At 71.2% G+C, this 230,686-nt stretch carries 185 protein-coding genes, 3 tRNA genes and 3 pseudogenes (2 of these 191 only partly in view); 109 read left to right on the top strand and 82 right to left on the bottom strand.

The genetic code is table 11. The annotated features are described in order from the left end of the window. The 6 genes from QQM67_RS20140 to QQM67_RS20115 all read right to left on the bottom strand — a co-directional run. On the bottom strand, positions 1-1,092 hold the 5' portion of the coding sequence (locus tag QQM67_RS20140; protein WP_314175362.1) for an ArsB/NhaD family transporter. Its footprint begins 207 nt before the window's first position; only the first 1,092 of its 1,299 coding nucleotides appear in the window; its start codon is at positions 1,090-1,092; its stop codon lies off the left edge, out of view. Continuing rightward, on the bottom strand, positions 1,089-2,342 hold the full coding sequence (gene nhaA, locus QQM67_RS20135; protein WP_314175361.1) for a Na+/H+ antiporter NhaA: 1,254 nt from the start codon (positions 2,340-2,342) through the stop codon (positions 1,089-1,091). Before nhaA ends, QQM67_RS20140 begins: the two co-directional genes overlap by 4 nt. Positions 2,343-2,578: 236 nt before the next feature. Further along, positions 2,579-3,217, bottom strand: coding sequence for a LysM peptidoglycan-binding domain-containing protein (locus QQM67_RS20130; RefSeq protein WP_314175360.1), 639 nt, complete (start codon positions 3,215-3,217; stop codon positions 2,579-2,581). A 243-nt stretch (positions 3,218-3,460) separates the two neighbouring features. Continuing rightward, complete coding sequence (locus QQM67_RS20125; protein WP_314175359.1) at positions 3,461-5,836, bottom strand: ABC transporter permease; 2,376 nt, start codon at positions 5,834-5,836, stop codon at positions 3,461-3,463. 5 nt (positions 5,837-5,841) lie between these two features. Then, on the bottom strand, positions 5,842-6,591 hold the full coding sequence (locus QQM67_RS20120) for an ABC transporter ATP-binding protein (RefSeq protein ID WP_314175358.1): 750 nt from the start codon (positions 6,589-6,591) through the stop codon (positions 5,842-5,844). Positions 6,592-6,695: 104 nt separating this feature from the next. After that, positions 6,696-7,334 carry a TetR/AcrR family transcriptional regulator gene (locus QQM67_RS20115; protein WP_314175357.1) on the bottom strand — a complete coding sequence of 213 codons (639 nt, stop codon included), beginning with the start codon at positions 7,332-7,334 and terminating at the stop codon, positions 6,696-6,698. Positions 7,335-7,701: 367 nt separating this feature from the next. Here QQM67_RS20115 and QQM67_RS20110 point away from each other — a divergent pair, with 367 nt between their 5' ends. Next, positions 7,702-8,343, top strand: coding sequence for a GNAT family N-acetyltransferase (locus tag QQM67_RS20110; RefSeq protein WP_314175356.1), 642 nt, complete (start codon positions 7,702-7,704; stop codon positions 8,341-8,343). Between the two features lie 77 nt (positions 8,344-8,420). Here the strand turns inward: QQM67_RS20110 and QQM67_RS20105 are convergent, their stop codons facing one another. From QQM67_RS20105 to efeO, 8 genes are all read right to left on the bottom strand, one after another. After that, positions 8,421-9,095, bottom strand: a complete 675-nt coding sequence (locus QQM67_RS20105) for a snapalysin family zinc-dependent metalloprotease (RefSeq protein ID WP_314175355.1) — start codon at positions 9,093-9,095, stop codon at positions 8,421-8,423. A gap of 325 nt (positions 9,096-9,420) precedes the next feature. Further along, the gene (locus tag QQM67_RS20100; protein ID WP_314175354.1) at positions 9,421-11,766 is read right to left on the bottom strand and encodes a glycoside hydrolase family 65 protein; all 2,346 of its coding nucleotides are present in this window, start codon (positions 11,764-11,766) and stop codon (positions 9,421-9,423) included. Continuing rightward, on the bottom strand, positions 11,763-12,533 hold the full coding sequence (locus QQM67_RS20095) for an HAD family hydrolase (RefSeq protein ID WP_314175352.1): 771 nt from the start codon (positions 12,531-12,533) through the stop codon (positions 11,763-11,765). The genes QQM67_RS20100 and QQM67_RS20095 overlap by 4 nt, the downstream gene beginning before the upstream one ends. Before the next feature lie 197 nt (positions 12,534-12,730). Next, positions 12,731-16,072, bottom strand: coding sequence for a GH92 family glycosyl hydrolase (locus QQM67_RS20090; RefSeq protein ID WP_314175351.1), 3,342 nt, complete (start codon positions 16,070-16,072; stop codon positions 12,731-12,733). A 309-nt stretch (positions 16,073-16,381) separates the two neighbouring features. Next, a complete protein-coding gene (locus QQM67_RS20085) occupies positions 16,382-17,047 on the bottom strand; it encodes a response regulator transcription factor (RefSeq protein WP_314175350.1) in 666 nt (221 codons plus the stop codon). 359 nt (positions 17,048-17,406) lie between these two features. Beyond that, complete coding sequence (gene efeU, locus QQM67_RS20080; protein ID WP_314175349.1) at positions 17,407-18,285, bottom strand: iron uptake transporter permease EfeU; 879 nt, start codon at positions 18,283-18,285, stop codon at positions 17,407-17,409. A 35-nt stretch (positions 18,286-18,320) separates the two neighbouring features. Then, entirely contained in the window at positions 18,321-19,652 is a 1,332-nt protein-coding gene (gene efeB / locus QQM67_RS20075) for an iron uptake transporter deferrochelatase/peroxidase subunit (protein WP_399067291.1), read from the bottom strand. An 82-nt stretch (positions 19,653-19,734) separates the two neighbouring features. Continuing rightward, on the bottom strand, positions 19,735-20,874 hold the full coding sequence (gene efeO, locus QQM67_RS20070; protein ID WP_314175347.1) for an iron uptake system protein EfeO: 1,140 nt from the start codon (positions 20,872-20,874) through the stop codon (positions 19,735-19,737). 219 nt (positions 20,875-21,093) lie between these two features. Between efeO and QQM67_RS20065 the strand changes: the two genes are divergently transcribed. Together QQM67_RS20065 and QQM67_RS20060 are read left to right on the top strand one after the other, a co-directional pair. Beyond that, entirely contained in the window at positions 21,094-21,627 is a 534-nt protein-coding gene (locus tag QQM67_RS20065; protein ID WP_314175346.1) for a COG4315 family predicted lipoprotein, read from the top strand. After that, complete coding sequence (locus QQM67_RS20060; protein ID WP_314175345.1) at positions 21,614-22,063, top strand: hypothetical protein; 450 nt, start codon at positions 21,614-21,616, stop codon at positions 22,061-22,063. Before QQM67_RS20065 ends, QQM67_RS20060 begins: the two co-directional genes overlap by 14 nt. Here QQM67_RS20060 and QQM67_RS20055 read toward each other — a convergent pair. The 3 genes from QQM67_RS20055 to QQM67_RS20045 form a co-directional block, all read right to left on the bottom strand. Beyond that, positions 22,026-24,293 carry a xanthine dehydrogenase family protein molybdopterin-binding subunit gene (locus QQM67_RS20055; RefSeq protein ID WP_314175344.1) on the bottom strand — a complete coding sequence of 756 codons (2,268 nt, stop codon included), beginning with the start codon at positions 24,291-24,293 and terminating at the stop codon, positions 22,026-22,028. The genes QQM67_RS20060 and QQM67_RS20055 overlap by 38 nt on opposite strands. After that, complete coding sequence (locus tag QQM67_RS20050; protein WP_314175343.1) at positions 24,290-25,285, bottom strand: FAD binding domain-containing protein; 996 nt, start codon at positions 25,283-25,285, stop codon at positions 24,290-24,292. Before QQM67_RS20050 ends, QQM67_RS20055 begins: the two co-directional genes overlap by 4 nt. A 78-nt stretch (positions 25,286-25,363) precedes the next feature. Beyond that, complete coding sequence (locus tag QQM67_RS20045; protein WP_314175342.1) at positions 25,364-25,891, bottom strand: (2Fe-2S)-binding protein; 528 nt, start codon at positions 25,889-25,891, stop codon at positions 25,364-25,366. A gap of 316 nt (positions 25,892-26,207) precedes the next feature. Between QQM67_RS20045 and QQM67_RS20040 the strand changes: the two genes are divergently transcribed. Next, complete coding sequence (locus QQM67_RS20040) at positions 26,208-26,540, top strand: hypothetical protein (RefSeq protein ID WP_314175341.1); 333 nt, start codon at positions 26,208-26,210, stop codon at positions 26,538-26,540. Between the two features lie 18 nt (positions 26,541-26,558). Here QQM67_RS20040 and QQM67_RS20035 read toward each other — a convergent pair whose 3' ends face one another. Continuing rightward, entirely contained in the window at positions 26,559-27,323 is a 765-nt protein-coding gene (locus tag QQM67_RS20035) for an IclR family transcriptional regulator (protein ID WP_314175340.1), read from the bottom strand. 114 nt (positions 27,324-27,437) lie between these two features. Here QQM67_RS20035 and QQM67_RS20030 point away from each other — a divergent pair, with 114 nt between their 5' ends. The 8 genes from QQM67_RS20030 (at position 27,438) to QQM67_RS19995 (ending at position 38,129) form a co-directional block, all read left to right on the top strand. Then, complete coding sequence (locus tag QQM67_RS20030) at positions 27,438-28,832, top strand: MFS transporter (RefSeq protein ID WP_314175339.1); 1,395 nt, start codon at positions 27,438-27,440, stop codon at positions 28,830-28,832. Next, entirely contained in the window at positions 28,832-29,944 is a 1,113-nt protein-coding gene (locus QQM67_RS20025; RefSeq protein ID WP_314175338.1) for a zinc-dependent alcohol dehydrogenase, read from the top strand. Before QQM67_RS20030 ends, QQM67_RS20025 begins: the two co-directional genes overlap by 1 nt. Next, positions 29,941-31,128 (top strand): L-rhamnonate dehydratase, encoded by a 1,188-nt coding sequence (gene rhmD, locus QQM67_RS20020; RefSeq protein ID WP_314175337.1) that lies wholly within the window; start codon positions 29,941-29,943, stop codon positions 31,126-31,128. Before QQM67_RS20025 ends, rhmD begins: the two co-directional genes overlap by 4 nt. Positions 31,129-31,308: 180 nt before the next feature. Beyond that, positions 31,309-32,154 (top strand): SAM-dependent methyltransferase, encoded by an 846-nt coding sequence (locus QQM67_RS20015; RefSeq protein ID WP_314175336.1) that lies wholly within the window; start codon positions 31,309-31,311, stop codon positions 32,152-32,154. A 184-nt stretch (positions 32,155-32,338) separates the two neighbouring features. Next, the gene (locus tag QQM67_RS20010; protein ID WP_314175335.1) at positions 32,339-33,853 is read left to right on the top strand and encodes a glutamate decarboxylase; all 1,515 of its coding nucleotides are present in this window, start codon (positions 32,339-32,341) and stop codon (positions 33,851-33,853) included. Between the two features lie 162 nt (positions 33,854-34,015). Further along, a complete protein-coding gene (locus QQM67_RS20005; RefSeq protein ID WP_314175626.1) occupies positions 34,016-36,214 on the top strand; it encodes a catalase in 2,199 nt (732 codons plus the stop codon). Between the two features lie 126 nt (positions 36,215-36,340). Further along, a complete protein-coding gene (gene ku / locus QQM67_RS20000) occupies positions 36,341-37,321 on the top strand; it encodes a non-homologous end joining protein Ku (protein ID WP_314175334.1) in 981 nt (326 codons plus the stop codon). Between the two features lie 190 nt (positions 37,322-37,511). Beyond that, positions 37,512-38,129, top strand: a complete 618-nt coding sequence (locus QQM67_RS19995) for a class I SAM-dependent DNA methyltransferase (protein ID WP_314175333.1) — start codon at positions 37,512-37,514, stop codon at positions 38,127-38,129. 7 nt (positions 38,130-38,136) lie between these two features. On the opposite strand, the gene qcrB is transcribed toward QQM67_RS19995, so the two are convergent. The 12 genes from qcrB to QQM67_RS19935 form a co-directional block, all read right to left on the bottom strand. Next, entirely contained in the window at positions 38,137-39,723 is a 1,587-nt protein-coding gene (gene qcrB, locus QQM67_RS19990) for a cytochrome bc1 complex cytochrome b subunit (protein ID WP_314175332.1), read from the bottom strand. A gap of 47 nt (positions 39,724-39,770) precedes the next feature. Further along, positions 39,771-40,154, bottom strand: a complete 384-nt coding sequence (ctaF, locus tag QQM67_RS19985) for an aa3-type cytochrome oxidase subunit IV (protein ID WP_314175331.1) — start codon at positions 40,152-40,154, stop codon at positions 39,771-39,773. Then, positions 40,151-41,839: an aa3-type cytochrome oxidase subunit I gene (gene ctaD, locus QQM67_RS19980; RefSeq protein WP_314175625.1), complete on the bottom strand. Its 1,689-nt coding sequence runs from the start codon at positions 41,837-41,839 to the stop codon at positions 40,151-40,153. Before ctaD ends, ctaF begins: the two co-directional genes overlap by 4 nt. A gap of 216 nt (positions 41,840-42,055) precedes the next feature. Then, positions 42,056-44,617: a beta-galactosidase gene (locus QQM67_RS19975; RefSeq protein WP_314175330.1), complete on the bottom strand. Its 2,562-nt coding sequence runs from the start codon at positions 44,615-44,617 to the stop codon at positions 42,056-42,058. Between the two features lie 121 nt (positions 44,618-44,738). Further along, positions 44,739-45,716 (bottom strand): formylglycine-generating enzyme family protein, encoded by a 978-nt coding sequence (locus tag QQM67_RS19970; RefSeq protein ID WP_314175329.1) that lies wholly within the window; start codon positions 45,714-45,716, stop codon positions 44,739-44,741. Positions 45,717-45,735: 19 nt separating this feature from the next. Beyond that, positions 45,736-47,184: a sulfatase family protein gene (locus tag QQM67_RS19965; RefSeq protein ID WP_314175328.1), complete on the bottom strand. Its 1,449-nt coding sequence runs from the start codon at positions 47,182-47,184 to the stop codon at positions 45,736-45,738. A 167-nt stretch (positions 47,185-47,351) separates the two neighbouring features. Next, positions 47,352-48,752: a glucoamylase family protein gene (locus QQM67_RS19960; RefSeq protein WP_314175327.1), complete on the bottom strand. Its 1,401-nt coding sequence runs from the start codon at positions 48,750-48,752 to the stop codon at positions 47,352-47,354. 52 nt (positions 48,753-48,804) lie between these two features. Further along, positions 48,805-50,712, bottom strand: coding sequence for a GH39 family glycosyl hydrolase (locus tag QQM67_RS19955; RefSeq protein ID WP_314175326.1), 1,908 nt, complete (start codon positions 50,710-50,712; stop codon positions 48,805-48,807). 97 nt (positions 50,713-50,809) lie between these two features. Next, positions 50,810-51,694, bottom strand: coding sequence for an ABC transporter permease subunit (locus tag QQM67_RS19950; RefSeq protein WP_399067193.1), 885 nt, complete (start codon positions 51,692-51,694; stop codon positions 50,810-50,812). Next, positions 51,691-52,692, bottom strand: a complete 1,002-nt coding sequence (locus QQM67_RS19945; protein ID WP_399067191.1) for an ABC transporter permease subunit — start codon at positions 52,690-52,692, stop codon at positions 51,691-51,693. Before QQM67_RS19945 ends, QQM67_RS19950 begins: the two co-directional genes overlap by 4 nt. A gap of 4 nt (positions 52,693-52,696) precedes the next feature. Then, positions 52,697-53,947, bottom strand: coding sequence for a sugar ABC transporter substrate-binding protein (locus QQM67_RS19940; protein WP_314175324.1), 1,251 nt, complete (start codon positions 53,945-53,947; stop codon positions 52,697-52,699). A 135-nt stretch (positions 53,948-54,082) separates the two neighbouring features. Then, entirely contained in the window at positions 54,083-55,171 is a 1,089-nt protein-coding gene (locus QQM67_RS19935; protein ID WP_314175323.1) for a LacI family DNA-binding transcriptional regulator, read from the bottom strand. A 541-nt stretch (positions 55,172-55,712) separates the two neighbouring features. Here QQM67_RS19935 and QQM67_RS19930 point away from each other — a divergent pair. The 3 genes from QQM67_RS19930 (at position 55,713) to QQM67_RS19920 (ending at position 57,866) form a co-directional block, all read left to right on the top strand. Continuing rightward, a complete protein-coding gene (locus QQM67_RS19930; RefSeq protein ID WP_314175322.1) occupies positions 55,713-56,333 on the top strand; it encodes a DUF6230 family protein in 621 nt (206 codons plus the stop codon). Beyond that, positions 56,324-57,103 (top strand): DUF6114 domain-containing protein, encoded by a 780-nt coding sequence (locus QQM67_RS19925; RefSeq protein ID WP_314175321.1) that lies wholly within the window; start codon positions 56,324-56,326, stop codon positions 57,101-57,103. The genes QQM67_RS19930 and QQM67_RS19925 overlap by 10 nt, the downstream gene beginning before the upstream one ends. 118 nt (positions 57,104-57,221) lie before the next feature. Further along, positions 57,222-57,866, top strand: coding sequence for a hypothetical protein (locus tag QQM67_RS19920; RefSeq protein WP_314175320.1), 645 nt, complete (start codon positions 57,222-57,224; stop codon positions 57,864-57,866). A 183-nt stretch (positions 57,867-58,049) separates the two neighbouring features. On the opposite strand, the gene QQM67_RS19915 is transcribed toward QQM67_RS19920, so the two are convergent. From QQM67_RS19915 to QQM67_RS19905, 3 genes are all read right to left on the bottom strand, one after another. Next, positions 58,050-58,988, bottom strand: coding sequence for an SRPBCC family protein (locus tag QQM67_RS19915; protein WP_314175319.1), 939 nt, complete (start codon positions 58,986-58,988; stop codon positions 58,050-58,052). A 5-nt stretch (positions 58,989-58,993) separates the two neighbouring features. Further along, on the bottom strand, positions 58,994-59,611 hold the full coding sequence (locus QQM67_RS19910) for a hypothetical protein (RefSeq protein ID WP_314175318.1): 618 nt from the start codon (positions 59,609-59,611) through the stop codon (positions 58,994-58,996). Between the two features lie 488 nt (positions 59,612-60,099). Then, a complete protein-coding gene (locus QQM67_RS19905; RefSeq protein ID WP_314175623.1) occupies positions 60,100-60,612 on the bottom strand; it encodes an ATP-binding protein in 513 nt (170 codons plus the stop codon). 789 nt (positions 60,613-61,401) lie between these two features. Here QQM67_RS19905 and QQM67_RS19900 point away from each other — a divergent pair. From QQM67_RS19900 to QQM67_RS19885, 4 genes are all read left to right on the top strand, one after another. Next, positions 61,402-62,991 (top strand): hydantoinase/oxoprolinase family protein, encoded by a 1,590-nt coding sequence (locus QQM67_RS19900; RefSeq protein WP_314175317.1) that lies wholly within the window; start codon positions 61,402-61,404, stop codon positions 62,989-62,991. Continuing rightward, the gene (locus QQM67_RS19895) at positions 62,991-64,088 is read left to right on the top strand and encodes a DUF917 domain-containing protein (protein ID WP_314175316.1); all 1,098 of its coding nucleotides are present in this window, start codon (positions 62,991-62,993) and stop codon (positions 64,086-64,088) included. Before QQM67_RS19900 ends, QQM67_RS19895 begins: the two co-directional genes overlap by 1 nt. Positions 64,089-64,149: 61 nt before the next feature. Further along, positions 64,150-65,214 (top strand): DUF917 domain-containing protein, encoded by a 1,065-nt coding sequence (locus QQM67_RS19890; protein ID WP_314175315.1) that lies wholly within the window; start codon positions 64,150-64,152, stop codon positions 65,212-65,214. Next, positions 65,211-66,776 carry a helix-turn-helix domain-containing protein gene (locus tag QQM67_RS19885; protein WP_314175314.1) on the top strand — a complete coding sequence of 522 codons (1,566 nt, stop codon included), beginning with the start codon at positions 65,211-65,213 and terminating at the stop codon, positions 66,774-66,776. The genes QQM67_RS19890 and QQM67_RS19885 overlap by 4 nt, the downstream gene beginning before the upstream one ends. Positions 66,777-66,957: 181 nt before the next feature. Here the strand turns inward: QQM67_RS19885 and QQM67_RS19880 are convergent, their stop codons facing one another. From QQM67_RS19880 to QQM67_RS19865, 4 genes are read right to left on the bottom strand one after another with little or no spacing between them, the layout of a single operon-like run. Next, the gene (locus QQM67_RS19880) at positions 66,958-69,174 is read right to left on the bottom strand and encodes an ArnT family glycosyltransferase (protein ID WP_314175313.1); all 2,217 of its coding nucleotides are present in this window, start codon (positions 69,172-69,174) and stop codon (positions 66,958-66,960) included. After that, positions 69,171-70,694 (bottom strand): glycosyltransferase, encoded by a 1,524-nt coding sequence (locus tag QQM67_RS19875; RefSeq protein WP_314175312.1) that lies wholly within the window; start codon positions 70,692-70,694, stop codon positions 69,171-69,173. Before QQM67_RS19875 ends, QQM67_RS19880 begins: the two co-directional genes overlap by 4 nt. A gap of 26 nt (positions 70,695-70,720) precedes the next feature. Continuing rightward, positions 70,721-72,379 carry a sensor histidine kinase gene (locus QQM67_RS19870; protein ID WP_314175310.1) on the bottom strand — a complete coding sequence of 553 codons (1,659 nt, stop codon included), beginning with the start codon at positions 72,377-72,379 and terminating at the stop codon, positions 70,721-70,723. A gap of 38 nt (positions 72,380-72,417) precedes the next feature. Then, complete coding sequence (locus tag QQM67_RS19865; RefSeq protein WP_314175309.1) at positions 72,418-73,194, bottom strand: response regulator transcription factor; 777 nt, start codon at positions 73,192-73,194, stop codon at positions 72,418-72,420. A gap of 331 nt (positions 73,195-73,525) precedes the next feature. Between QQM67_RS19865 and QQM67_RS19860 the strand changes: the two genes are divergently transcribed. Both QQM67_RS19860 and QQM67_RS19855 read left to right on the top strand, forming a co-directional pair. Continuing rightward, positions 73,526-74,011 carry a cation:proton antiporter regulatory subunit gene (locus QQM67_RS19860; protein ID WP_314175308.1) on the top strand — a complete coding sequence of 162 codons (486 nt, stop codon included), beginning with the start codon at positions 73,526-73,528 and terminating at the stop codon, positions 74,009-74,011. Between the two features lie 3 nt (positions 74,012-74,014). Continuing rightward, positions 74,015-75,277, top strand: a complete 1,263-nt coding sequence (locus QQM67_RS19855) for a cation:proton antiporter (RefSeq protein WP_314175307.1) — start codon at positions 74,015-74,017, stop codon at positions 75,275-75,277. A gap of 389 nt (positions 75,278-75,666) precedes the next feature. On the opposite strand, the gene QQM67_RS19850 is transcribed toward QQM67_RS19855, so the two are convergent. From QQM67_RS19850 to QQM67_RS19840, 3 genes are all read right to left on the bottom strand, one after another. Continuing rightward, positions 75,667-76,917: an MFS transporter gene (locus QQM67_RS19850; RefSeq protein ID WP_314175306.1), complete on the bottom strand. Its 1,251-nt coding sequence runs from the start codon at positions 76,915-76,917 to the stop codon at positions 75,667-75,669. 253 nt (positions 76,918-77,170) lie between these two features. Then, a complete protein-coding gene (locus QQM67_RS19845) occupies positions 77,171-77,995 on the bottom strand; it encodes an aldo/keto reductase (protein ID WP_314175305.1) in 825 nt (274 codons plus the stop codon). A gap of 46 nt (positions 77,996-78,041) precedes the next feature. After that, on the bottom strand, positions 78,042-78,836 hold the full coding sequence (locus QQM67_RS19840) for an SDR family NAD(P)-dependent oxidoreductase (protein WP_314175304.1): 795 nt from the start codon (positions 78,834-78,836) through the stop codon (positions 78,042-78,044). Between the two features lie 340 nt (positions 78,837-79,176). Here QQM67_RS19840 and QQM67_RS19835 point away from each other — a divergent pair, with 340 nt between their 5' ends. Further along, a complete protein-coding gene (locus QQM67_RS19835) occupies positions 79,177-79,635 on the top strand; it encodes a MarR family winged helix-turn-helix transcriptional regulator (RefSeq protein WP_314175303.1) in 459 nt (152 codons plus the stop codon). 248 nt (positions 79,636-79,883) lie between these two features. Further along, on the top strand, positions 79,884-80,804 hold the full coding sequence (locus QQM67_RS19830; RefSeq protein WP_314175302.1) for an NADP-dependent oxidoreductase: 921 nt from the start codon (positions 79,884-79,886) through the stop codon (positions 80,802-80,804). A 37-nt stretch (positions 80,805-80,841) separates the two neighbouring features. Here the strand turns inward: QQM67_RS19830 and QQM67_RS19825 are convergent, their stop codons facing one another. Beyond that, positions 80,842-81,267, bottom strand: coding sequence for an arsenate reductase ArsC (locus QQM67_RS19825; protein ID WP_314175301.1), 426 nt, complete (start codon positions 81,265-81,267; stop codon positions 80,842-80,844). Between the two features lie 79 nt (positions 81,268-81,346). Between QQM67_RS19825 and QQM67_RS19820 the strand changes: the two genes are divergently transcribed. Together QQM67_RS19820 and arsB are read left to right on the top strand one after the other, a co-directional pair. Further along, positions 81,347-81,661: an ArsR/SmtB family transcription factor gene (locus QQM67_RS19820; protein ID WP_314175300.1), complete on the top strand. Its 315-nt coding sequence runs from the start codon at positions 81,347-81,349 to the stop codon at positions 81,659-81,661. Further along, on the top strand, positions 81,652-82,788 hold the full coding sequence (gene arsB, locus QQM67_RS19815) for an ACR3 family arsenite efflux transporter (RefSeq protein ID WP_314175299.1): 1,137 nt from the start codon (positions 81,652-81,654) through the stop codon (positions 82,786-82,788). Before QQM67_RS19820 ends, arsB begins: the two co-directional genes overlap by 10 nt. A 90-nt stretch (positions 82,789-82,878) precedes the next feature. Here arsB and QQM67_RS19810 read toward each other — a convergent pair whose 3' ends face one another. Beyond that, on the bottom strand, positions 82,879-83,922 hold the full coding sequence (locus QQM67_RS19810; RefSeq protein ID WP_314175298.1) for a right-handed parallel beta-helix repeat-containing protein: 1,044 nt from the start codon (positions 83,920-83,922) through the stop codon (positions 82,879-82,881). Between the two features lie 280 nt (positions 83,923-84,202). Further along, positions 84,203-84,559 carry an ArsR/SmtB family transcription factor gene (locus QQM67_RS19805; protein WP_314175297.1) on the bottom strand — a complete coding sequence of 119 codons (357 nt, stop codon included), beginning with the start codon at positions 84,557-84,559 and terminating at the stop codon, positions 84,203-84,205. Between the two features lie 197 nt (positions 84,560-84,756). On the opposite strand from QQM67_RS19805, the gene QQM67_RS19800 reads away from it, so the two are divergent. The 4 genes from QQM67_RS19800 to QQM67_RS19780 all read left to right on the top strand — a co-directional run bounded on the left by QQM67_RS19800 (position 84,757) and on the right by QQM67_RS19780 (position 88,561). Next, entirely contained in the window at positions 84,757-86,145 is a 1,389-nt protein-coding gene (locus QQM67_RS19800; protein ID WP_314175296.1) for an NAD(P)-binding domain-containing protein, read from the top strand. 139 nt (positions 86,146-86,284) lie between these two features. Beyond that, a complete protein-coding gene (locus QQM67_RS19790) occupies positions 86,285-87,541 on the top strand; it encodes an MFS transporter (protein WP_314175622.1) in 1,257 nt (418 codons plus the stop codon). Between the two features lie 105 nt (positions 87,542-87,646). Then, positions 87,647-88,090 (top strand): AraC family transcriptional regulator, encoded by a 444-nt coding sequence (locus QQM67_RS19785; RefSeq protein ID WP_314175295.1) that lies wholly within the window; start codon positions 87,647-87,649, stop codon positions 88,088-88,090. A 33-nt stretch (positions 88,091-88,123) separates the two neighbouring features. Beyond that, positions 88,124-88,561: a VOC family protein gene (locus QQM67_RS19780; protein ID WP_314175294.1), complete on the top strand. Its 438-nt coding sequence runs from the start codon at positions 88,124-88,126 to the stop codon at positions 88,559-88,561. 256 nt (positions 88,562-88,817) lie between these two features. Here the strand turns inward: QQM67_RS19780 and QQM67_RS19775 are convergent, their stop codons facing one another. Together QQM67_RS19775 and QQM67_RS19770 are read right to left on the bottom strand one after the other, a co-directional pair. Further along, positions 88,818-89,936: a M20 family metallopeptidase gene (locus QQM67_RS19775; protein ID WP_314175293.1), complete on the bottom strand. Its 1,119-nt coding sequence runs from the start codon at positions 89,934-89,936 to the stop codon at positions 88,818-88,820. Beyond that, positions 89,933-91,246 (bottom strand): MFS transporter, encoded by a 1,314-nt coding sequence (locus tag QQM67_RS19770; RefSeq protein WP_314175292.1) that lies wholly within the window; start codon positions 91,244-91,246, stop codon positions 89,933-89,935. Before QQM67_RS19770 ends, QQM67_RS19775 begins: the two co-directional genes overlap by 4 nt. A gap of 851 nt (positions 91,247-92,097) precedes the next feature. On the opposite strand from QQM67_RS19770, the gene QQM67_RS19765 reads away from it, so the two are divergent. From QQM67_RS19765 to QQM67_RS19755, 3 genes are all read left to right on the top strand, one after another. Beyond that, the gene (locus tag QQM67_RS19765; protein ID WP_314175291.1) at positions 92,098-94,368 is read left to right on the top strand and encodes a DUF1996 domain-containing protein; all 2,271 of its coding nucleotides are present in this window, start codon (positions 92,098-92,100) and stop codon (positions 94,366-94,368) included. Between the two features lie 154 nt (positions 94,369-94,522). Then, positions 94,523-94,933 (top strand): ArsR/SmtB family transcription factor, encoded by a 411-nt coding sequence (locus QQM67_RS19760; RefSeq protein WP_314175290.1) that lies wholly within the window; start codon positions 94,523-94,525, stop codon positions 94,931-94,933. Beyond that, complete coding sequence (locus QQM67_RS19755; RefSeq protein ID WP_314175289.1) at positions 94,930-95,439, top strand: SRPBCC family protein; 510 nt, start codon at positions 94,930-94,932, stop codon at positions 95,437-95,439. The genes QQM67_RS19760 and QQM67_RS19755 overlap by 4 nt, the downstream gene beginning before the upstream one ends. A 60-nt stretch (positions 95,440-95,499) precedes the next feature. On the opposite strand, the gene QQM67_RS19750 is transcribed toward QQM67_RS19755, so the two are convergent. From QQM67_RS19750 to QQM67_RS19710, 9 genes are read right to left on the bottom strand one after another with little or no spacing between them, the layout of a single operon-like run. After that, positions 95,500-96,882 carry a class I adenylate-forming enzyme family protein gene (locus tag QQM67_RS19750; protein WP_314175287.1) on the bottom strand — a complete coding sequence of 461 codons (1,383 nt, stop codon included), beginning with the start codon at positions 96,880-96,882 and terminating at the stop codon, positions 95,500-95,502. Positions 96,883-96,887: 5 nt separating this feature from the next. Then, positions 96,888-97,478 (bottom strand): coronafacic acid synthetase, encoded by a 591-nt coding sequence (locus tag QQM67_RS19745; protein WP_314175286.1) that lies wholly within the window; start codon positions 97,476-97,478, stop codon positions 96,888-96,890. Beyond that, positions 97,475-98,596 (bottom strand): beta-ketoacyl synthase N-terminal-like domain-containing protein, encoded by a 1,122-nt coding sequence (locus QQM67_RS19740; RefSeq protein WP_314175285.1) that lies wholly within the window; start codon positions 98,594-98,596, stop codon positions 97,475-97,477. The genes QQM67_RS19745 and QQM67_RS19740 overlap by 4 nt, the downstream gene beginning before the upstream one ends. A 59-nt stretch (positions 98,597-98,655) precedes the next feature. Beyond that, the gene (locus QQM67_RS19735; protein ID WP_314175284.1) at positions 98,656-99,159 is read right to left on the bottom strand and encodes a 3-hydroxyacyl-ACP dehydratase FabZ family protein; all 504 of its coding nucleotides are present in this window, start codon (positions 99,157-99,159) and stop codon (positions 98,656-98,658) included. After that, positions 99,146-99,598, bottom strand: a complete 453-nt coding sequence (locus QQM67_RS19730) for an acyl-CoA thioesterase (RefSeq protein ID WP_314175283.1) — start codon at positions 99,596-99,598, stop codon at positions 99,146-99,148. Before QQM67_RS19730 ends, QQM67_RS19735 begins: the two co-directional genes overlap by 14 nt. Beyond that, the gene (locus QQM67_RS19725) at positions 99,595-100,968 is read right to left on the bottom strand and encodes an aminotransferase class III-fold pyridoxal phosphate-dependent enzyme (protein ID WP_314175282.1); all 1,374 of its coding nucleotides are present in this window, start codon (positions 100,966-100,968) and stop codon (positions 99,595-99,597) included. The genes QQM67_RS19730 and QQM67_RS19725 overlap by 4 nt, the downstream gene beginning before the upstream one ends. 46 nt (positions 100,969-101,014) lie before the next feature. Continuing rightward, on the bottom strand, positions 101,015-101,281 hold the full coding sequence (locus tag QQM67_RS19720) for an acyl carrier protein (RefSeq protein ID WP_314175281.1): 267 nt from the start codon (positions 101,279-101,281) through the stop codon (positions 101,015-101,017). A gap of 18 nt (positions 101,282-101,299) precedes the next feature. Further along, complete coding sequence (locus QQM67_RS19715; RefSeq protein WP_314175280.1) at positions 101,300-102,550, bottom strand: ATP-binding protein; 1,251 nt, start codon at positions 102,548-102,550, stop codon at positions 101,300-101,302. Next, the gene (locus tag QQM67_RS19710; protein ID WP_314175279.1) at positions 102,547-102,831 is read right to left on the bottom strand and encodes a hypothetical protein; all 285 of its coding nucleotides are present in this window, start codon (positions 102,829-102,831) and stop codon (positions 102,547-102,549) included. Before QQM67_RS19710 ends, QQM67_RS19715 begins: the two co-directional genes overlap by 4 nt. Positions 102,832-103,250: 419 nt before the next feature. Here QQM67_RS19710 and QQM67_RS19705 point away from each other — a divergent pair, with 419 nt between their 5' ends. The 24 genes and pseudogenes from QQM67_RS19705 (at position 103,251) to QQM67_RS19590 (ending at position 135,504) form a co-directional block, all read left to right on the top strand. Next, positions 103,251-104,171 (top strand): transketolase, encoded by a 921-nt coding sequence (locus QQM67_RS19705; RefSeq protein ID WP_314175278.1) that lies wholly within the window; start codon positions 103,251-103,253, stop codon positions 104,169-104,171. Then, positions 104,168-105,220: a transketolase C-terminal domain-containing protein gene (locus QQM67_RS19700; RefSeq protein WP_314175277.1), complete on the top strand. Its 1,053-nt coding sequence runs from the start codon at positions 104,168-104,170 to the stop codon at positions 105,218-105,220. Before QQM67_RS19705 ends, QQM67_RS19700 begins: the two co-directional genes overlap by 4 nt. Then, positions 105,220-106,509, top strand: coding sequence for a hypothetical protein (locus QQM67_RS19695; RefSeq protein ID WP_314175276.1), 1,290 nt, complete (start codon positions 105,220-105,222; stop codon positions 106,507-106,509). Before QQM67_RS19700 ends, QQM67_RS19695 begins: the two co-directional genes overlap by 1 nt. After that, a complete protein-coding gene (locus QQM67_RS19690) occupies positions 106,509-107,687 on the top strand; it encodes a phosphotransferase family protein (RefSeq protein ID WP_314175275.1) in 1,179 nt (392 codons plus the stop codon). Before QQM67_RS19695 ends, QQM67_RS19690 begins: the two co-directional genes overlap by 1 nt. Further along, positions 107,680-109,155, top strand: coding sequence for an FAD-dependent oxidoreductase (locus tag QQM67_RS19685; RefSeq protein ID WP_314175274.1), 1,476 nt, complete (start codon positions 107,680-107,682; stop codon positions 109,153-109,155). The genes QQM67_RS19690 and QQM67_RS19685 overlap by 8 nt, the downstream gene beginning before the upstream one ends. Further along, positions 109,155-111,833, top strand: coding sequence for an amino acid adenylation domain-containing protein (locus tag QQM67_RS19680; protein WP_314175273.1), 2,679 nt, complete (start codon positions 109,155-109,157; stop codon positions 111,831-111,833). The genes QQM67_RS19685 and QQM67_RS19680 overlap by 1 nt, the downstream gene beginning before the upstream one ends. Further along, complete coding sequence (locus tag QQM67_RS19675; protein ID WP_314175272.1) at positions 111,826-115,293, top strand: type I polyketide synthase; 3,468 nt, start codon at positions 111,826-111,828, stop codon at positions 115,291-115,293. The genes QQM67_RS19680 and QQM67_RS19675 overlap by 8 nt, the downstream gene beginning before the upstream one ends. Further along, complete coding sequence (locus QQM67_RS19670; RefSeq protein ID WP_314175271.1) at positions 115,290-116,168, top strand: 3-hydroxyacyl-CoA dehydrogenase family protein; 879 nt, start codon at positions 115,290-115,292, stop codon at positions 116,166-116,168. Before QQM67_RS19675 ends, QQM67_RS19670 begins: the two co-directional genes overlap by 4 nt. Before the next feature lie 3 nt (positions 116,169-116,171). Further along, positions 116,172-116,438 carry an acyl carrier protein gene (locus tag QQM67_RS19665; RefSeq protein ID WP_314175270.1) on the top strand — a complete coding sequence of 89 codons (267 nt, stop codon included), beginning with the start codon at positions 116,172-116,174 and terminating at the stop codon, positions 116,436-116,438. Continuing rightward, positions 116,435-117,622 carry an acyl-CoA dehydrogenase family protein gene (locus QQM67_RS19660; RefSeq protein ID WP_314175269.1) on the top strand — a complete coding sequence of 396 codons (1,188 nt, stop codon included), beginning with the start codon at positions 116,435-116,437 and terminating at the stop codon, positions 117,620-117,622. Before QQM67_RS19665 ends, QQM67_RS19660 begins: the two co-directional genes overlap by 4 nt. Next, complete coding sequence (locus QQM67_RS19655; RefSeq protein ID WP_314175268.1) at positions 117,606-118,655, top strand: HAD-IIIC family phosphatase; 1,050 nt, start codon at positions 117,606-117,608, stop codon at positions 118,653-118,655. The genes QQM67_RS19660 and QQM67_RS19655 overlap by 17 nt, the downstream gene beginning before the upstream one ends. A 107-nt stretch (positions 118,656-118,762) precedes the next feature. Further along, complete coding sequence (locus QQM67_RS19650; RefSeq protein WP_314175267.1) at positions 118,763-119,392, top strand: class I SAM-dependent methyltransferase; 630 nt, start codon at positions 118,763-118,765, stop codon at positions 119,390-119,392. Then, positions 119,389-120,168 carry an SDR family NAD(P)-dependent oxidoreductase gene (locus tag QQM67_RS19645; protein WP_314175266.1) on the top strand — a complete coding sequence of 260 codons (780 nt, stop codon included), beginning with the start codon at positions 119,389-119,391 and terminating at the stop codon, positions 120,166-120,168. Before QQM67_RS19650 ends, QQM67_RS19645 begins: the two co-directional genes overlap by 4 nt. Positions 120,169-120,282: 114 nt before the next feature. Further along, a complete protein-coding gene (locus QQM67_RS19640) occupies positions 120,283-121,590 on the top strand; it encodes an MFS transporter (RefSeq protein WP_314175265.1) in 1,308 nt (435 codons plus the stop codon). A 990-nt stretch (positions 121,591-122,580) separates the two neighbouring features. After that, positions 122,581-124,137 carry a DNA primase family protein gene (locus QQM67_RS19635; RefSeq protein WP_314175264.1) on the top strand — a complete coding sequence of 519 codons (1,557 nt, stop codon included), beginning with the start codon at positions 122,581-122,583 and terminating at the stop codon, positions 124,135-124,137. Between the two features lie 317 nt (positions 124,138-124,454). Then, a complete protein-coding gene (locus tag QQM67_RS19630) occupies positions 124,455-125,528 on the top strand; it encodes a Gfo/Idh/MocA family protein (protein ID WP_314175262.1) in 1,074 nt (357 codons plus the stop codon). A gap of 44 nt (positions 125,529-125,572) precedes the next feature. After that, entirely contained in the window at positions 125,573-126,577 is a 1,005-nt protein-coding gene (locus tag QQM67_RS19625; protein ID WP_314175261.1) for an aminotransferase class IV, read from the top strand. A 78-nt stretch (positions 126,578-126,655) separates the two neighbouring features. Beyond that, positions 126,656-127,657: a DUF3500 domain-containing protein gene (locus QQM67_RS19620; protein ID WP_314175260.1), complete on the top strand. Its 1,002-nt coding sequence runs from the start codon at positions 126,656-126,658 to the stop codon at positions 127,655-127,657. A gap of 36 nt (positions 127,658-127,693) precedes the next feature. After that, on the top strand, positions 127,694-128,476 hold the full coding sequence (locus tag QQM67_RS19615; RefSeq protein ID WP_314175259.1) for an SDR family oxidoreductase: 783 nt from the start codon (positions 127,694-127,696) through the stop codon (positions 128,474-128,476). Positions 128,477-129,178: 702 nt separating this feature from the next. Beyond that, positions 129,179-130,288: a tryptophan--tRNA ligase gene (gene trpS / locus QQM67_RS19610; protein WP_314175258.1), complete on the top strand. Its 1,110-nt coding sequence runs from the start codon at positions 129,179-129,181 to the stop codon at positions 130,286-130,288. A gap of 596 nt (positions 130,289-130,884) precedes the next feature. Continuing rightward, the gene (locus QQM67_RS19605) at positions 130,885-132,093 is read left to right on the top strand and encodes a right-handed parallel beta-helix repeat-containing protein (protein WP_314175257.1); all 1,209 of its coding nucleotides are present in this window, start codon (positions 130,885-130,887) and stop codon (positions 132,091-132,093) included. An 82-nt stretch (positions 132,094-132,175) separates the two neighbouring features. Then, a pseudogene (locus QQM67_RS19600) lies at positions 132,176-132,875 on the top strand (helix-turn-helix domain-containing protein); the annotation flags it as partial. 261 nt (positions 132,876-133,136) lie between these two features. After that, positions 133,137-134,720, top strand: a complete 1,584-nt coding sequence (locus QQM67_RS19595) for a carboxylesterase/lipase family protein (protein WP_314175256.1) — start codon at positions 133,137-133,139, stop codon at positions 134,718-134,720. Between the two features lie 220 nt (positions 134,721-134,940). Next, positions 134,941-135,504, top strand: a complete 564-nt coding sequence (locus tag QQM67_RS19590) for a hypothetical protein (RefSeq protein ID WP_314175254.1) — start codon at positions 134,941-134,943, stop codon at positions 135,502-135,504. On the opposite strand, the gene QQM67_RS30700 is transcribed toward QQM67_RS19590, so the two are convergent. Continuing rightward, complete coding sequence (locus QQM67_RS30700; protein ID WP_399067310.1) at positions 135,501-135,629, bottom strand: hypothetical protein; 129 nt, start codon at positions 135,627-135,629, stop codon at positions 135,501-135,503. The genes QQM67_RS19590 and QQM67_RS30700 overlap by 4 nt on opposite strands. On the opposite strand from QQM67_RS30700, the pseudogene QQM67_RS19585 reads away from it, so the two are divergent. From QQM67_RS19585 to QQM67_RS30695, 3 genes and pseudogenes are all read left to right on the top strand, one after another. Then, a pseudogene (locus QQM67_RS19585) lies at positions 135,568-135,701 on the top strand (SDR family NAD(P)-dependent oxidoreductase); the annotation flags it as partial. The gene QQM67_RS30700 and the pseudogene QQM67_RS19585 sit on opposite strands and share 62 nt — an antisense overlap. Beyond that, entirely contained in the window at positions 135,675-135,992 is a 318-nt protein-coding gene (locus QQM67_RS19580; protein ID WP_399067288.1) for an SDR family oxidoreductase, read from the top strand. The pseudogene QQM67_RS19585 and the gene QQM67_RS19580, both read left to right, overlap by 27 nt. Before the next feature lie 209 nt (positions 135,993-136,201). Beyond that, a complete protein-coding gene (locus QQM67_RS30695) occupies positions 136,202-136,426 on the top strand; it encodes an ATPase, T2SS/T4P/T4SS family (RefSeq protein ID WP_399067170.1) in 225 nt (74 codons plus the stop codon). On the opposite strand, the gene QQM67_RS19570 is transcribed toward QQM67_RS30695, so the two are convergent. From QQM67_RS19570 to QQM67_RS19550, 5 genes are read right to left on the bottom strand one after another with little or no spacing between them, the layout of a single operon-like run. Further along, positions 136,383-136,772, bottom strand: coding sequence for a GH32 C-terminal domain-containing protein (locus QQM67_RS19570; RefSeq protein ID WP_399067286.1), 390 nt, complete (start codon positions 136,770-136,772; stop codon positions 136,383-136,385). The two genes, QQM67_RS30695 and QQM67_RS19570, sit on opposite strands and share 44 nt — an antisense overlap. Continuing rightward, the gene (locus QQM67_RS19565) at positions 136,754-137,278 is read right to left on the bottom strand and encodes a hypothetical protein (RefSeq protein ID WP_314175251.1); all 525 of its coding nucleotides are present in this window, start codon (positions 137,276-137,278) and stop codon (positions 136,754-136,756) included. The genes QQM67_RS19570 and QQM67_RS19565 overlap by 19 nt, the downstream gene beginning before the upstream one ends. A gap of 11 nt (positions 137,279-137,289) precedes the next feature. Further along, the gene (locus QQM67_RS19560) at positions 137,290-137,514 is read right to left on the bottom strand and encodes a hypothetical protein (RefSeq protein ID WP_314175250.1); all 225 of its coding nucleotides are present in this window, start codon (positions 137,512-137,514) and stop codon (positions 137,290-137,292) included. Positions 137,515-137,571: 57 nt separating this feature from the next. Next, positions 137,572-137,739: a hypothetical protein gene (locus QQM67_RS19555; RefSeq protein ID WP_314175249.1), complete on the bottom strand. Its 168-nt coding sequence runs from the start codon at positions 137,737-137,739 to the stop codon at positions 137,572-137,574. Further along, the gene (locus QQM67_RS19550) at positions 137,732-138,460 is read right to left on the bottom strand and encodes a TetR/AcrR family transcriptional regulator (protein ID WP_314175248.1); all 729 of its coding nucleotides are present in this window, start codon (positions 138,458-138,460) and stop codon (positions 137,732-137,734) included. Before QQM67_RS19550 ends, QQM67_RS19555 begins: the two co-directional genes overlap by 8 nt. Positions 138,461-138,543: 83 nt before the next feature. Here QQM67_RS19550 and QQM67_RS19545 point away from each other — a divergent pair, with 83 nt between their 5' ends. From QQM67_RS19545 to QQM67_RS19535, 3 genes are all read left to right on the top strand, one after another. Beyond that, a complete protein-coding gene (locus QQM67_RS19545; protein WP_314175247.1) occupies positions 138,544-139,404 on the top strand; it encodes an SDR family oxidoreductase in 861 nt (286 codons plus the stop codon). 145 nt (positions 139,405-139,549) lie between these two features. Further along, positions 139,550-140,743, top strand: coding sequence for a pentapeptide repeat-containing protein (locus tag QQM67_RS19540; protein ID WP_314175245.1), 1,194 nt, complete (start codon positions 139,550-139,552; stop codon positions 140,741-140,743). An 88-nt stretch (positions 140,744-140,831) separates the two neighbouring features. After that, positions 140,832-141,095 carry a recombinase family protein gene (locus QQM67_RS19535; RefSeq protein ID WP_314175244.1) on the top strand — a complete coding sequence of 88 codons (264 nt, stop codon included), beginning with the start codon at positions 140,832-140,834 and terminating at the stop codon, positions 141,093-141,095. A 765-nt stretch (positions 141,096-141,860) separates the two neighbouring features. On the opposite strand, the pseudogene QQM67_RS19530 reads toward QQM67_RS19535, so the two are convergent. Beyond that, positions 141,861-142,782, bottom strand: a pseudogene (locus QQM67_RS19530) (helix-turn-helix domain-containing protein). 292 nt (positions 142,783-143,074) lie between these two features. Here QQM67_RS19530 and QQM67_RS19525 point away from each other — a divergent pair. Beyond that, positions 143,075-143,626, top strand: a complete 552-nt coding sequence (locus QQM67_RS19525; protein WP_314175243.1) for a hypothetical protein — start codon at positions 143,075-143,077, stop codon at positions 143,624-143,626. Positions 143,627-143,887: 261 nt separating this feature from the next. Here the strand turns inward: QQM67_RS19525 and QQM67_RS19520 are convergent. Next, positions 143,888-143,960 (bottom strand) — tRNA-Arg (locus QQM67_RS19520). A 340-nt stretch (positions 143,961-144,300) separates the two neighbouring features. Between QQM67_RS19520 and QQM67_RS19515 the strand changes: the two genes are divergently transcribed. The 7 genes from QQM67_RS19515 to QQM67_RS19485 all read left to right on the top strand — a co-directional run bounded on the left by QQM67_RS19515 (position 144,301) and on the right by QQM67_RS19485 (position 153,916). After that, positions 144,301-146,052 carry a dynamin family protein gene (locus tag QQM67_RS19515; RefSeq protein ID WP_314175242.1) on the top strand — a complete coding sequence of 584 codons (1,752 nt, stop codon included), beginning with the start codon at positions 144,301-144,303 and terminating at the stop codon, positions 146,050-146,052. Positions 146,053-146,057: 5 nt separating this feature from the next. Continuing rightward, on the top strand, positions 146,058-148,529 hold the full coding sequence (locus QQM67_RS19510) for a GTPase (RefSeq protein ID WP_399067165.1): 2,472 nt from the start codon (positions 146,058-146,060) through the stop codon (positions 148,527-148,529). 149 nt (positions 148,530-148,678) lie between these two features. Next, complete coding sequence (locus QQM67_RS19505) at positions 148,679-149,197, top strand: single-stranded DNA-binding protein (RefSeq protein WP_314175241.1); 519 nt, start codon at positions 148,679-148,681, stop codon at positions 149,195-149,197. Between the two features lie 218 nt (positions 149,198-149,415). Then, positions 149,416-150,942, top strand: a complete 1,527-nt coding sequence (locus QQM67_RS19500) for a thioester domain-containing protein (protein ID WP_314175240.1) — start codon at positions 149,416-149,418, stop codon at positions 150,940-150,942. A gap of 182 nt (positions 150,943-151,124) precedes the next feature. Continuing rightward, the gene (ettA, locus tag QQM67_RS19495) at positions 151,125-152,789 is read left to right on the top strand and encodes an energy-dependent translational throttle protein EttA (RefSeq protein ID WP_314175239.1); all 1,665 of its coding nucleotides are present in this window, start codon (positions 151,125-151,127) and stop codon (positions 152,787-152,789) included. 58 nt (positions 152,790-152,847) lie between these two features. Next, positions 152,848-153,288, top strand: a complete 441-nt coding sequence (locus QQM67_RS19490) for an acyl-CoA thioesterase (RefSeq protein WP_314175238.1) — start codon at positions 152,848-152,850, stop codon at positions 153,286-153,288. Next, the gene (locus QQM67_RS19485; protein WP_314175237.1) at positions 153,257-153,916 is read left to right on the top strand and encodes a hypothetical protein; all 660 of its coding nucleotides are present in this window, start codon (positions 153,257-153,259) and stop codon (positions 153,914-153,916) included. Before QQM67_RS19490 ends, QQM67_RS19485 begins: the two co-directional genes overlap by 32 nt. A gap of 75 nt (positions 153,917-153,991) precedes the next feature. Here QQM67_RS19485 and QQM67_RS19480 read toward each other — a convergent pair whose 3' ends face one another. The 3 genes from QQM67_RS19480 to QQM67_RS19470 all read right to left on the bottom strand — a co-directional run bounded on the left by QQM67_RS19480 (position 153,992) and on the right by QQM67_RS19470 (position 156,352). Beyond that, positions 153,992-154,405: a globin gene (locus tag QQM67_RS19480; protein WP_314175236.1), complete on the bottom strand. Its 414-nt coding sequence runs from the start codon at positions 154,403-154,405 to the stop codon at positions 153,992-153,994. A gap of 142 nt (positions 154,406-154,547) precedes the next feature. Further along, positions 154,548-155,627, bottom strand: a complete 1,080-nt coding sequence (locus QQM67_RS19475) for an ABC transporter permease (protein ID WP_314175235.1) — start codon at positions 155,625-155,627, stop codon at positions 154,548-154,550. Beyond that, positions 155,624-156,352: an ABC transporter ATP-binding protein gene (locus tag QQM67_RS19470; protein WP_314175234.1), complete on the bottom strand. Its 729-nt coding sequence runs from the start codon at positions 156,350-156,352 to the stop codon at positions 155,624-155,626. The genes QQM67_RS19475 and QQM67_RS19470 overlap by 4 nt, the downstream gene beginning before the upstream one ends. 71 nt (positions 156,353-156,423) lie before the next feature. On the opposite strand from QQM67_RS19470, the gene QQM67_RS19465 reads away from it, so the two are divergent. The 6 genes from QQM67_RS19465 (at position 156,424) to QQM67_RS19440 (ending at position 165,299) form a co-directional block, all read left to right on the top strand. Beyond that, positions 156,424-157,386: a methyltransferase domain-containing protein gene (locus tag QQM67_RS19465; protein ID WP_314175233.1), complete on the top strand. Its 963-nt coding sequence runs from the start codon at positions 156,424-156,426 to the stop codon at positions 157,384-157,386. A gap of 206 nt (positions 157,387-157,592) precedes the next feature. Beyond that, entirely contained in the window at positions 157,593-158,327 is a 735-nt protein-coding gene (locus QQM67_RS19460; protein WP_314175232.1) for a sulfite exporter TauE/SafE family protein, read from the top strand. Positions 158,328-158,870: 543 nt separating this feature from the next. After that, entirely contained in the window at positions 158,871-160,202 is a 1,332-nt protein-coding gene (locus tag QQM67_RS19455) for a hypothetical protein (protein WP_314175231.1), read from the top strand. A 133-nt stretch (positions 160,203-160,335) separates the two neighbouring features. Continuing rightward, entirely contained in the window at positions 160,336-162,102 is a 1,767-nt protein-coding gene (locus QQM67_RS19450; RefSeq protein WP_314175230.1) for a PP2C family protein-serine/threonine phosphatase, read from the top strand. A gap of 181 nt (positions 162,103-162,283) precedes the next feature. Continuing rightward, the gene (locus QQM67_RS19445) at positions 162,284-163,645 is read left to right on the top strand and encodes a vWA domain-containing protein (protein ID WP_314175229.1); all 1,362 of its coding nucleotides are present in this window, start codon (positions 162,284-162,286) and stop codon (positions 163,643-163,645) included. A 61-nt stretch (positions 163,646-163,706) separates the two neighbouring features. Continuing rightward, on the top strand, positions 163,707-165,299 hold the full coding sequence (locus QQM67_RS19440) for an FHA domain-containing protein (protein ID WP_314175228.1): 1,593 nt from the start codon (positions 163,707-163,709) through the stop codon (positions 165,297-165,299). Between the two features lie 43 nt (positions 165,300-165,342). Here QQM67_RS19440 and QQM67_RS19435 read toward each other — a convergent pair whose 3' ends face one another. From QQM67_RS19435 to QQM67_RS19420, 4 genes are all read right to left on the bottom strand, one after another. Beyond that, positions 165,343-166,335 carry an N-acetylglucosamine kinase gene (locus tag QQM67_RS19435; RefSeq protein WP_314175227.1) on the bottom strand — a complete coding sequence of 331 codons (993 nt, stop codon included), beginning with the start codon at positions 166,333-166,335 and terminating at the stop codon, positions 165,343-165,345. Beyond that, complete coding sequence (locus tag QQM67_RS19430; RefSeq protein ID WP_314175226.1) at positions 166,326-167,654, bottom strand: 6-phospho-beta-glucosidase; 1,329 nt, start codon at positions 167,652-167,654, stop codon at positions 166,326-166,328. Before QQM67_RS19430 ends, QQM67_RS19435 begins: the two co-directional genes overlap by 10 nt. A 24-nt stretch (positions 167,655-167,678) precedes the next feature. Further along, positions 167,679-168,920: an ROK family transcriptional regulator gene (locus QQM67_RS19425; protein ID WP_314175225.1), complete on the bottom strand. Its 1,242-nt coding sequence runs from the start codon at positions 168,918-168,920 to the stop codon at positions 167,679-167,681. 184 nt (positions 168,921-169,104) lie between these two features. Then, complete coding sequence (locus QQM67_RS19420) at positions 169,105-170,220, bottom strand: mechanosensitive ion channel family protein (protein ID WP_314175224.1); 1,116 nt, start codon at positions 170,218-170,220, stop codon at positions 169,105-169,107. A 346-nt stretch (positions 170,221-170,566) separates the two neighbouring features. Between QQM67_RS19420 and QQM67_RS19415 the strand changes: the two genes are divergently transcribed. Then, the gene (locus tag QQM67_RS19415) at positions 170,567-171,106 is read left to right on the top strand and encodes an HNH endonuclease (RefSeq protein ID WP_055485022.1); all 540 of its coding nucleotides are present in this window, start codon (positions 170,567-170,569) and stop codon (positions 171,104-171,106) included. 132 nt (positions 171,107-171,238) lie between these two features. On the opposite strand, the gene QQM67_RS19410 is transcribed toward QQM67_RS19415, so the two are convergent. Further along, positions 171,239-174,532 (bottom strand): beta-N-acetylglucosaminidase domain-containing protein, encoded by a 3,294-nt coding sequence (locus QQM67_RS19410; RefSeq protein WP_314175223.1) that lies wholly within the window; start codon positions 174,530-174,532, stop codon positions 171,239-171,241. 792 nt (positions 174,533-175,324) lie between these two features. Between QQM67_RS19410 and QQM67_RS19405 the strand changes: the two genes are divergently transcribed. The 3 genes from QQM67_RS19405 (at position 175,325) to QQM67_RS19395 (ending at position 177,306) form a co-directional block, all read left to right on the top strand. Continuing rightward, a complete protein-coding gene (locus QQM67_RS19405) occupies positions 175,325-175,618 on the top strand; it encodes a hypothetical protein (RefSeq protein WP_314175222.1) in 294 nt (97 codons plus the stop codon). 160 nt (positions 175,619-175,778) lie between these two features. Further along, positions 175,779-175,961 (top strand): hypothetical protein, encoded by a 183-nt coding sequence (locus tag QQM67_RS19400; protein ID WP_314175619.1) that lies wholly within the window; start codon positions 175,779-175,781, stop codon positions 175,959-175,961. A 208-nt stretch (positions 175,962-176,169) separates the two neighbouring features. Next, positions 176,170-177,306: a hypothetical protein gene (locus QQM67_RS19395; protein WP_314175221.1), complete on the top strand. Its 1,137-nt coding sequence runs from the start codon at positions 176,170-176,172 to the stop codon at positions 177,304-177,306. Between the two features lie 64 nt (positions 177,307-177,370). Here QQM67_RS19395 and QQM67_RS19390 read toward each other — a convergent pair whose 3' ends face one another. The 3 genes from QQM67_RS19390 to QQM67_RS19380 form a co-directional block, all read right to left on the bottom strand. Then, positions 177,371-178,495 carry a serine hydrolase domain-containing protein gene (locus tag QQM67_RS19390; protein WP_314175220.1) on the bottom strand — a complete coding sequence of 375 codons (1,125 nt, stop codon included), beginning with the start codon at positions 178,493-178,495 and terminating at the stop codon, positions 177,371-177,373. A gap of 9 nt (positions 178,496-178,504) precedes the next feature. Continuing rightward, positions 178,505-179,689, bottom strand: a complete 1,185-nt coding sequence (locus QQM67_RS19385; protein ID WP_314175219.1) for a DMT family transporter — start codon at positions 179,687-179,689, stop codon at positions 178,505-178,507. 77 nt (positions 179,690-179,766) lie between these two features. Further along, positions 179,767-181,512, bottom strand: a complete 1,746-nt coding sequence (locus QQM67_RS19380) for a TIGR03767 family metallophosphoesterase (protein WP_314175218.1) — start codon at positions 181,510-181,512, stop codon at positions 179,767-179,769. 1,049 nt (positions 181,513-182,561) lie between these two features. On the opposite strand from QQM67_RS19380, the gene pepN (QQM67_RS19375) reads away from it, so the two are divergent. After that, positions 182,562-185,144 (top strand): aminopeptidase N, encoded by a 2,583-nt coding sequence (gene pepN / locus QQM67_RS19375; protein ID WP_314175217.1) that lies wholly within the window; start codon positions 182,562-182,564, stop codon positions 185,142-185,144. A gap of 429 nt (positions 185,145-185,573) precedes the next feature. Here pepN (QQM67_RS19375) and snpA read toward each other — a convergent pair whose 3' ends face one another. Then, positions 185,574-186,239, bottom strand: a complete 666-nt coding sequence (gene snpA, locus QQM67_RS19370; RefSeq protein WP_314175216.1) for a snapalysin — start codon at positions 186,237-186,239, stop codon at positions 185,574-185,576. A 209-nt stretch (positions 186,240-186,448) separates the two neighbouring features. Here snpA and QQM67_RS19365 point away from each other — a divergent pair, with 209 nt between their 5' ends. Then, entirely contained in the window at positions 186,449-187,453 is a 1,005-nt protein-coding gene (locus QQM67_RS19365) for a LysR family transcriptional regulator (RefSeq protein WP_314175618.1), read from the top strand. On the opposite strand, the gene pepN (QQM67_RS19360) is transcribed toward QQM67_RS19365, so the two are convergent. Continuing rightward, positions 187,437-190,139: an aminopeptidase N gene (gene pepN, locus QQM67_RS19360; RefSeq protein ID WP_314175215.1), complete on the bottom strand. Its 2,703-nt coding sequence runs from the start codon at positions 190,137-190,139 to the stop codon at positions 187,437-187,439. The genes QQM67_RS19365 and pepN (QQM67_RS19360) overlap by 17 nt on opposite strands. A gap of 248 nt (positions 190,140-190,387) precedes the next feature. Between pepN (QQM67_RS19360) and QQM67_RS19355 the strand changes: the two genes are divergently transcribed. Then, positions 190,388-191,020, top strand: a complete 633-nt coding sequence (locus tag QQM67_RS19355; protein WP_314175214.1) for a mycothiol-dependent nitroreductase Rv2466c family protein — start codon at positions 190,388-190,390, stop codon at positions 191,018-191,020. Between the two features lie 169 nt (positions 191,021-191,189). On the opposite strand, the gene QQM67_RS19350 is transcribed toward QQM67_RS19355, so the two are convergent. After that, a complete protein-coding gene (locus tag QQM67_RS19350; protein ID WP_314175213.1) occupies positions 191,190-191,831 on the bottom strand; it encodes a superoxide dismutase in 642 nt (213 codons plus the stop codon). Between the two features lie 198 nt (positions 191,832-192,029). Further along, entirely contained in the window at positions 192,030-193,535 is a 1,506-nt protein-coding gene (locus QQM67_RS19345) for an amino acid permease (protein WP_314175212.1), read from the bottom strand. Between the two features lie 250 nt (positions 193,536-193,785). Between QQM67_RS19345 and QQM67_RS19340 the strand changes: the two genes are divergently transcribed. The 3 genes from QQM67_RS19340 (at position 193,786) to QQM67_RS19330 (ending at position 196,705) form a co-directional block, all read left to right on the top strand. Continuing rightward, positions 193,786-194,271: a ribose-5-phosphate isomerase gene (locus QQM67_RS19340; RefSeq protein WP_314175211.1), complete on the top strand. Its 486-nt coding sequence runs from the start codon at positions 193,786-193,788 to the stop codon at positions 194,269-194,271. Between the two features lie 4 nt (positions 194,272-194,275). Further along, complete coding sequence (locus QQM67_RS19335; RefSeq protein WP_314175210.1) at positions 194,276-195,121, top strand: Fpg/Nei family DNA glycosylase; 846 nt, start codon at positions 194,276-194,278, stop codon at positions 195,119-195,121. A gap of 426 nt (positions 195,122-195,547) precedes the next feature. Further along, positions 195,548-196,705 carry a PP2C family protein-serine/threonine phosphatase gene (locus QQM67_RS19330; RefSeq protein ID WP_314175209.1) on the top strand — a complete coding sequence of 386 codons (1,158 nt, stop codon included), beginning with the start codon at positions 195,548-195,550 and terminating at the stop codon, positions 196,703-196,705. A 146-nt stretch (positions 196,706-196,851) separates the two neighbouring features. Here QQM67_RS19330 and QQM67_RS19325 read toward each other — a convergent pair whose 3' ends face one another. Continuing rightward, positions 196,852-198,165, bottom strand: coding sequence for an acyltransferase family protein (locus QQM67_RS19325; protein ID WP_314175208.1), 1,314 nt, complete (start codon positions 198,163-198,165; stop codon positions 196,852-196,854). A 625-nt stretch (positions 198,166-198,790) separates the two neighbouring features. On the opposite strand from QQM67_RS19325, the gene QQM67_RS19320 reads away from it, so the two are divergent. Beyond that, entirely contained in the window at positions 198,791-198,985 is a 195-nt protein-coding gene (locus QQM67_RS19320) for a hypothetical protein (protein ID WP_314175207.1), read from the top strand. A 219-nt stretch (positions 198,986-199,204) separates the two neighbouring features. On the opposite strand, the gene QQM67_RS19315 is transcribed toward QQM67_RS19320, so the two are convergent. Beyond that, a tRNA-Gly gene (locus QQM67_RS19315) sits at positions 199,205-199,275 on the bottom strand. A gap of 499 nt (positions 199,276-199,774) precedes the next feature. On the opposite strand from QQM67_RS19315, the gene QQM67_RS19310 reads away from it, so the two are divergent. Continuing rightward, positions 199,775-202,198 carry an ATP-binding SpoIIE family protein phosphatase gene (locus QQM67_RS19310; RefSeq protein WP_314175206.1) on the top strand — a complete coding sequence of 808 codons (2,424 nt, stop codon included), beginning with the start codon at positions 199,775-199,777 and terminating at the stop codon, positions 202,196-202,198. Between the two features lie 171 nt (positions 202,199-202,369). Then, entirely contained in the window at positions 202,370-204,139 is a 1,770-nt protein-coding gene (locus QQM67_RS19305; RefSeq protein ID WP_314175205.1) for a hypothetical protein, read from the top strand. A 178-nt stretch (positions 204,140-204,317) separates the two neighbouring features. Here the strand turns inward: QQM67_RS19305 and QQM67_RS19300 are convergent, their stop codons facing one another. Then, positions 204,318-205,499, bottom strand: coding sequence for a M20/M25/M40 family metallo-hydrolase (locus tag QQM67_RS19300; protein ID WP_314175204.1), 1,182 nt, complete (start codon positions 205,497-205,499; stop codon positions 204,318-204,320). 119 nt (positions 205,500-205,618) lie between these two features. On the opposite strand from QQM67_RS19300, the gene QQM67_RS19295 reads away from it, so the two are divergent. The 12 genes from QQM67_RS19295 (at position 205,619) to clpX (ending at position 219,075) form a co-directional block, all read left to right on the top strand. Next, a complete protein-coding gene (locus tag QQM67_RS19295; RefSeq protein WP_314175203.1) occupies positions 205,619-207,355 on the top strand; it encodes a PucR family transcriptional regulator in 1,737 nt (578 codons plus the stop codon). Between the two features lie 93 nt (positions 207,356-207,448). Beyond that, positions 207,449-208,786 (top strand): MFS transporter, encoded by a 1,338-nt coding sequence (locus QQM67_RS19290; RefSeq protein ID WP_314175202.1) that lies wholly within the window; start codon positions 207,449-207,451, stop codon positions 208,784-208,786. Continuing rightward, positions 208,783-210,144, top strand: a complete 1,362-nt coding sequence (locus tag QQM67_RS19285; protein WP_314175201.1) for an amidohydrolase — start codon at positions 208,783-208,785, stop codon at positions 210,142-210,144. Before QQM67_RS19290 ends, QQM67_RS19285 begins: the two co-directional genes overlap by 4 nt. Continuing rightward, positions 210,141-210,980, top strand: coding sequence for an SDR family NAD(P)-dependent oxidoreductase (locus QQM67_RS19280; protein ID WP_314175200.1), 840 nt, complete (start codon positions 210,141-210,143; stop codon positions 210,978-210,980). The genes QQM67_RS19285 and QQM67_RS19280 overlap by 4 nt, the downstream gene beginning before the upstream one ends. A gap of 76 nt (positions 210,981-211,056) precedes the next feature. Beyond that, on the top strand, positions 211,057-211,905 hold the full coding sequence (locus QQM67_RS19275; protein ID WP_314175199.1) for a polysaccharide deacetylase family protein: 849 nt from the start codon (positions 211,057-211,059) through the stop codon (positions 211,903-211,905). 420 nt (positions 211,906-212,325) lie between these two features. After that, complete coding sequence (locus tag QQM67_RS19270; protein ID WP_314175198.1) at positions 212,326-212,805, top strand: ATP-binding protein; 480 nt, start codon at positions 212,326-212,328, stop codon at positions 212,803-212,805. A 389-nt stretch (positions 212,806-213,194) separates the two neighbouring features. Beyond that, positions 213,195-214,190: a helix-turn-helix domain-containing protein gene (locus QQM67_RS19265; RefSeq protein ID WP_314175197.1), complete on the top strand. Its 996-nt coding sequence runs from the start codon at positions 213,195-213,197 to the stop codon at positions 214,188-214,190. A 174-nt stretch (positions 214,191-214,364) separates the two neighbouring features. Next, positions 214,365-214,441, top strand: a tRNA-Pro gene (locus QQM67_RS19260). A 109-nt stretch (positions 214,442-214,550) separates the two neighbouring features. Beyond that, positions 214,551-216,005 carry a trigger factor gene (gene tig / locus QQM67_RS19255; RefSeq protein WP_314175196.1) on the top strand — a complete coding sequence of 485 codons (1,455 nt, stop codon included), beginning with the start codon at positions 214,551-214,553 and terminating at the stop codon, positions 216,003-216,005. Positions 216,006-216,253: 248 nt separating this feature from the next. After that, positions 216,254-216,856, top strand: a complete 603-nt coding sequence (locus QQM67_RS19250; RefSeq protein ID WP_314175617.1) for an ATP-dependent Clp protease proteolytic subunit — start codon at positions 216,254-216,256, stop codon at positions 216,854-216,856. A 73-nt stretch (positions 216,857-216,929) separates the two neighbouring features. Next, complete coding sequence (locus QQM67_RS19245; RefSeq protein WP_314175195.1) at positions 216,930-217,637, top strand: ATP-dependent Clp protease proteolytic subunit; 708 nt, start codon at positions 216,930-216,932, stop codon at positions 217,635-217,637. Positions 217,638-217,788: 151 nt separating this feature from the next. Beyond that, a complete protein-coding gene (gene clpX / locus QQM67_RS19240; RefSeq protein ID WP_314175194.1) occupies positions 217,789-219,075 on the top strand; it encodes an ATP-dependent Clp protease ATP-binding subunit ClpX in 1,287 nt (428 codons plus the stop codon). 96 nt (positions 219,076-219,171) lie between these two features. Here clpX and QQM67_RS19235 read toward each other — a convergent pair whose 3' ends face one another. Then, on the bottom strand, positions 219,172-219,927 hold the full coding sequence (locus QQM67_RS19235; protein ID WP_314175193.1) for a hypothetical protein: 756 nt from the start codon (positions 219,925-219,927) through the stop codon (positions 219,172-219,174). Positions 219,928-220,000: 73 nt separating this feature from the next. After that, on the bottom strand, positions 220,001-220,966 hold the full coding sequence (locus QQM67_RS19230) for a hypothetical protein (RefSeq protein ID WP_314175192.1): 966 nt from the start codon (positions 220,964-220,966) through the stop codon (positions 220,001-220,003). A 155-nt stretch (positions 220,967-221,121) separates the two neighbouring features. On the opposite strand from QQM67_RS19230, the gene QQM67_RS19225 reads away from it, so the two are divergent. The 8 genes from QQM67_RS19225 to mrdA form a co-directional block, all read left to right on the top strand. After that, the gene (locus QQM67_RS19225) at positions 221,122-223,764 is read left to right on the top strand and encodes a valine--tRNA ligase (RefSeq protein WP_314175190.1); all 2,643 of its coding nucleotides are present in this window, start codon (positions 221,122-221,124) and stop codon (positions 223,762-223,764) included. A 722-nt stretch (positions 223,765-224,486) separates the two neighbouring features. Then, positions 224,487-226,049: a bifunctional tetrahydrofolate synthase/dihydrofolate synthase gene (gene folC, locus QQM67_RS19220; RefSeq protein WP_399067147.1), complete on the top strand. Its 1,563-nt coding sequence runs from the start codon at positions 224,487-224,489 to the stop codon at positions 226,047-226,049. Then, complete coding sequence (locus tag QQM67_RS19215) at positions 226,049-226,399, top strand: DUF4233 domain-containing protein (RefSeq protein WP_314175189.1); 351 nt, start codon at positions 226,049-226,051, stop codon at positions 226,397-226,399. Before folC ends, QQM67_RS19215 begins: the two co-directional genes overlap by 1 nt. Positions 226,400-226,522: 123 nt before the next feature. Continuing rightward, entirely contained in the window at positions 226,523-226,936 is a 414-nt protein-coding gene (ndk, locus tag QQM67_RS19210) for a nucleoside-diphosphate kinase (RefSeq protein WP_314175188.1), read from the top strand. Positions 226,937-227,239: 303 nt separating this feature from the next. Further along, positions 227,240-228,259 (top strand): rod shape-determining protein, encoded by a 1,020-nt coding sequence (locus QQM67_RS19205; protein WP_028431807.1) that lies wholly within the window; start codon positions 227,240-227,242, stop codon positions 228,257-228,259. Between the two features lie 143 nt (positions 228,260-228,402). Then, entirely contained in the window at positions 228,403-229,341 is a 939-nt protein-coding gene (gene mreC, locus QQM67_RS19200; protein ID WP_314175187.1) for a rod shape-determining protein MreC, read from the top strand. 3 nt (positions 229,342-229,344) lie between these two features. Continuing rightward, on the top strand, positions 229,345-230,100 hold the full coding sequence (gene mreD / locus QQM67_RS19195) for a rod shape-determining protein MreD (RefSeq protein WP_314175186.1): 756 nt from the start codon (positions 229,345-229,347) through the stop codon (positions 230,098-230,100). Further along, positions 230,097-230,686: the 5' end (the start) of a penicillin-binding protein 2 gene (mrdA, locus tag QQM67_RS19190; protein ID WP_314175185.1), read on the top strand. It continues 1,573 nt past the right edge of the window; 590 of the gene's 2,163 nt are visible here — the first part of the coding sequence; it begins with the start codon at positions 230,097-230,099; the stop codon falls past the right edge of the window. The genes mreD and mrdA overlap by 4 nt, the downstream gene beginning before the upstream one ends.

Genomic DNA, 230,686 nt, shown 5'->3' with positions numbered 1-230,686 from the left:
CATGACATGGTCGCTGCCGCCGCCCATGCTCTGCACGAGGTCGCTCGTGATGGGCGCCATCGTGGCGACGTACGGGATGTTGTCCACCACTCCCGACAGTACGGCCGAGCCGCCCAGCATCAGCATCGAGCCGCCGAGTTCCCGCCCGCCCACGGCGCCCGCCAGCGCCCGGGACGCCTCTGCGACCGCGCCCGTCCCGATGAGCCCGCCGATCATGACGAACAGCCCCGCGAAGAAGGCGAGCGTGGGCCACTCGACGTCGGCGAGGACTTCGCCCGTACGCACCGAGCTGACGGCGACGAGCAGCCCGGCACCGAGGAGCGCGACGACGCTCGGCTCGTAGTGCAGCACGGGATGCAGTACGAAGCCCGCGATGACCAGGACGAGAACGATCAGGCCCTGCACCAGCAGCCGCGGATCGCGGATCGCCTCCCGCTCCTCCAGCGCCATCACCTCGGCCGCGCGCTTCTCGTCGTGGACGAAGGCCGAACGGAACAGCACCCGGCACACGGCGACCAGCACGAGCGTCAGGAGCGCCGCCAGCGGCGTCAGATGGACGATGAAGTCGTTGAAGGTCAGTCCGGCGCGGCTCGCGATGATGATGTTGGGCGGGTCGCCGACGAGCGTGGCCGTCCCGCCGATGTTGGAGGCCAGGACCTCGGCGATCAGGAACGGGGCGGCGGGCAGCGCGAGACGCTCGCAGACGAGCAGCGTGACGGGCGCGATCAGCAGCACGGTCGTGACGTTGTCCAGCAGCGCGGAGGCCGTCGAGGTGATCAGGACGAGCATCGCCATGACCCGGAACGGCCTGCCCCGAGCCCGCTTCACCGACCAGATCGCCAGATACTCGAAGACGCCGGTCTTCCGCAGAACGCCGACGATCACCATCATCCCGAGCAGCAGGAAGACGACGTTCCAGTCGATGCCGGTCTTCTGCGAGTAGAACGCCGCCTTGTCGTCGGTCGCTCCGATCGCCAGCATCAGCGCCGCACCGCCCAGCGCCGCCGCGACCCGGTGGATCTTCTCGCTGATGATCAGCGCGTACGCCCCGGTGAAGACGGCGATCGCCGCCCAGCTCTGCCAGTCGCTCATCCGGCCACCTCGCTGTGCGGGGCATCCTGGCGCCCGCCGCCCGCGGCGGACCTGTAGCGCGCGTCGCGGAATCTCAGCACCGCGCAGGCCACCGCCGCCGAGAGCAGCGAGCCCGCCAGCACCGCCGCCTTCACATGCTCGACGGTCGCGGCGTCCGTGAACGCCAGCTCCGTGACGAGCAGCGACACCGTGAACCCGATGCCGGCGAGCATCGAGAGCCCCGCCATGTCGGGCCAGGCGAGCGACGGATCGAGCCGTGCGCGCGTGAAGCGCGCCGCGAGATACGTGCCGCCGAAGACGCCCGCGAACTTGCCCAGGAACAGGCCCAGAAGGACGCCCAGTGACTCCGGGTGCCGGAACATCTCGGCGAGCGCCGGACCCGAGACGGTCACGCCCGCCGTGAAGAGCGCGAAGACGGGAACGGCGACGCCCGCCGAGAGCGGACGCAGCAGATGCTCGACGCGCTCCGCCGGAGACGTCGTCTCCTCCGGCTTCCGGCCGGGTCCCGTACGGGGGCGGCTGCGCAGCAGCATTCCCATGGCGACTCCGGCGATGGTCGCGTGGATGCCGCTGCTGTACGTCAGGGCCCACACGGCGAGAGCCAGCGGCACGTACACGTACCAGCCGCGCACGCCCAGCCGGCGGTGCAGCACCCCGAAGAGCACCAGACCCGCCGCCGCGCCCGCGAGCGCGGCCCAGTTGAGCGTGGAGGTGAAGAAGACGGCGATGACGAGGATGGCGCCGAGGTCGTCGACGACGGCGAGCGTCAGCAGGAAGGCGCGGACACCGGACGGCAGATGGGACCCGATGACGGCCAGGACGCCGAGGGCGAAGGCGATGTCCGTCGCCATCGGCACGGCCCAGCCGCCGAGTCGCCCGCCCCCCACGTAATTGGCGGCGAGGTAGACGGCCGCCGGCACCACCGTCCCGGCGGCGGCCGCGACGACCGGAAGGGCGGCGGCAGCGGGCTTGCGCAGCTCACCCGAGACCAGCTCGCGCTTCAGCTCCGTACCGGCGACGAAGAAGAAGACGGTGAGCAGGCCCTCGGACGCCCAGTGCCGCACGGACAGGTCGAGGCCGAGGGCGGGGAGGCCGAAGTGAAAGGAGCCCACGGCCTCGTACGAATCGCTCAGGGCGTTGGCCCAGATCAGCGCCGCCAGCGTGGCCGCCAGCAGGATCATGCCGCCGGTGGTCTCGGTGCGCAGCACCTCGGTCAGGCGCCGGGAGGGAGAGGCGAACCGCGGGAACATCGGTGCGGGCTCCTGGGGGTCGACGGCGGGCGGTGACGCCCGTAGGCGACGCCGACCAGACTTCCCGGCACACCAGCACCGCGCCGATCACGGCGCGATGGTGCGTCCACCGTACCCGGCCGCCTCTCCACGCCGTCCGGGTGTCCGGCACCCGGACGGCCGCGGACTGACACCGCGGCCCGCGCCCCGGGGGGAGGGGCGCGGGCCGCGACTGCCTGGGGCGGCGGGGCCGCGGGTCAGCCGACCCGCAGCTTCTGACCCGGGTGGATCAGATCGACGTCGCCGCCGATGACGGACTTGTTGGCCTCGTACAGCTGCTTCAGGCCGACGCCGTGGGAGGAGGCGACGGAGGCGAGCGTGTCACCGGCCTTCACCGTGTAGTTGCCCTTGTCCGCCTGCTGCGGCCTGTGCTGCGGCCGGCTCTGCGGACCGCTCTGCTGGGAGCCGGTGGAGCCGCCGGAGCCGGTGGAGCCGCCCGTGTCGACGTCCGCTGACGGGCCGCCGGCGCTCAGTCCCGCCTGACCGGCGCACGCCCAGGCCCCGGCGCCCTGCCGGTCGAGCAACTTCTCCGCGGTGGCGATCTGTTGCGCCTTGGTGGCCTGGTCGGCGCGCGGCGCGTACTTCGTACCGCCTGCCGCCTTCCAGCTGCTGTCGGAGAACTGGAGGCCGCCGTAGTAGCCGTTGCCGGTGTTCGCCTGCCAGTTGCCGCTGGACTCGCACTCGGCGACCTTCTCCCAGGTGCCGACGGAGGCGGCCTGGGCCCCGGGAGCGGTGACCATCGGGAGGGCGACTGCGGCGCCCGCGACGCCGGTGAGCACGGCGAGGCGGGTGGTCTTCACTGGCCCGTGGTTGCGGCCGTTGCCGGAGAACAGCATGGTGAATGTTTCCTAACGATCGCGGAGTTCGCCACATGTGGTGGCGAACGTGTCGAGCGGTGGCGACCGTAAGCACACTGGCGCGGACGGGCAAAAAACGCCACGAGTGATCCATCAGGCCACGGAAGCCGCCAGGAACCATCATTACCGCAGGTCGTCCTCTCAGGTGTGAACCGGACAACCGCGCCTCGGCGGGCACTTGCGGAGAGAAGGGTCACATCGCGGCCCGCCCCGCCCCGGCTCTCAGCCCGCGCGCTCCCGTACGACACGCGCCACGTCCAGGCGCCGCACCGCCCGAACGGCGGGGACCTGGGAGAGCAATGACGCACCGAGAACGGCTGCCACCGCAGCCACGGCGAAGGGCCAGCCGATCTCCAGCCGCAGGGAGAACATGTCGCCCGTGAAGGAGTCGAGGGACTCGCGCGCGGCGGCGTATCCCGCGGCGAGGCCGATCGGCAGGGCGAGCGCCGTCGCGGTCAGATTCTCGGCGGCCAGCAGCCCCGCGATGCGCCGCAACGGCACTCCGGCGGCGCGCAAGGTGGCCAGCTCATGGGTGCGTTCCGCGATGTTCACCGTCATCGTGACGTGGATGACGGTGAGCGCCAGGGCCCCGCCGAGCAGCATCATCGCCCAGACGAACACCCAGAACAACGCCATGTACCGGTCGATCTGCCGCTTGATCGCCTGGGAGTCCGCGTAGGCGACGATGCCGTCCAGCGAGGTGACCTCCGCGCGCACCCGGTCGCGTTCGGGCGCGGAGAGGCCGGAGGCGAAGCGCAGCCCGAACCCGTCGGTCGCCGAGCCCGTGGCCGCTTCGACAGTGGCCCGGGTCCCGTAGAGCGCGGAGCCCATCGGCTCGTCGACGAGCCCGGCCAGGCGCACTCGTTCCGCGCCGCCCTCCGCGGTGCGCAGCGTGAACCGGTCACCGGGGGAGAGGCGGAGTCTGCCGGCGAGGGCCTTCCCCGCCAGGACCGAGCCGTCTGCGGGCAGCCGGCGCTCTCCACCGCCCGGGGCGCGGAAGCCGTGCATGGTGGTGTGCGGGCGGTAGCCCGTCAAGGACGTGCTGTACGACTCCCCGCCGGCGGACGCGGAGACCTGAGCCGTCGTCATCCGCTCCACGGCGCTCACCCCGTCGATGCCGCGCAGCGCCCGCTGCTGGTCGGGTGCGCGCGGATCGGCGGTGACGGTGGCGTCCTCGCGCTGCACCGTTCCGAACTGCACGTCCATGGCCGATTTCATGCTCGTGGCCATCCCCGCGGACGAGAGCACGAGTATCAGTGCGAGCACGCCGCCCAGCATGGTCGCCAGTGTGCGACGCCGGCTGCGCCCGAGTTCGCGCAGCGCGAGCCGCATCGCCAGCGGGAGCCACCGCGCCTTCGACAGCCTCCTTCCCCAGCGCCCGGGCGAAGGCAGGGTGCCGCCGTCGCCGCGCATGGACTCGGCCGGGGCGGTCCGCGTCGTCGCCCATGCCGGGGCCGCGCCGCCCACCAGCCCCACCAGGACGCCGAAGAGCACACCGGCCAGCATGACCGCGGGACGGCGTTCGACGAGCGTGTACGGGATGCCGAGTTCGGAGGTGTAGGCGTGCGTCATCGCCGTGGTCGCCACCGCTCCCAGGGCGACACCCAGCACGGCGCCGCCCGCGCCCGCGAGTACCCCGTGACCCAGGTAGTGCCGCGCCACGGTGCCGCGACCGGCCCCGGCGGCCAGGAAGGTCGCGATCACCTTCCGCTCGGACAGGACGAGCCGTGTGATCAGTACGTACGCCGCCACCGCCGCCGCCGACAGGAACAACGCCGGGAAGGCGACGGAGAGTTGGGAGAAGCCCTTCAGGTCCTCGTGCAGCGTGGCGTCGGACGGCTGCTCCGAACGCGGCTCCACCTCCGCAGCCCCCGCTGCCCGGAGACGGTTCGCGACGCGGGCGGTGACCTGGCCGTCGGCGTCGTCGTCCCGGGCGCCGTCACCGAGCCTCACAAGGACCTGCCGAGTGCCGCCGGCGCTGTGGGTGAGGGCCCGCGCGGTCGTCTCGGGTGCGAAGAGCACCGCGAAGTTGTGCGGATCGCCGAGGGCCTGCTGGCGGCTGAGGGCCGGCCACAGATATTCGGGCGAATCGGCGACGCCGCGTACGGTCACCGTCCGCCAGCGCGAACCGTCGTGGATCTTCGAGGTGTCGCCGGGGGAGAGGCCGAAGGTCTTCGCCGTGTGACGTTCGACGAGTACGCCGCCGGCGTCGCCTTTCTCCGGGTAGCGACCGGAGACGACGTCGACCTTGTTCACGTCCGGCTGCGTGCCGGCGGGCAACCCCACGACGCGGCCGAGGAGTTCGTCACGGCCGAAGCGCATCGGCAGCCGCCCCTGGGTGCGGGTGGCGACCTCGTCGACGCCGTGCGACGAGCGGGCCGCCGCCGCGACCTTCGCGGTGTCGCCGCCGGACGCCGTCAGATCGGCGAAGTGCATGCGGGAGTAGGTGTGTTCGTAGCTGGAGCCCAGGTTGCGATAGGCGTCGTAGCTCGCGACGAAGAGGAGCACGCCGACCATGACGGTGACCCCGATGGCCGCGAACTGCGGGAGGCGGCGGCGCAGATCACGCCGCGTCTTGGCGAGCAGGATCCGGTTCACGCGGCTCACCAGTCCACGTCGTCGGAGTCGGCCGGGTCGGCGTTCAGCTCGACCGACTCGACACGTCCGTCTCGCATGGTCACCACCCGGTGGGCCATCCGTGCGACGGCGGCGTTATGTGTGACCAACAGGACGCCGCGGCCCTCGCGGTTGGTCCGCTGGAGCCGCCGCAGCACCGACTTGCCGGTCGCCACGTCCAGGGCGCCGGTGGGTTCGTCGGCGAGCAGCAGATCGGGGTCGGTGGCGAGAGCGCGGGCGATCGCCACCCGCTGCTGCTGACCGCCGGAGAGCTGCGCGGGGAAGGAGTCAAGCCGGTCGCCGAGCCCGACGGACTCCAGCAGCTCTGCCGCACAGCGCCGCTCGCCGCGGCCCGTGAGCTCGACCATCACCTCGACGTTCTCGCGGGCCGTCAGCGTGGGCACCAGGTTGAAGAACTGGAAGACGAAGCCGACGTGATCCCGGCGGAAGTCGGCGAGTTCGCGCGGGCGCCGGCCGCTCAGATCCACGCCGGCGACCTCCGTCGAGCCGCTGTCCGCGGCCTCGATGCCGCCGAGCACGTTCAGCAGCGTCGTCTTGCCCGAGCCGCTGGGACCGAGCACGACGACCAACTCGCCCGCCTCCACGTCCAGATCCACGCCGTCGAGAGCGGTGACGGCCGCCTCCCCGGACCCGTACGTCTTCGACAGGCCGCGCAGCCTCGCGCCGCCCCGTCGTGTGGTTCCGGCAGAGGCCTGTGCTGTGCTCGTGTGCGCCATGGAAGTCCTCCCTGATTCCCGGGGCTTGAGCGGGTGGGCCTGCCGGACCGGCCGCTCCTCGAACGGGCCCGGCCCGCAAGGGAGTCGGCCCGCGTCTCCATGCCTCAACCCGCGACCGGCGCCACCCGGACCAGACGCACCAGCGGCGCCGCCACGGAGATCCGCGCCGTCGATGGGTCGATGAGCCGGTGCAGTACGAGCCCGTCGATCGCGGCGCCCAGCAGGAGCGCGGTGGCCTCCGCGTCGTCCTGCGAGGCGCTCGCGTCCCCCGAGCCCTCCTCGGCGTGCGAACCGGCCGCGCCCGCTGCGGTGTTGGCGGCCCGCAGCCACTCGGCGACACCCGTGCGCCACTCCGACAGCAGCTCGGCCAGTTGCGTGCGCAGCCGGTCCAGCCGCGTCGAGGCCAGCAGCATCTCGCTGAACAGCACCGTCGTCGGATCCGTCGCCGTGTAATCCGACACCGTCTCCAGCATCTGGTGCACGCCCAGCGAGGGGTCGTCCGCCTGCGACATCGCCTCGGCCGCCTTCGCCATCTCCCGGCGGGCCGCGGACAGTGCGGCCTCGATCAGCAGGTCGGTGACCGTGGAGAAGTGGTAGTGGACGAGCCCCGGCCGCAGCCCTGCCCGATCCGCCACGCGGCGTGTGGTCACCGCGCCCCAGCCGTCCTCGACGATCAGCTGCGCCGCGGCGTCGAGCAGCCGCTGCCGGGTCTCGTGACCGCGTTCCGCGGACGTCGGGGTCATGCGCGCTCCACTCGTGTTCGGGCCGCGGCCCGGACGGGTTTGCCGGCAGTCGGCCGCGGGGTGTGTGCCTGGACGACTTGCCTGGACGAATGCCTTGGACGAGCGACTTGGACGTTTGGCTTGGTCGTTTGGCTTGGTCGTACGCCCAATTCGCGGCCCACGGTACGCCCTGCCCGGCGCCTTGGCCAGCCCCCTTTCGCACCGGCGCCGGCACGGTGGGGGTGCATGATGAGAAGACGAGGCCGGCCGGGAGGTGCGCCCGGCGCCGCGGGCGGCAGCGAGTCGGCAAGGCAGCAAGAGCGGCAAGAGCTGTGAGAGCGGCAAGGGCTGTGAGAGCGGCGACGGGACCGGGGAGCGTGCGTTCGGCGTGACGGAGATCCGTACTTTCGCGGAGGGCGACCGCCGCGAGCTGCGCGAACTGTTCGGCAAGGCGGGCGAGGGCTCGCCCACCGCTTCCATGTGGGGCCACGAGGAGTCGGAAGCGGCGATCTACCTCCAGGCGTACATGGATCTGGAGCCGGAGTCCCTCTTCGTGGCGGTGGTCGACGGAGCCCTGGTCGGCTATCTGGCGGGGTGCCTGCGCCACTCGGAGTTCCCCCGCGAAAGCGAGCGCATCGCGAGGGCGATCAGGAAGTACCGGCTCGTGCTGCGGCCCCGGCCCGCGGCCTTCCTCGCCCGCAGCGTGCTCGACATGGGCCGGGCCGCGGTCCGCCGCGAGCCGACGGCCACGGACTTCACGGACGAACGGTGGCCCGCGCATCTGCACATCAACGTCATGTCGGCGGCGCGCGGCACGGGCGCCTCCGACGGGCTCATGAACGCGTGGTTCGAGCGGCTCAGGGAGAACGGCTCACCGGGATGCCATCTGCTGACCCTCGAAGAGAACACGCGCGCGGTGCGGTTCTTCGAGCGCATGGGCTTCGTCAAGCACGGCGGCACTCCGCTGGTTCCCGGACTCCGCCACGACGGCGGGCGGGTGCACCAGCGGACGATGGTCTGGAGCCCCTGACCGCCGCACGGCCTTGAGCGGTGGAGGCCGCCGTCGCAGCCGAAGTGGCCTTCGCCCGCGCGGAGTCGGCCGTCGTCTCAGCCGAAGTTGCCGCGCACCTCGCGTACTTCGGCGGCGCTCGGATACGAGTTGGTGCAGGACGCCCCCGCGGACTTGCCCGACATCACGCTGGAGCAGGCCCCGGCCTGGCTGTCCTTCAGCCCGAGCAGATGGCCGAACTCGTGGGCCACGAGGCGTATCGCGTCGTGGCCCTGGGCGAGCGCCCTGCGGCCGATGCTCACGGTGCCCTTGCCGAGGACGGCCCCCTGCGGGGCGGCGCCGGGCCAGCCCTTGGTGACGACGACGCGGATGTCCGGCTCGGCTCCCGGGCGCGCGGGCCGCAGTTCGATCTCGGGCACCCTCTCGTTCCACGAGGAGGCGGCGGCGCGTACGGCGGCGCCGAACCCGTCCGCGGCGCCCGCGTCGTAGGTCAGGAGCACGGCGTCCCGGCGGCCCGTGCCGGGCCGCACCCGGGGTATCGCTCCGTACACGTCGTTGTCCGGCCACTCCGCGGCGACCGGTCCGTCGTCGGGGCCCCGTTCGCCGGGACCGGCGCTCTCGCCCACGATCCCCGTGTCGCGCGAGCCGCGCGAGGGGATCTCGCCGGAGCCCCGCCCGGAGGAGTCCCTGGACGAGTCGTCGGTCGCGGAGACGGCCCGCTCGTCCACGGGCGACGCCCCACCGGAGTCGTCCGTGGCTCCGCAGGCGGTCACCGCGAACAGAGTCAGGGGCACACAGGCCGCAGCCGACCGTCTCCCGAAGCCGATGCGCATCGTCCGTCTCCCTGCTTGGTGATGAGTCCGTCGTGAAGCGGCGCCACTGCGGGCGTGCGAGGGCGCCCGTTTCGGCCTGCGAAGGGCCCGTACGGGCGTACGGCATCGTGCCCGATTCCGGACGGCGCCGCAGACGTTTCTCACCGACATGCGGGGACTGGTTGCTCACACCCGGGAGACCGGAGCCCGGCTCCCGGCCTTCGGCCCCTGGCTCGCGTGCCCGGCTCCCGCATCGCGGCGCCGGCCGGGATGCGCGGGCTCCGCCTCAGTGCCTGCTGGCGGGCCGCCGCCCCGGCGGCTGCTTCGGCTCCGGCCGCTGGGGAGCCCGCCGCACCTTGCGGGTACGGGGCTCCTGGCTTTGCAGGGTGAAGTGCTCGCCGTAGTGGCAGATCTCCATCGGCGAACCGTGCACGAGGGTGTACGTGGCCGTGGAGTCCCTCATCTCGACGCGCAGCCGCCTCCCCAGCATCTGGACGGTGAAGGCGAGCCGGCTGAGGCGCTCCGGCAGCTTGGGCGCGAACTCCAGCGTGCCGTGGCTGTGCCGCATCCCGCCGAAGCCGGCGACGAGCGCCGTCCACGTCCCGGCGAGGGAGGCGATGTGCAGGCCGTCCCGGGTGTTGTTCTCCAAGTCGGCCAGGTCCATCAGCGCGGCCTCGCCCAAGTAGTCGTAGGCCAGGCGCAGATGGCCGACCTCGGCCGCCATGACGGCCTGCCAGCTCGCGGAGAGCGAGGAGTCCCGCACCGTCAGCTGCTCGTAGTACTCGAAGTTGCGGGCCTTCTGCTCGTCGTCGAACTCCTCGCCGTGCCGGCACATTGCCAGCACCAGGTCCGCCTGCTTGACGACCTGCTTGCGGTACAGCTCGAAGTACGGGAAGTGCAGCATCAGCGGGTACTCGTCCGGGCCGGTGCCCGCGAAGTCCCAGATCTGGTGCCCGGTGAAGTCGGCCGACTGCTCGTGCACGCCGAGGTCTTCGTTGTACGGGAGGGCGACGGCGTCCGCGGCGTCGCGCCAGGCGGCCGTCTCCTCGTCGTCCACGCCGAAGGCGGCGGCCTGGTCCGGGTGCCGGTCGATGGCGTCGGCGGCGTCCCGGAGGTTCGCCCGCGCCATGAGGTTCGTGTAGATGTTGTCGTCCGCGACGGCGCTGTACTCGTCCGGGCCCGTGACCCCGTCGAAGTGGAAGGCGCCCTGGTGGTCGTGGTGGCCGAGGGAGTGCCACAGCCGGGCCGTCTCCACGAGGATCGGCACCCCGGTGTCCCGCTCGAACTCGTCGTCGCCCGTGGCGGCCACGTACCGCACCACCGCGTCGGCGATGTCGGCGTTCACATGGAACGCTGCGGTGCCCGCCGGCCAGTACGCGGAGCACTCCGAGCCGTCGATCGTCCGCCACGGGAACGCGGCGCCGCGCAGCCCCAGTTGCTGCGCGCGGGCGCGCGCGGCGGGCAGCGTGTCGTACCGCCAGCGCAGCGCCTCGGCCACCGACTGCGGCGAGGTGTAAGTCAGCAGCGCCAGCACGAAGGTCTCGGTGTCCCAGAAGGAGTGCCCGTCGTAGCCGGAGCCGGTGAGGCCCTTCGCGGGGATGGCGCGCTGCTCGGCGCGCGCACCGGCCTGGAGTACGTGGAAGAGGCCGAAGCGCACGGCCTGCTGGATCTCCGCGTCGCCGTCGACCTCGACGTCCGAGCGGGCCCAGAACTCGTCGAGATAGGAGCGCTGTTGCGCGGCGAGCCCGTCCCAGCCGGTGCTGCACGCGCCGGCGAGGGCCGCGTCGACCTGGTCCCGCACGGCGGGCAGGGAGCGCACGCTCGACCAGCCGTAGGCGACCGTCTTCTCGATGCGCAGCGGCACGCCCGGCTGAAGCACCGCCGTCACCGTGAGGCGGCTGACGTCCTCGCCGCTCTCGCTCGAAGTACGCGTGGAATCGGGGCCGTTCACCTCGTGGTCGGCCGCCGCGGCGACGCGCAGTCCGCTGCCGCGGGTGCTGTGCACGAGGCGCAGCCGGTGCCCGGAGGCGAGATTCTCCTCCGGCTCCAGCGGCGATTCGAGCGCGGCGGCGGCGCGCGGATCGCCCTTGAGATGGGGCAGTTGCTCGTTGGCGACGAGCTCGGACTGGATGACGACGCGCACCTCGTCGTCCAGCGGCTCCACCTCGAACGCGACGGCGGCGATGGCGCGTTGGGTGAAGGAGACCAGCCGCGTCGAGCGCACCCGCACGGTGCTGCCGGCGGGCGAGGTCCACTCGCAGGTGCGGCGCAGCAGCCCGCTGCGCAGATCCAGTACGCGCTCGTGGGAGCGCAGCCGCCCGTAGCGCACGTCGAACGGCTCGTCGTCCACGAGCAGCCTGATCACCTTGCCGTTGGTGACGTTGATGACCGTCTGGCCCGACTCGGGGTAGCCGTACCCGGCCTCGGCGTACGGCAGCGGGTGCAGCTCGTGGACGCCGTTGAGGTAGGAGCCGGGCAGGCCGTGCGGTTCGCCTTCGTCGAGGTTGCCGCGCCAGCCGACGTGGCCGTTGGAGAGCGCGAAGACGGACTCGCTCTGCGGCAGCACGTCCAGGTTGAGGCCGGTCTCCCGGAGCTTCCAGGGCTCGCAGGCGTACGCACGGTGGGTGATCATGCGTGCTCCTCGGAATCGGTGAGGTCGGCGAGATCCGTCACGACGACGTCCGCGCCGTGCCGCCGCAGCTCCCCGGCCTGCCCGACGCGGTCCACGCCCACGACGTACCCGAAGTGCCCGGCGCGCCCGGCGTCCATTCCGGCCAGGGCGTCCTCGAAGACGGCGGAGGCGGCGGCGTCCGTCCCGAGGTCCCGGGCGGCGGCGAGGAACGTGTCGGGAGCGGGCTTGCCCGGCAGCCCGCGCTCGGCGGCCACGAGCCCGTCGATCCGTACGTCGAAGAGCCCCTCGATGCCGACGGAGACGAGGATGTCGCGGCAGTTCTTGCTGGACGAGACGACGGCCGTGCGCAGCCCGGCCTCCCGCACCGCGTTCACATAGCGGATCGAGCCCGGGTACGCCTCGACGCCCTCCTTGTGGATCTTCTCCAGCAGCAGGTCGTTCTTGCGGTTGCCCAGACCCTGCACGCTCTCCCGGCCGGGGGGATCGTCCGGGGAGCCCTCGGGCAGCTCGATGCCCCGGGACGCGAGGAAGGAGCGTACGCCGTCGGCGCGCGGCAGCCCGTCGACGTACGTGTCGTAGTCGCCGTCGCTGAACGGGCGCAGGTCCTCGTCCGCGCCGCCACTGCCGTCCTCCCCGCCCCGGCCGCGCAGGAAGTCGTCGAACATCTCCTTCCAGGCGGCCGCGTGCACGACGGCCGTCTTGGTGATCACTCCGTCGAGGTCGAAGAGACAGGCACGGACGGACTGCGGCAGACCCAGAGACTTCACACGCGGCGGGTCCCCCGCTGCGGCCGGGGCATGCCTGGCCCGCTGGGGCGGGAATCACGAACGCGGTCTCCCTCTGGGCCTCCCGGCCCGCGGGCCCGGGGTTCTCGACCATGCTGCCGGACCCTCTTGGGGGCACCCCCGGGCCGCGAGGCCCAGGGGACCGCACGTTCGACGGAGACTGCCGGACACGGCCCCGGTCAGCCGAGCAGTTCGATCTCCGAGAGCGTCGCGCTCCTGCCCGCGGGCACGAGCCTGTACTGGCGGTACGCGCCGGGCCGGGCGACGTCGAAGACGCGGGTCTGCTTGTCCCAGGCGAAGGACTCGTCGCGGCGGCGGTCCACGGCCCTCCACTTCTCGCCGTCCTTCGAGCCCTCCAGCACCCAGCCCTCCGGGGCGTCGGCCCGGTCCGCGGAGGTCAGCGTGTAGGACTTCACGGGCTTGTTCCGGGAGCCGGGCCTCACCTCCAGCGCGGCCTTCGAGAAGACGCCCCGGGTGGCGGAGGTGTCGTCCAGCAGCGGCTGGTTCTTCGACGGCACTGTCACGTCGCCCGGCGGTGACGGCACCTTGCCGTCCTTGGTGATGGAGGACGGCGCGTTCTTCTCGCCGGTGCCCCACCTCGACGGCTTCGGCCCCATGTCGAACTCCAGGGTGCCGCCGCGGGCGAGCAGCTTGTGCGGCAGCGAAGTGGAGTGCCACGGCTTGCCGTTGACGCGCAGCCCCTGCACGTAGACGTTGCGCTCGCTGTTGCGCGGCGCCTTCACCACCAGCTCCCGTCCGCCTTCGAGATGGACGGTCGCCTTGGTGAACAGCGGTGAGCCGACGGCGTATTCGGGCGATCCCATCACCAGCGGATAGAAGCCGAGCGCGCTGAAGACGTACCACGCGGACATCTCGCCGTTGTCCTCGTCGCCCGGGTAGCCCTGGCCGATCTCGCTGCCGAGGTAGAGCCGGGAGAGCACGTCGCGGACCTTCCGCTGCGTCTTCCAGGGCTGCCCCGCGGCGTCGTAGGTGTACGCGATGTGGTGCGAGGGCTGGTTGCTGTGCCCGTACATGCCCATGCGCACGTCGCGGGCCTCGGTCATCTCGTGGATGACGTCTCCGTAGGAGCCCGCGTACTCCTTCGACGCGGTCTCCGGGGTGGAGAAGTACGTGTCGAGCTTCTTCGCCAGGCCCGCGCGGCCCCCGTAGAGGTTCGCGAGGCCCCTGGTGTCCTGGGGCGCGGTGAAGGCGAAGCTCCACGCGTTCGTCTCGGTGTAGTCGTGGCCCCACACCCGGGGGTCGAACTCCCCTGGCGGCAGGCGCCAGTTGCCGTCCCCGTCCTTGCCCTGGAAGAAGCCGACGCGTCGGTCGAAGTGCTTGACGTAGTTGCGGGCGCGGCCGAGGAAGTACTCCGACTCCGCCTTGTAGCGGGGCTTGTGGGTCTTGCGGTACAGGGCCTTGCCCATGCGCGCGATGCCGAAGTCGTTGAGGTAGCCCTCCAGCGCCCACGACATGCCCTCGCCCGTCGCGGTGCTGGTGTAGCCGAGGAACGGGGACGTGGCCATGCCCTTGCGCCCCACGCCGGACTGCGGCGGTGCGACCGTGGCGTTCTTGACCGCCGCCTCGTAGGCGGACTCGGCGTCGAACTTCACGCCCTTTCCGTACGCGTCGGCGAAGGCCACGTCCGAACTGGTGCCGGTCATCAGGTCCGCATAGCCCGGCGAGGACCATCGCGATATCCAGCCGCCGTCCTTGTACTGCTGCACGAAGCCGTCGGCCATCCTGCCCGCGCGCTTCGGCGTGAGAAGGGAGTAGGCGGGCCAGGTCGTCCGATAGGTGTCCCAGAAGCCGTTGTTGACGTACACGTCACCGTCGACGATCTTCGCGCCGGTGTGCGTCGGGGTGTCCTCGCCCGTGGGCTTCGAGAACGGACTGGCGTAGCGCGTACGCGAACCCACCCGCTCCGCACCGGAGTTGGGGTAGAGGTAGAGCCGGTACAGGCTGGAGTAGAGCGTGGTGAGCCGGTCGCGGCTCGCGCCCTCGACCTCGATGCGGCCGAGCAGGTCGTCCCACTTGCTCTGCGCGCGGTGGCGCACGTCGCCGAAGGAGTCGTCCGCGGGGATCTCGCGCTCCAGGTTGGCCTTCGCCTGGCCGACGCCGATGAGGGACGTGGCGATGCGCATCGTGACCGTACGGTCCGAGCCCGGCTTGAAGCGCATATAGCCGGTGACGTCCTTGCCTCCGCCGCCCTCCAGCGGGCCGCCCGCCGTCACGGGCGAGTCGAAGCGGGCGTAGACGAACATGCGGGTGGCGCCCACCGACAGCTTGCTCTTGACGTCCGAGTAGCCGGTGACGGTGCCCTTCTCCTTGTCGAGCGTGAGGCCGCCGTGGTTGTCGACGTTGTCGAAGATCAGGTTCGCGTCGTCGCCGGGGAAGGTGAAGCGCATCATCGCGGCGTGGTCGGCCGGGGCGATCTGCGTGCGCAGGCCGCTGTCGGAGGTGACGCCGTAATAGTGCGGCCTGGCCGTCTCGTTGCTGTGGTGGAAGGGCAGGGCGCGGGCCTTGCGGGACGCGTCGGGCTTGCCGCCGGCGGCCGACGGCATGACCTGGAAGGTCTGCCGGTCGCCCATCCACGGGCTGGGCTCGTGGCTGGCGCTGAAGGCCTGAAGGGTGGGCAGGTTGTCGTCGTTGTTCTTGCGCGCGTACTCGTAGAGCCAGTCCGAGGAGCCCGCGTCGGTCACCGGGGTCCAGAAGTTGAAGCCGCCGGGGAGCGCCGTGGAGGGAAAGGTGTTGCCGCGGGAGAAGTCACCGCTGGAGAGCGTGCCGCGCGTGGTCCTGACGTAGTCGGAGGGGTGCGCGAGGCGCTTCTCGGGCGCTTTGGGCGCGATCGAGACGTCGTCCACCCAGCCGCGGAAGGCGCTGGCGCCCTTGGGGGAGTCGTACGCCACGAGGATGCGGTCGACGGTCTTGCCCGCCGCCACCGAACCGATCCGCGACTCCCGGTTGTTCCACTGGTTCGCGTACATCGTCTTCGCGGCGGCCTGGCCCTGCGGTGTCAGCGCCGAACCGTGCTGGTCCCTGGCGCCCAGATCGCTCAGATAGGTGCCGTCGGTGAAGGCGAGGTCGAGGGAGGCGTGGGTGGCGGGATAGTCGAGGTCGGTCTTCGGCATCTCGGGGAAGATCTTGTACGAGAGCGAAGTGCGGGCGCCGACAGGGATGTTGACGTCGAAGACGCGGTTGTACGAGTAGCCGTGGCCGCTCGCGGTGTGCTCGCCCGCGAAGCGCAGCGAGTGCCCGCCGCTGAAGCCCGCGCCGTCCTTCGATGTGGGGGTGGACTCGGGGCCGGTGCCCGTATGGCTGCTCATGCCGGGAGTGCCGGGCGCGGAGTCGCGGTGGACGCCGTGGGTCTTCTTCTCGCCGTCGGGCGCGGTCTCGACGCTGTCCTTCCAGTCGGGCGCCGGGTCGTCCGCCTCGAAGGAGGAGCTGAAGGAGCCGCCCGGGCCGCCGGGCGCGTGCGGCTGCCGGGGAGGGCCGGCCGACGCCGTGCCCTGCGCCGTCATCACCAGCAGCGCCGATACGAGGAGGGCGGCGCAGGATCTGCCGGCGCCGCCGCGTCTGACGCGTCTTCGGGATGCCGTCCGTCCGCCGGGGCCGCCCCGTGAGATGTGTGGCTGACTGTGCCGCACGTGACCGCTCCCCGAAGTGTGTTGACATCGTTGTCCGTCGATGGCGCAGAGAACAAGTAATGTCCGTGCGCCCGGTGGTGTCAAGGGTGCGCCTGGTTACGGCTGGTCACGGCTGGTCAGGAGTTCACGGTTGGAATCCGGACGGCCCGGCCGGAGGGCTTCACGGCCGGGCCGTCCGGAAGTTCAGAGCCAGCCCCGCTTGGAGGCGATGCAGGCCGCGTCGAAGCGGTTGCGGCCGCCCAGCTTCTTGATCGCGCTGGAGGTCACATTCCGTACCGTGCCGGGGGAGAGGAAGAGTTCCGCGGCGATTTCCCGCACGGGAGCGCCGCCGGCGGTGAGCCGGAGCACTTCCTTTTCTCTCGTGCTGAGCGACCTTCCGCTGCACGGCCGCTGGCGGATCAGCGCCGTGTCGAGCGGGCCGCCGGCCGCATTGGCGGCTCCTGCCGCGCCGGCCGGATTGGCCGTTCTCGCCGCATTCGGTGCGCTGCGCGCATTGCTCGCGACGAGTCCCCGTATCGCATTCACCAGCTGCGGCAGGGCCGCATTGTCGGGCACGACGCTCAGTAATCCCGGGGCCGCCGACTCCTGGCGTCTGGCGGGCGCGCCGGGGCTAGAGCCGATGACCGCGATACGGCACCGGGGGATTGCGGTACGCAATTCGTCCGCCAGGCAGCGCCCGGCGCGTCCCGTCGTGTTCGTGCCCAGTACGGTCACCGCGGGAAGCATCCGGAGAACAGTGGGAACTATTTCCCTGCTGTTGTTCACGGTCGCCACGACTTCGAAATCGTGGATGAGATTGAGTGTCGCCGCGATGGCTTCCGAGTAAAGACGCCTCTCGTCGCCGATCACAATACGAGTATGCATTTTGACAAAGCCCCCGCTTCGGCTTCACAGGTCATCGCCCAGTGGTCGTAGAGTTCCATGCCCCAACTGGCGAGGTCAATGGCCGCATGGCCCGTCAACTGCCCGAGTGGGGCGTGGTTCTGTGCGTATGACCGATTTGGAGAAGAAGTTTTGAGCAGCCGTTGAGGTTTCAGTTGTCAATACCACTGAAACTCGCGGAAGTTCGCGGAAGTCCCACGGAAGCAGAATTGTGAAGATCGAAAGCGGGCGGCGGCGGTACGGGAAACTGCATTCCCCGTACCGCCGCCGTCAATCCGAATAGGGCGCCGGGCCCCCGCGGAGCCGGCCCCCGCGGAGCCGGGCCGTCAGCGTGCGGGCTCCCGGTCGCCGGTGCCGGCGCCCTGGGGCGTCCCTTCGGCCGTCTCGCTCCGCGTCCGCCCCTGCGACGGCCTCGGCTTGCGCAGGAAGAGGTAGAGCACCGGCACGACGTACAGCACCCACACGCACGCCTGCACGACGGTCGGGTCCGGCTGGAAGTTGACCGTGCCTTTGAGGAGGATGCCGTACCAACTGTCCACGGGCACCGCGGAACTGACGTCGAACGCCTTGTTCTCCAGGCCGCCGAGGAACCGGGCCTCCTGAAGATCGTGCACGCCGTAGGCGAGGACTCCCGCCGCGACGACGATGAGCAGTCCGCCCGTCCACGTGAAGAACCGGGCCAGGTTGATCCGCAGCGCGCCCCGGTAGAACAGCCAGCCCATCACGACCGCCGTGACGATGCCCAGCAGGGCGCCCGCCAGAGGCTTCGCCCCGTCGTCCGCGGCGTCCACGGACCGCCACACGAACAGGGACGTCTCGATGCCCTCGCGCCCCACCGCGAGCAGCGCGGTCGCCACCAGCGCACCGTTGCCCATCGCGAGAGCCGCGTCGAGCTTGCCCTCCAGCTCCGCCTTGAGATGCCGCGCGGTGCGCCGCATCCAGAAGACCATCCACGTCACCAGGCCCACCGCGGCGATCGACAGCGAGCCGCCGATCGCCTCCTGAGCGGTGAACGTCAGCTCCTGCGTGCCGAATTGGAGCCCCGCGCCGAAGGCCAGGCTCACCCCGACGGCGATGCCCACGCCCGTCCAGACGGGCGGCAGCTTCGCCCGGTTGTCCGTCTTGACGAGATAGGCGACGAGGATGCACACGACCAGGCTGGCCTCCAGCCCCTCGCGCAGACCGATCAAGTAGTTGCCGAACACGCGTGTTTCCTCCCGTGTGCGAGACGGATGCGGGGTCAGGAGAAGAGCTGCCGGGCCCACCAGTCGGCGGAGTCGCGGACACCGGGCGGCACCGCGAAAACCGCCGAACCGACGTGCTGGATGTACTCGTTGAGCTCGGTGTCGTCGCGGGCGAGGTGCCGCTGAAGCGGGATGAAGCCCTCCCGCACGTCACGCTGGTACGCGAGGAAGAACAGCCCCGCCTCCAGACGGCCCAGACCGTCCGTGCCGTCCGTGAAGTTGTAGCCCCGGCGCAGAATGCGAATGCCGTTGTTGGAGTCCGGGTGCGCCAGCCTCACGTGCGCCACGGGCGCCATCGCGGAGAGCCGCACCGGGTCGCGCTCGCGGCGGCGGCCCGCCGGTGCGCCCTCGCCCTTGCTGCGGCCGAAGATCATCTCCTGCTCGGCCAGCGGTGTACGGTCCCAGATCTCGATGTTCATGCGGATGCGGCGGGCCACGAGGTACGAGCCGCCCGCCATCCACTCCGGGCCGTCCTTCTTCCCCGCCCACACGTGCCGCCTCAGCGCCGCGGCGTCGTCGCCGGAGATGTTGCGCGTGCCGTCCTTGAACCCGAAGAGGTTGCGCGGCGTCTGCTCGCTGGGCGTCGTCGAGGAGGTCTTGCCGAAGCCGAGCTGCGACCAGCGCACGGACACCTTGCCGAAGCCGATGCGCGCCAGATTGCGCACGGCGTGCACCGCGACCTGGGGGTCGTCCGCGCACGCCTGCACGCACAGGTCGCCGCCGCTGCGCTTCTCGTCGAGGTCGTCGCCGGGGAAGTGCGGCAGATCGGGGAGGGCGTCGGGCCGCCTCTTCCGGATGCCGAAGCGGTCCTTGCCCTTGTCGTCCTCGAAGAGGGACGGGCCGACTCCGAAGGTGAGCGTGAGCCGCGACGGCGGCAGCCCCAGCGCCTCGCCGGTGTCGTCCGGCGGCGCCTCGGCCGGACCGCCGACCGCGCCCGTGCCGATCGTGTCTCCCGCGGTCATCCGGGCCGCCGCGCGCGTCCAGCGCTGCAACAGGTCGATCAGCGCGGCACGGTCGTCGGTGAGGACGTCGAACGCGGCGAAGTGCAGCCTGTCCTGCACGGCGGTGGCGATTCCGGCCTGGTGCTCGCCGTGGAAGGGCACCGCGCCGGACGAGCCGGCCGCGACGGTCCCGGCGTCGTTCCCGTAGCCGAGCGCGGCGGCCGTGCCGCCGGCCGTCGCCGCGCCGAGCGCGATGCCGGCGCCGCCCCAGCCGAGCAGCGCGCGGCGCCCGGGACGCGCGGTGCCGCGCCGGGTTTCGCCGCCCGCCTCGCCCGTCTCGCGGGCCTCCCCGGCGTGGTCCCCGGCGCCGTCCCCGGAGGTCTTCACCGCGTGGCCCTCGGAGGCCTCGGAGGCCTCGGAGTGTTCGGAACGTTGTTTCCCGGTGTCGTCAGCCGTCACTGCCGCCCCCTTACGACGCGACCGACGCGGCGAGCCGCGACAGCGGTTCGGCCAGTGAATTCACGCCGTCCGAGAGCTTCTTGCGCTCGCCCTTGCTGACCGTGTCGTACGCGACGAAGCCGTCACCTTCCCGGTGCTTGTCCAGGAGCTTGCCGATCGAGGCGAACTCCGCGTCCAGGTCCTTCGCCAGCTGCGCGTCCTTCTTGGACGTCACCGGCTTGAGCAGTTCGTACGCCTTCTGCGCGCCCTCGACGTTGGCCTGGAAGTCGACCAGGTCGGTGTGGCTGTAGCGCTCCTCCTCGCCGGTGACCTTGCCGGTGGCCACCTCGTCGAGGAGCTCCTTGGCGCCGTTGGCCATGCTGGTGGGGGTGATCTGGGCCTTGCCGACGCGGTCGCGCCAGTCCTTGAGGTCCTTCATCAGCCGGCGGCCCAGCTCCTTGTCCTCCGCGGAGATCTTCTTCTTCTCCCACAGGGACTTCTCCAGCTTGTGCCAGCCCGTCCACTTCTGGCCCTCCTCCAGGCCGTCCTCGCGGACGTCGACCTTGGGGTCGATGTCGCCGAAGGACTCCGCGACGGGCTCGGTGCGCTCCCAGCCGATGCGGGAGCCGGCGTACTTCTTCTTCGCTTCGGCGACGTCGCCGTCCTCGACGGCGTCAACGAACTTCTGCGCCTTGGGCAGCGTCTCGTCGGCCTGCTGCTGTACGTACTTGCGGTACGCGGCGACCGCGGCGTCCAGCTTCGGATCGCGCTTCGCGGCCGCTCCCTTGCCGCTCGCGGTGACCTTCTGGCGGATGCCGTCGCCCTTCATGCCGGGCTTGCAGGCGATCTCGTACTTGCCCGCCTCGACCTCGGCGGTGATCTCGGCCTTCGTGCCGGGGCCGATGTTCTCCCGCTCGGTGACGATGCGGTCCCCGGGCGCGTAGATGTAGACCTCGGTGACCTTGGTGCCCTTGTTCTCGACGTGGAGCCGTACGTGCCCGGCGGGGAACTCCTTGTCCGAGACCTTGCACGCGGAGTCCTCCGCGGTGACCTGGACGCCGCCGTCCCCGCCGGACTTCGACTTCTCCGCGCAGCCGGTCAGCGCCGCGGCGGCGAGAAGGGGAACGGCCGCTCCGGCTATGAGAGTTCGGCTTCGGGCGGAGGCGGACATGCGATCTCCCGGTGGCTGACGGAACGGACGGTGTGCGGACGCGGACAGTGCCATAAGGGCGTATTTAAGCAAGGCTTACCTAAGTCGTGAAGGTAGCACGGAGCCCTTTCCCCGCAGTACGGGGGTCCGCACCCGTACGCGGATCGGCCCCCGTGGAATGGCCGGACGCCGGCACCTCGGCTCTAGTGAGTAGGTGGACAGCCGCGCACGGGAGGCCCGATGAGAAACGGCGTCAGAAAGGCAGCGTCCGCGGCGGTCGCGGCGGTGCTGCTCGTCCTCGTCAGCGCCTGCGGAGGCGGGGACGGCGGCGGAGGGGGAGCCTCGAAGTCGCCGAGAGAGCACCCGGAGAGCTCCGCGAAGGCCAAGACGGTGGCGGCCCGTTCGAGCGATCTCGGGAAGGTGCTCACGGGCGGGCAGCACAAGACCCTCTATCTCTTCGAGAAGGACAAGACCGCCAAGTCGACGTGCTCCGGCGGCTGTGCGCAGGCGTGGCCGCCGATGATCGTCAAGGGCCGGCCGGTCGCGGGAGGCGGCGGCGTGGAGGAGAACCTGCTCGGCACCTCCAAGCGCAGCGACGGCAAGACCCAGGTCACCTACAGGGGACGCCCGTTGTACTTCTTCCAGGCCGACCAGAAGGCCGGGCAGACCAACGGCCAGGGCCTCGACCAGTTCGGGGCCAAGTGGTTCGCGCTCGCCCCCGACGGCAAGGCGGTCAGGAAGAAACCGCAGGACGGCGCCGGTGGCGGCCACTGACCACCGGCGTCCCGCGCGCCCCTCGCACAGGTTCTCGCGGCTGGCGGCCAGGCTGGTGGCCGCCGCCGGGCTCGCGGTGAACGCCTCTGTGCACGCGGGCCTCGCCCCGACGTACGACGGCGTCGCCGCGTCCGTCAGCCAGGGCGACCTCTTCCGCCTGGAGGCGGCACTCGGGGCGCTCGCCGCGCTTCTCGTCCTGGTGTGGCGCCGGCTCCCGGCGGACGTCTTCGCCTTCGTCGTCGCGGGCGGCGGCCTGGCGCTGCTGCTGATCTACCGGTACGCCGACGTCGGCCAACTCGGGCCGTTCCCCGACATGTACGAGCCGCTGTGGAACAACGACAAGAGGGTCGCGGTCATCTCGCAGGCCTTCACCGTCGTCGCCGCGGCTCTGCTGATCCTCACCGCTCCGCGCCGGCGGAGGCGCCGGGCCGGGTGACGTCCCCGATGACGTCCTCGATCGTGATGGGCATCTTGCGGATGCGCCGGCCGATCGCGTGGTGAACGGCGTTGGCGATGGCGGCGTTCGCACCGACCTGCCCGATCTCGCCGACGCCCTTCACCCCGAGCGGATTGACGATCCGGTCCTCGACCTCGACGAGTTCGACCGCGACGTCCGGGGCGTCGGCGTTCACCGGGATCAGGTAGTCGCCCAGGCTGCCCGCGACCCAGCGGCCCGTGCGCGGGTCCATGTGGTTGGTCTCCAGCAGCGCCTGCCCGAGCCCCCAGAGCATGCCGCCCATCAACTGGCTCCGCGCAGTACGGGCGTTGAGCACCCGGCCCGGCGCGAAGGCCCCCGCCATGCGCCTCACCCGTACCAGGCCCAGCTCCGGGTCGACGGCGACCTCCGCGAACTGCGCGCCGAACGTGAGCATCCCGTACGGGGTGTCCATGCCCGGCGGGGTCCAGGTGCCCGGGGCCTCGGCGTCCGGGCGGTGGTTGCGCCGCAGCAGCTCCGCGTACGACTCGGAGGCGGTGCCCGACGTCATCGTCCCGTCCCGCACGACGACGCCGGACGGGTCCGCGCCGTGCAGCGGCGAGCCGCCGTCCGCAACGGCCTCCCCGATGAGCTGGTCTCGGAGCGCCGTCGCCGCGGTGTGCACCGCGGCGCTGATCATCCCGGCGCCGGCCGAGCCGACGGCCGCCGCGATCCCGGGGAAGTCCGTGTCGCCCTTCTCGAACCGGCAGCGCTCCACGGGCACGCCGAGGGCGTCCGCGGCCACCTGCGCCATCGCGGTCGCGACCCCGGTGCCGAACTCGGGGGTGGCGGCCTGCACGAGGACGCTGCCGTCCGCGTAGATGCGCGCCCTGGCACGCTGCGGCGCACCGGGCGGCGTCGCCGGGTACCCGGCCGCGGCCATGCCCGTGCCGATCAGCCAGTTCCCCTCGCGGCGGGAGCGGGGCTCGGGGTCGCGGTCGTACCAGCCGAAGCGGGCCGCCCCGCGCTCGTAGCACTCCTTGAGGCCGTTGCTGGACCACGGGCTGCCGGAGACGGGGTCGGTCTCCGCGAAGTTGCGCAGCCGCAGCTCGATCGGGTCCAGGCCGGTCCTGTGGGCGAGTTCGTCCATCGCGCCCTCAAGCGCGAACATGCCGGACGAGTCGCCGGGCGCGCGCATGAACGTCGGCGTCATGGTGTTGGCGCGGAAGAGGCGGTAGACGCCCTCGTAGTTCTCGCACGCGTACATCTGCGAGGCCGTGGCCAGGGAGGGCTCGGCCCAGTCGTCGAAGTGCGAGGTGGGGGAGATCTTGTGGTGGCGCAGCGCGGTGATCCGGCCGTCGCGCGTGGCGCCGAGCGTGATGCGCTGCTCCTGCTCCTCGCGGTGCCCGCAGGACGTGAACATCTGCTCGCGTGTCAGGGCCAGTTTGACGGGGCGTCCGACCTCCCGCGCGGCCAGCGCCGCCAGCGTGGGGTGGTGCCAGATCATCGCCTTGCAGCCGAAGCTTCCGCCGACGTACTCGCCGGCGACGCGGACCTTCGAGACCGGGATGCCGAGGAGCGTGGCCACCGTGAGCTGGGTGGCGTTGACGCCCTGGGTGCCGTCGTGGAGGAGCAACTCGTCGCCGTCCCACATCGCCGTGGTGCCCGAAGTCTCCAGCGGATTGTGGTTGTTGGCGGCGCACCGGAACGTCGCGTCCACCACGGTCTCGGCCTTCTCCAGGCCGGAGTCGACGTCGCCGCGTGTGCTGCGTCCGGGCATGAACCCCCCGAAGATCGCCTCCGGCTCGTACGCGTGGCCGCGGCCCTGCTCGACGGTCGTCAGCGGTTCGGACTCCTCGTACTCGACGCGCACGAGCGCCGCCGCGTGCTGGGCGCGCTCGTGGGTGTCGGCGACGACGAGGGCGATGTGCTGCCCCGCGTAGTGCACGACGTCGTCCTGCATCGGGAAGAAGGTCTCGCCGGGCGCCGGTCCGCCGAAGAGGGACGGGACGAGCGGCGGCTGCTCGGCGATCCGCGGCAGGTTCTCGTGGGTGAGCACCGCGAGCACGCCGGGCTCCTCCCAGGCGGCCGACGCGTCGACGGCGGTGACGTGGCCGCCGGCGATGCGGGCGCCGACGAGGCACGCGTGGGCCATGGCGGGCGCCGGGATCTCGGTGGGGTAGCGGGCGGAGCCGGTGACCTTGGCGCGGCCGTCGACGCGTTCGAGCGGCTGTCCGATGGCCGTCGTCATGAGGTTCTCCCGTTCGCCGTCAGGGTTTCCAGGACGCGTACGATCACCCGCTGCGCGAGCTCGGTCTTGAACGCGTTGTGCGCGGTGGGCCGCGCGTCGGACAGCTCCACGCGGGCCGCCTCGGTGAAGCTCTCCGTCTCCGCGGCCGCACCGAGCAGGACGCCTTCGGCCCGGTGGGCCCGCCAGGGCTTGGTGGCCACGCCGCCCAGGGCCAGCCGTACGTCCGCGATGGTGCCGTCCACGAGGGAGAGCGCGCAGGCGGCGGAGACCAGCGCGAACTCGTAGCTCTCGCGGTCACGCACCTTCAGATAGAGGGAGCGCCGGGCGACCGGCGATGACGGCACCTCGATCGCGGTGATCAGCTCGCCGTGCTCCAACGGGTGCTCGCGGTGCGGAGTGTGGCCGGGCGTCAGGAAGAAGTCGTCGATGCCGTAGGCCTGTTCGCCCTTCGTGCCGTACGTGTGCACGCGTGCGTCGAGAGCGGCGAGGGCCACCGCGACGTCGGAGGGGTGGGTGGCGATGCAGTGCTCGCTCGTGCCGAGTACGGCGTGGCCGCGGCTGAAGCCCTCGATCGCGGAGCATCCGGTGCCGGGCTCGCGCCGGTTGCAGGGGGAGACGGCGTCGCGGTAATAGGGGCAGCGCACCCGCTGCATCAGATTGCCGCCCATGGAGGCCATGTTGCGCAGCTGCGGCGACGCACCGGCCTCCAGCGCCTGGGCGACGACGGGGAGCCTCTCCCGTACGAGCGGGGAGGCGGCCACCTCGCTCATCCGGGCCAGGGCGCCGATGCGCAGGCCGCCGTCGGGCGCCTCGTCGACGCCTGTCAGCGGCAGCTCGTTGATGTCGACGAGACGGCGCGGGGTGAGGACGTTCTGCCGGAGAAGGTCGATCTCCGTGGTGCCTCCGGCGAGGAAGTCGCTCGTCGGATCGGCGCTGACGGTCGTGACCGCGCCGTCGGCGTCGGCGGCGCGGGAGTAGGTGATGAGCCGCACGGGACGTACTCCGTTTCTCGGGCTGCGTGGTGCCGGGCTGTGCCGGAGCCGGGGGCGGAGGCGGGGTCAGAGGCGTTTTCAGGAGCCGTCGCGGACGGCGCGGACGGCGGCCCGGATGTGGGGATAGGCGGCGCAGCGGCAGAGGTTGCCGCTCATCCATTCCTTGATCTCGTCGTCGTCCGAGGTGTGGCCCTCGGCGGTGAGCGCGACCGCGGACATGATCTGGCCGGGGGTGCAGTAGCCGCACTGGAAGGCGTCCTCGGCGATGAACGCCCGCTGCATCGGGTGGAGTTGACCGTCCGGCCCGGCCAGCCCCTCGATGGTGGTGATCTCACGGCCCTCGCAGGACAGCGCGAGGGTGAGGCACGCCAGGACGCGGCGTCCGTCGATCCAGACCGTGCAGGCGCCGCAAGCGCCTTGGTCGCAGCCCTTCTTGGGGCCGGTCAGGTCGAGGCGCTCGCGCAGCGCGTCGAGCAGGCTGACCCGGGGCTCGATCTCCAGTGACCGCTCGGCCCCGTTGACCGAAAGGGTGACGGGCACCGGCCCGGGACCGCGTTCCCCGAGGCCCGGACCGCGCTCGGTGAGCGAGGGGCCGCGTACGGACATGTGCACCTCCGGTAGATCACTGAGCGATCGCAACGAAGGGTTCATACTAGGCCAATACCGTATGAATCAGCCCGAGTCGCGGCTCCGGACGGATGCACCAGGGGAAGCCGGTGGCAGTGACGAGCGAGGTCACCCCGGGCAGGGAAGCGGAGTTCGAGGAGTGGGCGCACGGCGTCGAGGCGGCGGCCGCGGCGCCCCCCGGCCAGCGGGAAGTCACCTGGCTCCGGCCCGAGGGCGGCAGCCGGCGCTACCGGGCGGTCGTGCGGTTCGCCGACACGGCGGGCGGTTCGCCGACACGGCGAGCCTCCAGCAGTGGATGGAGTCGCCCGAGAGGGCCGCATGGCAGGAACGTGTGAAGGGGCGCCCGCGACGTGCGGCCGCAGGCCGCCACGACCGGGCTGGAGGCCTGGTTCGACGTCCCGGGCGTCGCGGCGAGGCCGCCGGCCCGCTGGAACATGTCGCTGGTGACGATTCTGGGCGTCTACCGTTCGCCCTGCTCTACGACGCCCTCGTCGCCGGGTACTTCCGCGGCTGGCCGCTTCCGGCGGCCACGGCCGTCTTCCCCGTCTTCCTCGCGCCGCTGCTCACGTACGCCGTGATGCCCGGGCTCAGCCGGGTGCTGCGGCGCTGGCTGTATCCGCAGGCATGACCCCGCGGTGACGGGGGCTCAGCCGCCGGTCAGCCGCTGAAGTCTGGCGGCGGTCGCGCGCAGCAGCCTCAGATGTGCGCGGGCCCGGTCGTCGTCGCAGCGGAAGGCGGGCATCGACACCGACATCGCGGCGACCGTCTCGCCGTCGCGGGCGCGCACGGGCACGGCCACGCAGCGGCAGCCCTCGACGTACTCCTCGTGGTCCTCGGCGAATCCGGCCTCGCGGACCTTCTCCAGTACGTCCATCAACTCGTCGACGTCCGTCACGGTGCGGTCGGTCAGCCGGGGCAGTTCCTGCGCGGAGAGGCGGCGTCTGGCCTCCTCGGGGGAGAGGCCGGCCAGCAGCATCTTGCCGACGCCGGTCGCGTGCGCGTGCAGCCGGGAGCCGACGTGGGAGACGAGCTTCATGGGCCGGGGCGAGTGGGCGATGGCGATGTAGACGTTGTGGATGCCGTCGAGACGGGCGAGTTGGACGGTCTCCCCGCTCTCCGTCGCCAGCTCCTCCATCAGCGGGCGCGCATGCCGTTCGAGATCGCCGTGGCCGGAGTAGGCCTGGCTGAGCCGCCATGCGCTCAGGCCGAGGCCGTAGCGCCGCGTCTCCTCGTCGAACTCCAGGTAGTTGCGCGCGGCGAGCGTCGCGAGCAGGCCGTGCGCGCTGGAGCGGGGCAGGCCCAGCCCCGACGTGACGTCGGTGAAGCGGACCGGGCCGCGGTCGGCGACGAGGTCGAGGATGGCCAGCACTCTGTCCGCGGACTTCACGGCATTCGTCTGCTGCTCCGCCATGGCAGCCCTTCCTCGGTATTGACACCGCGGGGTGCCGTCGCGTCACATGACAGATGTTCTTGGACGAGAACGCTAGTTCATATGGGAGAACTTCACAAGCCCGAGGGGGCACACATGAGTGACACTCCCGTGCGGGGCACCGGGCCCGCGGCCGCCGCCGAGGAGGCGCGGCAGGACCACGACGGAGCCGTGGAGTCGGCGGTGTCCAAGGCCGTACGCCGCCTGGTGCCGTTCCTGCTGCTGATGTACGTGCTGGCCTTCCTGGACCGGGTCAACATCGGCTTCGCCCAGGAGTCCTTCCAGGCGGACACCCGACTCGGCGACGCCGCCTACGCGTTCGGCGCCGGGATCTTCTTCCTCGGCTACGTGCTGCTGGAGGTCCCCAGCAATCTGCTGCTGCGGCGCTTCGGCGCGCGTGTGTGGATGGCCCGCATCATGATCACGTGGGGCGTGATCTCGGCCGCGCTGATGACGGCGCACACGGCGGGCGTCTTCTACGTGCTGCGGTTCCTGCTCGGCGTCGCCGAAGCCGGCTTCTTCCCCGGCGTGATCTATTTCCTGACGCTGTGGGTGCCCGCCGGTCACCGGGCCCGCGTGATGTCGCTGTTCTACTTCGGCGCCCCGCTCGCGTTCATCTTCGGCAGCCCCCTGTCCGGACTGCTGCTGGAGATGGACGGCCTGAGCGGCCTGCACGGCTGGCAGTGGCTCTTCCTCGTGCAGGGTCTGGTCACCGTCGTCGTCGGCGTGATCGCGCTGCGCGTCCTGCCCGACTCCCCGGAGTCCGCCAGCTGGCTGACGCCGCATGAGAAGGGCGCCCTCGCCGCGGCGGCAGGCGCCGAAGACGCCCGCGGGGAGGAGAGCAGCGTGCTGCGGGCCCTGCGCAGCGGCCGGGTGCTCTACCTCTCGCTGATCTACTTCGTCATCCAGGTCTCCGTCTACGGCGTCACGTTCTTCCTCCCCACCCAGGTCGGTGCCCTGCTCGGCACGGACGTCGGCGTCGAGGTCAGCCTGGTGACGGCCGTGCCGTGGGTCTGCGCGATCGTCGGATGCGTCGTCGCCGGCCGCGTCAGCGACCGTACGGGCCGCCGCCTGTCCGTCGCGGTCTGCTGCCTGGTCGCCGGCGCCGCCGGGATCGCGGGCTCGGCCGCCGCCGGGTCGCCGGGCCTCGCGCTGGCCGCGCTGTGCGTCGCCGCCGCCGGATTCATCGCCGTACAACCGGTGTTCTGGACCCAGCCCACCGCGTTCCTCACCGGAGCCGCGGCCGCGGGCGGGATCGCGCTGATCAACTCCCTCGGCTCGGTGGGCGGGTTCGTCGCGCCCAACGTGAAGACCTGGGCGGACGGCGTCGCCGGCTCGCAGACCGCGGGGCTTCACGTGATCGCCGGCTTCACGCTCGCCGGCGCATGTCTGCTGGCCGGACTCGGCGCATGGCAGCGCCGGACCCGCCGCATGGAGACGGCGCACGGCGCCGCCGAAGCACGGGGCGCCGAGGTGGAGGGGGCCGTCTGATGCGGGCGCTCGTACTGAAGGGGGACTGGCAGCTGGAGGTCGAGGACCTTCCCGACCCGGAAGCCGCCGCGGGAGAGGTGGCGATCTCGGTCCTCGCCACCGGCATCTGCGGATCCGACGTCCACGGCTTCACCGGCGAGAACGGCCGCCGCTTCCCCGGCCAGGTCATGGGCCACGAGACGGTCGGACGCATCGCCGGACTAGGTGCCGGAGCGGCCGAGACCGTCGAACACGGCCTGCACGAGGGGCAGTTGGTGACGGTCAACCCCGTCATCGCGTGCGGCGGCTGCGAGGCCTGCCGGGCCGGCGCCGAGCAGCTGTGCCCGGCGCGCCGCGTCATCGGCGTGGACCCCGCGATCCGTTCGGCCTTCGCCGAGACGATGACCGCGCCCGCCGGGAACGCGGTCGCACTCCCCGAGAGCATGCCCGCCGAGTACGGGGCGCTCGTCGAGCCCCTCGCGGTCGGTTACCACGCCGCCGTACGAGGGCAGTGCGGCCCCGGCGACCGCGTCCTCGTCATCGGCGGCGGGCCCATCGGGCAGGCCGCGGCCCTCGGCGCCCTCCGTCTCGGCGCCCGGCGGGTCGTGGTCAGCGAGCCCCACCCCGGGCGGCGGGCCCTGCTGGGCAGGCTCGGCATCGCCGCCGTCGACCCCGGCGCCGGTGAACTCGGCGCGCTCGCACGGGAGATGCTCGGCGACCGGCCGACGGCGACCCTGGACGCCGTCGGCACCGAGGGCACCGTCGGCGACGCCCTGACCGTCACCGCCCTGGGAGGACGGGTGGTCCTGGTCGGCATGCACGCCCCGCGGCTGGGGTTGCCCGCGTACGCGGTGAGCACCCAGGAGCGCTCCCTCATCGGCAGCTTCTGCTACTCCGCCGCAGAGTTCGCACAGACCGCGCGCTGGGTCGCCGGGACGGACACCGACCTGTCCGTGCTCATCGAGGGCCGCGTCGGCCTGGACGGCGCGGCCGGAAGCTTCACCGCCCTCGCACAAGGCGGGGACCACGCCGGCAAGGTGCTGGTCTGCCCGCACGATCCGCAGGACTCCGCCCCCGGGAGCACCGGCTCCGCGGAGACGTCCCCGACGACGACCAGGGAGGCCCCCGAGTGAGCGCCCGCGCCCCGCGAATCCGTCATCTGCGCGCCTTCACCGTCGAGGCACAGGGCGGCGCCGACTACCACGACCAGCCGGCCGGCCACTGGATCGACGACCACATCGCCACGCCCATGTCCGTCTACCCCGAGTACCGCGACAGCCGCCGGAGCTTCGGCCTGGACGTGCTCGGCTCGCTCGTCGTCGAGGCGGAGGCCGAGGACGGCACGACCGGCTTCGCCGTCACCACCGGAGGGGAGCCCGCCGCCTGGATCGTCGAGAACCACCTCGCCCGCTTCGTCGAGGGCGCGCCCGCCTGCGAGTTGGAGCGGATCTGGGACCAGATGTACCGGTCCACCCTCTTCTACGGGCGCAAGGGCCTCGTGCTCAACGCCGTCAGCGGCGTCGACCTCGCCCTGTGGGACCTGCTGGGGAAGCTGCGGGAGGAACCCGTGTACGCGCTGCTCGGCGGCCCGGTCCGCGACGAGCAGGTCTTCTACGCGACGGGCGCACGCCCCGACCTCGCCGAGGCGATGGGCTTCATCGGCGGGAAGATGCCGCTCCGGCACGCCCCCGCCGAGGGCCCCGAAGGGCTGCGCGCCAACGTCGAGGCGATGCGGGCCATGCGCGAGCGGGTCGGTGACGACTTCTTCCTCGCCTACGACTGCTGGATGTCGCTCGACGTCCCGTACGCCACCCGGCTCGGCCACGAACTCGACGGCCTGGGCGTGCGCTGGATCGAGGAGGCGCTGCCCCCGGACGACTACTGGGGCTACGCCGAGCTGCGCCGCAACCTCCCCGCGGGGATGCTCACTTCGACCGGCGAGCACGAGGCGGGGCGGCTCGGGTTCCGGCTGCTGCTGGAGATGGGCTGCGCCGACATCGTCCAGCCCGACGTGGGCTGGTGCGGCGGTCTCACCGAGCTGCTGAAGATCTCCGCACTCGCCGACGCGCACGGCAAGCTGGTCGTGCCGCACGGGTCGAGCGTGTACTCGTACCACTTCGTGATCACCCGTCACAACAGCCCGTTCGCGGAGTTCCTGATGATGGCGCCGGGGGCGGACGAGGTGGTGCCGATGTTCAGCCCGCTGCTCGTGGACGAGCCCGTGCCGGCCGGCGGCCGGCTGCGGCTGCCGGAGACCCCCGGATTCGGCGTCGGCCTCAACCCCGAGTGCGCGCTGCGCCGTCCCTTCCCCCACTGACGACCCTCAGCCGGAGATCTCCCAACAGGCGTGCCGACAGCAGCTGTTGGGCAAGGCGTGACGCAGGGAAACCGCTGATCGGAGGCCGGACGGCGGTTCCGCGCGGGCGGTGTGCGGCGCTCCCGGGCGGGGGAGAAATGGGGGGTGCGGCGCACCGTGCGCCGTCTAAGGAGCCTCTGGATGGCGGACGAGGGCACGGCCGGGCCTGCGAGCCCGCTCGACCTGGAGATGGACAAACCCCACTCGTCCCGCGTCTACGACTACTACCTCGGCGGCAAGACCAACTACGCGGCCGACCGCGAGGCGGGCGACCAGGTGCTCGCGGTCTGGCCCGGCGCGCGGACCGCCGCCCGCACCAACAGGGCGTTCATGCACCGCGCGGCCGGGGTGCTCGCCGGCGAGCTGGGGCTCGGCCAGTTCCTCGACATCGGCACGGGCATACCGACCGAGCCGAACCTCCATCAGGTCGTCCAGGGCGAGAACCCGCGCGCCCGCGTCGTCTACGTCGACAACGACCCGCTCGTACTCGCGCACGCGCGCGCCCTCATGAACAGCTCACCGGAGGGCCGTACGGCCTATCTGCACGCCGACTTCACCGAGCCGGACTCCGTCCTGAAGGCTCCGGAGCTGGAGCGGACGCTGGATCTGACCCGTCCCGTGGCGCTGAGCGTGCTGGCGCTGCTGCACTTCGTGCCCGACGAGTACGGCGCGTACGACCTGCTCCGGCGCTACGTCGGGGCGCTGCCGTCCGGTTCCGCGCTCGTCCTCTCGCACGGTACGAGCGACTTCGCGCCCGAGACGATGGGGCGGGCCGGGGCGGTCTACACGCAGCGGGTGGTGCGGGCGCAGTCGCGCAGCAGGGAGGAGTTCGCCCGCTTCTTCGACGGTCTCGACCTCGTCGAGCCGGGCATCGCGGTGCCGCACCGGTGGCGGCCGTACCGGCGGACGGGCGCGTGCATCGGCAGCGAACAGGACGTCGCGGACGCCGAGGTGGCGCTCTGGGCCGGGCTGGCCGTCAAGCCGTGAACCGGGCGGCGGCCGGGGGCCTGTGCGCTTCCGGTCTTGCGGCCCGTCCTTGCATGCGTCCCCGCGTGGCACCCCGCCGGGCCGGGCCCCCGACCGGCTCAGCCCGGCGGGCCGGACCGGCCCGAAGCCCGTAGGTTCGCGGCAGAAGGGCCATCCGCGACCGCCGCCGGGAGGGCGCTGACAGATGTCGCTGCACAAGGGCCGGAGCGACCCCGGCACCCGCACCGGCCGCGGCGACGGCAGACGAGCCGGAGACGGCCACCGTGGCGCGGACGGCAGGCGGGCCGGAGACGGCCACTCCCGCCCCCGTCCCCGTACGGAGCACGGCGCGATCTCCGTCAACCCCTTCTACGGCGAGGCCGACCCCGTCAGCGGAATGACCACGGAGCCGCCCCGCCACCGGCTGCCCGACAGCCCCATGGCCGCGGAGGCGGCCCGCCAGCTCGTGCACGACGAGCTGATGCTGGACGGCAACTCCCGCCTCAACCTTGCGACTTTCGTCACCACGTGGATGGAGCCGCAGGCGGGCGAGCTGATGGCCCAGTGCCGGGACAAGAACATGGTCGACAAGGACGAATACCCGCGCACCGCCGAACTGGAGCGGCGCTGCGTGGCGATGCTCGCCGACCTGTGGAACGCCCCGGACCCCTCCGCGGCCGTCGGCTGCTCCACCACCGGCTCCAGCGAGGCGTGCATGCTCACGGGCCTGGCGCTCAAGCGCCGCTGGGCCCGCCGGGTCGGCGACCGCTACCCCTCGACCGCGAGGCCGAACCTGGTCATGGGCGCCAACGTGCAGGTGTGCTGGGAGAAGTTCTGCAACTTCTGGGAGGTGGAGGCCCGCCAAGTCCCCATGGAGGGCGAGCGGTTCCACATCGACCCGCAGGCCGCGGCGGCGCTGTGCGACGAGAACACCGTCGGCGTCGTGGCGGTGCTCGGCTCGACGTTCGACGGGTCGTACGAGCCGGTCGCCGAGGTGTGCGAGGCGCTCGACGGCCTCCAGGAGCGCACGGGAATCGACGTGCCGGTGCACGTCGACGGAGCGTCCGGCGCGATGATCGCGCCCTTCCTCGACGAGGACCTGCTGTGGGACTTCCGGCTGCCGCGCGTGGCCTCCATCAACACCTCGGGCCACAAGTACGGCCTGGTCTACCCCGGCGTCGGCTGGGCGCTGTGGCGTTCGCCGGATGCGCTGCCGGAGGAGCTGGTCTTCCGCGTGAACTACCTCGGCGGCGACATGCCCACCTTCGCGCTGAACTTCTCCCGGCCCGGAGCGCAGGTCGCCGCGCAGTACTACACGTTTCTGCGGCTGGGCCGCGGCGGCTTCCGCGCCGTACAGCAGGCGGCGCGCGACGTGGCGCGCTCGCTCGCCGCACGGATCGGGGAGACGGGCGACTTCCGCATGCTGACCCGCGGCGACGAGCTGCCCGTCTTCGCCTTCACCACCGGCCCGGACGTCACGAGCTTCGACGTCTTCGACGTCTCGCGGCGGCTGCGCGAGCGGGGCTGGCTGGTGCCCGCGTACACCTTCCCGCCGAACCGCGAGGACCTGGCCGTGCTCCGGATCGTGTGCCGCAACGGCTTCACGGCGGACCTCTCCGACCTGTTCATGGACGATCTGACGGGGCTGCTGCCCGAACTGCGCAGCCAGAGCGGCCCGTTGCAGCGCCCGGCCTCCGTCGCGACGGCCTTCCACCACTGAGGGCATGCGCGCGGCCGTACGCGCGGGCCGCTGTTTGAGCGCGGCCCCGGCGGATACACCGGCCCGATCCCCGGCAAAGCTCGCAGACTTCCTCATGGAGGACCCGTGGCAGACTCTCGGCGCGCGCAGGACGGCAGGGACCGCACCGCACGGAACTCGGAGATCCCGGGACGTCCGGCGCCCGAGGCCCCGCACCTTGAGGAGCCCACCGAACCCCGCGAGCCGCTGCCGCCCAAACCCGACCAGACCGGGCCCGGAACGTACTCGCCCACGGGCGAGGCCTCCGGGGCGGACTCCGCCGTACTGGCGCAGAGCGGGGCGCGGCTGACCACCGCCCAGGGGCTGAGGCTGCCCGACAGCGACCACTCCCTGAAGGCCGGCGAGCGCGGTCCCGTACTGCTCCAGGACCACCATCTGCGGGAGAAGATCACCCACTTCGACCACGAGAGGATTCCGGAGCGGGTGGTGCACGCGCGGGGCGCCGCCGCGCACGGCGTCTTCCGCGGTTACGGCACGGCCGCCACCGTCACCAGGGCGGCATTCCTCGGCGAGGGCGCGGAGACACCCGTCTTCGTGCGCTTCTCCACGGTGCTGGGCTCGCGCGGCTCGGCGGACACGGTGCGGGACACCCGCGGATTCGCCACGAAGTTCTACACCTCCGAGGGGACCTTCGACCTCGTCGGCAACAACATCCCGGTCTTCTTCATCCAGGACGCGATCAAGTTCCCTGACGTCATCCACGCCGCCAAGCCGCACCCCGACCGGGAGATCCCGCAGGCGCAGAGCGCGCACGACACCTTCTGGGACTTCGTCTCGCTGCACACGGAGGCCACGCACCACACCATCTGGAACATGTCCGACCGGGCACTGCCGCGCTCCTTCCGCATGATGGAGGGCTTCGGCGTGCACACCTTCCGCCTCGTGGACGCCGAGGGGAAGACGACGCTGGCGAAGTTCCACTGGAAGCCGAAGGCCGGTGTGCACTCCCTGCTGTGGGAGGAGGCCCAGATCGTGAACGGCGTCGACCCCGACTTCCACCGCAGGGACCTGGCCGATGCGATCGAGGCGGGCGCGTACCCGGAGTGGGAGCTGGGCATCCAGACCTTCCCGGACACCCCGGAGCAGGCCTTCGCGGGCATCGATCTGCTGGACCCGACGAAGATCGTTCCGGAGGAGACGGCTCCCGTACAGCCGATCGGTCTGCTGACGCTCAACGCGAATCCGTCCAACTACTTCGCGGAGACCGAGCAGGTCGCCTTCCACCCGGGCCATCTCGTGCCCGGCATCGACGTCACCGACGACCCGCTGCTCGCCGGGCGCCTCTTCTCCTATCTCGACACGCAGATCAGCAGGCTGGGCGGGCCGAACTTCGCGCAGATCCCCGTCAACCGCACGCACGCTCCGGTCAACGACATGCTGCGCGACGGCATGCACCAGACGGCCGTCCACGCCGGCGTCGCGCCGTTCCGGCCCAACTCGCTCGACGGTGGCTGCCCGTTCCTCGCGGGCGCGGGCGAGCGCGGCTACGTCGAGACGCCGGTGCGCGTGCCAGAGGGCGCGGCGAAGGTACGCGAGGCGCCCGCCTCGTTCGACGACCACACCAGCCAGCCGCGCCGCTTCTATCTGTCGCTCTCCCCGGTGGAGCGCGAGCACGTGATCGCCGCGTACACCTTCGAGCTGAGCAAGTGCTACGAGAACACCGTCAAGGAGCGCAATCTGCGTGTGCTCGCCGAGATCGACCCGGGCCTGTGCGCGCAGGTCGCCGCCGGGCTCGGGCTGCCCGCGCCCGCCGCCCCGGGGCCGCTCGCGGACGTCGCGCCCAGCCCGGCGCTCTCGCAGATCGGGGGGAGCTGGCCGGTCACCGGCCGCGTCGTCGGCATCGTCGCCGACGGCGAGAGCGACCTCGACGCCCTGCGCACGCTGCGCCGCTCCGCGCTGGACGCCGGGATGGTGCCGCTGGTGATCGCGCCGAAGGGCGGGCACATCGCGGACGGGATCACCGTTCAGCGCACGTTCGCCAACGCCCGGTCCGTCGAGTTCGACGCGATCCTGCTGGCCGGTGTGCCCGCGCGCGGCGAGGACGCGTACGGGGCCCGCGACGCGAAGGCCGCACTGGACGGCCCCGACGGCCTGGGCACCGATCCGCGGGTGCTGAATCTGCTCTCCGAGGCGTACCGGCACGCCAAGGCGCTGGGCGGTCTCAAGGGCAGCGGCGACGTCCTGGCCGCTGCGGGCTGCGACGAGCTGGCACCCGGAGTCGTGCTCGACAGCGACCCGCGGACGCTGTTCGAGCAGATCGTGGCCCTGTTGCAGACCCACAGGGTGTGGGAGCGGTTCCCCACGGGGCGCCACGCGGCCTGACCGACCGTGAGTGGACCGCTGCGAGCGGCGAGCGCCCCCCCCCGCGAGCGAACCGGGCGGCGTGAACCGCACCGACGGGGTTACCCGCCGCCCCAGGCATCCCGCGCAGGAGAGGAGGCCGAGGACATGGCCCGCCCGATATGGAGCGGAGTGATCACCTTCGGTCTTGTGACCGTGCCCGTGCAGCTCTACGCCGCCGTACAGGACCACGCGGTCCACTTCCACCAGCTGCAACGCGGCACGGGCGACCGAGTGCGCAACCGGCGGGTCAACGAGCGCACCGGCAAGCGCGTCGACTACGAGGACGTCGTCAAGGGCTACGACGCAGGAGGAGGGGAGTACGTCGTCGTCGAGCCGGAGGAACTGGCGGAGATCGCGCCGGGCAGGTCCCAGGCCATCGAGATCAGCGGCTTCGTCGACCTGGAAGAGGTGGAGCCGGCCTTCTTCAGCAGCACCTACTACCTGGCCCCCAGGAGCGACGAGTACGCCAGGGTCTACCGGCTGCTGACCACGGCCCTCGCGGAGTCCGGCAAGGCGGGCGTCGCGACCTTCGTGATGCACGCGAGGGAGTACCTCGTCGCGCTCCGCGCACAGGCCGACGTGCTCGAACTGCACACCCTGCACTGGGCCGACGAGGTCCGCGACCCGCGGCGGGAGCTTCCCCGGCTGCCCGGACGCGAGCGGGCGGAGAGCAAGGAGCTGCGCAGCGCGCGGCAGCTCATCGACACCATGTCGGTGGAGTGGCGTCCGGAGGAGTACGAGGACAGCTACGAGAGGAAGGTCTGGCAGCTCGTCGAGGCCAAGCGCGACGGCCGCGAGGTCGCCGCCGAGGAGGAGCCGCCCCCGCCCACCAACGTCGTGGACCTGGAGGACGCGCTGCGGCGCAGCGTCGACCAGGCCGGCTCGCGCAGGGAGTCCCGCGCCTCCCGCTCCCGCCCCAGGTCCCGGCCTGAGGCCGGCGACGGCAGCCGGCGGCTGTCCGAGCTGAGCAAGCGCGACCTGTACGAGCGCGCCACGGAGCAGGACGTCCAGGGCCGCTCCCGCATGAACCGGCAGCAGCTCATCCGGGCCCTCGGCGAGGGCCGTACCAGGCGGGCGGCGTCCTGACCGGGACACGCATCTGAACCGGGACTTCGCTCGATGCCGGTGCCCCGGCCGGTGCCCCGGCGCGCTGCGCGACCGCCCGTCCGGGCCGCCTGAGATGCACCTTTCATCACCTGATGCGAAGCTCTGGGGAGAACCCCGCCGTGCATCTGCCGGGGGGCTGATCCGGCCGAGCACGCGAGGTGGTCCCGCGATGAACACTCCCGCCGCCTACTTCGAGCAGCTCTACAGCGACTCGGCGGACCCGTGGAGCCTCACGGAGCGGTGGTACGTACAGCGCAAGTACGACCACACCCTCGCCGCCCTGCCGCAGCGCCGCTACCGCAGCGCCTTCGAGCCCGGCTGCTCGGTGGGCGTCCTCACGACCGCGCTCGCGGAGCGCTGCGACAGCGTGCTGGCCACGGACCGTGTGGCCGCGGCGGCCGAGCACACCTCGGCCCGCACCCGCCACCTTCCGCACGTACGGGTGCGGCAGCTGGCGATACCCGACGAGTGGCCGGAGGGACGCTTCGACCTGATCGTGCTCTCCGAGCTCCTCTACTACTTCGACGACCGGACGCTGCGCGATGTGCTGGCCCGCACCGTCGAGGCCCTCGACCCCGGCGGCACGCTCGTCACCGTGCACTGGAACCACCCCGCGCCCGAACACCACCGCACGGGCCGCACCCTCGCGCCCGTCCTCAGCGCCGTTCCCGGTCTGACGCTGCTGACCGACTGCCGCGACCCCGACTTCACGCTGCACGTGCTGGGGCGGCCCGACGGCGTCGGGCGCGGCCCGTACTCGACCGCGGCCCGCGAAGGGCTCGTGTGAGGGAGCGTCACTCCACGCGGTCGCCGAGGTACCAGCGGCTCAGCGCGGTGCGCAGCCGCTGCGCCCGGCCGCGGGCGTGCCCGTTGGCGTGGCCGTCGGCCTCGCGTCCCCGCGCCGGTTCGAGGGGGCGGGGCACCTCCCGCATGAGCAGCGTGTAGCGCTTGGCCGCGGACAGGGGGCGGTGCCCGGGCTCCATGCCGCCCTCGATGGTCTGCCGCACCTCTCCCGTCTCCTCGCCCTTGCGGATGCGTTCGAAGTCGTGCGCGCGCAGCGCCACGCACAGCCGCCGCGTGAGCATGAACGCGATCACCGGAGCCAGTACGAGGGCCGCGCGGAAGGTCCAGGTCAGACCGTTGAGGGAGACCCCGAAGAGCTTGGCGATCACGTCGTTTCCGCCGGCCAGCAGCAGTACGACGTAGAAGGTGATGCCGGCGACGCCCAGCGCCGTGCGCGCGGGACGCTCGCGGGGCCTGTCGCACACGTGGTGCTCCCGGTCGTCGCCCGTCAGCCACTTCTCCAGGAACGGATACAGGTAGATGCCCATGAAGAGCAGCGCGGGGAGGATCACGGTGGGGACCAGGATGTTCCACATGAAGGTATGGCCCCACACCGTCGTCTCGAACGGCGGCATCAGGCGCAGCGACCCTTCGAGGAACCCCACGTACCAGTCCGGCTGGGAGCCGGTGCTGACCTGGTCGGTGCGGTAAGGGCCGTAATTCCAGACGGGGTTGATCTGCGCCACGCCCGCCAGGACCGTGATCACTCCGAACACCATCAGCTGGAGGCCCGTCGACTTGGCCGCGAACTGGGGGAACATCGGCTGGCCCACGACGTTCTTCTCCGTCCTGCCCGGCCCGCCCCACTGCGTGTGCTTGAGATAGACGACCAGGATCAGATGCACCACGACGAGCCCGACGATGAGCGCCGGAATGAGGAGGATGTGCACGGTGAAGAGCCGCGGGATGATCTCCGTGCCCGGATACTCGCCGCCGAAGAGGAAGAGGCTCAGATACGTGCCGACGACGGGGATCGACAGCAGCAGGCTCTGCACGACCCGCAGCCCGGTGCCGGAGAGCAGGTCGTCGGGGAGCGAGTAGCCGCAGAAGCCCTCGGCGATCGCCAGCACGAACAGGGTGACGCCGACGACCCAGTTGATCTCGCGGGGCTTGCGGAAGGCCCCGGTGAAGAACACCCGCAGCATGTGCACGCCGATGGCCGTGACGAACACCAGCGCCGCCCAGTGGTGCACCTGACGGATCAGCAGCCCGCCGCGCACGTCGAAGCTGATGTGCAGCGTGGAGTCGTACGCCTCGGAGACCAGCCGCCCCCTCATCGGCACGTACGAGCCCGTGTAGCGCAGCTCGGTCCCGCTCGGGTGGAAGAAGAAGGTGAGGAAGACGCCCGTCAGGATGAGCAGGACGAGGCTGTAGAGCGCCAGTTCGCCGAGCAGGAACGACCAGTGGTCGGGGAACGCCTTGCGCACCAGCGATCCGCCCTCGCCGGCCGACAGCCGGTCGTCGAGGTACTTGAAGCCGCTCCTCGCGGCACGGCCCGCCCTGGCACCGGGTTGCACCCTCTTCCGCTGCGGGAGCATGCGCCGTCCTCTCTTCTCGTACGCGCGGGTCTTCTCGTACGCGCGGGTCAGCGGTCGTTGTGCTGGAAGACGAATCCGGCGACGCCGGGTGCGACGACCCCGATCCCGATGAGGAAGAGCCACATCCCGTAGATCACTCCGAGGCCGGCCACCGCCGTGCCCAGGGCGGTGAGGACGGGGTAGTAGCTGCGCGGCGAGAAGAACGCGAGCGGGCCGGCGCCCTCGCGTACGGCCGCGTCGGGGCGGTCCTGCGCGCGGGAGCCGTGCCGCAGGTACTGCACCCACAGGAAGAAGGCGACGAGGGAGGACATCAGGAAGGAGACCAGCAGCGCCGCGTTGCCCGCTGCGTCCTCCGAGAAGGGCACGTAACTGGCGGAGACGACGGCGAAGAACGTGGCCACGCCGGTGAAGAGAAGCGCCTCGACCTTCATCGCCGCGTCCCCTCCGTCCCCTCGGCTCCCTCCGCTTCCTCTGCTCCCCGCGGTCGCCGCGTTCCCTGCCTCGTCCGCACGCCCGGCGCCACCCCGGAGATCTCCGGGTGGTGCAGGTCGAACGCGGGCGACTCGGAGCGGATGCGCGGCAGCGCCTCGAAGTTGTGCCGCGGGGGCGGGCAGGACGTCGCCCACTCCAGGGAGCGCCCCCAGCCCCAGGGGTCGTCCTCGGTGACGCGAGTGCCGTATCTGGACGTGTGCCACACGTTGTAGAGGAACGGCAGCGTGGACAAGCCGAGGAGGAAGGCGCCGGCGGACGAGACCGTGTTGAGGGTGGTGAAGCCGTCGGCCGCCAGATAGTCCGCGTAACGGCGGGGCATCCCCTCCTCGCCGAGCCAGTGCTGGACGAGGAACGTGGTCTGGAAGCCGATGAAGAGCATCCAGAAGTGGACCTTCCCGAGGCGCTCGTCGAGCATCTTCCCGGTCATCTTCGGCCACCAGAAGTAGAAGCCGCCGAAGGTCGCGAAGACGATGGTGCCGAAGAGCACGTAGTGCAGGTGCGCGACGATGAAATAGCTGTCGGTGAGATGGAAGTCCAGCGGCGGCGACGCGATGAGGACCCCCGTCATGCCGCCCAGCAGGAACGTCACGAGGAAGCCGACGGCCCACAGCATCGGCGTCTCGAACGACAGCGACCCGTGGCGCATCGTCCCGATCCAGTTGAAGAACTTCACGCCCGTCGGCACCGCGATGAAGAACGACATCAGCGAGAAGAACGGCAGCAGCACCGCGTGCGTCGCGAACATGTGGTGGGCCCAGACGGTCGCGGAGAGGCCGGTGATGGTGCAGGTCGCGGCGATCAGGCCGATGTAGCCGAAGATCGGCTTGCGGCTGAAGACGGGGATGATCTCGGTGACGATGCCGAAGAACGGCAGCGCCACGATGTAGACCTCGGGATGCCCGAAGAACCAGAACAGGTGCTGCCAGAGGATCGCACCGCCGTTGGCGGCGTCGAAGATGTGCGCCCCGTACTTGCGGTCCGCCTCCAGCGCCAGCAGCGCCGCCGTCAGCACCGGGAAGGCGAGCAGCGCCAGGATCGAGGTGAACAGCACGTTCCAGGTGAACAGCGGCATCCGGAAGACGGTCATGCCGGGAGCGCGCAGGCAGACGATCGTCGTGATGAAGTTGACCGAGCCGAGGATCGTGCTGAGCCCCGCCACCGCCAGTCCCATCGTCCACAGGTCGCCGCCCGAACCGGGCGTGAACGTCGAGCTGTTGAGCGGCGCGTACGCGAACCAGCCGAAGGACGCCGAGCCCTCCGGGGTCAGGAAGCCGCTGAGGACGATCAGCCCGCCGAAGAGGAACACCCAGTAGGTGAAGGCGTTCAGACGGGGGAAGGCCACGTCCGGTGCGCCGATCTGCAACGGCATGAGGACGTTGGCGAATCCCGTGAACGTGGGCGTCGCGAACAGCAGCATCATGATCGTGCCGTGCGTCGTGAACAGCTCGTTGTACTGCTGCGCCGAGACCACTTCGAGCCCGGGGCGGGCCAGTTCGGCCCGCATCACCATCGCCATCAGACCGGCCACGAGGAAGAACCCGAACGACGTGGCCAGATACATGTTCCCGATCACCTTGTGATCGGTGGTGCTGAGATAGCCGAGGAGTCTCTTCCCGAGTGTCAGCCGGCGGCTCTCCGCGGACTCCTGTGCGTCCGGATGCCCGCTCCGTACGGCCTCGTCCTCAGCTGTCGTGTCCACCGGGTGGCCTCCCCGCCCGACTGCAACGACGCCGGGTCCCCGAAGCGGTGCGGTCCATGCTGGACCACCCTGAAGAAGGCGCGAGGGGAGGAGCGGCTGCCACGCCGGTGGGCGGGGCGGTGGTCACCCGGACGGCATGGCTCAGCTCAGGCTGACGGTGAACTCCGGGCGCTGGACGCGCAGAACCGTACGGCCGCCCTCGCGCGAGGACCGCGCACCCGGGCACCTGGCGTCCCCCTCGACGGCGACGACGGAGTCCCCGCCGCCCACCGCGCGGAACGCCACCCTGCTCTTCGCGACGCCGGTGATCTCGGCGGTGGCGTACGCGATGCGCCCCCCGCCCGCCTCCAGGCCGAGCGGCAGGATCGCGCCGCTGCGCCCGGGGACGCGCAGCTTCTCGCCGCCGAAGAGCGCCTTGCCCTTCTCGGAGACGGTGAACTCCTGGTCCAGGCCCGATGTCACGTTCAGGGCGTGCAGGAGACGGCCGCCGCCCTCCGCGGCCCGGGTGGTGAGCAGGAAGAGCCCCGGGTCGGTCGCGCTGTGGGTGAGAGCCGGCGTCGCACCGAGCGCCTTCAGCGCCCGCAGCCAGAAGTCCAGGTCGCAGCGGTAGTCGGTGGTGACGACGACCGCGCGGCCCTTGCCCACCGGGACGTCGAAGCCGCAGCCCTTCCCGGTCGATACCTCCCGCAGCACCGTCGAGCCCTTGCTCGGGGTGCACAACTGGGCCTTGGCGACGCGGATTTCGGCGCGCGGCGCCGCCCAGCCGTGCGAAGTGGCCGACAGCCAGAAGCGGTCGGCGTCGGTGAGGGTCTTGCCCGGCTTCAGGCCCAGCGCGTCGCCCAGCTCCGTGCTCTTGCCGCCCGCCATGTCCTCCTGGGGGATCCGGCCCGAGAGCAGCAGCCTGCCGCCCGCCTCGAGGTAGCGGACGAGCTCGCGCTGCACCTTCGTCGCGAGGTTCTTGCCGGTCGCCAGCGCCAGTACGGGCGTACGGTCCGGGTCGAGCCGCCCGGACTGCACGTCGACGGCACGGTAGCGGAAGCCGCCCAGCAGCATGGCGCGGGACAGCGCGCCGCGCGGCCCGAAGCCGCGGGTGTCCTCGATGTCCGCGAGGATCGCGTCGACGCTCTCGCGGCCCGGCGGGTGGTACTCCGTCAGATAGTGGTCCGGCACGAATCCCAGGGCCACTTCGTCGTACTCGGGCACCATGCCGGCCAGCGTCTGCGCGAGGCCGCCGACGGTGTGCAGGGTCTGCTTCAGCGGCTCGTAGCTGAGGTTGCGCCGCCCCTCCGGGTCCACGGGGGCGGAGAAGCCGTGGCGTTCGCCGGTGATGCCGATGCGGTCGTTGCCGTCGCCCACGGGCTTGTCCAGCTTCGGGTTGAAACCGCCCGCGAACAGGTAGTAGTTGATCATCTTGACGCCCTGCGCGAGGCAGAGCCGCGTCTTCAGGTCCCCGCTCTCGGCGTCCTCCTGGTTGTCCAGGTTGTCGCCGTAGTCGGCGTGCCCGGCGTCGAACTCCAGGGCGCTCAGCGGCTGGTCGGCGTCCTGCACCGACTCGGTGAAGGCGTTGACGAGATAGAGGTCCGTGACGTTCTTGACGGTGAGGCCGCCGAGGTAGAAGTCCGAGCCGGCGAAGATCCCGGGCTCTTGGGACCAGGTCTCCATCAACTGGCTGATGCCGATGGGGAATTTCTTCGCCCCGCCGTCGGACGTGCCGTGGATGTTGATGAGGAAGGGGACGCCCTTGAGCCCGTTGTTCTCGGCGGACTTGCGCAGCGTGCTCACGTAGCGGGCGAACCGGCCCCGTGTGAACGCACCGAGGTCGTGCATCAGGGCGGGAGCGTAGGCGTCCTCGGGGGCGCGAATGGCGGCGTCGCGCTCGTCCGCGGGCTTGTCCGCGAAGGGGTAGCGCCCGCCGAGATCCGCGCCGTACGTCTCGTCCAGCCAGGAGTTGAACGCCTTGAGGGTTCCGTCCGTGAGGGCCGGGTGGTTGCTGACCCAGGGCAGCATGCCGATCTCGTTGTCGAGCTGGCAGGCGATGACGCCGTGTCCGCCCTTGCGGTGCCTGCGCTTCGCGATCACCGGGATCACCGCGTCGTACCAGCGCCGCACCTCCTTGAGGTAGGCGGGCGCCAGGTAGTCGACGGTCTGCGCGGTGTCCTTCTGGCCGTCCCAGCCCTTCGGCACGATCTCCGGGTGCTCCTCGCGTACGCGGTGCGGAACCCCCTCGCCCTTGAGCTCGGCCATCGTGAACGGGCCGGGACGTGCGATCACATGGAAGCCCTCGGCGACGCACAGGTCGAGGAAGGCGCCGAGGTCGCGCTCCGGGCGGGTGCGGCCGGTGACGTCGATGGAGCCGTCCGCGGTCTCGTGCCACATCCACGGGATGTAGGTCGCGATGGTGTTGAGCCCGGCCTCCTTGGCCAGGTCCAGACGTGACTGCCAGTCGGAGCGCTTGAGGCGGAAGTAGTGGATCTCGCCCGCCAGTACGAGAACCGGGTCGCCGTCGATCAGCAGCCGTTTGCGGTCGTACGACACGGACGGGCCGGTGCCCGTCCGCTCGTACGGCTGCGCGCCGCCGGTCCAGGCGGACGCCGCCGACGCGGGCGTGGCGCCGGGACCGGTTCCTCCTGCGGCGGCGACGGCGATCGCCCCGGCGCCGCCGAGCACGGCGCGACGGCGCATGTCTGCCGGATGTGACGTCATGGCTGGCTCTCCGGTACGGGGCGAGGGGTCGGTGCGCCGAGACTGTATGCGCTTACAGGAAGCGCATACAAGAGGCCGGAGCCAAGCTGTTGCGGGGCTTGTCGGCGGGCGGTTCCCCGCGTCACCGGCCGGAGCCGGACGCGACCCGGAATCCTGTGTTCCCGGAGGAGGAGTCGGGCGTGTTCGCCATGCGCGCCGAGGTGCGGTAGCGCAGGCAGTACGACTCGTGGCACAGGTGCGAACCGCCGCGCAGCGCACGGGAGTCGGAGCCGGCGGCGAAGAGGTCCGCCGACCACTCCCACACGTTGCCCGTCATGTTGAACAGCCCGTGGCCGTTCGCCGGGAACGCGTCCACGGGGCAGGTCCCGGCGTAGCCGTCGGCGGCGGTGTTGCGGTCCGGGAACGAGCCGCGCCAGATGTTCATCCTGTACGTGCCTCCCGGGTCGCGCTCCCGGCCCCACGGGTACGGCTCTCCGCTCAGCCCGCCGCGCGCTCCGTACTCCCACTCGGCCTCCGTGGGCAGCCGGGTGCCGGCCCAAGTGCAGTACGCCAGCGCGTCGTTGTGCGACACGTGGACCACGGGATGGTCCTCACGCCCGTCCAGATCCGAGCCCGGGCCCTCCGGATGCCGCCAGTCCGCCCCGTGCACCTGCCGCCACCATGGCGCCGCGGCGGCGGCGCGCGTGGGCGGGAAGCCGGGAGGCAGGAACCCGCCGAAGACGAACGACCAGCCGAAGCGCTCCGCGTCGGTGCGGTGGCCCGTCGCGGCCACGAAGTCCGCGAACTCGGCTGCGGTGACGGCGGTCGCGGCGAGCCGCAGCGGGGCGAGCGTCACCTCGCGCACCGGGCCCTCGCCGTCCGCCGGGTACGGGGCGTCGTCGCACCCCATCAGGAAGGCGCCGCCGGGCAGTTCGCACCAGCCGCCGTGCGGGGTGTGGGGGCCCTCCGTTGCGGAGCCGGGGGCGGAGCCGGACGCCGATCCCGACTGGGCGGTGCCTGGCCCCGGTTCGGCGCCGGCCGTGCCGCCGGCCCCGGCGGCGGACCCGCGAGAGGGCGCACAGCATGCCCGCGGCGCCCGGCTGTTCCGTGTGCCGGTCAACGGACGGCCCTCCCTCCGCTCAGTGTTCGGGGAGCACACCCTCGGGGGTGTCTCCGCAGCTCTCCTGGAGCCGCGCCAGCTGCTCGGTCAACTCCCTTGCCACGTCCGCGTATTCGGGGTCGCCGTAGCGGCTGTGCAGCTCGTCCGGGTCGTCCGTCAGGTCGAACAGCTCCCACTCCGGCTCGCGCCGCTTCCCGCTCGCACCCGAGGCGCCGGAGCCGTGCCCCGGGTAGTGGATCAGCTTGTGTGTGCGGGTGCGGATGCCGTAGCAGGCCTGCACGTTGTGGTCGCGGTCGAGATGCATGTAGTAGCGGTAGTAGACGCCCGTGCGCCAGTCGCCGGGCTTCTCACCTCGCAGCAGCGGCAGCAGGCTGCGGCCCTGCATGCGCTCCGGCGGCTCGATGCCGGCGATGTCCAGCAGCGTCGGCGCGAAGTCCACGTTCGCCACGAGGTCTTCGTTGACGGACCCGGGCGCGACGACCCCCGGCCAGCGCATCACGAGCGGAATGCGCATCGACGGTTCGTACATGAACCGCTTGTCGAACCAGCCGTGTTCACCGAGGAAGAAGCCGTGGTCGGAGGTGTAGGCGACGGCGGTGTCCTCCGCGAGCCCGGAGACGGAGAGGAAGTGCAGTACGCGGCCCACGTTCTCGTCGAGCGCCGCGACCACCCGCAGGTACTCCTTGATGTAGCGCTGATAGCGCCACTCGCGCTCCTCGCGCTCCGAAAGCCCCTCCGGCACCGGCTCCTTGAGGTCCTCACGCACGAGGTCTTCCATGCGCAGCCGCGCCTCGCGGGCGGCGGTGGAGCGCTCGCTCAGATCGTCGTGGAGGGTCGGGGGAGCGGGGACGTCCTCGTCCTCGTAGAGATGCCGGTGGCGTTCGGCGGCCTCGAAGTGCCGGTGCGGTGCCTTGTGCTGGACGAGCAGCGCGAAGGGGCGCCCGCGGTCGCGCCCGTCCAGCCAGTTCAGGGCGAGGTCGGTGATGACGTCGGTGACGTAGCCGGTGTACGTGCGCTCGCCGTCGGCGGTGAGGAACGTCGGATCGTGGTAGACGCCGTGCTCGGGAAGGATCTCCCAGTGGTCGAAGCCGCGGGGGTCGCTCCGCCCGCCGTGGCCCAGGTGCCACTTGCCGATGAGGGCGGTCTGGTAGCCGGCCTCGCGCAGCATCTCGGGGAAGCCCGGCTGGGTCGCGTCGAAGGTGTGGTCCGGCCCTTCGAGCGAGGTCATGCCGTTGACGTGGCTGTAGGTGCCGGTCAGCAGGGTCGCGCGGGCGGGCGAGCAGATCGCGTTGGTGCAGAAGGTGTTGTCGAACCGCATTCCCTCCGCGGCGAGTCCGTCGACCGCGGGCGTCCGGTTGATCACGCTGCCGTACGCGCCGATGGCGGGCACGGCGTGGTCGTCCGTCATGAACAGCACGATGTTGGGGCGCACTTGCTGCTCGGGCGGCGGCTGCGCGTGCTGCGTCACGGAATCCTTCCCGGTGGTGCGTGGTGCGTGGTGCGTGGTGCGGTAGCGCGGTGTTGCGGCGGTGCTCTCGTGCGGCGGTGGGTGGCCGGGACAGCGCCGGGGATCAGCCTGCGGCGCTGCCCCGGCGGTACGGGGCGGCGGGCAGCCGCGTGAGCTGCCGCCGTGGATCAGACTATGCCGAAGTCCTCCTTGGCCAGCAGCGGCCGGACGTTCCTGGCGAACCCGCCCGAGCGGAAGGCGCCCTGGAGCAGCCCCGGGCTGAGCACCTGCGCGAGCCCCGCGGCGACCATGCCCTGGTCCAGGGCGAGCATGAAGTCGCTGACCGTGCCTTCCTTGACGTCGACGGAGTCGCGGAAGCCCAGCCCGTCGTGGTAAGCGCCGAAGTCGCGGTCGATCTTCACCAGGTTGGCGACGGACGCGGCCGGCTCGAACTGCATGGCCAGGAAGGACGCGTGCGGCGTGACGACGCCCTTGGAGAAGTAGCCGTCCACGGTCATGCCGATCTCGTCGACGCCGTACTCGCTGTAGCCGCCGGCCGGGATGTTGGCGGGGGAGAAGCCCCAGTATCCGTACTTCTCCTCCTCCAGCCCGTGCTCGATCTGGCTGCGGATGTAGCGCTTGTGCGTCACGCCCCACGCGTTCGGCGCCCACTCGCCCTCGGGCACGAAGAGCGGCACCATCAGCGCCTCGAACATCGAGCCGCCCCAGGTGGGGATCAGCTTCCGGCCGCGGTAGGTGTAGTGGCCGCGCCAGAGCCGTACGCCGTCGACCGTCACGTACTCGCCCTCGGGCACCTGCTCCTGCTCGTTCTCCGGCACCATCGTGCGGAACGTGCGCCAGTAGTGCTCGCCGGGCAGGCTGCCGTCCGCGATGCCGAGGTAACTGGCCATGCGGGGCTCGGTGTTGAGGGCGCCGTACCAGTGCCCGGTGAAGGTGTCGTCGTCCGTCCAGTAGCCGCCCTTGATCTGGCCGGGGTGCTGTGCCGGGTCGCTCTCGTCGTACGGGGTGAAGTAGAAGGACCAGTCGGCGTCCTTGAGCAGGCTCTTCACGCGCGGGGCCAGCGACGGGTCGGCCTGTGCCGCGATCCGCAGCCCCGTGATCAGCCAGGCGTTGTCGACGGAGGAGAGGAACGGCCGCACCTCGTCGCCCGTCTCCGGCCACTTCGTCAGCACCTTGCCCGTGCCGGCGTCGTACCAGTTGAGCCAGAAGCCCTTCGCGCGCTCCAGCTTCTCCACCGCCGAGACGGTGCCCGCGAGCCGCTTGCGCATGGTCGCCTGGCTGATCACGCCGAGCCCGGCCGCGGCCACCGTCGACCAGATCCCGCAGCCGATGTTGGTGGGCGAGGTCTGCACGCTGCGCTTCGGCTTGGCGCCGCTCACGTCGATCTTGTCGGCGGCGAGGCCGAGTTCGGAGTGCATGGCCTCGATCGAGGCGTAGGTGTCGCGGAACCAGCGGTGCAGCAGCGAGGTCGTGGCGCGGCTGCGTGCCGAGGCGGGGGTGGCCGTGACACCGAGGGCGAGCGCGGCCGACGCACCCGCTCCGGCCGTGAGGATGGTCCGTCGTTTCATGGTGGTGCGGCTCCTTCGTCGTTCGGTGGACGTGCGGTCGTCGGGGACCCGTTCAGGCCCTGGTGAGGCGAAGCGCGCGGATGCCGGGCATCGGCAGGTCGACGGTGAGGGAGAGCGATCCGGCGGCGTCGGCGGTCACGGTGCCGAGCGACTCCTCGAAGAGCTCGTCGGCGGCGCGGAGTTCGGACCACTGGCGCTCGTTCGGCCAGTCGTTGTGGCCGGCGTCCATGGCGTCCCACACGGCCTTGATGTTGGAGTGGGTCTCGTCCACGCGGCGCAGCACGACCGAGTAACTCGCGTCCGGCGTCAGCCCGTTCACCTCGACGCGGGCCTCGCGGTCCAGCGCGGCGGCGCCGCCGGTCTTCGTCTGGTCCAGCGTGCCGTTCCAGCAGAGGACGTCGATGCCGGCTCCGTCGTCCGTACGCGTCGCGAGGGACTCCACCAGCGCCTCGGCGCCGTCGCCGCCGACCGTCGACGGGACGCGGCCGCCCTCCAGCTGCGAGAGCATGCGCAGCGCCCAGAAGCGTGGCTTGCGCAGATTGCCCACGGTCAGCAGCCCGAAGCCGCCGTGGAAGAGCTTCGGCGGCCGGCCCAGCTCCTCGAAGTGGTCGGTGGCGACCCAGTACGCGAGGGCGTCCGCCGACTTCCCCTGGCTCGCCGGGGATACCCCCAGCACGCTCTTCATGCCGCGCAGCACGAACGGCGCGGAGAAGACGGAGTCGTTGACGCGGTGGAAGTGGGTGGGCGTCACGCCCCACTCCGTCCAGAGGATCTCCGGTTCGGGCAGGCCCGTGGCCTCCGCGAAGGAGCGCGTCTCGGGGCGGAAGTCCAGCGGCGCGTTGCCGTAGGTGTGCGTCGAGACGAAGTCGATGGGCACGTCGTGCTCGCGGCAGTACTCCAGCAGCGGGCCGACCCACTTGGCCGCGGCCGAGCCGGGGCCGCCGACCCTGATGCGTGCGTCGACGCCCTTCACGGCGCGTACGGCGGTCTCGTACAGCAGGTGGTACTGGGCCTGGTTGCCGTTCCAGAAGACCTCCAGATTGGCCTCGTTCCAGACCTCGAACTCCCAGGTGGCGACCTCCTCCGCGCCGTAGCGCTCCCGCAGGTGCACCGTGAGCGCGCGGCACAGCTCGCCCCACCGCTCCCAGCTGCGCGGTACGGAGGCGATGCCCTTGTACTCGAAGATGGTGTATTCGGGGTCGAGCGCCAACTCGGCGGGCATGAAGGAGAGTTCGACCACGGGCTTGAGACCCGTGGCGAGGAAGCGGTCGTAGACCGTGTCGAGGCCGTAGAAGTCGAAGGAGCCGTCGTCCAGTACGCGCACGCACTCGGGCAGGAACGTGCCGTGCGCCCGTACGGTGCGCACCCCGAGCTCGTCGCGGACGATGCCGAGCGCGTCGCCGTACTCCTTCGCAACGTCTGCGCCGCCGGGACCGGGTTCGCTCCACAGCAGCATCGACAGATGCTCCGCGCCGATCATCCGGTTCCACACGGGCGGCAGCGGCACCGGCTCGGCCCCCGCGTCGACCTCGACGGTGACGGCCGGCGGCCGGGTGCCCCGCGCCTTCGGGCAGCCGCGGACGGGCTCGGCGGGGAGCGCGCCGGGGCCCGCGTCCGTCCAGGAGGCGACCTTGTACCAGTAGCCCTGACCGGGCTCGACGAGGGTGTCCGCGTACGGCGGCGAGGGCACCGCCAGCACGTCGCCGCCCCGGTGGTCGAGCGGCTCGTACGGGCCGTCGACGGTGTCCGCCCGGTGCACGAGATACCCCAACGCGCCCTCCACCGGCTCCCAGTCGAGCAGCACATGGCCGGTGCCGTCCTCGGAGCACAGCCCCAAGGGCGCGGGCAGGCGGGCGGTGCCGGTCAGCTTGGGGGCACCACCCGGCTCAGCCAGGGGGAGGTCGCTCGGGAGGCCGATGCGCTGCTCCCAGTCGAGGCGAGCGGCGTTCTTCTCGGTCATGTCGGGGTCACCTCTCGATGGATGCGCATACACTCGGGGTCTTTCTCCCCCGCCGTCGGTCGTACGGGGGCGGTACGGAACGCGCGGTCGTACGGGCCTACTTGAGGCCCGCGGTGGCGATGCCCTGCGTGAAGTAGCGCTGGAGCAGGATGAAGACCAGCAGGACGGGCAGTACCACCAGGAAGGCGCCCGCCATCAGGACCCCGTTGGAGCCGTTGGTCTTCGTGGGGTCGATGGCGAAGGTGGCCAGCGCCACCGGAAGCGTGTACTTATCCGGGTCGTTGGTGGCCACGAGCGGCCAGAGGAAGTTGTTCCAGGACTGGAGGAACGTGAAGATGGCCAGCGTCGCCAGCGCGGGCTTGACCAGCGGCATCGCGATCCGCCAGAAGATGAACCACTCGCCGGCGCCGTCGATGCGGGCCGCCTCCAGCAGCTCGTCCGGAATGGCGGTCATGAACTGGCGCATCAGGAAGACCCCGAACGCGCCCGCCGCGAACGGCAGGATGAGCGCGGCGTAGGAGTCGATCAGGCCCATCTTGCTGACCATCACGAACATCGGCATCAGCATCAGGTTGCCCGGCACCATCAGCGCGCACATCACGAGCGCGAACACGGGCCGCTTCCCCATGAACTTCAGCTTCGCCAGCGCGTAGCCGAGCATCGAGCAGAAGACGAGATTGCAGACCGTGACGACGACGGCGACCAGCGTGGAGTTGAAGAAGTGGGCGCCCACGTCGAGCAGCTTGACCAGCTTCTCGAAGTGGATCAGCGTCCAGTCGTCCGGTATCCACACCGTCGGCGTCGCGCCGAGGTCGCGCTCCGACTTGAACGCGGACAGCGCCATCCACAGGAACGGCGCGATCATCACGACCATGCCGGCCCACAGCACGGCCAGCAGGAGCCTGCGGCGCGTGGCCTCGCGCCGGTGCGGACGCGGCGCCGGTTCGGTTGCGCGGGCTGCGCCGTCCAAGGTCGCCGTCATCTCGTCTTGTCCTTCAGCAGACGGAGCTGGAGCAGGGTGACCGCGAGGATGACCGTGAACAGCACGTACGCCATCGCGCTCGCGTAGCCCATGTGGAAGAAGCTGAAGCCCTCGCGGTACATGTCGAGCGAGACGGTCAGCGTGGAGTTGTCCGGCCCGCCCTCGGTCATCACGAACGGCTCCTCGAAGACGTTGAGGAAGCCGATCGTCGTCATGACGCTGACGTAGAGCATCGTCGGGCGCAGCAGCGGCACCGTGATGGTCCGGAACTCCTGCCAGACGCCGGCGCCGTCCAGCCGCGCCGCCTCCCGCACCTCGGCGGGGATGCCCTGGAGCCCGGCGAGGAAGAGGACCATCGCCGTGCCGAGGTTGCGCCAGACGGCCATCACGATCAGCGAGGGCATCGCGAGGACCTTCGAGCCGAGGAAGTCCGGTGAGGTCAGGCCCACTTCGGACGCGAGCCCGGAGATGAGCCCGTCCGCCGGGTCCAGGACGAAGCGCCACACGACCGCCACGGCGACGATGCTGGTGACCACGGGTGCGTAGAAGCCGACCCGGAAGACCGTACGCAGCCGGCCGACGCCCCGGTTGAGCAGCACGGCTGCGAACAGTCCCGCTCCGACGGTGAGCGGCACGCCCAGGACCACGAAGTAGCCCGTGTTGAACAAGGACGTCAGGAAGCGCTCGTCGTCGAAGAGCCGTGTGTAGTTCTCCACGCCGATGAACTCGGTGGAGAACGGGTCTGCGACGTTCCGCAGCCCGAAGTCGGTGAAGCTCATGACGAACGTCGCGACGATCGGCACCGCCATGAACGTCAGGAACAGCACCAGGAACGGAGTGGAGAACATCCACCCCGGGAGGTTCTGCATGCTGAGCCGGTCCCGGCGGCGCCCGGCGGGCCCCTGTCCGCGGCCCGTCCCAGCGCCGGCCCCGGCCCCGGACCGCACCGCCTGGGTGCGGCCCGGGACCCCCCGCCGGGATGGGGTCGTGGTCGCCATCGAGTCAGCCCACCAGGCCCTCGGTGGCCTTCTGCAGCCAGGCAGCCGTCTTCTTCGGGGACTCGCCCTTCTGGGAGACGCGCGCCACGCCCTCGTCGAGCTTGGCGGAGAACTCCTCCCACTTGGCGAGCGGCGGGACGGTCTTCGCGGTCTTGAGCTGCTTCTCGAAGGCGTCCAGCTGCTCCGGCGCGTTCTTCAGCGCGGGCTCGTCCCAGGCGTCCTCCTTCGCGGGCAGCGACTTGGCGATCTCGTACCAGTGCGCCTGCTGCTCGGTGCTGGTGAGGTACTCCGTGAACTCCTTCGCCGCGGCCTTGTGCGCGCTGTCCTTGAACGTGACGAGGCTCGCGCCGCCCACCCAGGAGGTGCTCGATGTGCCGGCGGGCAGCGGGGCGGTGGCGTACTTGCCCTTGAGCTGCGGCTGCTGGTCCTGGATGTTCTGCACGATCCAGGGCCCGGAGATGAACATCGGGGCGTCGCCCGAGCCGAAGTCCTTCACCACGTCGTAGTCGGGCGGCGAGCTCTTCCGGGAGAGGCCCTCGTCGAAGTAGCGGGCGTACTCGGTCAGCGCCTCGACGGACTCGGGGGAGTCCAGGGCGGGCTTGCCGGAGTCGTCGACCAGCTTGCCGCCGGCCGAGTAGAGGAAGGGGAGCCAGGTCTGCCAGGCGCCGATGTTGGCGGGCTGGTTGTACGTGCCCCACTTCGCGCCGGCCTTGTCCTTGTAGGCCTTGGCGAGGGCGCGCTGGTCCTTCCACGTGGCCGGGGGCTTGTCGACGCCGGCCTTCTTCGCCAGGTCCGTGCGGTAGTACAGCGCCCGGGTGTCGACGTACCAGGGAACGCCATAGGCCTCGCCGTCCTTCACGCCGCCGTCCCACGCGGCCGGGAAGTAGTCGTCCTTCTTGAAGGCCTTCGTGTCCACCGGCTCCAGCGCGTCGAGTTCGATGAACTCGCCGAGCATCGTGCTGCCCATCTGGGCCATGTCGGGAAGCTCCCCAGCGGCGACGGCCGACACCAGCTTCTGGTGGACGACGTCCCAGCCGACCGGGGTGACCTTGACCTTGATGTTGGGGTGCTTCTTGTTGAACTCCTTGCCCAGCTTGGCCAGGTGCTTGCCCTCCTCACCCATGCCCCAGACGGTGAGGGTCTGCTTGTCCTTCGCGGAGGACTGCTCGCTGTCGCCGCTGCCGCAGGCGGAGAGCAGCAGCGCGAGGGCGGTCGTTGCCGCGGTCGCGGCGGCGATGCGTGAAATGTGCTGCATGGAGGGGCTCCTCCTCAGTGCGGAGCGATGCGTCGAAGCGTTCATGTGGCCGGTGGCCTCAAGGAGGAGACGGCCAGGCTGTAAGCGCATACATACTCTGTGAGCGACTGCCCGGGCGTGCAAGAGCCGAGTTGATTACGACTGTGTAACGGAAGAGGTCGCGTCCTGCCGGCACCCGCAACTGGCCCGGCGGACCACCGAGACCGGCAGCACCTGGGAGACCGGTTCCCGCGTGCGGTCCTCCAGCCTCGCGACCAGCAGCTCCACGGCCTCCTCGCCGATACGCCGCATCGGCTGCCGTACGGTCGTCAGCGCCGGGGAGACCATGCGGCCGAGCGGGATCCCGTCGAAGCCCACCACCGCGAGATCCTCCGGTACGCGCACCCCGCGCCGCCGCAGCTCCGAGAGCGCACCGACCGCCATCTGGTCGTTGGCGAACGCCACTCCGTGGGGCAACTCGCCCCCGCGGTCGAGCAGTTGGGCGATCGCACGCCCGCCCTCGGCCTGCGTCAGCATGGACCGTGCGTCGGGGCGGTCGGGGACCGGCAGGCCCGCCTCAAGATGTGCCGCCTGGAATCCGCGGAAGCGGGCCTCGCCGTCGGGGGAGTCCTCCGTGCCGCCGGCGAAGGCGAGCCGGGTCAGGCCGTGATCGGCGATGAGGTGCCTGGTCAGGGCGAGTTCGCCGTCGAAGTTGGCCACCTCGACGTGGTCGAGATGATCGAGCGGTGCGTCCTCGCGCGGGCCCGCGACCATCACCACCGGCAGCCGCCGCGAGATCACTTCGAGCTCCTCGGTGGGGACCGTACGGGCGAGCACGGCGAAGCCGTCCACGCGCCCCGCGACGTCGGCGACGAGGCTCTTCGGGCCCTCCGCGAGGGAGGCGGCGATCAGCAGGGCGTAGCCGTGGCGCCGGGCCGCGCGCTCCATGCCGCGGATTATCTCGTCGGAGTAGAGCATCAGCTCGGCGTCGTCGCCGTAGTCGGAGTCCGGGTCCTCGGCGTCGGGATCGGCGTAGTCGGGGAAGCACAGGCCCAGCACGCGGGTGTTGCGGCTGGCCAGGCCCCGTGCGTTGCCGCTCGGCACATAGCCGAGCTCGCGGGCGGCCTCCAGGACCTTCTCCCTCGTACCGGCGCGCACCGAATCGGGGGCCCGATACACTCGCGAGACCGTCGCGATCGAGACGCCGGCCTGGCCGGCGACGTCGTACACGGTGGGAGCATTCACGCGACCACGCTCTCCTGCTTGATCAGGCCGCGGAGGCCGCTGGGTTGAAAGCGCATTCATGGTACGCCGCCCGCAGAAGCCCCGGCAAGAAGGCCCCCGGTCACCGCTCCGTTCGGTCCCAAGTGCCTCTCATCGGGCCTGATTTCGGCCACTTCCCGCCGGCCGACGCGCCTCTCTGACCACGCTCCGGCCGCATCCGGTTCCCGCGGGCGACGCGAAAGACAGCGCAATCTACCGGCTGCCAGGGGGCTACTAGAGGTAACGCCAGCTCGTGCGGTGCTGCTCAGGGGGTGTCCGGCTCCCGGGGCGGCGGTGGGGTCCAGAGCCGGGACGCGGTGCCGCAGCTCCAAGAGCGGGTGTTCGGCGGAAAGTTGTCTGCGCGAAACCTTGCCGTCCACGTCCGGTGTCCATAACCTGACTCGCCAGTAACTCTTCCGCACAGCAGGGTCTCCTTCTGTGCGCTCCCCCCTCGCACCACGCATGTGCTTCACATCCCCCACACAACGGTCACCACGCCATTTTTCTCACAAGGGGACACACCATGAAGGATGCGCACGGCAGAAAGCTGACGGGACGCACGAGCTGGCGGAGATTCGCCGTCCTGTGCGTGCCGGGCTGTGCGGCGACCGCCGCGCTGGCGATCGCACTGGCCAACGGCGCGCTCGCGGCGTCTTTCGCCGTATCGGGACAGCAGTTCAAGGTGTCGGCGTCCAGCCTGGACGGTGACGGCTTCGCGCAGTACGGCAGCGTGGACCGCAACGCCAGGGACAAGCTGATACCCGTGGCCGTCACCGCGATCAAGACGGCCGAGATGAACGACCTGTGCCAGTCCGTCGTCACGGACCTGCCCGTCATCGGCAGCATCTCGCTGAACCTCACCGCCGGTACGGGCAAGAAGCCGGTACAGGCGAGCGACCTGTTCGTCGACGCCACGCAGCTGTCCGGCAACGCATCCTTCAACAAGATCGAGATCGGGCGCGACGCCTCGACTCTCGACAAGGGCCCGAAGGGCGGGCGCGGACTCCAGGACCTGTTCGGGCAGCAGGCCGACGACGTCCACATCACCAAGCTCAAGCAGACCGCATGGGCCACCAACGCCGGCAAGTTCAGGCTCAACAACCTGAGCATGAAAGTGAACAAGGGCACCAAGGAATGCTTCTGATCTGGCGCCGGTGGCGCGGATGGCGCCGTGGCCGGCCGTTCTGGGGCGGTCTGTTCACCGTCCTCGCGGGTGTGGAGATCGGCGTGCTGCCGCTCGCTCCCATGAAGGTGATGCTGCACGAGGGGACCGCCGGCATCCCGGCCGTCGTCCTCGCGGCGATCATGGTCGTGCTGGGGTTCAGCGGCTGGTTCACGCCCCAGTACCGCGGGCTCGCGGGCATCATCACGGTCATGCTCGCGGCGTCGGCCCTCGTGCTGTCGAACCTGGGCGGGTTCATGATCGGCACGCTTCTGGGCGTCGTCGGGGGAGCCCTGATGTTCGCGTGGCGGCCGGTGCCGCCGCCCGACGATGCGGGAGTCGGTGACGGTACGGCGGCCGAGGGCGGCGAGCCCGCGGCCTTCCACGCGGAGGCGGTGCCGGTGGCCGCCGCGGTGCCCGCGTCCGCCGAAGCGGCCGGTGCTCCGGAGGGGGACTCGGCCTCCGCACGGTCCGGAGCCGCCGACGGGCCGCCGGCCGCCGGAGGGGCAGGCGTCTCCGGGGCGTCCGGGGAGCGCGGCGCGTCCGGTCCGGCCGACCCGTCCGGGCCGAACCCCGCCGAGCCGTCCCCCAACCCGCCCGGTACTTCCGGCACTTCGCGTGCCTCCGGTACCGGGGGCGCACCCAGCAGGTTCGAGTCCGCCGACTCCTCCCTCGCGGCCGCGTTCGGGGTCGACGACGACCCCTTCCCGCCCCGCCGCGGCGACACCTCGCGCCCGAAAGGGCAGGACTGAGCGCACGAGTGCCATCGCATCCCCTGCACCACCCCCATGTATGCAGTGAAGGAGCCGCATGATGAGCACGCGTCCGCCGTACGCCTCGTCTTCACGAGCCGCAGTCTTACGAGGAGCGGTGGCCGCGGCCACCGCTGCCGCCGCGCTTCTCCTGGCCGGGCCGGCGAGCGCCGCCGGCCCGGCCGGAGCGTCCGCCCAGCAGTCCGCCGCCGGGTCGACCACCGTCACCCCCGCCGGTCACGAGTACGCCGCGAAGCTCTCCGGCGACGCGACGTTCACCGCCGGGTCGGTGACGGTGACCTGCACTGTCTCCGAGGCGTCGGGCGGCATTCCGGCCGCACCGGACAACCACGACGACGCCGGGCCGGTGGAGTCCGCCGTGTCCGCGCCGACGTACGACTCGTGCACGACGAGCCTGCCGGGCGTCGAGGCGTCGGTGACGACCAGCGGCGACTGGACCGTCTCCATGCAGCACGGCGACCCGAGCACCGCCGGACTCACCATGCCCCCGGGCGGTTTCGTCCTGAAGACCAGCGGGCTCGCCGAGTGCACGGTGACCGCCGCGCCCGACGGCGCGGCCACCGCGACCGGCGACTGGGCCAACGGCTCGCCGTCGACGCTGACTTTCGAGGCCGCTGAGGTGCCCGTGAAGGTCGAGGGCGGCTTCGGCTGCCCGACGAGCGCCACCACCTCGGAGTTCGGAGCCGTCTACGAGATCACCGACACGACCGACGCGGGCGCGGACGTGGCCGTCGGCTCCTGAGCACCTTCCGGCGGTCGACCGGGCTCCGGCGGTTCAGCCGGTTCCCCAGCCGTGCGGCCACGCGGAAAGCCTCACCGCGTGGCCGCCGTCCGGGCTCTCTGGTCCTCGGCGTGCTGCCGGGCGCCGAGGACCAGAGGCGTCTCACGGGCCCGCCCCGGCCCGGCCTGGTGTTCTCCGTCTTCGTCAGGCCGCCTCGTCCTCCTCGTCCTCGTCGATCTCCTCGTCCTCTTCCCCGGCTTCGCCCCGGCTCTCCGGGTCCTCGTCCGAGCCCTCTTCCGCGCGCTCGTCCTCGTCCTCGTCGTCTGCGAGCACGTCCTCGTGGCTGCGTACGAGTTCGCCCTCGCGGATCTCGCCGCGCCAGCCCTCCGGCACCTCCTGGACGCCCAGCGTCACGTACCGCAGGAAGTGCTTGAGATCGAGGCGGAGCCGGCGGCCCTGGGCGCGCCAGAGGTTGGCCGTCTTCTCCAGGAAACCGCCGGGGGTGTACTCGACGACGACCACGATCCGGGTGAGGCTCGGGGCCAGTTCGTGGAACGAGATGGCGCCGTGCGTCTTGGTCTCGCCCTTGGTCTCCCAGACGATGCGCTCGTCGGGCACCTGCTCCAGCACCGTGGCCTGCCAACTCCGCTTGGACGGCCCGACCTTGAGCGTCCAGTCGGAAGTGACCTCGTCGTCCTCCGAGCGTGAGGCCTCGACGACGCCCTTCATGAAGCCCGTGAACTCCTCGAACTCCGTCCAGTGGTCGTACACGCGGCGCAGCGGCAGACCCACGTCGATCGCCTCGACGATGTTGGTGACCTTCTTCTCGCCGGCCTTGCCGCCCCCGCCGAAGAGCTCCTTCGTCTTCTCGGCGACCTTGTCCTTGGCGCCCTTCACGGCCTGCTCCCCGGCGGCCTTCGCGGGTGACTCGCCGCCGAGCACCTTCGCGACGGGCTTGGCCAGCCCGCCGCCGTCACCGGCGCCGGACAGGGCCTTCTCCGCGAGTTCGCCGGTCTTCTTCCCGGCCGAGCTGACCACCGTGTTGGCCTTCGCGAGCAGGTAGTTGGAGAGCTCCTCGCGCACCCTGTCGAGGCCCGAGCCCGAGGAGTCCTCCGTGTTCGCCTTCTTCTTGGTGTCCGGCATGCGCTCTACCTCCGGCGGCGGGACGACTCGGCAGGCGGCTTCTTCCGTGCGGCGGTCTTCTTGGCCGCCTTGGTCGGGGGAGCCTTCTTCGCCGTCTTCTTGGCGGCGGCCTGTGGGCCCTCGGCATCGCGGCGCGGCCTGCGGGGTCTGGCGCGCCGTTCGGCCGTACGGGGCCGGTCGCGCTCGTCCTCCTCCGCCGCGCCCCGGTCTCTCTGGCCTCCCTCGCCGGCCTCGGCAGCGCGCTCTTCGTCCGTGCGCTCCTCGTCCGTGCGCCCCTCGGCCTCGCCTTCGTCCTGCGCCGCTTCCAGGATCTGGTTCAACGATCTCGTCCGGTCCGCCAGCGCGTCCGCGAAGCTGCCGAGCCGCCGGTCCGCCGCCGCCCTCAGCGCCTCACGTCCCACCGTCAGCACCTCGCCGCGCATCTGCTCGGCGAGCTGGGACAGCTGGGGCGAGTCGCCGAGTTTCCCGGCGCCCGCCGCGAGCAGTTCCTGCGGCTTGACCTGGAGTCTCTTGCTCACCAGGAACGCGGCGACGGCCATCGCGAGCTTCGCCTTGCGACGCCTGCCGAGGAGATATCCGGCGGCGACGCTCGCGGCCAGCGCGGCTTTCGTGCTCTCACTCATGCACACCCATCCGTCCTGCCCTGCGCCGTACGTACGGTGCGTGCCCGGCTGTGGGCTGTGACCTGCGGCGGAGTCCTGACTCCATGTAGGCACAGCGGACCGCCCGGCGCCCGGCCGGCTGGGCTGTGCGGGTGGCGGGCGCGGCGCGGGCGCGGGTGAGGGGGAGGGGCGAGGGGAGAGGGGCGAGGGGAGACGCGGGCACGGGCCACGGGCACGCGGACGCGGACGGACGTGCCCCTCTGGGCCGTACCGCCCGGCACGGGCAGGCGGCAGACAGCAGCGCAACTCCTGCTTCTCCGGGGGGAGTTCGAGAGCCCCCCCGCCCCCGTTGCGGCACCGCTCGGAAAGCCGGCGAGGGTCCGCATCCCATCGGGCCCCGCCGTCTCCTCGAACGGTGCACGTCTGCCGCCCCCGACCGGCGCGGTCGGTTCGGGCGCCGTCAGGCCCGTGAAGGCCGTCAGGCTGTCAAAACGTTCAGGTCGGTGAGGTCAGTGCCTGCTCCTTTCGCCGCGCCTCGGCGTGACGAGCTCGCACCAGACGGTCCTGCCGCCGTACGCGGGCGCGTAGTGCCCCCACGAGCGGCTCAGGGTGTCGACCAACTGGAGCCCGCGGCCCACCTCGTCGTGCGGCGCCGCCGCGCGCACTCGGGGGTGCAGCCCCTTGGAGCCCGGATCCCAGACCTCGATGAACAGCCCGGCGTGGTGGCGCACGGTCAGCACGATCTGCTGAGCACCGGCGCCCGTGGGGGCTTCGGCGGCGGGACTCCCGTGCTTGACGGCATTCGAGACCAACTCGCACGCCAGAAGTGAGGCGGTCTCGGTCAGTGTGCTCAAGCCCCATTCGTGCAGAACGCCCACCACATGACGGCGGGCGACGGGGACCGCTTCGGGAATGGGCGACAGGAATTCCACCAGTTCGATGGGCTTGTCCTCGGGTCGTTGCAGTTCCTCGGGTCGTGGCAGTTCGTCAGGTCGTCGTGTCAGTTCCTCACGTCGTGGCACCAAGCTGGAGACGGAATGCGGCAGGCGCTCGGTGAAAGTAGTGGTCGTACGCCGATGGTCAGTCGGCCCGGGTGAATCTTCCCCTGCGACGTCGACGGGGCGGCGGCAAGCGGCCATGGGGGTGCTCCGTGACTTTCGTTGCAGCAGGATCCTTTCCTGCCAAAGCCCTACCGTAAGCACGCTCGGCGCCTTGAGGAAGTGGTCACACTGCACACACCCGTCCCGTGGGGCGGCACTGTGCATGACGTACTCCGCCGCAGGCCGGCACTGCCCGGCCCGCCTGGCGCGACGGTGGCGTGCACCCTGCACGGGCGGGCGGACAGGCCCTGGCACATTGCCCATTCCCTGGGCCGTATCTTGCCTCTATTGTTCGGGAGTTCACGTGCGGCCCGTCAAAGACGGCTCCATCCCATCGCAGTCCGGACATTTCGCGGGAACGGAGCGAGGTTCGATTTGAACACGGGGAGTCGGTTTCCGGTACAAGACCCGGCACGGCGATACGGCATCGCAATCGATTTGTTTCCCGGGCCGTTCACAGGACTGCTCGAAGCGTCCTTCTCAAAGCCGTTCACAGAGCGGTTGGCGCCGGACCTCTCCCGGCACTTCTCAGCCGAATCGGCCGATTCGGCTGAATCGCGACTGCACTCCGCTGATTCCCCTCCGCCGGCGCCGTCGGCCGGCGGCCGGAATGCGTATGCCGTCCCGTTGGAGATCGTGAACTTCGCCCGTACGGTGGCCTTCCTGCTCGCCGCCACCACGGCGCGTCAATGATCGAGGAGTTCTCACCACATGCGGATCGGTATCGACGTCGGCGGTACGAACACGGACGCCGTCCTGATGGACGGCGACTCCGTGCTGGCCGACGCGAAGGTCACCACGACCCCCGACGTGACCGATGGAATCGTGAAGGCGGTTCAAGCGCTGCGCGAACGGCGGGACTTCGACCCGGGCGCGGTCACCGGCGTGATGCTCGGGACGACGCACTTCATCAACGCGATCGTCGAGGCGCGCGATCTGGCACCCACCGCGGCCGTACGTCTCGGGCTGCCCGCCACGCAGTCGCTGCCCCCGCTGGTCGGCTGGCCCGGCAACCTGGTGAGCGCCATCGGCGGCCACACATATCTGTGCCACGGCGGCCACGAGTACGACGGACGCGTCATCTCCGACCTCGTCCCCGACGAACTGCACAAGATCGCCGACGATCTCGCCGCCAAGGAGGTCCGGTCGGTCGCCGTCACATCCGTCTTCTCCCTCGTCAACGCCGAGTTCGAGCTGCGGGCGGCGGAGATCCTCGCCGAGCGGCTGCCCGGGCTGCGGGTGAGCCTCTCCCACGAAGTGGGCCGTACGGGCCTGCTGGAGCGCGAGAACGCCACGGTCATCAACGCCGCGCTCGGCGAACTCGCGGAGCGGATCTGCGACGGCATGGTGGCGACGCTGCGCGGTATCGGACTGCACGCGCCGCTGTATCTCAGCCAGAACGACGGCACGCTCATGGGCGTCGACTACGCCCGCCAGTACCCCGTCATGACGTTCGCCTCCGGGCCGACCAACTCGATGCGCGGTGCCGCGTATCTCTCCGGCGTGGACGACTGCGCGGTCGTGGACGTCGGAGGCACGACGACGGACGTCGGCATGCTGCACCACGGCTTCCCGCGGGAGGCCAGCACCGAGGTGAGCGTGGGCGGCATCCGCACCAACTTCCGCATGCCCGACGTGCTGTCCTTCGGCATCGGCGGAGGAAGCCTCGTCCGGCAGGACGACGCGGACGTGAAGGTCGGGCCGGACAGCGTGGGTTACCGCCTTCAGGACGAGGCGCTCGTCTTCGGCGGGAAGACGCTGACCGCCACCGACCTCGTCGTGGCCGCGGGCCGCGCGGACATCGGCGACCCGGAGCAAGTAGCGTCCCTGGACCGGGACTTGGTGACCGCCGGGCTCGGCTACGTCACGGAGCGGATCACCGGGACGATCGACCGGATGCGCACCAGCAGGGCGCTCGTCCCCGTGGTCCTGGTGGGCGGCGGTAGCGTGCTGCTGCCCGAGGAGTTTCCGCTGGCGTCCTCGGTGCTGCGGCCGGAGCAGTTCGCCGTCGCCAACGCCGTCGGCGCCGCGATCGCCCAGATCAGCGGAGACGTGGACCGGATCTACGCCGTCCAGCCGGGGCAGCGGGACGCCGCGCTGGACACGGCCAAGCAGGAGGCCACCGACCGCGCCCTCATCGCCGGCGCCAGACCCGGCACGGTGGAGATCGTCGAAGTGGAGGAGATTCCCCTGGCGTACCTCCCGGGCAATGCGACGCGCATCCGCGTCAAGGCCGTGGGGGATCTGGCCCGGGACGCCTCCGCGCCCTCCCCCGTCGCGCACGGGCCGGGGATCGCCTGATGCCCTGGAACCTCGCCTCCGGCGATCTGGCGGACCTCGCCTGGGGAGCCGCACTGCTCGGCGCGGGCGGCGGCGGCGACCCGTATCTGGGGATGTCACTGGCCGCCGACGCCCTCGCGGCGGCCGGGGAGCCCGTCCGGTTCCTCGACCCCGACGAGCTCGACGAGGACGCTCTCGTCGTCACCGCGGCCATGCTGGGCGCGCCGACCGTCGTCGTGGAGAAGCTTCCCAACGGGGCCGAAGCGGGCCTCGCTGTACGCGCATTGGAGCGTCACCTCGGCCGCCCCGTCACCGCCACGATGCCCGCCGAGTGCGGCGGAATGAACTCGATGGTCCCGTTGGTGGCCGCGGCGAAGCTCGGGCTGCCCGTCGTCGACGCCGACGGCATGGGCCGGGCGTTCCCCGAGCTGTCGATGACGACGTTCGCCGCCTGCGGCCTGCCCGGGTCGCCGATGGCGATCGCGGACGAGCAGGGCAGCGTGGCCGTGGTGGACACAGGATCCGACAACCGGCGGCTGGAGTCGCTGGCCCGCGCCCTCGCCGTCAGCATGGGCGCCTCGGCGTGGATGGCGATCTACGCCATGAGCGGCGCCGACGTCCGCCGTACGGCGGTGCCGCGCACCGTGAGCACGGCGCTCCGGCTCGGACGGGCCGTACGGGAGGCACGCGAGAGCCACCGGGACCCGTTCGCGGCGCTCGGCGAGACGCTGTCGCGCACGGTGTACCGGCACGGGAGGGCCGTCTTCTCGGGCAAGGTCGTCGATGTGGAGCGCCGCACCGCCGAGGGGTTCGCGCGGGGCCGTGCCGCCGTCGCCGCGGACGACTCCGACGCCGCGTGCGAACTCGTCTTCCAGAACGAGAATCTCGTGGCGCGGATCGACGGCAGGACCGTCGCGATCGTGCCCGATCTCGTCACCGTGCTCCACGCGGAGACCGGGCAGCCGATCACCACCGAGGGGCTGGCCTTCGGGCAGCGTGTGCGGGTGTTCATGATCTCCGCCCCGGACCGGTTGTGCACCCCCGAGGCGCTCGCGGCGTTCGGACCGCGCGTCTTCGGCATCGAGGAGGACTACCGCCGCGCAGAACCGGCTTCCTGAGGCATATGTCATTTTCGGTCGTTGACCGATTCCGCTTGGTGAGCGCCAGCACAATGGTGGCATGTGGCAGTTCACACTCGAGGACGTGCCGGCGCTCTCCAAGGCCGCGATGCTTCTCGGCGCGGGCGGCGGGGGCGGCACCGGCACGGAACTCGTGGAGCCGATACTCCGGCGGGCGTTACGCGAGCACGGCCCCGTCGAAGTGATGGACCCCGGCGAACTGCCGCCCGAGAGCCTCGCGGTGCCGGTCGGCTTCGTCGGCTCCGGCACGGTCATGCACGAGAAGCCGTACGAGGGCAGCGAGATCGTCCGCGCGATACGCGGAGTCGAAGGGCACACCGGCGTGACGGTGCAGGCCGTGGTCGGCGTCGCCATGACCGGCATCATGGCCGTGGTCCCGGTCATCGCGGCCGCACAGCTCGGACTTCCGCTTGTGGACGCGGACGGCACCGGACGCGGCGTCACCAAGCTCAGCCAGACCACCCTGACGCTCGCCGGGATCGATCTCACCCCGGCGGCGTTCACCGCCGACAAGGGGTCCAACCTCCTGGTGGACGGGGTGAACAGCGCCGACGCCGAGTCGGTGATCCGGTTGTCGATGCCCGCGATGGGCGGCTGGGCCGGCATGGCCTGGCGGCCGCTGTCCATGGACGAGATCGCCAAGGGCATGCTGGTCGGCTCGTACTCCACGGCGATCGAGATGGGGCGCCTGCTCGAAGAGCGCGACCGGGACGGCCTGGCGGAGCGCTACGGAGCGCGGACTCTCTTCGAAGGCAAGGTAGTCGAAGTGCCCCGGCGTCATCTCGGCCAGTTCCCGACCGGCACCGTCGTCGTCGAGCACGCCGAACAGCCCGACCGTGCGCTGCGCATCGAGATGCAGAACGAGTACCTCGTCGCGCTGGAGGACGGCCGGATCGTGGCCTGCGTACCCGACTTGATCTGTGTGCTGGATCAGGAGACGGGTACGTGTCTGACGGCCGAGCGTGTGCGCTACGGACTGTGGGTCGAAGTGCTGGCCATCCCCTGCCATCCCCAGTGGCGCAGCGCGGCCGGGCTGGAGCTGCTCGGGCCCCGGGCCTTCGGCTACGACATGGACTACGTGCCCCTGGAGGGAACGGCCGGATGACGGTGTCGTCCTGGCAGCCCGTCACGGTCCGCATGCTGTGCGGGCTGGAGGGCCTGGTGGGCGCGCATCTCGCCGCCGGACAGGCCGGCCTCGACCAGGAGGTGCGCTCCATCGAGGTCGTATCGACCCTGGCCAGCGCGGAGTCGGTCACTCAGGGCGCGCTCGTCATCGCGGCCCCGGGGGAGACGGAGCTGGTCGTCCTCGACATGATGCTCAGCGCCGTACGGGCGGCGGGTGCGGTCGGGTTCGTGGTGACCAAGGGCCCGCACCTGGTCGGATCGGCCACGCGGCTGGCGGCCAAGCTGGGCATGCCGCTGCTCGTCGCCACGTTCAAGGACCCTCTTCAGCTGGCGCGGCAGCTCGACCGCGTCGTGCACGCGCCCGAGTTGGTACGGGCGGACGTGCTGAGCCAGCTCGGACGGCAGCTGCGCCGCCGCCACACAGAGCCGGGTCCGGTGCTGGAGACCCTGGCACGCATGCTGAGCGGACGGGCGAGCCTGGTCTCCCCGGTCGGCACCGTGCTCTCCGGGTCCGCCCTGGAGCTGCCTGAGGACGCCCTGGCCGACCCCGCACCGCACACCGTGCCGGGTGCCGCCGACGGCCGGGACGGCGACCTCGTGCTGGTTCCCGTCGTCCTCGACGCCCAGGCGGGGCCCGATGTGTGGCTCGCGGTGAAACTGCCGCCGGGCCCCCGGAGTTGGACGACCACCGCCGAGGAGGCCGCAGCGATCGCCGCGTCCGCGATCACCGGCTGGGCGGCGCGGCGGCGGCTCGAAGGGGAACGCGATCTGCGCGAACGCCGCGATCTGCTCTCCGAGTTGCTGAAGAAGCCGGGGCACGTCAAGCGCGAGGTCGCGGAGAACGGCCTGAAGCTCGGCTGGCAGGTGCACGGCTGGCACACCGGCGTACACCTCCGCTCGATGCGCCACACCCCGAACCGGCGGCGCACGACGGACGTACTGAACGCCGCGCTGTCCGAGCAGGGCCTGAACGGCCACCTCGTGGAGCGCGGAGAGGGCTGGGCGTTCTGGGTCACCGCCGAGCGCGAGCCGTCGCACGCCTCCTCCAAGGACGTGGTCAAGCCGCTGCGGGCCGCGCTGACTTCGCTGTCCGAGGAGGCTCCGGTGATCGCCGGCGTGGGGCGGCCCCGGGAGGGGCCGGAGGGTCTGGCCAGGACCCTCACCGAGGCGCGGCAGGCGTGCCTGCTGGCCTGCACGGGAGCCCGCGGGGTGCGGGTCGCGCACATCGACGAGCTGGACCTGCAACGGCTGCTCGCCGACTGGTACAGCCTGGAGTCGTTCCAGACGTACTCCCGGCAGATCCTCAAGCCGCTCTCCGACCGCGGCGAGACGGAGCTGATCCGTACGGTCGAGGCGTACCTCGAACACGAGTCGTCCGCGTCGTCGACTGCCGCCTATCTGGGCATTCACCGCAATACCGTCGCGGAGCGGATCGCACGCGTCGAGAGCCTGCTCGAAGTGAACCTCGCGCTGCCCGACCACCGGCTCGTGATGCAACTGGCCTGCCGCACGCTGCGGTTCGGCGACCGGCGGGCGTCGTGAGCGGCGTGCTCTCCGCCGCGGCGGCGCCGCCGGGCACCTGACCTGTGCCCCACGTCCCGGCGGTCGCCGTGCCGGTGCACGTGCGGACACGCGGACGCGACGCGCGCCCGGCCGCGCTTCCCCTCGGCGGTGCGACCGGGACGGCCTCGCGTCCGCTACCCCCTCTTCTCGCTACTTCTCCCTACTTCTCCTTTGTCAGGTCGTAGACGGTCGTCCCGTCGACCGTCTCCTTGGCGTAGTGCTTCGCGACCCAGTCGGCGATGCCGGACGAGCCTCCGCTCCGCCCGCCCTTTCCGGGGCCGCCCCCTCCGGCCGGGCCGTCGCCGCCGAGGAAGTAGTGGATCTCGCCGTCGCGCACGTACTCCTTGAACTGCCCCAACGTCGGAGCGGGGTCGGTGCCGTTGAAGCCGCCGATGGACATCACGGGCCGTTCCGCGGCGAGTTGGTAGCCGGCGCCGCTCATCGCGCCGACGGTCGCCGCGGTCCAGGTGTAGTCGCCGGCGTCCTGCGCCAGCTTCGCCTTGAGCGCCTTGCCGACCTTCTGGCCGTTGAGCAGCCCGCCCATGGGGCCGCCCGCGGTCATGCGCTCCGCGCCCTCGCCGCCGAAGCCCCCGCCGGGCGGTGCGTTGCCCGGCATGCCGCGCTGGGCCTGCCCGCCCCCGGGGAAGCCGGGCGGCAACTGCCCTTGGCGGCCGGACTGTTGGCCGCCCCTGCCGCCGTCCGTACCGCCGGGCTGCCCCGGGCGCTCCTGACCGCCGCCGAGGCGGACGAAGCCGGGGCCGCCGCCAGGTCCGGAGCGCGCCACGGCGGGGCCCGCCGTCACGATCGCGCCGCTGTGCGCCGTGTTCACGGTGCTCAGGGTGTACGCGAGGGGCCCGGCCACCGACGCCGCCAAGCCCAGCCCCGCCAGCGCCAGCCCTGCCCGAGCCGCCCCTGCCCGAGCCGCCCCTGTCCGGGTCGGTCCTGCCGGGCGCGCGGCGTCCGTCTCAACTCGCCGCGGCAGCACGGCCGTCGCCGCCAGCCCGAGCGCGGCCGGCACCCCCGCCGCGAGGACCGCCCACTTGAGCCATGGCAGCCAGCCGGGCGTCCGCGCCAGCAGCACGTACGACCACACCACCGTGACCGCGACCGCGCACGCGAGCACCACCGCCGCGGCGCGCTCCGTACGACGCCGCCACAGCAGCACCGCACCGATCGCCACGACCGCGGCGACATAGGGCGCGAGCGCGACGGTGTAGTACTCGTGGAAGATCCCCGACATCAGGCTGAAGACGGCGCAGGTGATCAGCAGCGAGCCGCCCCAGGCCGCGAGTGCCGCGCGCTGTACGTCCGTACGGGCCGCCTTGCGGGTCAGCACGAGCGCCGCGACGAGCAGGAGGAGCGCGGCGGGCAGAAGCCAGGAGATCTGGCCGCCCGTCATCTCGTTGAACATCCGCCCGATGCCGCTGTTCCCGAACGGCCCGCCGCCGGGCCCGCCACCCGGTCCGCCGCCGGGTCCGCCGCCCGGTCCGCCGCCCGCGCGACCGGCCCCGGGGCCGACGCTGCCGGGCTCGTTCCCCGTGATGCGGCCCAATCCGTTGTAGCCGAGGGTCAGTTCGAGGAAGCTGTCGTGCTGCGAGCCGCCGACGTACGGACGCGAACCGGCCGGCCACAGCTCCACGAGCGCGACCCACCAGCCGGCGCTCGTCACCATCGCGAGCCCCGCGAGCAGCAGCCGCCCGATACGGCGCCGCAAGGGCGCGGCCGCGCACACGAGATAGACCACGGCCAGCGGCGGCACGATCAGCCACGCCTGAAGTGTCTTGACCAGGAAGGCGAATCCGAAACAGACGCCGCACAGCAGCAGCCACCTGCCGCGCGTGTCCTCGAGTGCGCGCAGCAGGCAGTACACGGCGCACACGCTCAGCAGACACAGCAGCGCGTCCGGGTTGTTGAACCGGAACATCAGCGCCGCGACCGGCGTGAGCGCCGTCAGCGCGCCCGCGAGGAGTCCCGCCGCCGGCCCGAACCAGCGCCGTACGGATGCGTACAGGACGGCGACGGTGGCGACGCCCGCCAGCGCCTGCGGCACCAGGATCTGCCACGCGCCCAGCCCGAACAGCCGCACGGAGAGGGCCATCGGCCAGAGCGCGGCCGGCGGCTTGTCGACGGTGATGACGTTGCCGGAGTCGAGGGAGCCGAAGAGGAACGCCTTCCAGCTCTCGCTGCCGGCCTGAGCGGCCGCGGAGTAGAAGGAGTTGGCGTATCCGGAGGCGCCCAGCCCGTACAGGAAGAGAACAGCCGTCAGGGCGAGCAGCGTCCAGTAGGCGGGCCGCTCCCAGCCGGGGCGGGAGCGGTCGCGGGCCGCGGTCCGGCCGGTGAGGAGGCCGAAGGGCCGGGAACGGGCAAGGGCGGTCATGGGGTGGTCCGTTCGGTAGAGGTGTCGTCGTCACCGGCGTCGTCGAGGCGCTCGCCCTCGACGCCGCCGTGGTCCAACGGGGCGCCGGCGCCGCCCGGTCGGGCCTCCGCGGCCGGAGACGCCCCGCGGTCGCGCCGGTCGTCGGTTTGTGCGCCGTGGGCATGTGCGTCATGGCCTTCCCCCGCGAAGACCCATGTGCGGAAGAGCAGGAAGCGCAGCAGCGTCGCGGCCAGATTGGCGACGACCAGCACGGCCAGCTCCGCCGAGTGCGCGGCATGCGGGTCGGCCGCATCGAGCCCGGCGAGCGACCCGCTGGTGAGCGCCAGCCCGATCCCGAAGACCAGCAGCCCTTGCGCCTGGTGCCGTACGACGCCCGCGCGCCCGCGGACCCTGAAGGTATGACGCCTGTTGGCGGCCGTGTTGGCGAGAGCGGTCAGAAGCAGCGCGAGCCCGTTGGCGTACTGCGGGCCCAGTCCGAGACGCAGCAGCGAGTAGAGCGCGAGATACGCGAGGGTGCTGAGCGCGCCGACCACGCAGAAGCCGACCAGCTGGCGGGCGAGGCCGTTCGGCACTCCGCGCAGGGCGCGATCGCGCGGGTCGTCCCCGAAGGGGCGGCGCAGCCGTGCGAGGGGCAGCGCGCCCGAGGCCAGCGCCCGCCCCACCCGCCATACGCCGCGCAGGTCGGCCAGTGCTGTGCGCACGAGGTCGACCCGGCTGTCGGGGTCGTCGACCCAGTCGACCGGCACCTCGTGGATGCGCAGCCCGGCGCGTTCGGCGAGCACCAGCAGCTCCGTGTCGAAGAACCACCCGGTGTCCTCGACGAGCGGGAGCAGCCGGTCGGCCACATCGCCGCGGACCGCCTTGAAGCCGCACTGCGCGTCGGAGAAGCGCGTGGAGAGCGAGCCGCGGAGGATCAAGTTGTAGGCGCGGGAGATCAGTTCGCGCTTCGGGCCCCGTACCACCCGTGAACCGCCCGCCAGCCGGGTCCCGATGGCGAGGTCGGAGTGCCCCGATATCAGCGGTGCGACCAGCGGCAGCAGGGCGTTGAGGTCGGTGGACAAGTCGACGTCCAGATAGGCGCGCACGGGCGCGTCCGAACGGCTCCACACCGTGTGCAGCGCCCGGCCGCGGCCCTTCTTCTCCAGTCGTACGGCGACCACGTCGCTCAGCTCGACCGCCAGCCTCGTGGCGATCCGCTGGGTGCGGTCGGTGCTGGCGTTGTCGGCGATGGTGATGCGGAATTCGTACGGGAAGTGGCGGCTGAGGTATCCGTGCAGGCGCCGCACGGAAGTCTCCAGGGCGGCCTCCTCGTTGTGGACGGGCACGACGACGTCCAGCACGGTCGTGTCCGGGCTCTTCGCGGGGGCCGCTGTCGCATGCGCCGCTGTGGCGTTCGCTGTGGCTGTGGCCGTCGTCGCTGCCGTCGGCGGTGCCGTCCCCGGCGCGGGGGGCCGTGGCAGCGGGCTCCGGGCCGGCAGGGATTCCGCGGAGGGTTCCGTCGGCGGGGTGTCTGTTCGCATGTCCCGAACAGTTGCCAACTGCCCTGTCAGGAGCGTGTGCTGAGGCTGTGTGTGGCCTGTGAATCGTCTTGTGCCGCGTGTTGCTCCTGAGCCGTCTGTTCCTGCCGGTCCGGGTGCGCGGCGCGTTCCGCCCGGCCCGCGGACGGCAGCCGCACGGCGAAGACCGTACGTCCCGGCGCGCTGTCCACCGTGACGTGCCCGCCGTGTGCGGCGACGACGGCGCTCACGATGGCCAGGCCGAGGCCCGTGCTGCCGTGTGCGCGGGAGCGCGCGGCGTCGCCGCGGGTGAAGCGCTCGAAGATGTGCGGCAGTACGTCCGCGGGGATGCCGGGGCCGTCGTCCTCCACCTCGACGACGACCTCGCCGGTACCGGTGCCGGGGCGCACGCGTGCCGTGACGGTGGCGCCGGTGGGTGTGTGCGTACGCGCGTTGGCGAGCAGATTGACGAGCACCTGCTGCAACCGCGTGCCGTCGCCCCGGACTTCGACCGGTTCGGCAGGCAGCTCCAGCCGCCACACATGGCCTGGCCCGGCCGCCCGGGCGTCGCTGACCGCGTCCACGACGAGCGACGACAGGCTCACGTCCGTACGCTCCAGCGGTCTGCCCGCGTCGAGCCGGGCCAGCAGCAGCAGATCCTCCACCAGGCCCGTCATCCTGGCCGCCTCCGCCTCGATCCGGTCGAGGGCGTGCCGGGTGTCCTGCTCCGGCGCGAGGTCCGCGGCCGGGTGGGCACGGCGGGCGGACGGGCCGTCGCCGTTACCGGAACCGGAACCGGGACCGGTACCGGGAGCGCCGGCGACGCCGTGGTCCGTGCCCTCGGAGACCCGCCGGGTCAGCTCCGCGTAGCCGCGGATGGAGGCCAGCGGCGTGCGCAGTTCGTGGCTGGCGTCCGCGACGAACCGGCGCACCCGCGTCTCGCTCTCCTGCCGGGCCTCCAGCGCGGCACCGACGTGCTCCAGCATCCTGTTGAGGGCGGCGCCGACCTGCCCGACCTCGGTACGGGGATCGGTGTCGCGCTCCGAGACCCGGTGGGGCAGCTCCACATCGCCGCTGTGCAGGGGCAGTTGAGTGACGCGGGTCGCCGTCGCCGCGACCCGGCGCAGGGGCCGCAGCGCGATCCGTACCATCGCGGCGCTCGCGATGCCCGCGGCGACCAGCCCGCCCGCGGAGACGCAGATCTCGACCACGACGAGGGTCTTCACGGTCGACTGGACGCCGCTCATCGGCAGACCGACCAGCAGCCCCTGGTCCTCTCCCGGAAGTCCACCGGACTGGACACGGTAGTCACCGAGGCCCGGCAGCGACACCGTGTGCGGACGGCCGTCGCGCGGCACCCCGTCGAGCGACTTGAGCTGGTCGGCCGTCATGCCGGTCAGCCGGTCCGACAGGTCCGTGCCGGGGCCGCCGCCCGGGTCCGTACTGCGCGCGGCACCGGTCAGTCCGCCACCGTCGGTGCGCGCGCCCACGGTTCCGATGGGCTGGCCGGGGATCGCGACGAAGCGCATGTCGTCGGGGCTCGGTTCGGGCCCGCGCGGAGGCCCGTACGAACGCTGCACCGAGGCGCGCAACTCGTCGTCCAGGCGCGACTTCAGGGAGGAGTCGACCGCGATCGCGGTGACCGTGCCGATCACCGCGCACACGACGGCGATCAGCGCGACCGCCGAGACGACGAGCCGGGTGCGCAACGACCGTCGTCTGGGCGGGCGGGGGCCCTGCCGCCGCCTCACGGCCCGCTCTCCGCCAAACCGGCCGGCTCTCCGCCCGGCGCCTCGGGCGGTGCCTTGATGAGATATCCGGCCCCGCGGCGGGTGTGGATCAACGGCGGGCGCCCGGCGTCGATCTTGCGCCGCAGATACGAGATGTACAGCTCGACGACGTTGGCCCGGCCGCCGAAGTCGTAGCTCCACACCCGGTCCAGGATCTGCGTCTTGCTCAGCACCCGGCGCGGATTGCGCATGAGATAGCGCAGCAGCTCGAACTCCGTCGCCGTCAGCTCGATCTCGGCGCCGCCGCGCGTCACTTCGTGGCTGTCCTCGTCGAGCCGCAGATCGCCGACCACGAGCACCGACTCCGTACGTACGGTCAGCGCCCCCGAGCGGCGCAGCAGCCCGCGCAGCCGCGCGACCAGTTCTTCGAGGGAGAACGGCTTGGTGACGTAGTCGTCTCCGCCCGCCGTCAGCCCGGCGAGGCGGTCCTCCAGCGCGTCCTTGGCCGTGAGGAACAGCACCGGGACCTCGGGTAGTTCCCTGCGCAGCCCGCTGAGCACGGACAGCCCGTCCATGTCCGGCAGCATCACATCCAGCACGACGGCGTCCGGCCGCCAGCCCCGTGCGGTGCGCAGCGCCGAGGCGCCGTCGCCCTCGGCCCGGGTCTCCCACCCCTCGTAGCGCAGCGCCATCGACAGCAGGTCGGTGAGCGCGTCCTCGTCGTCGACGACGAGGACCCGGGACGGACGGTGCCGGGAGGGTGCGGCGGCGGCAGCGGCGGCAGCGTCGTTCATACGCACAGATTGGCCGCCCTTCCTGAGAGCAGCCTTTGGGTTTCCTGTGAGAACGCTGAGAACGCTGAGAACGCGGCGACCCGGGCCCCACAGGGCGGGCGCCGGGCGGGGAAGCGGTCGTGCCGATCGCGGGGGAGTGGCCCACGCCACAACCTCCCCGCGTCTGCTTTCCGCCCACATCCGGCCGAATCAGCCCGAGTTGACATTCGGTAAAGTGTCGGTAAAGGTCACCTCGCCCGGGGTGATCGAAGCAGCGCCACGGGCGCCGAGCCGGCCGGCCGGGTCGGCCTCCGTCCGATACCGCCGCGCACGACCAGGGGGACACCCTTCCATGGCCTCTCCGCGTCTGAGCCAGACACCGCTCCCAGGGATCGGGGTCCGCTACGACCTGACCACCCGCGAGCACGACCGGATCTCCGTCGTCGCGCACCGGGACGGCGGGCGGACCGTGAACGCGTACCGCGAGGACGATCCCGACGAGTGCGCGCTGTCGCTGAGGCTCACCGAGAGCGAGACGACCGCGCTTATCGACGCGCTGATGCCCGCCCACCACAGCCCGACCCTGCTGCACACCACCGACCTGGGCCTGGTCGCCGAGCGCATCGAGCTGTCGGCGACCTCGTACTGGAACGGGCGGGTGCTCGGCGAGACGTGCATGCGCACCGAGACCGGGGTGTCGATCGTGGCGGTGCTCCGCCGGGCGGACGCGATCCCCTCACCCGGCCCGGAGTTCCGTCTGGCGGGCGGGGACACGCTGATCGTCATCGGCACCCGCGAGGGCGTCGACGCGGCCGCCGAGATCCTCGGGCGGGGATAGGGCATGCACTCCTCCGCCGTCTTCCTGATCGAGTTCGGGGCGATCATCCTCGGCCTCGGGCTTCTCGGCCGGCTCGCCGGGCGCTTCCAGTTCTCCCCGATCCCGCTGTATCTGCTGGCCGGACTCGCCTTCGGCGAGGGCGGGTTGCTGCCGCTGGGGGCGAGCGAGGAGTTCGTCGCCATCGGCGCCGAGATCGGCGTCATCCTCCTGCTGCTGATGCTCGGCCTCGAATACACCGCCAGTGACCTGGTCTCCAACCTCAAGACCCAGTATCCGGCGGGCCTCGTCGACTGCGCGCTCAACGCCCTGCCGGGTGCCGCTCTCGCGCTGCTGCTGGGCTGGGGCCCGGTGGCCGCGGTGGTGCTGGCAGGGGTCACCTGGATCTCCTCCTCCGGTGTCATCGCCAAGGTGCTGGGGGACCTCGGGCGGCTGGGCAACCGGGAGACTCCGGTGATCTTGAGCGTCCTGGTCCTCGAAGACCTTGCGATGGCGGTCTACCTGCCGATCATCACCGCGCTGCTTGCGGGCGCCGGACTGGCCGCGGGCAGCATCACGCTGGCCATCGCCCTCGGGGTGGCGGGGCTGGTCCTCTTCATCGCGGTGCGCTACGGGCGGCTCATCTCCCGGTTCGTCTCCAGCGACGACGCGGAGAAGCTGCTGCTGGTCGTTCTCGGCCTCACGCTGCTGGTCGCCGGCATCGCCCAGCAGTTGCAGGTCTCCGCCGCGGTCGGGGCGTTCCTGGTGGGCATCGCGCTGTCCGGCGAGGTCGCCGAGGGCGCGCACAACCTGCTGAGCCCGCTGCGCGATCTGTTCGCCGCGGTCTTCTTCGTCTTCTTCGGGCTGCACACCGATCCGGTCAGCATCCCCGCGGTGCTGCTGCCCGCGCTCGGACTGGCGGTGGTCACCGCGGGCACGAAGATCGCCACCGGGTACTGGGCGGCGAAGCGCGCCGGGGTCTCGGTCAAGGGCCGCTGGCGCGCGGGCGGCACCCTGGTCGCGCGGGGCGAGTTCTCCATCGTCATCGCGGGGCTCGCGGTCAGCGCCGGAATCGAGCCGTCCCTGGGCCCGCTGGCCACCGCGTACGTGCTGATCCTGGTCGTCCTCGGGCCGCTCACCGCCCGCTACACCCAGCCGGTCGCGGCCCGCCTCACCCGTCGCCGCTCCGCGCGCACCGCCCCCGACGGGGCTTCCGCGGTTCCGGTACGGAGCAACTCCGCCCGGGAGTCGGCGGATTCAGCCGAGTCCGCGGAGTCGGTGGGCAAGTAGGACGATCTCCGGCGGTCGCGAGCGGGCGGAGTGCTCGGCGCCGCCGGAGGACGTGTCATTCCGTTCCCTCCTCCACCGCCGAGGAGAGGCCGAGGGCCGCGAAGAGGCACGACGGGTCTTCACGGAGCAACTCCTGTGCCGGGAAAGGTGCGTACGGGCCCGGCCGCCTCAACGGGCGGCGGCGGGCGGCCCGTTGCGCTCCCGGCAGGCGACAGAGCCGGTTCGCCTCAAGTACGCGGCGGTGTCCGCGTTCGCGGCGGGGGCCGTCAGGAGCGGCCACGCGACCGCTCCCGGTCTGTCGGATCTGTGGTCCGGCGGTTCTCTTCACCGGGGCTGCGGGGCGGCGGACGGGGCGTCGTCAGGCCGGAACGCCGTCTGCCGATCGAGCCTCAACCCCGGGTCCCTGCCTGCGCCGTGGGCTCGTCGGCCGCGGCGGCCTTCGCTCCGTACGAGCCGCCGCCGTCCCCTCCTCGGCTGCCCCGGTCGCCCCGGTCGACCCGGCCGCGCTCCAGCGCACCGGAGACGACCGCGAGGACGAGCGCCGAGGCGGCCAGCGCCGCGCCCACCCAGTTCGGCGCGGTATAGCCCAGGCCCGCCGCGATGACGACGCCGCCGAGCCAGGCGGACAGCGCGTTCCCGAGGTTGAAGGCGCCGATGTTGACCGCGGAGGCCAGAGTCGGCGCACCGTGCGCCTGGTCGAGCACGCGCTTCTGGAGCGGCGGTACGGTCGCGAAGCCCAGCGCCCCGATCAGGGTGATGGTCACCGCGGCCGCGGCCTTGTCGTGCGCGGTGAGCGTGAAGAGCGCCAGTACGAGGGCGAGCGCGCCCAGCGACACGTAGAGCATGGGCATCAGCGCCCGGTCGGCGAACCGCCCGCCGAGCAGGTTCCCGCCGACCATGCCGAGCCCGAAGAGGACGAGAAGCGGCGTGATGGACGAGTCGGCGAACCCGGCGACGTGCGTCATCATCGGCGTGATGTAGGTGATGGCGGCGAAGACCCCTCCGAAGCCGAGCACGGTCATCGCCATGGCGAGGAGCACCTGCGCGTTCTTGAACGCGGCCGCTTCGTGGCGCAGCCGTACGCCCTCGGGGCGGGGCATGTCCGGCACGAGCGCGGCGACTCCGGCCAGGCCCAGCACGCCGAGTCCGGCCACGACGAGGAAGGTGACCCGCCAGCCGGCGGCCTGGCCGAGGAAGGTGCCGAGGGGCACTCCGGCGACGTTGGCGACGGTGAGGCCGGTGAACATCATCGAGATCGCGGCCGCTCGCCGCTCCGGCGCGACCAGTTCGGCGGCGACCACCGAGCCGATCCCGAAGAAGGCGCCGTGTGCGAGGGACGCCACGACCCGGCCGGTGAGCATCAGCCCGAAGCCGGGGGCGAGCGCGGAGAGCGCGTTGCCGACGATGAACAGGCCCATCAGCAGCATGAGCATCCGCTTGCGCGGCACCTTGGTGCCGAGGACCGACATGAGCGGTGCACCGATGACGACCCCGAGGGCGTAGCCCGTCACCAGATGGCCCGCGGTGGGGATCGAGACATTCAGGTCGCCGGCCACCTGCGGGAGCAGGCCCATGATGACGAATTCGGTGGTTCCGATTCCGAAGGCCCCGACGGCGAGAGCGAGGAGCGCGAGAGGCAAGGCGAGCCCTTCCGGGAGGAGTTGAGGATGCGCGTTACTGGCGCACACAATAGTTGCGTACGCATGTAGTTGCAAGCGCGGGCTACGCGCGCATTAGCTGTGCCACGCTCGGCGCCCGAGACGCGACCGGACACCCGCATCCGGACGGCGGAGTCCGGACAGCGACGAGGCGCCGCCCTCGGGGGAACAGGGCGGCGCCTCTCGGATGCCGCGCCGCCGTCACGTCATGGGACGGCGGCCGCGCGGCAGTACGTCAGTTGAGCTTGTCGGGGTCGGGGCCGATGCGGGTGCCCTCGTCGAGCGAGCCGATGGCCGCGACGTCATCGTCGGAGAGCGCGAAGTCGAAGACGTCGAAGTTCTGCCGTACGCGCTCGGGCGTGACCGACTTGGGGATGACGACGTTCCCGATCTGGATGTGCCAGCGGAGGATCACCTGGGCCGGAGTCTTGCCGTGTGTCTCCGCGATGGCGGTGATGGCCGGGTTCTGGAGCAGCGCGCCCTGGGCCAGCGGGCTCCAGGCCTCCGTGGCGATGCCGTGCTCGGCGTGGAAGGCGCGCAACTCGCCCTGCTGGAGCTGGGGATGCAGCTCGATCTGGTTGACGGCGGGTACGACGTCCGAGTTCTCCAGCAGCCGGGTCAGGTGGGCGGGCTGGAAGTTGGAGACGCCGATGGCCCTCGCGCGGCCGTCGGCGTGGATCTTCTCCAGCGCCCGCCAGGAGTCGAGGTACCGGTCGCGCGCCGGCAGCGGCCAGTGGATGAGGTAGAGGTCGACGTGATCGAGGCCCAGCTTCTCCAGCGAGGCGTCGAAGGCGCGGAGCGCCTCGTCGTAGCCCTGATCGTCGTTCCACAGCTTGGTGGTGACGAACAGCTCGTCGCGGGGGACGCCGGAGGCGGCGATCGCGCGTCCGACGCCCTCCTCGTTGCCGTAGACGGCGGCGGTGTCGATGCTGCGGTAGCCGGCTTCGAGTGCCGTGCCGACCGCCGCGGCGGTCTCGTCGGCCGGGACCTGGAAGACGCCGAAGCCCAACTGCGGGATGTCGACACCGTTGTTGAGGGCGATCCGGGGGGTGGTGGTCATCGTGTGTATTCCTTTCCTGCCCGGGGTGCCGGGCCCGGGCTCGTGATCAAGGTATGAGGGTCGGAGCCACGCCGCCGTCGACGCGCAGAGCGGCCCCGGTGGTCGCCGAAGCCTGCTCGGACGCCGCGTAGAGGACGAGCGATGCGACCTCGTGCGGACGGATCAGCCTGCCCAGCAGCGACGTCGGACGCTCCTGCTTGATGAACGCCCGCTCGGCCTCCTCGAACGGAACGCCAGGTCCGACGCGGTCGGTGATGAACTCCTCGACACCGGGGGTGAGGGTCGGGCCCGGCAGTACGGAGTTCACGGTGACACCAGTGCCCGCCACCTCCTGGGCCATGCCGCGGGAGAGCGCGAGCTGCGCCGTCTTCGTCATGCCGTAATGGACCATCTCGGTCGGCGTCATGACGGCCGATTCGCTGCTGATGAAGAGGACCCGCCCCCAGCCGCGCCGGACCATCCGCGGAGTGTGGTGCCGCGCCAGCCGCACCCCGCTGAGGACGTTGACGTCGAAGAAGCGCTGCCACTCCTCGTCCGGGATCTCGAAGACCGGGGCGGCCGAGAAGATGCCGGTGTTGTTCACCAGGACGTCGCAGTCGGGCACGGCTTCGATGAGCCGGCGCGTGCCCTCCGCGGTCGACACGTCCGCAGCCACGGGGCGTACGGAATTCGCGGCCGTCTCCTCGGCGACGGCACGAGCCGCCGCCGCGGTGCGTGCCGCGTCGCGTCCGTTGACCACGACGTCGGCGCCGGCAGCCGCCAGCGCGACGGCGACGGCCTTGCCGATCCCGGCGGTGGAGCCGGTGACGACGGCGGTACGGCCGGACAGGTCGATCTGCATGGGGTCCTTCCTTCGTGGCGGCTTCCCTCCCGTCCCCCGGGGCAGGAGCGACCGCCAGTCGTTACAGGCGCGGGGACGCAGGCGTGCAGGGGTGCGGGCTCCCGGTGCGCGGAAGCCCGCATCCCGGAACCTACTTGCGGGCGCGGCTAGTTGCAAACGCGCTATATGGCTCCCCGCCGGTAACGACTGAGCGATGCCCGTCTCGGATGTGCACGCGGTCGCGGACCCCGCGGACCTCGCGGAGGTAATTGCAGACGAGCCATAACGGCGTTAGCGGGATATTGTGCCGCTGCTCTACCCTTGGCACCGGCAGGTTCCTGCTTCGAGGAGGAAGACGGAGATGACCGCGACGGACCCGGCGATGACCGCCCTCGCCCAGAGCTGGTGCGCACTGTCCCTGCTGCACGGCCGCATCGAGACGCACATCGAGCGTGCCTTGCAGTCCGGGCACCGCCTCAGCGTCCGCGAGTTCTCGCTCCTCGACGTACTGAGCCGTCAGCACTCCGGTCCCGGCGGCCATCTCCAGATGAAGCAGGTCGCGGACGCGGTCGTGCTCAGCCAGAGCGCCACAACCCGTCTGGTGACGCGCCTGGAGGACCGCGGCCTGCTGTCGCGCTATCTCTGCCCGACGGACAGGCGGGGCATCTACACCGACGTCACCGACGCCGGCCTCACTCTCCTCGCCGAGGCCAGGCCCACCAACGACACCGCGGTCCGCGAAGCGCTCGACGAGGCGGCCAAGGACGCCGAACTCGCGCCCCTGGTCAGGGCAGTCGAGTCCCTCGGCGCACCGGCCTGAGCCGGACCCGGCTTCGAAGGTCGGTTCCATACGCGCTGCCTGCTCCTGAGGGTTCGTCGGAGAGTTCCGTCGGAGAGTGCCGGGACGGGCCGGAATCCAGCCGCGTCCTCTGACAGCGCGGGGCGCCCTCGGCACCGTCGACTCCGCGAAGCAGGCGCCGGGTGGAGCGGCCAGGGCGGATGAAGTCCCTGCCGCATCAGGGCTACCGTGACCGGAATGATCCACACCCGAACGGGGTTGGAGCGCCCATGAAAGCAATCGCACTGGAGAAGTACGGGTCACCGGACGACCTGAAGCTCGTCGACCTTCCGGAGCCGAAGGTGGCACCGGGGGAGGTGCTGGTCCGGGTGAAGGCGGCCGGGGTCAATCCGGTCGACTGGAAGCTCGCCGCCGGAGGGCTCGACCCGGTCATGGAGTACGGGTTCCCGCTGATCCCCGGGTGGGACGTCGCCGGGGTCGTGGAACGTACGGGCTTCGACGCGGGGGAGTTCGCACCGGGCGACGAGGTCTACGGATACGTCCGCAAGGACTGGGCGCAGAACGGCACATACGCGGAGTTGGTCTCCGCGCCCGTGCGCACGCTGGCCAGAAAGCCCGCCTCGCTGAACTGGCAGGAGGCGGCGGGCGTGCCGCTGGCCGGGCTCACCGCGTACCGGACCCTGAAGCGCGTCGCCGCCGGGAGCGGGGACACGGTGCTGATCCATGCCGCGGCGGGCGGCGTCGGCTCCCTCGGCGTGCAGATCGCGGTCGCCCTCGGGGCGCGGGTCATCGGCACGGCGAGCGAACGGAACCACGAGTTCCTGCGCTCACTCGGGGCGGAACCGGTCACGTACGGGGACGGACTGGCCGACCGCGTACGGCAGTTGACGCCCGACGGCGTCGACGCGGCCCTCGACTTCGTGGGCGGCGGCGCCGTCGACGTCTCGCTGTCCCTCGTCGAGCGGGCCGACCGCGTGGCGTCGATCGCCGAGGGCGAGGTCACGCAGAAGGGCGGACACTACGTCTGGGTGCGCCCGGACGCGGACGACCTGGCGTTCCTCGCGGAACTCGCGGACAGCGGCAAGCTGAAGGTGCACGTGGAAGAGTCCCTTCCGCTGGCCGAGGCGGCGCGGGCATGGCGCCTGAGCCAGGCGGGACGCACCCGCGGGAAGATCGTCCTCACGGTCTGACATCTGACACGGCGACGGGCCCCGGCTGGTCCGCGGATCAGCCGGGGCCCGGAGTGCCCTCCCGATGGATCTCGGCGATGAGCGCCTCGACACGGATCTTGATCTGTTCCCGGATGGGCCGCACGGCTTCAACTCCCTTGCCGGCGGGGTCGTCGAGCTCCCAGTCCAGATACCTCTTGCCGGGAAAGACCGGGCAGGCGTCGCCGCAGCCCATGGTGATGACGTAGTCGGAAGCCCGGACGGCGTCGGTGGTGAGGACCTTGGGTCTGCTGTCGGAGATGTCGATGCCCACCTCCTTCATGGCCTCGACGGCGGCAGGGTTGACGTCCTCGGCGGGCAGGGATCCGGCCGATCGGACGTCCACCTGGTCACCTGCGAGGTGGGAGAGAAAGCCGGCTGCCATCTGGGAGCGCCCGGCGTTGTGCACGCAGACGAACAGCACGGACGCGATGGGAGTGGGCATGAGGTCGGACCCTCTTCCGGAAGTTCTACGAGTCGGCGGGCGCTGGTGTCAGCGCTGACTGATGTGAAAGTATCAGCACATGCTGACGTCAGTCGACACTGACCTGATCCGCGTTCTCGCGGACCCGCTCAGGCTCCGGATCGTGACCCTGCTGGCCCACGAGACCCTCTGCACGACGCACCTGGTGGAGGAGACCGGTGCCCGTCAGACCAACCTCTCCAACCACTTGAAGGTGCTGCGGGACGCGGGGGTCGTCGATACCGAACCGTGCGGCCGCTTCACGTACTACAAGCTGCGGCCCGACGTCATCGAGGCCGTGGCCGGCTCCTTCTCGGACCTCGCTGCGACTGCTCGTGCCACTGCCGCCGCCGACAAGAAGAGGGCATGTCAGTGACACGCACCGAACCTTCGACGTCCACGGCTACGACTACGTCCACGGCCACGACCCCGGAGTCTGAGCCCGGGGTCGTCGCCCAACTGTCCACGCTGGACCGCTTCCTCGCGGTGTGGATCGTGATCGCCATGGGCCTCGGGCTCGGTCTCGGACGGCTCGTCCCCGGCCTGGACAGCGCGCTCAGCCAGGTCGAGATCGGCGGCATCTCGCTGCCGATCGCCGTGGGGCTGCTGGTGATGATGTATCCGGTGCTGGCCAAGGTCCGCTACGACAAGCTGGACGCGGTCACCGGCGACCGGAGGCTCATGCTCTCCTCACTGGTCGTCAACTGGATCCTCGGGCCGGCAGTGATGTTCGCCCTGGCCTGGAGCTTCCTGCCGGACCTGCCCGAGTACCGCACGGGCCTGATCATCGTGGGCCTGGCCCGCTGCATCGCCATGGTCGTCATCTGGAACGACCTGGCATACGGCGACCGCGAGGCCGCCGCCGTCCTCGTCGCCCTCAACTCGCTCTTCCAGGTGCTGGCGTTCGGCCTGCTCGGCTGGCTCTACCTGGGCCTGCTGCCCGGCCTGCTCGGCCTCGGAGAGGGCGAGCAACTGGACATCTCCATGTGGAAGATCGCCTGGAACGTCGTCATCTTCCTCGGCATCCCGCTGCTGGCGGGCTTCCTCACCCGCCGCATCGGCGAGAAGAAGATGGGCCGCGAGTCCTACGAGAACCGGTTCCTGCCGAAGATCGGGCCGTTCGCCCTGTACGGGCTGCTGTTCACCATCGTCATCCTCTTCGCCCTGCAAGGGAAGACGATCACCTCGCAGCCCCTGGACGTCGCCCGTATCGCGCTGCCGCTGCTCGCCTACTTCGCGCTGATGTGGTTCGGCTCGTTCGTCCTCGGCAAGAGCCTCGGCATCCGCTACGACCGCACCGCCACCCTCGCCTTCACCGCGGCGGGCAACAACTTCGAGCTGGCCATCGCGGTGGCCATCGCCACCTTCGGCGTCACTTCGGGCCAGGCGCTCTCCGGCGTCGTCGGCCCGCTGATCGAGGTGCCGGTTCTGGTGGCCCTGGTGTACGTATCGCTGGCCTGGCGACGGAAGTTCGCGCCGTCCGACGCGCTGTCAGCCCGATGACACGACCGCACCTCGTTCACTCGTGTTGATCACCGGCTCCCGAGGCGACGGGCGCAGGGCGGGACCCACTCTCGGGTCCCGCCCTGCGGCTCACTTGCGGGGCTTGATGTCGTCGGAACGCGGGGGGAGTTGAGAGGACGGCGGTGTGGCGGTGGTGCCGGTGGGGTTGGTGCAGCCGGGGACGCTGCCTTCGGGGGTGCAGTTGTCGGGGGTGTTGCGGATGACCTTGCTGGCGGTGAGCGTGACCTGGCCGTTGGCCACGTTGGCGATGCCGCCGCCGGCTGTGATCGCCGTGTTGTGCGTCACCAGGCTCCGTACGAGCGTGGCGGTGCTGGCGTTGTTCGAAAGGCCCGCGCCGGTGACAGCGATGTTGTCCCGGACCGTGGTCGACGTCAGACGAAGGGTGGACCCGTTCGCGTTGCGCAGGCCTCCGCCCTCGATGGCGGTGTTGCCGCGGACCGATACGGACTCCAGGGAGGCGGGACCGTTCCGGTTCTCCAGTCCGCCACCCAGGCTCGTGACCGCCCGGTTCTTGAGCAGGGCCCCGTGCTTCATCGTCAACGTGCCGTCGTTGAGGATGCCGCCGCCGAATTCGTTCGCCGTATTGCGAACGGCGGTGCTGCGGTCGAGGTTGAGCCGTCCTCCGGTGTTGACGAGGCCGCCGCCTTCGAGGGCGTTGTTGTTCCTGACGACCGTACGGTTCAGGTTCAGCGTGCCGCTGGTGTTGGCGATGCCGCCCCCGGTCGTATCGGCGAGGCGACCGCCGCTGACCGTCAGGGAGTTCAGGGTGAGGTCGCCGCCGGAGACGACATGGAGGATGCGGAAGTCCTGGGTCGCGTTCGGGGCACGACGGATGGTGGTGTCGCGGCCGGAGATGGTGACGTTCCCGGTGATCTCCGGAAGGCCGTCGTCCGCGTTGTCGGGTGTGGTGAGGGTGTAGGTGCAGTGGGACGCCAGCGTGATGCGACCACCGCTGGTGTTGGCCTTGTTGATCGCGTTCTTGAGACCGGTGATGTCGTTGCACCGCACGTGAGTTCCTCCGGCGGCATCGGCCGGGCCGGCGGGCAGGACCGCAAGGGACAGGCCCACGCCGACCGCGGCGGCCAGGGAGCCGGATCGCAAGGTGATCTTCATCGCTTCGCCCTCCTCAGGGTGGGGGAGTGAGACGGCACGTAACGCCCGGCGTCCAGCTGCCGTGCTGGTCAGCCGGAGTGATCAGATGGCGCTTCATCCGTAGCCGTGGGAGAGCGCGGCTTCACTTGGCCTACCGCCGAACGGCTCCGGCCCTCGCAGCCGCCGTCCCGAGGACAGGCGCGTATGCGTTTGCGTTCAAGACGCGGTTCTCATGGAGCCCTGAGCGCCGGTCAGCGGCACCAGGAACGAAGTCCGTGCCGCCGCCCGCCAGAAGCCGCTGTCAGCCGGAGGCGGAGAAGCTGCGTGCCATGGAGGCCATCACGCTCGGGGCGACCCGGTAGTACACCCACGTACCGCGCCTTTCGGAGGTCAGGAGTCCGGCCTCGCGCAGCTTCTTGAGGTGGTGGCTGACGGTCGGCTGCGAGACCCCGACGTCAGAGATGTCGCACACGCACGCCTCGCCGCCGGCGTGCGAGGCGATCTGCGAGAACAGCCGCAGCCGCACCGGGTCGCCGAGGGCCTTGAACATCGCGGCCGCCCGCTCCGCCTCCTCGGGCGTCAACGGCCGCTCGTCCAGCGGCGGGCAGCACGGCGCCGCGTCCGTCTCGATCAGCGGCAGGGCCTTGGCATTCGGCATGCGTCTATTTTGACATACGTCGAACAAGGACGGATGTGGTGCGAGTGCCTCGCCACGTGAACGGAACGGGGTCGAGCGAGGACGGGGGACACTGATTCGACTGATTCGATGAGTGTCTATGTTGACAGGTGTCGAAACAGGTGTGACCCTGGCAGCACAAGCCATAGACAGATGTCGAAACAACTTGGGGAGCCGCCGTGAACGAGCCCACCGCCGCACTGCCCACCGTGGTCATCGGAGCCGGCCCGATCGGCCTGGCCGCCGCTGCTCACCTCGTCGCGCGGGACCAGGATCCGCTGGTCCTGGAGGCCGGCCCCACCGCGGGTACTGCCGTGCGGGAGTGGAGCCACGTGCGGCTGTTCTCCCCGTGGGCCGAGGTCGTCGACCCGGCAGCGGAGAAGCTCCTGGCTCCGACCGGATGGGTCCGCCCTGACGGGGCCGCCTACCCCTCCGGCGGCGACTGGGCCGAGTCCTACCTCCAGCCACTCGCGGACGCACTCGGAGACCGCGTCCGCTACGGGGCCCGCGTCACCGGAGTCTCACGCGAAGGCCGGGACAGAGTGGTCGACGGCGACCGTGAGGAGCAGCCCTTCACCGTCCACCTCGTGACGGCAGGCGGTCGCGAGGAGCGTCTGACAGCACGCGCCGTCATCGACGCGTCCGGCACATGGGCGACCCCGAACCCCCTCGGCGGCGACGGTCTGCCCGCCCTCGGTGAGCGCGCCGCCGCCGACCGGATCACCTACCGCGTCCCGGACCTCAACGACCCCGCCGAACGGGCCCGTTACGCGGGCAAGCGCACAGCCGTGATCGGCTCCGGCGCCTCGGCGTTCACCGCGCTCGCCGGACTCGCGGGCCTCGCGAAGGAACACCCGGGCACCCACACCTCGTGGGTGCTGAGGCGAGGTGTCGGCGCGAGCACTTTCGGCGGCGGCGAGGCCGACCAGCTGCCCGCCCGCGGTGCCCTGGGGCTGCGCGCCAAAGCGGCAGTCGACGAGGGGTACGCCGAGGCCGTCACCGGGTTCCGTACGACCGCGGTCGAGAGGGAGAACGGGCGCCTCGTGCTCGTCGCCGCGGAGGGCCGGCGACTCGGACCCGTCGACGAAGTGATCGTCCTGACCGGTCTCCGCCCTGACCTGTCCTTCCTCGGCGAGGTGCGTCTCGGGCTGGACGTACGGCTGCAAGCGCCTGTGGAACTGGCCCCGTTGATCGACCCCAACGTCCACTCCTGCGGCACCGTCTACCCTCATGGCGCGAAGGAGCTGGCCCACCCCGAGGAGAACCTCTACCTCGCCGGGATGAAGAGCTACGGCCGCGCCCCGACCTTCCTCGCGATGACCGGCTACGACCAGGTCCGCTCCATCGCGGCCGCACTCGCCGGAGACCGCGAGGCCGCCGAACGCGTCGAGCTGTCACTGCCGGAGACGGGAGTGTGCGGCGGCGCCGGACTCTTCGACGAGCCGGACAGCCGGCAGGGAGAATCCGGCAGTGAAGGCGGGGGCTGCTGCGCCCCACCGTCCACCGTGCGGACCGGGACCTCGAATCCCCGGCCGTACGCCGCGGCTGCTGACATACCGCTCGGATGAAATACCGCGCAGAGAGGTGCACCATGTGAGGCGTGCAACTCGCGCTACGCGTCCCCCACTTGGAGGCGGCCGTGGCCTTCTGCAGCAGGCTGTCCGGGACGGAACCGGCGAAGCCGGGTGACGGGCTGCCGACGTGCGGCTGACCGGCTCTCGCACCAGCGGGGACACCAGCAGTGCCGCGACCGGAGCGGGGGCCGCCCGGCCGCAGCCCCGGCTCGCCCTGCCCGCCCTCTGCGCCACGCAGATCACCAGCTGGGGCGTCCTCTACTACGCCTTTCCCGTGCTCCTGCCCCGACTGACCGCCCAGACGGGATGGTCGGGCACCGCGGCGACGGGCGCCTTCTCGGCCGCCCTGCTGGTCAGCGCCCTCGTGGGCATTCCCGTGGGGCGCGTACTGGACCGGCGCGGCCCGCGCACCGTGATGACGGCCGGGTCCGTCCTGGGCACGGCGTCGGTGCTCGCCATCGCCGTGGCACCCGACTTCCTTGTGTTCACCGGGGCCTGGCTGTGCGCGGGAGCGGCCATGGCCGGGACGCTCTACCCTCCCGCCTTCGCCGCCGTCACCCGCTGGTGGGGCGAGAACCGCGTCCGCGGGCTGACGATCCTGACCCTCGCCGGCGGCTTGGCCAGTACCGTCTTCGCACCGATCACGGCCGCGCTCAGCGAGCATCTGAGCTGGCGCGCCACCTACGCCACCCTGGCCGTGATCCTCGCGGCGGTCACCGTCCCCGCCCACGCGCTCGCCCTGCGGGCCCCGTGGCCACCAGCGCCCGAGGTGCCACACGCGGCCCAGCGGCCCGGAGCGGAGGCGACTCCCAGCAGGCCGGTCGCCCGGACGCGGCCCTTCCTGCTGCTGGCCGTCGCGCTGACGTTGTCCGCGTGCTCGTCCTTCGCCGTGGTCATCGGCATCGTCCCGCTGCTGATCGAACGCGGCGCCACGTCCACGCAGGCGGCCTGGGCGCTCGGGCTCGGCGGCCTCGGCCAGACAGTGGGCCGCATCTTCTACGCGCCCGTCGCGCGCCGCACCGGGGTCACGACCCGTACCAGCGTCCTCATCGCGGCCGGTGGCCTCACCACGGCTGCGCTCGCGGTCGTCCCCGGACCGGTGCCCCTCCTGATCGCCCTCTCGATCGGCGTCGGCATGGTCCGCGGCAACCTGACCCTGCTGCAAGCCACCGCCGTCACCGACCGCTGGGGTGCCCGGCACTACGGCAGGCTCAGCGGCATCCTCACCGCCCCCGTCACCATCGCCACGGGCCTCGCCCCCTTCACCGGAGCCGCCCTCGCCGGCCCCCTCGGCGGATATTCCGGCCTGTTCCTGGCCCTCGCAGGGGTCTCGGTACTCAGCGCCGTACTCGCCCTCGGCGGAACGCCGGGCACCCGCGGTCCCAAGTGACCCTGCGCCGACGGGACTTCACCGGACGGGACGGCGGGAAGGGCACCGCCCGCAGGACACCGCCCGCGAGAAGGCCGAACCGCCGGCCTCGCCGGTGGCCGCACAATGGACGACGTGGCCCGTGTACCGATCGCTCGTCATCTGCTCCGCGCCAGGGACCTCGCGGACGCTCACTACGCCGAGGAGCTCAGCGTGGCCGACATGGCCGCCGCCGCCGCGCTGTCCCCCGCCCACTTCAGCCGCTCCTTCAAGGCCGCGTTCGGAGAGTCGCCGCGCCAGTACCTGCTGACCCGTCGCCTGGAGCGGGCCGCCACGCTGCTGCTCGCGACCGACTGGACGGTGGCCGCTGTCGGCGTCGCCGTCGGGCTGCGGAGCATCGGCTCGTTCACCACGAGCTTCCGCAGGATGTACGGGACGACCCCGCAGGCCTACCGCGCGGCGCACCCGCCCACCGCACGGCATGTGCGCATCCCCCGCTGTGTGGCGATGACCTACGGACGGCCACGGAACCGCACGTTTCGAGAAGACGCGGCGCTGCCGCCTGCTTAGCGTCGATTCCAGGCAATCGACCAAGGAGCGGCCATGACGACGACCAAGATCGCCAACGCCCAGTTCTGGGTGCACGACCAGGACGAGGCGCTCGACTTCTACACCCGGAAGCTCGGCTGGGAGGTGCGGGCGGACGTGACGATGGAGGCGTGGAGCTTCCGCTGGCTGTGCGTCGCCCCGCCCGGCGGGGACGGTCCGGCGCTGGTGCTGATGCCGGTACCGGGGCAGCCGATGCTGGACGAGCCGGACAGCGCTCATCTGTCGGACCTGGTGGCCAAGGGCGCGGGCGGCACGCTGTTCCTGGAGACCGACGACTGCAAGGCCGCGTACGACGAACTGTCCGCCCGCGGCGTGGAGTTCAACGACCCGCCGACGGCGCAGCCGTACGGGATCGACACGTCGTTCCGGGACCCGTCGGGCAACAACATCCGGCTCACACAGGTGCTGGAGTTCGACCCGGAACGGCACTGAGCCTCTGCGGGTGCCCGGGCCGCGGCGCGCGGTCAGTGTCGAAGCCCGCCGTGGGAGCGGGCCTGCGGGTCCGCGTCGGCGTGGGTGCCCTGAGCATCGACGACACAGCGGTGGTAGTCCGCGTCTGCGAGCCGGAACGCCGCCTGGAACCGGAGGCGAGAGCGAACCCCTTCGGAGCGGCTCGCATCGCCACAGCAGTCCAACAGGGACCTGTTCGGCGCAGCCGGGGTCACGTCCGGGAGTACAGGTCCGTGGGTCAGCTGCCGCACCACCCGTCGAACAGGTGGCGGTAGATCTCCACCGCTGCCTCGACCTTGGACGCCGAGCACCACTCGTCGACGACATGGCACTGGTCGGGCTCACCCGGCCCGAGCACGACGGTCGGAGCCGGGCCGCCGTCCTCGGGCAGCGACAGCAGCTGCGCCAGGACCGAGGCGTCCGTGAAGTACCGGGCGGGCGGGTGCGGTTGGTCGTCCTCGCCTGCGGCGGCCAGAGCCTCGCGTACGAGACCGACGAACGGGTCGTGCACGTCCGTGTCGACGACGGGCAGGACCACGTGGTCCTCGACCCGGACGCCGTCGCCGCCCAGCCCGGCGACGACGGAGCGCACGTCGTCGCCGTCCACGCCCGGGACGGTGCGGACGTCGAGGAGCATCTCCGCGGAGTCGGGCACGACGTTGGGCTGGACGCCGCCGCGCAGCAGACCCACGTTCGCGGTCACCGGGCCGAACGCCGCGTGGGACGGCCAGGCGTCGTGGTCGTGCAGCGCACTGGCGGCACGGGCCAGCCGCACGACGGCGTTGTCGCCGAGCTCGGGCGCGGACCCGTGCGCGGCGCGGCCCGCCGCGGTCAGGCGCATCCAGTGCGCGCCCTTGTGGCCGGGCACGAGGCGGTTGGCCGTCGGCTCGGTCACGAGCAGCGGGCCTCCGGCCGCGAGCGACGACCGCCGCAGACGGAGGGCTCCGGTGCAGCCGGTCTCCTCGCCCGCGGTCAGGACGACTTGCAGGCCACGGCACCGGTGCGGCCGCGCGGCGTGGTCGACGGCCGCGACGAGCGCGGTGGCGACCCCCGACTTCATGTCGCTGGTGCCGCGTCCGACCACGCGGTCGCCGTCCCGTTCCGCGGCCCACGGATCGACGGTCCACTGGGCGGGGTCGGCGGGCACCGTGTCCAGATGACCGGTCACCGTGAGAGGGGCGGAGCCCGAGCCGGTGCGGGCGACGAGCTGCTCTCGCCCCTCCTCCCAGCCGGGCGTGGCCACTTCGAAGCCGTTGTCGCGCAACAGGTCCGCGCACAGCGCTGCCAGCACACCCTCGTCCGACGCCACCGTCCGCCTCCGTACCAGTTCGGTGAGGAGGTGGAGGGCGGCGGTCACCGGAGTTCCTCGTGGGCTGTCTCGCGCAGCGTCAAGATCGTCAGGAACGCGATGGCCGCGCCCGCGGTGACGTAGACGAAGAACAGGCCTGGGTGGCCCGCGTCGGACAGGGCGGTGATCACCAGCGGCGCCGTCCCGCCGAACGTCGCGACCGTGATGTTGTACCAGGTACCGATGCCCACACCGCGCAGTTCGGTCGGGAACAGCTCGCTCATGATGGCCGGTGCGATGGAGGACTGGAGGGCGTACAGGCCGAGGCCCGTGCAGAAGACCACCAGCAGTTGCGGCAGCCCGGCCCCGGGGCTGATCAGCTTGGACAGCGGGATCACGAGGCAGGTCAGCGCACCGGACCAGATCAGCAGCTGCCGCTTGCGCCCGAACCGGTCCGACAGCACGCCGAACGGATACTGCAGCGCGATGAAGAGCGCCGTTCCGACCGAGAGGGCGACGAACACGTCGTTGTCGTCCGCCCCTTGGGACTTCACGGCATACGGCGTGAGCGCGCTGAAGAACACGTAGTAGTTGAGCGTGGCCAGCAGCGTGATGCCGACCAGCTGTCCGACCGCCTTGGGGTGCTGCGTGATCGTGGTGAGCAGGGGCCGCTTCGTGCGTACGGCCTTGCCCTTGTTCTGCTCGAACTGCTCGGTCTCCGAGATGGTGCGCCGCAGATACATGCCGACGACGGCGAGGAGGCCGCCGATGACGAACGGGATGCGCCATCCGTAAGAGCGCAGTTGGTCGTCGCTGAGCACGGCCGAGAGGAAGACCCCCAGCAGCGAGGCGAGGAGCAGCGCCGAGCCGGTCGAGATGTAGAAGAAGGACGAGTACCGGCCCCGGCGGCCCAGGGGAGCGATCTCGGCCAGATACGCGGAGGCGTTGGAGACCTCACCGCCGAGCGACATGCCCTGGGAGATGCGGGCCAGCAGGAGCAGGATCGGGGCCAGCCAGCCGACCTGTTCGTAGGTGGGCAGCACTCCTATCGCCAGCGAACCGCCCGCCATCATCAGGATGGTGAGGATCATGGCCGCCTTGCGGCCGCGGACGTCGGCCATGCGACCGAGCAGCCACCCGCCGACGGGGCGGAAGAAGAAGGCGACCGCGTACGTCGCCGTCGTGTTCACCAGAGCGAGTTCGGGGTTGTCGGAGGGGAAGAACTGCGTCGCGAAGTAGATGAGGAACGTCGCGTAGACCGTCCAGTCGTACCACTCGATGGCGTTGCCGATGCTGGCCGCGACGAGGGTTCTGACCGGCAGCTTGTGAGGGGTCGAGTCGGCTGTGGTCCCTGCCGCGTCCGGCTTGATATCGCTCATGTGGTGCTCCGTATAAGTGAGAGCCCCCGGTTGACTGGTCGAATGGCCGAGCCAATTTAGCAGCGCCGTCACGTCTCGGCCAGGGTCCTGTCACGGTGGACTTTGCCCACCAGGAGGCCCATCGAGGCCTCGTGTCCTCCTAGTTGGAGGCGGGCATGCGGCGGGCGCTGCCGGAGCGCGCTCAGGGCGACCCGTCCGACCTGGTCCCGGCCATCGATCCGCGGGCTCGGCAGCGGGCGCGTACGGACTGGATGCGGGAGCGCGAGGCGTGCTCGAACGCCCGGGCCGCTACCCGGAGTCGGCGCTTGCTGTGTGAGCCGGCGGGCTCTCCCGGAGCGTCGAGGACCTCACCGCCGGCACCTCGGCGCTGCCGGGGGAGGGGGGCCACGGCGCCATCTCGCGGGAATCTCTCAACAATTCGCCCAAATCTGCCACGACGCCATTCAATCCTCTCGGCGGTGCACTCAGAAGAAAGAAGGCGGCCACACGGGAGAGTTCAACAGCCATGACAAAAACTTGTGCCATCAGCAAGAGAGCGCCGTCCTGGGGGACGGGCTGCGCTAGGCTCACGGCCGTCTTGAGGCCTTGCAGGCCTAGGCCATGTACGCGATCAGATCCGCAATTCAATGGTGTTGTCGTTCGCGACGACCCGGGCCAACGCCATTTTCCTCGATCAACTCACAGCCCTGGAGGACCACCGGGTTCGTGAATTCGGGGCGCGAATGACGCGAAATGAGTGGAGTGAAGTCAATATGGGAAGAAAAGGCCACAGACGGTCGCGCACGGCTAACAGAAGTGTAGCGATCGTCGCAGCGCTGGTGGTTGGCGGTGGTGGCGCAGCGGCGATAGGTGTGAGCGCCTTCGCGGGGGCGGACCAGGACCCCACCCCGGCCGCGAGCACGATCGACTGTCCCGATGTGAGCCTTGCACTGGGCCAGGTACCCAAGGGCGCCAGGGAGTCCGTGGGTCAGAAGCTCGCCACTCTGGACCAGCAGGTCGCGCAGGCTTACGGCCAGTGGAACTCGCAGGAGGAGAGCTCCCAGGAGGCCCTCGGGCAGTTGAAGCAGGAGCGCTCGGAGACCATCCAGAGCATGGGTCAGGACATCCAGAACGCGGGCGGCCAGGCCCCCGGTGACATGGAGTCCATGGCCCAGTGCCAGATGATGCAGGACCAGGCCACCCAGGAGGGCCAGGACGGCGGCGGCGAGGACGGCAAGCAGGTCCAGGGCCCGGTCGCCGAGGACTTCGTCAACATCGAAGACGTCCAGCCCAACGAGTCGAAGGCCGACGACCCGGGCGGCAGCTTCGAGACGAAGTGCGGCAACAACGAGGACGAGCACTTCAATTCGGACAACGTGATCGCCGCTCCCGGTGTTCTGAACGGCGCCCACCACGTGCACGACTACGTGGGCAACGAGGACACCAACTCGCAGTCCAGCGACGAGTCCCTGGCCGCGGCCAACACCACGTGCGCCAAGGGTGACCAGTCGACGCACTACTGGCCCGTGATCCGTTCACTGGACGGGAACGAGGACCAGCGGGGCGCCGTGCAGGAGGGCGACGTCCAGAAGCAGGACGACAAGGCCCAGCAGAAGCCGCAGGGCCAGCGGGCCGGTGACGACGCCGGTCAGGACCAGGACCAGGGCCAGGACCCGGCCGATGAGCAGGATCAGGGCCAGGACCAGGGTCAGGAGCAGCCCCCGGCCGACGAGCAGGACCAAGGCCAGGACCAGGGTCAGGATCAGGGTCAGGACCAGGGCCAGGAGCAGCCCCCGGCCGACGAGCAGGACCAGGGTCAGGATCAGGGCCAGAACCAGGGTCAGGAGCAGCCCCCGGCCGAAGGCCAGGACCAGGGCCAGGACCAGGGCCAGGACCAGGGCCAGGACCAGGGCCAGGATCAGGGTCAGGGTGAGGGCGACCAGGACCAGGTCGGCGGCGGCCAGGGTGCCGAGGCCCAGCCTGGCGACGGCGGTGCCAACGACCTCAACGTCGGCAGCATCCTGGAGCCCGACCCCACGATCAAACTGACCTCGGGCGGTGCCGACCAGGTCATCGAGATGCCGCGCTTCCTGCGGATCATCACCGGTGACGCCAAGTCCTTCACCAACGGCGACGAGAACGCCAACGCGTCATGGAGCTGCGAGGGCTTCGAGGACCGTCAGCTGAAGGACAAGTACCCGATCTGCCCCGAGGGCAAGAAGATGATCCGTACGTTCAAGTTCCAGAACTGCTGGGACGGTCAGAACACGGACAGCGGCAACCACCGCGACCACATGGAGTTCTCGGACGACGAGGGCAACTGCCCCGAGGGCTTCCAGAACATCCCGCAGGTGCAGCAGACGATCAAGTACGACATCCCGCAGCAGAACTTGCTCAACGCTGACACCCCGTTCGCGGTGGACTCCTTCCCGGAGCAGCTGCACAAGCCCATCACCGACCACAGCGACTTCATCAACGTCATGCCCGAGAAGCTGATGAAGGAGGCCGTGGACTGCATCAACGACAACAAGGACTGCCCGAGTGACGAGGGCAAGGACACGGGCAGCGGCAAGGGAACGGACGACGACAAGGGCACGGACGACGGCAAGGGAACCGGCGGCGGAAAGGGTTCGGACTCGAAGCCTGAGTCGCCGTCGAAGCCGGACGACTCCGCCCCGTCGGACTCGAAGCCGGACAAGCCGTCCTCGGGTTCGGACTCGAAGCCTGACTCGCCGTCGAAGCCGGACGACTCGGCCGCGTCGGACTCGAAGCCGGACAACTCGTCGTCGGCGTCGGACTCCAAGCGGGACGACTCGGCTCCGTCGGATTCGAAGCCGGACAACTCGTCGTCGGCGTCGGACTCCAAGCGGGACGACTCGGCCCCGTCGGCCGTGAACGGGGACGAGCCGTCCTCGAAGCCGGACTCGGAGTCGGTCGACTCGACCCCGGAAGCCGTGAACCGGGATGAGCCGTCCTCGGCGCCGAACCAGTCGACCGAGTTGGCGAACGACCAGGACGGTGACCTTCCCGTCACCGGCTCCGACACCCGGATCGGCCTGATCCTCGGGATCGCCGCCGCAGTCGTGGCTGCCGGCAGCGCCCAGGTGTGGTGGCTGCGCCGCAGGAACGCGGGCAGGAACTGACATGCCCTGATCCAGCGGCTCTCCAAGGAGACAGCCCCCTACCGGCGATGAACGCGCCGGTGGGGGGCTTCTCGTTGCCCGGAGGTGACTGCGTTCTCCGGGCGTCAGGATGGCCCCGGGAAAATGCGTAACCGACGTGTTACGCTTTCCTCTCATGAAGGCCCCAGCAGCTCTGGCTGACCCGGTGCGGCGGGAGATCCTCGTGCTGCTGAGCACGCGGCCGCGCAATGTCAGCGACATCACCGGTCACTTCGACGTCAGCCGTCCCGCGGTCAGCCGGCATCTGCGGGTGCTGCGCGAAGCGGGGATCGTCATCGCCGAGGACCGTGGCCGCGAGCGGATCTACCGGCTGGAGACGGCTCCGCTGATCGAACTGCGGCAGTGGCTGGAGCAGTTCTCGAACCGCTGGGAGCACCGGCTCGACGCCCTCGAAACCGAGGTCCACCGCACCCGAAGGGAGCGGCGCCGGCAGGGCCGCTCCCGGGCAGAAGCCCCCGAGGCCACCGAAGCCACAGAGGCACCAGAGGCACCAGAGACCACAGAAGCCAAGGAGAAGCCCGCATGACACCGGAGCCCAACGGGTCCCTCACCCGCACCGCGGACGGCAGCGATCTCGTCCTGGTCCGTACGTTCCGCGCACCCATCGACGACGTATGGGACTCGCTCACCGAATCCGAACGCACCAGCCGCTGGTTCGGTCCGTGGACGGGCAGCCCCGGCGCCGGGGAGACGATCACCGTGACCATGACCGCGGAAGAGGGCAGCCCCGAGAGCCAGATGAAGATCGAGGCTTGCGAGCCACCGCACCACCTCGCCATGTCGTCCGTCGACGACTACGGCACATGGCACCTGGAAGCGCACCTCACGGAGCGCGACGGCATCACCGAACTGCGCTTCGTGCAGCACCTCACCGACACCTCGATGGTGGGCGAGATGGGCCCTGGCTGGGAGTTCTACCTCGACCGGCTCGCCGCGTCGCGCACGGACGAGCCGATGCCCGACTTCGACGACTACTACCCGGCGCAGAAGGGCTATTACGAGGCGCTGGTCAGCGAATCGGGCACCGGCTGAGCCCGGCGATCCGTCCCGTACGGGCCCGCAACCCGGCCCCGAACCGGCCCATGGGCGCTGTCACTTGTGCCAGTCGGCGGTCCGCGCCGGCCGTACGGTGATGCGGTGCGGGCGCTCGTTGCGGAGCAGAAGGCGGTAGAGGGTCCTCTTGATGTCCGCGGCCAGCGCCGGACTCGGGTAGTCCACGTACACGTCGAGCTCGTAGCGGTGGTCGCCGTCCTCCGCGTGCACCCGGCTCGTCGACCGGCGCACGCCCGGGATGGCCTCGGCGGCGGCGCGGACCGAAGGGAGCCAGACCTTCTCGCCGTTGACGATGACGGAGTCGGAGAGCCTGCCCTGGATGTAGTGGTATCCGTCCTCGTCGATGGTGAAGAGGTCGCCGGTGGCGATGGTCCCCGGTGCGACCAGCGGACTGCTCTGGTCGTCCGGCACCCTGCGGCGGAGCACCGTGCTGGATTCCACCAGCAGTTCCTGGGAGCCGTCGGCGAGGCCGGACGGCCGCAGCCGCGTACGGACTCCGTGCAGCGGAAGGCCGCTGGACGCGTACCGGTGGGGCGGCTCGCGGTGCGCCGCCAGCGTGGTGACCCGAGGGCCGGCCTCGGTGAGGCCGTACGTGAGGTAGAGCTCGAGTCCGGGACGGGACGCCAGCAGCCTCGGCACGTGGGCCGGTGGCAGTCGGTCGCCGCCCACGGTCAGGGTGCGCAGTGTGCCCGGCAGGGCGAGGTCCTGCTCGATGAAGCGTGCGACCCCGGCCGGGGTCAGGGACGAGAGAGCGACCTGGTGGGTGCGCAGCGCCTCGACATAGGTCCGCGGAGTGAACGGCGGACCCGTGATGACGAGGCGTGAGCCGCGGACCAGCGCGGCGAGGGCCTGCGCCACGAGAGCGTACGAGTAGTGCAGCGGAAGGTTGAGCAGCACCGTGTCGCCCTCCCGCTGGCCGACGGCGTTCGCGTGCCGTGCCGCGTTCTCCAGCAGCGAGCCGAAGGCGTGCAGGCACCCGCTGGCGATACCGGAGGTGCCCGAGGTCATCAGGATGACCTCACCGGGGGAGTGCTGCCGCCGTTCGCTCGACGGCAGGAGCAGCAGATCGGCGTCCCCGAACGGGCGCGGGGGCGCCGCGCCGTAGCGCCGTGCGTCAACTCTCGGCGCGATCAGGGCACTTGCACCGAGCCGGCGGGCCACTTCGGTGATGCGGGCGGAACTCGACGCCGGTGCCAGGGGAACGGGCACGCCACCGTGGAGGAGCACCGCGAAGAAGGCCGTCAGGAGGGACGTGCCGTTGGGCATGGCGATCAGGACGGGGTCCCCCGCGCCCACGACCGTCCCGGCGAGGTCGTCGAGCGCGGCCGCCAGAGGCCGGGGCGGGCCGTGCCCGTGCACGTCCACCGTGCTGCTGAGGAACGTCTCGATCACATCCGCGTCCGGAAGGGAGTCCGCCGGCATGGCGCTCACTCCCGGCCTGCCGCGGCGCGCGCATCCCCGGCGTGCGTGACGCCGACCGCGGGGGCCAGCACGGCACAGCGCACCAAGTGCCCCTGTTCCCCGTGCCTCTGGTGTGCGCAGAGCACCACGTAGGGGGCGTCACCGGAGCGCAGCCATGAACGGGCGACCGTACGCGCGGCGGGCAGACCGTCCTCGGGCGTCATCGAGAACGTCAGGGACGATCCCTTGAAGCCGTGCAGCAGACAGAGCAGACTCCCCGCGCTGCCCGGGCTCGCGCCCGCGAAGCGCAGCGGGGACACGCGTGGTGCGGGAAGGGAACGCGCCACCGCGTCCATGGTGTGCAGCGTGCAGTGCGCGCTCACGAGGATCACGGCGACGTCTTCGCGGCGGTCCAGGACATCGGCGGGGCACTCCGGCAGCGCGTTCTCGACCGCGTCCGCGACCAGCCAGGCCAGCGGATCGGCGTACAGGGACGGGATACGGCTGCGGACAGCCGTCAACTGCTCCCGGGAGGCGTCCCCGTGGCCCACGACGGCGACGTCCGCCGTGTCCGGCGGGCAGATGGCGTGCGGCCCGGAGGCCGGGAAGGCGTTCATGCTGTTCCCTCGAAAGCCAGGCAGGTGTTGAAGCCGCCGAAGCCGAGGGTCACGCTCAGCCCGAGTCGGCCGGTGAACGCGGCGGGCCGGCTTTTCGGCACCGGCAGCGGGAAGTCCGGACGGAGCGTGGTGAGGCCGTGGACCGGTGGCACCGTGCGGTCACGGAGAGCCAGCAGCACGGTGATGGCCTCGATCGCACCGGTCGCTCCGAGGGTGTGGCCGAACGCCCCCTTGGTGGCGAACACCGTGGGAGCGCCGGGCGCCTGGCCGCCGGTGCCGAACAGCCTTGTGTAACTGACGGATTCGACCGCGTCGTTCGTGGGAGTGCCGGAGCCGTGGGCGTTGACCACGTTCACGTCCGCCGCACGACGGGCCGCGCCGCGCAGTGCCTTGCCGACAGCCCGTACGACGCTGTCACCGGTCGCGTCGGGGGCCGCGGGGCTCACCGCGTCATTGGCCGAGCCGGTGCCGACGAGGAAACCGTGCGCCCGAGCCCCGCGCGTACGGGCCGACCGGCCGGATTCCAGGACGAGGAACGCCGCGCCTTCCCCCAGGATCGTGCCGTCGTTGCCGGCGTCGAAGGCGCGGAGCGAGGTGGGCGACATGGTGCCGAGCGCCGAGTGCCCGAGTCTCTTGGCCGGGGTGAGGACGTCCGATCCTCCGCAGACGCAGAGGTCCTCCGCGCCGCTGCGGATGAGCTCCGCGCCGACCAGGAGGCTGTCGGAGCCGGAGGAGCAGGCGGTCGTCACGGAGAGCGGGGCCTTGGCGATGCCGAGTGCCCGTACGGCATCGGCGGCCCAGCGGTCGAGGGCCGGTACGCCGGTGGTGTCCAGGTGCGGTCCGTAGCTGGTGCCCAGCACGGGCCGCAGGCGCGCGTCGGTGAGTTCGAGCCCGGCGTCGCGTACCGCGGCGGCCAGGGCGTCGCGGGTGAGGAGGTGCTGGCGCTCGACCGGGGGCATGGACAGCGGAGGGTCGGCGACGGCCGCGGCGTCGCCGTTGCGCAGCCGGTGCTCGGAGGGGACGGAGCCGACACCGGTACGGCCGTGCAGCAGAGCGCTCCAGACCTCCTCCAGCCCGCATCCGAGCGCGGTCACCCACCCCATGCCCGTGACCCACACGTCCGCGTTCTCCTGTGCCGGCGCGGGAGTTGACGCCGGAGCCGGAGGTGAGCCGGACGTCACCACAACTGCTCGCCCAAGTCCGCGATCTTGGACCGCACCAGCGTGCCCTTGAACGCCGCGACGCGGTGATCGTCCACGGTCGCGTTGCAGGAGAAGCTGAAGGTGTCGCCCCTGAGGCGGTCACTGCGCACATCGAAGATCACGCGGTCGCCCGGGACCACGACGCGGGTGAACCGCGCCTTCACCGAGCCGATGAGGGTGATCTCGTCGTCGGTGAGGGGGGAGGTGCTGAGCTGGTAGAGGATGATGCCCGACTGGGCGAACGCCTGGGTCAGATGGCTGGCGGGGAAGACGGCCCGGTCCGGGAAGTGTCCCGCGATCACGTCCATGGTCCCGGAGACCGACAGGCTGCTCTGGAGCCGGACCCCGGCCTCGTAGTCGAGGATCCGGTCCAGATACACCATCGGGTGGCGGTGGCGAAGCCAGCTCTTGAGCTCCGTGAAGCCCATGCTCCGCTTCGCCGTCGGCTCTGTCGCCTGGGCGGAATCAACCCTCTGCACGGACAACGCACTCCTTCAGTGTCGTTCTGACGTTTTCGGGGAGCAGGGAGGGTGCTCCGGTGGAGAGGTCCACCGCGCCGAGCAGCAGGCTCCCGGACGCGCACCGCGTCACGTCGCCGGGGTTCTCCCGCGAGATCTCACCGGAGACCTGGACGCGCGCGGGCCCGACTCGTTCGACACGGGCTCTGACGCAGACGTGGTCCAGGAAGCGGGCCGGTGCGTGATAGAGCATGCGCAGTTCCACGACGGCCAGTTCGAGGTTCGCGCGAGCCAGGGCGCCGAGCCCGGCGCCGAGGCGATCCAGGTTCTCCAGCGCGGCGGTCTCGAGCCAGGAGGAGTACCGGGAGAAGTGCACGACACCGGACGCGTCGGTGTCGACGTGCTCCACGCGTCGACGGACCTCCGCCCACTCCCGCGATACGGGTTCTGCCGCGGTCACGCGGATACCTCGAGAAAGCAGCGGGAACCTGCCGCCAGGCGCTCCACGATCGCGTCCGCGTCCGCGAGGGTGGAGACGACGGGCGGGGCGACCCGCATGGTCGGGAAGACGTAGCGGAGGCCGTCCGAGCGCCGGCCCGCGCCGGCCATGAATTCGACGAACACACCGCTGCGGATCATCGTCTCGCGGAATTCGGCCAACCGGTCGGCCGAGCGTTGCGTCAGCTCGACGCCGTGCATGACGCCGGATCCTCGGCTCTCCGTGTAGAGCTCCGGGAAGGCGGTGACGAGTTCCTCGTCCAGACGCTTGGCCAGGTGCTCACCCAGATCCCGTGACTTCTCCAGCAGGCCCTCGGCCTGGATGTGTTCGAGGCCCGCCCGGATCACCGCGCAGGTGAGGGGGCGAAGATCCGAGGTGGAGATGGCGCCGGTGGCCCGTACGGTCAGGTTCCGGCGGGCGATGACCATGGACGTGGACAGCGCGCCCATGCCGAGGCTCTTGCCCACCACGGAGACATCGGTCGGAATCGGCCCGTTCTCGTCGGCCATGCCGAAGAACTGGCCCGTCTTGGCAAAGGTGAGGACCTCGTCCGCCACGAGGAGGGCCCCGCTGTCCGTGCACAACCGGGCGACTTCGCGCAGATAGCCTGCGGGCGGCACGATGATTCCGGCGTCGCCCTGAACGGGCTCGATCACCACCGCGAGTACGCGGTCACCGTGGCGTGCGAAGAAATCGCGTGCCGCGTCGAACTGCCCGAACGGGATGTGCCGGACGGTGAAGCCGTACGGCTCCGGCGCCACGGAGGGCAGTCCGATCCGGTAGTGCCTCTTGTTCAGCAGCGGGAGCAACCCACCGGTCCAGCCGTGCCACGCGCCCTCGAAGGCGAGAACGATGTCCCGGCCTTCCCGCCCTTCCGCGGGCCGTAGTCGACGGCGGTCGAAGCGGGACTCCAGCGCCAGCCGCAGGGCCATCTCCACTCCCTCGGACCCGGAATTGCGACCGGCGACGTGGTACTCGTCGGCCGGAAACTGCTCGGCCCACAACCCGTTCCCGCTGAAGAGGAGTTCGAGCAGTTTCGAGCGTTCCCACGAGTGGATCTCGTCGGTGACGTAGCCCGCCTCCTCCACGGCGCGGGAGAGAGCCGCGCCGACGACCGGTGAGCCGGCCCCCAGACACGCGCTGGCGTAACCACCGCTCGCATCGAGGACGTTCAGCTCCCGCCCCCGGTCGGCACCGCTCAGCTCCACGAAGCGGTGAGTCAGCCCCTTGGCACCGAGGCTGCCGAACGGAAGCCGCGTTCCGTACTGGTCCATGTGCATCGTGCGGTCGAACCAGGACTCGACCGTGTCGCTGTCATGTCCGTGACTCATATCAGGCAGCTCGCTTCGCGGGTGGTCCTCTGCGGACGCCATGGGCTCAGGTCGTTTCGAGCTGGGTCTCACGCAGGCGGAGAACCAGGTCGGAGATGGACCGGATGCTGGTGAAGTTCTCGGGAGTGAAGTCGTCCTCGGAGATCTCGATGCCGAACTGCTGCTCGCAGGTGACGCGCAATTCGAGGAAGCCGAGTGAGTCGAGTGCCAGTACGGTCCGCAGGCCGTCGTCGACTCCTATCTCGGATTCGGGGATCTCGCAGAACAAGTCGTTCACGATGATCGACCTGATGGCAGCCTGAATTTCCTTCATCGCGCACTCCCTTCGTAGTCACACATAGGGCCCCTGGACGGTCAGGGCGCGTTCGGCCTCGGTGAGCCGTTCGTGGACCTGATCGGCGTGGGTGCCCTCCGCGATCACCCACCCGGCCCGGCCGAAGCAGTCCTCGGGCGGCGGCTCCACCACGGCACCGCGTTCGGGCAGTTCACCGACCTCGTGGAGCCACGGCTGTGCTCTCAACTCCGGTGCCTCGGCCAGCCCTTCGAAGCGCTGCCGGCGGGCGGGGTAGAGGAACTTGACGCCGGCGGCGCGGTCCGGAGCGGGCTCGGCGCGCAGCGGGCGCCCGAGAGCCGCGTCCGCCAGCAGGCCGCCGATGCTCAGACCGGTGCCGAGGTGGGCGATCACGGAGGCCAGGTCCCCGGCGGGGCGCCCGTTGATCTCCATGACGCGGGGGCCGCGGGGCGACAGCACGACGTCCAGGTTGGCGATCGTGCGGTCGATGCCGGCGGCCAGGACGGCGTCCCGGGCAAGGGCGAGGCCGGCGGCGTACTCCGCTGCCGGGAGCGCGCCCTCGCCCATGATGTGGCCGGTGTCGATCGGGTACGGGTCGCGCGCCATGTACTTCCGGGCGCAGTAGACGACCTCGGCCGTTCCCCCGCTGCTCCAGACGTCGACCCAGAACTCCGTCCCCGTCACGTACTCCTCGACGAGGACGCCGTCGCTGGCCAGGCCCATCTTGTCGACTCCCGCGGCCAGTTCGAAGAACCGGGTGAAGTCCGCCGGGTCGGCGACGACGCCGACACCGAGGCTTCCGGACAGGCCGCGCGGCTTGACCACGACGGGGTAGCCGATGTCGGCGGCGGCCCGCAGCCCCTCGTGGACGTCGTGTACGGGGACGGACGCGGTGGGCGAGAGACCCGTGCGGTCGAGCAGCTCGCGCTGCCGGTGCTTGTCCCTGCTGATCCGCGCCGCCTCGACGGGCAGGCCGGGCAGCCCGAGCGTCGCGGCGAGTTCGGCCGCCAGGAGGATCTCCGACTCGTTGTAGGTGACGACGGCCCGCACGTCGTGATCCCGGCACAGCCGGCGGGCCTGCTCCACGGGGAACGGCGTTTCCCGTGGGTCGTACGCCTCCGCGTCCTTGAGCCAGGGCTTCTGCCAGGTCGGTGCCACCGTGTCGAGGAGGACCACGTCAGCGGCGGCGGCCAGATGGGACAGCAGGTGTCCCTGGCGGAGGCGGGAACCGGATCCGACCAGAAGCAGGGTGGACGAGGTCGCGGGCGGTTCGGACGGAGGCAGCTTCACGGCGCGAACTCCTTGCCGAGGGCGGGACGTTGTCCGGGCGTTTCCACTGCGGGATGCGTCTCGACGGCGTCGCGTGCGGCCGAGGGTCCCGCACATCTCCTGGTGCCGGTCCCCGGCAGTACGTGCTTGCCCAACTTCAGGGCGGTGGAGGCGAGTCGGGCGTGCCGGGCGTGGTCGACGGCGATGGAGACGGCGTCCACGTCCGCGTCGTGCGGTACGTCGCGGGGGTCGTCGGGGGCCACTCGGCCGCAGCCTATGACGGCGTGCGTGAAGGCTGGCATCGGGACTCTCCCAGGTGCGGCGGGGCAGCGGAAATTCCTCGGTCCGGAGACGAGTGAAACCGAGCGTTCCGAGGGGTGTCAATACACACCGGAATGCACCGGCGAAACATAGTGAATTTCGGTCGCTTCGGTCGCTGAACGACGCCGTGCACATGCTCTGAGCTGGGTCTTCTTGTGCTTCATTGTCTCAGCTACCGAAATTCTCTCGGTCGCTGATAAACGCTTGCGCGGAGTCGGTATTGCACTTCTTCGACTTCTCGGATAATCATTGATCGAGTGATCCGGCACGCCTCGGCATGCCTATCACGAAGCCCGCCCGGACTCCCATTCGGCGCGTGTGCGCCGCATTGACTTTCCAGCCGCAGAATCCGCGGGCCCGTGTGCGCCCCGCGCTGGTCTGTTTCTCCTAGGAGGCCCGCTTGCCACTGGACAGGCCGATCACATCCGCGGGACCTCCCGGCACCGCGGCGGCCGGGCCTCCCGACCCCCGCCTCCTCGCGGCGGGGGCCCGCCGCCGGCTGCTGCGGCTCGCGGCCGGCAAGGCGCTGCACATCGGCGCCGCCCTGTCGATGCTGGAGCTGCTGGCGGCCCTGCACACCGACGTGCTGCGCGGACGGTGGCAGGCCCGGCCGCCCGGGGACGCCACCCGCGACCGGCTCGTACTGAGCAAGGGCCACGGCGCGTACGGGCTCTACTGCCTGCTCGCCGAACTCGGCGTCATCACCGGGGACATCGCCGCGCTCCCGGGCCACCCCTCGGACGGCATCCCCGGCATCGACGCCGCGACCGGAGCGCTCGGACACGGGCTGGCGCTCGGCGCCGGGATGGCCCTGGGCGACCGCATGTCGGGGACGGACCGGCGGGTCGCCGTGGTCACCGGCGACGGCGAGCTGGACGAGGGCACCAACTGGGAGGCCGCGCAGTTCGCCGCCCATCACCGGCTGGGCAATCTGCTGCTGGTCGTCGACCGCAACGGCCTTCAGCAGGAGGGCCGTACGGAGGAGATCTCCGCGCTGGAACCGCTCGCCGGCAAGTGGCGGGCCTTCGGCTGGCGGGTGGCCGGTGCCGACGGGCACGACACCGCCGAAGTCGCTTCCGCCGCACGGGAGTTGCTGGACGGCGAGGGCCCTTCGGTGCTGATCGCCCGTACGGTCAAGGGCAGGGGCGTCTCCTTCCTGGAGGACGATCCCGCCTGGCACATGGGGCAGTTGGGCCCGGAACAGCTGCGGGCGGCGCTCGCCGAGACGGCCGGGCCGCCCGGGGCCGAGGCCCCGCTCGCGTCCCGCGGCGCACACCCCGGGGCGGGCCACGACACCCCTGCGACCGGCGGCCCCGCATGACGGCGGCTCCGACGATGCGCGCCACCTGCGCCCCCGTCATCGCCGACGCCGTCGCCGGCGACGAGCGTGTGATCACCCTCGGGGCCGACGGCCAGGCCCTCTTCACGGGCGTGCTGCGCGACCACCCCGGGCGCTATGTGGAGACCGGCATCGCCGAGAGCAACCTCGTGGGCGTCGCCGCGGGCCTGGCCCGCACCGGACGGATTCCCGTCGTCGGCGCCATGGCCCCCTTCCTCGTGCGCCGCGCCTACGAGCAGATCTGCCTCGACGTGTGCGTACCGCGGCTGCCCGTCGTACTGCTCGGTGTCGGCGGCGGCGTCGGATACGGGCATCTCGGCCCGAGCCATCACGCGCCCGACGACGTCGCGTTGATGTCGGCGCTGCCGCACATGCGCGTCCACCTGCCCGCGGACGCCGAGGACGCCGCGGACCTGCTGCGGTGGCTGCTGCCGCCGACGGGGTCCGTCCCGGGGCCCGCCTATGTGCGGCTCGCGGCACGCCCCGACCCGGCCGCGCCGGCGGCGCCCGCGGACGGGACGGACCACGACGCGCGTCACGGAGCGGAGCAGCGGCCCGGGCACGACCCGGAGCGCGGGCCGGGGCACTGGCCGGGGCACGACCCCGGCCCCGCGTCGGGCGAGGACCCGCGCGCGGTGCGCCTGCTGCGCACCGGTACGGACGCCCTGATCGTGGCGGCGGGCCGCTGCGTCCCCGAGGCGCTGGACGCCGCGCACCAGCTGGCCGCCGGCGGAGTGCGGGCGGCGGTCGCCGCCGTGCGCTGCCTGCGTCCGTTCCCGGCGGCACGGCTGCGGGCGCTGGCCGCCGGCGTCCCGCTCGTGGTCACGGCGTGCGAGGCGCTGGAGCCCGGCGGTCTGGGACAGCGCACCGAGAGCGCGCTGTCGGGAGAGCCGGCCCGGGTCGTACGTCTCGAACTCGACCACCGCTACCCGCCGGTGGCCTCGCACGAAGAGCTGCTCCGGTTCTACGGGGTCGACGCCACGGTCATCCGGACCACCCTCCTCCAGCACCTCACGACTGAAGGATCATGATGAGGATTCTCTCCAGCGCCCAGGCATGCGGCTTCGGACCGGTCTCCAAACTCACCGCGATCACCGCGCTGTTCCCCGACGACGACGTCGACTTCATCGGCCAGGAGCTCTCGCTCGACTTCGCCCACCGGCACCGGCACCGGTTCGGAGAGATCACCCACGGGGACACCTCGCGCTGGGAGGACCTGGACGAAGGGTTGCGCTCGGCCGACCTCGTACTGAGCGTCATGGACGCCGAGTTGGTGTTCTGGGCGGTGCGGGCCCGGGTGCCCGTGCTGTTCTTCGACAGCCTGCTGGCCTTCTGGCTGTGCGGGCGGAGCATGCGCGAACTGGCGGCGCGTGCCGAACTCGTACGGTCCGCGAGCCTGGAGACCGCGCGGGTGGTCTACGAGGAACTGGCCCCGCACGAGCGGATCATGCTGGCCCATCTGCTGGCGCGGCGCTCCTACGCGCAGAACTTCCCCGGAGTGCCCGAGCGCATCGCGGAGTTCACGGCCGTGGGCGCCGACCACGTCGAACTGTGCGGCCCCATCATCGACTTCACGGAGCTGCGCGCCTCGCTGGACAGCGCGCCGCCCGAGCGGCCCGCCGGACTCCTCGTCAATCTGGGCGGGTTCCAGAACTTCTTCCTCGACTACGACTCGCACAACGCCTACCTCGCGATGCTGGAGCGCTGGGTGCGGGACGTGGCCGCGCGAAACCCGGACCTCGGCCGGATCCTGGTCTGCTGCGGCGCGTACGGGGAGGCCGTCACGGAGCGGGTGGGCGAGGTGGACGTCGAGTTCACGTTCCTGCCGCACGGGGACTTCCTGCGGCATCTGGCCCACACGCCGCTGTACGCGGTGCCGCCGTCCCTCACCTCGCTCCACGAGGCGGTCGTCGTCGGCCGGATGCCGCTGCTGCTGCCCGAGCAGCACTACGGGCACATCGCCAACCAGCGGGCTCTGGGCGACACCACCGTCGGCCGGATGTCGGCGAGTCTCCAGCTTCTCGACGAGCGCTTCGACGTGCCCGAGGACGACTTGGAGGGGACCAGGGAGCTGGACCGGCAGACCCGTGAACTCCTCGGCGACGAGGGCGGATACGCCACCGTGCGCGGCCATATGGACGCCCGGCTCGACACGTACCGGAACCTGACCGCGGCGGCGCGCGGCACCGCCATCCGGGAGGTGGGGGAGCTGCTCGGCGGGCCGTCGCTCGCCGATCTGCTCGACGCGTCGGCGGTCGACGGACTGCTGGCCGCGCCCGGTGCGGCGTTCCCGTCGCTGGCGGGCCGGGTGAACGACTGATGGCGCGGGCAGCGCGCGCGGAGCTGCCCGAGGCCTTCGAGGTCGCGGACGCGGGGGCGATGCCGGGCGCGGTCGGTGCGAGCGCGGCGTACGGCTCGGACGGAACGGGCGCGGCGCCCGGAGCGGAAGGAGCGGAAGAAGCGGAAGGAGCGGAAGGAGCGGACGGCGCCCGCCCGGCGGAGGCCGAGCGCACCGTCGACCCCGGCGAGGCCGCCGGCGCCCTGCTCGCCGCGTACTTCGCACGTACGGGCCGGGAGCGGCCCGCGCCCGACCGCGTCGCGGTGCGGAGCTGGACGCCGAACAGCGCCCGCAAGGTCCGCCGCCGCACCTTCGTACAGGTCGACGTCGACGGGCGCCCGTTCGCCGTCGCCAAGATCCCGCTCTCGGCCGAAGACCCCAAGCTGGCACGGGAGTTGAGGGTGCTGCGCGGGTTCGGCGACCGCCTCCCGGTGGGCAGTCCGCGCCCCATGGACGCCTGCTGCGGCGGCTTCTCGATGAGCCATCTGCCGGGCACCGACCTGCCCTCCGCGATCGATCCGGAAGCGGGACCGGACGCGCTGTGGCGGCTGCTGCGCCCCGCCGTCGACCGCGTCGTCGAACTGCACCGCACCCCGCCGCCGCGGCCGGAGAAGACGCGGCCGGACCAGAAGGACGCGCCCCGCGATCCCGTCGAGGCGGCGGCCCAGTACGTACGCGAGCCGCTGTTCGGTGTGGCACACGCGGACGCGGCGCTGCGGCGCGCGCTGCTCGCCCCGACCCACGGCGACCTCGGACCGTGGAACGTGCGCTGCGAACCGGATACGGAGCGCGCGCGAGTGCTGGACTTCGAGGACTACCGCGAGAGCGGCGTCGCCGCCATGGACGCGGTCAACCTGCTGGTGACCTGCGCGCTGCCCGTCTTCCCCGACTACACCGAGCGCGGCTTCGACTGGCTGTACGAGCGGGTGTTCTCGGGGGACCACTGGTTCTCCTCCGTACTGCTGCGCGGCGTCGCGCACTACGCCCGCGGTACCGACCAGCCCGCCGCCCCGGTGCTCGACCTGCTGCCGCTGACCTGCCAGTGGCTGATCGAGCGCATCGAGGCCGAGGGGCGGCAGACCGCGCACCTCTTCTACGGACCTTTCAAAGACCGCTACCTGGACCGCCGACCGAGCCTCGTGGGGAGCCTCGATGACTGAACCGGCAGCGCAGAAAGCCGACGTTGTGGTGATCGGCGGCGGCCCCGCGGGCCTGTTCGCCGCGCTCACCACCGCACGCGCGGGCCGCCGCGCCGTCCTGCTCGAAGCGGGCGGCGACATGGCGCAGAGTCTGTGCCCCCGGGTCGTGGCCCGGCTGAAGGGGCGGAACGTACGGGACGCGGAGAAGTTCCGCATCCAGTGCGCGCGCTGCGACTGCCTGACCGGACTCGGCGGCGCGGCCTTCCACTTCGACACCGATCTGGGCTACATCTCCGCGCTGACCCGGTCCAAGATCGAGGCGACCGCGACCGGCGAGGTCCGCACCTACAGCGGACTGGAACGCGCGCTGGGCTCCTTCGAACGCGCCCAGGGCCTGGTCGCCGAGTGCTACGAGACGCTGTACGGGCTCGGGCTGCCGCCCGCGGACACGGGCGCGGACCACGGGCCCGCCCTGAACGGCGACGGCTCCTTCGAGCACGTGGACACCGCGCCCTCCCAGTCCGTCACCGTCGACGCCGCGCTGGTGGTCATCGACAACCTCGTACGCGAGCTGGAGGAGGCCGGAAGCAGCGTCCTGCTGCGGCACACCGCCACCGACGTACGGACGCTGCCCGGCGGCGGCTTCGCGGTGGACGCCGAAACCCCGGGCGGCCAGGCCGAGTTCACCGCCGGCTCCGTGATCGTCGGCGTCGGCAAGCTGGGCCTGCCGTGGGTGCGCGAGGTGGCCGGGCGGCTCGGCGTGCGCCACCGCCCCTCGCGGCGCGTGGACGTCGGCGTACGGCTGGAGACGCGGCGCGAGGCCCTGGCGCCGCTGCTCGACGGGTGCCACAACCCGAAGCTGTCGTTCCTCAACGAGGAGGGGCACTCGGTGCGCACCTTCTGCGTGTGCGAGGGCGGCCGCGTGATGCAGTACGGATTCCTCGGCGCGGTGGCCCTGGACGGGCAGCACTGTCTGACGCAGCCCACGGGCAAGTCCAACCTGGGGGTCGTCGTCAGCGTCGACCTGCCCGAGGGCGAGGACGGCACGGACTACGCGCAGCGGTACGCGGCCAGGGTCGCCGACTTCGGCGACGGCCGCCCCGTGGTGTGCACGCTCGGCGAACTCGCGGGAGGACCGCCGCCCGACGGCCCGCCGCGCACCAGCCTCATCGACTACCGGCACGGGGATCTGCGTGAGTGCCTGCCCGCGTCCGTCGTACGGGACGTACGGGAGATGGCGCGGCGGCTCAACTCGCTGCACGAGGGGCTGGTCACGGACGACGCGACGGTCGCGGCGCCCGTCGTGGAGCGGCTGTTCCCGGATCTGGAGCTGACCGAGGACATGGAGTCCTCCGTGCCGGGCCTGTACTTCGTCGGTGACTCCTCGTCGAAGATCATCGGTATCACCTACGGCGCGGCCACCGGCACCGCGGCGGCCCGTTCCCTTCTGGCCCGCCGTGCGGAGACCACCGTCGGCGGGAGGGCCTGATGCTCCAACTGCCGCGCCACACGGGCGAGCTGAGGGACGAGGCGAGGACGAAGGGCCCGGCGGAGCCGGCGGGCACGGCGGACGAAGGGCCCAGCGGAGCCGCCGGGCACGGCACCGCGGCCCGCACCGCGGGCACCCGAACCGGCACCGTGGACGTGCCGCTCTCCCCGGGCGCCGTCCGCGCGCTGGACACCGCCGCCGACCCGCAGACGCTGCTCGCCGCCCTGCTGACGCTGCTGCTGCACCGGTACGGCACCACGTGGCCGGTGCTGGGCCACCGGGAGGGCACGCTCTGCCGGTGCGCACCGGCCGCTGATCCCGAGACGGGAACGCTCGCCGCCCTCTGCGGCCTCCGGGACGAGCACGGTGCCGGTTCCGGAGCGGCGGCGTGGCGTCCCGTGCCGCCGCCTCCGGGGGACACCGTGCGTCTCGCCGTGGCGCCGACCGGGAGCGAGCCGCCGTCCGCGCCTTGGACGGTCACGCCCGAAGGGCCCCTGCTGCGCGTCGAGTTCGACACCGGGACCTTCGAGGCGGGCACCGCCGGGCGGATCGGCGAGCATCTCGCCGCGCTGGTGGAGACCGCGGCGGAGCGCCCCGACGAGCGTTCGGGCGCCGTCGACATACTGCTGCCGGGGGAGCGCGCGCTGCTGCTCGGCGACTGGAACGCTCCACCGCCCGGCCATCCGGACACCACGCTGCACGCGCTCGTGGCGAAGCAGGCGGCGCGCACGCCGGACGCCGTCGCCCTGCGGCACGGCGAGGCGGAACTGACGTACGGGGCCCTGGAGGAGCGCGCCGAACGGTTCGCCGGGCGGCTCGCTCCCCGCGTGTCACTGCCCGGTGCCCTCGTCGTGCTCTCCGGCCTGCCCAGCCTCGATCTGTACGCGGCCGTGCTCGGCATCTGGAAGGCGGGCGGCGGATACGTCTACCTCGACCCGGCGCTGCCGACCGCCCGCGCGGAGACCATGCTGCGGCTGACGGACCCGGCCGCCGTACTGGCCACCCTCTCGGGGCATCCGGCCTGCGGGCCGGAGGCCGTCTCCGTCGAACGGCTGCTGGAAGCGGACGGGGACGTGGACGACGGGCCGGTCCCGTCCGGCACGTCGCAGCCCCGCCGGACGGCCGGGCCGGAAAGTACCGCGTACGTGCTCTTCACCTCAGGCAGCACCGGCGAGCCCAAGGGCGTCGTGCGTCCGCACCGGATGCACACCTCGCGTATCCATCTGGAACAGGGCATGTACCCGCTGGGCCCCGGCGACCGGGTGCTGCTCAAATCCCCCATCAGCTTCCGCGAGTTCGCGTGGCCGCTGGCGGCCGGTGCCGCCTGTGTCCTCGCGGAGCCGGGCCGCGACCGCGACGACCGGTATCTCGCCGACCTGATCGACGCCGAGGCCGTCACGACCGTCAGCTTCGTACCGTCGATGCTGCGGCTGCTCGCCGCCCAGCCCTCCTTCCGCGACGCCTCCGCGCTGCGGCACGTCTTCGTCGGCGGCGAGGCGCTGGGCGCCGACTTGGAGGCCGAACTGCGCGCGCAGGGACGGCTGGTGCACAACACGTACACGCTCAGCGAGGCCGACTACGTCTGCCACCGCGGCGGCCCGCTCCCCGAGGTGCCCGGGCGGCGCAGGGCCGGCACCGTCGTCGGCCGCCCCCTCGACATGCGGGTGTACCTGTGCGACGACGCGGGCCGTCTGGTGCCGCCCGGCGTACCGGGCGAGATCCGGACCGGAGGGCCGGGGCTGGCCGACGGCTATCTCGGCCGTCCGGAGCTGACCGCCGAACGCTTCGTCCCCAACGACGTCGACCCCGGCGGACCCGGCGTGCTCTTCCGTACGGGCGACCTCGCCCGGTTCGGCGTCGACGGCCAGGTCGAGTACGTGGGCCGTGCCGACACCCAGGTCAAGGTGCGCGGCCAGCGGGTCGAACCGGGCGAGGTGGAGCGGGTGTTGCGGGCGCATCCGGCGGTCTCCGACGCCGCCGTGGTGGGCGTGGCCGACGCCGGCCAGGGCGCGGTGCTCGCCGCGTACGTCGTGCCCGGCGGCGAGGAGCCCACCGTGCCGTCGCTGCGCGCGTTCGTCGGCGAGCGGCTGCCCGACTTCATGGTGCCCAGCTACACCGCCGTCGTGCCCGCGCTCCCGCTGCTGGACAGCGGCAAGGTCGACCGGGCCGTCCTGCGTACGCCGCCCCGCGGCCGGCCCGATCTGGACGTGCCGTTCACTTCCCCCCGTACGGACGAACAGCGGTGCACGGCCCGGCTGTTCGGCCAGGTCCTCGGGCTCGACTCGGTGGGTCTTGACGACGGCTTCTTCGCGCTCGGCGGCGACTCGCTGCGGCTGATGCTGCTGCGCGGGGCGCTGGAGAGCGAGGCGGGCCGGGAGCTGTCCGTCGCGAAGGTGCTGGAGGCGTCGACGCCGCGCCGCTGTGCCGAACTCCTGCTGTCCGGCGGGGAGTCGGGCGACGCGTTCGCCGGCGTCGGCGCCGCGGCCGGTGACGGGCACGGTCACGTGGACAGGGCACCGGAGCGGCGGCCGGAGCAGCCAGAGCGGTCCGGGGCCGCCGCCGGAGGGCGCCGCGGCGCGCTGCTGGGACGCACCGCCCGGTTGCGGCGGCGGCGCTGGGGAGCGGCGGGCGGCGGAGCCGGGACGGCGAACGGCGGCGCGGGAGGCACCGGTGAGTGAACCGCAGGAACCCGGGACGCCCGGCGCGCCCTCACCCGGCGGGCCCCTGCCCGGCGAACCCGTCGACGACCTCGCGGTGGCCGTGGTCGGCGCGGCACTGCGGGTGCCCGGCAGCGAGACCACCGAGGGCTTCTGGCGGAACCTGACGGACGGCGGCGACCGCATCACGCGCGGCGGCGCCTCCACCGGCCCCCATGTCGTACGTGCCTACGGCAGCGTCCCGCACCCCGCGCACTTCGACCCCGCCCGCTACGGCATCTCCGAGGCGGAGGCGGTCGTCATCGACCCGCAGCAGCGGCTGCTGCTCGACGTCGCCGACGAGGCCCTGGCGTCCGCCAACGTCGACACCGGCGCGGGTCCGGCGGTGGCCGTGTACGCGGGCGTCGGACGCAACGACTACGAGCACTGGCTGCGCTCCGCGCTCACGGGGCGGCCCGGGTTCGACGAGATGGCCCTGGAGATCGGCACGGGCGGCGACTACGCGGCCACCCGCGTCGCCTACCGGCTCGGGCTGCGCGGTGCCGCCGTCAACGTGCAGTCGGCGTGCTCGACGGGGCTGCTGGCCGTCCATCTCGCCGCGCAGGACCTGCTCGGCTTCGGCTGCGAGACGGCGGTGGCGGCCGTCTCGGCGGTACGGGTCCCGGGGCCGGGCGGCTACACGGCGCCGCCCGGCGGCATCGGGTCGCCCGACGGCGTGTGCCGCCCGTTCGATCTGAACGCGGGCGGCTCCGTTCCCGGCGACGGCGCCTGCGCGGTCGTGCTGAAGCGGCTGGAGGACGCGGTGCGCGACGGCGACGAGGTGTGGGCGGTGCTGCGCGGCTCGGCCGTGAACAACGACGGCGCGGCCAAGTCCGGCTTCGCGGGCGTCAATCCGGCCGCGCAGCGGGACGTGGTGCGCGCCGCGCTCGGCGCGGCGGGCCTCGTCCCCGGGGATATCGACTACGTGGAGGCGCACGGCAGCGGCACCCGGCTCGGCGACGCCGCCGAGTGGTCGGCGCTCTCCGAGGTCTTCGCGGGCACGCGGCACCCCGTCCGGGTCGGCGCGGTCAAGAGCAACCTCGGGCATCTGCGGGAGGCGGCGGGCCTCGCCGGGCTCCTGAAGACCGTGCTGGCGCTGCGGCACGAACTGCTGCCGCCCACGGCGCACTTCGAGCGGCTGCCCGCCGATCTGCGGGGGATGTCACGGGAGTTGGCTCCGGTGGGTGAGGTGACACCGTGGCCACGCCGCGAGGAGCGCGTACGCAGGGCGGGCGTGAGCGCCTTCGGCCTCGGCGGGACCAACGTCCACGTCGTCCTGGAGGAGGCGTCGCCGCCCGCTGCCGTGCCTCCCGCGGAGGGCGGCCGGGAGGGCAGCCAGCTCCTGCTGGTCTCCAGCCACCGGGAGGAGACCCTGGCCGAAGACACCGCGGCGCTGCGGGAGTTCGCCTCCCGGCACCCGGAGCGGCTGGGCGACATCGCGTGGACGACGCAGACGGCGCGCACGCGGCACGCCCGGCGCGGCTATGTGGTGACCGGGCCCGACGGCGCGGGAGGCGCCGCCGAGGACGCCGGTGCCGGGCCCGCCCCGGCACCGGCACGTCCCGAGGGCCGGGGCCGCAATGAGGGCCCGAGCCGGAGCCGGCCGCAACTCTCCCGGAAGCAGCCGGAGTTCGCCTTCGTCCTGCCGGGCATCGGCAGCCACTACCCGGGCATGGGCAGCGAACTCGCCCGTACCGACCCGGTGTTCGCCGCCCATCTGCGGACCGTCACGGAGATCGCCGACCGGCTCACCGACGGCTCCGTGGGCCGCGGTTTCGCGGCGGAGCAGCCGGGACGGGCGGAACGCGGCCGTGGCGGCGCGAAGATCGACGTACGGGCCATGCTGCGCCGGGACGGCGGACGACCACGGGACGGCGAACGCCCACCGGGCGCCGGAAGTCCCCGTCACGACGCTCGTCCTCGTGACGACGCCCGTCCACGGGAGGACGGCCCTCCGCCCGAGGGCGCCCCGTCCGTCCCGCAGACCCCGGACGGCTCCGCCCGGCCGCCGCTGCGCCACCTGCATCTGTCGCTGTTCTGCCTCGAACACGCCATGGCGCGCACCCTGATGGACCTCGGACTGCGCCCGGCGGCACTGCTCGGGCACAGCCTCGGCGAGTGGGTCTCGGCGGTGCTCGCGGGCATCATCACGCTCCCGGACGCCATGGAGGCGGTCGCCCGACGGGCCGACCTGGTCACCCTGGCCGGGCAGGGCGCGATGCTCGCGGTGCTGGCACCGGCGTCCGACGTGGCGCACTTCGAGACGGACGGCGCCTGGCTCGCGGCGGACAACTCGGCGCAGCACTGCGTGCTCTCCGGACGCCCCGGCCCCATGCGGGAGACGGAGACGAAGCTGCGCGAGCACGGCTTCACCGTGCTGCCGGTCGGGGCCCATCACCCCTTCCACACCCCGCAGTTGGCGTCGGCGGCCGAGGCGCTGGGCGACGACATGGGCGGGGTGCTGCTGCGGCCCGCCACCATCCCCATCGCCTCCAGCGTGCTCGGCACCTGGCTGGAGGGAACGGTGCCGGGCCCCGGCTACTGGAACGCCCATATGACCAGTCCCGTGCGGTTCCGCGAGGCCGCCGGGCTGGTGCTGGACCGGCACCGGCTGCTGATCGAGATCGGTCCCGGCACGGCCCGTCCCTGGCTCTCCCACGCCGACCCGGACGCGGTGTGCGTGCGCACCGTGCGGCAGTCCTACGAGAACGCCCCCGACCAGGAGGTGTTCCTCGAAGCCCTCGGCGAACTGTGGACGCACGGCGTCGAGCCGGACTGGCGAGGGCTGCACCACCGTCCCCGGCGCCGGGTGACGCTTCCGGCCGGGCGGCAGGAGCGGCGGCGCCAACTGCCCGACACACCGCCGCCGGAGGGCCCGGGCGCGGCCGTACCGCGTACGGGGCCGGGCACCGAGGCGGCGGACACGGCTGCGACGGACACAAAGGCGACGGACACCCGGAGGGACACCGGCACGGCGAACGGCACGGCCCCGGACGCGCCCGCCGGGGAGCCCCGGCCCTTGCCGGCCGCCGAGGCGGACGGCTCGCTGGACTCCCATCTCGCCCGGCAGTGGCGGACGTTGCTGGGGCTGTGCGAGGTCCACCGGAACGACCACTTCTTCCACCTCGGCGGCGACTCCCTGATGGGCGTCCATCTCATCGCGGGCCTGAGCAGGCTGACGGGCCGGAACGTGCCGTCGTCCGTGGTCTTCGCCGAAGCGACGCTCGGCGGCATGACCGAGCACGTACGGACATGGCTCGAAGAGCACGACGGCGACGCGGAGCCCGGCGACGGGACCGCCGCCGCGGAGTCCCCGCCCCCGGCGCGGAACGGCCAAGAGGGCGAGCGGACCGGGCAGTTCGGCCACGCCGGAGAGCCGGGCCACGACGGAGAGCACAACGGGGAGCAGGACCACGTCAGGGAGGAAGCCCGACCGGCATGAGCGACGAGACCACAGGCCGCACGGCCACCCCGCGGATCGCCACCCTCGGCGTGCTGGGCGCGGGCACGATCGGTTCGAGCGTGGCGCACGCAGCCCTCGCCTCGGGGCTCGACGTCACCCTCGTCGACACCGACCCCGACGCGCTGGAGGCCGCCTGCCGCGGCATCGAACGGCATCGGCGCACCGAACTGCTCGGCGGCCGCCGCCGGAGCGGTACGCATGGCGAGTTGAGCACGGCGACGGACCTCCTCGCGCTCGGCGCCGCGGATCTGGTGGTGGAGAACATCACCGAGTCCGAGACGGCGAAGCGCGCTCTGTACCCGGAGCTGGAGAAGGTGCTGCGTCCCGGGACGGTGATCGCCGCCAACACCTCGGCGGTGCCCATCGGGCGCCTCGCCGAGCCGCTGCGCGCACCGGAACGCGTCGTCGGCGTGCACTTCATGAACCCGGTGGCCAGGATCGGGACGGTGGAGGTGATCCGTGCGAAGACCACCTCCGAGGCGGCGATGGACGCCGTCGGCGCGCTCCTGGACCGGATGGGCAAGGAGTCCGTCGTCGTGGCCGACGCGCCGGGCTTCGTCATCAACCGGATCCTCATGGTGGTCTGCAACCTCGCGGCCGCCGTCGTCGACGACGGCACGGCCACCCCCGCTCAGGTCGACGCCCTCTTCAAGGGCTGTCTCGGACACAGCTCGGGGCCGCTGCGCACGGCCGACCTCATCGGCCTGGACACGGTGGCGCGCACGCTCGACGTGCTGCACGAGCACTACGGATCGGCCGAGTTCGTCACCCACCCCCGCCTGCGGCGCATGGTCGAGCAGGGCCTGCTCGGAGTGAAGAGCGGCCGCGGGTTCTTCTCCTACGACGGGAGCTGAGCGATGTCCGGATGGCAGTCAGCGACGCACGACGAGATCACCGAGGAGATCCGGCAGTACCTCGCCAGGCTCTCGGGACTGCCCGAGGTCTCCGACGACATGCCGCTGATCTCGGGCCGGGTGCTGGACTCCCTCGCCGCCGTGCAGATCGTCGTGTACGTCGAGCGCACCTTCGGCATCGAGATCGCCGACGAGGACCTGGAACTGGTCAACTTCGACACGGTGAACGGGCTCGTGGCCCTCGTGCACCGCAATCTGGAGCGCGTGTGACGACGGCATGGCAGACCTCCGGCACGGTGCCGGAACCGCTCGCCGCACTGGTACGGGACCCCGGTCTCCGTACCCGGTCGGACGGCTGGGAACGCCAGGGCACCGTGCCCCGCGCGGACATCGGCGAGCTGGCCGCCGCGGGCCTGCTCGGCCTGACGGTCGCGCCGGAGCACGGCGGCACGGGCGTACCCCTGCCCGAGGTGACCGCGGTGCACCGCGCCGTGGCCGGCCTCTCGCCCAGCCTGCACAGCCTGCTCGTGGTCCACTCCATGGTCTGCCAGGCCCTGGGCCGGTGGGCGAAGGGCCCGCTGCGGGAGGAGTTCCTGCCCGGACTGGCCGCGGGCGGCCGCGTCGCGGCCTTCGCCCTCACGGAGAGCGCCTCGGGCAGCGACATCTCGGGGCTGCGGACCGAACTGCGGCGCGCGGCGGACGGGTCGCTGCGCGTGACGGGCGCCAAGCGCTGGCTGTCGTTCGGGCAGACGGCCGACGTCTTCCTGGTCTTCGGGCACACCGGCGGCGCCGGAGCCTGCGCCCTGGTCTCCTGCGGCCCCGGTGTGACGGTCTCGCCCGAGCCCGCGACGACGGGGCTGGGCGCCGCCGGTCTCGCCGCCCTCACCCTCGACGAGGCTCCCGTCGCGGCCGAACGGATGGTCTCGCGGCCGGGGTTCGGGCTGCCGCACGTGGCCACGGACTGCCTCACGCTCGGCCGCGTCCTGGTCGCCGCGGGGGCGGTCGGCGTCGCGGAGGAGGCGTTGCGCCTCGCCTCCCGGCGGGCGGCGGCCTGCTCCCGGGGCGGCGCCCGGCTCGGCGACCGGCAGCTCGTACGGGGGCTGCTCGCGGACGCCGCCGTCGCCGCCGACTCCGCACGCTGCTACGTCGAGCACGCCGCGGCGCATGTCGAGGAGGGCGCACCCGACGCACCGCAGACGGCGGTCCGCGCCAAGCTGCTGGCCTCCAGGGCGGCGGGCCTGTGCACGGCGAACGCGGTGCGCCTGCTGGGCGCCGAGGGCCTGGACCGTACGCATCCGGTCAACAGGCTCGAACAGGCCGCCCGCGTCTACCAGGTCATCGAGGGGCCCACCGAGGTGCTCCAGGACCTCGTCGCCGCCGCCCTGTTGCGCACGCACGCGGCCGGCGTCGAGGAGCCGCACGGGAGAGGAGCGCGGGATGAACCAGCCGCATGAGCCGGTGAAGTGCGTCGTCTGGGACCTCGACGAGACCCTGTGGGACGGCACCCTGCTGGAGGGCGACGAGGTCCAAGTCCCGGAGCGGAACGCCACGTTGGTGCGGGTCCTGGACGAGCACGGCGTCCTCCAGTCCGTCGCGAGCCGCAACGACCACGACGACGCCATGGCCCGGCTGCGCGCCCTCGGCCTGGACGCGTACTTCCTGCATCCCCGCATCGGGTTCGACGCCAAGTCGGCGTCGCTGCGCGAGCTGACGCAGCTGCTGAACATCGGCCCCGAGAGCGTGGTCTTCGTCGACGACTCCGCCTTCGAGCGCGCGGAGGTCGCCAGCGGGCTCCCCAGGGTGCGCGCCATGACGCGGGAGGAGCTGCACCGCGCCGTCGCCGAGGGCGGGGTACTGCCCGCGCGGATCACCCCGGAGGCCCGGGAACGCCGCGCGATGTACCTCGCCGAGCAGCGGCGCCGCACCCATGAGGAGTCCTTCACGGGCCCCGCCGAGGAGTTCCTGCGCTCGCTGCGGATGCGGCTGACCGTACGGCGGGCAGGACCGGGCGACCTGGTACGGGCGGCCGAACTCACCCGGCGCACACACCAGTTGAACACCACCGGGGTCACCTTCGACGAGGAGGAGCTGTCCGCGCTGCTGCACGGCAGCGGGCACCTGGTGCTGGTGTGCGAGCTGGAGGACACCTTCGGCGGCTACGGCACCATCGGCCTCGGCGTCGTACGCACCGATCCCGGACGCTGGACCATCCGGCTGCTGCTGATGTCGTGCCGCGTGATGGGGCGCAACATCGGCACCGCCGTCGTCGCCGCGGTCGCCGGGCTCGCCGAACGGGAGAACGCCGTGCTGGCGGCGCACTTCCGGGCCACCGACCGCAACCGGCAGATGCTCGTCACCTACCGGTTCATGGGCTTCCGCACCGAACGGAACAGCGGCGGCCTGACCGAACTCGTCCTGCCGGACGGGGCGGCCCCGGCTCCGCCGCCGTATGTGGAGCTGACCGTCGACGTGCCGCGGGAGGGCTGATCCCGCGCGGAGGAGCCGCGGAAGCCCGCCCTCCGCCTCTCAGAGCCGTCACACCTCTCAGACCCGTCACACCTCTCAGATCTCTCGGACCTCTCAGGAGAGCACCCATGACCACAGCGTTCACCGTCAGCTGGAACGAGACGTTCGGCAACGTCTACGCCGACCAGCCACTCGCCCAGTTGTCCTGGTTCACCGGCGCCCCCGGGATACAGCTCATCGAGCGTGTCATCGACGGCCGCCTGAGGGCCGGACAGCGCCTGATCGACCTGGGCAGCGGTCCGGGCGTGGACGCCGTCTTCCTCTCCCTCCAGGGGCTCGACGTGACGGGCGTCGACATCTCGCCGGACGCGGTGCGCCGCGCCCGGAGCTGGGCCGAACTGGCCGGTGCGCCCGCCGAGTTCGTCGAGGGCGACGTGCTGGACGTACCGCTCCCCGGCTCCTCGGCCGACGTCGTCAACGACTCCTTCGTCTTCCACAACATGCGGGACGAGGCGCGCGAGCCGTTCGCGGCGGAGGTCCACCGGCTGCTCAAACCAGGCGGCACGTTCCTGCTGAACTCCTTCTCCGACCACATGGTGGAGGGCACCGGTCCGCGCCGTATCACCAGTGCCGAGATCCTGGAGACCTTCGCTGCGGACCGCTTCGAGTGCGTCGGCCTGCGCACCTACCGCAACATCCCGACGCGGAAGAAGCCCGACCAGATCCACTGGATCGGCGAGTTCAGGGCCCGCCCGTGACGGCCGCCGAGGAGCCCGCCGCCGGCGGCGCCCCCGCTCCGCTCCGCGTCGTCGTCACCGGCGGCGGACGCGGCATCGGACGGGCCGTCGCCCTCGGCTTCGCCCGCGACGGCGCCAGGGTCGCGCTGCTCTCCCGTACGCAGGCGCAGGTGCGCTCGGTGAGCGCCGAGGTGGCCGAACTGGGCGGCGAGGGGCTCGCGTTGCCCTGTGACGTCTCCGACGAGGACGCGGTGGACCGGGCCGCCGAAAGCGTGCTCGACGCCTTCGGCGGCGTGGACGTCGTGGTCAACGCCGCCGGTGTCTTCGCGCTCGCCCCCACCACGGAACAGGACCTCGCCGGGGCGCGGGCGCTGCTGGAGACCAACGTCATCGGCACGTTCCTCAGCTGCCGGGCCTTCGGCACGCATCTGCTCGCCCAGGGCAGCGGGAAGATCGTCAACTTCGCCTCGCTGCTGTCCTTCACGGCCTTCCCGGAGCGGGCGCTGTACGCGGCCAGCAAGGGCGGCGTCCTCCAACTGACGCGCAGTCTCGGCGTGGAGTGGGCGGCGCGCGGCGTGAACGTGAACGCCGTCGCCCCCGGCATGGTCCGCATCGAGACGCCGCACCCGGCGGCCCTGGCCGAGGACGCCATCACCGCCCGCATCCCCGCGGGCCGCCGCGGCAGGCCCGAGGACATCGTGGGACCCGTGAAGTTCCTGGCATCCGAGGCGGCCGAGTACATCTACGGACAGACGGTCGTCGTGGACGGGGGCTGGCTGAGCTACGGATACCTTTGACGGCCGTACCGCACGACCGCGCGGCCCGGCAGCCCCGACGGGGGCGTGCCGGGCCGGTTCCGTCCCCGGGCGGGGCCTCGCGCCCTCATCGATCCTCGACAAGGTAAACAGCACGTGAGTTCACGCAACAACCGGTCGCTTCCCCTGCTCCCCGGCTTCCTGGTGGGATGGGGGACGACGACGTTCGGCTGCGGCCTGGCCCAGCCCCTGCTGGCGGTCTATCTCAAAGAGACGGTCGGCCTCTCCGCCTCGGGTGTGTCCTTCTACTTCGGTCTCTTCGCCGTCGCCGGTCTCGCCGTCAACCCGCTCATCGGAACCTTCGGCGCCCGCTGGGACCCGGGCCGCGTCGCCGTGTTCGCGACCGTGCCGCAGACGGCGGGGGCGCTGCTGCTCGTCCAGGCGGAGTCGATGAGCACGGTGATGCTCGCCGCCTTACTCTCCGGCACCGGCACGGGCACGTACTACGCCGTCCAGACTCCCGTGCTCAGCGGCGCCTTCGGCGAGTCCGCGCTCAGCCGGGTGCTGTCGGCGCAGAACCAGATCACCGCCGCCACCATGGCACTTGGCGCCGTGGTGGGCGGCCAGCTCGCCGACCGGCTGGGCACCGCGGGCTTCCAACTGGGCATCGCGGGCAACGGCGTCAGCTATCTGCTGTACGGGATAGCGCTCGCCCGTGTGCTGAGGCTGCGGCACGGCGCGGGCGCGCGACCGCGCGCGTTCCCGGGCGGACTGGAGGACGGCGGCCGGCGGGAGCGCGGGGCGTCCCCCCGCCGTACACCGTTCACGAACACCACGTTCCTGCTGCTGCTGTTGCTCCAGAGCACACTGGTGACCTTCGGCCTCGGGCAACTGGACACCGTCCTGCCGGTGGTGCTGCGGGACGCCGCGAAGCTGTCGGTCTCGGCGGGCAGCCTCGTCCTGGCGGTGAACTCTCTCTCGGTGCTGCTGATCCAGCCGCTCGCGCTGCGCCTCGTACACCGGATCGGGTATGTGGGCGCGCTGCGGGCCGCCGTCGCGGTGTGGGCGGTGAGCCTCCTCGCGCTCTACGGAGCGGTCCATGCCACGGGCCAGTGGCTCCAGTTGACGCTCGCGGCCCTGTTCGGGCTGGTCTTCTCGGCGGGCCAGTGCCTGATCGCGCCGAGCGTGCAGCCGCTCGTCGTGGCGCTCGCGCCACCCGGCAGGATGCCGGCGTACGCCGCCGCGACCTCGCTCGTGCACGGGCTCGGCGGCTTCCTCGCGCCCATGATGTGCCTGCCCGTCTTCACCGCGGGCGGCATCCAGGGCTACCTGATACTCCAGCTCGTCGGCTACGCCGTCGCGGCCGGGGCGCTGCTGCCCCTGGGCAGGCGCACGCGGCATCTGCGGCAGGAGCGCGAGGACGGGGAACAGCTCGTCGGCGCCGTGCCGGACGGCGGGAGGTGACGCCGCCCGGCCCGCCACCACACGGAAAACTGGTACAGACTAATGCGAATTCCTACGTATCCTGGGAAAGCCCGCACAACGCCGATCCCCCAACTCTTCGAAACCGCACCGGCATCGGCGAACTTCCGCGAACTTCCCGCGCTTTCCCGTCGCCCCGAGCAATTCGCCCGCCAAAGGGGCCATCACGCCTGTGAGTTCAGAATCCGGCGGGGTGCCGGGAAGTACGAGGGGCGCCACGGCGTGGAGAATATCCGGTCGGCCGGTTTTTCCCTCGTCGGCACGTCCCAGGGCCGGCAGCCGCAGCAGGGACTCGTCGCCGGGGCGGCACCGCGCCAAGTCGCCCGCCGACAGGCTGAGTTCAGACTCGCGGGAGGTACGCGTACGGGCAGCGGAGCCGTCCGGTCCCGCCTTCAGCCGGCGGAGCCGGAGGAAGTCCCCGCGGTCAACGCCCCGCCCGGGGCGCCATGTTCCTCTGCCGTGTGGCACCGGGCACTTCGACGGCTCGCGGACACGGGCATGCTGCGGGCGCAGCCACGGGTGGCACGGACAGGAACGCGAGCTGACCGTGACGGGCCCGCCCCTGTGAGGGCCGGTCCATCCACCGTGCCCGTACGGACAGCGCCAGGACCGCCCAACTTCCCATTACCGAAAGGTAATCCGGTCCCAATGCGGACATGATCCGGCGGAACTCAGACATTGACAGCGGGCAATTCACCGCCGCGTTCCCAAACCCTCGGTGAAAGCTGGAGAAACCCGCCTCCGGTCTGAGTGCGAACGTGCTACACAGGGGTTCTCGGGGGCATCTCGTGCCGACGAAAGGGAACTTTCGAGAATGCGTGTGCACCAGCCGTCTCACCGCGGTATTCCCTCGAACTCCCCTGCGGCGTACGCGTCCTGGAAGCACGCGGTGCGGCAGCTGCCGACGAGACCCGGGCAGGAGGCCGGTCCGCAGCCCGCGGGTGGCGACCGCCGGTGACACACTCCGCACCCGTGCCGAGCACCGTCACCGACCGCGGCTCCGCCCAGGAGCCCCCGCGCCCGCCGTACCCGCTCCCCGCTCCGGCGACGTCCCGCCCGCGCCGGCCCGGCCCCGCGCCCGTACGACGGCCTTCGCCGCCGCCCGGCGGCCTCGTGCCCGACAGCCTCACCGACCGTGGCAACGCCAAGCTCTTCGTCAGCCTCTACGGGCGGGAGTTCCGGCATGTGACGGGGCTCGGCTGGCACCGCTGGACCGGCTACCGCTGGGAGCTGGACGAGGACGAGGCCGTCCTGTGGGCGGCGGGCGAGATGGCGGAGGCCCTCGGCGACACCGACCCCGCCGGCAGGTTCTCCGACGGCGCGCTGCGCCGCCACCGCCGCCGGGCACTGTCGACGGCCGGGATGAAGTCCATGCTCATGCAGGCCAGGGCAGCCCCCGGCATGGTGCTCAACGCCGCCCGCCTGGACGCCGATCCGTACGCCCTGTGCACCCCGGGCGGCGTCGTCGACCTGCGCAGCGGGGACCTCGCCCCGCCGGACCCCCGGCACCATCTGCACTGCCGGGCGACGGCCGTGACGCCGGAGCCCACGCCGATACCGCGCTGGCGGCGCACCCTCAGCGACGCCTTCGGCGACGACGACCAGGGCCACCGGATCATCGCCTACCTCCACGAGTTACTCGGCTACTCCATCACCGGGGAGGCCGGTGCCCGCGTCCTGCCCTTCCCGCACGGGGCGCTCGACGGCGACCGGAGCGTGCTGCTCGACGTCGTGACCAGGCTCCTCGGCGAATACGCGGACACCGTCCCGCCCGCGCTCCTCACCTCCCGCTCCTCCGCCGCACGCCCCGCCGACCTCGCCGAACTGCACGGCCGCCGGGTCCTGGTCTGCTCGATGCCCGAACCGGGCACCGGGCTCGACGAGGCACGCGTACGGCTGCTGACGGGCACGGACCGCATCAAGGCCCGGCGGCTGCGCCAGGACTTCTTCAGCTTCCGGCCGACGCACAAGCTGTGGCTGCTGGGCGCAGCCCGTCCGGACGCGGTCCCCAGCGGACGGCTGCTCGCCCGCCGCACCAAGCACGTACCGTCGGCGGACTTCCCCCGCGGCGCCCGCGAGGCCGCCCGGCTCTCCGACGTCCTCGTCGGCGAAGAGGGCCCGGGCATCCTGAACTGGCTCATCGCGGGCGCCCGCCGCTACCTCTCGGGACCGACGAACCTCCCCGGCCCGCCCGGGCTCTCCCCGCCGCCGGTGCAGGCGGCGGGCAGCGGTGCCGCGTGGCTGGACCCCACCACGCGCTTCCTGGCCGAGTGCTGCACGCTCGGCCCCGGCAGGCGCTCCGAACAGACCCGCCTCTACAGCCGCTACCGGCGGTGGTGCGAGGAGCAGGGTCTGGGCCCGGAGTCGTCACGGGCGTTCGCGGCGAAGGTACGCAAGGCCGTGGGCATCTCCACGCCGAAGCAGATGGTGCTCTCCAACCAGCGCAAGTACTACCCCGGGATCGGCATGGACGGCCAGGACGAGGAGGCGGCACGGACGACGGCACCAGGGCGGCCACCGGCCTGCTGACGGATTCGGGAAAGGAGGCATGCCGAGGCGTGCCGGATCACTCGATCAATGATTGTCCGAGAAGTCGAAGAAGTGCAATACCGACTCCGCACAAGCGTTTATCAGCGACCGAGAGAATTTCGGTAGCTGAGACAATGCAACACAAGAAGGCCCAGCTCAGACCGTGTGCGCGGCGCTGCTCAGCGACCGAAGCGACCGAAATTCCGCATGTTTCTCCGGTGCATTCCGGTGTGTATTGACACCCCTCGGAACGCTCGGCTTCACTCGTCTACGGACCGAGGAATTTCCGCTGCCCCGCCGCACCTGGGAGAGTCCCGATGCCAGCCTTCACGCACGCCGTCATAGGCTGCGGCCGAGTGGCCCCCAACCACGTCGACGGTTTCTCCGTGCTACCCGACACCACCGTCGCCTGGGCCTGCGACCGCGACATCGAACGGGCCCGCGCCCTCGCCCAGCAGTGCGGCATCCCCCACGTCACCGACGACCCGCGCGACGTACTGCACGACGCGGACGTGGACGCCGTCTCCATCGCCGTCGACCACGCCCAGCACGCCCGACTCGCCTCCACCGCCCTGAAGTCCGGCAAGCACGTACTGCTGGAGAAGCCGCTGGCGCTGGACGTCGCCGACGGCACGGCACTTGTCGAACTCGCCCAGCAGACCGGGAAGTTGCTCTCCGTCGTCTCCCAGCACCGCTACGACCCGGTGGTCCGCGCCGTACGGCGGTGGATCGACGACGGGCTGCTCGGGCGGCTCGTCTCCTCGACCGTCGACCTCCAGTGCGCCCGTACGCACGACTACTACGGCGACAGCTACTGGCGCGGAAGCTGGGCGGGCGAGGGCGGCTCCGCCGTGATCAACCAGGGCTACCACGCGCTCGACGTCACCCGCTGGCTCCACCGGGACCTGGACGTGGTCGCCGCCGCCGCGCGCACCGCCGCCATGCGCGAGGTGATGGAGACCGAGGACACCCTGGCCGCCGTGCTGCGCAGCCCCGACGGCGCGCTGGTCACGTACAACGTCACCGTCGCCGGGGTGGTCACCTGGCGCACCCGCATCGGCGTCGTGGGCACCGAAGGGTCAGTGCTCTTCGACCTCGACCACCCCGGCACGCTCCATCTCGCCGAGGGCGGCGCGGAGTTGAGGCGCGCGGCGGACGCCCTACGGGAGCGCGGCGAGCCACCGGCCCCGCCCGGCAAGGGCTACTACGGCATCTCGCACCGCCGCCAGATCGCCGAGTTCCGCGAAGCGGCATGCGGCGGCGTCCGGATGAGCGCCGGCGCCCAGGAGGGACTGGGAACGCTGCGGCTGCTGAACCGGCTCTACGAGCACGCCCGTACGGGCCTTCCCGTCCCGGACGGCGACCCGGCGGACGCGGCTTTGCGCGCATAGACATCCCCCGTTCCCTGTCCCGTCCTTTCCGGAAAGGAACACTCATGTCTGCTGGCTACGGGCGGCTGATCTGGCGCAACGGCGTCCTCATGCCGTGGGAGGAGGCCACCGTCCACGTCAGCTCAGTGGGCCACGCCTCGGTCTCGGCCGCGTTCGAAGGGGTGCACTCGTACTGGAGCAGCACCCGGGAGGCGCTGCACGGCTTCCGGCTGCGCGACCACATGCAACGCCTGCTCGATTCGCTGCGCATGAGCTGGATGGAGCCCGAGTTCGACGCGGACGCGCTCGTCGCCGCGACGGTCGAACTCCTCGCGTCCTGGCAGACCACGGGCAAGGACCTGCACGTCCGCCCGTGGGGCTTCGCCGCCGGGACGCATCGCCAGCAGATGGTGCCGCGCGGCACCCCGGCCGAAATCGCCATCGAGACCTGGGAGTTCGAGAGCAAGCTGGGCCAGGGCCACACCTGCACGCTCGCAGTCAGCTCATGGCCGCGGTTCAACCACGGCGCCTCACCGGCGTCGATGAAGGTGTTCTCCAACTACCACAACGGCCGGCTGGGCAACATCGACGCCAGAGCACGCGGGGCCGACTGGCCGGTCTTCCTCAACACCAACGGCCACGTCACCGAGTCGTCGGGGTCGTGCATCGCCCTGGTCAGACGCGGCCGGCTGGTCACCCCGAGCCTGTCCGACGGTGTACTGGACAGCATCACCCGGCGCACGCTCATCCAGCTGGCGCAAGAGGAGCTGGGCCTCGTGGTGGAGACCAGGCCGGTGGAACGCACCGAGCTGTACCTCGCCGACGAGATCTTCCTCATGGGCACCTCGGCCGAGGTGCTGCCCGCCGTCGAGGTGGACGGCTTCCCGATCGGCGACGGCAAGACCGCGGGTGAGATCACGCAGGCGGTCGAGGCCTGCTACCACGACACCGTGCGAGCCGTGACCGGCGAGCACGACGAATGGCTGACCCCGGTGCACCTCGACGGGGCTCCTGGCGCGCCGTCGTCCCTCTCCTCCACTGGTCCGGGCGATGCCCGGAGTTCGAAGTGAAGCGTCCCGCCCTCACCTTCGAGGACGGCTCGCTGTGTTCAGCACTCCCGCAGACGACAGAGGGGCAGGCCACAACGCATGTCACAGACAACCCACCACACCGCGGCCACCCACGTCGTCACCGATGTCGCCGACGCCACGCGCCGGTTGATCGGTTCGCTGGACGCCGGCCAACGCGAACACGCGATTCGCGCGGTCGACGACGACGATCTCAGGCACCGCTGGGCGTATGAACCCGGCACACGACCCGGCCTGGAGCTCGGCGATCTCCGGCGAGACCAGCGCAAGGCCGTGCACGGCATGCTCACAACGGTGCTCAGCCCTCACGCCTACGCGCAGGCCGCGGCGGTCATGGCGCTGGAAGACGTCCTCGACCACCGGGAGGGCGGGCACCGCGACCGTCACAGCGGCGACTACTGGACGATCCTCTTCGGCAGCCCGGACGGCGACGAACCGTGGGGATGGCGAATCGAAGGCCACCACTTGTCGGTGAACGTCGTCGTCGCCGACGGCCGCGTCTCGGCCACACCGTTCTTCCTCGGCGTGAACCCGGCCCGTGTCACCTACCGCGGCCGCGTCGTCGGCCAGCCGATGCTGCTCGAAGAAGAACTCCCACGCGAACTCCTCGACCGCATGGACCCGGCCGCCCGACGCCTGGCCGTCGTGTCGGACCTCACGCCACACGACATCCGCAGCAGCGACTCCCCGCGCATCGCCCCGTCAGAACCGGTCGGCGTGACGCCGGCCCAACTCGGCAGGCCCGCCCGCGAGCTACTGCTCGACGTCGTCCGCCTCTACCTCGACCGGATCAGGCACGAACTCGCCGACAAGGAGTTCGCGCGGATCGACCAGGAACGTCTGCACTTCTCGTGGGAGGGCTCGCAGCGTCGCGGCGAAGGCCACTACTACCGCGTCCAGGGCCCCGAACTGCTCATCGAGTACGACAACACATTCAACGAGGCCAACCACATCCACAGCGTCTGGCGTCGTCCTTCGGGTGACTTCGGCGACGACCTTCTTGCCGCCCACTGCGACGCGTCGCGGCACACCGCCGCCGTTGGTACGGCCCAGAACGGTTGACGACGCCGTCGTCACCACGGCAGGGGAGGAAAACCGATGGATGTCCGCCTGGACGGCCGCAGAGCCGTCATCACAGGTGGCAGCAAGGGTCTTGGGCTCGCGATGGCCAAGGAATTCGCCGCCTCCGGCGCCGATGTGGCGATCCTGGCCCGCAATCCCGATTCGCTGGCAGAAGCCAAGGCCGTCGCGTCGGCCGGTGCCCGTGGACGGGTCGAGACCTTCCGCTGCGACGTTTCCAGGGCCGCCGACATCCAGGAAGCCCATGACGCGGTCGTCGGCACGTTCGGGCAGGTCGACATCCTGATCAACAATGCCGGCCAGACCCGGTCCATGCCGTCGGACCAGATCACCGATGACATCTGGCAGGAAGACCTGGATCTGAAGCTTTTCGCGGCGATCCGCCTTACCCGGCTTGTCTGGCCGGGCATGAAGCGACGCAAATGGGGCCGGATCATCAACGTGCTCAACACGGGGGCCAAGACACCGCAGGCCAATGGCGCCCCCACGGTGGTGTCGCGTGCGGCCGGCATGGCGCTGATGAAGGTCCTCGCCGGTGAGGGCGCCCCGCACGGAATCCTGGTCAACGCCATGCTCGTCGGCCAGATCGTGTCGGACCAGATCGCGCGCCGTCACAGGGCCGAGGGCACGAACGTCTCATTCGAGGACTATGTCGCCGAGGCCGGCGCCGGTATCCCGGTCGGCCGCATGGGCAAGGCCGAGGAGTTCGCCGCCATGGCCTGCTTCCTGTGCTCGGATCACGCAGGCTTCACCGCCGGCACGGCGATCAACATGGACGGCGGCGCCTCGCCCGTGGTTTGACCCCGCCGGGGCGCAGCGGCTGTGGCAGGCCGGCGCTGCTGCTGCGCGTGACCAGCGAAAACGCCTTGCTCTACGGGCGTAGAGCAAGGCGTTCGTCTGCGCCCCCGGCAGGACTCGAACCTGCGGCCAAGCGCTTGGAAGGCGCCTGCCTCGTTGCTTGACGCCCATCCCTTGACCTGCAGCGATGCGTCTCCTGTGCTCTTCCCGTCTAGGGCTGTGGGACGTATGTGGGATCTGCAAGGAGTTGGTCTCCTCGCAGGGGGAGCGCGCGGTCATGGGCACACGGCTTCGGTGGACGTTCGAGTCCCAGGAGTTTCCGCAAATCAGAGTGTTAGGTGAAGGGGTGTCAGCCACTCTGGCCCACAAATAGCCCACAGCCCAGCCGCCGCCGACCGCCGGGAAGGGGAAGACCTTGGCGTCTGTGCCGATCTCCGCGTCGGTGTCGTTCTTGATGTTGGTGGCAACGAAGTTGCCCTGCGGCGCGCCTGGGTCAGGCGATGAGCACTCCGATTCTGCACGCGCATGCCAGCTGACGCTATGCTGGATCTGTGCATCTTTCGTCGTGTCTGAGCTGGTGGCGCTCCTTGTAGGAGCGGCCAACTCTCGTGCATGACCGGGCCGTTCGGATGAACGGCCCTCATGTGCTCCTGGCCTTGGGTCGTGTCGTCCTGACGGCGATACCCGACCCACCAGGAGACACTCATGAACACCACCGTCCCCGCCGCGGACCCCCAGGCTCTCGCCGACGCCCCCACCGACGCGCCTGGGAAGCGTGCCGCGCAGGCTCGCAGCACGGCCTTGGACGAGCTAATCCATAAAGACCCGGGGCAGTTCAGGGTGCTGACCGGAGACCGCCCCACTGGTCGGCTGCATCTGGGCCACTACTTCGGCACGCTCCACAACCGGGTCCGTCTCCAGAATCTCGGCGTGGAGATGTTCGTGCTCATCGCGGATTACCAGGTCCTGACCGACCGCGATGTGGCGGACAACCTTACCGAGTACGCCGAGGAGCTCTTGCTGGACTACCTCGCCATCGGCCTGGACCCGGCACGCAGCACGATCTTCACGCACAGCTCGGTTCCCGCTCTCAACCAGCTCCTGCTGCCCTTCCTCAGCCTCGTTTCGACCGCCGAGCTGAGCCGCAACCCCACGGTCAAAGACGAGATCGCCCACTCGCGACAGTCCTCCGTAAACGCACTGATGTTCACCTACCCCGCCCACCAGGCCGCCGACATCCTCTTCTGCAAAGCCGACCTGGTCCCAGTCGGTCAGGACCAGCTCCCGCACCTGGAAATCACGCGCACCATCGCCCGCCGCTTCAACGACCGCTACGGAGCGGGCGCCGCTGTGTTCCCTCAGCCCGACGCCCTGCTCTCGAACGCACCGCTGCTGCTGGGCACGGACGGTACCAAGATGAGCAAGAGCCGTGGCAATTCCATCACCCTGGCCGCCGGCGCCGATGAGACCGCCCGCCTGATCAAGGGAGCCAAGACCGACGCCGAGCGTCACATCACCTACGAACCGACCACTCGCCCGGAGGTGTCCTCGCTGCTGTTGCTGGCGGCCCTGTGCCAGAACCGGACTCCCCAACAAGTGGCCGCCGACATCGGCTCCGCGGGCGCCGCCGCACTGAAGAAGACCGTGACCGAGGCCGTCAACGAATACCTGGCGCCGATCCGCGCCCGCCGAACTGAGTACACGCACGATCGCACCCACCTCCGCCAAATCCTTCACGAGGGCAACGAACGAGCCAGAGCCGTGGCTGACGCCACCCTCACCGAGGTGCAAAACGCTATGCACAGCCACTACTGACGAGCGCGCGCCGACCCGCACCTTTCCCCCCGGAGCATCCCGATGCCGCCCTGGCAAGAAGTCCGGCGCCTTCCATCAACGTCACCCGACCTTGAATCGGGGTGCCTTCCAATCCCATCGACAGTTGACATCGCTACTGCTCGATTAGGCCACGGCGGCCCCTCCCCGGCGCCCTCGGCCCCCGATCAAGATCCGGCTACTTGGGCAGCTTCGGGGGGCTTTGCGGCGGTCATGCGGAAGGTCAGCGCCGTGCCGTCCGCGCTGGCGCATAGTGCTTCCTCTCATCGACCGCCATCCCCTGTTCGCATGCTGGCGAGCTCGTCCAGCCCGTCTTTGCGCCCCGCCGCCCGGCGGCTGGATGGCGTCACATACCCGTACCACACGTACGGAGTGCTACCACTTGCACACTCAGTGTGACTTATTTAGGTTCGTCATCGGCGAGCGCTTACTCGTCTTTCGGCTTGCGTAACCGGTGAATTCCGGCAGACGCAAGGTAATTCCACGGGTGCGGCTACCGGCTTATGTGCGATCCCCGGTGCCGACTGTATTGACGCGCGGCAGGTTACGGTCCACACCGAGGAGCCAAGGAGAAGGCCATGAAGAAGTCAATTCTTGTCGCAGCATGCGTGGCAGCGGCTACGGCGTTCCCGACGGTGCCCAGTCAGGCGGCTCAGACCACTCTCGTTGTTGATGACAATGGAGCGCAATGTCCCGGTGCGCAATTCACCACGATCCAGGCGGCGATCAATGCGGCCTCGTCTGGAAGTACGATCAGGGTTTGCGCCGGAACTTACAACGAGACTGTCAGCATCAACAAGGCGAATTTGCAATTGGTCGGACCGGCCGTCGCCCCCAGAAGCACGGCGTGCCGTCAAGCCGGAGCCCCGGATCCATCCAAGCAGGCGATCATTCAGTCGACGGGCGGTTCAGGCACCGTCCGCCTGCTGGAGAACGGCATTGGATTCTCCCGCTTCACCGTCCAGAACAACACGTCCAGCTATGGCATTTCCACGAGTGCGGCACACTCAGGTCACCGAGTCCAGCAGAATCTGATTCAGGACAACGTCTTCGGGGTCTACTTCGGTTCCAACGGAACGAATCAATCAGAGGCTGAACAGAACTGTATCCGCCGAAATAATAAACCCGGTTCGGCGAGCGGCAACGGAATCTACACGGATACAACCCTGAAGAACGCAGGCATCGAAACCAACACCTTTTCCCGCAATGAAAACTCTGGTCTCCTTCTGGACCCGGTGACACCCGGAGGAGTCGAGAACGTCAGAGTGAAAACGAACACCTCTCTGGAAGACAGAGCCTTCGCGTTCATCTTCAGGTCCCAAAACGTCGACGTAGGCGCTAACAACATCCAGAACAACACGGACGCCCCAGGGATCTTCTTCGGCGACAACAACACGAACTTGAGGATCACCTCGAACACCATCAACAGGGGTTTCCTAGGTGTACGCGGTAACGCCTTCGGTCTTACGCCCAGCACCAACGTCACCATCGCCAGCAATTCGATCACCAATTCCGAATCAAGCGCTGTCGGCCACGGAATCAGCGTGGCACCGAACTCCCTCACGAACTCCGCCATCCACGGGAACATCACCAGCGACAACGCCGGCGACGGCATCCGCATCGACGCCGGCGGCAACGGAGGCAACACCATCACCACCAACGCCGCCCGCAACAACCGCATGCTGGACTGCCGAGACGACACCACGGGCACCGGTACCGCCGGCACGGCTAACACCTGGAGCGGCAATGCTGGTCCGAAAGCATCGCCCGCCGGCATTTGCCGCTAGTGCTGTGACCGCGTAGGTTCGCCGGGTTCGTGGTCGTGGCGGTTGGATGTGCGGTGACGTCCGTTCGACCGGTGGAGGCGCGGTGGCTGAGCCTGTCCGTGTGCGCAGACTGACCGACCAGGAGGGGCAGAAGCTGCAGCGGATCGTGCGCCGCGGCAGCACCAACTCGGTGCGCTACCGGCGGGCGATGGTGCTGCTGACCTCGGCCGGCGGGAACCGGGTGCCGGTGATCGCCACAGCTGGTGCAGGCCGACGAGGACACGGTGCGAAAGGTGATCCACTGGTTCAACGAGATCGGCCTGGCCTGTCCGGACCCTCGGTGGGCGGGAGGCCGTCCCCGCCTGCTCAAGCCTGACGACGAGGACTTCGTCGTGGCGACGGCCACCACCCGCCCGACCAGGCTCGGTCAGCCCTTCACCCGCTGGTCGATCCACAAACTCGCCGCCTACCTGCGCCGCGTGCACGGGCGCGTCATCCGGATCGGCCGGGAAGCCTTACGGTGCCTGCTCCTGCGCCGCGACATCACCTTCCAGCGCACCAAGACCTGGAAGGAATCGCCCGACCCTGATCGCGACACGAAGCTCGACCGGATCGAGCAGGTGCTGGGGCGCTTCCCTGACCGGGTGTGCGCCTTCGACGAGTTCGGGCCGCTGGGGATCCGGCCCACCGCGGGCTCTTGCTGGGCGAAGCAGGGCAAGCCCGACCGGCTTCCGGCGACCTACCGTCGCACCCACGGCGTCACCTACTTCCACGGCTGCTACTCGGTCGGCGACGACCGGCTGTCCACGGCAGCCGGATCATCCTGGAGCCGATACGCCCCAGATCACAGCCGCTGACAACTGGTGCCTCATCAGACCATCAGCCCGAGGGAACACCGATTGTCCGATCACCAGGGCCTACCAATCTGGGACCCCAATCTGCCGTGCACACAATGACCAAAACAGTGACACCGGTCACAGGCTCCGCCAAGCTCCCCTCTGCGCTGAGGCCGCACGAAGGACACCCTCCGGTGAACCGGCCGACGCGTACCTCCAAGGAGCCGCATGCCTGTCTCTCTTCGTTTGCGCATCTCTGCCCTTGCGACTGCCGTTGGCGTGGCCCTCGGACTGATGGCCACGCCGACCTCGGCTGCATCACGCCCTTCACCCGTCGTGAAGACGGAGACCGGTGCCATCCGGGGGGCGTCCAAACAGATCCCTGCAACGTCACTCAACGCCGATGCCTTCCTGGGCATCCCCTATGCGGCGCCTCCGCGGGGCGCCTTGCGGTGGAAGCCTCCGACGCGGGCGGCCTCTTGGCGGGGAGTGCGCGATGGCACCGTCGCGCCTCCCATCTGCCCTCAGGGCACCACTGGCACCGAGGACTGCCTGTACCTGAATCTGCATCGGCCCGCCCACACCGCACGCAACGCATCGCTGCCGGTCATGGTGTACGCCCATGGGGGCGGCAACACGGGCGGGAGTGCCAACGGCTTTGATGGCGGGCGGATCGCCGCCGTCAACGGCGTCATCGTCGTCACCTTCAACTATCGGCTCGGCGCCCTGGGCTTCTTGGATCATCCGGCCATTGCCAAGGAATCCCCCACGGGGCAGGCGGGCAACTACGGCCTCATGGACTCCAAGGCGGCGCTTGAGTGGGTGCAGCGCAACATCACCGCGTTCGGGGGCGACCCGACCAGGGTGACGTTGGCCTCCCAGTCGGCCGGGGCGACGAACACCTGCCAGCTGATCACCGACCCCACGACCAAAGGGCTGTACAGTGCCGCCATCTTGAGCAGCGATGATTGCCTCCACGACGTCGACACCCCGAGTCAGGCCGTTGCCCGTGCGGAGGATTTGGCCAAGAAGGTGGGGTGCACCGAGTCGGCGAAGGTGGGGGAGTGCCTGCGGTCGAAGACGCCGGCCGAACTCACCGCGGCGGGAGGCAACTGGAACCCTGTCGCCACACGGCCGGCCAACGAGAAGATCGCAGCGGGTGACTGGAACCGTGTCCCGATCATGAACGGCAGCACCCGGAACGAGGGCCGGTCGGCGGGGACGGAATTCACCAAATTCACCGCTGCCGACTACAGGGCCTGGGTCACACGACTCGTTGGCCCCGACAACACCGACGCCGTGTTGAAGGCCTACCCGGCCGACAAGTACAGCGGAGAGTATGCGATCCCCTACGTGATCGGCGACCTCATCACCGACAGCGGAATGCGAGGCCTGGGCGGCTGCACGAACGTTGCTCTGGCGAAGAGCTTCGCGTCGCAGACACGAACCTACTACTACCAGTTCGATGATCCGAACGTGCCGGCACCGAGCACCCCTGCCGGCTACGAGTACCTCGCATCGCACGGATACGACGTGGCCTACTGGTTCCCGGACAGCCGCGAAGATGTCTCTTCCCGCTTCACACGGGCACAGTGGCAACTGTCCGCCGAGCTGATCAGGTACTGGGGTGAATTCACCAAGACCCACCGCCCTTCTGGCCCGGGGCAGACATCCTGGCCTCGGCTGACGGACACCATGATGACGCTCCAGCCGGGCGGCAGCCGTGTCAGTCCGGTACGCGAATTCATGGCGGAGCACGCATGTTCGTTCTGGTCGACCATGCCAGTCATTCTCGATCGCGGTGAAATCTGAACCGCACAGGCTGCGAGCGCGGGCTCATCCCATGAACGAGTCCCGACATCATGGGATGAGCCCGGCCCGCCGACGTCACCCGCGACACCGTCTGCGACGGCCTGCGCTCGCGCGGCATCGAGCCCACTGACCGCACCGCAGCCGCAGAACGGCCGCCCCCGCCCTACGAACCGTTGCACGGGCGCGGCCGTGCATGGACTCGCCAGGGAAGAACTCCAATGTGAGACGTGACCTTTCCGCCCTCCTCCAGCAAATCTTCGACGTTCAACCGCTCGCCGATCTCCCGCCGGTCATCGAGTACCCGTACCACAACGAGCGCGGCGACATGGCGACGGTGCCGAGGCAGGACTTGCCGTACCGGCTCGCGGCAGTCGGTGGCGGCATGACCTGGCGTCCGTCTTCAAAGGGATCTTGCTCTGAGCAGGAACGACGCGAATGTGACTGCCGCTTCGCAGGAGGTGACGTCCAGTCAGATCTGGTCGCGATGCCGCGGAAGTTCTCGAGCCGGTTCAAGCAGCGTTGGTTGCTGTTGCACTTGGCGGTAAGCTTCCCGGTCGAACTGGGCTGGTCTGCCGCCGCGGCGGCCGCGGTTGTGGCGGTTGCGCTGCTGGTCGGTCTTCTCCCTGATGGTGTGCGCGATCCCGCGCCAGCGGAAGTATGCGCGGAATCCGCGGGAGCTGCAGGCCATGTCCGCGATCACGTGGTGAGGGCGGCAGCGTGGTCGGCCAAGGCCGGTGCGGGGAACCCGGCGGCCCCTATCGAGCACACCGAACTCCGCACCTAGGAGCCCACCTTCAGCGTCAGCGTCACCGGCCAGTTCCTCGGCATCAGGGCCGTGGCTCTGTCGATGCGCAGGGGCGGTGGCGGAACCATCGTCAACATCGCCTCGACCATGGCCCACGTCGGCAAGGCCTTCTACGCCCCTACACCGCCAGCAAGTGGGCCGTGCGCGGGCTGACCAAGACGGCCGCGCTGGAGCTGGGGCGGGACAACATCCGGGCAGATTCCCTCCACCCCGGCGTCGTCTCCACACCGCTGATCAACGAACCCACCGTCGCGGGCCAGCCGGCCGTCGCCGACTTCTACTCGCCCGATCCCTTCGCCATCCCCCGCCTCGCTGAACCCTCTGAGATCACCCGCCTGTTGTTCTTCATCACCTCCCAGGACGCATCTTTCGCTACGGGCTCGGAATTCGTCCTGGACGGGCCCTGCTGCTCGGCCCTGCACCCCAGCACGAGGCCGACATCGCAGCTTGAGCAGGCAGGGCAGTAGGGAGCGTGCACGCGGGCGCCCATCTTGTTCAAGGTGAAGCGATCTGCCTTGCGATGATGACGGGCTGTGGCAGCGGATCTCGGCGCAGGAGCGGTTGATCACCATCGAGGACACCCCTCGAACTCGGCCTGGACGCCTATACCCAGACGCACCCGGACACCGTCGCCCTGCAAGCACGTGAGGCCGCCAAGCTCGAAGGCCAAGGCGCCGTGACCCAGGCCGAGTTGGTGCGCTGGGCACTGCGGATGTCCCCGGACCGCGTCATCGTCGGCGAGGTCCGCGGCAGCGACGTCGTCGGGCAACGCCGCGACCGTGATACGCGGTCCGCACGGGCCCCTGCCGTAGTCGTGGCAGGGGCCCGTGCGGACGGTGGATTGTCCGGTCAAGCTCTCAGACGGCCATGCCTCCCATCTTCCAGACCGTCAAGGACGTGACAGTGCTGCCTTCTCCGAAGAGCTGTATGCCGAGGGAGTCCCTGCGGGAGGGGTAGGCCCTAGTGGTGACGGAGCGGTGGGAGTTCGCGTATGCCTCGATGATCGAGCGGTCGACAAACACGTCGAGTGTCAGCGTGCCGTCGATGAGGGCGAGGGGACCCTTCTGGATGCCGAGGTCTGGCACGGCGCTGGAGACGTTTCCGGACCGGGTCCGGTCCACTCCCAGTTCTTTGGCCGAAGTGTCGTAGAAGAAGCGGGTGCGTTCCTCGTCTCCCGGGCTGCGCAGTACATGGAGGCCGAAGTCGGCAGCGCTGCCCGCCTCCATCGTCAGCTTGATGTGGAGCAGGTCTCCCTTGACCGAGGCGAGCTTAGCGTCGCGTCGGATACGGAGGTGGGGCTGCTGATGTTCACGAGTGCCGCGCCATCGTGGAGGTTGGCCACCTCGGCCACGGGCGTGAAGGCGAGGTCGCCGTCCTCCCGCTGGGACAGCACGATGGGAAGTCCGGCGTTGTGCGCCCATCCGGAGTCGTAGTGACCCTGTTCGGAGCGGCGGTCTTGGGCGATGGTGAAAGCCAGAGAGCGTCCCTTGTCGTCGACCATGCCGCTGGGGCCGGTGAAGCGTTCGCCGTAGTCGAGCAGGCGCGGTTCTGTGTCGTCGGGTGTCCATTTGCGGGAGCTGCCATCCCAGACGCCGACCCAGTAGAAGGTGTACTTGCTGCTGTACTCGCCGGGACCGGCGGGGAAGGCGGGATTGACGAGCAGCGCGCGGCGCTCGCGGCCCTGTGCGTCCTTGCCGATCGGCAGGAAGGTCGGCAGCTCCCACACCTGCCCCGTCTTCGGGTGGGCTGCCACGTCCCCGACCATCAACGGCCCGCGTAGGTCCAGTCGGTGAGGTTCGTGGAGGTGTAGAGGAATGCCGTGCCGCCCAGGTCGGTGCCTGAGGAGGTCTGGACGCCCGATCCCACCAGCTGGAACCAGGTGCCGTCCTGCTTCCAGACGAACGGGTCGCGGAAGTCCCCGAAGCGGACCTTGCGGTCCGCGCCGACGTCGAGATCCTCCTTCTGGCTGATCACGAGCGTGGGGTGCATCTTCCACTTCGCGAAGTCGGAGTCGCTCGGGTCGGCGGGGCGGGCGAGGCCGACTGCCTAGTTGGGCTTGAGGGAGTCGTTGCCGGCTGTGAACAGGAGGGCGGGGACGCCCTTCTCGTCGAGGGTCGAGGCCCCGGACCAGACGCCGTTGGGTGCCACGCTGTCGGCGGTGGGTGCGAGTGCGACAGGCAGGTCGCACGGGGCTCCTGACGCGCGATCAGGCATGCGGAGCGCCACCGTCCGCTGCCAGGCGGGTGAGCCACTCGCGCAGCAGGTGTTGCTCGGCGTCGCTCAGGACATCGGCATCGTCGGGGAGGGCGGCGCGCAGTGCGCGGGCCGCCGCGGCGGGGCCGGTCTCCGCGGCGGGGACCGTCGGTTCGGCGCGGGTGATGGCGGCGACCATGGCCTCGCGGAGGGTGGTCAGCAGCGCCGGATTGCGTCGTTCTTCCGGGGTGGAGTGCCAGGTGGTCACCGCGCCCTGGCCGGTTGCATGGATGATCTGGGCGGCCAGCTCCTCATCGACCCGCAGCCACCCCCCGGCCGCCAGTCGGCGCACCCGGCCGTGGAGGATCTCCAAGCCCGCGCGGTGTGCCATGTCCGCCCCCCGGCCGGTGGCCCTGTTCATCACCGCGAACAACTCGGGGCGGGAGACCCCGAACTCCACCACCATGTCCCAGCCGCGGCGCAGCTCCTCCACCGCGTCCTGCGGTTCGGGATCGTGCAGCGCGCGCTTGCTCTCCAGGAACTGTGCGTAGCCGTGCTCCGCGACGGCCTCAAGGAGCCCCTCCTTGTCGCCAAAGAAGCGGTAGATCGCCGGCGGCTGCATTCCGGCCGCGGCGGCGACCGCGCGGGTGCTCACCGCGTCCGGGCCGCCGTTCTCCAGCAGGTCGACGGCGGCCTCGACGATGCGGCGCCGAGGGCTGTCGGTTGAGTCGCGCGTAACCATGAACCGATGGTACCGATGATTTGATTCCATCGGAATTTCCAGTGTTATCGTTTACCTGATTCCATCGAAAACAAGGAGAACCCATGATCATCGTGACCGGAGCCACGGGAAAGCTCGGCCGTCGCACCGTCGAACGCCTTTTGGAGCGCGTTCCCGCCGACCGCGTCGGCGTCAGCGTCCGCGATCCCCGCAAGGCCCAGGAGCTCGCCGACCGCGGCGTCCGTGTCCGGCAGGGCAGCTTCGACGATCCCGCCTCGCTCGTGCATGCCTTCGAGGGGGCCGAGCAGTTGCTCCTCGTCTCCCTCGACCGCGCGGGCGAGGAGTGCGTCAGCGGCCACCGAGCCGCCATCGACGCCGCCGTGAAGGCCGACGTCGGCCGCATCCTCTACACCAGCCAGATGGGCGCCGCCCACGACGCCCGCTTCCAGGCATGCCGGGACCACGCCCAGACCGAGGACCTGCTGCACGCCACCGGCCTGCCCTGGACCGCGCTGCGCAACGGCTTCTACGCCTCCAGCGCCTTGCAGTTCCTGGAGTCCGCTCGCCACACCGGCGACATCGCCCTCCCCGCCGACGGCCCCGTCGCGTGGACCGGCCACGACGACCTCGCCGAGGCCACTGCGGTGATCCTCGCCGAGGAGGGCCGCTTCGAGGGGCCCACTCCGCCGCTCACAGGCCCGGCGGCGCTCGACTTCGGCACCATCGCCGCGATCGCGTCCGAGACCACCGGGCGGCCTTTCACCCGCACCATTGTCCCCGACGACGCCTTCCGAGAGCAGGTCCTAGCGCACGGCGCTCCGGCCCCGATTGCCGACCTGATGCTGAGCATCTTCGCCGCGGCGCGGAATGGCGAGTTCACCGCGGTCGGCTCGACGCTGGCCGAGCTGATTGGGCGAAAGCCCGCCACCTTCCGTACCCACCTGGTGCGTGCCTGGGCCGAGTAGATCCAGTGGGGCGCGCAGACAGGCCCGGCCTGACTCGCCGCCCACTACGCAGTGTCCTAGCACCAGTTGCCTCGGTGGCTCGCGGTTCCTGGCCCATTCCGGTGTGCCTGCAACCGGGTACGCGATCAACGGCATCGTGGTAGCCATGAAGACCGATCTCTACAAGCGGCGCACCCGGGCGAGCCACATGCGCAACGTCCGCCGCTGGGGAACACGCACGCTGTTACTGCTTGCTGCGCTAGTGCTGTTCGTCGTGCTGCCTGTGGGGGTGTGGAAGGGCCCCTATTTGCTCGACGGGCAGTACCTCGACACTGAGTCCATCGGCGAGGGGGCTGGTTCCGCGGCCCTTGTCACTGGGTTACGGACGGCGATGGTCACGTGTGTGGCTTCGATAGGCGCCGGCATCGCGCTCTTCTACACCGCCCGCAACTACCGACTGAACCACCGAGGCCAGGTCACCGACCGCTTCACGAAGGCACTCGAACGTCTCGACTCCGAGCACATCTACGTACGGACAGGCGGCATCCTCGCCTTGGAACAGATCGTGCAGGACGCTCCCGAACAAGCCGCCCACGCAGCCCGCGTGCTGGGGCACTTCGTCCGACACATGCGTCTACCCAGCTCGTTGGACCGTCCGGACGCCGACGTACAGGCCGCGCTGTCGGCGCTCACCCGTCCGCAATCACGTACACATATCAACCCAGCCGAGACCCCCGACCTGCAAGACCTCTGGTTGTCCGGCGCCCAGCTGAGCGGAGCGGACCTGACCGGCGCCAGGATTGGCGGGGCGAACCTGACCAACACCCAGCTGCACGGGGCGGATCTCACCCGCGCATGGCTACGCGGGGCGGATCTCACCCGCGCCGGTCTGGGCAACGCGGATCTCACCGGCGCCTGGCTGGGCGGGGCGGATCTCACCCACGCTCAACTGCGTGGGGCGGATCTCACCCTCGCCTCGCTGTACCGCGCGAACCTCAAGGGCGCCTCGCTGGAGGGAGCGAAACTCAGGGGCGCCTCGCTGGAGGGAGCAAACCTCAATGGCGCCAGGCTAAGGGGAGCGGATCTCACCGGCGCCCACTTGGGTGGGGTGGACTTCACCTATGCCCGGGTGAGCGGGGCGGACCTGCACGTCGAGTCGTCCGCCCGGCTGCGGGGGGCGGACCTCTCGACCGCCAAATCATTGACCGTCGAGCAGGTCTTGTCGGCTGCATCACTCAAGGGCGCTCGGCTGCCGCCAACCATCGCTGAAGATCCCCGGATCGCAGCCCAAATGGAGTGCGAATCAGGAGGGGGAGAGCGAGACGCAGACGAGGCAACGCCTGGAGACGATGTTGGATGAGATTCGTTGAGTACGAACGGGGGTGCCCTGCCTCGAGACAGGTTCTCGCTAGTCTACATGTCGGGAGACCCTTCGCATGTGTGAGTGAATGACTTCCTCCACCGAATGGGTCGCCGTCGGTGACGAACTCGCGACCTTCCCTGCGGGTGCCAGCGGCGCTCGGATCGGGTACGCCCGCGTCTCCACCGAGGGGCAGACGCTCGACGGCCAGATCGCCGCACTCGAAGCGGCGGGCTGCGCGGGTCTTCGCCCGGCACGACGGGGCCGCGGCCCTACAGGGGAGAAGACACTGACTGTGCCGGGCTGCTCGGATCCATGTGCCCCGCGGCCACCGGGCGCCCAGCGGAGGTGAATGCACCGTTCCCCTCGGCGACTGGATCCACGAAATGCGCGGGAGTACCCGAGCAACTCACGGAAGAAGAGCGGCGCGCCCAGGAGAGTGTGTTCATGGTGTGCGATGTGAACCTCGCCCGCTCAGGCAACCCGGCGGAGGAAGGGCCAACGGCGCAGCCAGAACAAGCAGGTTGAGAGTCGGCCACATGAGAACCGCCTGGCGCCGCTGAGTGATCATTCGAGGTATGGGGTCGAGACGGCCGAACTCCACCTCGATTTCACCCCGTCCTACGTCCGCGGCGGGCTCCGCCCAGGCGACCACCCTGCGCACCGCACACGGAACGCGGCTACGGCCCTACCAGAACGGGCTACAAAGCCGAGTGGCTCCACCTGGCCGACCTCGCCACCTGAGCCGTAACTCCCCGCCACGGTCTCGCCGATCTCTTGGCCGACCTCGCCTTCGCCACCGATCTGGCCGCGCTAGCGGGCACGTGCTGCAGCAGGATGGGGCATCGCGTGACCCTCTCGGTACACCTCGACCCCGCTGTGGCCGCCCGCGACGTCCACGGGACGCTGGCCAGTCTGCCCCAGCTGTTTCAGCTCCCCCCGGGACCGGCCGACGTCATCGCGCTCGGCGGATCTGAATGGTCGCGACAGCTGGAGTCGGGACACTCGCCCGCGTGTCGTGCTCCCCACCGACATGCAGCCGACCTGCCTTGATGCCGTACACCGGCTGGCCACATACGCCGACAGCCTCGCCATCCCCGATAGACCTAGTGCCGCATCAGGCAACGTTCGCCCTGTTCACGACTTCGCGGAGGGATTGTTCGGCGGCGTGGCGGTTTCGCCAGATGATGTAGCGGCGGATCATGCTGCCCTGCTCCTTGTGGCTGGCGTGGTCGGTGCCGTCGAGGGTGAAGTAGCGCAGGGCGGTGAACTGGGCCTCGATCCGGTTGAGCCAGGAGCTGGTGGTCGGTGTGTAGGCGATCTCCACGTTGTTCGCCGCAGCCCACATCGCGACCCGCTGGCACCGTTTCGTGCTCAGGTGCGGTGAGTAGTTGTCGCAGACGATCGCAATGCGTACGTGCATCGGGTGCAGCGTGCGTAGGTAGCGGCAGAACTCCAGGAACTTCGAGCGGTTCTTGGTTTTCTTGATGTGCCCGTAGAGCTGGTCCTTGGCGAGGTCGTAGGCGGCGAACAAGTGCCGGATCCCGTGGGGGCGTGTGTAGGTCGCTCGGCGTCGGGGCCTGGGCTCGCGGTCGGGATCCTTGTGCCGGCCGCCGCGTTCGGTCTATTGCCGGCCTCGTGGCTGATGTCGTCGACCACCCCTCGGCGACCAGGAAGTCGGCCAGTTTGGCCAGACTCCAGGTCGAAAACGGCAGGCCGTGCTCGACCGGCCTGGACTTGGCGATCTTCTTGATCTCCAGGCGTTCCGGGAGGGTTAAGGTCTTCGGTCGCCCGCCCTTGTATTTCGGGTAGAGCGAGTCGAAGCCGTCCGCGTTGAAGTTGTGGATCACATCTCGGACCCGGTCCGGGCTGGTGAATGTCACCTCGGCGATCTTCGCCACGGGCATGCCCTGTGCGGATAACAGAACCATCTGAGCCCGCCGCCAGGTCACCACCGAACCGGTGCCCCTGCAGATGATCCGCAGCAACCGCCTGCCCTCGTCGTCATCAATCTCCCGGACCCGCACACGTTCAGCCACGTGATCATTCTGGCCATCCGGTGCTGCCGTGCACAGGCAACCCAGCGATGCGTCACGACAGGGCGAACGTTGCCTGATGCGGCACTAGCGCACAACCTGCGGGATCTCGTCGAGTTCCTGCGCCGACGCACAGTATTTTCCTCGAGCTCGGCATCCCACGCCGGGGCGCACAGGATGCCTCAGCTTCTTGTCCTGCGGTGGAAGGTCTGAAGCAGCGCTGCACATTCTCGACCCCGAGTACCGGACTGGGAATGGGCAGTTGAGCCATTCTCAGCCGTACGCAGGCGTGGGAATGAGCGCCGGGCGGGCCTCCCCGATGCACTCCCCGCCGAACGGTCCTGGTGAGTGCCTGGACCAGGACAGCGAGGCGCAACCGGAGGTCGGCAGCCAGTGGACGGATACAGGCGAAGTCCACGAGGAACGGGATCTCAAGGGCCGGGCTGAAGGCGACACGCGGCCCGTGCCCGTCCACCCTTCCCTGGTGGCGCTACTCCGCGACATCATCGCGCGGTACAAGCTCAAGCCGACCGATCTCCTCTTCCCCGGCGAAGGTGGCGGCATGCTCGCCGGCTCGGTGTTCCGGCGCGTTTGGGGCAAGGCGCGCAAGGAAGTGCTACCGGCACATGAGTACGAATCGCCCATGGGTAAGAAGCCATATGACCTACGTCATACCTGCCTCACTACCTGGCTGAACAACGGCGTTCCCCCGGCGCAGGTTGATGAATGGGCAGGCAACAGCGTTCCTATCCTCCTGGCCATCTACGCTCGCTGCATCGCTGGCCAGACTCCCGATCTGCTCAAGCGCGTCGAAGGCGTCCAAGACCTCCCGTCGGCCAGCTCGTGAGGGGGTTCAGGTTCCGCCCCTCAACCCGCTCGACAGTTGCGCCTCGCGGCAACTATCGGGTCCCGGCAGCAGGGGTGCGGCAGGGGGATTCTGTGGGACGCATGTGGGACGACCAGCCGTAGATACCCGGTTCCAGCCGGAGTCAGCCGGACATCCGCCTCCGGTGGAACCGTCGGATCCGTTTCACCCGGAAAGCCCCGCCATAGCGTCTGAACTGCGAAAACGCCTTGCTCTACGGGCGTAGAGCAAGGCGTTCGTCTGCGCCCCCGGCAGGACTCGAACCTGCGGCCAAGCGCTTAGAAGGCGCCTGCTCTATCCACTGAGCTACGGGGGCCGGTCTCGGTCGCGGAGGAGTGGGCGTGCCTCCGGGTGACCGTGGCGCGGTCAAGGATAGGGGTCCCCGTGGCTGGCGCTGTGTGCTTCACGTCCGCGACGCCATGTGGAGGTTCAGTGAAGCGCTCCCGATAATCGCAGGCTGGTGCGATTCGTGCAGCGGTTTTGGCCGTGAGCCGCACGGGTGTTGCTCGTTCGTTATGGCTGTGCCGACGGGGGTGCAGTCGGCCCGTGGGGCACATGGTGCGAATGGCTCTATTGGCGCCCGAAACCGACTGTTTTCGCCCCGCAGAGACGTGGATACGCTTCAAAAACCGCCTGAATTTGGGCATTCTTCGCGTGTGGCGATCTTGAACGTACGGCCTGAACTGCTTGACGCACTGTCGGCGCTTCGCGATGGCGTCGCCGCCGCACGCTTTCCCCTGCCGCTGCCCGGCGCCGAGCGGGCCCGCCGCTCACGTGACGAACTCCTCGCCCAGCTCGACGACTACCTCATGCCCCGGCTGCGCGCCCCGAGGGCGCCGCTGCTCGCGGTGGTCGGGGGATCGACGGGCGCCGGAAAGTCGACGCTCGTCAACTCGCTTGTGGGGCGCAGGGTCAGCGAGGCCGGGGTGCTGCGACCCACGACGCGTACGCCCGTACTGGTGTGTCATCCCGAGGACGAGCAGTGGTTCGCGGGGCAGCGCGTACTGCCCCGTCTCGGCCGCGTATGGATGCCGCGTCAGGACGTTCCCGCCCAGGGGCCCGACGACGCTGTGCACGGGTGCGCCGCCGAGGAACTCCTCGGCACCGAGGACGGCCAGGACGAGGAGGACGGCGAGCGCACCCTGCGCATCGAGACCGACACCGCGCTCTCGCCCGGCCTCGCACTGCTCGACGCCCCGGACATCGACTCCCTCGTCGCCGCCAACCGCGATCTCGCTGCCGAACTGCTCTGCGCTGCCGACATCTGGGTGCTCGTGACGACCGCCGCGCGCTACGCGGACGCCGTGCCCTGGCATCTGCTGCGTACGGCGCGGGAGTACGACGTCACGCTCGTCACCGTCCTGGACCGGGTGCCGCACCAGATCGCCTCCGACGTGGCGCGGCAGTACGGATCGCTGCTGATCCGCGAGGGACTGGCCGACGTGCCGCGCTTCACCGTCCCCGAACTGCCGGAGTCCGCAGGGGGATCGGGGCTGCTTCCGGCAACGGCCGTTGCGGGGCTGCGCAATTGGCTGACCCAGCGGGCGCTCGATCCAGCGGCGCGCGCGGTGGCGGGCCGCCGTACCGCCGCGGGGGCTCTGGCGTCCTTGCGCTCCCGCGTCGCCTCGCTCGCGAACGCCTCGGCGGCGCAGCACGCCGCCGCGCTGCGCCTGACGGGGCACATCGAGGAGGCGTACGAGGAGGCGCGTGTACGCGTGCGGCGGCACATCGCGGTCGGTGAACTCCTCGCCGGCGACGCCGCCGCGCTCTGGCACGGGTTCCCCGTCGACAGCCGGGGCGAAGAAGTGCTGGACGCCTTCGAGGCCGGACTGACCACGCTGCTCGCCTCCTCCGTCGCCGCCGCCGACGAACGCGTGGCCGAGGCGTGGCGCCGCGACCCCGCGTCGCCCGGCGCTGAGATCACGGAGATCGCCACCGGGCAGGCGGGGCAGGGCGGCCGCGTGGCCCATGACGCCGGCGACGGCCGGGGACGCATGAACCTGCTCGTACGGCGCTGGCGGCGCTGCCTCGAAGAGCTGACCGAGGAGGAAGCGCGCGCCGTGGACCACGGGTTCGGACGGGACGCCGAGGAGGCCGCTGCGATGCTCGCGACGGCTCTGCTGGGCGGCGGGCACGCCGCCGGCGCGTACCGCACCCTGGCCGGCGCCTTCGGCGAGCCGAGCGCGCGGCGGTTGCGGGAGTGCGGCATCCGGCTGCTGGCCACGTACGTCGAGCGGGCGCTGTACGGGGAGCGCGACAGGCGGCTGGCGCCCCTGGACGCCCTGGAGACCGCGCCGGACCCGCAGGTCGACCTGATCGCCGCGCTGTCGGTGCTGCGCAAGGCGGAGGCGGCGACGCTGTCGGGGCCTGGAGCACGGAAGTTGTCGCAGTCGCAGACGGAGAGGTGACCGCAGTGTCCACAGCGGATGTTCGTACTGATGGCGCGCGCGATGAGGAGCACGCCGCTCCGGCTTCGTACGGCTCGGAGCACGGCTCGGAGCACGGCTCGGAGCACGGCGCCGATCAGGCGGCGGAGCCCGACCCGTCGGCGGCGAGCGGCGCGGCAGGCGCCGATGGCGGAGAGCGTGGGGACGCGGCCGAGGCCGGCGAGGAGAGCGCCTGGGACGACGGCCTGATCGCACGCCGCGCCCGCGGAGACGCGGCCTCCGGCGACCGCCTCGGAAGGTCGCGGGCCGCCGCGCTGTGGGGCCCCGAGCCAGAGGCGGACGACGACCTGGCGGGCGCATCGGGCGCCGCCGGGCACGGGAGCGAGCCGGGTGCCGGTGCCGACGGCGGCGCGGCCGTCGACCGCCAAGGAGCGTCACTGCGGGGCAAGTTGCCCGACCAGTCGCTGACGGGGTGGCCCCCGATGAGCGACGCGCACTCCCGGGGGCTGTACGAGAGCGAGACGTTCCGCGAGGAGAGCGCACTGGGCCGCCGCGTGGTCGCACTGCGGAGACTTGTCGACCTGTCGAGAACGCGTCTTCCGAGGCGCGTGCTCGCGGAGGCCGACCGCGTACTGGACGCCGCGGACGCGCGCGAGCGCCTCTCCCGCCGGTACACGACCGTGGCGATCGCGGGAGCCACCGGAAGCGGCAAGTCCTCGCTCTTCAACGCCCTCGCCGGTACGCGGCTCTCGCAGGCGGGCATGCGCAGGCCGACGACCGCCACGCCCGTCGCCTGCTCCTGGGAGGTGCCGGGAGCGGGCCCCGCCGACGGGCTCCTGGACCGGCTCGGCATCCCGGAGTCCACGCGGCGGCTGATGCGTCCGGAGTCCGACTGGCGGGGACGCATCGACGAGGGCGCGCGCAACGAGCTCGAGGGGCTCATCCTCATCGACATGCCCGACCACGACTCGGCGGCGGCGGGCCACCGCGAACAGGTCGAGCGGCTGCTGCGGCTCGTCGACGCGGTCGTGTGGGTGCTCGACCCGGAGAAGTACGCCGACGCCGTGCTGCACGAGCGCTATCTGCGTCCGCTGGCCGGCTACGCCGAGGTGACGTTCATCGTCCTCAACCAGACCGACAGGCTGCCGGGTGATGCGACGGGCGCCGTCCTCAACGACCTGCGCAGGCTCCTCGACGAGGACGGGATGGCGCTGGGCGAGCACGGGGAGCCGGGTGCGCGCGTACTGGCGACGTCGGCGCTCGTGGGGGAGGGGATCGACGAACTCCGCACCGAGCTGGCCGGGTTCGTGGCCGAGCGGCGGGCCGCGTCGCTGCGGCTGAGCGCCGACCTCGACGTGGTGGTGGAGCGGCTGCGCCCGGCGTACGCGCCCCCGGGTCCGGTGACGGCCGCGAACGCCCCGACGGGGCTCACCGAGGAGGTGCGTGAGGACTTCTCGGGACGCCTGGCGCGCGCGGCGGGGGCCGTGGCCGCCGGACAGGCCGCCGAGCGTGCGTGGCTGCGGCACGCGGAGCGGGCGTGCGGAACTCCGTGGGCGCAGTTGCAGCACTGGTACGAGGAGCGGCGCTCGCGCAAGGAGGCAGCGGCGGGTACGGCGGGACGGAGCGCGGCCGGGAGCGCCGAGCCGGGGGACGCCTGGGTGCCAGGCGCCGGGTCCGGCCCCGACGGCTCCGGCGGTGACGGGACGGGCGACGTGCCGGGCCGGCGGCCGGACGGCGCTGCGGCCGAGGTGCGCGTCGAGGCGGCGCAGGGCGAGACCGTCGACGCGGGCGGCGTCGAGTACAGCGAGTACGGCGTGGAGGACACTGCGGCGCCCGTGGTCGCGCCCGGGCGTTGCGGTGTCGCCCGTCCGCGGGTGGCGCGCCCGGCGGTGGCGCACGCGGTGCGCACCGTGGTGGATCAGGCGGCCGCGGGACTTCCCGACGAGTGGCGCAGATCCGTACGGGACGCCGCATGGCGCGGCGCCGCGGGACTTCCGGAGGCGCTGGACGAGGTGCTGAGCGAGGGTGCGGAAGCGGCCGTGGACGGATCCGGCGGCGAGGGCCGCAGGGGTCGCGGGGGCAGGGCCGCACACGGGGAGCCGTCCGCCGCGGGGGCGGGCCGCACGGGGGCCGCCCCGCGCCGCCCGTTCTGGTGGAGCCTCGCGCTGGCGGGTCAACTCGTCCTGCTCGTACTTCAGTTGACCGGAACGGCCTGCGTGCTCGGCGCGGCGCTCGGAGTGCGGCTGGTTCCGGAGTGGGCCGGTGTGGCCCTCCTCATCGGAGGCGTGCTCGGAGGCTCGCTGCTGGCCTGGGGGTGCAGGTTCGCGGCTCGCGGGCCGGCGGCGGAGTACGGGCGGCGTGAGGAGTGGCGGCTGCGGCGCCTGGTCGCGGGGTGCGGCCAGGTGCATGTGCTGGAGCCGGTGGCCGCCGAGCTGCTGCGCTACCGCGAGGTGCGTGAGCAGTTCGTGATCGCGACGGGGGACACGTCCTCGTTGTAGCGCGCGTACGCGGGCCGGTGCGCGCGGAGCCTCTCGAATCCCCCTCCTGTGTGGCGGAGTTGTCCACAACCGCCCGGTACTCCCCAGCCTGAAGCGGCATTTCCGGAATCGGTGCAGGCTGTGGTCACACGGCGCGCAGGGTGCCGGTCATGGAGATCCGGTCATGGAGATCAGGGGGCGTGATGAACGAGACGCATGTGACGGTCGTGGGGAACGTCGCGACGCGGGTCGAGTTCAGGACGACGGCGTCCGGGGTGCCGCTCGCGCGGTTCCGGCTCGCCAGCACGGTGCGGCGCTTCGACGCGCAGGAGCGCGCCTGGTCGGACGTCGGCACGAGCTTCTACACGGTGTGGGCCCGGCGCGGCCTCGCGGAGAACGTGGCGTCGTCGGTGACGCTCGGCGAACCGGTCATCGTGACGGGCCAGTTCCGTATCCAGGAGACCGACCGGGACGGGCAGCACTACGTCTCCGCGGAGCTCAGCGCCTCGTCCATCGGGCACGATCTCTCGCGCGGCACCTCGGCGTTCGTCCGGGTGTCGCCGGCGCGGCGGGGCCTGGTGGGCGCGCGCGACGGGGACGGCGGCGGGAGCGACCGCGCGCCCGGTACGCCGGAGCCCGCCGGGGCGGTTGCGGAGCCCAAGATTCCAGGTCAGTCGGCCGGGCCTTGATCGTCCCGGTCCGCCGGATTCGCCATAACGATTGTGAGTCGGAACGCTTGCACGTCCGGATCAGCGGGGATCAGGGCGCATTCGCTCCCTACGATCCCCTCGACCCCCGCGTGGCTGACGGGGGTTCAGTGCTTGGCGGCGGGACAGCGCGACACGACCGTCCGGTCACTCCTGTGACCGCCCAACTGTCGTGCCTGTGCCGCCCGGAGGGGAATTTCATGAGGTTTGTCCGCGCGGCCGTGACCGTCATGGACCGGCGCATGGCCGCACGTGCGGGGCGACGTCTCGCCGCCGCCCTGTCCGGCGCCGTTCTGCTCGCGGCCGGCGTGACGGCCATGGCCGGACCGGCCGCCGCCGCGTCCGATGACGAGCCGTCACGGCAGGGCGGTGCCACCGCCACGCTGGAAGGGCTGAAGACCTACGGGCAGGCCGTCGTCCACGAGGGCGGCGAGGAACTGACCACCGGCGCGGGGCTGTTCGAGATGGCCGTCGACGGGGGCGGCAGGCTCCAGACCTATGGGCTCGATGTGGACAACCCCACGCAGCAGCAGGCGCGTTACGGGGAGACGGACTGGGGCCGTACGTCGCTGTACGACAACCCGGACGCGGGCAAGATCGTCTGGATACTCAAGCACTCGTACCCGCTGGTGAACGACCTGCGGGCGCTCGCGAAGACCGCACACTCGGGGGAGCTCTCGGCGAAGACGGCCGCCGCTGGCACGCAGGTCGCCATCTGGCGCTTCACGGACGGGCGCGCCGGGCGGACCGGCCGTGCCGGAGACCACGGTGACAGCGGTGTGCGCATCGATGCCGTGGACCCCGCCGCGGAGCGGCTCGCCGACTATCTCCAGCGCTCCGCGCGGCGGATGGCGGAGCCGAAGGCGTCGCTGTCCCTCGACCCGGCCGCGCTCTCCCGCAGGAGCGGCAGCCGGCTCGGCCCCTTCACGGTGCGTACGGGGGCGCCGAGCGCGGCGGTCTCCCGTACGCCCGGTTCCGCGTCGAGCGGCACGCGAGTAGTGGGAAGCGACGGCAAGCCGGTGACGTCGGTACGGGACGGCGCTCGCCTCTACCTCGACGTGCGGCGTGAGCATCCGGCCGGGGCGGGCTCGCTCACCGTGCAGGCCGCCACCACGGTCCCGGTGGGGCGTGCCTTCACCGGAGTGGGAGGCCACGCCAGGAGCCAGGCGCAGATACTCGCCGGGTCCAGCAGGTCGATGGTCTCCGCGACGGCGTCCGCCGACTGGGCCGAGAAGGGGGCGATCCCCGCCGTCAAGGCGGAGGAGAGCTGCTCCCGCGAGGGCGTCGACGTCGCGGTCGCCAACGCCGGTGACCGGCCGTTCCGGTTCCGGCTGGCCGGCAGGGAGCGCATCGTGGGGGCGGCGCACAGCCGGACATTCACGGTGCCGGTGCGGGAGGACCAGGCCTACCGCATACCGCTCACGGGTCCGCACGGCCGCACGAAGTCCTTCACCGGCGTGCTGGACTGCGCGACGAAGAGCGCGGTGCCGGTCACCGCCGCCGCGGAGGAAGCCGATGCGGCGTCCCAGTTGCGCACGGCCACCGTGGGCGGCGAGGCGGGCGACGCCGGCGGTGACACCGGGGCCAGCGGCGATCTCGCCGACACCGGGTCCAGCAGCATGCCGCTGATCGCGGGCACGGCGGTCGGCCTGGTGGTGCTGGGCGCGATGGCCGTGCTGGTGGTGCGCAGGAAGAATCCGGACGACGGCGGCGTTGCACAGGGGTGAGACGGCTCTGCGCCCTCCGCACGCGTACGTGACGGGCAGCGCGCAGGCCGTGCCTGGCCTCTGCTCCCCGTTTCGGAGTGCGGGTCCGTGTGCGGCAAGATGGGTGTCGTCTGTCCACGCGGCCGTCTGTCTACGCGGCAGGGCCGCGCTCCGAAAACCTACTGACTGCCGGACGGTTCCTCTTGGCTGAGTACATCTACACCCTTCGCAAGGCGCGCAAGGCGCACGGAGACAAGGTGATCCTCGACGACGTCACCTTGAGCTTCCTGCCCGGCGCGAAGATCGGTGTCGTGGGACCGAACGGCGCCGGCAAGTCGACGGTGCTGCGCATCATGGCGGGGCTCGACCAGCCCTCCAACGGCGACGCGCAGCTCGCCCCCGGCTACAGCGTCGGCATCCTGCTCCAGGAGCCGCCGCTGGACGAGTCGAAGACCGTGCTGGAGAACGTCGAGGCCGGTGTCGCGGAGACCAAGGGAAAGCTCGACCGGTTCAACGAGATCGCCGAGCAGATGGCGACCGACTACACCGACGAGCTGATGGAGGAGATGGGCAAGCTCCAGGAGCAGCTCGACCACGCCGGTGCCTGGGACCTGGAGTCGCAGCTCGAACAGGCCATGGACGCGCTGGGCTGCCCGCCCGGCGACTGGCCCGTCACCAATCTCTCCGGCGGTGAGAAGCGCCGCGTCGCGCTGTGCAAGCTGCTGCTGGAGCAGCCCGACCTGCTCCTCCTCGACGAGCCCACCAACCACCTGGACGCCGAGTCCGTCCAGTGGCTGGAGCAGCACCTCGCGCAGTACCCCGGCACCGTCGTCGCGATCACCCACGACAGGTACTTCCTCGACAACGTCGCCGGCTGGATCATGGAGCTCGACCGCGGCCGTGCCATCGGCTACGAGGGCAACTACTCCACGTACCTGGAGAAGAAGCAGTCCCGGCTGAAGGTCGAGGGCCAGAAGGACGCCAAGCGCGCGAAGCGGCTCAAGGACGAGCTGGAGTGGGTCCGCTCCAACGCCAAGGGCCGGCAGGCCAAGTCCCGTGCCAGGCTGACGCGTTACGAGGAGATGGCGGCCGAGGCCGAGAAGACGCGGAAGCTGGACTTCGAGGAGATCCAGATCCCGCCGGGGCCGCGCCTGGGCAACGTCGTCGTCGAAGTCGAGCACCTCAGCAAGGCGTTCGGCGACAAGGTCCTCATCGACGACCTCTCCTTCACGCTCCCGCGCAACGGCATCGTCGGCGTGATCGGGCCGAACGGCGCGGGCAAGACCACCCTGTTCAAGATGATCCAGGGCATGGAGGAGCCGGACTCCGGCGTCATCAAGGTCGGCGACTCCGTCAAGATCTCCTACGTCGACCAGACCAGGGCGAACATCGACGGGAAGAAGTCGCTGTGGGCCGTCGTCTCCGACGAGCTGGACTACATCAACGTCGGCCAGGTCGAGATGCCTTCGCGCGCGTACGTCTCGGCGTTCGGCTTCAAGGGGCCGGACCAGCAGAAGCCCGCGGGCGTGCTCTCCGGCGGTGAGCGCAACCGGCTGAACCTGGCGCTCACGCTCAAGCAGGGCGGCAATCTGCTCCTGCTCGACGAGCCGACCAACGACCTCGACGTCGAGACGCTCTCCTCGCTGGAGAACGCGCTGCTGGACTTCCCCGGCTGCGCCGTGGTCGTCTCCCACGACCGCTGGTTCCTGGACCGCGTCGCGACGCACATCCTCGCCTACGAGGGCGAGTCCAAGTGGTTCTGGTTCGAGGGCAACTTCGAGTCCTACGAGAAGAACAAGATCGAGCGGCTGGGTCCGGACGCCGCGCGCCCGCACCGCGCCACGTACAAGAAGCTCACCCGAGGCTGAGGCAGGCTGATCGGTTCACGTGCGTCACACATACCGGTGTCCCCTGCGCTGGTCGGACATGGACGCCTACGGGCACGTCAACAACGTCGTCCACCTCCGCTATCTGGAGGAGGCGCGGATCGACTTCATGTTCCGGCTCGCGGGGGAGTCCGTGGCCGCCTCGTCCGCGTCGTCCTCTTCGTCCTCCGCTGAGTCCCCGGAGGAGCCGCCGCCGTTCAAGGCGGGATGCGTGGTGGCCCGGCATGAGATCGACTACCTGCGTCCGCTCTTCCACCGGTACGAGCCGGTCACGGTCGAGACCTGGGTGACGAAGCTGAACGCGGCCTCGGCCACGCTGGCGTACGAGATCAAGGACGCGGGGACCGTGTACGTACGGGCCGAGACCGTCCTCGTCCCCTACGACCTGGAGAAGGAGCGCCCGCGGCGGCTCACCCCCGGCGAACGGGCGTTCCTGGAGGACTACTTCGATGACAGCGCGGCAGCGCCTCGTATTCGCTGACCCGGGAGAGGCCGCGGGGCTCGACGCCTTCCTTCAGCGGCTGCTGCGCTGGGAGAAGGCCGCCGCCGTGCGCATCCAGTCCGGCGGCGGCGTGATCGGCTTCTTCGCGAAGCCCGCCCGCTTCGAGGTGCTGGCCGTGCGTACGGCGCGGCTGCTGGAGCCCGCGGACGTGGACGTCACGGTCTCGGCGGGCGAACTCCTGGAGGGCATCGAGGAGTCGGCCGAGGCGTTCACCGTGCCGAGGGCGGTGACGGGCCCGCCCTGGGCGGGTCTGCTGCCGCCGCGCGGAGGCTGGGAGGCCTTCGGCGAGGTTCCGGCGGACGCGGTGCGGGCGGTGGCCGCGGCGGCCGTCGGCGAATTCCGCGAGCGCGCCGAGAAGTTGGGCCGGCAGGAGCGTACCCGCGAGAAGCTCGACGCGCTCGCCGAGGAGATCTGGTCCCGGCCGCTGGGCCAAACCCGGCTGCCGCTGCGCGCCGCGCACGCCGCGCACGCGCTGGGCTTCCTGGCGGGCGAGGGGCAGCTGAAGCTGCTCCGGTCCGGCTCCTGGCTGCGGCTGCGCACACCCGCCGGTTCGGTGGTGGTGCGCGGCGGCGACAAGGGGCCGGGGCTGAGCGTCACTCCGGTCTGACCGGCTTGACCGGCCTGACGGGTCCCACCCCTCAGGCCGGGTGGGCGTCGCGCCCGTCCGGAGCCAACCGCCCGCTCAGTCCGGGGAGTTGACCATGGAGCCGGCCGCGTACACGAGGTAGTCCCAGAGCTGGCGCTCGTGTTCGGGTGCGAGGCCGAGGCTGTCGACGGCCTCCCGCATGTGCTTGAGCCATGCGTCGTGCGCGGCTCGGTCGACCTTGAACGGCACGTGCCGCATGCGAAGCCGCGGATGACCGCGCTGGTCGCTGTAGGTGCGGGGGCCGCCCCAGTACTGGATGAGGAAGAGCGTCAGGCGCTCCTCGGCCGGGCCGAGGTCCTCCTCCGGGTACATGGGCCGCAGCAGCGGGTCCTCGGCGACACCCTGGTAGAAGCGGTGCACGAGCCGCCGGAAGGTCTCCTCGCCCCCGACCTGCTCGTAGAAGGTCTGCGTCTGCAAGCTGCCGCGTGGAATCTCCATCACGTCCCCCATGGTCGCAGATGCCTCCGCGGGGCCATCAGGCCTCGTACCGGGTAAGGGGCCGCGAGGCCCGGCGAGGCCGCGGTGGGAGTGCCGCGCACAGGCGCGCGCACCTGCCCCACCAAGCCCCTGCCCGGGCCTCGGGCCGCAGGCCCTACGCGTCGTCCCAGCGGAAGAGCCGCGAGGCGATGAGCGTCACCACCGCCGCGAACAGCAGCAGCCCGCCCATCACGGGGAGCGCAGCGCCCCAGCCCTCGCCTCTGCTCACCACGGCCTGCATCGCCTCGGCGAGGTGCGTCAGCGGCAGATAGCCGGAGACGGTGCGCACCCAGCCCGGCGCGAGCTCCAGCGGGAAGAATGACCCCGACAGGAAGGCCATGGGCAGCACGATGATCTGGGCGAGACCGTTCGCGGCCTCTTCCGTCTTCGCCCACGAGCCGATGAGCAGGCCGATCGACATGAACGCGAGCGTTCCGCAGGCGACCAGGGGCAGGCACATCCACCAGTTCCCGGACAGCTGGAGACCGTAGTACGGGAGCCTCGCGAGGCCGATGAAGATGCCGGTCTGCGCGAACGCCAGGGCCAGATTCACCCCGACCCGCGCCCCGATCACCGAGCCGGGCCCCACGGGCGCCAGCCACAGCCGCCGCAGGATGCGCTTCTTGCGCCAGCTGACGAGGTTGAACGCCGACCCGAACACGCCGCCCATCGCGACGGCCCAGCTCAGCAGCCCGGGGGTCAGGAACTGTATGGGCTTGACGGACTTGTCCTCGACGCGCTTCGCGGTCAGCCGGTATGCGGGCGGCTGCCCCGTCGCCTCCTGGTTCGCCTGCTGGACCACGGAGTCGACGACGCCGCGCACGTTGCCGGAGCGCACCGAGTCGGCGGCCGAGTAGCGCAGCGCGATCTCGCCCTTGCCGTCCTGGAAGACGGCGGCGTCCGTGTCGCCCTCGCGCACCTTCTTCAGCGCCTCGGCGCGCGCGGCGGCCGAGCCGTCCGTCTTCTCGATGCTCAACACGTCGCGCAGCTGAGCGCGTTCCTTGTCCGGGATGCTGTCGAGGATCTTGACGTTTCCGACCTGGACGATCTTCGCCTGCGCCGTGGAGTCGTTGCCGAACAGTGCGCCGAAGAGCGCGAGGAACATCAGCGGGAAGACGAGCATGAAGAAGACGGCGGCCCGGTCCCTCAGCAGTCCGAGCGCCATGGCCTTGGAGAGGCTGACGAAGGTCTTCATTCCCGGTACTCCCTCCCCGTGAGCTGGAGGAAGACGTCCTCCAGCGACCGCACCCCGAGCTCCTCGATCAGCTGCGCGGGGGCGCCCACGCGCAGGATCCGGCCGTCGTCCATGACGGCCACCCGGTCGCACAGCGTCTCGGCCTCGTCCATGTAGTGCGTCGTGAGGACGACCGTGCGGCCTTCGGAGTTGATGGTGCGGAGCAGGTCCCACAGGTTCCGCCGGGCCTGAGGGTCCAGGCCGGTGGTGGGCTCGTCGAGGAAGAGCAGTTCGGGGTCGTGCACGAGCGCGCAGGCTATGGAGAGCCGCTGCGCCTGCCCGCCGGAGAGCTTGTTCTCGCGGGTGCCCCGCTTGTCGGTGAGCCCGACGGTCTCGAGCATCTCGTCCGCGCGGGCACCGGAGACGCCGTAGAGGGAGGCGAAGGTGTGTATCTGCTCGCGGGCGCTGAGCCGCTCGAAGAACGCGGAGGCCTGAAGCTGCACGCCTATCCGGTGCAGGAGCGCCGGGTTGCGCGGCCAGGAGGCCTCGCCCAGCAGACGGGCAGTGCCCTCGTCGGGCTCCCTGAGGCCCTCGACGATCTCGAGGGTGGTGGTCTTGCCTGCCCCGTTCGGGCCGAGGATGCCGTAGAACTCGCCTCGTTCCACCTCGAAGGAGACGCCGTCGACGGCCTGAGTCTCCCCGTATCGCTTGCGCAGCCCCTCGGCAGTGATTGCTTTCTCGGTCATGGACGGAGGCTAGTGGCGGAAGGTCACCTTCAGGCCTCGCGCGTACGGCTTCCTCGCAGCACAGTGGAGGCATGCCAGCTGCTCCGGATCTTGTGCGGCAGATCGTCGCCGGCGGTGGACTCGCCGATCCCGCGTGGCAGGCCGCCTTCGGCGAGGTGCCGCGCGAGCTCTTCGTGCCGTACTACTACGTGACCGTCTCCGGCGGCGGCCGGGAGCGGCTGTGGCGGGACGACCCCGACCCCGAGCGCCGGCAGCGCTGGCTCGAGGGCGTCTACGACGACGTGCCGCTGGCCACGCGCGTGCGCGACGGCGAGCTGATCTCCTCCAGCAGCCAGCCCTCCCTGATGGCGCGCATGCTGGAGGCGCTGGACGTACGCGACGGCATGCGCGTCCTGGAGATCGGCACCGGCTCCGGCTACAACGCGGCGCTGCTCGCGCACCGGCTGGGCGACGCGCGGGTCGCCAGCGTGGACCTCGATCCCGCCATCACCGACGCCGCACGGGAGCATCTGGCGGCGGCCGGGTACCGGCCCCGGGTCGTCACGGGCGACGGTGTGCTGGGCGTCCCGGCGTACGCCCCGTACGACCGCGTCATCGCCACATGTGCGCTGCCCGCCGTGCCGCACGCATGGCTCGGGCAGTGCGTGCCGGGTGCGCTGCTGCTCGCGCCGGTGGGAACGGGGCTCGTGCCGCTGCGCGTGGACGGGCCGCGCGACGGGGAGGGCCGCTTCCTCCCGACTCCCGCCTTCTTCGTGCCGCTGCGCGGCGGCACCGGGCCGGGGGCGCAGGCGCGGGCGGCGATGCGGCGGAGCGCCCAGGGGATCCCGCGGCACGCACAACGGCACGACTCCTTCCAGTTCCTCTTCAGCCTCACCGGGGGCTCGGTCGAGCCGTTGGACGCGTACGAACTGTGGCGCGGCGCCGGCCGTCCCGAGCGGGAGCGCTACGGCGTGACGGTCCGGGACGGAGTCCAGTGGGCGTGGCTCGACGATCCGGACGGGCCGCACACCTGGCCGCTCGACGGTGGGTTGTGAACCCGCGGTGGTGAACTCCTCGGTGCGGCCCGGCATATGAGCGCTTCCGGATCGACTCCGGGTAGTGGAGGGCGGGTTGCGGACCGCGGATCGCGAACCGGGCCGCCGGCTTCGGCTTCGGTGCCCGGATGTGAACTTCCGCACCCCGGAAGGATTTCCGCGCTCTGCCCCTCCAGTCTTCCCTGAGCGGCCTCTACTTTCGGAGAATGCTCAGCGGCCTGCCCTTCTTCACCCTGCTCGGCGGCGCGGTGCTGCTGGGCTCGTCGGTGCAGCGGCTGACCGGCATCGGCTTCGGACTGCTCGCCTCACCCGGGCTGGTGCTGCTCATGGGGCCGGTGCAGGGCGTCGCGCTGGTCAACTGCGCGGGCGTCGTCATCGGCGTCGCCGGACTCGCGTCGAGCTGGCGGGAGGTACGGCTGCGCACCATGGTTCCGCTCGTGGCGGCCGCCGCCCTCACGGTGCCGCTGGGGGCGTGGCTCGCGCTGCGCCTTCCGGAACCGGTGCTGCTGACCGGGTTCGGGACGCTCATCACCGCCGCGGTGCTGCTGGTGGCCTGCGGCGCCCGGGTCAGGGCCCTGCACGGCAGGGGCGGCGCCGTGGCGGCCGGAGCGGCCAGCGGATTCATGAACTCGGCCGCGGGAACGGGCGGTCCGGCGGTCTCCCTCTACGCCGTCAACGCGGGCTGGACGGCGGGTGAGTTCGTCCCGAACGCGCAGTTCTACGGGCTCGTCGTCAACCTCATGTCCGTCGCCGCCAAGGGCCTGCCCCAACTGACGCGTCCCGCCTGGCTGCTGGTCGCCGCGACGATGGGCGCGGGCATCGCGCTGGGGCACCTGCTGGCCGCCCGCACGCCGGAGGAGGGGGCGCGCCGCATCATTCTGGGGCTCGCGCTCGCGGGCGGAGTGGCCACCGCCGTGAAGGGGCTGTGGCTGCTGGTGTGACGGGAACCGCCGCTGTACGGGCCGCGTGTTCCTTCCGGGGAGCCGCCCGGGGCGTGGCCGCGCGGCGGGTGCCTGAGCGGTTCCGCAGGTCCCGATCCGAACAAGATCCCGGTGGAAACAGTGTGGTTGGTGTTCCGCATGGCCATACTCTGGCTCTGGGCCCCCAACCCGTTGCGACAGACACATCGCACAACGTAGGCGGGGGCCGCGACGGGCAACGACCAGGGGGAGGACGACGAGCCGTGAACCAGGCGTACGCGAGGCGGACGCGGCCTTCGGCGTCCGCGCTTCTCCCGCGCCCTTCGCGCCGCCGCCCGGCGGGGAACTGTCGCCCCGCGCGGAAGTGCCGCCCGGCGAGTGCGGGTAGCGACTACGGAACGGGTAGCGAGTACGGGACGGGTAGCGACTACGGGACGGCTGGCGGGGACCGTTCGGGATCGCGGGACAGTCCCGGCCCGTGACCGTCCGTACCGTGCGGGCGGATTCGTTCCGCTCCGACCCGAACCGACCAGCAGAACCACGACAGAAGCAGCGAGGTGATCGATGGGCCCCGCGGGACCCACCGGACCGGTGATGAGCCGGGAGGAGGCCGACCGTGCGCTGGAACGGCTCACCGCCGAACACGAGGCGGTCGAGTCGTCGTTGCTCGCCCTCCAGGACCACGCGGGCCGCCGCCTCCTCGAAGGCGCGGAGCTCACCGGCACGACCGCCCGGCGCTGGGCGCGGGCCGAGGCGGCCATCACCAGGCTGTGGACCGTCTTCGAGCACTACAGCGGCGCGCTCGCCAAGGCCCAGGAGGTGCGCGAGCGCAGGCGCTGGCCCAGCCGCGAGGATCTCGTCGAGCTGACCCGGTTGCTGCGCGGACCGCGCACCCTCCCCGGCAGCCTGCTCGGCGAGGACGCCGCCGCGGCCGGAGGGGGCGGAGGGCCGCGGCTCACGGAGGAAGTCACCCTCGGCGGGCTCGTCGAGTGGATGAACAGCTGGTACGCCCAGGCCCTCGACGTGGTCGCGGCGGCCGACTCCGTATGGTCCGCGCTGCCCGCCCGCATAGACATGCTCGCCGCCGAACTGCGGCGCGTGCGCTCCCTCGCGCACTCCGTGGGCGTGCGCCCGGGGGAGCACCCCTCCGGCGACGATCTGGAACGTACGACGGAGGAACTCACCGCGCTCCGCGCCGAAGTGGTCTCCGACCCCCTCGCGTTCTGGACCTCCGCGGGCGGCAGCAGCGCGCCCGGCGGCGGCAGGCCCGACACGTCCCGCTACGACCGGGCGGCCCGTCAACTCGAGGACATCCGGCGGGAGATCGACGCCGTGCTCAACGTCCGCCAGGACTCCGAGCAGCGCCTGATGCGCCTGCGCGACGTGCTCTCGCGCGCGGACCGTACGCTCGCCGAGGCGCGCGAGGCGCGCGGCGAAGTGCTGGCGAAGATCGCGGCGTCCGAGGTCCCCGCGGTGAGCGGGCCCGCGACCGCCCTGCACGAAGACCTGTCGGCCGCCGCCGAGTACAGGCGCCACTCCCAGTGGCACCGGCTCTCGCCCCTGCTGGAGAGCCTGGAGCAGCGCGCGGAGGACGAACTCGACCGGGCGCGCGCCCAACTCTCCGCCGTCACCGCCCCGTTGGCCGTCCGGGCGGAACTGCGCGGGCGTCTGGACGCGTACAAGGCGAAGGTGGCACAGCAGGGCATGGCGGAGGACCGGATGCTGATCGAGCGTTACGACGCGGCGCGGCGCATGCTCTGGAGCGCGCCGTGCGATCTGCGGGCGGCGGAGGACGCGGTGCTGCGCTATCAGCACGCGGCGCAGGACGTCCTCACGGCGCGGCAGGGGCGCGGCAGCGGCGGCCCCGCGCGCGCCGAGGGGGTGGCGGACTCGTGACCGCCGCGGCAGGGGCGGGCGGCCCGGCCCCGGAGCACGTTGCCGCACGTGTACGGCTCGCGCGAGCCGGCACCGAGAGGATCGAACCGGCGGGACGGGGCTGCCCGTTCCGCCCCAGGACGTGGGTGTGACCATGCTTGATCAAGTGTCCGCGTGCCCGAGCTGCTCCGAGCCGCCGGCGGCGGGTGACCGCTTCTGCGGCGTCTGCGGCGCCGACCTCGCGGCGGCCGTGCGCCCGGCGCCCGGCACGGCCGCCGGCACCGTCCCCGGCGCCGCGACCGGCGCGGTGTGGCCGGCCGCACCGGAGAGCGGGGCGGCACGGACCCCGGCGCAGACGCCGCCGCCCGCACCCGAACAGCTCGCGGGCGAGCCGGACTTCACGCTGGCGCCCGCCGGGGAGCCCGTCGCGGACGCGGGCCACGACCGTACGCTGCCGGACGGCGTGACGGCCCAGCCTCATCTCCCGTCACCGGCGGCGGAGTCGCCGGGCTTCGACGAACCGGCCTCCGGCGCACCGGACTTCGGGGGCCAGGGCTTCGAAGCGCCGGGCTTCGGGGGACCCGCGTTCGGCGCACCCTCCGCCCCAAGCCCCCCCGCTCCAGGGCCCGTTCAGGGGCGCAGGGTTCCGGGGCTGGACGTCCAGGGGCCGCCCGTACCCCCGCCGTCGCCCGCGCCTCCGCTGTCCCCGCCGCCGCTCCCGGCGTCGTCGAGGCAGGAGCAACCGCCGCCCGGGGCGCCCGGCGGCCCGGCCGGGCAGCCGGCGTCACCCGTGCCGCCCCCGCCCCCGCCGCCGCTGCCGTCCGCGCCGCCGCCTCCGCAGCCTCCGCCACCGCTGGCCGCTCCGGGTCCGCCTCCTGCTCCGGAGGCTCCCGTGGCGCCTCCCGCTCCGGACCCGCGCGCCGCCGACCCCCGCCTGACGCTGGACGACTCGCCGTCCGAGGTGCCGCCCGGCGGGGCGTCGCCGCAGCCGCCGGGCACGGAGGCCGCGGGAGGGCCCGCCGCGCGCTGCGTCGCGTGCGGCACCGGCGCCGTGGACGGCGACGGCTACTGCGACCACTGCGGCCACAAGCAGCCGCGCGAACGTGACCACATGGAGAGCGCGTTGGCGACGGTGGCCGCCGCCAGCGACCGAGGGCTGCGCCATCACCGCAACGAGGACTTCTATTCGCTCCACGAGGCGGTGACCCCGGCGGGGGCCTCGGCGACCATCGCCGTCGTCTGCGACGGCGTCTCCTCGGCCACCCGTCCCGACGACGCCTCCGCCGCAGCGGCCCGCGCCGCCGGTGCGGCGATGTGCGAGGCCGTGCCGGCCGGCACACCGCCGCAGCAGGCCATGCACGACGCCCTCATCGCCGCCTCCGAGGCGGTCACCGCCCTCGCCGCCGAGGGCCCCAACGAGCCCTCGAAGAACGCCCCCGCCTGCACCATCGTCGGAGCGCTCACGGCGGAGGGCATCCTGACCGTGGGCTGGATCGGGGACAGCCGCGCCTACTGGGTGCCCGAAGAGCACGGCGCACCGCCCGCGCGGCTGACCGAGGACGACTCGTGGGCGGCGCAGATGGTCGCGGCCGGCCTGATGACGGAGGACGAGGCCTACGCCGACGCCCGCGCGCACGCCATCACGGGATGGCTCGGGGCGGACGCGTACGAGATCGAGCCGCACACCGCGTCGTACAAGCCGGAGGGCGCGGGCGTCGTGATCGTGTGCACCGACGGGCTGTGGAACTACGCGGAGTCCGCTGAGCAGATGGCGGCGGCCGTGCCGGCCGACGGCCGGACGCGTCCGCTGCTCGCGGCGCAGCGACTGGTGGGCTTCGCGCTCGACGGCGGCGGACACGACAACGCGACGGTGGCCGTCATCCCGTTCCCGCTTCCGGCTGAAGTCGCCGATCCGGCCTGACGGGACGCGGCGGAGGCAGCGGAAGGGACGACGCCGGGCCGGAGAGGCGGCCCGCGACGACGGGGGAGCGTGGCAGTGGTGCGCCGGCACGGGCGCGGAGCGCGGCTTTCCGGAACCGCCGCCGTCTTCCGTTCCGTCCCCGTCTCACGACGACCCTTTCGCCACGGAGCAGGAGCGGAACATGACCGATTTCGCCGAGCTGCACGCACCGCGGTTCTCCATCGACGTGTACCAGAACGAGTATCTGCCGGAGGGCGGGCGGGAGATCGACGCGATCCTCACCGTCACCTCGGCCGCCGGATCAGCAGCCGGTGCCGCCCCGGGGGATCGACCGCGGCGGAGCGGGCCCGCGCCGTCCGGTCCCCTCCGTACGGACGCCGCGGTCGTCATCATGATCGACTGCTCCGGCTCGATGGACGACCCGCCCTCGAAGATGCGCAACGCGCGCGACGCCACCGCCGCCGCCGTCGAGACGCTCCACGACGGCGTCTCCTTCGCGGTCGTCGCCGGCACGCACCACGCCAGGGAGATCTACCCCGGCGACGGCGGCCTGGCCGTCGCCGGCCCGGAGACGCGCGAGGAGGCCCGGAACGCGCTGCGCAGGCTCCGCTCGGACGGCGGCACGGCCATCGGCACATGGCTCCGGCTCGCCCGCCGGCTGCTCTCCACCCACCAAGGCCCGATACGGCATGCCGTCCTCCTCACCGACGGCCGCAACGAGCACGAGAGTCCGGAGGACCTCCGGGAGGTGCTCGACGAGTGCGCCGGCCGCTTCACATGCGACGCGCGCGGCGTGGGTACCGACTGGGAGGTGAAAGAGGTCACAGGAATCGCCTCGGCGCTCCTCGGCTCCGCCGACATCGTCGCCGAACCGGAGGGCCTGGCCGCGGACTTCACGGAGATCATGGCGAACGCGATGCGCAAGGAGGTCGCGGATGTGGCGCTGCGCCTGTGGACGCCGCGGGGCTCGGAGATCAAGTTCGTCAAGCAGGTGGCGCCGTCCGTCGAGGATCTGACCGGCCGGCGGACGGACGCAGGCCCGCACTCCGGCGACTATCCGACGGGCTCCTGGGGCGAGGAGTCCCGCGACTACCACGTGTGCGTCCAGGTGCCGCCGGCCGAGGTGGGGCAGGAGATGCTGGCGGCCCGCGCCGCGCTGATGCTGCCGCCGGAGGACGGCGGACTCCCGCGTACGCTCGCGCAGGGCCTGATCCGCGCGGTGTGGACGGACGATGTGGCCTCCACCACCGGCATCGACGTGCAAGTCGCGCACTACACCGGCCAGGAGGAACTGGCGGATGCGATCCGGCAGGGGCTGGAGCTGCGCAAGGCGGGGGACGAAGAGGGTGCGACGGTGCAACTCGGGCGTGCGGTGCGGCTGGCCGCCGCCTCCGGCAACGCCGATACGTCGAAGCTGCTTTCGAAGGTGGTCGACGTCATCGACGCCGCGAACGGTACTGTTCGGCTGAAGGCGAAGGTTGCCGACGCCGACGAGATGACGCTGGAGACGCGTTCCACGAAGACGGTACGCGTGAAGAGGTAACAGAGCCCGCGAGGACGTACGCAGTACGGAAGTCCAGGAGTACGAGGGGGAGGCAGTCACCATGCCGACTTGCCCGAATGGACACCAGTCGGCGGTCGACGACTGGTGCGAGGTGTGCGGTCACCGCATCGCCGACGCGTCGTCCGGCGCACCCGCCGGTTCGGTCCCGCCGTCGCCCTCACCGCCGGCCCCCGGAGGCGGATACGGCTACCCCGGCCCGCCCGGCGGGCCTGTGCCCTCCGGCCCCCCGTCTCAGGGTTACGGCTATCCCGGGCCGGGCAGCGCCGGGCCGGGAGGGCCCGGAAGCCCGGGCGGTCCGGGCGGTCCGGGGCCGGACGCTCCGGGCGGCGCTCCCGGAGGCCAGGGCCCTCCGCCCCAGCAGTCGCAGGGGGAGACGTGCCCCCAGTGCGGCAGGCCCCGCGAGGGGCAGACGCCGTTCTGCGACGGCTGCCACTACAACTTCCTGACCAACTCCCCGATGACGTACGTACCGCCGGAGCAGTCGCCGCAGCCGGGCGGCTTTCCCCAGCCGGGCGGCCCGGGCGGTCCGGGCGCCCCGGGCCCGCAGGGGCAGCCGGGTCCGCCTCCGCCGCCTCCCGGGATCCAGGGTCAGCCGGGCGGTCCGGGGCAGCCGGGTCCGCCCCCGCCTCCTCCCGGATTTCCGGGGCAGCCGGGCCAGCAGAGCCAGCCGGGCGTGCCGGGCCAGCCGGGTCCGCCGCCGCCCTTCCCCAGCGCTCCGTCCTCCGGCTCCGATCAGCAGTACGGATACGACAGTTCGGACCGTCCGTCCCAAGTCAACCGGCCCGCGGAGCCCCTGGCTCCGGAGCCGGGCGGGCAGGGCCCCGGCGGGTATCCGGGCCAGGGACCCGGACAGGGGCCGGGCCCCGGTCCCGGCGGTCCAGGCTCGGGCGGTCCCGGAGGTCCCGGCTCCGGCATCGGCCAGAACCAGAGCCAGGGTGCGGGCGGCCCCATGGCCCCGCCGGCCCCCGGCGGACCGCAGCAGCCCTCACCGCCGAGCGGCGACTGGGCCATCTCCCCGCCGGTCGCCCCGCAGCAGGACCAGCCCCAGCCGCCCGGCCCGCCGCCCTTCCAGGGGACGGGCCAAGGGCCGGGGCAGGGACCGGGCCAGGGGCAGGCGCCGGGGGGCCAGGCCGGTCCGCCTCCGCCGCCCCAGCATCCGTATCCGCAGCAGCCCGGCCCGGGCGGGCCGGACCAGGGCGGCCAGCAGATGCAGCAGCCCGTGCCGTCGGGGTCGTGGGTGGCCGTGGTCGCGCCCGACCGCGAGTACTTCGCCGCGATGATGGACCGCAGCGGTCCCGAGGCGGGAAGCCTCAACCTGCCCGCCTACTCGCCCGAGCAGCAACTGCCCCTCACCGGCAACCAGATCACCATCGGCCGCCGCCGGCACTCCACCGGCGAGGCGCCCGACATCGATCTGGCCCGTACACCGGAGGACCCGGGCGTCTCGCACCAGCACGCCGTGCTGGTGCAGCAGCCCGACGGCAGCTGGTCGGTGGTCGATCAGGACTCCACGAACGGCACCACCATCAACGGAGCCGAGGACCCGATCCAGCCGTTCGTCCCGGTGCCCCTCAAGAGCGGCGACCGGGTCCACGTCGGCGCCTGGACGACGATCACGCTGCACCTCACGTAGGCCTGTCCGGCGGCCGGGCCGGGATCCGGCCGCGCCTGCGCGCTCACTCGTAGTGGGCGCGCAGGCGCGCGTGTGCCTGCGGCGGTGCGCCCGCCTCGTCCAGGCCCAGGAGGGCCGACCCCAGGACCGGCGGCGCCGTGACGATCTGGGGTGCGGCCTTCGGCGCCTGTACGGCCAGTTGGCGCGTGAGGTGGTCGTGCAGGAGCGGATGGCGTGCCGCCACGACGCTGCCTCCGAGGAACACCGGCGTCGGGGTCTCCAGCAGGTCGAGGCGCTTCAGGCTGACCTTGACCATCGAGACCAGCTCGTCGGCCTGCCGCAGTACGAGGTCCCGCGCGATCTCGTCTCCCGCCGAGGCGATCTTGAAGAGGACCGGGGTGATCTCGTGCATGCGGCTGCGCGGCAGGTCTCCCAGGTGCAGGGCCTCGATCAGCGCGTACATCGACGTGAGCCCGTAGTGCCAGGGCAGTTCGCGGGCGAGCTCGGTGTCCTCCCCGCGGCCGTCCTCCGCGCGTGCCGCGTGCCAGACGGCCTCCGCCGCGAGACCGCCGCCGCCGCCGAAGTCGCCCGAGAGCCGGCCGAGGGCGGGGAAGCGGTGCGTGCGCCCTTCGCCGTCCTGGCCCGCGCAGTTGACGCCCGCGCCGCAGACGACCGCGACCCCGTGCCGTACGGAGCCGTCGTCGGGCAGCCCGGCGCGCAGGATCGCGAAGGTGTCGTTGGCGACGTACGTGGTGCGGCCCCAGCCGCGTGCCGCGAGGGCCGCGGTCAACGCCCGCTCCTCGCGCGGCAGATCGGCGTTGGCCAGACATGCCGAGACGTGCGCCGCCGGCTGCCCGGGCGCCGCTCCCGCCTCGGCGAGCGCCTTGCCGACGGGGCCGGCGAGCGCGTCCACCGCGGCCCGTACGCCGATGCCGTGCGGCTGGAACCCCCCGCCGCGCGCTCTGCCCAGTACGGCGCCGCCCACGTCGACAACGGCCACGTCCGTCTTCGTGTTGCCGGCGTCGATCGCCAGGCAGGCCGAGGTCGTCAGGCCCACGCGAGGTGTTCCCGGTTGTTGGCGAGGAGCCGGTCGGTGAGCGCGTCCGCGCGGTCGTACTGCCCGACCAGCGGGTGCGCCAGCAGCGCCTTGAAGACCCGCTCGCGGCCGCCGCGCAGCGCCGCGTCGAGCGCCAGGTCCTCATAGGCCGTGACATGCGCCATCAGCCCGGCCTCTAGCGGGCCGACCCGCGGCGCGGGCAGCGGAGCCGCGCCCTCACGGCCCACCTCTGTCGGGGCCTCGATCACCGCGTCGTCGGGGAGGAAGGGCAGTGTGCCGTCATTGCGTACGTTGACGACCTGGACGCTCGTGCTCCGGCCGCCGTTTTCTCGGGCTGTGCCAGCTGTGCCAGGCGTGCCAGCCGTGCCCGACGAGCCCGCCGTGCCCAGCAGCGCCGCCGCGAGCGCCACCGCCGCCTCCGAGTAGAGTGCGCCGCCGCGGCCGTTCAGCAGCGGGGGCTTCTCCACGAGGCCGGGGTCGCCGTACATCTTCAGCAACTCCCGTTCCATGGCCGCGACTTCCTCCGCGCGTGTGGGCTTCGTACGCAGCTCCTGGACGGTCTCGTCGTGCGCGTAGTAGTAGCGCAGGTAGTACGAGGGGAAGACGCCGAGGGCCTCCAGCACGTGGCGCGGCATCCGCAGCTCCAGCGCGAATCCGTCGGCGTGCTCCTCGAGCAGCCGAGGGAGGACGTCCGTGCCGCCGGGACCGCCGAGCCGTACGCCCAGCTCCCATGTGAGGTGGTTGAGCCCGCAGTGGTCGAGGTGGACCTCCTCCGGGGCGACGTCCAGCAGCCTCGCGAACTTGCGCTGGAGGTTGACCGCCACGTTGCACAGCCCGACGGCCTTGTGCCCGGCCTGGAGCAGGGCGCGGGTGACGATGCCGACGGGGTTGGTGAAGTCGATGATCCAGGCGTCCGGGTTGGTGCGGCGGACCCGTTCGGCGATGTCCAGCACGACGGGGATGGTCCGCAGGGCCTTGGCGAGTCCCCCCGCACCGGTCGTCTCCTGCCCGACGCAGCCGCACTCCAGCGGCCATGTCTCATCGCGCCGGCGCGCCGCCTGGCCCCCCACGCGCAGCTGGAGCAGCACGGCGTCGGCACCGGCGATCCCCGCGTCGAGGTCCTGTGTGGCGGTCACGGTCGCGTCGTGGCCCTGGTGCGCGAAGATGCGGCGGGCGAGGCCGGCCACCGGCTCCAGCCGGTCCGCGGCCGGGTCGATCAGCACCAGTTCGTCGACGGGGAGCGTGTCGCGCAACCGCGCGAAGCCGTCGACGAGTTCAGGGGTGTAGGTGGAGCCGCCACCGACCACTGCGAGTCTCATGTCGTCCGTTCAGTTCCTTCCGCTTCAGCGTGAGGTGTCGAAGACCTCGTCGCGGGTCGTGGCCAGCGCACTCTCCAGGGCCCCGTGCAGCACGGGGTTCCCGGTGACGGTGCCCAGCTTCAACTCGGGCCTCGGTACGGCCAGTTCGCTCAGCTCGGCCCGTACGAGCCGTCGCAGGCGCTCGCCGCCGGCCGCCAGCACGCCCCCGGAGAGCACGATCAGCTGCGGGTCGAGCACGGCGACCACGGACGCCAGCCCGACGGCCGTTCCCGTGGCGAGCCGGCGCAGCAGTTCGGCGTGCGGGCCCGCGGCCTCCTGGCCCGGTCCGGCGGACTCCGTGGACTCCGCGGCGCGCGCCACCAGGGCGACGGCGTTCCCGTGCAGCGAGGCGTCCGGGTCGTACGGCAGCCCGAGTTCGTGTGCCCAGCGCAACACGGCCCCGGCGCCCGCGAGTTCCTGGAAGCCGCCGCTGCCCAGCTGGGCGGGGTCCCGTACGAGGGGAGTGCCGGGCACCGGCAGGAACCCGAGTTCGCCCGCTCCGCCCGTACGGCCGCGGTGCAGCCGCCCGCCGATGACGATCGCGGCGCCGATGCCCTCCTGGTTCCAGAACAGGACGAAGTCGTCGTGCCCGGCGGCCGCGCCCAGCCGCTGCTCGGCGACGGCGACGAGGTTCACGTCGTTGCCGTATTCGAGGGGCATCGGCAGCGTGGCGGCCATCTCTTCCAGCAGCGCGGGGGAGTGCCAGCCCGGCAGGTGCGAGGCGTAGCGCAGCCGGCCCGTGCCGGGGTCGAAGGCGCCCGGGGTGCCGATGACGGCGCGGTGCAGGCCCGAGACGCGGACGCCCGCCGCCTCGGCCGCGCCTTCGACGGCCCGCAGGACCAGCTCCGGCGGGCTCTGCCGCGGGCGGCCCGGCGGCGACGCGGGAGTGGGCACCTCGCAGGTCCCGGCGACGCGTCCGGTGATGTCGGCGACGCCCGCGAGAACGCGGGCCGTGGTGACGTCGACCCCGGCGACGTGGGCCGCCTCCCCGTTGACGGCGTACAGCTGTGCGTTGGGACCTGGACGGCCCTCGCTCGTCCCCGTGGCGAGGACCAGGCCCGCCGCCTCCAGGCGGGCGAGCAGCTGCGAGGCGGTCGGCTTGGACAGGCCCGTCAGCTCGCCGATGCGGCCGCGCGAGAGGGGGCCCTCCGCGAGCAGAAGATCGAGGGCGGCACGGTCGTTCATCGCGCGCAGCACCCGGGGGGTCCCCGGCGTCGTACCGGCCATCCGTGCTCCGCCTCCGGCCATCGGCCACCACTGTTAGGAAGCCTTCCAGTCACTGGACGGTAGAGCCCGGGACTCCGCGGCGTCAATCGGATCGCGGTACGGAGCAGCACGGTACGCGCCCGGAGCGGGTCCGCGCAGTGCGCCGTCGAAGCCGCCGAAGCGGCGAGGGAGCCGGGAGCGGCCGCTACTTGGGGCTCTTCTGAAGCGGGACCTCGGCGCTCTTCGGACGGCTGCGCACGGCCGCGCCCGCCTCGGAGCCCGTGCCCGCGTTCGCGCCGTCCTGCGTGCCCTGCGTGCCCGCCGCGTCCAGCGGGAGCGGCTCCTGGTCGGTGCTCTCGATGCCCCTGCGGTCCAGCGCGCGCTTGATCCGCCAGCGCAGCTCGCGCTCCACGGTGAGCGACTTGCCGGGCATCGTCTTGGCCGAGACCCGTACGACCATCTCTTCGAGCGTCACCGAGTCCAGGCCGAGCACCTCGACCGGCTCCCACAGCAGCTCGTCCCAGGGCTCGCTGTTGCCGAGCTCCTCGCCGACGGCCACGATGGCGGCCCGCACCTCGTCCAGGTTCTCGCTCGGGGCCACCTGGACGTCCACGGCCGCCGTCGCCCAGCCCTGGCTGAGGTTGCCGACCCGCTTGATCTCGCCGTTGCGGATGTACCAGATCTCGCCGCTGTCGCCGCGCAGCTGCGTCACGCGCAGTCCGATCTCCAGAACGGTGCCGGAGATCTCACCGACGTCGACGCGGTCGCCGACCCCGTACTGGTCCTCCAGCAGCATGAAGATCCCGGCCAGCAGGTCCGTGACGACGTCGCGCGCGCCGAAGCCCAGCGCGACACCGGCCACACCGGCGCTGGCCAGCAGCGGAGCCAGATTGATGCCGAGGTCGGACAGGACCATCAGCAGCGCGGTGCCGATGATCACGAAGGAGGAGATGCTGCGCAGCACCGAGCCGATCGCCTGCGAGCGCTGCCGCCGCCGTTCGCCGCTGACCAGCAGCCCGCGCAGCGCGTTGGCGCTGTCGGCGGCCTCCGCGCGGCGGTTCACGCGCTTGATCAGCCTGCTGATCGCGCGCCGTATCACGTGCCGCAGCAGGATCGCGATGACCGCGATGAGCAGAATGCGCAGACCGGCCGAGACCAGATCCGACCAGTTCTGCTGGATCCATCCGGCGGCGTTCTCCGCCGACTTGTGCGCGTCCTCCAGGGTCGCGGTGCCGTCCTGCCCGCCGTCCGCCGTCCCGGCTCCCGCGGTGTGCGGACCCGCGAGCATGGACGGAGGGGCGGCGCCGATCAGCCAGAACACAGCAGAACCTTCCGAGCGGGGAGTGCCAGGATCAACCAGCGCCCGGGGCTCGACGGCGCGGACCCCGAACGCGGCAACCACACTAACGGCGCACGGCCTTCACAAGCGGCGGCCGCGTTCGGCGGAGGCGGTATCCGGCCGTCACGGGACTCGGTTCGCGTCACGATTCGTGACGTCTTGACTGCTCGGAAGCGGGGCAGGAGTTCAAGGGGGAAACCGGGGGTGTGGTTGAAAACACGCTCAGGGCGTTACCCGGTCGTGGTGGCGGAATGACCAGGGCGCGGGACACACTGAGTACGGATCGTCCCGGCGCGAGCCACGCGCCGCAGACGTACAAGGAGGCACCGTGCCGCATGTCCTGGTCCTCAACGCGTCGTACGAGCCGCTCGGTGTCGTACCGCTACGTCGCGCCCTCATCCTCGTGCTCAACGACAAGGCGGTCAGCCTCGAGGAGTCCGGCGCCCTGATGCACAGCGCGACCCGCGTCATACCCGCTCCCAGCGTGGTCCGGCTGAAGCGCTTCGTGCGGGTGCCCTTTCGGGGCACTGTGCCGCTGACCCGGCGGGCGCTCTTCGCCCGTGACGGCGGCCGCTGCGCGTACTGCGGTGGCGTCGCAACCAGCGTCGACCACGTCATTCCGCGCAGCCGCGGCGGACAGCACACCTGGGAGAACGTGGTGGCCGCCTGCCGCCGCTGCAACCATGTGAAAGCCGACCGCCACGTCGCCGAGATCGGCTGGCGGCTCCGCCATCAACCCGCGCCGCCGTCGGGCCTGGCCTGGCGGATCATCGGCACGGGACACCGAGACCCGCGCTGGATGCCGTACCTACAGCCATACGGCGCGGACGACGCCCTCGCCCGGATCGAAGGCAGAGCTACTGCCTGAGACCGGGCGTCGTTGTTCTCACGGCCACGCCGTGCCGTGAGAAGGCGGGCGTGCACGGTGCCGTACCCCGGACGCGGCCGCGTCCGGCCCGAGAGCCGCGTGCGGGCCCCGTGGGGTCTGCCGCGCGCGGGGTCAGCGGCCCCGCGTGGACTGCTCCTGCACGGCGTACGCCTCCAGCGCCCAGAGCGAGTACCCGAAGCGCGTGGCCCGCTCGCCGCCCTGCACGCGGACGTACCGGGTGTCGTCGGGAGCATCCATGCGGACGCTCTCCCTGCCGCCCTTGCCGTCCCGCACGGTCGCCGCCTCGCGCCACCGCTTCCCGTCCGGCGAGACCTGCACGCGGTACTGCTTCGCGTACGCCTCCTGCCAGTGCAGCACCAGCTCGCCCAGGCGTGCCGGCTGCCGGAGCCGCAGCTGCACCCACTCGCCGTCCTTCGCCGGTGAGGACCAACGTGTGTCCCCGCGGCCGTCGTTGACCGCCGACGCCGGGAACTCGTCCGTCTCGTCGCCGGAGGACGAGGCCTCCGCGTCGCGCGCCAGATCGGGGCCGCCGGTGCGGGGGAAGGCGCGCACGGTCAGCGTCCGCCGCTCGCCCGCGAAGGAGAGCGGGATGCGGTAACTGCCGGGCTTCACGGACGAGTCGGCCTCGATCTCGACGGGGACCCCGGCCGTTCCCCCTCGGGGGACGACCGTGCGCTTCGGGGTGCGGACGGTGAAGCCGTCGGGGGCGTCGGCGGTCACCCTGCCGCGCACGTCCGAGGGGCGGTGGCCGCGGAGTTCGGCCGTCACCTCTCCCTTGCCGCCGCCGATCGGCGCGTAGATGTCGTCCTTGGACAGGGAGAGCGAGGCGTCCGGCCGGTCTGCGTACCACGGCGTGATCTCGTGCACGACCGGTTGGTCCGAGCCGGGGGACCAGACGAGGCGCAGCGCGTCGGCCCGCAGCCCGTGGGCGTCGCGCTGTGTCCAGCCGTTTCCGGAGAGCGGGCCGAGACGCCGCCAGCCCTCGCCGGGCACATGTGCCTCGACGCGGGCGCGCGTCCCGGAGCCGGGCCCGGTCTGCACGGTGACCGCCTCCAGGGGGCGCCGGTCGGGCAGCCGGACGGTGAGCGCGGGGGCGTCCGGGGCGGTGCCGTCGGGGCCCTGCCCGTCGCCGCCCGGCGGGTCGCCCTCGGGGCCGCCGCCCGTGTCCCCGTTCGCGCCTCCGCGCCGGTCGAGTCCGCCCGGCAGCGAGGCGCCCGGCAGCGCGCCGCGCGGGGCGAAGTACCCGGTGGCCGGGGCGGCTTCGGCGCGGTACGCGGTGTCCGGGTCGCCGTCGACGGCGGCCTCCGCGGGGGAGTCGGGACGTGCCGCGGGGGCGCCCTGCGCCGTGGCCCTGTGGCGTCCGGTGGGCTTGCGGCCGGCACCCGTCCAGCCGTCGGACGTCTTCAGGGCACGCTTCACGAACTCCGGGAGCACGCCCTTGCCGACGGTCGCCGCCTGTCCCTCGCCGCGTCCGCCGTCCTGCGCGTGCAGCCGCTCGACCGCGAGCCGCGCGTCCCAGGCGCGTCCGCCGTCGCCCCGCGCCTGCGCGACGAGCATCCGTACGGCCTTCTCGCCGGCTTCGCCGTGCCGCGCCAACTCCTCCAGCCACGGGCGTACTTCGGCCCCGAGCGCGTCCGGCACGTGATCCTGCGCGGTGCGCATCGCGTGGAAGGCGGCGCGCAGCCGGTCCGCCGCGACGCGCAGCCGCTTCACGGCGGCGCCGTCCTCGGGGTCGGCCGCGTCGTAGGCGTCCCAGAAGTCCTTCAGCAGCGGCCGCAGATACGCCGACTCCTCGCCGCCCAGGAGCGAGGACGCGTCGTTGCCCGCCAGGGCGTGCACGGCCTCGCGCGCCCGCGGCGAGCCGCCCGCCACCTCGTCGATCGCGGCCTGCCAGGACTCCTGCGGGCGGTAGTTCTTCGGATTCCAGGCGTAGTCGGCGGCGGTGAAGAGCGGGATGCGCGACGCCGTCGGCTGCTTCATCGCGTTGGTCAGTACGGCGGCGGAGCGCGCGGCGACGGCCGGCTCGCGGCCGCGGTAGGGCCCGAGGAAGATCCGGTCCTGCGCGTAGTCGTTGACCGGGTAGTTGTCCATCGTGACCAGCGGATGCTCGCGGAACGCCGAACGTACCGCGGTCAGTTCGCCGCCGGTGATGGTGCGCGGCACCACGCCGACGCCCGTCCAGGCGACCTGCACTGCCGGCGTCAGCTTCTCCGACAGCTCGGTGCGGTAGTCGGTGTCGCCGCCCTGGTAGAACTCGGTCGGCATGACGGACAGCGGCTCGGCGCCCGGGTGGCGAGCCGCGAGATGGCGGGCCACGTCGTTGGCCAGCTCCGCGTGGGCGCGCGCGGCGGCCTTCGGGCCCGAGCCGTACGCCTGCGCGTCCTCGTCGCAGTGCCACTCGCTGTAACTGACGTCCTCGAAACGGAGTTGGAACGCCTCGAAACCCAGCGCGCGCATCGCGTCCAGCTTCCGCAGCAGCGCCCGGCGGTCCGAGGGTGAGGAGAAACACAGCCCCTGGCCGGGCGCCACGGCCCAGCCGAGCTTCACGTGGTTGCGGCGCGCCCGCTCGGCCAGAGCGCGGAACTCGTCGCGCTGCGCCGCCGGATAGGGGTCGCGCCAGTGAGCCGACTGCCGGTACGGGTCGTCGGTGGAGGCGTAGAGATAGCGGTTCTGCTTCGTACGCCCGAGGAAGTCCAGCTGTTCCAGGCGCTGTTGCTGCGTCCAGGAGCTGCCGTAGAAGCCCTCGGTGACGCCGCGCACGGGTGCGGTCGGCCAGTCCCGTACGGTCACGCCGGCGAAGCCGCGGCGGCCGTCCTCCTCGGTGACCAGCTGCCGCAGGGTCTGCGCGGCGTGGAACAGGCCGTCGGCGTCGGCCCCTTCGAGGGCCACGGTGGCGCGCGAGTCCGCCCGGCCGACGGCGAGCCGGTAGCCCCCGCGGGGCAGGTCGCCGCGAGCGGGTGCGTGCAGCGCGCGGAGTGCCTCGGGGGCCGACGCGGCGTCCGCCCGTACGAGCAGGCCGTCCCCGGTGGGCAACTGCTGCCCGGGGCGCACCTCGTGGATGTCGCGCGCGCCCGCGTCGCGCAGCGCGGACTTGAGGGCGTCGAGAGCGGGGGCGTCGGTGTCCTCGTCCGCGACGAGCGTCACTTCACGGCCCACCGGCACGGCCTGGCCGCGCTGCCGCATCGCCTGCGGCCGGGGCCACACCGGCGGTACGGACGAGCTCCGGGCCTTGGTGGCCCCGTTGTCCGGCTCGTGGTCCGCGGTGCCCGCGGAGTGACCGCCGGGGCCCGGTGCGGGCGCGGCCTGCGCCGCGGGTACGCCGAGAAGCCCGCCGATGACGGCCGCGGTGAGCGCTGTGGCTCCCGCCCGCCGCCGTGCTCTGTCCCCCTGGGCCGCTGCGCCCACGACGTCCTCCCGTCCTCCCCGTTCCGGAATCCGCCGGCGGCTGACCGGTCTGCCGGCTGCGCGGCCTCTCGGTCCGGCCGCGCGCCGCGTCACCCGCGCCGCCCGTGAGGCCACGTTGCCTCACCGTTCAGGTCGCTCACATCGGTCACATTGTTCACCAGAGCTGAACACTCGGCCCACGAGGCCCACTTCGAAAGGCCGAGCCCATCACCGTCGCGTCTGGCGTGTCAACGCGACTGGAAGCGGGGGCCGTTCGCGGAGCATCGGGTTCCACCATGGCTGGACGCACGGCGGCGCCGCACCGGTTCCTGGGCCGCCCGGGGGCGGGTCATGCGGGCGCAGTGAGCGCCTGGTCGCGGCCCGGCCGGGGGCGGATCTCCCGCCACGCAGCGGTGCGTTGCAGTGCGTTGCGGCGCGTTGCCGTGCGGGGCTTCACCACGGTGTGGCGCGGACCGTGACGGTGAGTCGCGGTGCGTGTCACGCGGCACGACCCGGCCGCGTACGCACAGTGACCCGTGAGAGTCGCCACCCGTGGACGGGCCCGGCTCGCAGCAGGCGAAGTGCCGCATCTCGGGCGCCAGGTGGTGACCTTCGGTGAGTGCCCTGTAAAATTTCGTGCGAGATGACCTGGAATCCTGCCGTCCGTTCGCCCCTCGCGGGCGCAGACAGGCAAATCGCCTGCGGAAGGAAACGTGACCTCGGCCACGTTCCGCCCGCGATTACGTCTGCGTGCGGCCCGGCTGGGTAGGGCCATCCACCTGACCATCCGACGTCAACGAACGGAGGCCCGCCGTGGCTGCGTCCGCTGAACTCCTCTCCGTGCTCACGCCGCTTCCGCGACAGGTGCTCTCGAAACAGCAGGTGCTCTCCAAACAGGGGCACGAGCCGGTAGACCTGTCCGGTGTTTCCGACCCCGACTCCGGACTTGACGGCTCGTGCTCATGCGGCTGCTTCGAGGCGCCGCTCACCAGCGAACCGCCCCTCGCCGACGTCGCTCCTCTCACGAGCGAACCGCCCCTCGCCGAGCTGCCGCTCACGAGCGAGCCCACCGGCAACGGCTTCGGCGCGGACATCACCGAGATCTGATCCCGGCCTTCCGGCCGCCCAGCCGCCGCGGGCCCCCGGCAGACCCGGGAGCGTGCCCCCGAGAGCGGTCGGCTATGTTGACGGTGTGAGCGACAAGGGCATTGCGAAGGTCAACAAGAACGTGCTGCGAGCCGGCACCGTCACCGCCGTCTCGGCGCTGATGCTGCTGGTGTCGTCCCCCGCGTTCGCGGTCTCTCCCGACGACGGCGACGACCCGGGCCCCGGCCTCAGCGTCGTCGAGACCCTCGGGCTCTTCGTCGCCGCGCCGGTCGGCATCTTCCTCGTGATCGCTGCTCTGGTGATGCTGGGCGGCAGGTCCGGCAACGGCAAGCAGCAGTCCTGAGCCGGTCGTACCCCAGGGCCGTTCCCCGCGGCCGTGCTGCCAACTTCCTTGCTCTGTACGGGCGTTGACCGTGCATGCGCACAATGCGACGAGTGTGCGAGTCTGATCGACACTCGAACGTTCGTACTTTAGGGCAGAGTTGTCCGGCTTTGTCGACGAGCTCGTAACAGAGGTTGGAAGGCGGGCCGTGGCAGGGAATCGGCCCGGCATGACGCACAACACCCCGCTCTCCCCTCGTCCGCTCAGCCACCTCACCCAGGCCCCGCAGCACCGCGTGCTGACCGCCGACGCCCTCCGCGAGCACGGCGTCACCTCGGCCGTCGCCAACGAGCGCTGCCGGCCCGGCGGTCCCTGGCAACTGCTGCTCCCGGGCGTCTATCTGCTCCACCCCGGCCCGCCGACCAGCGACGAGCGGCTGCACGCCGCGCTGCTCTACGCCGGCGGCGAATGCCCGCAGATCCCCGCGCAGCAGGGGTACGCGACCCGTGCGGGCCGCCCTGCGTCCACCGGGGGCGCGGCTCCCGCCCCCGCTGCGCTTCCGGCCGTGATGCCGGCGGGCGCCTCCGCCATGGGCCACTGCCCGCCGCCGCAGCCGCCGGAGGCGATGATCACCGGCCTGGCCGCGCTCACCCTGCACGGCTTCACGGGTGCGCCCTCGCTGCGCGCCCTCGACCGCATCGACGTGCTCGTACCGCGTACGAAGCGGCTGCGCTCGACGGGATGCGTCCACATCGTCCGCGGCCACAGCCTGCCCGAGCCCGAAGAGGTCACCGGCCTGCCTGTCGCGCCCGTCGCGCGCGCACTCGCCGACACAGTCGGGCAGTTGACGGACGCCGGCGTGGTGCGCCGGCTGCTCGTGGAGTCGGTGCGCGGCGGGCACTGCGAAGCGGGCGCCGTGGTGGGCGAGTTGCTCAGGGCGAGACTCCTCGGAAGGCCCCATGTCAGGGACGCCGTCGACACGCTGGTCGCGGAGAGCCGCGCCATCGCCGAGGGCATGCTCTACGAGATGGTCTTCCGGCACCGGCTTCCCGACCCCTGCTGGAACGTCGACCTCCGTCTCCCGGGCGGCCCGCACCTGGGCGGCGTCGACGCGTACTGGCCGGACCAGGCCGTCGCCCTCGAACTCGACACCCGCGCGCCCCGTCCGCAACTCGACCAGGACGCCGAGTGGTCGGAGTACGCCCGCAAGCGCGAGGCGCTGGAGGGGCTCGGCATCACGGTCGTCCACCTCACGCCGGCGAAGCTGCGCGAATCGCTGGAGCAGCAGGCCGCGATCGTGCGTACGGCCCTGATGACCGCCGTCGAACGGGAGCCCGCCGAGTATGTGATCGTGACGCCGCGCTAGGGGATGCGGGCGAGCAGGAGCCGAACGCCGCGGATCAGCCCGCGAGTCGGGCGTTCTGCGCGGCTCAGCCGCAGAACTCCGCCTCGACCAGCGAGGCCGTCCCGTCCGTCCAGTCGCCGTTCACGTTGAACGCCGCGGCGTGCGAGCCGTCCGCCGTGGCGACGGCCGTGGAGACCGACCCCTGGATGGTGCCCTCGTGGCCCCACACGGTGATCCCGCACGAGAGCCGGTGCTCGGTGAGGCCGAGCCCGTAGCGGTCGCCCCCGTCAGCGGGGACGGTGGACTTCATCTCCGCCAGCTGCCGCGACGGCAGTACGTCGCCGGAGAGCAGCGCGCGCATGAAGCGGACCAGGTCGCCGGTGGAGGAGATCATCTCGCCCGAGGCGCCGGCGAGGGAGGGGTCGAGAGCGGTGACGTCGTGGACGTTCGCCTGCGGACCCGTACGGGAGAGCGTGGAGTACGCGCGTCCGTGGGGGCCGGGAATGGCGGGGGAGGTGCCGGGCAGAGAGGTGTCGCGCAGCTTCAGCGGCCGGATGATGCGGCGCTCGATCTCGTACGCGTAGGAGTGACCGGTGACCTTGGCTATGACCATGCCCGCGAGCACGTAGTTGGTGTTGGAGTAACCCCATTCGGTGCCCGGCTCGAAGGAGCGCGGGTGCTCCATGGCCGTACGCACGAGGGACGCCGCCTTGTGCGAGTCGTAGCGGTGGGCGGCGAAGCGCGGGCCGAAGTAGTCGCGCTTGATACGGGAGTCGGCCGTGAAGTCGTACAAGCCGCTGGTGTGGCCGAGGAGTTGGCGGACGGTGGTGACGCGGCCGTCCTGCCCGCCGCCCCGTACGGTGCCCGGCAGCCAGTGCTCGACGGGCGCGTCCAGGTCCACCCTGCCTTCCGCTTGCAGTTGCAGCAGCACGGCGGCGATGAAGGTCTTCGTCAGGCTGCCGATGCGGAACCTGTCCTGAGGCATCATCGGGCGGTCCGACACCCGGTCCGCGTCGCCCGACGTCCCGTGCCATACGCCGCCGCCGTCCCGGGCCTGCCCCAACACCCCCGGTGCGCCCGCCTGTTGGACCTCGGCATCCATCGCGTCCTGCGTCGCGGCGTGTCCCTCGTCGGCGGCGGCCGACGAACTCACGGAGAAGGCCGCGACAGCGGCAGTCACCATGGCCACGAAGGTGGAGCGCACGGACATGCGCCGACTCTAGTGATCCGTACGGGTGGTGCGCCAGACAGCGAGAACGACCAGGACACAGCCCGCGTACTGGGTGGGAGTAGGGCGTTCGGCGAGGAAACCGACACCGAAGAGGAGCGCGAGAATCGGCTGGAGAAGCAGCAGCGTCGCGCCCTTGTCGGCGGCGAGGCGCGGCAGCGCGGGGTTGATGAGGAGCCAGGCCAGCACCTGTCCGAGGAACGCCATCGGTATCAGCCAACCCCACGCGGGCCAGCCCGGGTTGAGGTCGACGCCCGTCCACAGCGCGCCCAGCACGCCGGCCGAGACGGCCGCCCCGAACGTGGCTGTGCAGACGGGCGTCACGGTGTGCCTGCCGGTGCGGGATGCGGGTGCGATGCGGGGCGTGCGCGTTCCGGTTCCGGTGCGCTTGCCGTCCACGGTGCTCTCGGCGGTGCCGTCGGCGGTCTCGCTGGATGTGCCGTCGGATATGTCGTCGGCGGTGGCGCCGATCTCCTCCGGGCAGGCGGCGGACGGCTGTTGGGCGGCGCCGCTCCGGCCGCCCTCGCCGCCGAGCCGGATCAGGAAGAGGTAGCCCGCGAAGGCGACGCCCGCGATCGAGCCGAACAGCACGCCGGAGAGCGGGTCGCTGCCGGGCTCCGCCTGACCGATCGCACCGCCCGCCAGGGCGAGTCCGATCAGCAGCACGGCCGCCGTCACCCAGAACCGCCGCGCGAGCCGCGCGCCCGTCAGGAACCGTGCCAGCAGCGGGAAGACGATCAGCTGGACGTTGAGCAGCAGCGTCGCGATGGACGCGCCCAGGTCGTGGATGCTCCGCACCCAGCACACGTAGTCAAGGCCGAGCAGCACGCCCGCGGCGAGGTCCAGAACGAGGAGGCGCATCGGGCGCGGGCCGTTGCGGCGCCACTCGGCGAAGGCCATCGGCGCCAGCACCACGAGCGCGAGCGCGCACCGCAGGAACCCGGCGGTGCCGGCGTTCACTTCGGAGAGCTTGATGAACATGCCCGAGGACGAGGTGCAGGCGGCCCCCGCGACGACCATCAGCGCCGGGCCGCCCGACCCGGCGGCCCGGGTCCGGTCCGGGCCCCGGCTGCGCCCGAAGAAGCGGGCGGAGCTTCCAGCTGGCTCCGCCTTCGCCTCCGCCTTCGCATTCGCCTCCGCCGGTTCCGCCGCGCCGGGCCGCTTCGTACTCGTCATGGCCGCCACTGTGCACCTGCGGAGGCGGGAGCGACAGCGGATTCCTCGCGGCGCCGCGCAGGCGCTGCCGCTGCCCGCTACGGCTTGGGCAGCAGCAGTTCCGTGTTGCGGTCGGCGGGCTTGCCCCCCAGTTCGCGGCGCGCGCCGGGCGAGTTGAGGGCCAGTTCGCGGTAGAGGGAGGCGAGGCCGGTCTGCGAGAGGTCGCGGAAGTCGGTGCGCGCGGGCGCGGAGGACTCGATGAGAGTGGTGAACAGGGAGAGCGTGCCGTCGCCGTTGTCGGCCAGTTCGAGGGTGCGTGCCAGCTGCGGGAAGTCGATGTGCGAAGCCGTGGAGATCTCCCAGAACGTACGGCGCGGTCTGATGCGGTTCTTGTGGCTGTGGCCGTTGATCCAGGCGATGACGTGCGGATTCCGGTGCAGCAGCGACATCAGCTTGTCGCCGCCCTCCGGAATGGTGGTGCTCGTGTGGTGGCTGAAGATCAGCACGTACGTGCCCTTGTCGCGCTCCTCCTTCAACCGGCGCTCCAGCCAGGCGAGTTGGGCGTCGCTCACGCTGCCCGGGTAGCCGCCGTCGTGCCGCGTGGTGTCGAGGCTGATGCCCGTCACGCCCTCCGCGACCCGGAAGGTGTAGTAGAGGCGGTCCTCGGCCAGGTTGGCATCGGTGTAGCCGTGCCCGACGGGGCCCGCTCCCGCGTACTGGCGGCGCATGTGCGCACGCACCCAGTCCTTCCTGGTGAACGGTGCGCGGCCCAGGTCCGCGGTGACGTGCCGCATCTCCTTCGAGTGCAGCTTCGAGCGCAGGACTTCCTGGTACAGCTCGCCCTTCGGGTCGCCGCCGTCCTCCACCGTCTTCCACAGCTTGGCGGCCTCCGCCTCGGACGCCAGCTCCATCAGCTTCCTGCCGCCGACGGCGAAGTCCGCGAAGAAGCCGTTGCCGGCGTAGCAGCCGCCGGGCAGCGAGTCGTGGTTGCCGGACGTGGAGTACCAGGGCAGCGCCAGGCCGGGGCTGTTGACCTCGCGTATCGCGGCGCGCAGATAGCCGTCGATGCGCGGGAAGCCCAGCGCCTTGTCGCGGTCGCGGAGTTCGTCCTCGGGGTGCCAGTACAGCTTCCGGCCGCTGTTCTGCACGCCCTCGTACGCGTCGACGTCGCCGGTGTTGGGCTTGATGCGCCCGCCGCTCATCGCCGTGAGGAACCAGTCGAGTTCGGACCGGCTGTTGTTGTCCGTGTTGTCGCCGGTGGTCACGACGAAGGACAGGGGCTCGCCGGTGGCCGGGCCGCCGCGCAGCGCGTTGACGCGCTCGATCAGGGCGACGGCGCCCGCGACGGAGACCGCCTCCTGCGGACGCCAGGCGCTGGTGGTCTCGGTGCGCAGGAACTCGTAGCGCAGCGGGTGCTGCACGTCGACCAGATGCAGATCGGTGAACTGTACGAAGGCGGCCAGCGTGCGCCGCTTCTCGGTGCGTCCCTGCCGGGCTTCCGCGAGTTCCGTACGTACGAGCCGCTTCCAGCCCGGCCCGTCGCCGAGCCGGCGGTAGCCGTCGGCGTCTCCGCGCGGCGTGGCGACGGCGGCGAGCGTGGTTCCCTCGGGCGAGGGCTCCACCGGTGCGTCACGGGTGACGGGTGCGTGAGCGCGTGCGCGGGCGGCGCGCGAGCGGGCCATGGCTCCGGGTGAGGGTGTCGCCCTCGGCGGCTGACCGGCGTTGGCGGCACGGCCGTTGAACACGGATACGCCTCCGAGAGCGGTGGCCGCTCCGGTGGCACCGAGCGTGAGGAGGGTGCGGCGGTGGGGCAGACGGGTCTGCCGCCGGCTGCTGCGGTCCATGCGGGTTGCCTCTCGTGGGGACGGACGCGAAGCGGAGCACGTGCCGTACCGCGCCGCTCGTGTGGACCGGCCCGGAACGACCCTCTCACCAGGGATGTTTGGCATCGGGAGTGACCTGCGGCTGAACGACGGCAGAACGTCGAACGCCCATCCCCACTCATGGATCACCATCCGGAACCCCCGCCTCCTGCCGGTCGTACGGGACTGCCCGGCCGTCACCCTGCTGCTCACTCGGTGTTCATTTTGGGGGGGTTGTGAGCGGTTCGGAGCGCGGCGGCGGGGTGAGCGGGGGGCGTGGCTTGCGTGCGGCTTGCGGGTGGCTGCGTGGCTTGCGCGCGCGTGGCTTGTGCGTGTGCGGCTTCGCGGGTGCGCGGCTTGCGTGCGCGTGGTGGCCCGTGGTGTCGGCGTCGTGGTGGGTGGCCGCCGGGGGCCCGGTGGCGCGGTGCTGGCCGCTGTCGCACCGCGTGGCCGCGGCGCGTCAACGTCCACCCCCGCTCGGTCGGTGACCGCCGCGCTCCGACGCGGCAGTTGACCGTCGTGGTCCGGGGTTCGCCCCGGCCACTGGGCCTCCGCGCGGCAGCGTGTGGCGTTCCGCTCCCCAGTGGTGCGTGTCAGTTCGCCTTCCGCCGCGGCAGTTGACCGTCGTGGTCCGGGGTTCGCTCCGGTCACTGGGCCTTCCGCGCGGCAGCGCGCTGCCAGTTCGCGTTTCACGGTCCCGGGTCCGTCCTCACTGGCCCGCCTCCCTGGCCGGAGATCGGCTGCAATGGGTGGCCGCGTGCCCGGACGGTGGCGGTTCGGCTTGGCGCGTCGCCCGCGCGCGGCAGCGCGTGGCGCTTCGCGCCCCGCCGGGCGCCCCTCCGTGCAAGGGCACCCCGGCGAGCCCCGCGCCAGCGGAGCCCCGCGCCAGCGGAGGCCCGCGCCAGCGGAAGCCCGCGTCGGCGGGGACCGTCGTGCCGCTTCCGGGGCGGGTCGGGACCGTGGGTGGGGCCACGTGGAAGGATGGCCGAACTACGACATCGTGAGACCGCGAGAGCAGGGGAGAGCACCAGGTGCCTGGCACGAATCTGACACGCGAGGAGGCCCGCGAGCGCGCAGAGCTCCTCAGCGTGGACTCCTACGAGATCGAGCTGGATCTGAGCGGCGCGCAGGACGGGGGCACCTTCCGCTCCCGTACGCTCGTCCGCTTCGAGGCCGCCGAGGCCGCCTCCAGCTTCATCGACCTGGTGGCACCCGCGGTGCACGAGATCACCCTCAACGGACGGTCTCTCGACCCCTCCACGGCGTTCGCCGACTCGCGCATCGCGCTGGACGGCCTGGCGCAGGGCGCCAACGAGCTGCTGGTCGTGGCGGACTGCGCGTACACCAACACCGGTGAGGGCCTCCACCGGTTCGTCGACCCGGTCGACCAGCAGGCGTATCTGTACACCCAGTTCGAGGTGCCCGACGCCCGCCGCGTCTTCGCCAGCTTCGAGCAGCCCGACCTGAAGGCGGCCTTCCAGTTCACGGTGCGCGCTCCCGAGGGCTGGACCGTGATCTCGAACTCGCCCGCGCCGGAGCCGGAGGGCGGGCTGTGGCGCTTCGAGACGACGCCGCGCATCTCCTCGTACATCACCGCCCTGATCGCCGGTCCGTACCACTCGGTGCACAGCACCTGGGAGGGCGGCGGGCGCACGATCCCGCTCGGCATCTACTGCCGTCCGTCACTGGCCGAACACCTCGACTCCGACGCGATCTTCGAGGTGACCCGGCAGGGATTCGACTGGTTCCAGGAGAAGTTCGACTACGCCTACCCCTTCGCGAAGTACGACCAGCTCTTCGTGCCGGAGTTCAACGCGGGCGCGATGGAGAACGTCGGCGCCGTCACCATCCGCGACCAGTACGTCTTCCGCTCCAAGGTGACGGACGCCGCGTACGAGGCGCGGGCGGAGACGATCCTGCACGAACTGGCCCACATGTGGTTCGGCGACCTCGTCACGATGGAGTGGTGGAACGACCTGTGGCTGAACGAGTCGTTCGCCACCTACACCTCCGTGGCGTGCATGGCCGCCGCCCCCGGCTCCCGCTGGCCGCACGCCTGGACGAGCTTCGCCAACCAGATGAAGACCTGGGCCTACCGGCAGGACCAACTGCCGTCCACGCACCCGATCATGGCGGAGATCCGCGATCTGGACGACGTACTGGTCAACTTCGACGGGATCACGTACGCCAAGGGGGCCTCCGTCCTCAAGCAGCTCGTCGCGTACGTCGGCGAGGACGCCTTCTTCAGCGGCGTGCAGCGCTACTTCAAGCGGCACGAGTGGGGCAACACCCGCCTCGGCGACCTGCTCGGCGCGCTGGAGGAGACCTCGGGCCGCGATCTGACGGTGTGGTCGAAGGCGTGGCTGGAGACCGCGGGCATCAACGTGCTGCGCCCGGAGATCGCCACGGACGACTCGGGCACCGTCACCTCCTTCGCCGTACGGCAGACGGCACCGGCCCTTCCGGCCGGCGCCACGGGCACGTCCACGCTGCGCCCGCACCGCGTCGCCGTCGGAGGCTACGAGCTCAAGGACGGCAAGCTCGTCCGTACGGAGAGCGTCGAGCTGGACGTGACCGGCGAACTCACCGAGGTGCCGCAGTGGGTGGGCAGGAAGCGCCCCTCCGTCGTCCTCCTCAACGACCAGGACCTCGCCTACGCGAAGGTCCGGCTCGACGCCGAGTCGCTGGCGACGGTCGAGGCGCACATCGGTGACTTCGAGGAGTCCCTGCCGCGCGCGCTGTGCTGGGCCTCCGCGTGGGACATGACCCGCGACGGCGAACTGCCCGCGCGCGAATACCTGGAGCTCGTCCTCTCCGGCATCGCCAAGGAGTCGGACATCGGCGTCGTCCAGTCGCTCCAGCGGCAGGTCAAGCTCGCCCTCGACCTGTACGCGGACCCGCAGTGGCGCGAGAAGGGCCTCATGCGCTGGGCGGAGGCGGCGCTGGAGCAGCTGCGCGCGGCGCCCCCCGGCGGTGACCACCAGCTCGCGTGGGCGCGCGCGTTCGCGTCGGCCGCACGTACGGACGCCCAACTGGCCCTGCTGGAGGGCCTGCTGGATGGGACCGAGCCGCTGGAGGGCCTCGTCGTCGACACCGAGCTGCGCTGGGCGCTGTTGCAGCGGCTGGCCGCCACGGGCCGGGCGGGAGAGAAGGAGATCGAGGCGGAGCTGGCGCGCGACGCGACCTCGGCCGGCGAGCGGTATGCGGCGATGGCGCGGGCCGCCCGGCCCACGGCGGAGGCCAAGGCCGAGGCGTGGGCGTCGGTGGTCGGCAGCGGTGCCGCGGAGGAGACGGGTCTGCCGAACGCGGTGCAGGAGGCCGTCATCGGCGGATTCCTCCAGACCGACCAGAGGGAACTGCTCGCTCCGTACGCGGAGAAGTACTTCGCCGTGGTCAAGGACATCTGGGAGAGCCGCAGCCACGAGATGGCGCAGCAGATCGCGATCGGGCTCTACCCGGCGCTCCAGATCTCGCAGGAGACCCTCGACGCGACGGACGCATGGCTGGCGAGCGCTCAGCCCGGGGCGGCGCTGCGGCGTCTGGTGACCGAGTCGCGGGCGGGAGTGGAGCGGGCGCTGCGCGCGCAGAAGGCGGACGCGGCGGCGGCCGGCTGAGCCCGGGCCGGTGCCGGGCCGGAGACGTCGCTGCGTCCCCGGCCCGGCATCGGCGTCGGCCGGCGGTGGGCGGGGTGACGGACATCCGGCGGCCCCCCGCGCGGACGGCAGGCCCGTCACTCCGACCCGGCCGCCCGGAGGCGTATGCGTCCGGGGAACCCGAAGGCCCCCGGAACGTGCGCCGGGGGCCTCCGTGGTGGGGGGATGCGGGTGGTGCATCTTTCAGGCGTGGTGCGTACAACTGCGCTGTTCTTCAGGCGTGGTGCGTTGTCGTCGTGCTACGCGCTGTTCCGGCGTGGTGCTGAGTCGGTTCCGCTGTTCTGTTGCGGTGCTCCGTCGTGCCTGAGCGGTTGTGCTGAGTGCTGCGCTGTTCTTCGGACTGCTGAGTTCACCGGCCCGCGGGTCCGTTCTCCGGCCCGGGCCGCACCGTCACTTGGCGAAGGCCGCCTGGTCGAAGGCCGCGCTCGCCACGCCGTTGGCCCACAGGGACTGGACCTGCGCCGCCTCGTTGGCGTCCGGCTTGTCGTTGGTGCAGGAGGGGCCGGGGCCGCCACCGGACATCAGCTCGCTGCACGGACCTTCGTAGTGGTCCGGCAGGCCGAGGACGTGGCCGGTCTCGTGGGCGACGACGCGGTTGGAGTCGTACTCCTGGTTCTGGGCGTAGTCCAGGAAGATGTAGCCGTTGCCGTGACCGTCGGTCGAGGCGTACGAACCGCGCGGGTCGTCGCCCTCCCGGTAGTCGAAGCTCGCGCTGCCGCCCTCGGCGAGCTGCACGTTGGAGACGGCCGAGTTCCACACCGCCGTGCTGTTGGCTATCTGGCCGGCGAACGTGGGGGCGCCGCTGGCGTCGTAGTTGACGGTGACCGCCTGGATACCCGGCTTCGCGGCCTGCTTCTTCAGGGCGTCCTTCACGACGGCGTTGAAGAACGCCTCGGTCGCCTTGTGCGATTCACCGATGTATCCGGAACGGGTTGCGCTGCTCTTCGTGGTACTGGCACTGTCGTCCGGCGTCGCAGCCGAGGCGGGCATCGCACCCAGGCCCAGGGCCAGTCCGAGGCCGAGAGCCGCTGAGATTGCCGTGGTGCGGTGTCTCATGGGGGGTCTCCTTCTGGTCCGTAGCGCCGTGACCGCTGCAAGGTGGGGTGCGGCCACGTGCTTCCGGAAGAACTCCTGCTGACGAAGAGTCTGTTGGAGACTCCGGCGCAGGGGATGATGGCAACTAGTGATAGCTCCGTCGCATCACCCGATACGCAGGACGTTCTCGGGGTCCCTTGATGTCTGGTGTGACGAACGTCCGCTTGGCTATGCTCCGCCGTGTGGAGCTCGAAGTGAGGCATCTGCGCGCCCTGTGTGCGATAGCCGATACGGGCAGTGTGCACAAGGCGGCCCGTCAACTCGGCATGACTCAGCCCTCCTTGACCACGCAGCTCCGCCGCATCGAGCAGGCCGTCGGCGGTCAGCTCTTCTCACGGGAGCGCACGGGCAGCGTCCCCACCCCGCTGGGCAGGTTCGTCCTGTGCCGGGCGCGGCCGCTCGTGGCCGAGATGACCGCGCTGGTGAGCGAGGCGAGGGCCGCGGCGAGCCGTGCGGGCGGCGAGTATCTGCGCATCGGCAGCACCGGCTCGCCCGCCGTGCCGGGATGGCTGCGCCGGCTGCGCGCCCGGCTTCCCGACGCCGACACCACGTTCCACATGGACGCCTCCGCGCACACCCTGCTGCGCATGGTCGCGGCGAACCAGCTCGACGCCGTCTTCGTGCACGAGGTCGAGGGCTCGCCGCTGCGCATTCCGGACGGCGTGGAGCTGCACGTCCTCGTCGAGCGCGAGCCGCAGTTCGTCGCCCTCTCCGCGACGCACCCCGCGGCGGCACGTCCCGTGCTGAGCCTCTCCGAACTCGCGCACGAGAGATGGATGGTCGACCCCACGGCGGACGGCGAATGGACGGGCCTGCGCCGGGTCTTCGCCGAGGCGGGCATCAGCCCCCGCGTCGTGCACGGCGACAATCTCGCCGCCGCCGACCTCGTGGCAGCCGGCGAGGTCGTCGCGCCCTGCCAGCCGACGGCCCCCGCGCGCCCGGGCAGGGTCGTACGGCCGCTGCTGGGCGACCCGTTGGCGGTGCGGCTGCTGCTGGCGACCCGGGAGGCGACGCCCGGCGCGGTTCCGGACACGGCGCCCGCGGTCGAACCGGCCGCCCTCCTCGCGGACCTCGAAGCCGCCTACCGAGAGGTGGCGTGGGCGAGCGAGGCCTACCGGCACTGGTTCCAACGGCACGACGACAGCTCGTCGTTGCCGTTCACGGTCGTGGCGTAGCGGCGGCCGCGTCGCAGCGCTGCGCCCGCAGCGCACGGGCCAGGTCGTCGCGCGCCTCCAGGACGAGCCTGCGCAGCGCGGGAGCAGCGTCCTCGTGCCCGGCCAGCCACGCGTCCGTCGCGTCGAGCGTGGCCTGGTCGCCCTGGAGATCCGGGTAGAGGCCCTTGACGACGGCCATCGCGATCTCGATCGAGCGCGTACGCCACACCTCCTCCAGCGCGTCGAAGTACGGCTGCGCGTACGGTGCCGTCAGCTTCTGCTGACCGGGCTGTGCGAAGCCCGCGATCGTCGCCTCGACCAGGGCGTTGGAGAGCCGGTCGGAGGTCATCACGGCGTCCCACGCCTGGGCCTTGACCTCCGGCGAGGGACGCGCGGCCAGACAGCGCACATGGTGCCGCTTGCCGGACGCCGTGTCGTCGCGGGCGAGTTCGGCGTCGAGGAGCTCCGCGCCGGCCTCGCCGCGTGCGGCCAGCGTCTCCAGGAACGTCCAGCGCAGCTCCTGGTCGATGACGAGCCCGTCGATGCGCGCGGCGCCCTCGCCCCCGGAGCCGCCGGCGCCGGACGGCGCCCCCAACAGCCCCCGCAGCAGCCGCAGATCCTTCTCGTCCGTCGCGACCGCGGCGAAGAAGCGCGCCCACGCCAGCTGGTGCCCGCTGCCGGGCTCCGCGAGCCGCAGCCTGCTCAACGCGCTCTCCGCCAGGGCGCGCAGGCCCTCCTCACGCCACTCCGGCGCGGCGTAGTGCACGACCGCGGAGCGGCTCCACGCGTGCAGCGTCTGGAGCACGCCCACGTCGGACTCGGTGCCCGCGAAGGAGAGCACCAGCGAGACGAAGTCCCGCGCGGGCATCAGGCTGTCACGTGTCAGGTTCCACATCGCGGACCAGCAAAGGGCCCTGGACAGGGACGGGTTGTGACCGCCGTCCGCCTCCGGTGCCGTGGCCCGGGCGGCCGTGGGCCCGGGCGGCGCGAGCTCGCCGAGGTGCGCGCGGAGCGAGGCCAGCGAGCCCTGGTCGAAGCGGATCTTGCAGTACGTGAGGTCGTCGTCGTTGACCAGCACCAGATCCGGCCGCTCCTCACCGGCCAGCTCCTCGACGACCGTACGGGCGCCCGTGACGTCCGTCTCCGCCCGCGCGTAGCGGACGAGCCCGCGCTCCAGGCCCTCGTGCCGGTAGAGCCCGACGGCGACGCGGTGCGGCCGCAGAACGGGATGCTCCTCCGGCGCCTCCTGGACCACGGCCAGCTCCGTGAGCCGCCCGTCGGCGTCGCAAGTGACCCGCGGGCTCAGTGAGTTGACCCCGGCCGTCTGGAGCCACGCGCGGGACCACTCGTCCATGTCGCGGCCCGAGGTCTCCGCGAGCACCGCCAGCAGGTCCGACAGCGTCGTGTTGCCCCACGCGTGCCGCTGGAAGTAGCGCCGCGCGCCCTCCAGGAAGGTGTCCCGCCCGACGTACGCGACGAGTTGCTTGAGCACGGACGCGCCCTTGGCGTACGTGATCCCGTCGAAGTTGAGCTTGGCGTCCTCCAGGTCGCGGATGTCGGCGGTCACGGGGTGCGTCGAGGGCAGCTGGTCGGCCCGGTAGGCCCAGGACTTGCGGCGGTTGGCGAAGGTGATCCAGCCGTCCTTGAACCGCGTCGCCTCCACCAGCGCCAGCGCGCCCATGAAGTCCGCGAACGACTCCTTGAGCCACAGGTCGTCCCACCAGCGCATGGTGACCAGATCGCCGAACCACATGTGCGCCATCTCGTGCAGGATGACGTTCGCCCTGTGCTCGTACGACGCCTCGGTGACCTTGCCGCGGAAGACGAACTCCTCGCGGAACGTGACCAGTCCGGGGTTCTCCATCGCGCCGATGTTGTACTCGGGGACGAAGGCCTGGTCGTACTTGCCGAAGGGGTACGGGAAGCCGAAGTTGTCGTGGAAGAAGTCGAGCCCCTGCTTGGTGACGGTGAAGACGTCGTCCGGGTCGAAGTGCTTGGCCAGCCCCTTGCGGCACAGCGCGCCCAGAGGGATCTCCAGCTCCGTGTCTCCGGAGGAGCGCCGGTAGGTGTCGGTGACGTAGTGGTACGGCCCGGCCACCACGGCGGTGATGTACGTCGAGATGGGCTCGGTGGGCTCGAAGTGCCAGCATGCGGCGGCCCCTTCGTCGAGCCGCTCCGGCTCGCCCCGCTGGGCGCCGTTGCTGAGCACCGTCCAGCGGGCGGGTGCGGTGACGGTGAAGGTGAAGCGCGCCTTGAGGTCGGGCTGCTCGAAGTTGGCGAAGACCCTGCGGGCGTCGGCCGGTTCGTACTGCGTGTAGAGGTAGACCTCGCCGTCCTCGGGGTCGAGGAAGTGGTGCAGGCCCTCGCCGGTACGGCTGTAGGCGCAGGCGGCGTCGACGACCAGCTCGTTCTGCTCCGCCAGCCCGTCGAGGGCGATGCGGGCGCCGTCGAAGACGGTGTCGACGGGCAGGGACCTGCCGTTGAGGGTCACCGAATGGACCCTGGGCGCCACGAGGTCGGCGAAGGTGGAGGCCCCCGGCTCGGAGCAGCGGAAGCGGATCGTCGTCGTCGAGCGGAAGGTACGGGGGCCCTTCGCCGGCGGGGGAGCGGTCGCCGAGCGCAGATCGAGCGCCACGTCGTAGCCGTCCACGGTCAGCAGCCCGGCCCTTCGCTGTGCCTCGTGGTGGGTCAGGTTCTCTCCCGGCACGGCCTGGCTCCTCTTCTCCGTTGTTCTCGACTTCTCGGTTGTTCTCGGCTCTTCTGGATTCCCCGCTCGGCGGCTCTCGTACTGCCGCTGCTGGGGCTCCCGGCTCCGGCGACGCCGCTCAGCATTTCACGCGCCACATGCGCGGCACACTCGGGAATTGCTGTGCGGGCCGATGCGTTGCCGGAGAGGCCCGGACCACCGCCGGAGCGACCTGTCACCCTGCCCAGCAGAACCGAGGAGAGCGTGCCATGACCGAGAAGACCGTCGCCGACTTCTGGTTCGACCCCAGGTGCCCGTGGGCCTGGCTGACCTCCCGCTGGATGCTGGAGGTGGAGAAGGTCCGGCCCGTGGAGGTGCGCTGGCACGTGATGAGCCTGGCCGTGCTCAACGAGGACAAGCTGGACGAGATGCCCGAGCAGTACCGCGAGATGCTCGCTGCCGCCTGGGGCCCCGTACGGGTCTGCATCGCCGCGGAGCAGAAGCACGGCGGTGAGGCGCTCGGCCCCCTCTACACCGCGCTCGGCACCCGCCTGCACAACCGCGGGCAGGAGCAGTCCCGCGAGCTGCTGACCGAGGCCCTCGACGAGGCGGGTCTGCCCACCTCCCTCGTGGACGCCGCGGACTCCACGGAGTACGACGAGGCGGTGCGCGCCTCGCACAAGGAGGGCATCGACCTCGTCGGCCAGGACGTCGGCACCCCCGTCATCGCCGTGCCCGGCGCCGACGGCTCGCGCATCGCGTTCTTCGGCCCCGTCGTCACCCCCGCACCCAAGGGCGAGGCGGCGGCGAAGCTGTGGGACGGCACGCTGATGGTGGCCTCGACGCCCGGCTTCTTCGAGATCAAGCGCACCCGGGACGTCGGCCCCGTCTTCGACGACTGACCTCCGCGCGCCGGCCGGGCCTCCGGGCCGTCGAGCTGCCGGGCCGCCGGAGGTGAGCAGGAGGGCCCCGTACGTCACGTCCGTACGGGGCCCTCCCTCTTTCTCCGCCTGCCCGGTGAAAGGTGAGAAGACGATCACGAGGGCAGGAGGTCCTGGGTGCGGCAGAGCGCTACAGCGCCGGGAGCAGAGTGTTCCCCTTCGCCTTCGCCGCGGAGTAACGCCTGCTCACGTCCTGCCAGTTGACGACGCGCCACATCGCCTCGACGAAGTCCACCTTCTGGTTGCGGTACTGGAGATAGAACGCGTGCTCCCAGGCGTCGAAGACCAGCAGCGGCACGCTTCCCTGGCCGACGTTGCCCTGGTGGTCGTAGACCTGTTCCACGATGAGCCGGCCGGTCACGGGCTCGTAGGCGAGTACGCCCCAGCCGCTGCCTTGCGTGGTGGCAGCCGCCTTGGTCAGCTGCGCCTTGAACCTGCCGAAGGAGCCGAAGGACTCGGCGATGGCGTCCGCGAGTTCGCCCGTGCCGTCCTTCTCCAGTGGCTCGCCGCCGCCGTCGCCGGTCATGTTCTGCCAGTAGATGCTGTGCAGGATGTGCCCCGAGAGGTGGAACGCCAGGCTCTTCTCCAGGCCGTTGACCGCGCCCCACTGGTCGCGCTCGCGGGCCTCGGCCAGCTGCTCCAGGGTGTCGTTGGCACCCTTCACATAACCCGCGTGGTGCTTGTCGTGGTGCAGCTCGATGATCTCGCCGCTGATGACCGGCTCCAGGGAGGAGTAGTCGTACGGCAGCTCAGGCAGCGAATACAGGGCCATGGGCGTCTCTCTCCCTCTGCTTATTGCACATTACTTGCAAGAGGACGCTAGCAGCAACAGCGGCAGAGAGAACGGAGCGGCCCCGCGTGTGCGGGACCGCTCCGCAGTGCCCTCGCGGGCCGTGTCCTGGCCGGGTCGGGGCCGGTGCCGGACGGCGGCCCGCGATTCTGCGACCCGCGACCGGCATCCGCCGTTCCGTCAGTCGGCGCTCTCGCCGGGCTTCGCGTCGCCCGGCTTCCCCTCATGCGCCTTCGCGCCGTCCGGCCCGTCCCCGCCGGCGGTGCGCTCGCGGCCGGAAGGGAGCGCCTTCTGCCGGGCCAGCCCGGTCGCGATCAGCACGACCGTCAGGCAGCCGGTGAAGGCCAGTTGGGTACGGGTGTCGCTCTCGCGCAGCATCAGTACGAACACGGCGAGGATGCCGAGCAGGGCCACGACCGTCAGCACGGGGAAGCCCCACATCCGCACCACGAGCCTCTCCGGCGCCTCGCGCTCCAGACGGCGCCGGGTCACCAGCTGCGAGAGGGCGATGAAGCCCCACACCACGAGCGTCGCGGCACCGACTGTGTTGAGCAGCCACTGGAAGACGGTGTCCGGCCACCAGAAGTTCAGCAGTACCGCGATGAAGCCGAAGACGGACGAGGCGACCACCGCCGGACGCGGCACGCCGCTCGCGCTGACCTTGCCCAGGAAGCCCGGGCCCTGGCCGCGCGCGATCAGGGAGAAGGCCATGCGGGAGGCGCCGTAGATGTTGGCGTTCATCGCCGAGAGCAGGGCGACCATCACCACGATGTTCATGACCTGGGCCGCGGCCGGAATGCCGATGTGGTCCAGCACCGCCGCGTACGGCCCGGCGACGACCGACTTGTCGTTCCACGGGATCAGCGTGACGATCACGAGCATCGAGCCGACGTAGAAGACGGCGATCCGCCACATCGCGGTGCGCACCGCCTTGGCGACGCCCCTGACAGGGTCCTCCGACTCCGCGGCCGCGATGGTCACCGTCTCCAGGCCGCCGTACGCGAAGACGGAGGCGAGCAGGCCGACGACGAGTCCGTCGCCGCCCGCGGGAAGGAAGCCGCCCTCGCCGGTGAGGTTGGCGGTGCCGGGAGCGTCGACCCCGGGCAGCAGTCCGGCCACGGCGATCGCGCCCAGCAGCAGGAAGGCCGTGATCGCGAAGATCTTCAGCGCCGCGAACCAGAACTCGGCCTCGCCGAAGTTGCGTACGGCCACGAGGTTCGTCACGCAGAACAGCGCCATGAAGAGCGCGACCCACATCCAGCCCTCGGTGCCGGGCATCCACTTCGTGGCGATGTCCGCGGCCGCGGTCGCCTCGGTCGCGATCGCGACGCACAGCAGCGTCCAGTAGATCCAGCCCGCGGTGAACCCCGCCCAGGGGCCCAGCGCGCGCTCCGCGTGCACGGAGAAGGAGCCGGACGCCGGGTTCGCGGCCGACATCTCGCCCAGCATGCGCATCACGAGCATGACGAGCAGACCCGAGGCGGCGTAGGCGAGGACGATCGACGGTCCCGCGGCGGCGATCCCCGCCCCGGAGCCCACGAAGAGCCCGGCTCCGATCACTCCGCCGAGAGCGATCATGGACAGATGGCGCTGCTTGAGACCGTGGGACAGTGCCTGCCGTCCCCCGTCGGTTCTGGGACCCCCCGGGCTGGGAGGCGGCGCGTCGGACAGCTCGGTGCGCGTCATGAAAGGCCCGTTCCTGACTGAGACTTCGGTTGGTCGTTGTATCGACAAACCAGTCTCGCAGCGGGGTACGGGGATGGATCAAGCGGTTCGCGGACACCCGGCGGGAGGCGCGCGGCAGTGGACCCGTCGGACGGCCGTACGGCGATGCGCCGCCGATGTCCCCTGTGCCCCAAGGGAGTTGGGAGCACCGCGTCGTCCGAGGTCAGGGCCGGTGCCCTGGGTCGTCGTGCCGCGTCATACACTCGGCGCCATGCGCGTGTACCTCGGCTCCGATCATGCCGGCTACGAACTGAAGAACCGCCTCGCCGAGTGGCTGAGGTCCGCCGGGCACGAGCCCGTCGACTGCGGGCCCCACATCTACGACGCCGCCGACGACTATCCGCCCTTCTGCCTCCGCGCCGCCGAGCGCACCGCGCAGGACGGCGAGGCCCTCGGCATCGTCGTCGGCGGCTCCGGCAACGGCGAGCAGATGGCGGCGAACAAGGTCAAAGGCGTGCGCTGCGCGCTGGCTTGGAGCGAGGAGACGGCGTCGCTGGCACGCGAGCACAACAACGCCAACGTCGTCAGCATCGGCGCGCGGATGCACACCACCGACGAGGCGCTGAAGTTCGTGGAGACCTTCCTCAACACGCCCTTCTCCCAGGGGGAACGGCACGAGCGCCGCATCGAGATGCTCTCGGCGTACGAGACCACAGGGCAGCTGCCTCCCGTCCCCGCACACCACCCGGAGTCCTGACCGCATGCCCGAAGGGCACACGATCCACCGCCTCGCGCGGGACTGCCGAGAGCGCTTCGGCGGGCGCAAGGTGCGGGCCGCCAGCCCGCAGGGCAAGTTCTCCGACGGAGCGGCGCTCGTCGACGGGCAGGTCCTCTCCGACGCCGACGCGCACGGCAAGCACCTCTTCCTCGGCTTCGACGGCACGGGCTGGGTGCACGTACACCTGGGCCTGTACGGCAAGTTCACCTTCGGTACGGGCCCGGCGCCGGCGCCCGTGGGCGCGGTGCGGCTCCGCCTCGTCGCCGACGCGGACGGGGTCGACGCCGACGGGGTCGACGCCGGCGCCGCGTACGCGGATCTGCGCGGCCCGGCCCGCTGCGAGCTGATCACCGAGGCAGAGAAGGACGCCGTCGAGGACAGGCTCGGCCCCGACCCGCTGCGCGCCGACGCCGATCCGGAGGCGGCCTGGTCACGCGTGTCCCGCAGCCGCACCACCATCGCCGCGCTGCTGATGGACCAGAAGATCGTCGCCGGCGTCGGCAACGTCTACCGCGCCGAGGTGCTCTTCCGGCACGGCATCGACCCGTACCGTCCGGGGCGCGGTCTGAGCCGCACGGAGTGGGACGCGATATGGGCGGACCTCGTCGAGTTGATGCACGAGGGCGTGCGCAACAACCGCATCGACACCGTGCGCCCCCACCACACACCGGAAGCCATGGGCCGGGCCCCGCGCGTCGACGACCACGGCGGCGAGGTGTACGTCTACCGGAGGGCGGGCCTGGAGTGCCACGTGTGCGGTGCGCGCGTCCGCACGGCGGATCTCGCGGCGCGCAATCTCTTCTGGTGCCCCGACTGCCAGCCGTCCTGAGCGGAGGATTCCGCTGCGCCGGTACGCCGCGGCGGCATGCAGCGTGGACAGGACCGCCGTAGCTGCGAGAGGCCCCGGGCACGGTCATCCGGAAGGGAATCGTGCCCGCCGAGCCGTCGAGCCGGCCGCCGTCCCACGCTGCGGACGACCGGTCGATATCGGTCAATTCCCGGTACAGTTCCCGATCGACGACTCCGACGTTTCCGGAAGCCCGAAGAATTCTGCCGGACCGGTTGCCGCATTCGAAACCGGTGCAGAGAGCGCGGCTCTGTCGCCATCCGCCTTCCCCAGCAGGGGTTTTGGTAAAGAGCGAAGACAATTCCGTGCCCTGGGAGGCGGGTGCACGTGCATACGCACGTTCCGCCGTTCGTGCACGTCGTGAACGGAATCGACGCACTGGTCAAAGGCTCGATAAGGTCCATCTGCATGGCGGTACGTCGTCCGAGCCTCACACCCCCCAGGGCCCGGTTGCACAAGGCGCGAAGAGCGTTGCACCGGGCCCGTACCGGGCTGCGCCGCTCTGCCGTCGACTATTTCCGTGGCGGCGTCTCGGACTGGCTCGCCTTCGGCGCGCTGCTCCTCACCGTTCCGGCACTGACGGCCCTCACGGTCCTGATGCCGCTGTGGGCCGCCCCCGAAGCGCTCGTGATGCCGCTGATCGCGGGCGGCCTGCTGCTGCGCCCCTCCAGCCTTTTGGCGCTGTACGCGTCGGCGGCGGTGGCCCTCATCATCGAGTCCGCGATGCTGGGCCCGTACCAGGACGGCGCGGGCCGCGTCACCCCCGGCACCATCCTGGTCGTGGCCACCGCGGGGCTCTTCGGCCTGCTCGTCGCCCAGTTCCGCAGCCGCGTGGGCGTACCGTGGCGGCGCGGCGGCACCATGCTCTTCGACCTCCGCGAACGCATCCGCGTCCAGAGCAAGCTGCCCAGACTCCCGCGCGGCTGGCACCGCGAGATGGCCCTCCGGCCGGCCGGAGGGCAGTCCTTCTCGGGGGACTTCGTCGTCGCGGCGCGTACGGGCCCGGGGGAGCGCACCCTCGAAGTCGTGCTGACGGACGTGTCGGGCAAGGGCATGGACGCCGGCTCGCGCGCGCTCCTGCTCTCCGGCGCCTTCGGCGGGCTGCTGGGCTCCCTGCCGCCGCACGCCTTCCTGCCCGCCGCCAACGGCTATCTGCTGCGGCAGGACTGGGAGGAGGGCTTCGCGACGTCCGTACACCTCGTCCTCGATCTGGACAGCGGCGACTACGAGCTCTTCTCCGCCGGGCACGTGCCCGCCCTCCAGCGGGGCGCGGGCACCGGGAAGTGGGAGGAGAAGTCGGGCGAGGGCCCGCTGCTCGGCGTCTACGAGGGCGCCCAATTCGACCCCGTGAAGGGGACGTTGCTCCAGGGCGACGTGCTGATGCTCTTCACGGACGGCCTCGTCGAGACCTCCGAGCGCGACCTCGCGGACGGCATCGACCGGCTCACCGGTGAGGCCGACCGCCACGTCGCCTCGGGCTTCCACGGTGCCGCGTGGCACCTGATAGAGACCGTGGCGCGTGACGTGAACGACGACCGGGCCCTGCTGCTGCTCTGCCGGGCCTGAGCCTCCGGCGTCCGTACGTACGGCATACGCCCGCCATCGGCACGGCCTGCACCACCCGTGAAGACGCCGCAGGGCCGCACCCGCGTGCGGCCCTGCATCTGCTGACGCCCCGGGGGCCGACGCTGCGAACGGCCCTCCCGGCGCTCCTACTTCGCGTGCTTGCCGCCGCCGCTCCCGCCGCGGGAGCCCCGGGCTCCGCCGCGCCCCGGCGACGAACCGGAGTGCGCGTACTCCCCGCGGCCCGGCTGGTCGCCCTCCGGGGCCGGGGCCGCTGGCGCGACCGGCGGAGTCGCCGCCCCGCTCGCCTTGCGTGCGGACGAGCCCTTCTCGCGTGCGCGTGCCTGCTCGCCCGCGTCCTGCCTGAAGAACCACTCCATCTTCGGCTCCATGGCGAAGCGGAAGGCGCGGCGCACGGGCCAGGTGCACAGGACGGTCATCATCGCCGCCGCCATCAACGTGATCACGACGCGGCTGAGGGGATGGTCGACCCAGTCCATGTCGTACCACTCGAACTCACGCGAGATCTTGATCGGGTAGACGTGGATCAGATACGCGTACAGCGTCCCCGCGCCGAGGCTGGTGAACCACATGTGGCGGCGCGGCACCAGCGCGAGGAAGGCCGCCGTCAGCACGAGCCCGCAGCCGAAGGTGGCGAGCGTCATCACGCCGCCCACCCAGGCCGGCGCCCCGAGCTCCTGCGAGGCCTTGTCGTGCAGGAACCAGCCCTTGGACATCCGCGGCACGGCCCAGTAGGCGACGAGCAGCGCACCGGCGAAGACCGGCAGGGCCAGCATCCGGAACCGGCGCCGCGTGATGATCTGGAAGTGCTCGGGCCGCAGTTGGAGACCGAGCACGAAGTACGGCAGGAACGCGGCGACGCGCATCAGGTTCAGGTCGCTGTTGATGCTGGGCGTCACGCCTGCGGCGACGGCGACGGCCAGCGCGACGGGCAGCGGCCAGCGCATGCTCTTCCACAGCGGCGTCGTCAGCCGCCACAGGAAGAGGGCGATGAGGAACCACAGCGCGAAGCCCGGCTCCTGGTAGTGGAACTCCCGGTCCGGGTTGTCGCTCGCCCACCGCATGAAGAAGGTGTAGACCGTCTGGAAGACCACATACGGCACGAGCACGCCGGTGATGAGCCGCTTGATCTGCCGGGGCTTGCCCTCGAAGCTGCGGGAGAGGTAGCCGGAGACGATGATGAACGCCGGCATGTGGAAGGCGTAGAGCACGAAGTAGAGCGCACCGGCCGCGCGGCTGTCGTCGCGCAGCGGGTCCCACACGTGGCCGATCGCGACGAGCACGATCGTGAGGTACTTGGCGTTGTCGAGAAAAGGGTCCCGCTGGTCGGCGGGCTTTTTCTTGACCTTCGCCGGCGGCTCCGCGGACGCGTCGTGCTTCGCGGAGGGGGACTCCTGGCGGACCGGGGGGAGCGGTGCCCGCTCATAACCAGCGTGCAACATCTGTCGCACCTTAGCGGTCAAACATGTGAGGCGTAAATTCTCGGCGAGGTTCCAACACGCCTACCCGGAACAGTTTTCGACACACTTCGACGACCAGGGATTTCGCATGAGGGGACCCTGCGAACGTTCGTTCCGCGGTGACATGTCCTGCCATGACCGGACATTCGGGCGCCACCGCCGTGGCCGGATCTCCGCCGTATCGGGGCTTGTTCTCTGCCCGCTTCTCTGCCCGTGCGGACACCTCCCGGAACACGTTGTGATCGACTCCACAACACCCGGGGATACGCGGCCAATTCACCGGCCGGCGCGCCCTGCGGGCCGTCCGTCCTCTTGCACATGTTGCATTATCGCTGCGCAGCGCATTGATCGGTGCGGAGCATCCCGAATTACCGTACGTATTGCGGTCCGGCCCGCCGTGGGAGATGCGTCACGGGTGTGTCCGGAGCGTGTAGAGGGTGTGCGCACGGGGGAGAACCGCAACGACCGGGGAAGGTCCACGGCCGATGATTCGTCACCCAACTCCACCTGCGCGCGACTTGGTGGCACGATGGTCCGCGGCGGGGGCGGTGGTGGCGACGGGCCCCTCGGCCGGTGAGGCGTTCCGACGGCAAGGGTGTGATGAGTTGTGGCCATTTCACTGTCTGTGGTGCTGCTGTTGGCAGTCATCCTGGTGGTGATGATCAGGGGTGGCTCGATAAAGGCGGGGCCCGCCATCGTGGCTGTGCTCTTCGGCTTCTTCCTGGCCTCGACCGACATAGCGCCGTCCGTCAACCGGTTCATGAACTCGCTTGCGGACATGATCAATCAGATCAACTTCTGACGCGGCGCGCGCGTGCGCGCCCCACACAAGCGCATAGGCACAGCTCTCACCGGGCACGGGTCCCCCGTCGAGCGGGTGCACAGGCACATCGCGCGCCGGACCCGGAGGATCGCCGGAGATCGCCAGAGACAGCGGAACAGCACAGCACGCGAACGAGAACGAGCACGTGCGCGCACGCCGAAGGGCCGGCCCCGCGGGGCCGGCCCCTCGCATCTCCCGAGCGGGCGACGGGAATCGAACCCGCGTAGCTGGTTTGGAAGACCAGGGCTCTACCATTGAGCTACGCCCGCAAGTGCCCCGCTCCATACGCCCGGCGACGTGATCCGGCGCGTGGTTCCGCCGCCGGTACGGCATCGGCCGGACGACGATCAGAGCGGCACGGAGTGCATCGTAGTCCATGTTCATCCACGGCACTATTCTGACCTGCTGCTGACGAGATCGAAGCGGCCGTGACCTGCGAGGACGGGTTGCGGAGGTGGCCTGGAACAGCCAGAGCGAACCGCCCTGATCCGACGCCGATCCGACCGGAGCGGATCATGGCCGCGACTGCTCCGTTGATCTCTCGCCTCGATGAACACGGCCTGCCTCTCCGGGAGTTGCCACCGCCGGGAGATGCCTTCGCGCTTCCCCTCGGCGTCCCGTAACGGGCGATCGCCGCTTCTCCGGCTGGACGTCGGCTACCGCCGAGAACGGCTGAACGCTCCTCCGGCCGGTCGCCGCCCCCCTCCATACGTATGCGCGCAAATCACGGATACTGGGCATACCTCACAAGGCGGGAGCGAGAACAGGATGAAGGCCCCCACCGATCACGTCGGCGATCGGATCTCCTCGTTCGACGACATCGCGGCGGCCGTGCTCGACGCTCAGGGCACCGTGCTGCGCTGGTCCCGCGGAGCCGCGGAGCTGCTGGACCGAACGGCGGCCGAGGTCTGCGGTCACCCCGTCGGTGACCTCGTCGGCGAATCCCGCGAGTGCCGGGGCGAGACGCCCGCGAACGGCATGCCGGCTGCGGGACGGGTCCTGCTGCGCCACCGTTCCGGTACGGCGGTCGAGGTCGCCTTCCACGTGTCACCCCTGGAGGCAGGCTCCGAGTACTTGGTGCTGGCCGCCCCCACACGTTGCGTCGCCGACTGGGAACAAGGCGCGTCCCTCCTCCGGGCTCTGCTCTCGCAGCAGCGCGTCGGGGTCAGCATCCACGATCTGGACCTGCGGTTCGTGCGGACCAACGACGTCACGTTCGGGATGTCCGGCGACTCCGCGCCGCCCGTCGGCGGACGGCTGGCGGACGTCATGTCCGCGGAGGAAGCCGAAGCCACGGAGGCGGAGCTGCGCCGCGTACTGGACACGGGGAAGCCCGTGGTCAGGCACCAGCAGCGGGTGCGCACGCAGCATGCCCCCGGCCGGCAGTGGACCTTCTCGCTGACCGCTGTCCGGCTGGAGGATGCTCAGGGACACCCGACCGGCGTGGCCGCCCTCGGCACGGATGCCACCGGGCGGCAGCGCTCCCGCCGGCATCTGGAGCTGCGCCACGAGGCCTCGGTCAGGATCGGCCGCTCGCTCGACGTGCAGCGCACGACCCAGGACTTGGCGGACGTCCTCGTTCCCGCCCTCGGCGACCTGGCGTGGGTGAATCTGGCCCATGCCGTGCTCGACGGCGACGAGCCTCCCAAGATCCACGGCGGGGGAGAGCTGCACCTGCGCCGTACGGCGGTGGCCTCGGCCACCGGTCCTTGGCCGGCCGAACTCCTCCAGCCCGGTGCGCCGATCCCCCCTTCCCGTGACTGGCCCGGCCTGCGAGCACTTCAGCAGGGTGAGACCTTCATCCTGCGCGACCGGGCAAGCGCCATCGCCTGGTTCGAGCACGCCTTCCCGGGAGCGTTCAAGCTGCATGTGCCCGAGCACGGGCACTCGATGGTGCTGGCTCCGCTGTTCGCCCGCGGCCTGCTGCTCGGCACGGTCACGGTCTGGCGCACCGAGCGGCCCGAGCCCTTCGACCAGCAGGACGCCAATCTGCTGGCGGAGATCACCTCCAGGGCCTCGCTCAGCGTGGACAACGCCCGCCGCTACACCCGCGAGCGCCGGGCGGCCGTGGCCCTCCAGCAGCGCCTGCTCCCGCGTGGCACCACCGACACCCCGGCAGCCGAGACCGCGGCCCTCTACCTGCCCGCCAGTGGCGGGGCCGACATCAGCGGCGACTGGTTCGACGTCATTCCTCTCCCCTCGCTGAGGACCGCGTTCGTCGTCGGCGACGTCATCGGCCACGGACTGCCCGCCACCGCCACCATGGGCCGCCTGCGCACCGCCGTGCAGACACTGGCCGATCTCGAACTGGGACCCGAGGAACTGCTCACCCACCTCGACGATCTCGTCGCCCGCCTCGCCGCCGAGGCCGAGCACGCGGACACCATCGGCGCCACCTGTCTGTACGCCGTCTACGACCCCATCGCCCGGCGCTGCACCTACGCCAGCGCGGGCCATCCGCCTCCCCTCGTGTGCCGGCCCGACGGCACCGCCCGCCGGGGTTCGCTCTCGCCCGGACCGCCGCTCGGCGTCGGCGGGATGCCCTTCGAGGCCACCACCGTCGACATGGAGCCGGGCAGCACCCTCGCTCTCTACACCGACGGCGTCCTCGGCCACCACGAGCGGGACATCGACGCCGGAATCCAGCAGCTGGCCGGCCGCCTCACCACGCTCCTCCGCGCCGGCCATCCCCTGGAGGCCGTCGGCCGGACCCTCCTGGCCGATGCCTCTGCCGCCCCGCCGAGCGACGACATGGCCTTGCTCCTCGCCCGCGTCCGGGCTCTGCCGACGGCCGCCACGGCCAGTTGGGAGTTCCCCGCCGATCGCGCCGTCGTCGCCCGTGCCCGGGACGCGACCATCCACCAACTCGCCGCCTGGGGCCTGGACGAAGCGGCCTTCACCACCGAGCTCATCGTCAGCGAGCTGATCACCAACGCCATTCGTTATGCCGGCGGCCCCATCGGCCTTCGGCTCATCCACGACGCCACTCTCGTCTGCGAGGTCACCGACCCCAGTAACACCCAGCCTCGACTGCGCCGTGCCCGTACCACCGACGAGAGCGGCCGCGGCCTGTTCCTCGTCGCACAGCTCGCCACACGATGGGGCAGCCGCTACGGCGAGTCCGGGAAGACCATCTGGGCCGAGCAACCCCTCCCCGCGACCGCTGCCGCGGCCGCCACCAGTCACACCTGACCGCCATCAAGACGGGGCCGGATGACCCCGGAGGAGGGGCGGAACTCCACGCTCTCCAGGGCCGGTTGGCCACTCGTCCTTGACGCACACCCGGACCCTCATTACGTTCTGCTTCAGCTCTTACCTTGAAATCGATTTCAAGATGAAGCCGCCAACGGGGAGGGTCCATCGATGCAACGACGCGGATTCCACAGGCAGTTCGGCAATGCCCTCAGACGTACGGCCTCGGCCTGCGCCCGTACTCGCCGCAGCGGGATCTCCTCGGTCACCGCGGGCGCCGTCGCCCTGGTGACGGGAGCCGCGCTGCTCACGGCGTACGGAAGCACCGCCACGAACAGCGGGCCCGACGTGTCGCTCGCCGGGAAAAGCGCCGAATCACCGCCTGCCGGCGGCTACTTCTCCACCGTCGACGTTGCCACGCACGCGACCGTCGGCGCCCCGGCCCAGGGCGACAACGTCAACCACGGTGACCTGTGGCCCAGTTGCTGGGCCGGCGATGACAACGTTTACACGGCCTACGGCGACGGCGTCGGCTTCGACGAGACGTTCCACGACATCGGAGTCGCGAGGATCTCCGGCGATCCCGGCGGCCTCCGGGGCGAACAGCTCGCCGAGGGCGACCAGGTGGGCAAGGTCTGGAACGCCGACCACACCCGCAAGCCTACCGGGATGGCCTGCGTCGACGGCACCCTGTACCTCGCCGTGCAGGACCTCGCCCTCGACTTCAACGACGCGCCCTCGGCCACCATCGCCAAGTCCACGGACCAGGGCAGGACTTGGTCCTTCGACAAGACCGCGCCGATGTTCGACAAGGGCGCCTTCACCACCGTGATGTTCCTCGACTACGGCAAGGACTACGCGGAGAGCCCCGACGGCTATGTCTACGCGTACGGCCTCGACCACAACTGGCGGGACTCCTTCAACGACCGCGTGCCCGACCCCGTGGACCTCTACCTCGCCCGCGTACCCAAGGACAAGGTGCAGGACGAGGACGCGTGGCAGTTCGCCGGCGGAACGGACGGCGCGGGCAAGCCGGCCTGGTCGGACCGGATCGAGGACCGCAAGGCGGTGCTGCACGACGACCGCCGCGTCTACCCGGACGTCTTCACCGACGGCCGGCAGGAGAACATGACGACGCTGAGCCAGGGCGGCATCGTCTACAACAAGGGACTGGACCGCTACCTCTACACCTCGTGGACCGAGTACACCTTCGAGTTCTACGAGTCGCCCACCCCGTGGGGCCCGTGGAAGCGGACCGACAGCAGGGACTTCGGCGGCTACCCCTGGACCCATGACAAGCACGGCGGCTACGCCGCCACGATCCCCTCCAAGTTCATCAGCGCGGACGGGAGATCGATGTGGCTCCAGTCCAACGTCTGCCCGTGCGGGGGCGGTTTCCCCGAGAACGACCACTACGCGTACACGTACTCGTTGCGTCCGCTGCGCCTGGAGCCGTACGAGAAGACGGCGCCCGGCAACGACCGCGACCCGCGGCGCAACCTCGCCGCCGAAGACGGCACGGTCGGCGTCGAACGGGCCACGCACTTCGGCAATCCCGGTCACTACAACGACGGCCAGATGACCGGCCAGAGCGAGGACGACTGGAACGACGAGCGCAAGACGGCCAGTTGGTGGGGCTACACATGGCCGCGCTCGTACCGCATGGACAAGGTCGTCTACACCACCGGGAACATGTACGAGGACGGCGGCTGGTTCGAGGATCTGCGCGTGCAGGTGCGCAAGGACCACACATGGACGGATGTGACCGGGCTGCGAGTCTCGCCCGACTACCCGGGCGACGGCAGCGCGGGCCCGCACAAGACCTACGAGCTGTCCTTCGACGCGGCCGAGGGCGACGGCGTACGGATCATCGGCGCACCCGGCGGTACGCGCACCTTCACCTCGATCGCCGAGCTGGAGGTCTACTACGGGCAGAACTGACTGGTCCTGCTCCTGCTCGCCACCACCCCACCACCCGGCGTGTCCGCGCTGAGAGCACGCAACTCGCCCCCCGGCCACGGAAGTCGGCCGGGGGGCGATTGTCGTGAGGGCTGATCCGCGGGTCACCGCGGCTCCTCGCGGGTCCCGAAGCGCTGCGGGTGCGCCCCACCCGGTTCGGTCACTCCTCGTGCAGCGCGGCCGTCAACATGCCCACCAGCGCGGCGCGTTCGGGCATGCGGGCGATGTCCACCCACTCGTGCTCCGCGTGCGCCCCGCCGCCGACCGCCCCGAGCCCGTCCAGCGTCGGCGTGCCGGCGGCGGCGCACAGATTGCCGTCCGAGATGCCGCCCACCCGTGCCGAGCCGGGCCAGGCCAGTCCCAGCCGGTCCAGGCACGAGCGGGCGAGCCGGAGCGGTTCGCGCGCCTGCGCCGCTTCGAGCGGCGGCCGGTTGATGCCGCCCGATATCTCGTACGGCAGCCGGGCGGTGTCGGCCACCAGGCGGCGCAGGGCCGCGTCCACGCCGTGCTGCGCCGCCGCGTCCGGTGCCCGTACGTCCACCGTCACGCGCGCCCGATCCGGGACCGTGTTCTGGGTGGTCCCCGCCGTGCACACGGTGGGGGTCACCGTGATCTCGCCGTCCGCGGAGGCGAGTTGCTCCAGGCGGACCACGATTCGCGCGAGATCGACCAGCGCGTTGCGGCCCGAGTGCGGGTCCAGCCCGGCGTGCGCGGCGCGCCCCGTCACGGTGATGTCGTAGAAGGACCAGCCCTTGCGCGCGTCCTTGAACGCGCCGCCGTCCGCCGCTCCTTCCAGCACGAGCGCGGCGCGCGAGGCCCGCGCCCAGTCGGTGACGACCGGGCCGCCGAGCGGCGAGCCGACCTCTTCGTCGGCGGTGACGAGGAAGGCCACGGCAGGGTACGTACGGTCCGGGCTCGTCGCGCGCAGTTCCGCGAGCGCGTGGAGGCCCTGGACCAGGCCGGCCTTCATGTCGAAGACGCCCGGGCCCAGCGCCTTCGCCCCGCGGACCTCGAAGGGGCGGCGGCGCAGCGTACCGAGCGGCCAGACCGTGTCGAGATGGCCGACCAGCAGCACCGGCGAACGGTCGCCCGGACCGAGCCGCCACACCAGCCCGGCGGCCCCGGGGGAGCGGGCGGTCCCGGCGGAACCGGCAGAACCGTCGAGCAACTCCGGCCGTACGCCGAGCAGTTCCGTGCCGATGCGGGCCAGCACCGACCGGCAGCCGCCCAGCGCCTCGGGGTCGGCGGACGGGGACTCCGCCGTGACCAGCCGCTCCAGGTCGTCGAGCATGGCGGGCTGCCGGGCCGTGAGCCTTTCGAGCAGCGCTCGTGCGTCTGGCATGGGGGGTGGGGCTGCTGGCACCGCGGGTCTCCTTCGACGGTCGGGACGCGACCACAGCATCGCCGCCCGCGGGCATGCGAGAGTCTGTGCCAGGCGCCAAGCTTTGGAGCTGATCCCTGATGGCAGAGCACAAGCCGGCGGAGCCGTACGGCCGCCCCCACCCGGTCACGATCGCGACCGTCGTGGAATCCCTCGGACCGGAAGCCGTCGACGTGCGGGCCGCGCCGGGCGGACTGGACGTGCCCGTGCGCGGGCTGGCCGTACGGGAAGCGGACGAGGACCCGTCACCGGGCGCCGATCTGCTGCTGTGCATAGGCACGGGCAGCGCCGACGCCCTCGACGGACTGGCCTCTCTGCTCGCCGCCGCGTCCGCCGCGGGAGCTGCGGCCGTCCTGGTCAAGCGCCGCGGTGGGGGAGGCTCCGCGCAGGGCGGCTCCGGGCAGGGCGGCGTGGCCGCTCTCGCCGAACGGCACGGCGTCGCGCTGCTGGTGCTCGCCGCCGAGCAGGACTGGGCCGAGGTGATCGGACGGCTGCGGGCACTGCTCGCCGTCGCCGGTACGCCGAGCCCCCGCCACGGCCACCCGTACGCACTCCGGCACGGGCAAGCGGGCGTGCTCGCACGCCAATACGACCTGTCGGGCCTGGCGAACACCCTCGCCGAGCTGGTGCACGGCTCGGTCATGATCTTCACCCCCGGCCAGGAGCTGCTTGCCGCCTCACGGCTGACGAAGGGCGACGACGACATGCGCCGCGCCGCCGTACTGGAGCAGCACGGCCCGCCCGGGTACCGGAGCAGGCTGACGCAGCTGGGCGTCTACCGCAGGCTGTGGTCGGACGAGGGCGTCGTGGAGGTGGCGGCCGTGCCAGAACTGGGCGCCGGGCGCAGGCTCGCCGTCGCGGTGCGCGCGGGCACCGAGAACCTCGGTTCGATCTGGGTGGCGGAGAGCGGCGGCCCGCTCGCCGACGGCGCGGCCGCACTCCTCGCCGAGGCGGCCCCCGTCGCCGCCGTCCGTCTCCTCGGCCTCGATCAGGAGGAGTTGGCCAGACACCGGCTGGACGAGGAACTGGTCGGGCGGCTGCTGCTGGGCGACGCCGACCCGCGGCTGGCCGGCGCTCACCTGGGGATAGCGCCCGATGTTCCGGCGGCGGTGCTGGTGGCCGACTTCGCCGGGGACGAGCCAGGGGAGGCCGGTCCGGCCGTGGCCCATCGCGTACGGGAGGAGTCGCTGCGCCGGCTCGCCGGATACCGCCGCCGCGCGGTGGCCACGACGGGACCGGGCAGGGCCCTCATCGTGCTGCTGGACGCGGCGGACCCGGACGGGGTCCGGCGGGCCGCCGCCGCAATGGCGGCCGCGGTGACCGAGTCGACCGGCGTGCGGCTGCGCGTGGGGACCGGCCCGTGCGTCGCCCACCTCGGCGAGCTGCCCGAGTCGCGGCTGGAGGCGGAGCTGGTGGTACGGGCGCTGAAGCGGCGCGGCGAACACCGCTGCGCCGCGTACGCAGACGTCAGAGGCACCGCGAACCTGCTCGTGCTGAGCGAGAGCGTCGCCGCCGACGAGCGGCTCCAGGCGGGTCCGGTGGCGCGGCTGCGGGCGCACGACCGGAGGCGGGGCACCGACTACACCGCCACGCTCGGCGCGTACCTCGACGCCTTCGGCGACACCCGCACCGCGTCCCAGGTGCTGAACGTGCATGCCAACACGCTGCGTTACCGGCTCCGCCGGGTGCGGGAGCTGACCGGGCTGGATCTGGCCGATCCGGACGAGCGGCTCAGCGCCGGCGTCCAGCTCTTCGCGCTGCGGTGCGGCGGCCGAGACCCGGCCTGGCCCGGTGTGCTTGGAGTCCGGCATGAGTGAACGCCGATAACCTCGTCGGCTGCCACAAAGCCGCGCGGGCCCGCCGCTTGCAGACTGCTGTGCGACATCCGGTGCGCTGCGTGGAGGTGGAGGATGGAAGCGGAGAAGCGGAGCCGGCGGACCGCGCCGGGCCTGGGGGCCGGGCGCCCGACGGCCGCCCGGGTCGCCAGGGTGACCGTCGTCGTGCTGTTCCTCACCTGGCTCGTCGACTACATCGACCGCCTGGTCATCACCCTCGCACTGCCGGAGATCGGCGACGAGTTCGGCCTCGGTGAGACGGGCCAGGGCCTGATCCTCACCGCGTTCTTCATCACCTACGCGGCCTTCCAGATCCCGGGCGGGATCATGGCCGACACCTGGGGCGCCAAGCGCACGATGCTGGTGGCCGCCGCCGGGTGGAGCCTGTTCACGGCGGCCTGCGGGCTCGCTCGCGGGCTGGCCTCGATGGTGGTCATCCGCGCGTTCTTCGGCGCGTTGCAGGGCATCTTCCCGGCAGCGTCGATCAAGGCGATCAGCGAACGTACGACCCCACAGCAGCGGTTGACCGCGAACGGCGCCATGTCCGCCTCCAACCCCTTCGGCGCCGCGATAGCCCCGATGGTCGCCGCGCCGCTGATCGCGGCCTTCGGCTGGCGCGGGGCGTTCTTCGCGGTGGCGCTGCTGGGCGTGGCGATGGTCTTCGTGCTGTGGAAGGGGCTGCCGCGTGCGCTCACCGGCACGGCCGACGGCGAGGCGGCCGCCTCGGATCGGGCCCCGGCCGGGGCCGCGAAGCAGGTGCCGATGCGGGATGCGCTGCGGCTGCTGCGCTCGTCGGTGATGTGGCGCTTCACGCTGATGTTCTGCGGGTTCAACATCATCGGCTGGGGCCTGGTCTCCTGGGTGCCGACGTTCCTGCGGGAGAGCAAGGACGTTTCGCTGGCGGGAGCCGGCGTGCTCGCGGGGATTCCGTGGCTGGGCGCGGCCGTCAGCATGGTGCTCGGCGGGTACGTCTTCGACCGCTACCTGCGCGGTAACCACCGGCGCGTGGTGATCCCCGTCATGCTGGTGACGGCGGTGATGCTCGGGTTCATGGTGCGGGCGGAGACCGCCACGGAGTTCATCCTCTGGGAGACGGGCGGCACGCTGGTGATGTACCTCGCGTACATGCAGATCTTCGGGCTTCCGCTGCGCATGCTGCCCGCCGAGTACGCGGGCGTCGGCGGCGGCATGGTCAACTTCGGCGGCCAGCTGGCCGGCGCCGTCTCGCCGTTCGTGATGGGTTTCCTCGCCGAGCGGTTCTCCTTCGAAGTCGCCTTCTCCTTCCTGGTGTTCGGGGCTCTGCTCGCCGTGATCGGTGCGCTGATCACCCCGCAGACGACACAGGCCTTCCAGGACGGACTCGGCCGCCACCTGCGCACGTCCCCCGACGCGCTTGTCACGGAGCAGCGTTGACCGTACGAGCGGGGGACGGGCCCGCGGTCACGGAGCTCAAGCGGGCGGCGCGGGAGGCGGTCGAGCGCTCCCGGGACCGGGTGCTGGAGGTCAGCGCGGACCTCCAGCGCCACCCCGAGACCGGGTTCCGCGAACACCGCAGCGCGGGCGTCGTGGCCGACTGGTTCACGGAGTTGGGGCTCCCCTTCGAGTCCGGGCTGTCCCGTACGGGTGTCAAGGCGCGCATGACGGGCCGTACTCCGGGTCCTACGGCCGCGGTCCTCGGCGAGCTGGACGCGCTGCCGCTGCCCGGACATCCGCTCGCCGATCCCGGCAGTGGTGCGGCACACGCCTGCGGGCACCACGCCCAGGTGGCCTCGATGCTGGGCGCGGCCCTCGCGCTCGCCGCGGTGCGCGAGCAACTGGACGGCGACGTGGTCTTCTTCGCCGTACCGGCCGAGGAGAGCGCCGAGCTGGCGTGGCGCAGCGAGCTCGTACGGGCCGGTGAGCTGCGCCATCTCGTGGGCAAGGCGGACCTCATCGCGCGCGGCGCCTTCGACGACGTCGACCTGGCGATGCTCTGCCACACCGCGGGCGAGGGAGCACCGCGGCTGTCCGTGGGCGACAGCCACAACGGGTCGGTGGTCAAACGGGTGCGCTTCGAGGGGCGGGCCAGCCACGCCGGGGCCTCGCCGTGGCGCGGCGTGAACGCGCTGAAGTCCGCGACGCTCACCGTCGCCGCCATCGACGCGCAGCGCGACACGTTCCGCGACGAGGACGCCGTGCGCGTCAACGCGGTGCTTCCGCACGGCGGCACGGCTCCCACCGCGGTGCCGGACCGGGCCGAGCTGGAGGTCGTCGTCCGCGCCCGTACGGTCGAGGCGCTGCGCGGCGCCTGCGCGGCGGTGGACCGGGCGGTGCGCGCCGGCGCCGTCGCCCTGGGCACCACGGCCACCACCGAGACGACCCTCAACTACCTGCCGCACCACCAGGATCCGGCGCTCGTCGAGCTGTGCCGCGCGAACGCGTCACTGCTCTTCGGGCCGGAGTCCGTCGTCGGCGGATGGCACCGCGGTGCCTCCACCGACATGGGCGACCTGGGCGAAGTGCTGCCCGTACTGCATCCGTTCACGTCCGGCGCGGTCGGAGACGCGCACAGCGCCGACTACCAGGTGACCGACCACGTCGCCGCCGCGCTCGAACCGGCGGTCCTGCTGGCGTGGTGCGTGATCGACCTGCTGAGCGAGGGTGCGGGCGCGGCACGGGAGCTCGTGGCGGCGCGCGGGCCACGGCGCACGGTCGCCGAGTACGAGGCGCTGCGCGCCCGGTTCGACGCGGTCGCCACGGTCGACGGCGCGGCGGAAGGAGAAACCCGATGAGGGACGTGACGGAGGCGGAGGCCGCGGCGGAACCGGTGCGGGCGCAGCATGCGGCGCGGCCCCGTGCCCTGGTCACCGGAGCGGCGGGCGGCATCGGCGCCGCGATCGCACGCAGGCTGCACCGGGACGGCGCGCGCGTGCTGATCGCGGACCGGCGCGAGGAGCAACTGGAGGAAGTGGCCGCGGAGTTGAGCGCCGGCGGCCCGGTTGATTCCGCGGGCGGCGAGGACGTGCTGCCGCTCGTCCTCGACCTGCGCGACCGGGCGGCGCTGCCGGGCCGCCTCGACGCCGCGTGCGAGGTCTGGGGCGGGCTGGACGTCCTCGTCAACGCGGCCGGGCTGTACCCGAGTTCGCCGCTCCTGGAGATGACGGACTCGACGTGGGACCGCGTCCTGGACGTCAACCTCTCGGGCGTCTTCTCGCTGTCACGGTCGTTCGCCGGGCGGCTGGTCGAGGAAGGCCGTCCGGGGCACATCGTCAACATCGGCTCCGGCGCGTCGACGAGGGCCCGCCGCGGCGCCGCCCACTACTGCGTCTCCAAGGCCGGACTCGACATGCTCACCAAGGCGTTCGCCCTGGAACTCGCCGAGCACGAGATCAGCGTCAACGCCGTCTCGCCGGGGTTCATCGAGGTCGGCAGCGAGGTCAATCCGCTGCGGCCCGAGTACGTACGGTCGATCCGCGGCGCACAGCCCTGGCCGCGTCCCGGCACTCCCGACGACGTCGCCGGGGCCGTGGCCTATCTGTGCGGTCCCGATGCAGGGTGGGTCACCGGTGCGTCGTTGACCGTCGACGGCGGCGCGGGCACCGGCAACGCCACGCTGCCGCTCAGTTGAGCCGAACCGAATCGAACCGCCGCTAGGCCGGAGCCGAGCCGAGCCTATCGATTCCGATGATTCTGGAGGGAAAGCGATGACCGCCGGATACGTCTGCGTCACCTTCGACTTCGACGCGCTGTCCGGCTGGATGGCGCGCGGCCAGCTCTCGGCCACGCCGCGCTCCCGCGGCGAGTTCGCGGCGGTCGGGGCCGAGCGCCTGCTGCACACCCTGGCGCGCAGGGACCTTGTCAGTACGTGGTTCGTTCCGGGGCACACGGCGCTGACCTATCCCGGGCTCACCCGTGAGATCGCCGCGGCCGGCCACGAGGTGGCCGTGCACGGCCACGCGCACGAGAACGTCGCGGCGCTGCCCGTCGAGGAGGAACGCGCGGTGCTCCAGCGTTCGCTGGCGGCCGTCGAGTCGGTCACCGGCCGCCGGCCGCGCGGCTTCCGCGCGCCCGCCTGGGACCTCTCGGACGACTCCGTCGTCCTGCTCGTCGAGCACGGACTCGCCTACGACAGCAGCCTGATGGGGCACGACTACGCCCCGTACCGCTGCCGTACCTCCGACGAAGTGCACCAGGACGGTGTGCGCTGGGGCGAACGCACGGATCTGGTGGAACTCCCGGTCAGCTGGAGCCTGGACGACTACCCGTACTTCGAGTTCCAGCGCACTCCCTCCGGCGTGCTGCCCGGACTGCGCGCCCCGGCCGAGATGTTCGGCAACTGGTCGGACGATCTGGACTACATGCTCCGCGACATCCACCGCGGCGTCCTCACCGTGACCATGCACCCGGAGGTGATCGGCCGGGGCCACCGGCTGCTCGCTCTGGAGCGCTGGCTGGACCGGCTGGCGGAGCTCGACGTCGAGGTCACCACCTGCGAGCGGATCACCGAACTGGTCCGTGCCGGCGAGGAGTTGGGCGGCTACCGGCCTGCCTGAGCGCCGCTGAGGCCCGGTGCTGGAGGCGCGGGACGGCCCGGCACGGTTTACCGGCAGAGGCCCTTGACGGTGCGCGGTCCGGCGGTTCCTGCGTACAGGCGAAACTTTCTTTGCGTGTACACAGAAGTGCGAGAGTCCAATTCCGCTTTACCTTCCGGGTACCTGCTGCGTTCTGCGCGGCGGCGCAGGCCGCAGCAGGGCAACTGAATCAGACTCATCCATGGAGCAATGGCCACAGGGCAGGCCTCCGCATCAGGACAGTCCCTGTGTCAGCGGGTGGCTGCTCCCCATCGACCTTCGAGGACACCGTGATGGCCGGCACTCTTCATCCACGCGCACTCGACCGGTTCCCGCTCCGGCCCGGCACCCACCTGCCCGGCAGAGCCCACGTCGTGACGCCCAGCCTCCAAGAAGACGCGCATGGTTGATATGGGGATGCACGCCGTGGCTCCTTTCCCTGATGCTCCACGATCCGCACTGCACGGTGAGCCGGCCGCCGAGACCCGTCAGGACGCGTTTCAGCTGCCGGCGCTCCACGTCTTCGTCTCCGAGGCACGGCGGTGCGTCGTGGAGCGGCTGCGCGAGTGGGGTGCTCATGAAGACGTCTGCGAGGACGCGGAGTTAGTGATCTCCGAGCTCTTCACCAACGCCCTGCTCCACACCGACAGCGAGGAGATCGGCTACGGACTGCGGCTGACGGGGACGCATCTGCGTGTCGAAGTCTCCGACGAAGGCTGCCGGTCGAAGGAACAGCGTCTCCGGTCCGCCGAGTGCGAAGAGGAGAACGGGCGCGGACTGCTACTGGTCAGAGCCTTCTCGGAAGCATGGGGAGTCCGGGTCTGCGAGAGCGGTCGAGGCAGCGTGACCTGGGCAGACCTCCCCTACAGGCCTGCGCCCTGACGGATCCCGCAGCCCCAGCCGGACAGTCGCACCAGGTGAGGAAGCCAACTCCCTGACAGAGGGGCCACGTTCGGGTTGCCCGGCTTCACCGCGTGAGTCGCCCCTCTCCGCAGCGTCCCGCCCAGGCCAACTCCCTGCCTGGGCGGGGCCCTGCGGTCTTTCCGAGGCGACAGCCGGGCGGCGCGTCGCTCGCCGCCCGGGCCCATGAAGCGGCCGTCACGAAACCACTTCCGTGAGATTCGGCGGACACGGCGGACACGGCCGGAACACAGCACTACGCTGCCGCTGTGATTTTTGCCACGGCCCTGCCCGGCCTTGCCGGGCGGGCGGGCGCTGTGGCGAACACCCCTTCCATCACCGGGTCGACGGCAGTGAGGGAGCGATGAAGGGTGTTTGAGAGGACCGGAGGGACCTACGTCGTCAACTCGTCGTCGATCAGGGACGTGGTGCCGCGTGAGCGCGCCGACTTCTGGACCGACCACGTCTCGTCCGTTCACTGCCGGATGGACCTGAGATTCCCGCAGGGCGACTCCTTCCGTGCGGGGACGATCCGTCAGCAGACGGACACCTATCAGCTCGCGAAGTGCTGGTCGGACAAGCTCGGTTACCTCCGGACCCCGCAGCAGGTACGTCAGTACCCGGATGAGGACTACCGGTTCGTGATCATGCTCTCCGGAAGGGCTGTGCACCGTCAGGACGGCGAGGACGCGGAGATGACGCCCGGGACCGCGGGGCTGATCCCGGTGAACGGGTCGTACCAGACTCTCTACGATCGCTACGAGGGACTCAGCATGACCATCCCTGCTCACGAGGTGGACAGCCGGCTGAACCGGAAATCTCCCGTGACCGCGGGACTTGACCTGGCATCAGGCCTGGGCCGCGTGGTGGGAGACATGGTGAACAGCCTGCACGAGGCCCGCGACACCCTCACCACCAGCCAGTTCGACGCGGTGTCCGACCGGATCGTCGAGCTGCTGTGCATGCTCGTGGCGGGCGACGACCGTCCGGACGCGCCGGAACATCTGGCCGAGGTGGAGGCGATGGTGCGCCGCCACGTGCGCGAGCACGCGGGCGATCCGGGGCTGAACGGCGAGACGATGGCACGCGCCCTGGGGTGGTCGCTGCGGCAGATCCAGCTGGCACTCCAGTGTGCCGGGACCACGCCCCGCGAGCTGATCCGCGAGGAGCGCCTGCGGCTGATACGGGAACGCCTTCAGAACCCCGCCTATCGGCACATGACCATCACGGACCTGGCGTACGCGTCGGGCTTCTCCTCTCCGAGCGCACTCAGCACCGCGTTCCGTAAACGCTTCGGGATAAGCCCACGCGAAATGCGGCATGAGGGAGACGCAGACACCGCGGGCGCTCAGAGGCCGCGCGGATAGGCGCACTCCGGCAGCCTGCGCCGGGAATCTGGCGGCGTGCTCCGGCCGGGGCCGGGGCCGCCCCCGGTTCGGCCCCGTAAGCGCACGTCAGAGTGGTCACCCGCGCTGACCTGGGTCTGAGAAAGTGTCCGGACCAACGGCGTGGAAGTCCATGTACTCTACGTGTCGCACCGACGGGGTGTGGCGCAGCTTGGTAGCGCGTCCGCTTTGGGAGCGGAAGGTCGTCGGTTCGAATCCGGCCACCCCGACCACGTACTATGCAAGACGCGCGTGCCTGTGTCGTGTCCGGATTCCGAGCCGTTTGCGGGGCGCCCGGCAGAGCGTGAATTCCCCAGCAGTCAGCCCCCAAGGAGACCGACCGTGAAGAGCGCCGTGGAGACCCTGAACCCCACCCGGGTTCGGCTCACAGTCGAGGTGCCCTTCGAGGAGCTCAAGGACAGCCTCGACGCGGCGTACAAGAAGATCAACCAGCAGGTCACCGTTCCCGGTTTCCGCAAGGGCAAGATCCCTGCCCGGGTGATCGACCAGCGTTTCGGGCGCGGCGCGGTGCTGGAGGAGGCAGTCAACGACGCACTGCCGAAGCTCTACCAGTCGGCCGTCGAGGAGGGCGAGCTCAACCCGCTCGGCCAGCCCGAGGTCGACATCACCGATCTCAAGGACAACGAGCTGCTGTCGTTCACCGCCGAGGTCGACATCCGGCCCGAGATCACGATCCCCGACTTCTCGGGCATCGAGGTCGAGGTCGAGGCCGCGGAGGTTTCCGACGAGGACGTGGACAAGGCCGTCGAGCAGCTGCGTGAGCGCTTCGCGTCGACCACCGTCGTCGAGCGCGCCGCCGCCGAGGGCGACGTCGTCAAGGTCGACCTGGAGGCGAAGGTCGACGGCGAGGTCCTCGAGGACGGCGTGGCCGAGGGCGTCGACTACACGATCGGCTCGGGAGAGCTGCTCGAAGGCATCGACGACGCGGTCACCGGCCTGGAGGCCGGCGGCACCGCCACCTTCACCTCCGAGCTCAAGGGCGGCTCCGCCGCCGGCAAGGAGGCCGAGGTCTCCGTGAAGGTGCAGACGGTCTCCTCGCGTGAACTGCCCGCGCTGGACGACGACTTCGCCCAGCTGGCCAGCGAGTTCGACACCCTGGAGGAGCTGCGCGAGGACAGCCGCAAGCGCCTGGGCCAGCAGAAGAAGTACGAACAGGCCACGGAGGCGCAGGAGAAGGTGCTGGACGCCCTCCTCGCCCTCGTCGAGGTTCCCGTCCCGGACAAGCTGCTCGCGGAAGAGGTCGGCACCCGCAAGGACAACCTCGTCAACAACCAGCTCGGTCAGATGGGCCTCGACCTCGCGACGTACCTCCAGATGCAGGAGAAGTCGGAGGAGGACTTCGACGCGGAGCTCAAGGAGCAGGCGGAGAAGGGCATTCGCACCCAGTTCGTCCTCGACGAGCTGGTCAGCACGGAGAAGCTCAACGTCAGCCAGGAAGAGCTGACCGAGCATCTGATGCGCCGTGCGCAGTCCTCCGGAATGAGCCCCGACCAGTTCGCCCAGGCCGTCGTCGAGGGCGGCCAGGTGCCGATGCTCGTCGGCGAGGTGGCGCGCGGCAAGGCGCTGGCGACCGTCGTCGAGAAGGCCACCGTCAAGGACAGCAACGGCGAGACGGTCGACCTGGACGACGAGGACGAGACCGCCGAGACGGTCGAGACGGTCGGGGCACCCGGCGAGGGCGCCGAGGGCGCGGCCGAGACCGCCGGCGAGGCCGCCGAGACCCAGGCGGAGGGCTCCGCGGAGGAGCCCGAGGAGGAGAAGAAGTCGGAGGGCTGAGCCCTCCCCTCCCGCCCTCTCACGGCACCCGGCCCAGGCGTACGCGTGGGGCCCGCGCACCTGTTGTGGCGTGCGGGCTTCCGGGCTGCACAGAGGGCCCAAGGGACCTGCGCTGACAGCGAACAGCTCCCGATGCGGGATGGCTCCGCCGGTGCCGCGCGTTAGGGTCCCAAGTGCATGAAGACCCCAGAGACGGCACGCCTTCGGCTACCGTCCGGACACGAGCAGGTGGACACGTGACGCTTCCGATGCCTTCGGCCGCCGGTGAGCAGATTGGTGGTGGCCTCGGCGACCAGGTCTACAACCGGCTGCTCAACGAGCGGATCATCTTCCTCGGCCAGCCCGTCGACGACGAGATCGCCAACCAGATCACCGCTCAGTTGCTGCTCCTGGCGGCAGACCCGGACAAGGACATCTTCCTTTACATCAACAGCCCCGGTGGCTCGATCCAGGCCGGCATGGCGATCTACGACACCATGCAGTACATCAAGAACGACGTGGTCACCATCGCCATGGGTCTCGCCGCCTCGATGGGCCAGTTCCTGCTGAGCGCCGGCACCCACGGCAAGCGTTTCGCGCTGCCCAACGCGGACATCCTGATCCACCAGCCCTCGGCGGGCCTCGCGGGCTCCGCGTCGGACATCAAGATCCACGCCGAGCAGCTGCTCCGTACGAAGAAGAAGATGGCGGAGCTCTCGGCCCAGCACACCGGCCAGTCCGTCGAGCAGTGGACCCGTGACGCCGACCGCGACCGCTGGTTCTCCGCCGAGGAGGCCAAGGAGTACGGCCTGATCGACGAGGTGTACGGCAGGGCGGCACAGCTTCCGGGAGGCGGCGGTACGGGCGCGTGAGCCGCGCCGCAGGACAGCAGGCTCAGCAGCAGCGCAGCGACCGCAGTCAGCCCATCACCAGGAGAAGGCTCCGATGACGAATCTTTCCGGACTCCCCGCCTCCGGCGGGCTCCACGGCGCGGAGGGCACTCACGCCTCCGAGGGCCGCTACACGGGCCCGCAGCCCGAATCCCGCTACATCGTCCCGCGCTTCGTCGAGCGCACCTCCCAGGGCGTGCGCGAGTACGACCCGTACGCGAAGCTCTTCGAGGAGCGCGTGATCTTCCTGGGCGTCCAGATCGACGACGCCTCGGCCAACGACATCATGGCGCAGCTGCTGTGCCTGGAGTCGATGGACCCGGACCGGGACATCTCGCTCTACATCAACTCGCCCGGCGGCTCCTTCACGGCGCTCACGGCGATCTACGACACCATGCAGTTCGTGAAGCCGGACATCCAGACGGTCTGCATGGGTCAGGCGGCCTCCGCCGCCGCGGTGCTGCTCGCCGCCGGCACCCCCGGCAAGCGGATGGCGCTTCCCAACGCACGCATCCTGATCCACCAGCCCTACAGCGAGACGGGCCGCGGCCAGGTCTCGGACCTGGAGATCGCCGCGAACGAGATCCAGCGGATGCGCGTGCAGCTGGAGGAGATGCTCGCGAAGCACTCCACCAAGGAGATCGAGCAGATCCGCGACGACATCGAGCGCGACAAGATCCTCACCGCTGAGGAGTCGCTCGAGTACGGGCTGATCGACCAGATCGTCTCCACGCGCAAGTCGTCCGTCGGCATGGGAGTCTGACTCCGGCGCATGTCACGTTCCCCCTTGGCACGCCTCTACGGAGTCGTCCCAAGGGGGGCCCAAATCGACGGCTCGGCAGGGTACCGTCGTCAGAGCACGTACCTCGGTCCGAAGGCTGATGGACCGGTCCCAGGCGAAGGGGAAGCACCTCGTGGCACGCATCGGTGATGGCGGCGATCTGCTCAAGTGCTCGTTCTGCGGGAAGAGCCAGAAGCAGGTGAAGAAGCTGATCGCAGGGCCAGGCGTGTACATCTGCGACGAGTGCATCGACCTGTGCAACGAGATCATCGAGGAGGAGCTCGCCGAGTCCTCCGAAGTGCGCTGGGACGAGCTGCCCAAGCCCCGCGAGATCTCGGAGTTCCTCGAGGGATACGTGGTCGGTCAGGAGGCGGCCAAGAAGGCCCTCTCGGTCGCGGTCTACAACCACTACAAGCGGGTGCAGGCCGAGGAGAAGGGCGGCCCGCAGGGCCGGGACGACAGCATCGAGCTGGGCAAGTCCAACATCCTGCTGCTCGGCCCCACCGGCTCCGGCAAGACGCTGCTGGCCCAGACGCTCGCCCGCATGCTCAACGTCCCCTTCGCCATCGCGGACGCCACGGCGCTCACCGAGGCGGGCTACGTCGGCGAGGACGTCGAGAACATCCTGCTGAAGCTGATCCAGGCCGCGGACTACGACGTCAAGAAGGCCGAGACCGGGATCATTTACATCGACGAGATCGACAAGGTCGCCCGGAAGAGCGAGAACCCGTCGATCACTCGTGACGTCTCCGGTGAGGGCGTCCAGCAGGCACTGCTGAAGATCCTCGAGGGCACGACGGCCTCGGTGCCGCCGCAGGGCGGGCGGAAACACCCGCACCAGGAGTTCATCCAGATCGACACCACGAACGTGCTGTTCATCGTCGGCGGCGCCTTCGCCGGGCTGGAGAAGATCATCGAGTCCCGCGCGGGCGCGAAGGGCATCGGCTTCGGCGCCAACATCCGCTCCAAGCGGGAGATCGAGGACAGCAACCAGTTCGAGGACGTCATGCCGGAGGACTTGGTGAAGTTCGGGATGATCCCGGAGTTCATCGGCCGCCTGCCGGTGATGACGAGCGTGCACAACCTCGACCGTGAGGCGCTGCTCCAGATCCTCATGGAGCCGCGCAACGCACTCGTCAAGCAGTACCAGCGCCTCTTCGAACTCGACGGCGTGGAGCTGGACTTCGACCGTCCCGCGCTGGAGGCCATCGCCGATCAGGCGATCCTGCGGGGCACGGGCGCGCGCGGGCTGCGGGCCATCATGGAAGAGGTCCTGATGTCGGTGATGTACGAGGTGCCCTCGCGCAAGGACGTCGAGCGCGTCGTCATCACCGAAGAGGTCGTCCACTCGAATGTGAACCCCACGCTGGTTCCCCGCTCGCGCGGCACGGAGCAGGAGCGGCACGAGAAGAGCGCCTGAGGCTCGATGACGTGATGAAGGGGCGCCCGGCACAGTGCCGGGCGCCCCTTCATCACGTACTGCTACTGCTGCCGTACGCGTCCGCCGTACGGCGCGTCAGTCGGCGGCGACCTCGACGAGGGCGTCCTTGCGCACCTTCGCCGCCAGCCGCGCGGTCTCCTTCAGATCCACGGGCTTCGTCTTGGTGCCGTCGCTGGTGAGGATCATCGACGAGACGGTGCCGACGGTGTCGGAGTCGGCCCAACTGCACATCGCGAGGCTCATGTTGGAGATCTTGTACTCCTGGCATTCGAGCACGTCGCCGTCGAAGGAGGACGGGGAGAACTTCCGCGGGCCGCCCGCGGCCTTGGCCCCCGTCTCGGTCTTCAGCGACTTGCCCGTCTGCTCGAAGACCCAGTCGACGGCCTTCTTCGGATTCTTCACCGAGCCGTAGGCGCCGCCGAGTTGGAGCTTCTTGGTGGCTCCGGCCTTGTACTCGGCGCTGACGTCCGCGTTGGTCGTCATCCCCGGCACCTTCTTGTTGCCGAACGCCTTGCCGTCGCCCCGCTCGCCCTTGCCGTCCCGCTCGTACTCCCCGGCGACGGTCCTGGGCGTGGTCAGCTTGTGCTCCGGTGCGTCGGAGCCGCCGAAGAGCAGATAGCCGCCGGCGAGGGCGGCCACGACGAGGAGTGCGCCGCCCGCGATCGCGGCGTTGCGCCCGGCGTTGCCGCGCCCGCCCGGCTTGCCGGACCGGCCCCGCGCGCCGCCGCCGTCACCGCCACCGCTGCCGCCGCCGTGCGAGGCGGCCGGCGGTGCACCGGGCCCTCCCGACGGCGACCCGGCCCCGTACGCGGCAGGCTGACTGTCACTCATCGCTTGTGTCTCCTCCGGTGGACGAAGGGCGCCCGGCACACCGGCCGGGCGCCCGAATCCCGCTGAGCGCGGGCTACTTGATCGGGACCCGTGCGTCGTCGCGCAGCTTCTTCGACAGCTCCGCCGTCTGGTCGATCGTCATGCTCTTGCCGGTGAGCACGGCCGCGCCGTCCTGCGCGGAGACCATGGCCACCGTGCTGTGGTCGCCCCACATGCACAGCGGAGCCTTCAGCTCCGAGGTGCCGGACGTGGAGGCGCCGAGGGAGACCTTGATGATCTGGCACTTCATGACGGCGTCGTCACCGAGCCCCGTGGGCTGCACCTCCTCGGGGCTGCCCACGAGCTCCGCCCTCCCGCCGTTGCGCTCCGCGTTCTTCTCGCTGTCCTCGGCCATCTTCGCGAAGGCGGCGTCGACCGTGCCCTCGGGGTCCTCGACCTCGCCCCAGACGCCCTGGAAGTTCAGCTGCTTCACGGCCGTGCCGCTGCCCGCCTTGTACGAGCCGTGCTCACTCTTCGGGCCGTCGACCCCCGCCTTCTCGAACTCCGAGAGTTCGGACGGCGTCATCTGGTCCGTGGTGCCCGCGGTGTTCTTCTCGTACTCGCCCGCGACCGTCTGCGGCGACGTGAGCTTGTACTTCTTGCCGTCGCTGGAGACGTCCGAACCACCGCCGCCGCCGATCCCGCTGAACAGGACGATTCCGCCGATGACGGCGCCCACGATCACCAGCGAGCCGATGACGATGGCGATCGTCTTGCCGGCCGAGCCCCCTTGCTTCGGCGGCATGGGCGGACCCGGCTGCCCGTACGGTCCGGGCGGGGGCGTCGGTGCGTACGGCCCCGGCTGCCCGGGCTGCTGCGGGAATCCGTAACCGGGCTGACCAGGCTGGCCGGGCGGCTGCTGCGGATACCCGTATCCCGGCTGTCCCGGCGCCCCTCCCGCGGGACCCTGGGCGTACGGATTCGGGCCCTGCGGCTGCTGTCCGTACGGTCCCGGCGGGGGCGGCTGCTGTCCGTACGGCCCCGGCTGGTTATGACTCATGGCGGCGCTTCCCCTCCGTTGTAGTGCGTCGCGGACGACGCGTCGCGCTCGCGCTCGCGCGGTACGCGTACATCCTGGCGGACACCCGAAGTGCGTGCTGCACCGGTCCCCAAACCGATTCGAGACTGCGACATTGACGCCCGTACACTGCCGTCGTGACCGAGAACTCTCAGCAGCGCCCCGACTCCCGAGGGCCGAACGCAGCAGCCCCCGCAGACCTTCCGACGCAGTACGCGCCGGCCGAGGTGGAGGAGGAGCTGTATGAGCGCTGGGTAGCTCGCGGTTACTTCGAGGCCGACGTCAAGAGCGACAAGCAGCCGTACACCATCGTCATCCCGCCGCCGAACGTCACGGGCTCCCTCCACCTCGGCCACGCTTTCCAGCACACGCTGATGGACGCCCTCACGCGCCGCAAGCGCATGCAGGGTTTCGAGGCGCTGTGGCTGCCGGGCATGGACCACGCGGGCATCGCCACGCAGAACAAGGTCGAGCAGCAGCTCGCCGAAGAGGGCAAGTCCCGGCAGGACTTGGGGCGTGAGGGGTTCGTCGAGCGCGTCTGGCAGTGGAAGGAGGAGTACGGCGGCAAGATCCTCGGCCAGATGCGCCGCCTCGGCGACGGCGTCGACTGGACGCGCGAGCGCTTCACGATGGACGAGGGCCTCTCGCGCGCCGTCCAGACCGTCTTCAAGCAGATGTACGACGACGGGCTGATCTACCGCGCCGAGCGGATCATCAACTGGTGCCCGCGCTGTCTCACCGCGATCTCGGACATCGAGGTCGAATACCAGGAGGACGACGGCGAGTTGGTCTCCATCCGGTACGGCGAGGGCGAGGACTCACTGGTCGTCGCCACGACGCGCGCCGAGACGATGCTCGGTGACACGGCGGTGGCCGTCCACCCCGACGACCGGCGGTACGCGCATCTGCTGGGCCGGCACATCAAGCTTCCGCTGACGGACCGTGCGATCCCCGTCGTCGCCGACGAGCACGTGGACCCGGAGTTCGGCTCCGGCGCCGTCAAGGTGACTCCTGCCCACGACCCGAACGACTTCGCGATCGGCCAGCGCCACGACCTGCCGGCGCTGACGGTCATGGACGAGCGGGGTGTGATCACCGCGCACGGCCCGTACGAGGGGCTGGACCGCTTCGAGGCACGCTCCTCGATCGTCGCCGCTCTGCGCGAACAGGGCCGCATCACGGCCGAGAAGCGTCCGTACACGCACAGCGTGGGCCACTGCTCGCGCTGCAAGACGACGATCGAGCCGCGGCTGTCGATGCAGTGGTGGGTCGGGGTCGGGCCGCTCGCGCAGGCCGCGGGCGACGCCGTGCGCGACGGCCGCGTCAAGATCCACCCCGCGGAGATGTCGGCGCGCTACTTCGACTGGGTCGACAACATGCTCGACTGGTGCATCTCGCGCCAGCTGTGGTGGGGCCACCGCATCCCCGTCTGGTACGGGCCGGACGGCGAGGTCCGCTGCCTCGGCCCGGACGAGCAGCCGCCCTCGGGCGAGGGCTGGACGCAGGACCCGGACGTCCTGGACACCTGGTTCTCCTCGGGCCTGTGGCCCTTCTCGACGCTCGGCTGGCCCGAGCGGACCCAGGACCTGGCGAGGTTCTATCCGACCGACGTGCTGCTGACCGGCCACGACATCATCTTCTTCTGGGTCGCCAGGATGATGATGTTCGGGCTGTACGCGATGGACGGGACCGCTCCGTTCCACACGATCGCGCTGACCGGGCTGGTCCGCGACGATCACGGCAAGAAGATGTCCAAGTCCAACCCCAACTCGGTCGACCCGCTGGACTGGATGAACGAGTACGGCGCCGACGCCGTCCGCTTCACCCTCACCAGCGGCGCCAACCCCGGCGCCGACGTGCCGATCGGCGAGGACTGGGTCAAGGCGTCCCGTAACTTCGCCAACAAGGTCTGGAACGCGACGCGTTTCGCGCTGATGAACGGCGCCACAGTCGAGGGCCCGCTGCCCGACGCGTCCGAACTCGGCGCCACGGACCGGTGGATCCTCTCCCGTCTCAACTCCGTGGTCGCGGAGGTCGACGGCTATTACGACGACTACCAGTTCGCCAAACTCTCCGACGCGCTACGGCACTTCGCGTGGGACGAGGTCTTCGACTGGTACGTCGAGCTGTCCAAGACCACCTTCGGCGCCGGGGGCCGCCCCGCGGAGGTCTCGCGCCGCGTGCTGGGCGAGGTGCTCGACGTCATGCTGCGGCTGCTGCACCCTGTCGTCCCGTTCGTCACCGAGTCGCTGTGGACGACGCTGACGGGCGGCGAGTCCGTCGTCGTCACGGCCTGGCCCTCCGACTCGGGGTTCCGGGACGCGGAGGCAGAGCGGGAGATCGCCACGCTCCAGACCGCGGTCACCGAGGTCCGGCGCTTCCGCGCGGACCAGGGTCTCCAGCCCGGGCAGCGGGTTCCGGCCCGGCTGACCCTCGCCGGCTCGCCGCTGGCCGCTCACGAGGACGCGATCCGGCAGCTGCTGCGGCTCCAGCCGGAGGGCGAGGGCTTCCACGCCACGGCGTCGCTGCCAATCGCGGGAGGCACGGTCGAGCTGGACCTCTCCGGGGTCATCGACGTCGACGCGGAGCGGAAGCGGCTGACGAAGGACCTCGGAGCGGCCGAGAAGGAGCTGCGCCAGACCACGGCGAAGCTGGAGAACGAGGGCTTCCTCGCGAAGGCTCCGGACCACGTCGTCGCGAAGATCCGCGAACGCCGCGCCACCGCCGAATCCGACATCGCCCGCCTCCAACACCAACTGAACCGCCTCCCAGGGGCATAACGCCCCGGCCGCGTCCTCCCGCCGCGACGGCGGGCAACCCCGTCGTCGCGGGTCCGGCGGCTTGTCGACGGCCGAAACCCGTCGAACTGGCCGCCGCCAGGCGGCCCGGCGGCGGCTGCCACACCGGCGCCATCTCCCGCCGCAGCGGCGAGCAACCCCGTAGTTGAGGGTCCGGCGGCTTGTCGACGGCCGAACCGCCGCGCCAGCGGCCCCGCGGTGGCCGGGCGCATCGGCACCGTCTCCCGCCGCGACGGCGGGTAGCCACGTCGTTGAGGGTCCGGCCGCCTGTCGACGGCTGAAACCGTCGACCCGGCGGCCTCTCGACAGCGAACCGTCGTGCCGGTCGCCCGGCGGCGGCTGCCACACCGGCGCCATCTCCCGCCGCAGCGGCGAGCAACCCCGTGGTTGAGGGTCCGGCGGCTTGTCGACGGCGGAACCGTCGACCCGGCGGCCCGCCCGCCCGTCGGCGGCCCGTCGGCCGGGCACGTGCGGATCCGCCCGCCGGAGCCGTGACTCGGAGCCGCCGGGCGACGGCCCGGCACCGCAGGCCCCGGCCCCGCCGCCGGGCAACCGGTAACCGCCTCCGCGGCCCGGCGGCGGCGCAACGGCAACCGGCCCCGCCGCCCGCCGCCCGCCGCCCGGCGGCCGGGCAACCGCAACCGGCATCCACCCCCCACCCGGCGCCTGAAGGCGGCGCAGCCGCCCTACGTAGACTGGGCGCCGTGAGTGACCAGCCCCAGCCCCCCGAGCACGGCCCCGGCGAAGACCCGGACGGAGAGAACGGGAACGGCGCACCCTCCGAGTTCGAGGAGATCGTCGGCGCGGAGACCGAGCGCGACCCGGATCTCGCGGTCATCGAGGCGGGCAGCCGCACCCTCCGCGCCCAGGCGGGAGCGCCGCAGGCCGACGTCGTGCCGGCCCGCCCGGAGGACCCGGAGACCGACCGCGCCCTGCGGGCCGTGGAGTCGGAGCTGATGGACCGCTGGCCCGAGACCAAGCTGGACCCGTCCCTGGACCGCATAAGGGCGCTGATGGACGTCATGGGCGAGCCGCAGCGCGCGTACCCGTCCATCCACATCACCGGCACGAACGGCAAGACCAGCACCGCCCGCATGATCGAGGCACTGCTGAGCGCCCTCGAACTGCGCACCGGCCGCTACACCTCGCCGCACGTCCAGTCCATCACCGAGCGGATCAGCGTGGACGGCGCACCCGTCCCCGCGGAGCGCTTCATCGAGACGTACGAGGACGTCAAGCCGTTCGCGGAGATGGTCGACGCCCGGCAGCCCCACCGCCTCTCGTTCTTCGAAATGCTCACGGGCATGGCGTACGCGGCGTTCGCCGACGCCCCCGTGGACGTGGCCGTCGTCGAGGTCGGCATGGGCGGAAGCTGGGACGCCACCAACGTGATCGACGCCGGAGTCTCCGTCGTCACGCCCATCTCGCTGGACCACGTCGCCCGGCTCGGAGACACCCCCGAGAAGATCGCCCGCGAGAAGGCGGGGATCGTGAAGAAGGACGCGATCGTCGTACTCGCCCAGCAGCCCGTCGAGGCGGCGTCCGTCGTGCTGAAGCGGGCGTCCGAGGAGGACGCCACGGTGGCGCGGGAGGGCCTGGAGTTCGGCGTGGTCGCCCGAGAAGTCGCCGTCGGCGGGCAGTTGCTGACCCTGCGCGGGCTGGGCGGTGAGTATCCGGAGATCTTCCTGCCCATGCACGGCGCGCACATGGCGCACAACGCCGCCGTCGCGCTCGCCGCCGTCGAGGCGTTCCTCGGCATCGGCGCCCGGCAGACCGACAGGGGCCGCACCCTCGATGCCGACGTCGTACGGCAGGCCTTCGCCTCCGTCTCCTCGCCGGGCCGGCTGGAGCTCGTGCGCACCAGCCCCGCCGTCCTCCTCGACGCCGCGCACAACCCGGCCGGGGCCGGCGCCACCGCGGAGGCGATCGCCGAGGCGTTCAGTTTCAGCCGCCTCGTGGGCGTCGTCGGCCCCAGCAGCGACAAGGACGTACGGGGCCTGCTCGAAGCCTTCGAACCGATCTTCGCGGAGGTCGTGCTCACCCGTAACTCCACGTCCCGCGCGATGGACGTCGACGCCCTCGCGGCCATCGCCGTCGAGGTCTTCGGCGAGGACCGCGTCCAGGTCGAGCCCCGTCTCGACAGTGCGCTGGAGGAGGCCATCACGCTCGCCGAGGAGGAAGGCGAGTACGCGGGAGCGGGCGTCCTCGTCACCGGCTCCGTCATCACCGCCGGCGAGGCCCGGCTGCTGCTGGGAAGGGAGCGGTAGTGCGCACCCTCTGCGCGAGCACCCTGCTCGGCGAGTTCTTCGTGATCGGCTTCGCCGGCCTCGTCGCGATGCGTACGAGCGACCTGCCGGCGAGCACCGTCTGGGCGGTGTGCGGAGCGGCCATGGCCCTGTGCCTGCTGCTGTGCGGAACGCTCACGCGCAGGGGCGGCGTGCCGCTGGGCTGGGCGCTCCAACTGGCGCTGATCGCCGCCGGTTCGGTGGTCCCCGCCATGTACTTCCTCGGCGCCTGCTTCGCCGGACTGTGGTGGGCGTCCGTCCACTTCGGGCGGAAGGTGGACGAGGCGAAGGCCGAGCGTGCCCGCCTGGAGACCGAGCCTGACACTGCGTGAGGAGAGCGGTCTACTTCCCGTGTAACCTCTGGGCACCACAGTCAGCCACACGGTCCCCGACGTCCCCGGACGTCCCCGACGCCTCCCGCGTCCTGACGCATCCACCCCCGAGGAGTCCCCACCATGAGCGAGCGCACCCTGGTACTGCTCAAGCCCGACGCCGTACGCCGCGGTCTGATCGGTGAGATCACCCGCCGCATCGAGAGCAAGGCGGACTGGGCTGTCAAAGCAATGGAGTTGCGCACGCTGGACCGCTCCACCCTGGAACAGCACTACGCCGAGCACGTGGGCAAGCCGTTCTACGAACCGCTGGTGGAGTTCATGGCGTCGGGCCCGTCCGTGGTGATGGTCGTCGAGGGCGAGCGCGTCATCGAGGGCGTGCGGGCGCTCGCAGGGCCCACGGACCCGATTGCCGCACCACCGGGCTCCATTCGGGGGGACTTCGGCACGGTTGTGCGGGAAAACCTGATTCACGCGTCGGACTCACAAGAGTCCGCAGAGCGGGAGTTGAAGATTTTTTTCCCCGACTTCAGCTAATGTCCCACTGACGCGTCATCAGTCGTCAGGGCCTTGATGACCTGGGGCGACCGACAATTTCCGGTCGCCCCTCGGCATATGCGCCGAGGTTCGGGGGAACGCATCACCCCGACACGACGTCACTGATTACAGGGACGACGGCTGTTGCGCCGACAATGGCGGGACACCCTCGCTACGTGTTCGAGTCCGCGTCTACGATGGAACCTCGCGTCTCCACAGCGTTAGCGCGGATCACCCTCTCCTGCCGTCCTCCCACACACATCGCTCCAGTTGGAAGGCCAGACGCATCCTATGGCGAACAACATGTCGTTCATCGGCCGTGATATGGCTGTCGACCTCGGGACCGCCAACACGCTGGTGTACGTCAGGGGTCGCGGGATCGTCCTCAACGAGCCGTCGGTCGTCGCCATCAACACCAACACCGGCGGCATTCTGGCGGTCGGCGCCGAGGCGAAGAAGATGATCGGCCGCACCCCGGGCAACATCGTGGCCGTGCGTCCGCTGAAGGACGGCGTCATCGCCGACTTCGAGATCACAGAGCGGATGCTCCGCTACTTCATCCTCAAGATCCACAAGCGACGTTATCTCGCCCGGCCGCGCGTGGTGATCTGTGTTCCTTCCGGAATCACCGGAGTCGAGCGACGTGCCGTCATCGAGGCGTCGACGCAGGCCGGCGCCCGCCAGGTGCACATCATCGAGGAGCCGATGGCCGCCGCGATCGGCTCGGGGCTCCCCGTCCACGAGGCCACCGGCAACATGGTCGTCGACATCGGCGGCGGCACCACCGAGGTGGCCGTGATCTCGCTCGGCGGGATCGTCACGGCACAGTCGATCCGCGTCGCCGGCGACGAGTTGGACAACGCGATCATCCAGCACATCAAGAAGGAGTACAGCCTGCTTCTCGGCGAGCGCACGGCCGAGAGCATCAAGATCACGATCGGCTCGGCGCACTCCCTCGACAAGGACGAGCACACCGAGATCCGCGGCCGTGACCTGGTCAGCGGCCTCCCCAAGACCGTCGTCATCTCGGCGGCGGAGGTCCGCAGGGCCATGGAGGAGCCGGTCAACGCGATCGTCGACGCGGTGAAGACCACGCTCGACAAGTGCCCGCCCGAGCTGTCCGGCGACGTGATGGACCGTGGGATCGTCCTCACCGGCGGCGGTGCGCTGCTGCGCGGCCTGGACGAACGGCTGCGCAGCGAGACGGGCATGCCGATCCACATCGCCGAGGATCCGCTGGACTCCGTGGCGTTGGGCTCCGGCAAGTGCGTGGAGGAGTTCGAGGCGTTGCAGCAGGTCCTCGACTCCCAGCCCAGGCGATGATCTGAACGTAACGATCTGCCGTGCGGTCTGCCGTAAAGGACCACCAGTCCGCCCCGGGGATCGTTGAGTGTTCCGGAGCACGGCAGCAGTGCTCCGGAACGGACACCGGTCCGACCGACTGAGGAAAGGCACGGCCGCCGCACGTGAGGGACACACGAGAGAGCCGGCTGCTGCTCGTCCTTCTGATCGCCATCGCGTTCGCGCTGATCACGGTGGACATCAGGAAGGGCGAGCAGTCCCCGATGGACAGTGCGCGGCACGTCGCCGCATCCGCCTTCGGGCCTGTGGAGAACGGGGTTTCGGCGGCCGTCGACCCCGTGGGGAACTCCATCGCCGCCGTACGTGACTCCGGTGTGCGGCACGACCGTATAAGCCGTCTCGAGGCCGAGAACGCGAAGCTGAAGCAGCGGCTGGGCTCCAGCGACCGGCACCGCTCAAGGTCCAAGGAGCTGGACAAGCTGCTGAAGACCGCCGGCGCCGGCGGCTACGGCCTCAAGGGCGCCCAGGTCATCGGAATCGGCTCCGCGCAGGGCTTCTCCTGGACGGTCACCATCGACGCCGGTTCGCGGGACGGCATCGCGCGGGACATGACGGTCATCAACGGGGACGGCCTCGTCGGCCGTGTCACCACCGTCAGCTCCTCGACGGCGACCGTGCTTCTCGCCAACGACCCCGACTTCTCCGTCGGCACCCGCATGGAGAAGAGCAGCGAACTGGGCTTCGCCACCGGCCACGGCGGCGACGCCATGACGGTGCAGCTCCTCAACGGCAAGGCGGAGGTGAAGAAGGGCGACCGGATAGTGACTTTCGGCTCCCGCAACAACAAGCCCTTCGTGCCGGGTGTGCCCGTAGGAAGGGTCGCCAAGGTCGACAGGACCGCGGGCGACCTCACCCGAAGCGTCGACGTCCGCCCGTACGTCAGCTTCAGCAAGCTCGACATCGTCGGCGTGGTCGTCAAGCCGCCCCGGACCGACCCCCGGGACGAGGTGCTGCGCGTCAAGAAGCCGCCGAAGCCGAAGCCCGCGCCCACGGTGACCGTGACCAAGACGCCGAAGCCGAACGCTTCGGAATCCAGGAGCTGACCGATGTACCTCAACCGGATCCTGCTCTCGGCCGTCCTCATCGTCGGCGCGCTGATCGCGCAGGTGAGCGTGCTGGCGCGGCTTCAACTGCCGGGCGCCGTCCCGGATCTGCTGCTGCTCGTGCTGCTCGGCCTCGCCATGGTCTACGGCCACACGGCCGGCGCTCTCACCGGGTTCCTCGGCGGGCTCCTCGCGGATCTGGCACCGCCCGCCGAGCACGCCGTGGGCCGGTACGCGCTGGTGCTGTGCGTCATCGGCTACGTCGCGGGCCTGACCAAGCCCGAGGGTTCGCAGCACCGTTCGGCGACTGTGCCGATGCTCGTCGTCGCCAGCGCCGCCGTCGGTTCCACGCTGATGTACGCGGGTGTCGGCACGCTCGTGGGCGACACCGCGGCGGGCGAAGTGGGGCTTCTGCCGCTGCTGTTCACCGCCACTCTGTACGACCTGCTGCTGGCGCCGTTCGTCGTGCCGTTGATCATGTGGAGCGCGCGCCGCACCGAGCGCGGCGTGATCACCTCCGACGCGTCCGGCGTCGGAAGTATGGGCCGGAGTGACAAAGGCGCCTACGGCTGGCTCAGTTCGGGTACGGGACTTCAAGTCGGCGGCGGCAGCGGCCTCTTCGGCAAGGGCCGCAACGGTTCCACCGTCCGCAACGCGCGTAACGGCAAGGCCGTCCGGATGGGCATCCAGCGGGGGCTGCTGGACAGGCCGGGCCGGAAGGGCAGGACCGGGAAGATCAAGGGGGTCAAGCGGCTGTGAGCAACATCCCTGAGACCGGACGCACTCACCGGGTGAACATCCGCCTCGTCGCCATCCAGATCCTGGTGATGTCGCTGCTGCTCACCCTCGGCGGACGCCTGTGGTATCTCCAGGTCCGCAACGGCGACCAGTACCAGAAGGAGGCCGCCGGCAACCACGTACAGCAGGTCGTGCAGCCCGCGACCCGCGGTGCGATCCTCGACGCACGGGGCGTGCCCATCGCCGACAACGAGACCCGCCTGGTCGTCTCCGCCTCCCGCACCGAGCTGATGAAGATGGACGACGGTGGCAAGGCCGTGCTCACCCGGCTCGCCGACATCCTCGACATGAGCCCGAAGACCGTGCGGGAGAAGGTCCGGCTCTGCGACGCGAAGACCCCGCAGCCGTGCTGGAACGGATCGCCGTACCAGCCGATCCCGGTCACCGACGACGCGACCACGCAGCAGGCCCTTCAGATCCGCGAGCGTGCGGAGGACTTCCCGGGCATCACCGCGGAGCCCACCGCCGTGCGCCGCTACCCCGCTCCCTACGGCTCCCGCACCTCCCAGGTGCTCGGCTATCTCTCGCCCGTGACGGACGAGGAGAT

The sequence above is a fragment of the Streptomyces winkii genome, assembly GCF_032248595.1.
In the GTDB taxonomy this organism is placed as follows: Bacteria; Actinomycetota; Actinomycetes; order Streptomycetales; family Streptomycetaceae; genus Streptomyces; species Streptomyces winkii.
Note: the sequence above shows the minus strand (reverse complement) of the source record. Positions and strands in the feature narration are given on the sequence as shown.

Coding starts and splice junctions, on each gene's coding strand:
- QQM67_RS19250 (WP_314175617.1), top strand. CDS start 216,254: ATGCCTTCGGCCGCCGGTGAGCAGATTGGTGGTGGCCTCGGCGACCAG.
- qcrB (WP_314175332.1), bottom strand. CDS start 39,723: ATGCTCCCGCAGCGGAAGAGGGTGCAACCCGGTGCCAGGGCGGGCCGT.
- QQM67_RS19525 (WP_314175243.1), top strand. CDS start 143,075: ATGAGCGCCGGGCGGGCCTCCCCGATGCACTCCCCGCCGAACGGTCCT.
- QQM67_RS19500 (WP_314175240.1), top strand. CDS start 149,416: ATGAGGTTTGTCCGCGCGGCCGTGACCGTCATGGACCGGCGCATGGCC.
- QQM67_RS19745 (WP_314175286.1), bottom strand. CDS start 97,478: ATGAACGCCTTCCCGGCCTCCGGGCCGCACGCCATCTGCCCGCCGGAC.
- QQM67_RS19840 (WP_314175304.1), bottom strand. CDS start 78,836: ATGCAGATCGACCTGTCCGGCCGTACCGCCGTCGTCACCGGCTCCACC.
- QQM67_RS19670 (WP_314175271.1), top strand. CDS start 115,290: ATGAGCGACGAGACCACAGGCCGCACGGCCACCCCGCGGATCGCCACC.
- QQM67_RS20015 (WP_314175336.1), top strand. CDS start 31,309: ATGGCGGACGAGGGCACGGCCGGGCCTGCGAGCCCGCTCGACCTGGAG.
- QQM67_RS19940 (WP_314175324.1), bottom strand. CDS start 53,947: ATGCAGCACATTTCACGCATCGCCGCCGCGACCGCGGCAACGACCGCC.
- QQM67_RS19895 (WP_314175316.1), top strand. CDS start 62,991: ATGCCCTGGAACCTCGCCTCCGGCGATCTGGCGGACCTCGCCTGGGGA.
- QQM67_RS20030 (WP_314175339.1), top strand. CDS start 27,438: ATGAGTGACACTCCCGTGCGGGGCACCGGGCCCGCGGCCGCCGCCGAG.
- QQM67_RS19625 (WP_314175261.1), top strand. CDS start 125,573: ATGTCTGCTGGCTACGGGCGGCTGATCTGGCGCAACGGCGTCCTCATG.
- QQM67_RS19465 (WP_314175233.1), top strand. CDS start 156,424: ATGCCAGCTGCTCCGGATCTTGTGCGGCAGATCGTCGCCGGCGGTGGA.
- QQM67_RS19685 (WP_314175274.1), top strand. CDS start 107,680: ATGACTGAACCGGCAGCGCAGAAAGCCGACGTTGTGGTGATCGGCGGC.
- QQM67_RS19365 (WP_314175618.1), top strand. CDS start 186,449: ATGCTCCGCCGTGTGGAGCTCGAAGTGAGGCATCTGCGCGCCCTGTGT.
- QQM67_RS19945 (WP_399067191.1), bottom strand. CDS start 52,692: ATGGCGACCACGACCCCATCCCGGCGGGGGGTCCCGGGCCGCACCCAG.
- QQM67_RS19880 (WP_314175313.1), bottom strand. CDS start 69,174: ATGACCGCCCTTGCCCGTTCCCGGCCCTTCGGCCTCCTCACCGGCCGG.
- QQM67_RS19330 (WP_314175209.1), top strand. CDS start 195,548: ATGGCGGTACGTCGTCCGAGCCTCACACCCCCCAGGGCCCGGTTGCAC.
- QQM67_RS19820 (WP_314175300.1), top strand. CDS start 81,347: ATGCTGACGTCAGTCGACACTGACCTGATCCGCGTTCTCGCGGACCCG.
- QQM67_RS19620 (WP_314175260.1), top strand. CDS start 126,656: ATGTCACAGACAACCCACCACACCGCGGCCACCCACGTCGTCACCGAT.
- QQM67_RS19875 (WP_314175312.1), bottom strand. CDS start 70,694: ATGCGAACAGACACCCCGCCGACGGAACCCTCCGCGGAATCCCTGCCG.
- QQM67_RS20045 (WP_314175342.1), bottom strand. CDS start 25,891: ATGTCCGTACGCGGCCCCTCGCTCACCGAGCGCGGTCCGGGCCTCGGG.
- QQM67_RS19975 (WP_314175330.1), bottom strand. CDS start 44,617: ATGACGTCACATCCGGCAGACATGCGCCGTCGCGCCGTGCTCGGCGGC.
- QQM67_RS19950 (WP_399067193.1), bottom strand. CDS start 51,694: ATGACGGCGACCTTGGACGGCGCAGCCCGCGCAACCGAACCGGCGCCG.
- QQM67_RS20100 (WP_314175354.1), bottom strand. CDS start 11,766: ATGATCACCCACCGTGCGTACGCCTGCGAGCCCTGGAAGCTCCGGGAG.
- QQM67_RS19860 (WP_314175308.1), top strand. CDS start 73,526: ATGGCCTCTCCGCGTCTGAGCCAGACACCGCTCCCAGGGATCGGGGTC.
- QQM67_RS19700 (WP_314175277.1), top strand. CDS start 104,168: ATGACGGCGGCTCCGACGATGCGCGCCACCTGCGCCCCCGTCATCGCC.
- QQM67_RS19235 (WP_314175193.1), bottom strand. CDS start 219,927: ATGAGTGACAGTCAGCCTGCCGCGTACGGGGCCGGGTCGCCGTCGGGA.
- QQM67_RS19535 (WP_314175244.1), top strand. CDS start 140,832: ATGACTTCCTCCACCGAATGGGTCGCCGTCGGTGACGAACTCGCGACC.
- QQM67_RS19350 (WP_314175213.1), bottom strand. CDS start 191,831: ATGGCCCTGTATTCGCTGCCTGAGCTGCCGTACGACTACTCCTCCCTG.
- QQM67_RS19460 (WP_314175232.1), top strand. CDS start 157,593: ATGCTCAGCGGCCTGCCCTTCTTCACCCTGCTCGGCGGCGCGGTGCTG.
- QQM67_RS20055 (WP_314175344.1), bottom strand. CDS start 24,293: ATGACGACGGCCATCGGACAGCCGCTCGAACGCGTCGACGGCCGCGCC.
- QQM67_RS19615 (WP_314175259.1), top strand. CDS start 127,694: ATGGATGTCCGCCTGGACGGCCGCAGAGCCGTCATCACAGGTGGCAGC.
- QQM67_RS19390 (WP_314175220.1), bottom strand. CDS start 178,495: ATGTCCGTGCGCTCCACCTTCGTGGCCATGGTGACTGCCGCTGTCGCG.
- QQM67_RS19440 (WP_314175228.1), top strand. CDS start 163,707: ATGCCGACTTGCCCGAATGGACACCAGTCGGCGGTCGACGACTGGTGC.
- trpS (WP_314175258.1), top strand. CDS start 129,179: ATGAACACCACCGTCCCCGCCGCGGACCCCCAGGCTCTCGCCGACGCC.
- QQM67_RS20010 (WP_314175335.1), top strand. CDS start 32,339: ATGTCGCTGCACAAGGGCCGGAGCGACCCCGGCACCCGCACCGGCCGC.
- QQM67_RS19450 (WP_314175230.1), top strand. CDS start 160,336: ATGCTTGATCAAGTGTCCGCGTGCCCGAGCTGCTCCGAGCCGCCGGCG.
- QQM67_RS19760 (WP_314175290.1), top strand. CDS start 94,523: ATGAAGGCCCCAGCAGCTCTGGCTGACCCGGTGCGGCGGGAGATCCTC.
- QQM67_RS20130 (WP_314175360.1), bottom strand. CDS start 3,217: ATGCTGTTCTCCGGCAACGGCCGCAACCACGGGCCAGTGAAGACCACC.
- QQM67_RS19545 (WP_314175247.1), top strand. CDS start 138,544: ATGATCATCGTGACCGGAGCCACGGGAAAGCTCGGCCGTCGCACCGTC.
- QQM67_RS20025 (WP_314175338.1), top strand. CDS start 28,832: ATGCGGGCGCTCGTACTGAAGGGGGACTGGCAGCTGGAGGTCGAGGAC.
- QQM67_RS19490 (WP_314175238.1), top strand. CDS start 152,848: ATGGACGCCTACGGGCACGTCAACAACGTCGTCCACCTCCGCTATCTG.
- efeO (WP_314175347.1), bottom strand. CDS start 20,874: ATGTCCGCCTCCGCCCGAAGCCGAACTCTCATAGCCGGAGCGGCCGTT.
- QQM67_RS20120 (WP_314175358.1), bottom strand. CDS start 6,591: ATGGCGCACACGAGCACAGCACAGGCCTCTGCCGGAACCACACGACGG.
- QQM67_RS19355 (WP_314175214.1), top strand. CDS start 190,388: ATGACCGAGAAGACCGTCGCCGACTTCTGGTTCGACCCCAGGTGCCCG.
- QQM67_RS19695 (WP_314175276.1), top strand. CDS start 105,220: ATGAGGATTCTCTCCAGCGCCCAGGCATGCGGCTTCGGACCGGTCTCC.
- QQM67_RS19780 (WP_314175294.1), top strand. CDS start 88,124: ATGACGACGACCAAGATCGCCAACGCCCAGTTCTGGGTGCACGACCAG.
- QQM67_RS19455 (WP_314175231.1), top strand. CDS start 158,871: ATGGGCCCCGCGGGACCCACCGGACCGGTGATGAGCCGGGAGGAGGCC.
- QQM67_RS19605 (WP_314175257.1), top strand. CDS start 130,885: ATGAAGAAGTCAATTCTTGTCGCAGCATGCGTGGCAGCGGCTACGGCG.
- QQM67_RS19680 (WP_314175273.1), top strand. CDS start 109,155: ATGCTCCAACTGCCGCGCCACACGGGCGAGCTGAGGGACGAGGCGAGG.
- QQM67_RS20115 (WP_314175357.1), bottom strand. CDS start 7,334: ATGACCCCGACGTCCGCGGAACGCGGTCACGAGACCCGGCAGCGGCTG.
- QQM67_RS19755 (WP_314175289.1), top strand. CDS start 94,930: ATGACACCGGAGCCCAACGGGTCCCTCACCCGCACCGCGGACGGCAGC.
- QQM67_RS19540 (WP_314175245.1), top strand. CDS start 139,550: ATGAAGACCGATCTCTACAAGCGGCGCACCCGGGCGAGCCACATGCGC.
- QQM67_RS19930 (WP_314175322.1), top strand. CDS start 55,713: ATGAAGGATGCGCACGGCAGAAAGCTGACGGGACGCACGAGCTGGCGG.
- QQM67_RS19630 (WP_314175262.1), top strand. CDS start 124,455: ATGCCAGCCTTCACGCACGCCGTCATAGGCTGCGGCCGAGTGGCCCCC.
- QQM67_RS19395 (WP_314175221.1), top strand. CDS start 176,170: ATGACGCACAACACCCCGCTCTCCCCTCGTCCGCTCAGCCACCTCACC.
- QQM67_RS19345 (WP_314175212.1), bottom strand. CDS start 193,535: ATGACGCGCACCGAGCTGTCCGACGCGCCGCCTCCCAGCCCGGGGGGT.
- QQM67_RS19295 (WP_314175203.1), top strand. CDS start 205,619: ATGGCAGAGCACAAGCCGGCGGAGCCGTACGGCCGCCCCCACCCGGTC.
- QQM67_RS19885 (WP_314175314.1), top strand. CDS start 65,211: ATGACGGTGTCGTCCTGGCAGCCCGTCACGGTCCGCATGCTGTGCGGG.
- QQM67_RS19710 (WP_314175279.1), bottom strand. CDS start 102,831: ATGCCAGCCTTCACGCACGCCGTCATAGGCTGCGGCCGAGTGGCCCCC.
- QQM67_RS19505 (WP_314175241.1), top strand. CDS start 148,679: ATGGAGATCCGGTCATGGAGATCAGGGGGCGTGATGAACGAGACGCAT.
- QQM67_RS19430 (WP_314175226.1), bottom strand. CDS start 167,654: ATGAGACTCGCAGTGGTCGGTGGCGGCTCCACCTACACCCCTGAACTC.
- QQM67_RS19690 (WP_314175275.1), top strand. CDS start 106,509: ATGGCGCGGGCAGCGCGCGCGGAGCTGCCCGAGGCCTTCGAGGTCGCG.
- snpA (WP_314175216.1), bottom strand. CDS start 186,239: ATGAGACACCGCACCACGGCAATCTCAGCGGCTCTCGGCCTCGGACTG.
- QQM67_RS19245 (WP_314175195.1), top strand. CDS start 216,930: ATGACGAATCTTTCCGGACTCCCCGCCTCCGGCGGGCTCCACGGCGCG.
- arsB (WP_314175299.1), top strand. CDS start 81,652: ATGTCAGTGACACGCACCGAACCTTCGACGTCCACGGCTACGACTACG.
- QQM67_RS19595 (WP_314175256.1), top strand. CDS start 133,137: ATGCCTGTCTCTCTTCGTTTGCGCATCTCTGCCCTTGCGACTGCCGTT.
- QQM67_RS19955 (WP_314175326.1), bottom strand. CDS start 50,712: ATGACCGAGAAGAACGCCGCTCGCCTCGACTGGGAGCAGCGCATCGGC.
- nhaA (WP_314175361.1), bottom strand. CDS start 2,342: ATGTTCCCGCGGTTCGCCTCTCCCTCCCGGCGCCTGACCGAGGTGCTG.
- QQM67_RS19300 (WP_314175204.1), bottom strand. CDS start 205,499: ATGCCAGACGCACGAGCGCTGCTCGAAAGGCTCACGGCCCGGCAGCCC.
- QQM67_RS19785 (WP_314175295.1), top strand. CDS start 87,647: ATGGACGACGTGGCCCGTGTACCGATCGCTCGTCATCTGCTCCGCGCC.
- QQM67_RS19650 (WP_314175267.1), top strand. CDS start 118,763: ATGACCACAGCGTTCACCGTCAGCTGGAACGAGACGTTCGGCAACGTC.
- QQM67_RS19900 (WP_314175317.1), top strand. CDS start 61,402: ATGCGGATCGGTATCGACGTCGGCGGTACGAACACGGACGCCGTCCTG.
- QQM67_RS19310 (WP_314175206.1), top strand. CDS start 199,775: ATGAAGGCCCCCACCGATCACGTCGGCGATCGGATCTCCTCGTTCGAC.
- QQM67_RS19280 (WP_314175200.1), top strand. CDS start 210,141: ATGAGGGACGTGACGGAGGCGGAGGCCGCGGCGGAACCGGTGCGGGCG.
- QQM67_RS19275 (WP_314175199.1), top strand. CDS start 211,057: ATGACCGCCGGATACGTCTGCGTCACCTTCGACTTCGACGCGCTGTCC.
- QQM67_RS19305 (WP_314175205.1), top strand. CDS start 202,370: ATGCAACGACGCGGATTCCACAGGCAGTTCGGCAATGCCCTCAGACGT.
- ku (WP_314175334.1), top strand. CDS start 36,341: ATGGCCCGCCCGATATGGAGCGGAGTGATCACCTTCGGTCTTGTGACC.
- QQM67_RS19400 (WP_314175619.1), top strand. CDS start 175,779: ATGCTGCTGGTGTCGTCCCCCGCGTTCGCGGTCTCTCCCGACGACGGC.
- QQM67_RS19560 (WP_314175250.1), bottom strand. CDS start 137,514: ATGCACCCCACGCTCGTGATCAGCCAGAAGGAGGATCTCGACGTCGGC.
- QQM67_RS19340 (WP_314175211.1), top strand. CDS start 193,786: ATGCGCGTGTACCTCGGCTCCGATCATGCCGGCTACGAACTGAAGAAC.
- QQM67_RS19810 (WP_314175298.1), bottom strand. CDS start 83,922: ATGAAGATCACCTTGCGATCCGGCTCCCTGGCCGCCGCGGTCGGCGTG.
- QQM67_RS19665 (WP_314175270.1), top strand. CDS start 116,172: ATGTCCGGATGGCAGTCAGCGACGCACGACGAGATCACCGAGGAGATC.
- QQM67_RS19925 (WP_314175321.1), top strand. CDS start 56,324: ATGCTTCTGATCTGGCGCCGGTGGCGCGGATGGCGCCGTGGCCGGCCG.
- QQM67_RS19890 (WP_314175315.1), top strand. CDS start 64,150: ATGTGGCAGTTCACACTCGAGGACGTGCCGGCGCTCTCCAAGGCCGCG.
- ndk (WP_314175188.1), top strand. CDS start 226,523: ATGAGCGAGCGCACCCTGGTACTGCTCAAGCCCGACGCCGTACGCCGC.
- QQM67_RS19830 (WP_314175302.1), top strand. CDS start 79,884: ATGAAAGCAATCGCACTGGAGAAGTACGGGTCACCGGACGACCTGAAG.
- QQM67_RS19425 (WP_314175225.1), bottom strand. CDS start 168,920: ATGGCCGGTACGACGCCGGGGACCCCCCGGGTGCTGCGCGCGATGAAC.
- ctaF (WP_314175331.1), bottom strand. CDS start 40,154: ATGAAGGTCGAGGCGCTTCTCTTCACCGGCGTGGCCACGTTCTTCGCC.
- QQM67_RS19960 (WP_314175327.1), bottom strand. CDS start 48,752: ATGAAACGACGGACCATCCTCACGGCCGGAGCGGGTGCGTCGGCCGCG.
- QQM67_RS19470 (WP_314175234.1), bottom strand. CDS start 156,352: ATGACCGAGAAAGCAATCACTGCCGAGGGGCTGCGCAAGCGATACGGG.
- QQM67_RS19380 (WP_314175218.1), bottom strand. CDS start 181,512: ATGGACCGCAGCAGCCGGCGGCAGACCCGTCTGCCCCACCGCCGCACC.
- QQM67_RS20090 (WP_314175351.1), bottom strand. CDS start 16,072: ATGACGGCGCAGGGCACGGCGTCGGCCGGCCCTCCCCGGCAGCCGCAC.
- QQM67_RS19485 (WP_314175237.1), top strand. CDS start 153,257: ATGACAGCGCGGCAGCGCCTCGTATTCGCTGACCCGGGAGAGGCCGCG.
- QQM67_RS19480 (WP_314175236.1), bottom strand. CDS start 154,405: ATGGGGGACGTGATGGAGATTCCACGCGGCAGCTTGCAGACGCAGACC.
- QQM67_RS19555 (WP_314175249.1), bottom strand. CDS start 137,739: ATGCCTGATCGCGCGTCAGGAGCCCCGTGCGACCTGCCTGTCGCACTC.
- QQM67_RS19995 (WP_314175333.1), top strand. CDS start 37,512: ATGAACACTCCCGCCGCCTACTTCGAGCAGCTCTACAGCGACTCGGCG.
- QQM67_RS19720 (WP_314175281.1), bottom strand. CDS start 101,281: ATGAAGGAAATTCAGGCTGCCATCAGGTCGATCATCGTGAACGACTTG.
- QQM67_RS19835 (WP_314175303.1), top strand. CDS start 79,177: ATGACCGCGACGGACCCGGCGATGACCGCCCTCGCCCAGAGCTGGTGC.
- QQM67_RS19910 (WP_314175318.1), bottom strand. CDS start 59,611: ATGAGTGAGAGCACGAAAGCCGCGCTGGCCGCGAGCGTCGCCGCCGGA.
- QQM67_RS20035 (WP_314175340.1), bottom strand. CDS start 27,323: ATGGCGGAGCAGCAGACGAATGCCGTGAAGTCCGCGGACAGAGTGCTG.
- QQM67_RS19845 (WP_314175305.1), bottom strand. CDS start 77,995: ATGACCACCACCCCCCGGATCGCCCTCAACAACGGTGTCGACATCCCG.
- QQM67_RS19550 (WP_314175248.1), bottom strand. CDS start 138,460: ATGGTTACGCGCGACTCAACCGACAGCCCTCGGCGCCGCATCGTCGAG.
- QQM67_RS19445 (WP_314175229.1), top strand. CDS start 162,284: ATGACCGATTTCGCCGAGCTGCACGCACCGCGGTTCTCCATCGACGTG.
- QQM67_RS19335 (WP_314175210.1), top strand. CDS start 194,276: ATGCCCGAAGGGCACACGATCCACCGCCTCGCGCGGGACTGCCGAGAG.
- QQM67_RS19865 (WP_314175309.1), bottom strand. CDS start 73,194: ATGAACGACGCTGCCGCCGCTGCCGCCGCCGCACCCTCCCGGCACCGT.
- QQM67_RS19385 (WP_314175219.1), bottom strand. CDS start 179,689: ATGACGAGTACGAAGCGGCCCGGCGCGGCGGAACCGGCGGAGGCGAAT.
- QQM67_RS19230 (WP_314175192.1), bottom strand. CDS start 220,966: ATGAGTCATAACCAGCCGGGGCCGTACGGACAGCAGCCGCCCCCGCCG.
- QQM67_RS19855 (WP_314175307.1), top strand. CDS start 74,015: ATGCACTCCTCCGCCGTCTTCCTGATCGAGTTCGGGGCGATCATCCTC.
- QQM67_RS19475 (WP_314175235.1), bottom strand. CDS start 155,627: ATGAAGACCTTCGTCAGCCTCTCCAAGGCCATGGCGCTCGGACTGCTG.
- QQM67_RS20065 (WP_314175346.1), top strand. CDS start 21,094: ATGAGAAACGGCGTCAGAAAGGCAGCGTCCGCGGCGGTCGCGGCGGTG.
- QQM67_RS19825 (WP_314175301.1), bottom strand. CDS start 81,267: ATGCCCACTCCCATCGCGTCCGTGCTGTTCGTCTGCGTGCACAACGCC.
- QQM67_RS19270 (WP_314175198.1), top strand. CDS start 212,326: ATGGTTGATATGGGGATGCACGCCGTGGCTCCTTTCCCTGATGCTCCA.
- QQM67_RS20040 (WP_314175341.1), top strand. CDS start 26,208: ATGGAGTCGCCCGAGAGGGCCGCATGGCAGGAACGTGTGAAGGGGCGC.
- QQM67_RS19655 (WP_314175268.1), top strand. CDS start 117,606: ATGAACCAGCCGCATGAGCCGGTGAAGTGCGTCGTCTGGGACCTCGAC.
- QQM67_RS19750 (WP_314175287.1), bottom strand. CDS start 96,882: ATGCCGGCGGACTCCCTTCCGGACGCGGATGTGATCGAGACGTTCCTC.
- mreD (WP_314175186.1), top strand. CDS start 229,345: ATGTACCTCAACCGGATCCTGCTCTCGGCCGTCCTCATCGTCGGCGCG.
- QQM67_RS19770 (WP_314175292.1), bottom strand. CDS start 91,246: ATGAGCGATATCAAGCCGGACGCGGCAGGGACCACAGCCGACTCGACC.
- QQM67_RS19725 (WP_314175282.1), bottom strand. CDS start 100,968: ATGAGTCACGGACATGACAGCGACACGGTCGAGTCCTGGTTCGACCGC.
- QQM67_RS19205 (WP_028431807.1), top strand. CDS start 227,240: ATGTCGTTCATCGGCCGTGATATGGCTGTCGACCTCGGGACCGCCAAC.
- QQM67_RS19325 (WP_314175208.1), bottom strand. CDS start 198,165: ATGTTGCACGCTGGTTATGAGCGGGCACCGCTCCCCCCGGTCCGCCAG.
- QQM67_RS19290 (WP_314175202.1), top strand. CDS start 207,449: ATGGAAGCGGAGAAGCGGAGCCGGCGGACCGCGCCGGGCCTGGGGGCC.
- QQM67_RS19915 (WP_314175319.1), bottom strand. CDS start 58,988: ATGCCGGACACCAAGAAGAAGGCGAACACGGAGGACTCCTCGGGCTCG.
- QQM67_RS19805 (WP_314175297.1), bottom strand. CDS start 84,559: ATGCCGAATGCCAAGGCCCTGCCGCTGATCGAGACGGACGCGGCGCCG.